This window comes from Paenibacillus jilunlii, assembly GCF_900102965.1.
Classification (GTDB): Bacteria; Bacillota; Bacilli; order Paenibacillales; family Paenibacillaceae; genus Paenibacillus_AQ; species Paenibacillus_AQ jilunlii.
Genome location: NZ_FNGM01000010.1, coordinates 1 through 230,686 on the forward strand (window position 1 = coordinate 1; position 230,686 = coordinate 230,686).

Consider the following 230,686-nt stretch of genomic DNA (forward strand, 5'->3'; position numbering starts at 1 on the left):
CGCCGTAAGGGAGTTCTGGGAGGAAATGAGAGGTAAAAGTACCTTTGATTTCGCCGCAAGCGAGCTAAAGGAGGGAATGAGAGGTATAAATACCTTTGATTCCGCCGCAAGCGAGCTAAAGGAGGGAATGAGAGGTATAAATACCTTTGATTCCGCCGCAGGCGAGCTAAAGGACGGAATGAGAGGTGAAAATACCCTTGACCTTGACTTCGCCGTAGGCGGTCTGCCTGCACCGGATGGCAATTAACCTTATAGACGGCCCCGAAGCAACGGCAGAGACGCTGTTGACTCACACATTAGGCCCGGCTGCTGATCAGGCCTGCAAGGACAAGTCATAGAGCGGGACGTTTTCTCATATGGTGTAACATATGACCGGAAAGGAGAACGTCCCGATGCGCAGTTTGCGGCTGATGATGAAGGAACAGACGCCTCTTTATATTTTTGTCGCGGTATTGTTTTTGGTTGGGGTCGTTTTCGGGGCCTTGATCGTAAGTGCACTGACGCTGGATCAGCAGCAGGAGCTGAGCGATTATCTGGGGAATTTCTTCGTCACCGTGGATCAGCAGGGACTGCCTGCAGCGCCGGATTCCTATTGGGAAATTGCAGCATTGAACCTGAAATGGATTGGCCTGATTTGGATTCTGGGGCTGTCCGTGATTGGGCTGCCGGGCATTCTGATCCTCGATTTTCTCAAAGGCGTGCTGATCGGCTTCACCGTCGGCTGCATGGTCAGCGAATATTCCTGGCATGGTATGCTGTTCGCGCTGGTCTCGGTTGCGCCGCATAATATCGTGCTGATCCCGGTGCTCCTGGTGGGCAGCGCGGCAGCGATCGCCTTTTCACTGCTGATGATCCGCAGCCGGGTGCTGGGCCAGCGCCGTTCTCCGGTTACCCGCCCTTTTGTTATGTATACGATGTTATCACTGGGGCTGGCAGTGCTTGTGCTGGGGATTTCCGGCTTCGAGGCCTGGGTTTCCCCAACGATGATGCGCTGGGTTACACCCATGCTGGTACCCAAAGGATAAGCAAAAGAGAACGCTGCAACCCGTTATTTTGGAAATTGGAAATCAGCTTACATAAGGGTAATTGTGCAAAAGAAAAGACCTGCAGCTGCATTCGTGTACTCCCCCGGTTCTGCTGACCGCCCTGTTCCAAAAGCGTTTGACTTCTCAAAGGCACTCACCCTATAATGGAAGAAGTGATTTGAAGCCCGGTGCGGTAATTTTCCAAGGGGGAGGCAGACAATGGAAGCCCGGATAGATAAGATTAAGCAACAGCTACAATCCCAAGGATATAAGCTCACACCCCAACGGGAAGCAACTTTAAGAGTACTGCTGGAGAATGAGGAAGATCATTTAAGCGCAGAAGATGTCTTCATGCTGGTGAAGGAGAAAGCTCCGGAGATCGGTCTTGCCACTGTCTATCGTACCTTGGAGCTGCTCAGCGAGCTTCATGTCGTGGAGAAGATCAATTTCGGAGACGGCGTGGCCCGTTACGATCTGCGGACAGATACGGCGAAACATCATCATCATCATTTGATCTGCGTGCAGTGCGGCACGATGGACGAGATCCGCGAGGATTGGCTTGGGCCGCTGGAAGAACGGCTTGAGAAGGAATTTAATTTTACGGTACTTGATCATAGACTTGATTTTCACGGAATCTGCTACCGCTGCAAGGACAAGAACAACACAGACAGCAATCCTTCCGAATAAGCTTATATAGAAGTTCATCTTATGTAGATGAGGATTTACCGCATAAGCTCTCCCCGGTACGATAACCGGAGGGGGGCTTTTTAAGTGATTCAGTTAGTCTTCATACATAATAGAAGCCGCCGGCGCATACAGTGTAGGACGAGTTGCAGTTTTTTTACATTGGTAGTCCAAGCATACGGAGCAGTTTGAAACTCATATTCATTCCACTATTTTTAGGAGGAATCCCCATGATCGTTTCTGTGCCCAAAACGATGCGCCGGCTGTATTTTATGACAATGCTGGTGGCCTTGAGCTGTCTTGCTTATTATGTGATGAGCTGGGTCAGCAGCTGGATCAATCCTTATGAACAGAGTGAAATCCCCGAGGGCACGGCCATCCGGGCATTCCAGGAGGTTCCGCATTCCCCCGAAGGGCTGAGCCCTGGGGAGAGGCTGCGGTTTTATTACTGGTACGGAGAGTGAGGAATATGCCGCAAGCAGGAAATGGCTGTGAGTCTGTCGAAAATGCTAAGACGGGACCCGGCATGGCCTGCTTTTACATAAGTATGGCCTGGGCCTCACACATTAATATGCAGCAGAATGCTGAGAGCAGCCTGAGTAAGACAGGAGCGTGGATTGATGAGGTCACATTTGCAGCCGTTTATGCAGTATTTGTCCGAGGACAAAGGCTTATCGCCAAGCACACTTGAGTCCTACGGACGGGATATCTCGCAGTTTATGGATTTTGCCGATGAGCGGGGGTTGTCCTCTCCGGAAGACATCAAAAGATCACATATTATGCTCTACCTCGCGGCACAGCGCGGAGCAGGGCGCGCAGCCGCAACGGTGAACCGCAATACGGTGTCACTCCGGGCTTTTTTTCATTATTTGCTGAGGGAACGCTTGATCGGGCAGGACCCGACGCTGGATATGGACAAAATCAAACCAAGCAGCAAGCCGCCTATGGTGCTGAGTGTGGAAGAGATGGAGCGGCTGCTGAATGCACCGGGCGACGACACTCCGCAGGGCAGACGCGATAAGGCGATGCTGGAGCTGCTCTATGCTACGGGCATCCGTGTCTCCGAGCTGATCTCGCTGAACGTGGAGGATGTACATACGGAAATGAAGTATGTCCGCTGCACCGGGGCTTCCGGCAAGGAGCGGATCGTTCCCATTGGCGCGATGGCCGCTGAAAGTGTAGCCCAGTATACCACTGGCATGCGGGACAAGCTGCTGCGCGGCAATCTGAATGAAGCAGCCTTGTTCCTGAACAGCCTGGGCGGAAGGCTGACCCGCCAGGGGTTCTGGAAGATTATTAAGAAATATGCCCGGGAAGCCCAGATTGAGCAGGATATTACACCGCATACCTTAAGGCATTCCTTTGCGGCGCACTTGCTGGAAGGGGGAGCGGATCTGCGTTCCGTGCAGCAGATGCTTGGACATTCTGACATTTCGACTACCCAGATTTATAGCGGAATTGCCCGCAAGAATATGAAGGAAGTCTATGAGAGCCATCATCCGCGGGCAAGATAGCCGGTTTTAATGGCCGGGATAGAAACATAGCGCGGCCTTATTCATACCCGGAGCGGGCAAAAGATGCTTTTTGTGAGTAAGATCGCTATGATGGAATCATACTGAAACCTAAAGCTCCACTTGGTGGAGCTCTCTTGTTTGGTCTGTGCCCCAAAGACTTGCATACTATTAAAGGAGTGAAGACGGCAATGTCCTCATTTAAACGAATCGGATTTATTGTACTGGACAGTGTAGGTATCGGCGAAGCGCCGGATGCTGAAGGTTTTGGAGATAAAGGGGCCCATACCCTGGGCCATATTTTGGAGCGGGTGCCGGGTCTTAAGCTTCCTAATCTGCAGCAGCTCGGCCTTGCGAATATCGCGCCGCTGCCGCCGCTGGAGCCTGTGGCTGCCCCAACCGGTTATTACGGTAAAATGCAGGAGGTTTCAGTCGGCAAGGACACGATGACCGGCCACTGGGAGCTGATGGGACTCAAAATTGAGATTCCCTTCAATACCTACCCGGACGGCTTCCCGGCCGAACTCATCGAGAAATTTGAAGCGGCTACTGGCCGCAAGGTCATCGGCAACAAGCCGGCTTCCGGCACCGAAATTCTGGTGGAGTACGGCGAGGAGCAGATGAAGACGGGCGCCTGGATTGTCTATACTTCCGCAGACAGCGTGTTCCAGCTTGCTGCGCATGAAGAGATTATTCCGCTGGAAGAGCTGTACCGCGCCTGCACAATCGCCCGCGAGCTGACAATGGCTCCCGAATTTTCGGTAGGCCGCGTGATTGCCCGCCCTTATGTCGGCGAACCGGGGAAATTCGTGCGCACGCCGAACCGTCATGATTACGCCGTGAAGCCGCCGGAGCCCACGATCATGAACGCGCTGAAGGATATCGGCAAGGACGTGATTGCCGTCGGCAAGATTAACGATATTTTTACGGGTGAAGGAGTTACGGCAGCCTACCCGACCAAAAGCAATGAGCATGGCATCGAAATTACGATTGCGGAGCTGCGCAAGCCGTTTGACGGCTTTTTGTTCACCAATCTGGTAGATTTCGATTCCCTGTACGGCCACCGCCGCGATCCCGAGGGTTATGGACACGCGCTGGAGGTGTTTGATCAGGCGCTGCCAGAGCTGCTCTCCACGCTGACGGAGGATGATCTCCTGATCATCTCGGCAGACCATGGGAACGACCCAATCCATAGCGGAACGGATCATACGCGTGAATATGTGCCGCTGCTGGTCTACAGTCCAAGATTCAAGCATCCCGACAGCCTGGGCATCCGCCGGACCTTCTCCGATGTGGCTGCGACGATTGCCGACAACTTCGGGGCGAAGGCACCGCAGTACGGGACAAGCTTTTTGGGGGAATTGAAGTAATCCAGAAGTGATAACAAGGAAAACAAACTCTTTAGGAGGCAATATAACCATGAACGCAGTAACCCAGAGCAACATTCAGGAAGCAGCAATCTATATCAAAGATAAATGTCCCGTCGCCCCGGAGATTGGCCTGATCCTCGGTTCCGGCCTGGGTGTCCTGGCGGATCTGATCACCGATGAGGTGGTTATTCCTTATCACGAAATTCCCCATTTCCCGGTGTCCACGGTGGAAGGGCATGAGGGGGAACTGCTGATCGGCATGATCGAGGGACGCCGTGTGGTAATGATGAAAGGCCGATTCCACATGTATGAAGGCTATGGACCGGAGACGACGGCTTTTCCGGTTCGCGTGATGAAGGAGCTGGGCGTAGCCAGCCTGCTGGTCACCAATGCCGCCGGCGGTGTGAATACGGACTTCACACCCGGCGATCTGATGCTGATTACCGATCATCTGAATCTCACCGGCCGCAATCCGCTGACCGGACCCAATGACAATGCGCTGGGTGTGCGGTTCCCTGACATGTCCACTGCCTACAGCCCCCGCCTGATTGCGGTAGCCAAGGAAGCTGCGGCAGCACAGGGTTTTGAATTCAAGGAAGGTGTCTATGCCGGTCTGCTGGGTCCTTGCTATGAAACACCGGCTGAGATTGTGATGCTGCGCCGCCAAGGAGCGGACGCGGTGGGGATGTCCACGGTTTCGGAGACCATTGTAGCCCGTCATGCCGGTATCGAAGTGCTGGGGATCTCCTGCATCACCAACATGGCCGCCGGAATCCTGGATCAGCCGCTGAACCATGCAGAGGTTATGGAGACGGCGGATCGTGTGCGTGAGCACTTTTTGAAGCTGGTGCTGGCGTTTATTCCGAAGATGTAGGCCGGAGCATTCGGCTGAACTGACTTTTAACCATACACAATTGAGATCCGGGAGGATGTTACTGATGACACAACAACACGCTGGTACCCCTTATGGCATGCAGGTTAAAGAAGCCGCTGAATATATTCAATCCAAATTGGGGGCCTATGCTCCAAAAATCGGTCTGATTCTGGGTTCGGGCCTTGGCGATCTGGGTGATCAGATTGAAGATGCGGTGTACTTGCCTTACGAAGAGATTCCCCACTTTCCGCGTTCGACGGTGGAAGGCCATGCCGGACGTTTCGTGATCGGGAAGCTGGAAGGCAAAGACGTTATGATAATGCAAGGCCGTTTCCACTACTATGAAGGCTACGCTATGCGCAAGGTTGTATTGCCTGTATATGTAATGGCCAAGCTGGGTATAGGTACGCTGGTGATTACCAATGCGGGCGGAGGCATGAACCGTTCGTTCAAGGCCGGCGATCTGATGCTGATTACCGACCATCTCAACATGACCGGCGACAACCCGCTGATCGGACCGAATGATCCGGAGCTGGGTGTGCGGTTCCCGGATATGTCCCGTGCGTATGACCCTGAATACATTGCGCTGGCCAAAAAGCTGGCGGGTGAAGTAAAAGGCGTGGACGGCGAAACGCTGGTGCTGCAGGAAGGCGTCTATGCCGGAATCAGCGGCCCAACCTACGAAACACCGGCTGAGCTGAAAATGCTCGCAACCCTCGGCGGAGATGCCGTAGGCATGTCCACTGTGCCGGAAGTGATCGTAGCCAGCCACAGCAGATTGCGTGTGCTCGGCATTACCTGTATTACAGATATGGCGATTGGAGATGAGCTGGAGCCGTTGACGCATGAGCAGGTGGTGAAGGTAGCGAATATGACGAAGCCGAAATTTATCGGCCTGGTGCGTGCCTTTGTGCGTGAGGTACAGGCCTGATGCGGGCAGTTGACCTGATTCAGAAAAAAAGAGACGGCGGAGAATTAAGCCGCGAAGAAATCGCCTACCTGATCCAGGGCTACAGCAAGGGCGAAATTCCCGATTATCAGATCTCCGCCTGGGCGATGGCAGTCTATTTCCAGGGGATGAACGCGCGCGAAACCGGCGATCTGACGCTGGAAATGGCATTGTCCGGCGATCAGGTTGACCTTAGCCCGATTGCGGGCATCAAGGTGGATAAACACTCCACCGGCGGTGTGGGTGATAAAACGACAGTTGTGCTTGCACCGCTTGTTGCCTCCGCCGGAGTGCCGGTCGCCAAGATGTCCGGCCGCGGACTGGGGCATACCGGAGGCACGCTCGACAAGCTGGAATCCATCAGCGGCTTCTCCATAGAGATGGACCGGGAACGCTTCTTCACCCAGGTAGGCGAAATCGGAGCAGCGGTGATCGGCCAATCGGGCAACATCACTCCTGCGGACAAAAAGCTGTACGCGCTGCGCGATGTGACGGCGACAGTGGAATCCATTCCGCTGATCGCAAGCTCTGTCATGAGCAAAAAAATCGCTGCCGGTGCGGACGCCATCGTGCTCGATGTCAAAACCGGCAGCGGCGCGTTCATGAAAACGCTGGATGATTCCATTGCGCTGGCGCAGGCCATGGTCGATATCGGCACGCATCTTGGCCGCAACACGGTAGCCGTCATCAGCGACATGGACCAGCCGCTTGGATACGGCATCGGCAATGCCCTGGAAATCAAGGAAGGCATCGAAACCTTGAAGGGACAAGGGCCGGCTGACCTGGAGGAAGTCTGCCTGATTCTGGGCAGCCAGATGCTCGTTCTCGGAGGCAAAGCTAAGGACGAAGCGGAAGCACGCGCGATTCTGAAGTCGCACATTGCGGACGGCAGCGCACTGGCCAAGTTCAAGCAGATCGTTGCGGCACAGGGGGGAGACGTCACCCAGGTGGAGTCACCCGATACGCTGCCGTCTGCACGGACCTTCATTGAAGTGAAGGCGGTAGCTGCCGGGTACGTGGAAAGCATCCAGGCCGAGAACATCGGCATCGCGGCCATGCTGCTGGGGGCGGGACGCGAAACGAAGGAATCAGCCATTGATCTGGCTGTAGGCATTCAGTTGTCCAAGAAAGTCGGCGACGCCGTAGCCGCAGGGGAAACGATAGCGGTGCTGCATGTGAACGATGCCGGAGCGAACAAGGTGCAGGAGGCCGAAGCCAAGGTGCTGGAAGCCTACCTGATTTCCGCCGAGCCGGTGCCGCCGCAGCCGCTGGTGTTTGCGCTGGTAACCAAGGATGGGGTAACGCGGTATTAATATTAGCCGAAGACAAGCAGCAGCGGCAGCCCTGGACGGGAAAACGTCCGGGACTGCCGCTGTTTTTATTGAACAGGAACGCAAATTTCGCAATAATGTTTATTTATAAGTTCAACGGTATATCGCTCCAGGATGGGTTTTGTTTCATCCAGACGGAGCCCCCGGTTCTTAAGCTCCATGAATATGTCAGCCCAGGCCTTTTGAACAGCTTCTGCGGTATGAGGGATCTTAAATACAGCGTAGCTTCCTCCGCTAATATTGCCCATGCTGACTTCATCAGAGTTTACACAGCAATCCTCAGGAACCACCATACATGCATCATAGCGGCAATTTTCCGGTTTCACCCATGCAGGATTGTCTTGGGCAATCCCGAGAATAACAGACATACTATTCAAGAATGAATTGGCTTGTACCCAGCATTTAAATTTTTCCATTAACTGTGAGTTGGCCATTCCATAAGGACCGGTCTGTCTCATGTATACAATTTTGCAGGATGGTATATCTTCGATTATTACGTTCATATTATCTTCTCTTTCATATAGAGTACATCGATGCCTGAACCCATCTTATGATGCTTTAAAATGAAAAACAACACATTTTTTATAAAAAAATGTCAGCTGCAGCGTCAGGATTCCTCCTGTATCATAAATTCGCATCCGAGTCCAGACACTCCTCAATCGCCCGCATTATCCGGTAGGCGCCCCGGCTGTGGTTGCATAGGATGGCGGCTGTAGTGCCGCTGGCCGGATAATAAGCGGAGTGGAAGGATACGCCGGGATCGTAGCCCATCACATGATATTTATAGATCCCGCCGCCACGCTTCGTAATCCACACCCCGTAGCCGTAATATTCTTCTTTGTCCTCATGAATGTGAGGAGTAAGCAGCAGTGCAGTCAGCTCCGGTCCCAGCAGCTTATGCTGGAGCAGCCCTTCCCACAGCAGAAGCATATCAGGAGCAGTGATGAACGCGCCGCCGTCTGCGCCCCCTTTTACCGGAATAGAGTAGATGTTGGTGGTCCAGGTTCCGTCTTCTTGCGCTATGTATCCATGGGCCGTATTGGCGGGAAGTGCATCCAGTGAAAAATACCCCGAGTCTGCCATCCCGCTAGCCTTGAAGACATATTCCTCCACATAATCCGTAAATGCCATCCCGCCAAGCTTCTCCACAAGCAAGCCGAGCAGAATGTACCCTGCGTTATTGTAATGGAATCTGGTACCCGGTGTGAATTTCATCGGCAGCTCTTGGAACATAGGAAGGAAGTCCTTAAGCCCCCGTAACTGATACATTGGCCGTGTTGTCCACAGCGAGGCGAAATCATCCATCGTCTCTTCATCAAAATAATCGGGAATGCCCGAGCTATGGGTCAGCAGGTGATGAACGGTGATGTCACTGCTGAACCGGGGAAACGCTGGCTGCTCCAGAATATCCATGACTCTGCTGTCCAGTGCAAGCTTGCCCTGCTCTACCAGCTGGCAGACGGCAATCGCTGTGAACAGCTTGGAGCCGGAAGCATTGCCATACCGTGTGTCCGGTCGGTTGGGTCTTGTGTCTGCTGTGCTGGCGTAGCCGTATGCGCCGGAGGCTACAGCATGGTCACCGCTTTTTACTAATATAGTTCCCGAAAAGCTTGTCGCTTCAGGCTCAGATTGAATGATGTTGTGAAGTTGTTCCTGCGTCATGATGTTGTCCTCCTGATATATTTTCTGCTTCCTTGTCTGATAAGGTTGGCGTGATTGTATTTTCTGCAGTAGAATGCTCGCTTTCCGGTGGAAAATCGCCTTCTGTTGTATTCTGTGCAATTGATCTTAGCGAATGTAGGCCAAAAGCGCCATTTCCCAGTAATCTGCTGCAGGGAGTGCAATAGATTCTATTATTCAATGAATTGAAGGGGAATCTGCTGTAGAAAGTGCAATAGAATGTGTCTCTGGCGGAACAGCTAATGTCCGGCATCTGCAATTCCAGGTTTCTTCCAACTTTCGGTGACCCGTATTCGGTGCCCGTTTATCTGCTTGCTTCTTATTCACGATATCATGACGCCTGATGAGAAGATATGCCGACTTCTTTTAGAATGGTTTATTCCTTCTGCCTTCCCCGTATGCTCTCTGTTTGCTCCTAATCACATGCTGTCCGGTGCAGAACGAACGCCTTGCGTAAGGTTTATCTGCAAAGGACAAGAAAAGCAGCGCAGTTTTGGCAGGGCGGTACATTGTGGAGCGTTTGGAATTTAAGATAGTATAACTCTAACAGATTGAGAGACAGCACATCCGGGGAGGAATTATAAATGGCACTTCATCAGACGATAACGGTTTTGAACACGATGGACAGCGCTTATGTAAATGGAGAGCAGATCAGGCAGCTGTTCGCTGCGTATCCTGCGGTTCAGGTAGAAGTGAGGAAAGTTGAAGGCGATAAAGGCAGCACAGAATTCGTGAAAATTACCATCCCGGGCAGTGAAGGCAAGGGAGCGGGCGGCAAAGCGCCAACGTTTGGCATAGTGGGCAGACTGGGCGGGATCGGGGCGCGCCCCGGACGGATCGGGATTGTCTCGGATGCGGACGGAGCAGTGGCGGCGGTCGCTTCAGCACTGAAGCTGGCCGATATGCAGTCCAAGGGAGATGTTCTGAAGGGCGATGTGCTGGTCACGACACATATCTGCCCGGATGCGCCGACCCTGCCGCATGAACCGGTGGATTTCATGGACTCTCCGGTCGATATTCTGCAGATGAATGAGCATGAGGTGCTCCCGGAGATGGAAGCGGTTCTGTCCATTGACACCACGAAAGGCAACCGTGTAATCAATCATAAAGGAATTGCGATTTCACCTACCGTCAAGGAAGGCTACATCCTGCGGGTGAGCGAAGACCTGCTGCGTCTTCTGGAAATGACGACCGGCCAGCTTCCGGTGACGTTTCCGGTGACGACCCAGGACATCACCCCATACGGCAATGACCTCTACCATATTAATTCAATTCTTCAGCCCGCCGTGGCTACGGATGCTCCGGTGGTCGGTCTGGCAATTACCGCCCAGTCCATGGTTCCGGGCTGCGGAACCGGGGCCAGCCATGAGGTCGACATCGCGTCGGCGGTCCGTTTTGCCATTGAGACGGCGAAGGAATTCACCCAAAGCCTGTGCTCGTTCTATAATCCTGCCGAATTCAAGCGCATTACAGAGCTGTACGGCTCTATGAAAGTACTGCAAACCTCCGGCAAACCGGCAGTCCCGACAGTCTGATGTGGTGCGCATCCATTCTTAACCATGAGGCCGGGCCGGAGCGGAGGCTTGAGGAGGGAACAAGGTTGAAGCAAATAGGACTGATTACCATTGGGCAAGCCCCGAGGACCGATGTGGCCCCCATCCTGGAGAAATATCTGGAAGGGCGCGCGGAACTGGTCCAGTCCGGGGTGCTGGACGGCTTCACTCCGGCACAGGTCCGGGAGTATTACACTCCCGGGGAAGGAGAGTACGTCCTGACCTCCCGGATGCGGGACGGCTCAGCCGCGGTTGTCTCCAGAGAACGGATAAAGTCCGTTCTCCAAGGGAAAATTGATGCCATGGAAGCTTCAGGAATTAAGACGATTCTGCTGCTCTGTACCGGGGAGTTCCCGGGCCTGCGCACAGTCCGGGCGCATTTGATCGAGCCGGACCGGATTATTCCCCCGGTGGTGCAGGCTTTGACCGGCAAGCGCCGCCTGGGCCTGATCGGCCCCTTGCCCGAGCAGGAGCAGAACCTGAACGAGAAGTTTGCCGCGTCAGGCACTGCTTTGCCTTTTGCCGCAGTCTCTCCGTATACCGGAAGCGAAGCTGATTTTCGTGCGGCAGCAGAGAAGCTGAAGGACCGGGCAGATGTGATTGTGCTTGACTGTATGGGCTATCTGGAGCAGCATAGACAGTGGGCGGCATCAGCCGGGGTCCCTGTCGTGCTGTCCAATGCGCTGATGGGGAAGCTGATCGCCGAAATGGTGTAATCAGGAGGAAGTTAACATGAGTGAACAACGGATCACAATCAGTATGAATGTCCTGAAGGACTGTCTGGGGCTTGGCAGCCATGAACAGCTTGTTGTAGTAGCGGATGACGACAAGCGGGAGCTTGCGGAATCGGTCTACGAAGCAGGCAAACGGCTTGGTGCCGAGACGGTGCTGATGGTTATGAAGGAACGGAGCCGGTCCGGCGAAGAGCCGCCGGCCGCCATTGCCGAAGCGATGGCCAAATCGGATGTGGCGGTATGCATTACAACTCATTCGATGACCCATACGGCGGCACGCAAGCAGGCGGCAGCTGCTGGCACCCGGGTTGCTACCATGCCGGGGATGACCGATGATATGTTCAGTCAAGGGGCGATAACAGCGGACTATGGGCAGGTGAAAATCTTGACCGAGCGGGTAGCCGCGCTTTTGTCCGAGAGCCGCAGTGTCCGCATTGAGAAGGATGGATTAAGCTTATCCTTCTCCACTGAGGGACGGGAAGGCATCCTTAGTACAGGGCTTTATCTGAATCCCGGGGAATCCGGCAATCTGCCTTCGGGTGAAGCCTATATCGCACCGCTCGAAGGCACTGCTTCAGGGAGCATCAAGGTAGACGGCTCCGTTGCCGGAATCGGCGCTCTAAGCAGTCCGATGGTGCTTACCGTGGAGCAGGGCCGCCTGACCGCAGCCGAAGGCGAAGGCGGGGACAAGCTGCTGGAGCTGCTGGGCACAGGCGATGGCCGGCTGCTCGGCGAATTCGGGATCGGGACGAACAACAAGGCGAGAATCACCGGCGTTGTGCTGGAGGATGAGAAGGTGTACGGGACGATTCATGTGGCTTTTGGCAGCAATAATACCTTTGGCGGAGTGGTAGCCGCAGGAGTGCACATCGATGCTGTTGTGATGAAGCCGGATGTCTATCTGGATGACAAGCTGATTATGCGTGGCGGAGAACTGCTGTAGATTGAAAATGGCGGCCGGACCGATATAGGCTGCCGGACTGATATAGGCTGCCGGACAGGAGGAAAAGGATGCTGGGAATTATACGCGTCATTACGCTGGAGGAGGAAGCGGCGGTTCATCTGCACGGAGCGCTCATTGAGCGCCGCTTCGGGCTGCCCGTGATGAGCCGCTGCATTCAGGATCAGCCCCAGGGGGTCTTTGATAGGGAGACGGAAGCACAATCGGTCCCCAAAATTATTGCCCTGGCCCGCGAGCTGGAACGCAGCGGCTGCACGGCCATCGGGATCAGCTGTGCGGCAGATCCCGCACTGGAGGAAGCCAGAGCCGAGGTCCGGGTGCCCGTACTGGGGGCGGGCTCCTGTGCCGCTCATGCCGCGATGGCGTATTCTACCCGGGTGGGGGTGCTGACCATCCTCACGGAGGTTCCGCCCTTGATCCGAAGCATACTCGGAGAGGCTTACGTGGGCATGGACCGTCCGGACGGAGTCCGGACGACGCTGGATCTGAACACGCCCGGCGGCCGGGCCGGTGCGCTGGCTGCGGCTGCGCGGCTCAAGGAGCGCGGTGCGGAGGCCATAGTTCTCGCCTGCACCGGCTTCGCCACCATCGGGCTGGCGGCAGAACTGGAAGAGAAGCTGGGCATCCGCGCGCTGGACCCGATCCTGTCGCTCGGCGCGATGGCGGCATCTGCGGCTTCACTGCCGGGGCTTCTCCGGCGGCAATAGCCGGAGCGGGAATGCCTTTATATGATCTGCAAAAGCGGGTACCTTCTTATTCTTAGGAAGGTATCTGCTTTTTTTTGCATATCAGAAAGTATGGATTGGGGTCCCCCAGTTGCGGACTGGAAAAGCGTTATTTGGTGGAATATGCCTATACTCAAGAGCTTGCGGACTCAGAATCCGTTAATTGGGGAATAGATGTTTCTCTTCTTAACGTAAACCTCCCCTTGCCGAGGAATGCAAAGCGATTCTGCTTGTGGTGATTCGACAAATTCTGATAAAATATTCGGAAGTTGAGGTTTGGCATACTTCAGGAAAATTCATGAAATACTGAAGACAGCAGAAGGGGGAAGGGACCAATGAATACTCGGGGCATAACCTTAAGAGAACTGATGCAGCTTCCGATTCTGTCCAAGGCGACCGTGATCAGCGGCGTGCAGGGGCTGGACCGGGTGGTGAGATTTGTGGATGTTATGGAGGTTCCTGATCTGAAGGGTTGGATCAGCGAAGGCGTGATGCTGCTGACCACAGCGTATTCTATCCGCCATGATCCTTCGCTGCTGACCGAGCTGATCTACACCTTGGACCAATTAGGCGCAGCGGCGCTGGCGATTAAGCCGGCGCGTTTCCTCAAGGAAATTCCGCAGGGGGCGATTGAGGCGAGCAATGACTGCGGACTGCCGATTGTGGAGATTCCGCCGGAAATCCCCTACACGGATATCACGCAGCCTGTCATGGAGCTGCTGCTGGGCCGCCAAGCCATGCTTCTGCGCCGTGCGGAGGAAGTCTACCGGACCCTGACCACAATGGTACTGGAGAATAGCGGAATACAGGCGGTGAGTGACAATGTGGCTGATTTTTTAAAAGCGCCTGTAGCTCTGGTTGATCCGGAGCGGAACATCATCGTTTCTTCGCCATCCCGGTTCGATTGGTCGCAGGCGGCACAGCCGCTGAGCTGGAACATTCATGTAGACCGGCGGACGGTAGCCAGGCTGCTGGTGGATAAAGAACAGCTGGATGATATGGAGGAGGTCGGGATCGAGCAGGCCCGGCTGGTGTTCGCCCTGGAGCTGATGCGGAAAAAAGTAGCCGAGGATACGGAGTTCCGGCTGCGCGGCAACTTCATTGATGAGCTGCTTACGCCTCCTTTGCCCTCCAGGCATGAAGTGGAGCGCCGGGCGCGCCAGCTGGGGATGAACCCCGAGCACAAATGGGAGGTAGCGGTGATCGAAGGGGAGACTGCGCCGAATGAGGAGACGGTGAACCGGCTGCTGGAGCAGGAAGCGCGCAAACGCGGCGTCACCCCCCATGCGGAATTCCGTTCGAACCGGGCGGTGCTGTTTCTGCCGACGCCGGAAGGCCGCAAATTCGGCGTTGCCGCAGACAAGGGGACATCGTGGGCAGTGACACTGGAAGGCTGGCTGTCGGACAAAACAGAAGGTCTGGGCGGCTACCGGACAGGAGTGGGGACTTCGGAATACCTCTGGGATATTCAGACCAGCTACAATGAAGCCCGCAAAGCGCTGTCCGTCGCCAAACGCCTGGGTCAGGGGGCGGGCGGAGTGACCCGCTACGAAGAGATCGAGGTGTACCATCTGCTGGAAGGACTGGACAGGGAGGGCTTTGCCGCCTTGTTCGAGCGCAAGCTGGGCAAGCTGCTGCAGTATGACCAGGAGCATGACAGCAATATGCTGCTGACCTTTTATCATTACCTGGAGTGCCGGGGGAGCCTAATTGAAACGGCAAACAGCCTCTATATCCACCGCAATTCGGTCAAATACAGACTGGAACGTATCCGTGACATTACGGGCTTTGATCTGAATGATCCGCGCGAGCAGTTTGTCTGTCATTTGTGCCTGATTTACTACTACCTGCAGGAAAAATAGTATGGATTGACATTTTTATGGGCTGACGCGTTAGAAAAGGTGACATATAAGCGTGGTTGTAGTGCACAATCGACAAACGGTTGTGCTTTTTTTTAGCTGAACGGGACGTAGTGAGGGGTTCAAAATCTATGTAGAATTAGCACAACTACTACAGAGACTCCAAAAACCGCATGGTACCTGACATGGAGCCTGCGGCAGCAGCACAGGTGCGGCTGGAAGTATGAAGGCAACAGAGCTTAAAGGGGGTTGATTCATTGTTTGCTTACACATTAAAAAGACTGGCGCAGATGATTCCGGCCTTGCTCGGGATCATCGTGATCACGTTCATTCTCTCCAGAGTATTGCCGGGCGATCCCGCCATCATGCTGGCCGGGGAACAGGCCCCGGAGGAGACAGTCAACAAAATCCGCCAGGACATGGGGCTGGACAAGCCGCTGTACATTCAGTTTTTCAGTTATTTCGGCCAGCTGTTCCAGGGGAATATCGGCTATGCCTATCATACGGGGCATTCGGTGGCGAGTGATCTGGCAACACGGTTCCCGGCCACTCTGGAGCTGACGCTTGCGAGCATTCTGATTGCCATCCTGGTGGCAATTCCTGTAGGCATTATCGCCGCTACCCGCAAGGAGTCGATCCTGGACCATATCTCACGTGTCTTTTCATTAATAGGCGCATGTGTGCCGATCTTCTGGCTGGGTCTGATGTTCATTTATATCTTTTATTCGATTCTTGGCTGGGCACCTGCTCCAATGGGACGAATCAGCGGAGATCTGAATCCGCCGTCGCATATTACCGGGCTGTATGTCCTGGACAGTATTTTATCGGGAGATCTCATCGCGTTAAAAAGCAGTATCGTCCACCTGGTGCTTCCGGCGATTTGCCTCAGTACAGGCACGATGGCCATCGTGGCCCGCATGACCCGCTCCAGCATGCTGGAGGTCGTCGATCAGGACTTCGTCCGGACCGCCCGGGCCAAAGGGCTCAAGGAATCCGCCGTTATTTACAAGCACGCGCTGGTCAATGCTCTGATTCCAACGCTGACGGTGCTCGGACTGCAGTTTGGTTATCTGATGGGGGGCGCGGTGATCACGGAGACCATCTTTTCCTGGCCGGGTATCGGCGGCTATGTTACGGACTCCATTCTGGCTGCGGATTACGCGCCGATTCAGGCCTTCACGCTGGTCAGCGCCATACTCTACTGCGGCATCAACCTGGCAGTTGATCTGATCTACGGCCTGATTGATCCGCGAATCCGCTATGAATAAACCGACGTTCCGTACAAGGAGGAGATTACATTGAGCACGGCAGCACACTCAGCGCAGGGCAGTCCTACAGCGCCCGCAGCTGCTCACAAACCCAAAACACTGATCACCCTGCTTCTGCATAACCGGCTTGCTGCACTCGGCCTTGTGCTTATTCTGATCTGGACCGTGACCGCACTGATCGCGCCCTGGATTGCTCCGCATGATCCCTATCTGACGGACATGGCGAACAAATTGCAGGCACCCTCCGGCAGCCATTGGTTCGGAACGGACAACTTCGGCCGGGATATCTTCAGCCGGGTGCTCTACGGAGCACGAATCAGCATCTGGACCGGCCTCATCGCTGTAGCGATCTCGTTTCTGATCGGGGTCCCGCTTGGAGGGGTCGCCGCCTACTACGGCGGACGGACCGGAACGATTATCATGCGCCTCATGGATGTTCTGCTCTCCTTCCCGTCCCTGGTGCTGTCTATGGCGATCGCCGCTTCCATCGGGGCTGGCCTGACCAGTGCGATGATCGCGGTCGGCATCGTCGGCATTCCGGAGTTTGCGCGGCTGATGTTCGGCCAGACCGTCTCGCTCCGGGAGAAGGAATATGTGGAAGCGAGCCGGGCCATCGGGGTGAAGAACTCGGTCATTCTCTACCGGCATATTCTCCCGAACGCCCTCGCCCCGCTGATGGTACAGGCCACGCTGGGCATGGGCTTCGCCATCCTGACGGCGTCGAGCCTCAGCTTTCTCGGCCTTGGCGTCAAACCTCCGATTGCCGAGTGGGGCGCAATGATCTCGGAAGGCAGGGAATATATTATCTCCGGCCAGTGGTGGCTGGTCACCTTCCCGGGCCTCGGGATTGCCACCTCGATTCTTGGCTTCAATCTGCTCGGCGACGGGTTCCGGGATGTGCTTGATCCACGGTTGCGTTCGGGCAAATAAAAGGAGAGCCGGCGGCTAAGTCCGCCGCTGCTCCGGATACACAGCCCGGTATAGATAAATCAGCAGCAACATATTTGTAGCCAGTGTATAGAAAAGGGAGGAATTATTGATGAAAAGAGTAAAACTGCTGTCCACACTCGCCGCTTTTTCAATCCTGCTGGCAGGCTGCGCAAGCAGCGCCAATCCACAGACGCCTGCTGCCACTTCGGCTGCTGAGGGCACCGCAGCACCGGCTGCAGCAGCCAAGCCTTTTCTGACGGTTGCTTATTCCGAAGGCGGTACGACGCTCGATCCGGCGGAAGCCAACGATTTGACCTCGGATACCCTGGTGCTGGCGGCATACGACCAGCTTGTCACCTACGGCATCAAGTCCGACAATGGAGCGAATATCGCCAACACCGAAGACATTAAGCCCATGCTTGCCGAGAGCTGGGAAGTGTCCGGCGACAATACCGTCTATACCTTTAAGCTGAAGCCCGGCGTGAAATTCCAGAGCGGCAATCCGGTGGATGCGGCAGCGGTAGTGTATTCCTTGGAACGTGTGGCGAAGTCCAGCTCCGGCAGTTTTCTCTACGGTATGGCAGCCATCAAAACCGTAACCGCCAAAGATGACTCCACCGTTGAAATCGCCCTGACGAATGCCAATCATAATTTCCTGCAGATTCTGGCGATGTACACCTTCTCGATTGTGGACAAGAAGACGGTTGAAGCTGAAGGGCCCGACTATCTCAAGACGAATGCGGCCGGCTCCGGTCCGTTCACGCTTGAGAAATGGGACCCGGCCACCGAGGCAGTCTTTACACCGAACGAAGACTACTGGCAGGGTGCGCCGAAGCTCGGCAAGGTGACGATGAAGTTCACCAAGGAAGCATCCAACCGTGTGCTGCTGCTGAACAAAGGCGATGTCGACATGGCGATTGAGATTCCGCCGAAGGATGTGGATTCCTTAAAGAGCAACAGCAATCTGACTGTAGCCTCCAATGCGAGCAACCGCATTCTCTATTTTGCCATGAACAACAAAGTGAAGCCTTTTGGCAACGAAAAGGTCCGCCAGGCGATCAACTACGCGATTCCATATGACGAACTGCTGACGGGTGTAATGTACGGACAGGCCAAGCAGATGAAGAGTTCGGTGGCCAGCAATACGCCGGGCTTCTCGGATGCAGGTTATGTCTATGAGCATAATCTGGACAAAGCGAAGGCACTGCTTAAGGAAGCTGGCTACGAAAAAGGCTTTACCTTTGACTTCACGCTCGGCTCCGGCTTTGATGACTGGGAAGATGATGCTGTCCTGATTCAGGCAGAGCTGGCCAAAATCGGCGTCACAATGAACATCAACAAGCTGGCCCGGGCCCAGTTCCTGGAGCAGCAGAAAACGAAGAACCTGACCGCTTATATCTCCAAATGGACTTCTTTTGTCAACGATCCGGGCTATCACCTAGGCTTCTTGATGTACGGCAAAGGCTCTTCCAACTACAACAACTACCAGAATGCTGAAGTAGACAAGCTGTGGGAGCAGGCCAATACCGAGACTGATGCCGCCAAACGCGCAGAGCTGTACAAGCAGGCTCAGGAGATCATTACAACGGAAGCACCATGGGCTTACCTGTATGAGTACAACCGCATTGTCGGCATGAGCAACAAAATCAGCGGCTACGCGTTCTACCCGGATGAAGTTATCCGCTTCTACCCGTTGTCGGTTCAGGAATAGCAAATTTTTGTGAACAAGGAGCGGACGGGCTTTCGGGCTGCGGTCCCTCTTTTTCCAAATTACAGAGGACATAAAGGAGATAGAACCCATGACAGACTGGAAAAACAAGGTGCTGAGCGCGATCGATGCAGAGCAGAAGCAATTGCTGGAGCTGTGTTCACAGCTGATCCGTTTTCCCTCTGAGAATCCTCCGGGCGACTCGCGGGACATCAGCAGCTTTATAATGGAGTATCTGAAGCAGGCAGGAATTGATACAGAGGTGCATCCGGCCACTGAAACGATGCTGAACCTCGTCTCTACGTTGAAAACGGGGGCTGCGGAGCCTTCGGATAAAAAACTGATCTTTTGCGGACATACGGATGTGGTTCCCGCCGGTGACCGGTCGCGCTGGGATTTCGATCCGTTCTGCGGCGACATCGTGGATGGCTATATGCTGGGAAGAGGCGCTTCGGATATGAAAGCCGGATTGGCCGGGCTGATCTTCGCCATGGGACTGCTGTCCAGACTGGGCGTTCCGCTGCGCGGCGATCTGGCGCTGCTGGTAGTGCCGGATGAAGAAACCGGCGGACACCTGGGTGTGCCGTGGGTGCTTGAGCGCGAACTGGTTACAGGAACAGCTGCCGTCATTGCCGAGCCTTCCGGACCGCTGAATCCGACGATTGGGCAAAAGGGCAGCTGCTGGTTCGAATTCACAGTGGAAGGTACGCCGGGACATGGCAGTCTGGCTCCGGTTGTGGGCGACAGCGCGATTGTCAAAGCGGCCAAGGGGATTGAAGCGCTGCAGCGTCTATGGGACATTAAGCCGGATATTCCGGAGGAGGTCCAGGAGATCATCCGCATCTCCCAGGATTATGTGAAGGAACGTGAACAGGACGGCTCCATCGCTTACCAGGTGTTCGATCATGTGACGGTCAACATCGGAACGATTCAGGGCGGGACGAAAGTAAATGTGGTGGCTGACCGGTGTACGGTGCAGGTAGATTCACGGGTTCCTTTTGGCGTAGATTACCGCGATGTGCTGGACCGTGCGCGTTCACTGCTGCTTGAAGCGGGCATTGAGTCCGAGGTCAAGGGCTTCGGCTTCCAGGGCAATGCCAACTGGACTTCTACGGAAGAGCCGATTGTCAGCGATCTGGTGGAGAGCATTTGCGAAGTGAGCGGCGAAGAAGCCTACGGAGTACTGCAATGGGCCTCCAGCGATGCCCGCCATTTCCGGACCCATCAGATTCCGGTGCTGCAATACGGCCCGGCTGAGCTGTCCACCATTCATAACTTCAATGAAAAAGCACCGGTCTGGCAGATCATCCAGTGCGCCAAAGTATATGCGTTGACCGCCCTGAAGTATCTTGGAGTTGAAGAGAGCGGAAAGTAAAGCGGGACGTGAAATTTTAACTGACAGACTGAAGAGAGTAAAAAGTGATCCGGAACGAAGTTTACTGACAAATTTTACGTTGAAAGTCAGAGTAGAATTGATGCTACGATAAGAATGATAAGGGATTTGTGTACCTGCTTGCACTTTGTGCAATAGAAGAAGAGACTCGTATAGATGATTGCACTCTGTGCAAGAGAAGAAGAGACTCGTGTGGATGATTGTACTTTGTGCAAGAGAAGAAGAGACTCGTGTGGATGATTGTACTTTGTGCAAGAGAAGAAGAGACTCGTATGGATGATTGTACTTTGTGCAAGAGAAGAAGAGACTCGTGTGGATGATTGTACTTTGTGCAAGAGAAGAAGAGACTCGTATGGATGATTGCACTTTGTGCAATAAAAGGTTCGTTATTCTGGGTGAGATCGCCATATGCTGTATTTCGTGCAATAGAATTTTCGATTTATAGAGAAATACGCATTTTTCGCTTCATTCTGTTGTACAGCGTGCAATAGAATCAGTTTTTCCGGCTAAATGGGGGGCATCTGCTGTAGAAAATACAATAGACTTCCATGCCCGGCCCCTGCGGCACCCCAGAGAATGCAATTTTAAACGTGAGAATGAATTTGCAGGATAGAATGTGTCTTGACCCAAATTTGTATGGGATCTGGCCTGGTGCAAAATGGGAATCGGGACCTTAGATCTGGACCTTAGGTGCTGAATGGTTGAATTTTCGAGATAGACCTGCTCTAATACAGACTAATATAAATCTAACGCCGGGAGGGATACAGATGACAGAACTGCTTGAAGTCTCCGGGCTGTGCACCGAATTCACAACGGCCGCGGGAACCATCCGTGCGGTTGACGGCATCAGCTTGTCCGTGCGCAAAGGGGAGACGCTGGGTATCGTCGGCGAATCCGGCTGCGGCAAAAGCATTACCTCGCTGTCGATCATGCAGCTGCTGCCGAAGCGGATCAGCCGGATTGCCGCCGGGCAGATCCGTTTTGAAGGCAGGGATATGCTGGAGATGCCGGTGAAGGAAGTGCGGGGTATCCGGGGCAACCGGATTGCGATGATTTTTCAGGAACCGATGACCTCGCTAAATCCGGTGTTCAAGATTGGCCGGCAGATTTCTGAATCCGCCCGGTTTCATCTGAAGCTGAGCAAGAAGGAAGCGGACGAGCGTGCGGTTGAAATGCTGCGCAAGGTCGGAATTCCCCGTCCGGAAAAAATTGCCCAGCAGTATGCCCACCAGTTATCCGGCGGGATGCGCCAGCGCGTCATGATCGCCATGGCGATGGTCTGCAGCCCGCAGCTGCTGATCGCCGATGAACCGACGACGGCCCTGGACGTGACGATCCAGGCGCAAATTCTCGATCTGATGCGCGAGCTGCAGCAGACTGAAGGCATGTCCATTCTGATGATTACCCATGATCTGGGCGTCGTGGCTGAAATGTGCGACCGGGTCGTGATCATGTACGCCGGGCAGATTGTCGAGGAGGCGGATGTGGCGACGCTCTTTAATAAGCCGCTGCATCCTTACACACAAGGTCTGCTGGCTTCGCTGCCCCAGCTTGCCGGGGAGAATGACCGTTTGACCTCGATCCCGGGGCAGGTCCCGAATCCGGCCAATCTGCCATCCGGCTGCCGGTTTGCACCGCGCTGCCCGGCGGCGGTTGACCGCTGCTGGGCAGAACGCCCGGAGCTGCTTGAAATCCGGCCAGGACACAGCTGCCGCTGTCTGCTGCAGCAGGAGGAGGTATCATGAGCGCCATTCTGGAAGTCCGCAATTTGAAGAAGCATTATCCGATCCGCAAAGGCTTTTTCGCCAAGCAGGTGGGGGCTGTAAAAGCGGTGGATGGCATCACCCTCTCCGTCGAGAAGGGTGAAACCCTTGCTGTCGTTGGCGAATCCGGCTGCGGCAAATCCACCACGGGCCGGGCCATTCTGCGGCTGATTGAGCCGACCGATGGTGAGATTCTGTTCGACGGCACAGATGTCCGCAGCCTGGACACCGAGCAGCTGCGGCGGTTCCGCACCGATATGCAGATGGTGTTCCAAGACCCATATGCTTCGCTGGACCCGCGCTGGACCGTTCAGCGCATCCTGGAGGAGCCGCTGCGGACGCATGCAGCGGCTAAGAACAGCGAGCTGAAAAGCCGTGTTGAGGAGCTGATGCAAGTCGTGGGTCTAACGCCTTATCAGGCCCACCGCTTCCCGCATGAGTTCTCAGGCGGCCAGCGGCAGCGGATCGGCATTGCCCGCGCGCTGGCGCTGAATCCGAAGTTCATCGTCTGCGATGAACCGGTCTCCGCGCTGGATGTATCGATTCAGGCACAGGTACTCAATCTGATGCAGGATCTGCAGGAGCAGTACGGTTTGACCTACATGTTCATCTCCCATGACCTCTCGGTCGTGAAATTTATCAGCGACCGGGTGGCGGTGATGTATCTGGGCCGCATCGTAGAGCTTGCTCCGACCAAAGAGCTGTTCGCGAAGCCGCTGCATCCGTACACGCAGGCGCTGATGTCCGCCGTGCCGGTGCCGAATCCGGGACTCAAAAAGTCGCGGATTGTACTGACCGGCGACGTGCCGAACCCGGAGACACCGCCTTCCGGCTGTGCTTTTCATCCCCGCTGCCCCTTCGCCATGGACAAATGCCGCAAGGACGAGCCGGTGCTGCGCCAGCTGGACTCGGGACATCAGGTATCCTGCCATTTGTATTAGCAGTGTGTTGAATGAATATGTCGGGCCACCCGGGGACGGGTGGCTCTTTGGATTGAACGGCGCCGGGGCGGAAATCAAAGGTAAAAATACCTTTGATCTGCGCCGCAGAGGTGCCGGAGCCGAAATCAAAGGTAAAAATACCTTTGATCTGCGCCGCAGGGGCGCCGGGGCGGAAATCAAAGGTAAAAATACCTTTGATATGCACCGCAGGGCGCCGGGGCGGAAATCAAAGGTAAAAATACCTTTGATCTGCGCCGCAGAGGTGCCGGAGCCGAAATCAAAGGTAAAAATACCTTTGATCTGCGCCGCAGAGGCGCCGGAGCCAAAATCAAAGGTAAAAATACCTTTGATCTGCGCCGCAGGGGCGCCGGGGCCAAAATCAAAGGTAAAAATACCTTTGATCTGCACCGTAGGGGCGCCGGGGCGGAAATCAAAGGTAAAAATACCTTTGATATGCGCCGCAGGGGCGCCGGAGCCAAAATCAAAGGTAAAAATACCTTTGATCTGCACCGCAGGGGCGCCTGGTCGGAAATCAAAGGTAAAAATACCTTTGATCTGCGCCGCAGAGGCGCCAGGGATGAAATCAAAGGTAAAAATACCTTTGATCTGCGCCGCAGAGGCGCCGGGGCGGAAATCAAAGGTAAAAATACCTTTGATTTACCTTTCGCCGACGCGATGGGAGCGAATCAAAGGTGGAAGTACCTTTGATTTCCCTGCACGGGGGCTTCCCGGTGGCAAGCCAAGTGGAAAAAGGGCACGTAAATTTCTCAAAAATCAAGAAATCGCGAGGGTTAGGTGGGCACTTAATTTAGCGCTATTCCTTTATCTGGGGCGAATTGGGGTGAATTAGTGATACTTTTCCACTTAGCTCCCGAGTTACTTGATGCTCGATCAAATTAGTGATACTTTTTCCACTTAACCAGCTAACTTAACCAGCTAACTTAACCAGCTAATGAAGCGCCAAGAAGGTACATAATTCACTTACACAACTTTTGGACACTACCCAGGACCCAAATCCAAGGTCAAACGACCTTGGATTTCCCCCGCACGGGCGCCAGGTTCCCCTTCGTCCCACACAACCCGCCGTTGTACCACACAGCTTACCCGCGGGACTTCCCGCAACTTGAAAAATTTAGTTCAACGCTCCTATATAGACCATTTCGCAGGCCTATTTCTAATCCCTTCAAGAGAAACACACAGAAGAGGCTGTTTTGCAAACGGTCCTACCCCTGTTCCATCTGCGACTTCTGATTCAATTATGACAAAAAAGTAACTTTTGGTTTGAAATGAAAAGTAAACTCCCCTATAATTACAATAAATATAAAACTGAACTGGGAGGAGATGGAAGGAAAAGTGAATAAACAACGTGAGCTGTGGATTGACGCAGCCAAGGGTTTCAGTATTATTTTTGTGGTCATGGGGCACTCCGGCGATGCGGCAGCCAACCATTATCTGTCCTGGTTCCGGATGCCATTGTTCTTTATGCTCAGCGGACTGGTCTTCAAACCGGTAGATTCCTGCCGGTACCTGGGCTGGGCGGCCAAACGGACCAAAGGTCTGATGACACCCTATGCAGCCTACGGAATGCTGATTGCCACTGTGCTGCTGCTCTTCAGCTTCAATCTAAGAGGTTTTGCCGAAAATATCGCCAGGCTGCTTTATGGGGGACTATCGCTGACCGGCCCATATGGTGTCTTCTGGTTCATCACCTGCCTCCTTTTTACCCAACTGCTGTTCGGATTTATCGTCCGCTACTCAATGAGAACACAGCTCCTCCTGATCACCGCCGCTTATTCCCTATCCCACCTGATCTCCCTAACTTCACTCCACACCTTCAACCTTCCCTGGAACATCGACGTTTCTCTATTGGCTGTGACTTATTACGCTGTCGGCTATTATGGCAAAAAAGCGATTCCCGCGCTGATCCGCCACCGGATTACACTGCTGCTGCTGCTGCCGCTGTGTGCAGGTGTTTTTGCTCTGGAGCGTACCGGAATGATCCACTATAGCCTGAATATGAAATACAAGGAATATGATGCTCTCTTGCTGGATCTCTGCATTCCGCTGCTGATTTCCCTGACCATTTGCGCCGCGGTGTACGGGTTGTCCAGGGTTCTTCCGCTGCAACGGCTGGGCAATTTGGGCCGCAATACGATCGCCATCATGTATCTGCATCTGCCGGTCAATTACGCGTTAAAATATCTGCTCGGCGCAGACTACGGCCTGGTGCCATTTACAGTAACCGGTGTAGGTGTCCCGCTGCTCGCCGCAATGTGGATTAGCCGGTATCCGTTACTGTCCAGATGGTATCTCGGTCATAGCGGAGCCAGCCGCCCTGCCGTCAGCTATATTGAACGGTCCGCAGTTTCGCGCGGCTTCTCAGCCGGTGATTAACTGCCGCGGCAAGTATGCAATAAACGGTCACATTTGTACCAGCACGCCGCCCCGCAAAATGAAGTGATCCGCCCCAGCACCATTAACTTTGGTATTTTGCCAGCAGAGTGAATGGGGTAAGGTACTTTTTACGCGTAAATGGAATAATTTTCACCCTTTCTGACCAGACTGGAACACAGTACCTGTGAAATGAAGGTTAATGTTCAGGAGGGGAACCATTGTGAGAAAAATGCGTTATGTACTGCTCGTGCTGTGTGTGGCTGCTTCGGTTCTGGGATCGGCTTCAGGCGCATATGCAGAGGAAAAAGCCAAGGCCAAGGACACCGGCAAAAACGCCGCCGCTGTGGATCTGGCACCCGGAGCGCGCTCCGCGATTCTGATGGATGCGAACACGGGCACCGTGATCTATGAGAAGAACAGCCACGACAAGCTGCCGCCGGCAAGCATTACCAAAATCATGACGATGCTGCTGACCGTCGAAGCACTGGACGAAGGCAGACTGCAGTTGACTGACAAGGTGCGGACAAGTGAATATGCCGCGTCGATGGGCGGGTCGCAGATTTTTCTGGAGCCCGGCGAAGAAATGACTGTGGATGAAATGCTCAAGGGCATTGCCATGGCCTCGGGTAATGACGCTTCTGTGGCCATGGCCGAGAAGTTGGCCGGGTCAGAGAGCGCTTTTGTGGATCTGATGAATCAAAAGGCCGGGGAGCTTGGCCTGAAGGACACGCATTTTTCCAACTGCAACGGTCTGCCGGCCGAGAATCACTATTCCTCCGCCCATGACATTGCCGTCATTAGCAAGGAGCTGTTGAAGCATGAACAGATTATCAAGTATACCGGCTCCTATCAGGATTACCTGCGCAAGGATTCGACCAAGCCGTTCTGGCTGGTGAATACGAACAAGCTGGTACGCTTTTATACGGGGGCTGACGGCCTGAAGACCGGTTATACAGCAGAAGCCAAGTTCTGCCTCTCCGCTACTGCGGCCAGAGATGGATTACGTGCTATCGCGGTTGTGCTGGGCGAACCCAACACCAAAACGCGCAACAGTGAAGTGTCGGGGATGTTCGATTATCTCTTTTCCCAGTACAAGGTTCACACGATACACAAAGAGGGAGACGCCATCGGCAGTGTGAAGATTGAGAAAGGTGTAAAGACACAGCTTCCGCTGATGGCGAAGGAAACGTATAGTGTGCTTTTGAAAAAAGGAATTACCCAGGAAGGCATCCGCCATGAGCTGGTGGTGCCGGAAAGCATAAAAGCGCCTGTAAAAGCAGGACAGACCGTCGGCAAGCTGGTTGTATATCAGGGCACAGATAAGATCAAGGAATATGAGCTGAAGGCTGATACGGATGTGCCGAAGGCGGGCTGGTGGAAGCTGTTCAAACGGACCGCAGGCTCAATGTTCAGGGTTGATTAATTTCTTGCTTTTTGTAGATTGGCTTCAGGCTTTCTGTTGATTCGTAGGGGTTTTCTTCTAGTTTTGTCGTGAGGCAGGATAATAGAATTCCCGCGTAGAAAACCTTGTCCTTGTAGGGGAAAGAAATGATGTGCAGGACGGTTTCTCAAAGCAACGAAGAGGAGAGTGGCAAGCATGAATTCTCATGTGGAGATGGAGCATCACCGGGGGGTGCTGATTGTCCGGCTGTCTGGAGAGCTGGACCATCATGCAGCCGAATATGTACGTATGGATATGGATGAAGCTATTATGCGGGGCCAGGTGGAGCACCTGATCCTTAGTCTGAAGGAACTGCAGTTTATGGACAGCTCGGGACTGGGCGTTATTCTCGGGCGGTACAAGCTGATCCGCAGCAAAGGCGGGAAAATGGTCGTCTGTGATGCCACTGCGCCTGTAAAAAGGCTGCTGGAAATGTCGGGCTTGTTCAAAATCATGCCCCTATATGACGACGAGAGCGCTGCACTCTCGGATTTGGAGGTTGCGTTATGACAAAAAGCGAAGCGGGTAACTTCATGAGCGTCCAGTTTGCCGCACTGTCGGAGAACGAATCGTTCGCGCGCGTGGTAGTGGCGGCTTTTGTCTCCCGGCTCGATCCTACGATGGAGGAGCTGAATGACCTGAAGACGGTTGTGTCGGAGGCGGTCACCAATTGCATTATCCACGGGTATGACAGTGATCCTGAAGGCATTGTCAGCATCTCTGCCTCCATTGAACATGAAACCGTGCATCTCACGATTGAAGATAAGGGCCGGGGGATAGAGGATCTGGAGCTGGCCCAGCAGCCGCTGTATACCTCTAAGCCGGAGCTGGAGCGCTCGGGGATGGGCTTTACGATTATGGAAAATTTCATGGATGAATTCGAAGTCACAAGTGAACCGGGGCGCGGTACCTCCATTTCAATGAAGAAAACCATCGTCTCGAAAAAAGCTTTATACAATTAGGGGTTGGAGCCATGGATGCAGAGTCAAAAAAAGCTCCGCCGACCTATTTGGACGATGCGGAGGTCAAACGTCTGATCGCACTCAGTCAAGCCGGAGATAATCTGGCCCGCGATACGCTGGTCAACTGCAATATTCGCCTCGTCTGGTCGGTGGTGCAGCGGTTTATGAACCGCGGGTATGAGCCTGACGATTTGTTCCAGATCGGCTGTATCGGACTGCTGAAGTCCGTTGATAAATTCGACCTCAGCTATGAGGTCAAATTCTCCACCTATGCCGTGCCGATGATTATCGGCGAGATCCAGCGTTTCCTCCGGGACGACGGCACCCTCAAGGTCAGCCGCTCCCTCAAGGAAATGGCCAACAGGGTCCGCAAAATGAAGGACGAAATGTCCAAAACGCTGGACCGTCTGCCGACCATTGGCGAAGTCGCGGAGGCGCTGGGGGTTACACCCGAAGAAATCGTGTTCGCCCAGGAGGCCAACAAACCGCCGACCTCGATCCACGAGACCGTCTTCGAGAATGACGGCGATCCGATCACGCTGATCGACCAGATCGCCGACGAGACGCAGGAGCGCTGGTTCGACAAGCTCGCGCTGAACGAGGCCATCGGGGCCTTGACCGAGCGCGAGCGCCTGATCGTCTACCTGCGCTACTACCGCGACCAGACCCAATCCGAAGTCGCCAGCCGCCTCGGCATCTCGCAGGTCCAGGTGTCGAGGCTGGAGAAGAAAATCCTCGCGAACATCCGCGAGCAGATCGCACAGTAGGGTTATTGTAGATAATGTGTAGTGACGGGTAGCACTAAACGTGTGCAGGAAGCGAATAAGGTGCGGAGCCGCCCTCTGGGGCGGTTTTTTGCGTTTGTTCTTTGTTTTATGCACATGTACTCCAAAGATCATGAACTTAATTAATCCTGTTCTTTATCTTATACCGGTTGCTTTGGAAAAAAGCGATGAAGCATTATGTAAGTGTAAGCGGTTGAAAATTCGGTAATGTGTCCTACAAGTACAGGAGCACGGTGATTTGGAGCAATAAAGTTCAATTTCAACACCTTAATGGGCAAATATCGTAGTCCGAAAGAGGGTGCGGAAATTTATTAAGAAAATAAGCTTTCAAGCTTTCCACAAAACTCAAGTCTTTTGCAGAAGAGTATAGTGGTCGCCTTTGTGTCCGGATTTTCACCGCTAAGGGGAATGAAAAAATCTGGACACAAAAGCGGTTGGAACAACGGTCCGTTCGTGGAGTGACCACCCCAAGTGCCTACGTATATCCCATTCGAAAGCAACAAGGGCAGGCCCAAGCAGTCATTTTATGCCTTTTTGGTCAGCCCCATGAAAGGACTTTAATAATATCTGTGTTTACTCGTTCCCCAAGGACTGCGTGAATGGCAGGGTCTACAACTGTGATGTGGCACATGTCTGCAAGGCACTTCTCTGCAGCCTAAGCTCTTTTTCTTTTTAGAAACACAAACAACTACTGGTTCATATTTAACTTTTATAATCTTTTTAACAACTTCAGTCTTCACGAAGCATTTTTTAACAGGTGGAACACAGCAATGTCTTGATTTTTTATATCCCATTTCCAATTCCTCCCTTTTTTTAGGTGCCAGATAATATACGCGCATTGACAATAATCGGAATGATGCTTCTGCCTAATATGTAACGAATTGGGCAGTTCTGTTACTGTTTTGCTGAAGAGCCGCTGGAGGTTCATCTGAAACCAGACCCTAAAAAAGGAAAAAATAGAACATCTTAATTCTATAGGAATAAATTCCGATAATAAAAGTGTCCTGTACATCTAAAGTCTCACTTATATAAGCATAAAGGGATAGAAAAACCGAGTTTGGAACAAAGGCAAATCCGTACGAAAGTCGGAGACGCAAAGCCACGGGCCTACTTCATCCGGGAGGGATGTCAGGGCAGCCGGGCCGCTCAAGGCACTTGGTTTTTTGGCGTGCCTACAAATAGCGCTGGGGGAGAGAAGTGAATGAGGTTCAGAAGGAAAAGGAAGTTTACGTTAACGCAGTCGGTTTTCGCCGTATTCGCGGTAGTGTCTATGCTGGGAGGACTGTGGGGCGGGGACATCAGCATGCAACAAGCTTTTGCCGCAGCAGCCAATCCGGGCAGAACGGACTATAGCGTGTCGGGTGAACGGCTGGTGTGGCTGGAACCGGACGCAGACGGAGTTAAGCAGGTGCACGCGCTGAATCAGCTTAGTGGTGCATATACGGTGCTTACGGCCAGTCCGTCCGCTAAGGATGCGCCGTATGTGAATGGAGCGGTTGCGGTATGGGCGGACAAGGGAAGTGAGCCGGAAGCTTCACTCCACTGGGATATCTACACTGCCGATCTGGAAACAGGCAAGAAGAGGAAGCTCAACAAGCAGGCCGGCCCATACGGCAATCCGACAACGGACGGCATAGGTGTGGTCTGGTATGAACGCAAGAATTACGGCAGCATGATCTATCATGATCTGGCAACGGGGGTTGAAGCGGATTTGGGCGAAGGACGTTTCCCGGTACTGGCCGGCGGAAATGTCGTCTACAAGAATGCCCGTGACGGGGGCCTTAGCCTGCTGGATGTAAGCAGTGGTGTAACCCGCGCACTGGTTAGTCTGGGTGGTGCGAATGCGGTGGACTGGTTTGTATTTAACGGCAGCCACGTGCTGTACAAGCAGAAAAACAGTGCCACAGGGAGCAAATATGTGCTCCTGAACATCAAAGATCTGACCGCACAGCCTGTGGATCTTACCGAGATGAAAGCCGGGGGAACTGAATATACCTTTATGTCCATAGGTGAAGATCAAGCTGTGTTCCAAGAGGAGGTTAACGGCGCTGTCACTCTGAAGCAGGTGGACCTCACTACCTATGCAGTAAAACCGCTGACGATAGATGCCGGGGTGAAGCTGATCGGAATTAGCGGGAACAAGCTGCTGTACAGTAAGAAGGACGATTACATAGAATCAGTCGATTTAAAAGAAACCACAAGCCCCACTCCTGGTCCGGGAACGTCCCCAACTCCGGGTGCAACTCCAAATCCGGGTACAGTCTCTAACCCGGGTTCGGCCACGGACGTTAAGGTCCCTGTAATTACCGGAGCTAAAGTCACTCAGGTTATCGGCAGCGCTGGCGGAACCTTGACTGCACTGGACGGCTGGGCACGGCTGGAGATTTCCGCAGGAACTTTCCCGGACAATACCAGCGTAAGCCTGGCACAGGCTGAACTGGAAACGAAGCAACTGCTGGATGCAAGCGGCAGAACCCTGCTGAAGGCTGGTTCCGCCTGGCAAGTCCAAGCGGGCGCTCCATTCCTGATCCCGGCCAAGCTGGCGGTCCGGTATCCGCAGGAAGAGCCTTGGACGTTGAAGCGTGAGAAGCTTGGAATCTACAGCTACAATCCGGACAAAGGCATCTGGAGTTATATCGGCGGAGTGACTGCGGTGGAGGACGGCTTTGTCCAGGCCAAGATATCAGCATCAGGACTCTACGCGGTTATGCTGCGCGAGGCACAGTTCACAGATATATCAGGCCACTGGGCACAGCAAGCCGTTGAGGTGCTGGCAGCAAGAGGCATCGTGAACGGGATGAACGGTACTGTATATGCGCCAAAAGCCATCCTGACCCGGGCCGAATTCACCAAGCTGCTGACAGTGGCTCTTGGGCTACAGCCGGTGCAGACGGATAAGCCAACCTTCCGTGATGTATCCGCTGCGAATTGGTCCTACCCGTATATCGAAGCGGCAGCGGCGGCAGGAATTGTAACCGGAGACGCAGGGCTTTTCCATGGCAATGATCACCTGACCCGTGAACAGATGATGGTAATGCTGATGCGGGCGATGGACAGCACTGCTGCCCACAGCCCGGCATCTGCTGCGGCGGATTCAGTTAAGCTTCAGGCTGTACTCTCCGGATTCAAGGACAACGGTACCATTAGCCAATGGGCACGGAAATCCGTAGCTGCGGCGGTGGACAGGAAGCTCGTGCAGGGCAGCGGACAGCTTTTGAAGCCCAAAGATTCATCCACAAGAGCCGAAGCGGCAGTCATCATGTACAAGCTGCTGGCTGAGCTGAAATTACTCTAACTTATAACGGATAGGAGACCGATCTATGAAATTCCGAGCATTAAAAAGGAAGCGGCGCAGCGGCAGCCTGAAGGCCCGTTTGAACGTCATGCTTGTGCTGCTGCTGGTCATATCTTATTTTCCTGTTCTTCCGGGACTGGATAAGCTTGCAGCGCCGGCCTACGCGGCCACCAATATGCGGATTGAACCGAGTGAGCTGAGCCCTGGACCCGGGAAAAGTGTGGAAATTTCGTTCAGCTTCAACGCAGCGGATGACGGCCAGGACCAGCATGAAACCAACATCAACCTGTGTACTCCGCAAAAAGACGGTTCCGCCCCGCTCTTAGGAGATCTGATTACGACCGGCGTGTATCAGACGAAGCAGGACGAGCAATACATCGTTCATAAGTATGTGTGGGATGGCATGATCGGAGGCGTGCCGCTGGACGAAGGGCGCTATAACATCTGTATCTCCCCTGCTGAATATAACGGTTCCGGTGTGTATTACGGCCAAATCGCCAGCTTCGAAATCCTTGGCGGTGACGAGGTGCAGCCTCCGGCAGCCTTGCAGATCAGACCTGCGGCCTCAGGCCAATCTGTGGTTTCAGGGACTGCTGAACCCGGAACCCTGCTGGAAGTGGAACTCTACTATCCGTCCAGCGGGGAAGACAAGCTGTACTCCAATATAGCCGTCAACAGCGCAGGACAATGGAGTCAGCAGCTCGGGATCACGCCGGGTGAAGCCGCGCATATCACAGCGAGAGCGAAGAAGGATGGTAAGTTCTCGGGCTATTCGGAGCCGCTTGCGGTGCTGCGTGCACCTATGCCCGCTTTTTCGCTGAGCTGGGAAGCCTTGGCCGCCTATTATTATAAGCTGGATTCTGTTCAGGCGATGAAGGAAAAAGCCCAGGACATCGCTGTATTGAACCAGTCTGCGGCCTCGTCGGGAACCATCAGCGGGTTGACCTCCATTTTGCTGACCGATCCGCAAACTACCCGTGCTATTTCCAGCGGGGATCTGACACAGTTTACAGAAGCGGCTATCCAGGACCGGCTGCGGATCGTGAACCCGTCGGGGCAGGCGCCGGTTGATCCGGCCCGGGGGGATTTTGTCTACTCCAGCGGTTCGATTAGTCTGCAGGCACTGATGCCGCTGCAATTCGGACTGAGCTATTTAAGCCGTGACCCCTATAAGGGAGTCAATGGGCTGGGGTGGCATCACAGCTATGAATGGAAGCTGAACCCGCTGAACGGCGGTAAGGTGGAAGTCATGAGCCCGGACGGTTCGCTTTTTGAATATGTGCCCTTAGCTGGAGGCCGGTATCTGACACCGCGTGGTACCGACTGGACGCTAAGTGCGCCATCTGCGGGAACTTATACCCTCACCTCACCTCAAGGTGATGATTACAGGTTCAATGCGCAAGGGCTGCTGCAATCGGTCACGGATTTAAACGGGAATCAGATCGCTTTTTCATATCAGGGAACGAAGCTGGAGGCGGTAAATACAGCCGGAGCTTCTCTGAGCTTAAGCTATGACGGAGCAGGAAAGCTGATTGCTGTAAGTGACCCAACCAGCCGGCAGATGTCATTTCATTATGATCCGGCAAGCGGAGACTTGACCGCGATTACTGATGTGGACGGGGCCACAACCAAACTTACCTATGATGACAACCATCATGTGCTCAGCGTAACGGATGCCAAAGGAACTGCGGCGATGAGTGTTACCTATGATGATCATCAGCGGGTGACGAGCTTTACCGATTTTTACGGGCAGACGAGTTCTTCGAAATATCAGGGGCGTGTGGCGCCAGTAGTTCGGGGAGAGGAGCCTGAAGGCGGCGGGACGGGGATTGATCCTGCGAACGGACGGGATATACCGGAATCGGATGAGGTGATTTTGTCCGGTACGATGAACAATCTTGCCCACGCACCTGCATACCGGAAGGTTGAAGGGCTGAAGCCGCTTATAGCCGACTATTTGGCGGGCAGCATCGGAACGATCGAGAGCAAACGGAATGCATATAGTGCCTCAGCGGTTGCCGCTCCGGGCGGGATTGCTGACATACAAAGTGCGATTGCGGCCAGCAGCGCATCACCTGCTGTTGTGAGTTCGGGTCATTTAAATGTCGAAGAGAGCGTAACATTCGGGTCACCAGGCAAGCCTGTGGTCCTGATCGTGGACGGGATGAATACGAACAAGGATATCACTGTGCGCGTATATGGCACGCTGATTCTGAAGCAGGGACTTAACGCCAACACCAAGCTTGCCCTCGATGTGCAAAAGGTTCAGGGCTTATACGGCAATCTGTGGTCAGGCGGAACCATTCACCTCAATAATGATTCCTCTGTAACTGTGGGGGATACGCTGCAAACAGGCAGTCTGACCTACAACAGCGGCGGGCTGACCGTTGATGCCCAGCGGATTCTGATTGCCGGAGACTTGTCGATCAATACACGCGTAGAGATGAACATTGCCCAGGAAATGGCCGTTGGCGGCATTGTGTCCAACAACCAGACGGCGAATCTGACCGTGACCGGCGGCGACCTGTTCGTCCGCGACAACGTCAGTGTCAATAATAATCTGAAAGTGCAGACGGGCGGTCTATTCGTTCTCGGCGGAGATATGACTCCGAACCAGACACCTGTTGTTCGTACCGGGGTTGGCTCAGGCAAAACCATTCTGACTTATCCGCAGAGCGGTGCCAGCAGTGCAAGTTCCGGGAACGCCAACGGTGCAAGTTCCGGGAAAATCAACAGTACAAGTTCCGGGGATACCAGCAGTGCAACTTTCGGGAAAATCAGCAGTGCCAGTTCGGGGAGCACCAATAGTGTAAGTTCCGGAAATCCTTCAGCGGTGAGCCCTGCCGGATTAGCCTCTTCAATCGCCACTACCGCGAACAAGACGACATGGACCAATGCCCTTCATCAGGATACTACTTATATTTGGAACAATAATTTTCAGGTTGTTCAGCGGCAAGCAGCAAATGGCGCCATCGTCAAATACAGCTATGACAGCAGCGACCGCGTAACCGCAATTACGGACGCTAACGGCAACAGAGGCAAATTCGCCTATGACGAACGCGGGAATCTGACGCAGAGGACGGACGAGAGCGGATACTCTTCACTCACCCGCTATAATGCTATGAACCGTCCGGTTGAAGAGATCGATGCTCTGGGCAACCGTGCCGCCTATGAGTATGACACAGCAGGCAATCTTGTCAAAAGCACGGATGCCCTCGGCGGCATGGTCACCATTGCCAGAGACAGTGCAGGGGTCCCGGTCTCCGTTACGGATGCCGAAGGGCACATTACTGCCTACACTAACGATGCCGACGGATTCGCCAAGGAAATCAAAGACCCGAGCGGATACACGACAATCATTGAACGCGATACTTTGCACCGGACCACTAAGATCACGGATGCAGAAGGCAAGCTGCAGGCCGTCGATTATGACCAGAAAGACCGTGCAGTTGCGGTCACTAATGCGCTGGACCAGACAAGCAGCGTTACCTACGATGCCAATGGCAACCCGGTGGAGCACTCAGATGAAGCCGGGACAAAGACAGTGAGTAAATATGAGGTGTACCGGCTAAGCGGGACTGAGGATTCGCTTCAGAACAGCACCAGCCAAACCTATGATGCGCTCGGCCGCGTCATAGAAGCGAAGGACGAAGCGGGAGCAGTCACAGCATACAGCTATGACAGTGTCGGACAGCTGGAGGAAGTTACAGATGCCGAAGGCCAGACCAGCACGTATACCTACGATGATAACGGAAATATGCTTACCCAAAAGGATGCGAAGGGCAACATCACCTCCTACACGTACAGCAAGCGCAATGAACTGCTGAGCGTAACCAATCCGCTTGGGGCCAAGACGCGTTACCGTTATGATGCGGCAGGCAATACCATCAAAGAGACCGATCCGCTGGGCAACAGCACCTACTATGACTACAATGCGCTCGGACAACTGGTGAAGGTAACGGACGCACTTGGTGCGGTAACTGAATACCAGTATGACAAGAACGGCAACCAGGTCGCAGTGATTGATCCCAACCATTCGGTCTGGACGACCAAATATGACAGCCGGGGTCTGGATGCGGGAACCATTAATCCGCTGAATGAGGAAACCACAGTAACCCGTAATGCCCGCGGCCAGATGACCGAATTCTTGGATGCGGCGGGACAGAAGACTACTTACGAATACGATGCTTTGGGACGGAATACACGGGTGCGCAATGCGCTCGGGTACGAAACCTCTTATGCTTACGACGTCCAGGGCAATGTAGAAAAGATCCTGGATGCGAATCATCACGAGACGGCTTTTACGTATGATCCGCTCGGCAGGTTGACGGAAGTGAAGAATGCAGAGGGCAGCACCACTAAGTACTCCTACGATGCCTCTGGCAACCTGCTGGACAAAACCAACGCCCTCGGTGCTGTGACGTCCTACCGCTACGATGCACTGAACCGGGTTATTGAATCAGTGAATCCGCTGCAGGAGAAGACCACACTTGCCTATGATGAGAACGGGAACCTGCGGAAGGTCACGGAACCGGACAGCAATACAACCGTCTATGCCTATAATAAGGGCAATCAAGTGGAACAGATTCAGTATGGTAATGATCTCACGGTAAAATATAAATATGATCTCGCGGGACGCCGCTCCCTGATGACAGACAGCACCGGGGACACGCGGTATACCTATGACGCACTCAACCGGCCAACCTCAGTAATAGACCCACGCGGCAACAACGTGCGTTATGAATGGACGGCAACCGGACAGCGTAGCCGGATTATCTACCCGGATAACTCCGTAGTGAGCTATGACTACGATAAGCTTGACCGCATCAAACAAGTAACGGATGCGCAGAACCAGATTACCAGCTATCAGTATGATGCAGCCGGCCGTCTGAAGGAGAAGCTGCTGCCGAACAAAGGACAGAGCACCTACAGCTATGACGGTGTGGGACAATTGCTGGAGATGAAGCATACGGCACCAGGCGGCGCGCTGTTGGAACAGCTGACCTACGTGTACGATCCGGCAGGGAATAAAATCCGCAGTGAACGCCAGGAAGGCGGAAGCGACGAGGACAATCCTACTGGAGCGCAGCGTCCGGCGGACATCTCGGATTATGCTTACGATGCGCTGAACCAGCTGGTTCAAGTGCAGAAGCAGAACGGCTCCAAGGTCGTCTACTCCTATGACACTGTGGGCAACCGGCTGGGAAAAGAAACCACCGAGACCGGAGCCACCATCAAGGAACGGTATACCTACGATGCGGCGAACAAGCTGACCCGTTTCGAAAAAGGCAGCGACTACAAGGACTACACCTACGACAAGCGCGGCAACCTGCTGAAAGTGAGCGGTATCGACAGCGAAGCGGCTCTGAGCCTGTTCAAGTCGAAGACGAGTGCGCAGAAAATTTCGGTACCAGAAAGTGTCTATTCAGATACGGGGACAAGCGGACTGGAAGCGGGCGAGGATGCTGGTGTAAACGCAAGTGCAAGTGCAAGTGCAAGTGCAAGTGCAAGTGCAAGTGCAAGTGCAAGTGCAAGTGCAAGTGCAAGTGCAAGTGCAAGTGCAGCCACTACTACAGATGCAGGCACAAATGCAGATGCAGCCACTGCTGCAAATGCGTTGACTGAGCTTTTAGATCCGTTGTCATCGATTCCAGATCCAGCCACAAGTCCTGCAGGAACGATTCCAACCGATAATGAAGGAGCTTCATCATCCGGTCTGCCGGATGCGAAGGTTAAAGCGGGAGTAACAGGAGATGTCTACGGGGCAGATAAGGCTCTTAATCCCGAAGCACTCTTGAAAGCCGCGCAAGCCGCAGGCCCGCAGATGCTGGAGAGCAACCACTGGGATGCATCGAACCGCCTGATCGGGAACACTAATGTGTACGGCGACATCACCACGTACCAGTATGACGGTGACGGCAACCGTGTCAGCATGCGGACTACCCTCGGTGACGGTGCGGTTCAGGATGCCTACCCGTCCGGCAACCCTGCTGGCAACCGGGACGGCTGGGAGCCGCAGTATAAGAAACGGCAGCTGGATATTTATTTTACCAATGACACCACCATGAGTAATCCGCAGCCATTGATGGCTACTGGTGCTGCAGGACAGAACTGGAAGCAGTCTTATGTCTATGGAGCCGGTGAAGAGCGGATCAGCATGAGCTATCTGGCCAGCGGAGACAAGAGCAACGATTGGGAACCGGCCGCTGGAGCCAGCGGAGCTAGTGCGGCGGGAGATGCGCCGAAGACACTCTTTTATCTGAGTGATGCGCAAGGCAGCGTCATCGGGTTGGAAGGCCAGGACGGCAGCATGTCCGGACGTTACCGCTACGATGAATTCGGCTTGGCCGAAGCTCCGGAGAAATTCGACCTGAACTGGTCCGGCCCGGACAACTTGTTCGGCTATACCAGCCTGGGCTATGATTACTACAGCGGCTACTCCCATGCACAGGCGCGGGATTTTGACTCCAGTGTTGGACGGTTCATCAGCGAGGATACGTATGAAGGGCAGCTGAACGATCCGCTGAGTTTGAATTTGTATACGTATGTGCAGAATAATCCTTTGATTTATACTGACCCTACGGGGCATTATACGTTTAAGGACGACCCAAGTAAGCCAGCGGTAGTTCAGGGTTATGTAGTGAACACAGACATGCATGCGAGCAACAAACTAGTGGAGTTTCTTAAAACTTATGAAACATTCTCCGGGAAATGGTACTATGCAACCAAGGAAGAAAAAGAGAGAAATATTAAGACGATCGGTTACGGACACGTAATCCAACCTGGTGAAGAAAGCTTATTTAAAGGAATTACAGAAGAGCAAGCACTAGTTTTATTAAAGTCTGATATTAAAAACAAAGCCGAGAATTATATAAATGACTGGGCAAAGAGTAATGATATAGTTTTTACACAGCAACAGTTTGATGCTCTTGTTAGTTGGAAATTTAATGGAGGGAACTTTTTAAATCGTGATCCAGGGAAAATGCTGAAAGATGGGGATTTCTCATCTTCTAAATTTCAAAATGAATTTAAAAATGAAATGCTTTTATGGGTAAAAGGCAGCGGAAAGAAGCTGCCAGGATTATATATGCGTAGATATGATGAATGGGAAATGTTTGTAAATGGTGATTATTCTAGAAATTACAACAGAGTGCTCCCCAAGGGTTTTTAAACTAAATTAAGTGGTGATAAAATGAGAAATTTATCAATGGTTGTTATTTTGATTTTGCAGTTACTATTGATTACAGCATGCGGAACAGAAACAGAGAAGGGGGATGTTGCTCGGACGGTAACTTCAGCTACAAAAATTACTAATACTTCTGTAGTTCCTGATAATTCAAACTCTCAACTAATAGATAGTTTGATAGGGAAGTGGAAAATAGACAGTCTTTATGCATATGGAGTTGGTGGTTCAAAGAATGACGAACAAGATATCAAAAAGTTAATCGGAACGGAAATTATATTTTCTTCAGATTCTATTAAATTTGGTAATGAAGCTGAAGAAAAACCTATTTTCTATAAAGTGAGCAGATTTTCTGATGAAAGCTTTTTATCCGATATTGATTGGATAAAAGAAAGCACTATGGATACAGATCTAAACCCTCAAACTCTAAAAGAGATAAGCCTATATGAAGATGAACAATATAAGAATTTTTATTATGGTGATGGAAATATTACTTATTACACTGATAAGGGAGAACTTATTTTAGATCAAGATGGGGACTTGTTTTTATTGGTTAAAATGGAAAATTAAATGTGTGTCAAATTAATTCAGGTAGAACCACATGGCAGTTAAAGACTCCATGTGGTTTTTCTTTAGGAAAAAAGCTATGACATTCTAGGTATGTCAAAATATAATCAAACTCGTAAGGCATACTAAGTATGGCGGTGGATGAGATGATTGGATTACAATTTATAGCTGATACGTTTCACATGGAATACAAAACTGTAGCAGAAGCAATCGGAGTTTCTAAACAAACATTTCAAGACTGGATCAAAAGAAAGATGTAAGGTACCTGAGCCACGTCTGGAGCAATTGTCCGAGTTATTTGGGATCGATGATAAAACGTTGTTCCAGAAGGAGTTGCTTCCATCCGAAAAGTCGGAAATTCTGATGGTTTACTTAACCAAAACGGATGAGCATAAGGAAATTGAGGTCACAAATGTTGATAATGAAGGATATGAATACACATAACAGAGTACTATTCACACAATTGGCAACTTGTTGAGTACATTTATGAAGAACAAAAAAAGGAACGATAGATTGAACAGTTGGAAGTATTGGTCAATAACGAAGAAAATGAAGTAGGAGCTTCATGGAAAAGCAGGAGATATTTATGAAGGGTTACATAAATAAAGATATCAAGATAACATTTCTTGATAACTTATATGTAACGGGAACTTATGTTGATTATTATTATTCTAACAATGTTATAGTCATAGTGCCTGAAGATGAACATGATGATGCACGGCTTTTAATTCCGCTAAGTGCAATAAAAACTATAGCTCGTTGGCTCCATTAATGAATATGATTACTTGAAAGATGATTAAAATGAGAGTTGATAATTCTCTTGTACTTTGCTTTGGACACGGAAATTTGTTTGCAGGACTGAGATGGAAGTTACTTGTAGTATTAGGAGGGGTATCATGGAAAAACAAGAGGTTTTTATGGAGAATTATTTAGATAAATATATTAAGATAACATTTCTTGATAATTTACATGTAATAGGAATGTATATTAGTTATTATTCATTCAATAATACTATAGTGATAATGCCTGAGGAAGACCATGATGATACACGGCTTTTAATTCCACTAAGTGCAGTGAAAACGATTGAGCCATGGCCGATTGACTAATGTGATGTTTGGAATTGATAGATTAGCTAGAACCACATGTGATTAATACCCCATGTGGTTTCTTTTTTTAGTTATAGCCCTATCCAGTGCCTAAAGAATCGGTCGGCTGTGTCCAAATATATTTAACCCTAATAATATATGGATGAATTTTTGTCTTAACATGAATGTACGCACGAGTTTGTTATGGTACTTAAAGTTAGCGGACATACACCGGAGAGGGAAAGCAAATGAATATTTCAGCACGAGTCTTGGAGAAAGATATATTGATGTTTTATCAGGAGCAATTGCTCTATATTTAAATAGGGGATTTTTGTTATAGCTGATTTTTGTATGGACCCCATATGAAAATCAAGCTTTTTTTCAATCAGCTTCTATGCAGACTTAGGCAGCATGTCCGCACGGTACCGCTACAACGAATTCGGCGTGGCCAAAGCTCCGGAGAAATTCGACCTGAACTGGTCTGCCCGGACAACTTGTTCGGCTACACAAGCCTGGGCTCTGATTATTACAGAGGCTGCTCCCATGCACAGGCGCGGGATTTTGACTCCAGCATTAGGCGGTTTATCAGCGGGGATACGTATGAGGGGGATATTAATGATCGGCTGAGTTTGAACCTTTATACATACGTAGAAAACAACCCTCTAATGTTCAATGAATTCAAGCGGTAATATTAAATTGAAAACTATTTACCGGGCAGCCGGATGCCGCGCCAGCCGCTTACATCGCATTGGCCATATTCATTATCACCCACAGCAACCACCGTGCCGTCCGATTTAAGTCCCGCGGTATGGGCACAACCTGCCGCAATCGCCACAATATCGCGCCAATCGCTTACATTACATTGGCCATACTCATTCCAGCCCGCAGCCGCCACCGTGCCGTCCGATTTAAGCCCGATGGTATGACTACTACCCGCCGCAATCGCCACAATACCGTGCCAGCCGCTTACATCGCATTGGTCATGCTTATTCCAACCCGCAGCCGCCACCGTGCCGTCCGATTTAAGCAGGGCAGTATGAAGGTAACCCGCGGCTACCGCCACTATGTCGCGCCAACCGTTTACATCGCATTGGTGATACCGATTATTTCCCGCAGCCGCCACCGTGCCGTCCGATTTAAGCCCGATGGTATGCCAGTCACCCGCTGCGACCGCCACAATATCATGCCAGCCGCCTACATTGCATTCACCTTCATGATTTCGGCCCGCTGCTACCACCGTGCCATCCGATTTAAGCCCAATGGTACGACACCAGCCTGCCGCAACCGCTGCAATATCGCGCCAGTCGTTTACATCGCATTGGCCATGCTTATTCCAACCCACAGCCGTCACCGTACCGTCAGATTTAAGCCCGATGGTATGAGCGTTACCTGTATTAGCCGCCATATGAACATTACCAGCCGCAACCGCTACAATATTGTGCCAGCCGCTCACATCACATTGGCCAGATTTATTGTCACCCACAGCAGTCACTGTGCCGTCTGATTTAAGCAGGGCGGTGTGGCGACGACCCGCAGTTATGGTATTTTTAGGGTACTGTTTCGCCGTTAGCACCGCTTGGTTCGGTGTAATGTAATCCATGTCTTACCTCCGATTACGCTTATTCGATCTTTTCAATTAAATCGTCCATATAGAAAACTGCAACTTTTATAGCCTCTATCCTTCTCGTAATGTAGGTCCGCTGCCCGCTGCCCTCTTTTGATTTCTTAAGAAATGAAGGAAGTGTCAACAGCAAACTCTCTAGCTCCTTTTTTGCTCCAATTAAATCTGTTTTGCAGACATCCATTTCACGGCCTTCCCAACGGGCAAGAAGCGTCTCTGCGCCAATCTGGGCAGCCTTCATTCGCTTCTCAAGCAACCTCGTCTGAGGTGCATCTGTTTTCATATGCGAGAGCGCCTTTTCCGATTTACGAATAATGGACTTAAACGCTTCAACCAACTGCTGCTTTTCTTCTGCTGTCAAATTTTCCATGAACAAATCTCCCTCCTGCTTTGATCATACAACATTCATGCAATATTTCGTTTGTTGTACCATGAATCCTTGTGTGTCCGGCCATTGTCTCTTACAATATTGTTGCTGTACTTTAGAGTTTGACTTTAAGGAAGGAGTCGCAGGTGGACATTACCTTTACGCCGAAACAGATGGCTAAGAGACTTCAGGTCAGCACCACAACCTTGCGAAGATATGAGGATCTCAATTTGGTACCTGACGTACCTCGAACAGCCAGTAATAGAAGATTTTATTCACCGGTCCATGTTCAAGGATTCATTGCTTTACGTACCTTGATAAAAGGATTTGGTATACCTGTCAGCTACGATGTCATGAGTCTGTTAAAAAAAGGTCACGTCGAACAGGCACTTTGGAAAATCAATTCACATCAATACAACATCCAAATGGAGAAACAACGGGTTGAAGAGGTCCTGAGCTTAATTCAAAAAACCGACTTCACCAAGTACAAGAATGTGCAGGTAACGGAAGAGATGAGAATCGGGGAGGTTGCCGCTATCACTGGTGTAAACCCATCCGCTATCCGGCATTGGGAAAAGGAGGGGCTTATTCGCGCGAAGCGGAATCCGGAAAACGGGTATAGAGTCTTTACATCCAGGGAATTAAAAAAGATTATTGTACTAAGCAGCCTAAGGAAAACCGTCTTTTTCATTGAAAGCATGAAGCAGTTGCTTGAAGCTTTAGAGAACCATGATCTAACTACAATTGAACGCTCCTTCAAAGTGGCTCTTCAAAAGCTGAATGAGCAATTGGAAAAGCAAATGAACGGCATAGCGGAAATGATGAAATTTATAAATCTCTCATGTTATATGCGACGGTTGGGGGATTGAGCTGAATAGGTAACTGACCGATAAAACTTGCTTATACTCAAATTTTCTTTTGAGTCCTCACAATGGATCATGCCACACTATAGTTGTGAAGTTGTATTTCTACTTTTTTCCTACGATAGAAGCCGGCTCTTTGGCTTTTCGCCGCGAAACAGCAGCTTCTCAGGAGGCTGCTTGTTCGCGGTATTTTTATGCCCAAAAACAACTAGGCGTTTAAAAAAACGATTGGAGGACTTCATAATGAGCGAAATAAAAGCCGAAACGCTGACACAGGTTTTAAGCAAAATACTCGGTACTACAATAATCTGCGCTGATTTTCAAACCAAGCAATTACATGGTGGTACACTGGGTGATGTGCAGCTTGTAACGGGCATTGCCATAACCGCTGACGGCGGGAAATTACCCTATAGAATCGTTTCAAAAACGCAGAAGAAATGGGAACGCTTCAGCGATCCGGATTCATGGCGCAGAGAATATGATTTTTATAAATCCAATTTCGGCGCTTTGTTTTCTGAATCATTCCGATGGCCTGAATGTTATTACGCCGAAATGAACGAAGAAGAAAACGAAACGCAGATATGGATGGAATATATCGACGGCATATCGGGTTTAGACCTGACCGGCGATATGTATGAACGCGCAGCCGAGGAATTAGGACGGTTCCAGGGCAAGGTGAATGCCGAACAGCCAGCTTTTTTCCAGAACTTGACCAACCTGAGCAATGTGGAGTACATGAAGAGCTTCTATCTTCATTACCGGTCATGGAAAAAAGTGTACGATTATATACGCTCAGACGATTGCGAAATCCCGAAACACCTATGTAAAATGCTCATCGACATTGATGAAAGCGCAGACGAAATATTCAGCCGTATTGAAAAGCTGCCCATCGTGCTGTGTCACAGGGATTTTTGGGTGGCAAACATCTTCTATTCAGACGGTAAAACCATACTCATCGACTGGGATACCACTGGATGGGGCTATTTAGGTGAAGATTTGGCAAGTCTAATCGCGGACGAAGCCGATATTGAACACATGGTTGAATACTACCGCAGATGTATCCCGGCGTATTACAAGGGCTTTTCGGAATATGCGGATATTTCACACATAACGGATAACTGCGTTTATGAGATGATTCTACTTATGTTCGGGTACAGGCTTATAGAGTGGTATATGAACGCTGGGGCTGGAGACAAACTCCAAGAAACAGATGATGAAAGTAAGCTGTACATTCATACTCTGCAAAAAATCTATGAGATGAGGAATGAACAATGATGGGTAAATTGTTTCACTGTACTCGCGGGTATAGGCTTTGAGTGCGGGAGAACCGGCCTTTTTGCGATGACCATCCTTTCCAAGCTGTAATTGATCTTACAATGTCACCCGGCGGTGGATAATAATTGAGGTGGAAAATATGAATAGAGATGAAGCAATAGCTCTTATTTTAAAATCAACGATTGAAGATTTATCTAAGGAAGCACGCGGAGAAATTTTAATGGATTGGTGGGGGATAGATCAAGACGATCCCGAATTTGATAAGTTGCCGGAAACATTGCAATCGGAGATACTTCAATTTGTTTAGTAAATAAGTGAAATGTAACAGATGTTCAGCCTTGAGGGTTAAATTCTTGATTATTTGCCTGACTGTACTTAGTGCAATAGATTACTTGTTTGTTCTGTATGAAATGGCATTCTGCTGTATTTTGTGCAATAGATTTTCGGAGTTTGAGACAAAAGCAGCTATTTCAGGCGGATCTGCTGTACAGAGTGCAGTAGATTGTGTTTTTCGGCCGATTTGGGAGTAATCTGCTGCAGGAAATGCAATAGATTGCGTTTGCGTTCGAGCTGAATTTGGAAGAGATTCGAATCGGCTTCCTCGTTTGGATTGGCCTGCTTGCTCCAAGTCGGGTTAACCGAACCGGGGTACCGGCTCATAAATGTGATGAAATACTCTGGGGGGCCGTATGGGATGTAACCTTTCTCCCTAACTATGGCACCTATAGATTAAGAACATGAGAAAAGAGGCTGGCGGCGTATGCGGCAATGGGTGGAGAAGGCGAGGCAGGGGGATGCGGAGGCGTTCGCGCAGCTGATGGCGCATTGCCGGGGGATGGCGTATGCGGTGTCGTATGACATGCTTAAGGATGTCCATCTGGCGGAGGATGCGGTGCAGGAGGCGTTCCTTGAAGCCTTTCTGAATCTGCATAGGCTAAGCGAGCCGGCCGCTTTTCCGGGCTGGTTCAGGACGATTGTTGTGAGGCAATGCCAGCGGACCCTGCGGCGCAAGCGCCATACCCTGCTCCCGCTGGACGAAGCTCTGCAAGATTTGCAGAATGAGCCGGGTGCAGCGGATATCCTGGAACGGAAAGAAGCAGAGCAGGTGCTGCAAAGCTCAGTGGCAGCGTTATCCGACAAGCTTAGAGTTCCGGTGCAGCTGTTTTATTTCTACGGCTATTCGCTTCAGGAGATATCCGGATATCTGGGAACTCCGGTGCAGACCCTCAAGAAGCGGCTTCACGATGCCCGCCAAAAGCTGAAAGGCACGCTCCCGGTAGCCGACCTGGCATCCGTGTTCAATCATTTGTATGAAGGAGGCAGAAAAATGCTGCATATTGTGAACGGAGATGTTGTGGGCAACATGCTGAAGCATGGCATTGTTCAAGGAGATGTACTGGTGTGGAGGGAGATATACTCTTCCGGGCCGATATTTGCAGACCTTTCCGGGCCGCGGGAACGGGCCGAGCGCGCCCGGGTGCTGGAAGCAACTCTCGGGATTCCGGCTGGTGAGTATATGACAGGCTGTGAGGAGCAGGAGCAGAAACTTCGTGAATATGCCCAATACGATGAAGTCGTACTGTGGTTTGAGCATGACCTGTTCGACCAGAGTATGCTTGCCTATCTGCTTCATTGGTTCAAGGGGCAGAAGCCGGGCCGGACCAAGCTTAGTCTGCTGTGCATCGGAGAGTTTCCGGGAGTTGAACGGTTTCATGGTCTGGGACAGCTTACTCCGGCCCAGCTTGGAACGTTGTCCGGGACCTGGCGGAGTATTGGGCGGCAAGAAATAGGGTTGGGAAGCGAGCTGTGGCAGGCGTATGCTTCTCCTGACCCCACCCGAATGGCTGATTTACTGGATCAAAAGAATGCAGAACTCGCCGCATCCGGCCTGCCTTTTGCCTATGATGCGTTCCGAACGCATCTCATGCGCCTGCCTTCCGTGCAGAATGGCCTTGGGATTGTGGAACAGACCACACTTGAAGCTGTTGCATCCGGGGCACATACGCCGCTGGAATTATTCCAGCAGGTGACCGACGCGCTGCATGTTCTCGGCATGGGTGATGTCGAATATTGGAAGGTTCTGCGTGCGCTCACGGCAGGGGAGCATCCTCTGCTGTACATCGAAGGGGCTGAAGGCTACACGGATTTCCGGCAGATTCCGGAGTTCCTGAACCGCAGAGTTACGGTGACGGAGCTGGGGCAGCAGATACTGGAAGGAGCGGCGGACCGCGTCCTGGTCCAAGGAATAGATGAGTGGTATGGAGGCCTGCATATGCAGGGGCACGAAGTGCCATGGCGGTGGGATACTGAGGCTGGACAATTGGTCCGCCAGCGTATAAATACACAGTAAAGATAGCCGCCGGGAGCATATTGGAAATTGTTTTTTGCCGCTCACCATAACAAAATACGATTTGTGACGTATAATGATTGTTCTGATCTTTAGGTGCTGAAGGGCAATCACGGAAAGATCCGCTGCGAATACAAGCAAGGCTGTAGTTTTTGGGCATACGCAATTCATTTTATACGTTCGGATACAAATTAATGAACTCCAGTTACATTCCGGAATAAAATAAATATATGCCCTGCCCTTCTTGTATCTGCAAGTGGGTCTTTTTTACTTATTTATCCGGTTCGCTGGTTAAGGAAAATTATGGGTGGTATGATGGGGATACCTTTTCAGCGGGTCAATGAAAAACGGCCTAGACCAGAGGGCGAATCCAAGTACAGCTCTGCGCCTTAAGCATCATTGTACGCAATAAGTTTATTTTCCGCCTCGGTTTAACCGATGTAATACGTAAACAGACGTAACCCAAGATGAACTAGAGAAACCTTTTGGAGGAGAGAGCACCATGGCTAAGAAACAATTTATTTGCAGTAAATGCGGATGTAAAGAGTATGCCGTGGACCAGTTTCAGGCGACCGGCGGCAACTTTGCCAAGCTTTTTGATGTCCAGAACAAAAAATTCATCACCATCAGCTGCCGGGAATGCGGATATACGGAATTATACAAGTCCAATACGGCAAGCGGCATGAATATATTGGACTTCTTGATGAATTAGAATTAGATCCCCTGAGTTACATATCTGCAGGCCATCCTGATGAAAAATATTCGCCCAACGGTTGAAAAATATGCTGAAGCGATGCCTATAGCTGATGTTAGGTTTTGCAGCAAGTGTGGATAAAGAGCGGCGGACATATTTGAATGTCTGCCAGCCACCCTTGTGCTTCTATTCACAACTTGAACACGGCGTCCGCCGTCTCCTCACTGGCCAACTACCAAACCGCCTCGATCAAATAGAACAGACTGAATACGAGGGCTATACCCGATAAAAGAAATATTTATGCCGTATCCCTTTTTCAAATGTAACACTTATTTCAGAACCCCGGGCAATCGTCGCTTTTACAGGAGGCTTGCCGGGGTTTTGGCTTTTTTTAAATGTTACAAATTAGATTTGTCCATTGCCAAAATACGGCTCTTTCCTTTACAATGTTATAATGATAATGATTATCAATTTCATAAAGAAAAGGTGGAAGATATGAGTCAACAGACAGCAGCCGGCACAGGTCCCCTCGGGCGGCAGAATGAGGTGAAGCTTCGTTCGCGGCCCTGGGCGGCTACACTGATCCTGGTTGGCGGTCTGATTGCCCTGGCGCTGGGTATTGCGGTATCGGTCTCGTTCGGGGCCGCGGATATTAAGCTGTCGGTGGTATGGAGCGCTATTTTTCAGTTCAATCCGGATATCACGGATCACCAGATTATCCGGGAGCTTCGGCTGCCCCGTGTGCTTGGCGGCGTGATGATCGGTGCAAGCTTTGCTGTGGCAGGAGCGATCATGCAGGGGATGACCCGCAACCCGCTCGCGGATTCCGGGCTGATGGGCATTAATTCAGGGGCAGGATTTGCGCTGGCGCTTGTGTTTGCATTTATGCCGAATCTGCCGTTCATGAGTTTGATTCTGTATTCATTTGCGGGTGCAGGCGCGGGAGCGGCGATTGTGTATGGTGTCGGGTCATTGGCTAAAGGCGGATTGACCCCAGCCCGTCTGGTATTGGCCGGTGCGGCTTTAAGTGCGCTGCTCTCGGCATTAAGCGAAGGCGTGGCTTTGTATTATAAAATTGGACAAGATCTGGCCTTTTGGTATGCAGGAGGCATAGCCGGAACGAAATGGTTCCAGCTGAAAATCATGTTCCCCTGGGTTGTTGCGGCGATTCTTGGGGCCATCGTGTTGTCCCGCTCCATTACCATGCTCAGCTTGGGCGATGATGTTGCCAAAGGCCTTGGGCAGCGTACAGGCCTGGTGAAGCTGGCAGGCTCTCTGATCGTCCTGGTTCTTGCCGGTTCATCGGTATCTGTAGTTGGAGCCGTCGGTTTTATTGGTCTGATCATTCCCCATTTGACGCGGTATCTTGTCGGTGTGGATTACAGGTGGATTATTCCGTGCTCTGCTGTGCTTGGCAGTCTGCTGGTGGTGCTCGCTGATTTGACGGCCAGAACCATTATCCCGCAGCATGAAACGCCGCTGGGTGCGATTCTTGCACTGATTGGTGTGCCTTTCTTTCTGTATCTGGCCCGCAAAGAAAGAAGGGAGCTGTGAGTATGTCCAAGACAACGGCCATGAGTTTTGATGAAGTTAGACGCAGACGCGGATTTCGGGTGCTGGCAGTCATCTCTGTCCTGATTGCTGCTGCTTTAATTATCAGTGTGAATACAGGATACATACGTTTGACGCCGTTGGAGCTGCTGCACACCCTGCTTGGCCGGGGAACGGATAAGCAGGAGCTCATTCTTTTCGATTTCCGTCTGCCGCGGATTGTGATTTCGCTTCTGATTGGAGCCGGTCTGGCGGTTTCGGGGGCAGTGATGCAAGGCGTTTTCCGCAATGATCTGGCTGACCCCGGCATTCTCGGGATCAATGCCGGAGCGGGGCTTATGGTCATGCTGCTGATATCCTTTTATCCGGCAGCGACTGCGGCACCGGTCTTTATGCTTCCGCTGGTGGCCTTTGCGGGGGCTGCATGTACGGCGGCAATGATTTATGCACTTGCCTATAAGCGGCATCAGGGGATTTCGCCGATCCGGCTGCTGCTGACCGGTGTAGCGGTTGCTGCCGGGATGAGTGCAGCGATGATTGTGCTTACCTTGCGCCTCGATCCGGATAAATACCAGTTTGTTGCCACCTGGCTGGCGGGCAGCATCTGGGGAACCAGCTGGAAGTTCGTGCTGTCCCTGCTGCCCTGGATTCTTATTCTGTTGCCCTATGTGATCTATAAGGCCAGAGTCATGAATGTATTGAATCTAGGCGACCAGACTGCCACCGGGTTGGGCGCGGCAGTAACCAAGGAACAATTCCGTCTGCTCGGGGCTGCGGTAGGGTTGGCAGCGGCCAGTGTAGCCGTAAGCGGCGGAATCGGGTTCGTCGGCTTGATCGGCCCCCACCTGGCCCGGCGCCTGGTGGGGCCGAAGCATCAGCTGCTGCTGCCCGCTTCGGCACTGCTGGGTTCCTTGCTTGTCCTGACGGCGGATACCCTCGGCCGCTGGATTCTGCAGCCGTCCGAAATACCGACCGGCATTGTTGTCGCTGTAATCGGTGCGCCTTATTTTCTATATTTACTGGCCCGAACCCGGTCCTAACTTGTTTTGCAGCTGAAATACCAATACACCTTGGAGGGGAATATATGAGCATAGAGCTGGAATTATACGATGTGACGATTATTGGCGGCGGTCCTGCCGGGATGTATACAGCTTTTTATAGCGGTATGCGTGATCTCAAAACCAAACTGATAGAGGCTAAGGAAGAGCTGGGCGGCAGAATGCTCATTTATCCTGAGAAAATGATCTGGGATGTAGGGGGAGTCACTCCGATTCTCTGCCGTAAATTGATTGATCAGCTGGCCGAGCAGGCCCGGACCTTTGATCCGACCATCGTGCTGGGTCAACAGATTATTGCCCAGGAGCGGCAGGAGGACGGCACGTACATTCTCACTTCGGCGACAGGTGAGCGGCACTGGACACGTACAATCATTCTAACCATAGGATATGGCATCCTCCAAATGGCGAAGCTGGAAATAGAGGGAGCGGACCGCTATGAGGTAACGAACCTTCATTATACTGTGCAGGAGCTGGAGCCCTTCCGCGGCAAACGGGTGCTCATCTCCGGCGGCGGTGATTCGGCGGTGGATTGGGCCAACGAGCTGGAGCAGGTTGCCGCAAGCGTGACGATCGTGCACCGGCGCGAGCAGTTCGGCGGTCATGAGAAGAACATTGCCCGCATGAAAGCCTCGTCAGTCCAAGTGCGTGTCCCGCATACGGTCAGCCAACTGCATAGCAGCGACGGGGAGAAGATAGACCAGGTTACGATAACCCATATGGAATCCGGCGCATCCGAGCAGCTTGAGGTCGACGCAGTGATTGTGAACCACGGGCTGAAGAGTGATTTTGGTCCGCTCAAGGACTGGGGGCTGGACATGGGCGAGTGGTGGGCCAATGTCAGCAGCAGGCTGGAGACCAACCTTCCCGGCGTTTTTGCCGCCGGAGATTTTGTGGATTACAGCAGCAAGGTCCGGCTGATCGCCGGAACGTTCACCGATGCGGTTCTGGCTCTGAACAGCGCTAAGCTGTATATGGACCCTGATGCACCGAAGGTGGCTTACGTCTCCTCGCATAATGAACGCTTTAAGGAGAAGAACAAGGCGCTTGGCGTAGTGGATGAACACTAGCAGGCTCTTCATGAAGGGATCACGAATAGAGGCTGGCCGTATGCAGAAATTCTGCACGGCCAGCCTCTTTGTGCGGGGAAGAACCGCTGGGTTCCCTTAGGCAGCGCAAGCCTGAGTTATTCCATAACCTGCATAAAAAAAGGATAGCGGGCAAATAGTATGTGCAGGAGGTGCTTGCTGATGGCAGCTCAAACCAAAGAAAAAAAACAGTCTCAAACGGCTGACAGCAATATAAGCTCCCCGCTCTCCGGGAACCTGGAAGATGATCTGCAGCACATCAGGCAAGGTCTGGGGAATAGTATGGATCTGATCATACGCCATTTCAAAATGATAAATGCAGATCCGCAGGTTGCTGTTATTTATATGGAAGGACTAACGGATAAGGAGTTTGTGGATGACTTCATCTCCCATGCTATGTCTTTTCAATCGGTAAGTGAAGAAGGGCGGAAGCTCTCAACCAGCCAGGAGGTTTTTCACTATATCAAGGAAAAAGCGCTGACTCCGGGTAAAAGCCAGTCGCTCACAGACAGGAGCGGACTGTTTGAAGCCCTTTTGTCCGGCAACACGCTTGTTCTGGTGGAAGGCGTGCCGGAAGCACTCAGCGGCGATACAAGCGGAGGCGAGGTCCGTCCAGTCTCTGAGGCAGGGACGCAGGTATCGATCCGGGGGTCCAAGGAAAGCTTTACCGAAACGATTAGCGTTAACATTTCTCTGGTCCGGCGAAGAATTAAAAATCCGGATCTATGGGTAGAACCGATGAAGCTGGGTGCTGTGACGCAGACCAATGTCGCGATAATGTATATACATGGAATAGCCGACGAAGATGTTCTCAAGAAGCTGAAGGAGAAGCTGAAGGAGATCAGAGTGGATTCCATTCTGGAATCTGGATACATTGAGCAGTTAATAGAGGGAACTGTCTACACTCCTTTCCCGACACTGTACAACACAGAACGGCCGGACAGTGTGGCCGGGAATCTCCTGGATGGAAGAATTGCCGTTTTTGTGGATGGCACCCCTTTTGTACTTATAGCCCCTGCAACTTTTTTTATGTTTTTTCATACCGTGGAAGACTATTATCAGCGGTTTGATATTTCTACACTGATCCGCTTATTGCGTTTTCTCTGTTTTCTTATTTCGATGTTTGGCCCTGCCATCTTTGTTGCCGCGCTTAACTTTCATCAGGAGATGATTCCTACTCCGCTGCTCATCAATTTGGCTTCACAACGGGAAGGGGTGCCTTTTCCCGCCTTTGTCGAAGCATTGATGATGGAGGTTACCTTTGAAATTATCCGCGAGGCGGGAATCCGCCTGCCTTCGCCAATCGGACAGACCGTCTCGATCATTGGAGGTCTGGTTTTGGGGCAGGCCGCAGTACAGGCGGGCATTGTTTCTCCTGCCATGGTTATTGTGGTTTCTTTAACGGGGATCTCCAGCTTTACTACCCCTGCTTTTAATATGGCGCTTTCTGTACGTTTTTTGCGCTTTGTTATCGTAATTGTTGCCGCGTTTATGGGCCTGTACGGCATAGCGATTCTGGCCTTGATGCTGGTCGCACATTTATGCAGCCTGCGGTCGCTCGGCGTTCCGTATATGTCTCCTTTGGGGCCCTTTGACCCACAGGCCCAGAAGGATACCTTGATCCGGTCACCGATCCATTTTATGAAGATACGGCCGCGTCTGGCGGACAAAAGCATTGCGCGCAAGAAAGCGGACAAGGACAGACAGGGGAACCAGGCATGAAGACGAAACATCTGTCAGTTCTTGTTCTCTTTGTCCTTCTGTCTCTGAACCTGGCCGGATGCTGGAACAGCAGAGAGCTGAACGAGCTTGCAATCGTAAGCGGGATTGGCATTGACCGGGTGATGGACACGGGTAAACTCCGGGTTACGTTCCAGGTAGTGAATCCTTCAGCTACTACCACCACTCAGGGGGCAAGCACCAACCAGTCGCCAATCTCCATTTATACAGTCAATGACCGGACGGTATTTGGGGCGCTCCGCAGAGCTTCTAAGCAGGCGACCCGGCAGCTTTTTTTTGCCCATGCTCAGCTTCTGGTGATCGGAGAATCGCTCGCAGAAGGCGGTATGAAAGATGTGCTTGATATTTTTGAAAGATCCCATGAGCTTCGGCTGAATACAACTGTACTGGTGTCGAGAGATACGGATGCCGAGTCCATTCTGAAGGTGTTGCTGCCTCAGGAGAGCGTTCCCTCTATCGGGTTGGGCAAAAAGGCAGAAAATACTTCTAAGGTCTGGGGGGAAACCCCGCAGGTCAGTGTGTTTGAAACGATCAAGGAAATCACAGGCGGCGGAGGGTTTACGATCAGCGGTGTCCGTATGCTTGGCAACGTGGAGGAAGGGCAAAAGAAGGCAAGCCTGGAGCAAACGAAGGCGGAAACCTCAATACTGATCAGCGGCCAGGCCGTATTCAACAAGGGGAAGCTTATGAACTGGATTGATGGGCCTGAAGCGAGGGGCGCCCAGTGGATACTCGATAAAATTTACGAAACCAATTTGAATCTTGATTCCGGGGATCAAGCTAAGGCGATTGCCGTAAACGTGGTGTTTTCCAAAACCAAGATTAAGGTTGAGATGCGTGACGGGTTGCCTATATTCCATATCCGCATCAACGAAGAAGGGAATCTCAATGAGACGCAGAGCGCTGTTAACCTGAGCCAGAATCATGAGATCAGAAAGCTGGAAGCGGAGATGGAGAAATTAACGAAGAAGGAGGTCCAGGAAGCATTTCAAGCCGCACAAAAGGCAGAGTGCGATTATTTCAACTTGGGCAACGAATTCAAACGCGTGAATCCGGCTGAATGGAAGAAAGTTGAGAAGGATTGGAATCAAATTTTCGCCAAAGGCACGCTGGAGCTTCAGGTTCATGCTTTTATCCGGGCGACAGGGATGCGGGTGACACCGCTGAAGGCTCCAGAATAACCGATATTGAATAGGACAGGGAGACTGCGATATGAAAAAAGAGATCATCGGCCCCAGTCAAATGTTTGCTATGATTGTGCTGTTTGAAATGGGAACCGCTATAGTGATTCCCATTGGACTGGAGAGCGGCCATGCGGTATGGCTGTCGATTCTGATGGCCTTGCCCGGTGGGGTTCTGCTGTATCTGATCTACAATGATCTCTACCGCCAATTTCCGAATTTGATCATCAGCGGCTATACCCGGAAAATACTTGGCAAATATATCGGCTGGCCGCTTAGCTTGCTGTATATTCCGGTGCTGATGTTCAACGGCTCCAGAAATTTGCGGGAGGCGGGGGATCTCCTGATCTCGGCCTCCTACGACAGAACACCGATCCTGATCATTAATTCAATTATGATCATTGCTGTTATGTATATTCTGAACAAGGGGATTGAGGTGTTTGCCAGAACCGCAGAGATTTACTTTTGGATTATGATGATCATGGGCCTGGTGTGCAATGGAGTGGTGATTATGGCGGGCCTGGTTGATTTTAAGAATCTGTTCCCCTTGCACTACAAGGATTGGATGGATGCCTTGACTTCCGCGTATCCGAACATCTGGATATTTCCCTTTGGCGAACTGGTATGCTTCACAACGGTTCTACCTTATTTAAAGAAATCCGGAATATCGGGAAAAATGGGCGTCACCGCGATTATTCTAAGCGGATTTCTGCTCTGCTTCACCCATGCGATTGAAATCTCCGTTCTCGGAATGGACATTTACAGCAGAGCAGCTTTTCCTATTTATACAACAATAACGCTGGTGAACGTTGCTAATTTTATCCAGCGTCTGGATGCGCTTGTGATTCTGACCCTGATTATCGGGGTGTTCTTTAAAATGTCCATTTATTGTTTTGCAGCGACAGTGATCACAGCGGATCTGTTCAAGGTTAAAGATTACCGGAGGCTGGTTGTGCCTGTGGGAGTCATTGTATTGTTCACCTCGTTTATCAGTGCGGAGAATTACATCAGCCATTTGAATGAGGGGAAAGTGTTTTTGAAGTACTTCCTCCCCGCCATTTGTGCGGTTGTACCGATTCTGTTGTTCCTTGTCCACCGCATCCGTAAGCGGTTTGGTTTGTACCGGTAGCCTTATTGGCGTTGTTTCTGCTTTTTGCCGGCCGCCAATGCGACTTGGATCACCGGAAGAAAAAGAAATACAATGATCACCACCAGTTCCTGGAAGGTTGTAGTGATAAAGATTTTGGTGAGAAAGTTGAATGACCGGGAGAATGGGGTTCCGGTTAACCAATCTATCGAAATCACCATGGATAAGCCCAGCAGGGCAAGTACGGCGTAAATCAAAAGGATTTTCATGGGTGTTGTGCTCCTTCTTCTCCTTATTATTCAGGGATACCCCTTATAGATCCGGCGGGTTAACGGTATTATCCCCAGCCAGGCGGAACATTAAACCACGCTACTTGACGGCTCTCCGGGGAATCGCTAGAGTTTAGAATGATACGTATGCGGGGTACTAGTGTTCAGAAGGGGGCTAGGCAGTCATGACAACCTGGAATTTGCAAGGAACGCTCAGCCATCTGCTCATCTGCGGCGGCAGCAGCTGCAGGAAGAATACCGGCGAAGAAGTTGCAGAAGCCATTGAGGATGAAATTGAGAAGCAAGGGGCTGGAAGCAAAATACATACCACAGTGACCGGGTGCAATGGAAGATGTTCGGATGCCTGTATTGTAATCGCTTATCCGGAAGGCGTCTGGTATAGGGAGATGACGCCCAAGGCAGGTAAAAAACTGGTGCGGAAGCTTCTCAAAGGGAAGCAGCTTGAAGATCATATCCTCTATACCTACGATGGCGGGCTGCAGGCACAGACCGAAAAAGGCGCCAAGGGTAAAAAGAAGAAATGAAGCCGGGGCCAGGACCTGGTACGGACTGGCTTCCATAGTAATTCTCATGATCTCTCTGTATGAACACGGACAGGAATAGCCTGCTGCCAGAAATCCAATGGCGGCGGGCTATTTATTTTTGCAGAAGGGAGGTCTATGATTGAAGGAACAGGAAAATTAAGGGGGAACCGTGATGTTTGAAAGCTTTGAGACGGGGGATAGGGTACTGCAAAGTGAGGCGTTCATGCAAGAGGAGGTGCGGTATAATCTGATCCACCGGATTACCGAATATCCTGATGCTATCCGGCTGACCACGGCAGACCGCAAGCTGATTTTTACGCAATCCCAGGGGCATAATCCCTGGCTGTGGGTGTCTGGGGAACTTCACGAAGTACAGCAGACCAAGCTGGTGCAGCAGCTGGCGGAATGGGTGCGGACTTATGATTTTCCAGGGATTTCTGCACAGCCGGAGACGGCGAAGAGGTTTGCGGAGGCTTTTTGCGGAGCCAAGGGCAAGCTCTACCATACGCATATGTTGCTGGAGGCTTATCAGTGCCTGGAGGTGCGTAAGCCCGCTGGGGTGAGGGGATGCCTGGAGCAGGCCGGGGACAAGCATGTCCCGGTGATTGCCGGTTTTTTGGCCGGGTTCATGAAGGATGCATTCGGCGAGAGGCTTCGGGCGGAAGATTTTTTGACCATGGCAGCGGAGGATGCCGCATCCGGCGATCTGTATTTGTGGATGGCAGAGCATAGCCCTGTATCGATGGCCAAAATCACCCACCGTTCTGCCAGACATGCACGGATTAATGATGTATATACCCCTTCCGGCCACCGCAAGCAGGGCTATGCCAGCGCATTGGTTGCTGCACTGTGCGGCCGGCTGCTGGACGAAGGGTTAACACCGGTGCTCTATGCGGACGGCAAAAATCCGGACTCCAACAAGGTCTATCAGTCCATCGGCTTTCAGCACGCAGGCCAAATTGCAGATCTCAAGTTTGACTAAGCGTATAAGTACTTAAGCAGAGTTTTCAGGCAGCAGGGAATTCCTGGTTTCACTGTCCTGACGAAATTTGACTTGCTGCCCCCATGTTGACTATGCTAATACAAAGTGCAAATAATCACACATACAAAGAGGCATTTGTGTTAAGGGGGACGGGCATCATGGAGAGGCTGCAGGTATGGCCGGAGAAGTTCAAAAAGTTTTTTCTCAATAACCGATTTGTGGTAACACTGCTGATTGTGCTGCTGATCGGAGTAAACATTCTGGTGTTTGCCAAAATTCCTTTTATCTTCAAACCGATTTCAGTCCTGCTGCATACCGTAGCCGCACCGCTGCTGCTGTCGGGAATTGCCTACTATCTGTTGAATCCGCTGGTTGACCGGATGGAGAAGAGGAGCAAGATCAGACGCCCTTACGGCATCGTCATCCTGTTTCTGCTTATCGCCGGTATCATAACGCTGATTCTGCTTACGGTAATACCTATGATCCGCACCCAGCTGGTTGGACTGATTGATAATTTTCCTAAATATAGTGACCAGATTGAGCAGGAATTTATCAACCTGACCGGCAGTAAGCTGTTCGAACAAATTCAGGAGAATGTAGGAACGGATTTCACTGACATCACAAGCAAAGTAACCACTTGGGGGACCTCTTTCCTGAACAATGCCGTGAACGGCGTCGGGAATTTTGTGGGGGCGCTGACGGAAATTGTGCTGGCACTGGTAACTACTCCCTTTATTCTGTTCTATCTGCTGCGCGACGGCAAAAGGCTGCCCGATTACCTGATGAGATTCATCCCAACCGCACTGCGGCCGCAGACCCGCATGGTCATGTCGGAAATGAACAGCCAGGTGGCTTCCTATATCCGCGGGCAGATCATTGTCAGCTGCTGTATCGGCGCCTTGCTCTACATCGGGTATTTGATTATCGGACTCGAATATTCGCTGGTACTGGCGATTGTCGCTGCCTGCACAGCGGTCGTGCCCTATCTTGGTCCGGCAATTGCGATTACTCCGGCCTTGATCGTCGCGCTGGTGACTTCTCCGTTCATGCTGCTGAAAATGGTGTTCGTGTGGACCGCAGTCCAATTGATTGAAGGCAAGTTCATTTCCCCGCAAATCATGGGCAAATCACTGAAGATTCATCCGATTACGATTATCTTTGTCATTATTTTTGCCGGAAAAATGTTCGGAGTGCTCGGAATCATTCTGGCTGTGCCGGGCTATGCTGTGCTGAAAGTGGTCGTTACCCATGTCTTCCAGTGGTTCCGCTTCCGCTCAGGACTCTATAAGCAAATTGAAGAAACCAAGGAATAACGGGAAGAGGTAGATAGGTATGACAGCAACACTGGTTACCACTCAATATGGAAAGCTGCAGGGTAAGGAGGAGGAGGGTGTGAAGGTGTGGCGCGGGATTCCTTTTGCCGCTCCGCCGGTCGGGAAGCTGCGGTTCCGTGCACCACAGCCGCCGCAGCCGTGGGATTCCGTCAGAGATGCCTTTTCGTTCGGTCCGGTCAGCCATCAGCCTGTCAGCACCAGCAGCACCCGGTTTGGCGGACTATCCCCAGAGTATTCTGAAGACTGCCTCTACCTGAATGTCTGGTCTCCTGCAGAAGCCGGGGAGAGCTTGCCGGTAATGGTCTGGATCCATGGGGGGACCTTTGTGACCGGAGCAGGAAGCCAGCCGATGTTCGACGGTGCCCGCATGGCCCGTAACGGCAGGGTTGTTCTGGTTACGGTGAATTACCGGCTGGGACCGTTCGGATTTCTGCATCTGTCCCCATTTGGCGGGGACCTAGCCTCCAATGCAGGCCTCCTGGACCAAATTGCCGCCCTGGAATGGGTGCAGAGCAATATTGCCGCCTTCGGCGGGAATCCGCAGCGCGTCACCGTGTTTGGAGAATCCGCAGGCAGTATGAGCATCGCTGCACTGCTGGCGATGCCTGCCGCGGGCGGCCTGTTCGCAGGCGCGATCATGGAAAGCGGAGCCGCCCAGAGCCTGCCGCCGCAGCAGGCGCAAGAGATCGCTGCTGCGCTGCTGGCTGAGCTGGGGCTTACGCCAGGCAGCGGGCTGGCGCTCCTGGACCATCTTCCGGCGGAGCAGATTATGGAAGCTGCGGCACGGATGACCTATAAGCTGTCCGGTGAAGCGCTCAGCATGTTTTTTCAGCCGGTCGTGGAGCCGGCCACGTTGCCGGCAGACCCTGCCGAAGCTGTAGCGGGCGGAGCAGCACGCGGGATTCCGCTGCTGATCGGCACTAACCTCCATGAAGGGAACCTGTTCTTCCGGGAAGAACGCCCGGGTGAAAGCTTCGAGCAATCACTGAAATCGCTGGAGCTGCTGATGGGCATTGACGATCTGGCGGAGCTTGCCGAAGGTTACCCGAAATCCTGGGAGGGACAGGCAGAGTTCCTGACCGACCTTTTTTTCTGGGGCAGCTCGATTGCCTTCGCTGAGAGCCAGTCGGCGGCAGCACCTGTGTGGATGTACCGCTTCGACTGGACAGTTGAAGGCCACCCGCTGCTGGAGAAGGCGGTTCACGGCGCTGAAATTCTGTACGTGTTCGGCAACCTGCATCTGCTGAAGCAATATGGCTTGGCGGTAACTCCAGAAATGCAAAGGCTGTCCGAGGTGATGCAGAAGACCTGGACGGCGTTTGCGCATCACCGAAATCCTTCCATTGCTAATCTGGAATGGCCGCAGTACAGAACAGACTCGCGTGCGACTGTTATCTTTGACGGGGAGACGCGGGTGGTGCAGGACCCGGATGGGGACAAACGCCGGCGTTTGTTTTCCGCGCAGTCCAATTGGCCTAAGGTTTATTCCGCCGGGGCCAGCGATCCACGGGGCTGATTGATTACCATGAGGCCTGAGAGTAGGCGAGTATATTTGAAGGATTAATTTCCGGTTGATTGCACTTTGTACACCAGTTGATTGCACTTTGTACAATAGAAAGCTGAGAGTTTTACGGCGAATGGCATTCTGCTGTATTTCGTGCAGTAGATTTTCTTGATTTGAGCCAAAAGCGTCTTTTTCGCCCGGTTCTGCTGTACAGAGTGCAACAGATTCCATTTTCCCGCTGATTTAGGGATCATCTATTGTATAAAGTGCAATTGAATGCCGCCGGGCGCTGCCTGACACATAATTTCGAACAGGCTCAGCTTGGCCCAGCTTCTGAATAGCCCCGCTTCCTACTTCATTTCACAAATTCAGTCTACTTCAACGAGGTATACCCCGTCTTCTCTACCAGTTCCTGCCCTTCTGCCGACTGAATCCAGTCCAGAAACGGCTGGACATTCGGATTAACACTTCCTGCGGTTACGGCATAAAATTCGGTAGTCATCGGATACTTTCCACTGCGTATGCCCTCTTTGTCAGGCTGCACACCATCGATAGCCAGCAGCTTGATGTGATGATTTGCATTCATCTCCGAGGCATAGAACAAAAAGCTGAAGCCCAGCGCATTTTTGAAGTTGCGGTAGTCGGAGGTCTGGCTGATGATGCCGCTCATCAAATCCATCACATCCTCCTGCGGGGGTGTCATCAGCGTTCGCCCAGCCATGACTTTCTCAAGCATGGTCTGGCTGCCGCTGCCCTGGTCCCGCTGAAAGGCCCGGATGCGTTCATTTTTACCGCCAACCTCTTTCCAGTTCCTCACTTTGCCGGAATAAATGTCTTTAACCTGGTCTGTGCTCAGGGAAGATACCGGGTTGCGTTTGTTGACAAAAAAGACAAATGCTTCGCGCCCGATCGGCGTGAGCTTCAGCTCCTTGCCTGCCCGCTTGGCCTCTTTCTGCTGGGCGGGAGAGGGGGCTGCGGCAAAGATAATGTCACTGTCCCCGGCAATCAGCCGTTTGTAAGCAAAGGCGGTGGAGGAGCATATAACGGTGTTCTCATCATTAACTTCATATGGGTCGTAATTGTCTTCCGGGTACACTGCCTGTACAAAAGCGGAATAGAGCGGATAAAGCGCGGTTGCTCCATCCAGACGCGGAAGCTGGTCATTGATATGATAGGATGCGGGTTTATCCAGTACTGCTGCCTTGGAGAGGTTATCGAACGGCTTGTACTCCGTAAGGTCAACCTCCCGGTCATCGACTACAGCGAAGCTGTTGACATAGGCTCTGTTCAGCTCGTATCCGGCTGTGGCCAGCAGGCAAAGCCCGGCAAAGACGGCAATGCCCAGGTTCCGGGTCCGGGGGGAGAGCCATTGGAAGACCGTCATGACGAAATAAGCAGCCAGCCCGCAGGCGACGACAACGATAAGCGGTGCGTAGAAAGTCAGTCCAAGGGTTAGTGCAGTAATGAAGTACCCGATAAATCCGGCGAAAGCAAGGACAATCAGGATCAGGACAGTATACAGCAGATTCAGAGCGAAGGATCTTTTCACAGCAGCCTCTCTTTCCTGAAGCAAAATATGGATACACATCCATTTCTATTATATCTAAAATATCATACTTTCTTCCAAATTTTGAGCCGGATCAGCCCCTAAGAATGCTATGGCGATGAAAAAACTGTGAATATTTTCATAAGGGACTGGACGAAAAGCGCAAACGGCGTTATTCTGAGATTGTGAAAAATATAACGGAATACAAGATTCTCGGGGTAAGGTGAAATTCCTGACCGGCGGTGATGTTCAAAGCGAACTAAGCCCGCGACTTCTTTTCTCTGAAGCCAGAGAAGAGGACTGATCTGGTGCCATTCCAGAGCCGACGGTAAAGTCCGGATGGGAGAGGATCATAAGGACGAAGAAGTCAGGTTTATTTCTGATGTCTTTGCCCTAAACAACCCCCGGTTTACGCCCTTTTCAGGCGTTTTCGGGGGTTTTGGTCTCTTATCGAGGGTTTGTATCGACAAGGAGAATGAGTTATGAGTCAAGCTACTGCTTCATCTTCAGGAGTCCGCACAGCGCCGCTGCGCAGCGGATTCTGGTTGGTCGTCCTAGGTGCGGCGCTGTGGGGCGTCGATCCGCTGTTCCGCATCATCCTGCTGAAATCACTGACCTCATCGCAGATTGTGCTGCTGGAGCATGTTGTGCTCTTTCTGGCTGCAGCCCCTGTGCTCTGGCGCCACCGCGCCGAACTGAAGGGGGTCCGGCTGCGCCAGGCTGCGGCACTGCTGATTGTATCGTGGGGCGGCTCCGCCGTGGCGACGATTCTGTTCACCCAAGCCTTGGCAAGCGGGGACTTCAATGCGGTTCTTCTGCTGCAAAAGCTGCAGCCGCTGTTCGCCATCGGCCTGGCCGCTGTCATTCTGAAGGAACGCTTGCCCAAAAACTTCGGCCCGCTGATTGTCGTCGCTCTGGCGGGAACATACCTGCTGACCTTCGGCTGGACCATTCCCTTCGGGCATGTGAACAGCTTCATCAGCATCAGTAGTCTGATGGCGCTGGGAGCAGCCGCATTATGGGGCGGTTCTACGGTTATGGGAAGATACCTGCTAGGCTCCATGAAGTACGAGACGGTTACTTCACTGCGCTTTATCCTGGCGCTGCCCTTGCTGTTCGTGATTACGAGCATGGAGGGAGCCCCTTGGCAGATCCATGGCGGGCTGGGCACATCTGCAGCCATTGGGATCAATCTGCTGCTGCAGGCGCTGCTGCCCGGACTGCTCAGCATGCTGCTCTATTACAAAGGCCTTAACACCACCAAAGCATCCTATGCAACGCTCGCCGAGCTCAGCTTTCCAATGACGGGTATCCTGATCAACTGGATTGTTTATCATCAGCTTGTCACCTTGCCGCAAATTGTCGGCTTTGCACTGATCTGGACGGCGCTGTTCTTCATTTCGGGCCAGCAGAGCCGGCAGCCAGTTCCGGCTACCCTGGATTTATCCAAAACCAATCAGCGCAGCGCCTGAGGGGAGTGACCCCAGGGCATGATGCACCAAGAAGATGCCTCCTTAGCCATATGGCCGGGAGGCTTTTTTATTACGTCTGCCCGTTTTACTAACCAGGTGGAAAGATTCTCCTGAGGGGGAATAAAAGAGATTACCCCCAAGGAGAGGCTTTACTACCTGCACCGAAAAACTCCTAAAGTTGTTTGGAATTTCGGCGCTCCAAAACCCGCTACTGGCGAATGACGGGACTCCGGCTGGCGTAAAGGATGGGAATCCAGACTACATGAAGGCACAAACAGTCTTGTTTTCGCCGAGATCCCCATCTTTATATAAGCCGTCTCGAAAACTGTATTTGTTCTTTAGTTGGGCAGGCGTAGATATTTTAAGCAATGAACCAGAGATGGCAGCACAGCTGAGCGTAATGGGGGCACGCAGGTAAAATATTTGATTTGAATCTAAACAATTGGCCGCTGCTTCTGATAAAATGAGGTAATCCTCAGGAGCACTGCTTGTATAGCATAGAGGCAAAGTTAACCTTATATAACCCGACTTACGACAAAGGAGTGGAACAATGGGTTTCCAATTCATCCTCCTGGCCGTCATCATGTCAATGGCCATCAGCCGGTTGATCGGAACAGAGATCAGCCTGAAAAAACAGATTCTGGCCGCTGTCGCCAGCGTCATTGCAACCTCGGCTATTTACTGGTTTGGCTATTTGCGCGGCCGTGATCCGGGTACCTTCGGGGCCGACGGCTGGATATGGCTCGTTTCTATGGTTGTGGTGTCCATGCTCTTTTATTTGCTGTTCGAGATGTTCGATCCTCTGCCCATTGGCGAACGGAGCAGCGAGATCAGGAACCCGTTCCGCAGGTTCGCAGCCTGGTGGCAAAGGCAGCGCCGATATATCCAGGTGCTGATTATTGCGCTGCGGCATGGCGTAGGCCGCAATCTGTCGGCCAGACGAACGCCGGAGTCGTATCAACGGCTCGCGGTCTCTCTGCGCAGGACGCTGGAGGACTGCGGCGGTTTCTTCATCAAATTCGGCCAGGTGCTCTCCACCCGCTCGGACCTGCTGCCTGCCGAATTTATCAATGAACTGTCAAAGCTGCAGGAGAATGTATCCCGTCTGACCACAGCGGAAGTGGAGGCAATTCTGAATAAGGAGCTGCCGCAGCCGAAGGACGAGATGTTCCTCGAATTCGAAATGGAGCCGCTTGCCGCAGCCTCCATCGGGCAGGTTCACCGAGCGGTGCTGCGGCAGAACCGCGAGAAGGTTGTCGTCAAGCTGCTTCGTCCCCGCATTACCGCCGCGCTTCAGCGGGATCTCGATATCCTGGTGCGCTTTGCCGCCTGGACGGCGAACAAATCGGTATGGGCACGTAAGATTGGCTTTACGGATCTGGCCCGCGGATTCTGTGAAGCTATGAAAGAGGAGACTGACTTTCGGATCGAAGCGCGAAATTTTGCACAGGTGGCGGCTTCCCTGGCAGACAGCCGGACTAAGGTCAGGATTCCGCATGTTTACAAGGAGGCCAGCAACTCCAAAATCCTTGTAATTGAGTATATGGACGGCATGAGCGTCAAGAGCAGCACTGCCGTTCTGGAAGCACGCGGCATTGACCGCCGTGAAGTCCAACGGCAAATTTTTGATTGCGTGCTGGAGCAGATTTTTTTCAAGGGCATTTTTCATGCCGATCCCCATCCGGGCAATGTCTACATCCTCAATGACGGGACGCCCGCACTGCTCGATTTCGGATCGGTTGGACGGCTCGGCACACTGCAGCAGGATGCGCTGAAGCGGCTCTTGATCGGATTCGAGCACCGCAACACCTATGTCGTCATGGAATCGCTGCTGCTGCTGGTTGAGTCGCGGCCCGGTGTAGACAAGGAAGGACTGGAGCAAGCGGTCAGCCAACTGCTGGTGCAGACGGCATATGATCCGGCGGGGGGCTCGGAGGCATTCATTCAAGGTCTGTTCCGGATGATCGCTGAATTTGAGTTTTCGTTCTATCCTAATGTGGCTGGCGCTTTCCGTTCACTGATTACGCTAGAGGGTACATTGCTGCAATTGAACCCCTCGTTCAGCCTGATGAATGAAGCCCGGAGGTTTGTGCAGGAGCATTCGCCGGAATTTATGCCGGCCGGAGGCTCCGCCGATTGGAAGCAAACGGCCGCGGACGAACTGTTGGAGCTGCTGCCTGTCATCCGCAAGCTGCCTCGGCGGCTGGACAATCTGACTTCCATGCTGGAGAAGGGTGAAGTTTCGATCAAGGTCGGTTTTTTTGCTGACAAAACGAATGCTTCGTTCATCACCCGTTGGATTTCTCAGTTATTGCTCGCCTTTATCGGAACTGCCTTCGGTGGGATTTCCATCGGTTTGCTGTACCTGGGGGACCGCGGCGGCGGGGAAGGTGCGCAATTTGTTACACTGTTCGGTTACACCGGTCTGGTGATTAGTGCGGTGCTGCTCATACGGGTTGCGATCTATTCGGTAAGGAATTTAAAGCAGATGAAGGAGTAAAATATACGTGGAAATCTTGCTCCCCCCGGCCGTTGGGACGGGAACTTGCGAAACGACGGTGAGTGGGTCAAGCGTGAAGAGAACGGATAGTAAGACAGCGTAAAGCTGGAGTCTGCCGGGTGAGGGTGCGGGCTGAATCCATTGGCAATACAAAGAGAAGGCAGGCCGGGATTTTCCCTGGTCTGCCTTTTGTGCAGGTTAAGAGTAAAAATAAGCCTTTTCTCCCATACTACCGTTATTCTTGAAATATAAGACTTGGAAGCTGCTCATCAGATCCTGTAGGAGGTGTCCGCGCATGACTGCCTATCCGGCTCCCGCTATTTACATACAGCTCAAAAACCGGGTGACGGTGCCCAAAGGCAAAGACGTTCTGCTGCGTGATGTGGCCTATCTAATTACCGATCCGGAGTGGAGAGAACCGCTGTATTCACTGCTGGTGCTGGACCCGGTCCAAAGCGACGGCAACCTGATCCTGATTGATCTGCTGACGGTCATTCCCAAAATCCATGAGCTTGTGCCCGGTGCCGACATTCAGCCGATCGGCGAGGGCCGGACGCTGGTGCAGATTGAAGGGCCGGCGGAAGCACGCAAGCCGTCCATTGCCTTGTTTGTGCTGGTCTGGCTGCTGCTGTTCTTCGGCTCTGCTCTGACGATTATGAATTTCCATGCGGATGTCAGCATGCTGGAGGTGCAGGTCAGGATTGTGGAGATGCTGACGGGCCGCCGGGACGAGCATCCGTATGTCTTTCAAATTGCCTATTCCCTGGGCATCGGATTTGGCATGGTGATTTTTTTCAACCATCTTTTTAAGAAAAAATGGAATGAAGAGCCGACTCCGCTTGAAGTGGAAATGTTCCTTTATCAAAAAAATATTGACCACTATGTAGTCAACGAGGAGTACAGCAAAATGAAAAACCATGGCGATGAACCCTCCAGGCACCCCGAGAGGGGGAAAAGGTCATGACCGCACAGCTGTCGCTGGGGCTGCACCTGCTGCTGGGGATTGCCGGAGGCATTGCGGTGGGCGGCGGGGTAATCGCTCTTTTCATTGTGCTGGACATGGTACCACGGCTGGCCCAGCTGACATCCTCTTACGATAAAGTGCATTGGTATGAAGGAGCAATGATCGGGGGCTCGCTGCTTGGCACCATGTCTGATTTCTGGAATTGGCGGATTTCCGCCGGGCCACTGGCAGAGCTGGGGGTAGGTCTGTTTGACGGGGTTTTTGTGGGTATGCTGGCTGCGGCGCTGACCGAGGTGCTGAATGTGCTGCCCATCCTGGCCAAGCGCCTGCGTATGACCCATCTGCTTTTCGGGCTGCTGATGGCGATGGTCTGCGGCAAGGTCGCCGGCTCTTTGTTTGATTGGTTTGTGTACCAACAGTAAAAGGAGGTTATGGTGTGGTTAGGTATGTTCACAGCGGAGATTTTATCGAAGTTCCAAAAGACAAGACCCAAACGGCCGGCGGAGACAGTGGGGAGATGATGGAAGAAAGGCCAGAGGCGACGGTTGAAGTGGAAGGCAATTCTGTATCCGGTGCCGGGAATGGTGCGGGAACTGCCGGGGAGAATGCGGCTGATTCAGAGACAGGGACACAGGATGTGGAAGCGTCAGCGGAGCTGGGAGCAGGTAATGTGGAGCAGCAGGAGACGGAGCAAGGAGACGGGGAGGCCGGTTCCGCAGCCGTGGACCCGGCAGCTTCTGAAGAGAACCAGGACCAGGATGCGGACGAAGAGAAGGCGTCCGGTACAGAGCCGGCCAAGAAGGACGCTAAGGGGTTCCTGGCATCTTTGTTCAGTGACGACGAAGATAAAGATAAGGAACCGGATGAAGCCGGAACCGGCGGGACAGATGGCGCAGATGGCGGAGATGGCAATACCGTGGGCAGCGGAGAGGACAGTAGAGAGGATTCGGGTGCAACCGGATATGGGGCTGAAAGTTCATCTGAGACTGCCGCCTCTGAGAATCGTTCCACAGCAGCAGATTCCGGCCAGGGAGGCCTCAGCTGGGACCGCGGGATGGACCCGAACGCGCAGGATGCAGAAGCCTCGGAAGAACTGGGATCACAGGACACAGAAGCCTCGGAAGAGTTGGGAACACAGGATGCAGAAGCCTCGAAAGAGCCGGGGTCACAGGATGCAGAAGCTTCGGACGAGCTGGGTATGCAGGATGCAGAGGCCTCGGAAGAACTGGGTGCGCAGGAGCCGGAGCGCGGCAAAAAAGGTTTTTTTGCCAGATTGTTCGGGGATGACGAAGAGTCAGAAGACGATGCAGCTCAGGCTGAGGACGAAGGAACTCCGGCTGTACAGCCACAGGAGGGGGCAGCAGGCAAAACCCTGGGCCAGCCGGAGAAAAACGGGAAAAGTGCAAAGAAAGATGCTGCTGGCGGGGCTGAAGCGAAGAAGTCCGAAGATCCGATGCAAAAGAAACGCGATGCCGAACGTTCCGATTCTCTGGAGGAATCGATCATTTACTGGCAGGGCAGTGACAACATCCCAGTCAACCTTGAGGATACCAAAAAGACACTCGTCGAGGTCATGGGCCTGAATTCGTCTTTTGACGTAGTGTTCCGGGAAATGACCTTTGGCGGACACAAGGCAGCGCTGCTGTGCATCAGCGGGTTCGCCAAGGATACGATTATCGATGAAATTCTGAAGCGTCTGACCTATCTGACTCCGGAGAATATTTCTGCGGATGTGCTGGCCAGCTTTATGAGCGAATACATTCCCCACATTCAGGTGGAGAAGGGAGACGTCCTTAGCGAGAGTATTACCAAAGTGCTGTCGGGAATGAGTGTTTTCTTCCTGGAAGGTGAAGCTGAAGTTATTATTATGGACACCCGCTCCTATCCCTCGCGCAGTCCGGATGAACCGAGTATTGAACGGGTGGTGCGGGGAGCGCGCGACGGCTTTACGGAAACGCTTCTGAGCAATGTTGCGCTGGTTAGAAGACGTGTCCGGGACCCCGGGTTGAAATATGAGATGCATCAGGTGGGCCGCCGGACCCGTACCGATGTCTGCGTGGCCTATATTGACGATATCGTTGACAAAACACAGGTGAAGGCTGTGACCGACAAAATTAAGGATGTGAACATCGATGGAATCCCGCTTGCGGACAAGCAGCTCGAAGAAGCGATCGTCGGCGGAGGCTGGAATCCCTATCCGCTGGTGCGGTATTCAGAGCGTCCGGACGCTGTCGCTTCCCATCTGCTGGAAGGCCGGGTGGTAATTTTCGTAGATACTTCCCCGAGTGTGATGATTTTGCCGACCACCTTTTTTGATTTGTGCCAACATGCGGAGGAGAACCGCCAGACACCGTTTATGGGCACGTATCTGCGCTGGGTGCGGTTCATCGGGATTTTTGCCTCCTTGTTCCTGCTTCCGCTCTGGATGCTGCTTGTGATCCATCCGGAGCTTAAACCGGCGATGCTTGAATTCATCGGGCCGCAGAAATCGGCCAAAATTCCGCTGCTCGCCCAATTCCTCTTTGTCGAGCTTGGGGTCGATCTCCTGCGCATGGCTGCCGTGCATACCCCGACTCCGCTAGGCTCGGCTATGGGTCTCATTGCCGCAATTCTGGTTGGGGACATTGCTGTCCAGACTGGTCTTTTCGTCAATGAGGTTGTGCTCTATATGGCTATAGCCGCAATCGGCATGTTTGCAACGCCCAGCTACGAGCTGGGGCTGGCCAACCGGATTGTCAGGCTTGTGCTGCTGCTCGCTGTGGCCGCATTCCAGGTGCAGGGCTTTATGATCGGCACCACCCTGCTTATAATCCTGCTTACGACGCACCGCTCCTACAATTCATCATATATGTGGCCGTTTATACCATTTAATGCAAAGGCAATGGGGGAGATCATTATCCGCCGGCCTGTGCTGAACTCCAAAACAAGGCCTTCCTCCAACAAAACAAGAGACAATACGCGGATGCCGCCGGTTCCGGAGAAGAAAAGCTAATCGTAGGAAAATACAAATCAACTGCAAATTAGTCCATTCAATGGTGTTCCCACTGTCTGTTATACTGAATACACTAAATAGATAGGGTGGAACAAGAATTTCCACAGAAATTGGAGGACTGCGCAAATGTTTTTACACGGGACGAGCCGAATTAATGATGCCAATCATCTGGAGATCGGCGGATGTGATGTGACCGAATTGAAGGCGGAATATGGTACCCCGCTGTATATAGTGGACGAGCAATTAGTCCGTCGCCGCTGCCGCGAGTACATGGAAGCTTTTACAGCATCCGGTCTCGGGTTCCAGGTGGCCTATGCCAGCAAAGCCTTCTCAGTAATGGCGATGTGCCGTTTGGCTGACGAGGAAGGACTATCGCTGGACGTTGTCTCCGACGGTGAGCTGTACACCGCGCTGCAGGCGGGATTTCCGGCTGAGCGCATCCATTTTCACGGCAACAACAAAACGCCGGATGAGATCGAAATGGCGATTGATGCCGGGATCGGCTGCTTCGTAGCCGATAATCTGGTGGAGCTGCACATGCTGCAGGCCATTGCCCTGCGCAAGGAAGTCACAGTGAATATTCTGCTGCGCGTGACTCCGGGCGTAGAGGCGCATGCCCACCATGCGTATGCCTCCACCGGACAGACCGATTCGAAATTCGGCTTCGATATTGGAAACGGCGCTGCACAGGAAGCGGTAAAACTCGCCTCGGCACAAAGCAATCTGCAGCTGCTCGGTGTTCATTCGCACATCGGCTCACAGATTTTTGAAACCGAAGGTTTTGAGCTGGCGGTTGAGCGTATTGCCGAATTCACGCGCAAAGTGAAGGAAGAACTCGGTGTAGAGTTCCCGGTGGTTAACCTCGGCGGCGGCTTCGGTATCCGTTATGTCGAAGGCGATACACCGCTGCAGGTGTCCGAATATGTGGCAGCTATCACAGGTGCCGTGAAGAAGCATTTTACCGGCATTAGCGAGAAGCTGCCGCAGATCTGGGTAGAGCCGGGCCGCAGCATTGTGGGCGATGCCGGAACTACGCTGTACACTGTGGGCACGAACAAAGAGATTCCCGGGGTGCGCAAATATGTTGCCGTTGACGGCGGGATGACGGATAATCCGCGTCCGGCGCTCTATGAATCCAAATATGAGGCGCTGCTGGCCAACCGTGCCGCAGAACCGAATGAAGAAACGGTTTCGATTGCCGGCAAATGCTGCGAGAGCGGCGATATGCTGATCTGGGATGTGGAGCTTCCGAAGGTAGAGAGCGGGGATCTGCTCGCCGTAGCCTGCACAGGGGCATACAACTACTCCATGGCCAGCAACTATAACCGGATCCGCCGTCCGGCGGTGGTGTTCGTCCAGAACGGGCAGAGCGACCTTGTGGTCCGCCGCGAGAGCCATCAGGACATTATCGCCAACGATATTATTCCGGCGCGCATTGCGAAGCAGACGGTGGCGAAGTAAGTCATTTTCTGCGGCAGACGGGGCGGACAATGCATAAGGTTGCAGCAGGCGGAAGGACTTCCGCCTGCTTTGCTTTGTGCGTCATTTCATAGTAAACTAATAAACATGTTCCATATCTGTTATTTCGAAAGGGGTATTTACATATGGCAAAGCAAGCGAAAATTACTCTCGAAAATGGCGGCGTCGTGCTGCTTGATCTGTTCGAAAAGGATGCACCCAACACGGTTGCCAACTTTGAGAAGCTGGCCAAAGAAGGCTTCTACAACGGTCTGGTCTTTCACCGCGTAATCCCGGGTTTCGTAGCTCAAGGCGGCTGTCCAAACGGTACAGGCTCCGGCGGCCCTGGATACACCATCGACTGCGAAATCAACCCGAACAAGCATGAGCGCGGTACCCTCGCTATGGCGCATGCCGGCAAGAACACAGGCGGAAGCCAGTTCTATATCTGCTACGCTCCACAGCCGCATCTTGACGGCGTACACACAGTATTCGGCAAGGTGGTAGAAGGTATGGACAAGGTTGATGCTTTCCAGGGACGCGACAAAATGACATCGGTGGAAATTATCGAAGCTTAAGTTTTAATATTTCGGGCTTTTCCCGTTTGCGCGACAAGCAGACTTCCGTTATGGAAGTCTGCTTTTTGGCGTTTTTTTCGTTGTTCTGCTAGTTACAGCGTGTGTTCACGGCCGCTTTTACGGGCATTCAAACGCTGCGGAAACCAGAAGAACACAAGATACATCAGGAGAAATACCACAAAGGCAAACACCTCTTCCACCAGCAGATAGTACGGGTAGGGACCAAAATAATCCAAAACTGAAAACGTGCCCGGCTTGTGCGCCAGAAACATATAGTTGGCCCCGAGAATCCGGTCTGCGGCATAGACGGCGGCTGCCACAATATTGAGGCAGAGCATGGTGAAGAACAGCGATTTCCAGGTTGGCTTATAACCCTCTATCCAGGTCATGTACAGTGATGCCAGAATAATCCCGCCATGGGCGGTGAAGAACAGCAGGAAGCGGAAATGGGGAAAAGGATACACCAGATTGGGTGTAAGCAGCGCAATGAATGCACCGCCGATTCCTGCAAAATAAAGAAAGGCGTATAGCAGACGGCTCCGGGTAAGCAGCATCACAATGGATAAAAGCAGCGTGATTCCGCATAGTTCCAGCGGCAGGGAATTTCCTTTTTCCCAGACCTCCTGAGTGATGTACCACAGCTGCAGACCGCCCTCGGAGAACAGCAGCACAGCAACCAGCAGCAGGCGGATAGACTGCTTAAGTCCCGGGTTGGAACGGATTGCCCGGCGCAGGCCAAAGAGTATCACACAGAAACATGCGACTAAAGATATAGCGATCCAATGCGAAACCGAGAACATGATGAAATCGATATCATGCTGCCTGTCGAAAAAAGTGTTGTGGCTCACAGCTTTCCCCCTTGAAAGACGAGAAATAATTGGCAAAAATAAAATTCTGAAATTTTAACAATTTCTGATTCTAATGATCTACACTAAGGTGATATAAGTATATATCGCAGTCTCTAGCCAGAAAAGAAAAAAACGCAGAACCTTCACATAAGATAGTCGCAGGATTTTCCGGAATACATAACTGGCTTTCAAGCGGAATATGTCTTAACCTGGGCGTTCGGCGGTAATCTTCGGCAGCGGCAAGAGGATTTTGCGAATCCGATCATAGAATGGGGAATGGGGGCTTTATAAGTATGGTGAAAAAAAGAATTAGTGTGGCCTTGGTCGTCCTCATGCTGTTTGTACAGTATGCATACGGCATCGGGTTTGGTATGAAGGCTACGGCTGCAGGAATTGAGAATGACCGGGACATTATTACCAGTGTGTCGATGGCCGTATATGGGCCGGATGGGCAGACGGTAACAGGCAGCGTGTATGACGTTGATTCCACCGTGAAGCTGGATTATACGTGGGCGCTGCCTAACGGTCATGGCTACGTTGCCGGGGACACGTTTGCGTTCCAGCTCCCGGCGCAATTTGAGCTGTTCAATGACATTAACGGTTCACTGGTATCCGATGATGGGGAGGTGGGCAGTTTCTCAGTCAGCCAATCCACACACCAGGTGCTGATGACCTTCAACAGCTACATCGAAACTCATGACAATGTTCAAGGTACGTTAAGTATTAATACCCAATTTGATAAAAAAGTCATCTCGGGCAGCACGGTGCAGGAAATTGTGTTCCCGGTCAATGGCGGCTCTCAGACTATTGTTGTGAACTTCAAGCCTTCTGTAGGTTCAACGATCGAGAAGAAAGGCATCTCCGGCGGGTTTAATGCGAATCACATTGACTGGACCGTCGATGTCAACAAGAAGCTGGAGGCGGTAGCGGGTGCTGTGGTTACAGACCCGATTCCTGAAGGCTTGTCCCTGGACAGCACCGTTACACTTGCGGTCTATCAGCTGTCGGTTCAGCTGGATGGCACGGTCACAGTGGGGTCATTGCTCGACAGCAGCAAGTATACCGCCGAAGTAACGGACGGAACGCTGAAGGTATATTTTAAGGACCCTGTAATCACAGGCGCTTACCGGATTGCCTATACGACGGCTGTTGTCAGCGATACGCTGAGCAGCTTCACGAATACTGCGTCTTTTAGAGGGGATGGCCGTGAACCTGTCAGCTCCTCTGCTACCGTGACCATCGAACGCGGCGGAAGCCTGAACAAACTGGCTACGAATTATGAATGGGGCAAACAGGTGATTTCCTGGGCCATTGAATACAACTACAACAATAAGGCGATCCCGCAAGGCAGCGGGGTGCTGACCGATTTGTTCAACAACTCGCAGGAGCTGGTTCCGGGCTCGGTGAAGGTCTATCCGGTGACGCTGGACTCCTCGGGGGCGGCTATAAAAGGCACTGCCCTGACAGAGAACGAGGACTACACGGTGGCGGACGTAACCCATGAGAATAAAAAGGGCTTCAAGCTGGAATTTTTGAACAATATCTCTTCAGCGTTCCGCATTGAATACAAAACCAAGTCGGCGGACCGTGTACTCACGGATACAACGATCACCAATACAGTTTCGGACAGCACCTACAGCGTGGAGGCTTCACAGCTGATCCGGTCGGCAATCATTTATAAAAACCTCTCGGGTGTCGATTACAAGAACCATACAACGGACTGGAAAATTACCCTGAATGGCGACGGCTACCCGATGAATGATGCAGTCGTTACGGATAGCTTCCCGCAGGGAGGGCAGAAGTTTATTCCGGGGACTCTGGTCGTAAGGAATGAAAGCGGCACAGTACTTGGTGCGTCTGCCTATACGCTGGAATATAATTCGCCCGTGAAGCCGAATGCCGGGTTCAAGGTGAAGTTCACCTCACCAATCTCAGGAACCTATACGATCGCTTACCGCACAGAGTTCAGCAATGACTGGCTGTACGGCAGTACGGATAATTTTGTCAACCATGCGCGGATTGATTGGATAGGCGGAGACGGCAAAGCGCTATGGGCTGAAGCGAAAGGGCTGTTCATTCCCCGTGCCGAGGTGAAGAACAATGGCTTCAAAGCCGGTTCTTATAATGCATCCGCCAAAGAGATCACCTGGACCGTAGGAATCAATTACAACAGCAAGTCCATCACGGACCCCAATGTAGCAGACCTTCTGAAATCCGGGCAGGCCCTGGTGCCAGGCTCACTTAAAGTCTACAACATGAATATCAATGCAAAAGGAGATCCATCCCAAGGCTCCGAGGTCAGCGCTGACGCCTATACCTACAGTGTTGGCACCGGCAATGAGCTGAAGGTTAAATTTGCGGATGCCATCAGTTCTGCCTATTACATTGTTTTCAAGACGAGTCTGGATGGACAGCTGATTCATTCCACCGTTGACAATACGGCGAAGCTGCTGGACGGCACCCGAAAAGTATCCAAGGATTTATTCGCCTCGGTCAACATTCCTTACGGTGGTGAATATGTCTACAAAAATGGCCTGCAAAAAGGTGATAAGCTGGATTGGACGATTGCAATCAACCGTTCACAGTCCACTATAAAAAATGCGGTGCTGACCGATATACCGAGCCGGAATCAGATTCTGCTGCCGGATTCCTTCCACCTTTATCCTGCCTCTGCGGGGATGAACGGAGAAGTGACCAAAGGCGGACCCGAATTGGTTAGGGATTCTGATTACACACTCAGTGTCATCACGGATGAGGGCGGCAAGCAGAGCTTCGTGCTCAGTTTCCTGCATGATATTAATTACGCGTATATCCTTGAATACAAGTCTCTGATTGTCGCGAATACAGGGGAAAAGCTGGTGAATACCGTCAATCTCGCCGGCACTAATGTAGAGCGGGTCACCCAGGAAACAACCAAAGAGATTATCGTTGGTGTTTCCAGCGGTTCGGGAACAGGCAGCGGTGTGCGCGGGACCCTGGCGGTTCAGAAGTTGGATGCGGCAGACAGCCAGCTTCCACTCGCGGGGGCGACCTTTGAGCTGTACCGTCTGAACGGCTCCGAACGGGTACTTATCAATACCCGGACCACGGATGCCGCAGGCAGCGCGGTGTTCAACAATATATGGCTGGGAAGCTATGTACTGATTGAGACGGCGGCTCCTGCCGGTTACGCTCTGGATACGCGAGAATATCCGGTTACCATTGGCTCTTCAGCCACAATCAACTTAACGGTGCTCAATAAGAAGCTGGCCCCGGCTACAGCTACGCCGACACCGACGCCTACGCCGACTCCAACACCGTCAACAACACCAACGGAGTCGCCGGGAGCGACCACAACGCCGACAACAGCACCAACGGAGTCGCCGGCAGCAACCATAACACCGTCAGAATCACCGGCGGTGACGCCATCGCCAGCACCGACTTCAGGTCCTACGGTGGCGCCAACGCCATCAGATATTCCGTTTATTCCAATACCAACACCTACAGTGTCCAGTGTACCGGGAATAATCATTGATGAGCCGCAGATTCCTGCAGGGCCCGCAGTAACTCCTACACCTCCTGCAGCTACTGCGGCAGTGTCCCCGTCACCTTCTGCTTCGCCAGCAGCCGGAGGCAATACGGATCCGGATACGCCTATTGACGATGATGTTCCGCTGGGCGGAGTGACTGTCAACGAAGATGACGTTCCGAAAGGAACTGCTGTAAAACCAGCAACTGACGGCAAGCTCCCTCAGACCGGTGAGAGCAGCCCGCTGCCTATATATGCGGCAGGTCTGGCTCTGATCCTTGCCGGGATTATTCTCAGCAGAGTATTCAGAAACCGCAAAGAGTAGGAACTCCGATACAGTATACGCAAAGAGCAGGAACGGTCCGATACGGTATAAGAAGAGCACACGGCAGAATTATTGCCGTGTGCTTTTCGTTCTTGTATGGGGAATTATGTAATGCCAAAAAATGTGGATATTTTGGAGGTTTCAGATGGTATAGGCGGTGCAGGAGGATAGGGTGCTATTGTACCAATGTGAGTACATAGCAAGCCCAAAGACGCTAATCCTGCCTGTTGTATAACCATCCGGGCCTCAGCGTTTCGTTGATTTTGGAACGATGGGGAATCCCTAAAAGCTCCGATTGTTATTCACTCACCGGGGGGGGGTTGTTCTTATTTTGGAATCCGGCGCAAGTGAGCATATTGGTGAATCGAGAGATTGTACACTAAGTGAAATCCATGGCTAACTTCAAATGGACTCTAAGGTGCAAAAGTAATTTCTGCTGTATAAAAGTGATTCTGCCGTCAAAAGTGGCTTCTGCTGTACAAAAGTAGTTTCTTCTGTACAAAAGTGGTTTCTGCTATATAAGAGTGGTTTTGCCGCTAAAAGTAGTTTTTGCTGTACAAAAGTAGTTTCTGCCGTATATAAGGGACTGCGAATCTTAAAAGGAGGAATGCTTGCGGGGGTTGGGGTTGCTGCAGGTGAGTGAAGTGGAATTAGTGAACTTAAATTGGCTCAGAAGCCTTCAGCAGAAGGTATTAGGTGGAAAAAGTAGACTTATTTGAAGCGAATTCACCTGAAATGGCAGGATGTCCCGAATTAAGTATACTTTTTCTCACTAACGCTTGCTGGGGGAGGGGAAGGGAAGAATTAAGTTCACTTTTTCCACTTGAGCTGCCGCTTGATTCAAGGAGGGTTGGAGTTGCAGGGGGTAGAGGAGACATAAAGTTACCCAGGAGTTGAAACTGGGGGCTCCCCGGGCAATCCTAAACCCCGCACGGCAGCGCACTGCCTCAGCGTCCCCAGCAGCCCTCTCAGCCATGAAGCCCTGGAAGTAGCTTCAGCGCACTGCCTCAGCGTTCCCCGCAGCCCTCTCAAGCATGTAGCTCCGGGAGAGCTTCCCGGTTCTGCTTGACCTCCAGCTCCCGGCCGTTTTTTAGTCCTCTTCGTCCTAATAATGCGACTAATACAATCGCCACGCCGGAAGCCAGCAGCAGGTAACCGGATGGAATCCGGTCCAACAGCATCCCATATAGAATCATCCCTGCCGGCGCGATAGCCCCTGAGGCCGTCTCGACAACTGCAAACACTCTTCCGCGATATTCTTCTTCCACCGTTTGCTGCAGGTAAACCTGGACGGGAATATTGATATTCATCACCGTGACGCCCACAAGGAACATCAGCACAAGCAGAAAAAGATAAGCGGTAGTGGCATTGAACGAAAACAGGATGGGAAGCGCCATAGCTATAAACAGCAGGCCAAGTGTGGACAGGCCGAGGATCAGCGAGCCGGCGGGGCTGTTTTTTTGGCGGCGGACGGTCAGCAGCAGGGACATTGCCAGTACACCTGCCGCCAGCATGGCATTAATGGTGCCATATTGGCTGGAAGAGAGCGAAAGGGACTTCACAGCGACAAAGGGCAATACAACATTCAGCGCTACCACGAAAAAGTTCACCCAGAAAACGATGTTGATTACTGCGCGGATGACAGGTTTCTTAAAAACATAGGAGATGCCTCCGGCAAGGCTGCTCCGCAGCTCTGCCAATACTTTGGTTCGCACCTGCGGGACGTCACCGCCAGGGGCTGGATCAGGCAGCTCGCTGTGCACTCCCTCGGCCGTGGAGGGTTTGAACCGCAGACCACAGCTCATGAGGGTCGAAACGGCAAAACCCGCCGCGTTCAGCAGCATGAACAGCTTGAGGGGGACCATGGCGTACAGCATTCCGCCGAGCACTGGAGCGAGCAGGTTGCCGATGGAGCCGGCGATTTGATTGAGCGACCCGGCACGCTGGATTTGTCCCGTCTCCACAAGCTGCAGCAGCGAGGAGGAGACGGCAATTCCATAAAAGGTGGAGCATACGGACAGCAGAACCAAGGACGCATAGACAGGGAACAGGGATACACCTCCCAGGGAGACGGTCAGAAAGGCCAGCATAAGCGTCAGGACGGCGGCAAGGTCAGAGCAGATCAGCAGCTTGCGGCGGTTCATCCGGTCTGCGGTAACGCCGGCGAAGGGCGCAAGCAGAATCCGGGGCAGCAGTCCGCATACCATCGTAACCGCAAAGCTTCCTCCAGAGCCTGTGAGCTTCAGAATATATAGCCCCACAACGAAGGTGTACATCCCGGAGCCCAGGACAGAAGCCAGTTTGCCCGCAAAGAACAGCAGCATGTTCCGGTTGCTTGGAGTCGAAAACATACGGTCATTAATCTTCATGTGAAGCTCCCTTCAATAATAGTTAAATATAATTAAACTTATTCTAAGCTGAAAGATGTTAATATGCAATATAAAGTTAAATTATATTTAACATTGCTTTCTCTGAGTTTTCGTTTACGCTATACTGGAGACAAAATGGACAGAAGGATGGCTCCTATAAATGACAAGCAAACAAACGATTGGAGATAAAATCAAATCTTTGCGTACAAGCAAAAGGCTCACACAGAGTGATCTGGCAGGTGGTGATATGACCAAAAGTATGCTCAGCCAAATCGAAAACGGCAGAGCACTGCCTTCCATGCGCAGTCTGCAAATTTTAGCGGCACGTCTTGGGGTGGACGCAGGCTATTTCCTTGAAGAGGAGGAAAGCGCAGATCTTACCCGCCTGGTGCACGATATGGAAGCCCAGTTCAAGCGCAAAAACTATCAGGCGATTGTATCCGCCGTTAAACCCCTAATGGACGGGAGACTTCCGATGACGGTAAATGCCGCGCGGCTGATGGGGTTCTATGTGAACGCCTGCTACTATACAGGAGCTGAGGGAGGAGAAGAGGCCATCCGGCGGGCCGTAGAGATCTATGAACGTTTCAATTTATATGTGGAAAGTGCCAAAGTTCAGTATTTGGCCTATGCCCTGCTTTTCACACAGAGCCGGTACAGCGAGAGCCTCGAACTGATCCTGCGGGTCAGGGAAGACTATGTAAGCAAAAAAACCGGCAACGATTTTTTATTCGAAATCGACCTTCACTATGCGGAAAGTGTGACTTTATCGGCGCTGGGTCAATATGATGGAAGCCGGAGGGCGGCGCTTGCGGCAATAGCCCTGTCACGGGAGGAAGGTGTGTATTATTTGACAGATCACCTATACCGTGTAATGTCCAACCTTGCCCTGATGTCCGGGAATCTGGAGGAGGCAGTCCTGTATCTGGATAAGGCTAAGCTCTTCGTGCAGTTTACAGAAGATGAGCAGTCCGTACAGCTTGTTCATCTGGCCGAGATCAGAATGGCTAATGCGGAGCGGCGGTATGAAGAAGCCATCAGGCTTGGGCAGAAGTATCATAGCAAGGGAACCAGGTATGAATCGAGTTGTTTCCTGCAAACCGGAATTGCCCTGTATCATTTGGGCCGGGATGAAGAAGCGCTGGCGGCTCTGTCCAAAGTTACCCTGCCGGATGATGCCTACCACCCGCTGGACCGTTCAGCTGTCTTTACTTCTTATGCCTACAAAGCCAAAATCTACGCCAGACAAGGGAAAATGGAGGAAGCACGCCAGCAGGCGGAAATTGCTTACGAAAGGGTAAGGCAGTACCCCTCGTCGGTCTACACCCAATTCATTCAAGCAACTTACCTGGAATTGCATGCATAGGCTTTGCCGCAGGAAAAACGGCTCTGCTCTCAAGCTGCTTCTTAAATCGTCGTCAGAAATGCTATAATAACTTCAAAATTTAAATATTGGAGGAAAGCAAATGTGGGAAGAATTTAAAAAATTTGCTTTGAAGGGAAATGTGCTGGATCTGGCGGTGGCGGTTGTCATTGGTGCTGCGTTCGGGAAGATCGTCTCCTCCCTGGTCACGGACATTATCATGCCGCTGGTCGGGATACTTACCGGTGGTATCGATTTGAATGGACTATCTTTTGCCTATGGAGATGCCGTAGTGAAATACGGGGTGTTTCTGCAGTCCGTTGTCGATTTCTTTATCATCGCCTTCTCGATCTTCATGGTGGTCAAGCTGGCTAACCGTTTCAAGCGCAAGGAACCCGTGAAAGTGGAGGTAGTGGAGACTCCTGCACCCGCTCCTGAAGTAGCCCTGTTAACAGAGATCCGTGATTTATTGCGTACGGACAAGCAGTCTCAAAAAGATAATTAAGTTACATAAATAAAGTTAATTTCATAAACGCACTTGCATTTCCGGTGGCAAAGTGATAATTTTGTTGTAGGCAAAACCTGAAACTAATTAAATAGATCAATCCTTCAGGGCAGGGTGCAATTCCCTACCGGCGGTGATGCAACTGTGATGGGCTGAACAAGCTGATTGCACTGCTCAGTCCGCTACCCGCTTCGTATATCATACGGACGGTGGACCCGGTGCAATTCCGGGACCGACAGTATAGTCTGGATGGAAGAAGGAGAGACTTTCGTTTGTGCGTATATGCACAGACGTGCTGCAGTGTATTCAAATATTATGTGCGAACTTTCACATTTGTTCCTTTTTGACTGTGAAACGCACAGTTTTATTAGAACTGCCGTAAACTCTCGTATAACCCGTCTTGAACTCCACCTGGAGATTGAGGCGGGTTTTCTGTTTTGAACTGGGCAAAAGCTAGAGCAGCACAACGATCGGAGGCAGGACATGGATACAATGAATGACGAATTTTATATGTCACTCGCACTGGATATGGCGGAAAGAGCGCAAGGCCAGACCGGCATTAATCCGGTAGTCGGCTGTGTTGTCGTGAAGGATGGAGCCATGATTGGCCTCGGCACCCATCTGCAGCGGGGGACGGGCCATGCCGAAGTGCACGCGCTGAATATGGCGGCGGGCAAGGCGCAAGGGAGCACGGCTTATGTAACTCTTGAGCCCTGCAGTCACTATGGCAAGACGCCGCCCTGCAGCCAGAGGCTGATCGATGAAGGGGTTGCCCGTGTGGTGGTGGCCTGCGAGGACCCCAATCCCCAGGTTGCCGGGCGCGGCATAGCCATGCTGCGGGAGCAGGGAATTGAGGTTGAGGTAGGGCTGCTCCGAAGCCGGGCTCTGCGGCTGAACGAGAAATTCATCAAGTATATCCTGACCAAGCAGCCTTTTGTCACGCTGAAGAGCGCAAGTACGCTTGACGGGAAGCTGGCCACCCGGACCGGGGACAGCAAATGGATATCCAATGGACAGGCGCGGGAGATCGTGCACACGCTGCGGCACCGCCACCAAGGAATTATGGTTGGCGTCAATACCGTGATTGCCGACAATCCTTCTTTGACCACAAGGATGGAAGTACCTGGACTGAATCCGGTCCGGATCGTGATTGACTCGACGCTGCGGATTCCGTTTGATTCTGCTGTCGTCCGTGATGGCCAGGCACCCACCATTGTCGTCACTACCGAATCTTCTGATCCTGTGAAGCGGGCGGCACTGCTCGATGCAGGGGTGCAGATCGTTGTCAGCGGCGCCGGGCCGCGGGTGGATCTCAAGGCAGCGATGACCAGTCTTGGCGGGCTGGAGATCGGTTCGATCCTGCTGGAAGGCGGCGGAACCCTGAACGGTGCCATGCTGGAGAACGGTCTTGTGGACCGTGTGGTGCTTTTCTTTGCTCCGAAGATCGTCGGGGGTGGTTCAGCTGCACCCGGAACCTTCGAATTTCCCGGTGTAGAGCTGATGCAAAGCGCGATTACACTTGAAGGATTGGAAGTGGAAGTGCTCGGGGATAATGTGTGTATCAGCGGCACGCCTATCCGCTAAAGCAAATATCAGGAGGCGAATCACATGTTCACAGGTTTGATTGAAGAGGTCGGAGTGCTGCGCGGGGTGACCGGCGGAGGCGAAATGATGGTGCTGAACATCGGCGCATCCCTCATTATGGATGACTTGAAAATCGGCGACAGCGTATCGGTGAACGGCGTCTGTCTGACGGCGACTTCCATCGGCGATCACTCTTTTACCGTTGATGTCATGCCTCAGACTTACCGGAACAGCACACTGAAGGAGCTGCGCAGCGGAAGCAGAATGAACCTGGAGCGGGCCATGGCGGCCGGCGGCCGTTTTGGCGGACATATTGTGCAGGGCCATGTCGACGGAACCGGTGAAATCCGCAGCGTCAAGCGCGACCAGAACGCGGTCGTCTTCGAGATTGCTCCGGAGCGTACATCATTGTTCAAATTCATTATTCCCAAAGGCTCCATTACCATTGACGGCATCAGCCTGACCGTGGTCGACGCTTCAGCTTCTACCTTTACCGTATCCATCATTCCCCATACGCTCGGTGAAACGGTCCTGGCCCATAAACGGACCGGGGACCGGATCAATCTGGAATGCGATGTGCTGGGCAAGTATGTGGACCATCTCCTTAACTACGGTTCACGTGCAGGGAATGCGGAAGAAGAGAACAGCTCCCGGATCAGCCGTGATTTTCTGGCGGCGAACGGGTTTGTATAAATAATGAGCAGGCTTGCGCCTAAGCCCTGTTAAGGGTGCGTCAAGCTGCCAGGAGGTTAGAAAGATGAGCCAGCCAATCAAGAACGACAGTGTCCTGGACCCGATTGAGGACGCCATTTATGATCTGATGCGCGGCAAGGTCATTATCGTAGTGGATGATGAAGACCGCGAAAATGAAGGGGACTTCATTGCACTTGCCGAACGCTCCACACCGGAAGTGATTAACTTCATGATTACAGAGGGGCGCGGACTGGTCTGTGTGCCGATTACGGCAGAGCGGGCGGCAGAACTGGATCTGCAGCCTATGGTTGCCCATAATACCGACAACCATGGCACTGCTTTTACCGTATCCGTCGATCACAAAGATACCACCACAGGGATCTCAGCCGCAGAAAGATCCAAAACCATTCAAGCGCTGATGGACCCGGACGCCAAGCCCTCCGATTTCCGCAGACCGGGGCATATGTTCCCGCTGATTGCCAAAAAAGGCGGTGTGCTGCGCCGCTCCGGTCATACGGAAGCTGCTGTGGACCTGGCCCGCATGTGCGGCGCTTATCCTGCCAGTGTAATCTGCGAAGTGGTCAAGGAAGACGGGACCATGGCCCGTCTGCCGGATCTGGTGGAGATTGCGCGCAAGCATGAGCTTAAGCTGATCAGCATTAAGGATCTCATTCATTACCGCAATGAGAAGGAGCAGCTGGTCACCCGTGAGGTTTCGGTCAATTTGCCGACGGACTTCGGCGACTTTCAGACGATCGCCTATACGAATGAAGTGGATGACAAAGAGCATGTCGCTTTGGTCAAAGGCGATATTTCCGGTGAAGAGCCGGTGCTGGTCCGTGTGCATTCCGAATGCCTCACCGGCGATGTATTCCACTCCCACCGCTGCGACTGCGGCCCGCAGTTTGAAGCGGCGCTGCGCCAGATCGAAGCGGCAGGCCGGGGAGTTCTGCTGTATATGCGCCAGGAGGGCAGAGGCATCGGCCTGATCAACAAGCTCCGCGCTTACAAGCTTCAAGAGGAAGGTCTGGATACGGTCGATGCCAACCTGAAGCTGGGCTTCCCGGCAGACCTGCGCGATTATGGCATTGGTGCTCAGATTCTTAAGGATCTGGGGGTACGCCAGATCAAGCTGATGACCAACAATCCGCGCAAGATCAAAGGACTGGAAGGCTACGGTCTCGAAGTTGTGGAGCGTGTGCCGATTCAAATGCCGGAGAACAAGGACAATACCAAATATCTCCACACCAAGCAGGCCAAGCTGGGCCATCTGCTGACTTTTGACAACATTGAGCAAAATGAGGATTCCAAGCTGTAACATCCATATCACTTACTAATGAAGGGTAGATGAATACAATGCCGAATTATTTAGAAGGACATTTAGTATCCGAGGGACTGAAATACGGGGTAGTTGTAGGGCGTTTTAATGAGTTTATCACCAGCAAGCTGCTGTCCGGTGCGCTCGATGCGTTCAAGCGCCATGGTGTAGCTGATGATGAAGTGGATGTGGCCTGGGTGCCGGGAGTGTTCGAAATTCCTCTGATTGCCCAGAAAATGGCGGAAAGCGGCAGATACGATGCGGTAATCGCGCTGGGAACCGTCATTCGCGGATCTACAACCCATTATGATTATGTGTGCAATGAGGTTGCCAAAGGGGTGGCGGCCATCAATCTGAAGACCGGTATTCCAACCATTTTTGGCGTAGTGACTACCGAAAATATTGAGCAGGCCATTGAGCGCTCCGGAACCAAGGCCGGCAATAAAGGCTGGGATGCTGCGACCTCTGCCATAGAAATGGCGAACCTGAACAAGCTTTTTAAATAAGAGACCTCTTGACGAATCTACTGAAATCGTGCTTATTTATATGTATGAGAAGAAAGCATGAACCATAAGATCTTTCTACTTGTGTAGCGCCCGTGCGGCGCTGCACTTTACTTTTTTTTGGCGGGAGGAAACCGCGTGACTGTATTGTACAAGCTGGAGACGTTCGAAGGTCCGCTCGATTTGCTCTTGCACTTAATAGACAAGGCGGAAATCGACATCCAGGACATTCCGGTCAGCGAGATCACCGAGCAGTACATGGAATATCTGCGGACGATGCAGGAGCTTGAGCTGGATATCACCAGTGAATTTTTAGTGATGGCTGCAACGCTGCTGTCGATCAAGAGCAAGCTGCTGCTGCCGAAGCCGCCGGTTATTGAAATCGAGGATTTCGAATATTACGAGGACGACGATTATGATCCGCGTGCAGAGCTGGTTCAGCGGCTGATCGAATACCGCAAATTCAAGAGCATTGCCGTGCAGCTGCTGGATATGGAGAGTGAACGCAGCCTGATCTTCACCAAGGAGCCGGAGGATCTGGGTCCTTTTGTGCCGGCCCAGATCGATAATACGCTCAAGGGGCTGCATACTGCCGACCTGATCGCCGCCTTCCGGAAGGCGCTGAGCAAAGCGGCTAGAAGATCCTCCTATCAGCGGATTACCCGGGATGAAATTTCCGTAAAGGACAGGATACGGGATGTATCGGCTGCACTCCAGCGTAAAGGGACAGGCGGCAGAATGCGCTTCTCAGCGCTGCTGGATGATGAGATGGCCCGGCATGAGATCGTGGTGACCTTCCTTGCCATCCTGGAGCTCATGAAGATGAAGGCGATCTTCTGCTACCAAGAGAAATTATTTGATGACATTGTAATGGAGTGGAGAGGAGGAGAAGATCTCAGTGGAATTCAAAACGCTGAAATCAATTATTGAAGGCCTGCTGTTCCTGTCCGGCGATGAGGGCCTGTCTGTCCGCCAGATTGCCGAGATTACGGAGCAGCGGCCGGATATTGCCGGCAAAGCGCTGCAGGAACTGAAAGAGGATTATGTGTCCCAGGAACGAGGCCTGCAGGTCGTGCAGATAGCCGGGAACTACCGTCTGGCTACGCTGCCGGACCATGCGCCTTATTTCGAAAGGCTCGCTTATTCACCTTCACGTGCATCCCTGTCCCAGGCAGCGCTGGAGACACTGGCTATCGTCGCTTACCGCCAGCCGATTACCCGTGTGGAGATTGAGGAGATCCGCGGCGTGAAGTCTGAGCGGGCCATTCATACACTGAACAACAAGGATTTGATTCATGAAGTCGGGCGTGCGGAAGCAGTAGGCCGCCCCATTCTGTACGGAACCACCAAATCGTTCCTTGAGAGTTTCGGGCTGGCCGATTTGAAGGAGCTGCCGGAGCCTTCCAACTTCGACGCCTCCTCCGACGACCTGGAAGAGGAGACACAGCTCCTGTTCAGCAAGCTGGACAGCCAGATGACCTTTGATGACACGGAGCCGGCGTAATCAGCCGGACGGATACTAACAGAAGCTCTATAGCCATTCACCTAAATGCCGCAGGCATTGTGGATGAGGCTATGGGGCTTTTTTGCTTGAGTGCGGAATTTTTTCCAGCCCTGAATGCCATACTAATTCACAGGCTCCTCATTATGGGTTGCATGGAGGTTACTTTCGTGACGTTATGGCTGGCAATACCCTTGGCGCTGCTGCTGTTAATGATTGTAGTGCTGCTAGTGATTCTGACTTCATACATACATTTTCATTTCCGGGTGTGCAGGCTGGGAAAGGATGACCGGATAGAATTAGATCTGAGAGCCCTATTTGGCTTGGTCAAATTTCACTATGAGCTGCCTGCGCTCGTGTTCCAGGGAATAGAGAAGGGGATCAAAGTCAAGCTGGAAGAAAGCGGCCTTGCACCGGTGCGGACGGATCAAGATCTTGAGGAGCAAATCGACAAGCAGTCGGTTGCCGATTGGCTGAAGAATATCCGCATAGCGGTGAAGGCAACGCATGGTCTGAACAAATGGCTGAAGGATACAATGTCCCATGTCGAGATTACCAAGCTGGATTGGTCTACCGATTTCTCGATGGGCGATGCGGCATATACGGCAACGGCAGCGGGAGCGTTCTGGGGACTGAAATGGACTCTGGCAGGGTGGATATCGAGGTTCGTCCGGCTGAAAAAATCTCCGCGGATGTTTGTTGCGCCTGTGTTCTCAGATGAGATATCCTTCTCCACGGAGGCAGTATGCGTTGGTAAGCTTTCAATGGGCTATGCCTTTTATTCAGGGCTTCGACTTTTGCGGCGGGCCTCCAAGGTACAGGGGGGGCTGCGGCACTGGAAAGCGCTCCTTAGCCGCAATCCCACGGTTTCTCCGCAGAAGGAGGCGGATTAAACCGGCTGCGGCAGTGTTGAACCAAAAGGCAGCGCCGCAGAGAGTGCGGGCTGCCAGGGAATTTTTCAGGGATTGTTCCGGACACTAAGCGTGAACAGGTGTCTTCATTTGAGGGTAGAAGCTATGCGGATTTTTTTCGCGGTCCCCCGTTTTGTGCATGATGAGATCAATGGCTGCTCCGTTAAGCTCCATCGGGATCCGGGCCCGGCCATCCAGATACGCCACCGTTCCCAGGGCCAACAGCCCTTCCGCACTGATCCCTACAAACAATCCGCCAATATCGTTGCTCAGGGTCTGTTTGTCCCCGTTGTTTTTGGTTGCTTCAAGTGTATATTTTATGGTGATGACCTCGGCCAGGTTGCTTTTTTCAGTCCGGCCGACCTCGGCACCCTTGATAACGACGATAGAATCCTCTTTCTGAAGGGATTCATTAGGTCCCTCATTCAAATGGTAGTTGTACCAAAATTGATGTCCGCCCCATTTGCTGCCCTGTTCTCCAATAAAAACATGCTCAAAAAATGAGGTGCCGTCAGCACTGGGCTGGAACCAGATCGATCTAAGCGTCTCGACCCATTCTTCTTTGGAACATCCGGCTTTGATCTGATGGTGATCCTCGGCATACTTGCGGGCCTGGCGTAAAGGTGCCGACACTGCGGCATAGGCCAGAAATTCATGAATTTGCTCATGTTCTGCAGCCGTAACCGCATCTCTCCCGCCGGACACCGATTCGTAATTATTCTTCAGCTTTCTGAACAGATCATAGGTATACCGCTTGCCGTCAGGGATCACGACCTCATTGAATACGGTGATTTGATTCTTCCCGCTTCCCGCCCCGGCCTTCTCACCGGACAGCGGATTCATATCTACGATCACGTACCCCTTTTGGGGGTCTTTTTGCGTATCGCTCCCACCCTTGATCAAAGGCAGCAAGCCGTTGCCTTCCATATCCGCCTGCCAAATTTTTGCGAAATCCATAGCTCAGCCTCCTTATACACATTTATCTGCTTAGCCATCATTCTGGCCTCTTAAGCGGATTTTATGTGAGGCGAAATTGCGAAGGTTATATCTGGGCAGAGCACCAGCCAGCAGCTTCAGTTCCACCGTGTTTTTTATTAGAGTGCTGTACATATCATGCCCGATATATGAGCAGACTGTACAAGAGTAGGCAATTCCCTTATCTTTCAAACAGCAGAGGAGGAGTACTTAGATGTCAGAACACCCGATTCAAGGTCTCATGCAGACCGCTATGGAAAATATTAAAGGCATGGTGGACGTCAATACGATTGTCGGCGACCCGGTAGAAACTCCGGATGGCAGTGTGATTCTGCCGATCAGTAAAGTCGCCTTCGGCTTTGCCGCAGGCGGCAGTGATTTCCGCGTGGAAGACGATGCCCCGGGTATCAATGGTACTGGAAGCGGCGTCAAAATGCTTCCGTTCGGGGGCGGCAGCGGCGGCGGGGTATCCATTCGGCCAATCGCATTTCTTGTAGTAGGCAAGGAAGGGGTGCACATTGTGCCGCTGGATAACCAGACCCATCTGTTCGAGAAAATTATTGATGCGACTCCGGGTCTCATCGACAAAATTCAGACCATGTTCCCAAATAACACATCGTCTCAGAATGACGCGTCGTCTCAGAATGGAGCATCGTCTCAGAATGGCACACCAGTAGGTTCGCAAGTAGTAGCTTCGGCTACCGAAAAACCGGGTAAAAGCCCAGGCCCTTCAGACTCCTCGACTCATTAGCGTTATGGGTATTACCTGAAGAATGCAGCGGCAGACAACGGGGATACCGCCTCAAACAGGCGGTGTCCCTTTTTGTGATGATAAAGCTTGCGGCGGAAGAGATGGACATACCATCCCGTTGCCCCGCATACACTTGTACAACACAAGTGAACAGATAAGAAGCCGGAGGATGAACATGAAGACATCAAACCTTAAGGTACTGCTGATTCTAACATTATGCGTACTGCAGCTGTGTGTGGCTCCCCAGCCCTCGATCCGGGCCGAGAACAGTTCCATATCCACCCATGCCCGGGCCGCCGCGCTGATTGATGTAGAGTCCGGGAGACTTCTGTACAGCAGCCGCGGGGACGAGCCTATGCTGATTGCCAGCCTGACCAAGATCATGACTGCGCTTGTAGCTATAGAGAACGGTAATTTGCAGTCTAAGGTCAAGGTCGGCAAAAATGCTTTTGCCAAGGAAGGTTCCTCCCTCTACCTGAAGCAAGGGGAAGAAATGCCGCTGGAGGATATGCTCTATGGGCTGATGCTGCGCTCAGGCAATGATGCGGCTACAGCCATTGCTGAGCATGTAGGCGGGTCGGAAGAAGGCTTCGTTTATCTGATGAATGCCAAGGCGGAGGAGCTGGGGCTGCAACACACCCATTTTGCCAATCCCCATGGACTGGACGCGGAAGGTCATTATTCCAGCGCCAATGACCTGGCTGTGCTTACAGCCTATGCTATGCATAATCCGGTATTCAAGCAGATTGTGAAGACCCGGGTGAAAACGGCAGATAACCCGTATGAGCCATGGGACTATAAGTGGCTGAACAAAAATAAAATGCTGCGCCTGTATGAAGGGGCGGATGGCGTGAAGACAGGGTATACCAAAAAAGCGCTGCGCTGCCTCGTCAGCTCCGCCACCCGGGGCGGCCAGCAGCTGGTCGCCGTTACGCTGAATGACGGAAATGACTGGAATGACCATGCCGCGCTGCTGGATTACGGCTTCAATCACTATCCGCTGAAGACACTTATCGAGCGCGGTGAAGGCATCAGCGGCTATAACTTCGTCCCCGGCAGGACTTTTGCCTATCCGCTTGGCCAGGGAGAGGAAGCGCGGCTTGTGACCAAGCTGGAGCTCAGCCCCGGCACTCCGGAGGCAGAGGGGCAGGGGGCACGAAGCAGCAGCTTTGGCATCAAGGGTGTGCTGGTGCTGCAGCTCGGCGGCAAGGAGATCGGCCGGGTTCCGGTCTATTTGCCGGACCAGCTGCCTCCGGAGCAGTCGCCCTATGAGAAGAGATTCCAACCGGCCGGAGCAGCCGCCTATCCGGCAGACAACTGGCTGCAGGCACTTGGCAGTGCGCTGCGGGCGCTTTTCCAGATAGGCGCCGCCGGGAAATAAACAGAAGCGGGAGAAATGGGGGGAGAAGCATATGATTAACGGGATCTGGCTGGGGATGATCCTTATCGGCTTTGTGTTTGCGGCCGTGAACGGCCGCATGGATGCATTTACGGCAGCGGTGTTCGATGGAGCCAAAAGCGGGGTTACCGTCAGCTTTGGCCTGATTAGTGTACTGGTATTCTGGATGGGGCTAATGCGGGTCGCGGAGGATGCGGGCCTGCTGAAGAAAATTGCCAAAGTGCTGGGGCCGGTTGTATCCTTTCTGTTCCCGGATGTGCCGAAGGGCCACCCCGCGATCGGCTATATCCTGTCCAACATGAGCGCCAATCTGCTGGGTCTGGGCAATGCAGCCACACCGATGGGCATCAAGGCGATGCAGGAGCTGCAGACACTGAATCCGGACAAGGAGACAGCAACTCCGGCCATGTGTACCCTGCTGGCGCTGAACACCGCAAGCATTACCCTGATTCCTGCAACGCTGATTGCCATCCGGCTGAACTATGGCTCGTCCGATCCGGCAGGGATCGTCGGTACAACACTGGCGGCTACGGCAGTGGCGACACTGGCGGCCATTGCAGCAGACCGGCTGTGCCGCCGCCTGGTGATGCTGCGCAGGCCGCCGGGACCGCCGGCCGCCAGGTCCGGCGATCCCGCCAGAGGGGCCGCACCATTCCAGCAATCTTCCCTGAAAGGGTGAGCCTGCCTTGTTCCAGCTAATCAGTCTTATCTCGGCCTGGGCGATTCCGGTCATGATTACCTTTATCCCCCTGTACGCTTTTACACGCAAGGTGCCAGTCTATGAATCCTTTGTCGAGGGTGCCAAGGACGGCTTCGGTACGGCCATCGCCATTATTCCCCATCTGGTGGGCATGCTTGTCGCCATCAGCGTCTTCCGCGCCTCCGGCGCGCTGGACTTCCTGATGGGCTTCATCGCTCCCGCCCTGAAGGGAATAGGCGTGCCGCCGGAAGTGCTGCCGCTTGGCCTCCTGCGTCCGCTAACAGGCACCGGCTCGCTGGCGTATACCACCGATCTGATCAGCGTTCACGGGCCTGATTCCCTGATTGGCCTGATTGCCTCTACCATACAGGGCAGCACGGATACCACTTTGTATGTGCTGACCGTCTATTTCGGTGCTGTGGGCATCCGCAACGGGCGGTACGCCCTCAAGGTCGGGCTGTTCTCAGACCTTGTCGGCTTCATCGCGGCAATTGCCGTGTGTCTGCTGGTATTCGGCTAGCAAGCAACCGGATAGCACGGAGTGTCCTTTTTAGATGACCCGGAAGATCCTTTTTAATAGTTACGGGTTGGCGGGGATACTTTATCTATGACGATCAGGCCGTCGAACTGCTCCTTCGGCACGAATTTCATCGCCATCGGAACAATAACCTCTCTGGTCAGCCCGTCTTCAGCGGCATATTGCGGCTGAAACATCCAGCTGTTGCCTGGGCCTGCTTTGGCATGCCCGGTGAGGTCTACGAAGGTCCGGGAATATCCGCTTTGCATGATTCTCGCTTCCAGGGTCCCCTTTGGCATCGGGCCGATAGGGAATTCCTTCAATGTTGAAATGGCTGCCGCTTTGCCCCGATTCATATACAAACCTACCACATACATTTTATCCTTCAATTTCTGATGCAGCAGTTCGCCCATGCTGGTAAAACTGTTTTGCCACTTCCCTTGCTCGAGGACGCGTATGTCCGAGGTGTTTTTAGCCAAATGGTCATTGTGGGCCCACAGAATGATCTTTTTGCCGGGGTATCTGGCCTTCATCAGCCATTCCACATGCTCAGCCATGATTCTGTCCCGGGCTTCGTATGTTTCACGCACACTCTTGATCTGTGCCTGCGTGAAAATTGCCACACGGTCCTCCAGCCCTTTCAGGATGGTATCTGCCGTGTGGGGGGCATTGGGGTAAGCTGCGTCTAACGGCTCCCGGTGTTCCTGAATGAACTTAATGTATTCCTTGTATTTAGGAACATATTTTTGGATGAGCTGGCGTACCTTCTGCTGGTAAACAGGATTGCTTTTGGTCTCCAGGCTGTATTGATTTTTCAGCTCATTATATTTCTCAATGGCTTCATTATCAAAATCCATAAATTCTTTGCCATAAGCGGCATTGACCTTAGAAATGAAGCTGCGGGCCGCCAGCGTAAGCATGGGGGATGTATATTGCATATCATATCCGGCCAGCTGCAAAGGCTTGTCCGTCTGCTTGGATTGTTTGATGTAGTTGAACAGCTCCAGGGTTTCTGCGGATTTCCAGATATCAAAAATGGAATTATCCATCATATCTGCTGAAGTCAATTCATCAGCCACATCGTTGACGACAGAAGCCTCAGCCAACCCCGATTCAAAAGCGATGACCTCAAACCCCAGCTCCTCATGCAGATATTTTACCAATCTCGTCTTCATGCTGGCGTATTCGCCAACCCGGTGGAAATTTTCGCCAAGGCTGACGACCGTTTTGTCCTTCAGCAGCGGCTTCAAAAAGGAAAGATCGCTGTAGTCTTCACTTGTCAGTGATTTAAGCTCATGTGCATAGGGCAGCGGATTCGGAGCTTGCTGTGCGGCTGAGACGGGACCGGAACCTCCAAACAGCAGCCCGACTGCAGATACAACGGTGATGATCTGTTTTTCCCATGTTCTTCTAAGCAACATTAATTATTCCTCCGTATTAAGAATATAGTTTGATTAGCTGTCCTCTTAAGTGTAAGAACCTCCCATCTTCCGAACAATCGATTTAGATGACTGATTCCTTACATCCCGGTTATGTTATGTTCGCGTTTTCCGCTGCCGCTGTTGATGGAGATTCCTATGGGGCACAAAAACAGCATCCGCAGGTCACCCCGTTCCCCCTCCCTACATATGCTATTGCAGCAATACGGAGGGAGGCCGACATACTATGGAGTATAAAGGCTTTATTCTGCATCATTCCCGCTGTCCGTCCATTAATGGCAAGGGCTTTGACTTTTGGGTGGGAACAGATGGTTCAATTTATGCTGCGCCGCTGCTGACAGACCCGGAGTATATTCATGTTTGCCTGGAAGGCAACTACGGGGAAGAGAACATGCTTCTGCCCCGGTCCGAGCGGGAGAATCAGCTGTTTGCGGCCGGCAAGCTGATCTTGGAACTGGCTGCGCATTATCAAATTGACCCTCTTGTCGTGGAAACCCACACCAAAACCTGTCCGGGCGCATTTTTTCCATGGAATGAACTTGTGATTTATCCCGCTGATGGTTATCATTAACCTGAGGTGAATAGTCAAAAATGGAAAGATTACAAAAAATATTGGCGCAGGCAGGTGTGGCGTCAAGACGCAAGTGTGAAGAAATGATTTTGGCCGGTAAAGTGGAAGTCAACGGGGAACTCGTAACTACGCTTGGCACGAAGGTGGACCCCGCAACAGATATAATCAAGGTCGCCGGTAGACTGATCCGGGGCGAGAACAAGATCTACATTATGTTCAACAAGCCCAAGGGTGTGATTACAAGCGCTTCCGACGACAAGGGACGCAAGGTAGTAACGGATTACCTGAAGGGCATCAAAGAGCGCGTATACCCTGTGGGCCGTTTGGATTATGATACGGAAGGGCTGCTGCTGCTGACGAATGACGGGGAGTTTGCCAACCTGCTCACGCATCCGAAGCATCATGTGCCTAAGACCTATCTGGCCACGGTCAAGGGTGTGCCGCATGGCACCGCGCTGGACAAGCTCAAAGCCGGCATCAAGCTGGAGGATGGGATGACCGCTCCGGCAGAGGTGGAATATAAGGATATCGATGAGGAGAATAAAGAATCGGTCATCAGCATCACAATCCATGAAGGCCGCAACCGCCAGGTACGGCGGATGTTCGAAGCCATTTCCCATCCCGTCATCCGCCTGAAACGGATTTCCTTCGGGGATATTCTGCTGCAAAATCTCAAACGCGGCTCCTACCGCCATTTGACCAAGGATGAAATCAATCATCTCCAGCAAATTGCCAAAGCCGGTATGCTGAAAGCGAACCCAACACGCAAGGACACATAATGTTCACATTTTCCCCTCCTAATTCAGTGACAATATTCGTTATAATGTTCATAGGATGTTCACACCTATCGACTAATGTAATGAGTTGCGTCACAGAAGGGGGCCTGGCATGTGGGCAGAGCGAGAAAGCCGGTTCAAATCATCATTCTGTTCGTGATTATTTTGCTTGGGGGTTATGCTATCGGTTCCTCGGTGTTCGGAGGAGACGGCAAACTCAGGGAAGGTGGAAAGGCACCTTCCTTTGAGCTGCTTGGACTAGACGGGCTGACCCATACGCTGGACGAATACAAGGGGAAGTCTGTTGTGCTTAATTTTTGGGGTTCCTGGTGCGCCCCCTGCGTCAAGGAGATGCCTGCCCTGCAGGCCCAGTGGGAGAAGTGGAAGGAGCAGGGCGTAGTGGTTGTCGGCATAAATGTCGGCGAGGACCAGATGACCGTGGAGAATTTTGTCAAGCAAGTCGATATTAACTTTCCGGTTGTTATGGATACGGGCCGCGATGCTGTCCGCAGCTACGGTGTGTCACCGCTTCCAACCACCTTCTTCATTAATGCCAAAGGCAGGGTGGACAGCATCCATATCGGGCAGCTGGATCTCAGCACGCTTGATGATCAGATCGGGAAGCTGGTGAAGCCGTGAAGGAGCGTACGCCACTGATCACCAACACCAAATGTGAATGCGGCCATCAGAACCCGGTGGGCACGGTCCTCTGTGAAGCCTGCGGCAAGCCGCTGGACAGAGAGGAGCAGCTCTCCTCGGGAAACCTCGAAATGCGGTATGACGGTGTCGCCCGCCGTTCACAGCGGGTCAATCCCGGGGTAATCGACCTGGTATGGAACTTTTTTTCCTCGGTCAAGATCGCCATTTACCTGATTGTCCTGACTCTGCTCGGTTCCATGCTGGGAACGATATTTCCCCAGGAGAGCACTTTTCTCAATATTGATGCATCAACCTATTATCCAGAAAAGTACGGAACAGCCGGGGAGATTTATTATAAACTCGGCCTTTCGCACACCTACGAATCCTGGTGGTTCGTGCTGCTGCTTGTGCTCATTGGCGCCTCGCTGGTCATTTGCAGCCTGGACCGTGTGCTCCCCCTCTACAAGGCGCTTACCCGTCAGAAGATCCGGAAGCACCGCCAGTTCCTGACCCGCCAAAAGGTGGCGCTGGTGACAGAGCTGAAGGAGGAGCCTGAAGCCTGGGTTGCACGTATGGTGGAGCTGCTCCAGAAGAAAGGCTACCGTGTCCGTACAGACGGAGCCGCACTGCTGGCCGAGAAGCACCGCTTTAGCCGCTGGGGCCCCTATGTCATACATATTGGCCTGATTATTTTTTTACTGGCTGTGCTGGCCAGAGGGCTGCCCGGTCTGAACATGGACCAGCATCTTGCGTTTCCGCAGGGTGACACGGTCCGAATTCCGGACACTACCTATTATCTAAAAAACGAGAAGTTTACCGTGGAGTTCTATACAGAGGAGGAAATGCCCAAGGAATTCCGCGGGAAGAAGATCCTTCCCAAACTGTATGAAACCCGGGCGGTTCTCTATGAATGCACGGCAAATTGCACGGATCCCTCCAAGGAACCGCAGCTGGCCGAGGTGGCCAGGCATAATATTCAGGTGAATTCGCCGCTCAGCTACAACGGATTGAAAGCGTATCAGTTTGATTATGACCTCACTCCGGTGCTGCGCTCGGTGCAGCCGGAGCTAATCAATGCGAAGAGCGGCGAGGTATACGGCAAGTTCAAGCTGGACATGAACAATCCGCAGCGGTCATTTCAGGCAGGCCTCTATACGCTGTCACTGAAAGAAAAATATATGGACTTCGGCTTGAACGAAGAAGGGCAGCCAGTGTCCAAATCTCCTTACCCTAACGCTCCAGCCTTCCTGTTTCTGATTACCGGGCCGGATCTGCCGGCCGGAGGGCAGCAGTATTTTTATTTCCCGAAGCAGGTCGACAAGGAAAAGTTCCAGATGACAGCCATCAACGACAAGCTTGGCGGCAGCGGGCGGTTCCTGGAGCTTGAGGTAGGCGGCATGAGTGATGTGGATTTCTCGGAATCCACGACGTATCTGAACATTCGTGTGGACCGTGCGATGCCATTCGTCTGGATCGGGGCAGGTATTGTCATGCTTGGACTGGTTCTCGGCTTCTACTGGCAGCACAGGCGCATATGGCTGGCAGCCAATCATGGCGAGCTGGTACTCGGAGGCCATACGAACAAGAACTGGTTCGGCTTCCGCCGCGAAATCGTTTCGATTCTGGCGAAGACAGATTTGACAGTGGATGAAAAATCTCTGGACAACGGGGGAGGTCTGGCATGAGCCTGCTCGATTTCAGCAGTGACGTCTTTATTGCCGCATTTTTTTTGTACAGCGGGTCGTTCATGTTGTTCACGATTGCTATAATGGGCCGCAAATGGTCCGGGAGGAAGCCGGAGGAGCATACCGCCCGCTGGGGCCGGATCGCTTTTATCGGTTCCTCTCTGGGCCTCATCTGCCACCTTGCTTATTTCTTCACCCGCTGGGCCGGATCAGGGCATATTCCAGTGAGCAATATGTATGAGTTCATGACATTTTTATCCATGATGATCATGGTGGCTTTTACCGTGATCTTCTCGATTTACCGCAAAATCATTCTCGGTGTCTTCGCGGTGCCGGTCTCGATTATAGTCATGGCTTATGCGGCCGTATTTCCGCAAGAGGTTCAGCCGCTGATTCCTTCACTGAAATCCATTTATCTGAATATCCATGTCACGCTTGCCGCGCTGGGTGAATCCTTCTTCGCGGTTGGCTTTGCGGCCGGACTGATGTATCTGCTGCGCACTGTGGATTTTGCCAGCAAGGAGAAGAATGACCGCAAGCAGCAGCGCCTGGTCGAATTTACTCTGTTCTCAATCATTGTTATAATTGGGTTTCTTGGATCAGTATTTGCTTTTCGCGGCGCAGGGTACGAAACGGTTTTCGTTAGATCGAACGTTACGATTGACAGCCCTGGGCAGGGAGATAGTACAATAGAGAAAGTGAGCTACAAAATGCCGCCAATTGTGGCACCTTACCATAGCGAAATTGAGAGCTTCCAGTCATTTCTTGGAATGAATAAGCCGCTTTTTGAAGCGCCTTCTTGGATGAATGGCGTTAATGCCGGTCGTAAATTCAACACGGTCCTCTGGTCGCTGATTTCCGGTCTTCTTTTATACGGGATTCTGCGTCTGGCTGTCCGCAAACCGCTGGGCAGGGCGATCCATCCCGTTCTAGATGGAATTGATGAGAATGACCTTGATGAAATTACGTACAGGGCGATTGCCATCGGCTTCCCGATCTTTACCTTGGGGGCTTTGATTTTTGCAATGATATGGGCACAGGTGGCCTGGGGCCGGTTTTGGGGATGGGACCCCAAGGAGGTCTGGGCTTTGGTCACTTGGCTTTTTTACAGCGCCTACCTGCATTTACGTCTGGCACGCGGCTGGCAGGGACGCAAATCCGCTTGGCTCGCCGTACTCGGCTTTTTGGTCGTAATGTTTACCCTGGTTGGCGTTAATCTGGTTATCGCCGGACTTCATTCCTATGCAGGAACGGATTAAGGCTGCGTTTGTGCCGAAGCGGCAATGAAGTGTAAGGGTAACGTTGTACTGTAATTGATGAAGGGGTTGTTGTGAAATGGCAGAGCATTTGAACAGAATTCTGGTGGTGGATGACGAGGAGCGCATTCGCCGCCTGCTGAAGATGTATCTTGAAAAAGAAGGCTACGAAATTGATGAAGCAGAAGACGGAGAAATCGCTCTGCGCAAAGCAACGGCCAATGATTACGGCCTGATTCTGCTGGATGTGATGCTGCCGGGAATCGACGGCATAGAAGTGCTGACCCGGCTCAGAGGTGTCAAATCGACGCCCGTTCTGATGCTTACAGCCAAAGGCGAGGAGATCAACCGGGTGCAGGGCTTTGAGATGGGGGCGGATGACTATGTGGTCAAACCCTTCAGCCCGCGTGAAGTGATCTACCGGGTGAAGGCGATTATGCGCCGCTCCTCCGCAACAGCTTTTTTGTCCAAAGAGAGCAATTCCAGCAATAATATCGTGTTTCCGCACCTGATCATTGAACATGATGCACACCGCGTAACCGCAGGGGGCCAGGAAGTCAGCCTGACTCCAAAAGAGTACGAGCTGCTGCATTATTTGGCGATTTCGCCGGATAAGGTGTTCTCGCGCGAAGAGCTGCTGAAGGATGTGTGGAACTATGAGTTCTTTGGGGATTTGCGCACCGTGGATACACATGTCAAGCGTCTCCGCGAGAAGCTCAACAAAGTATCACCGGAATCGGCAGCGATGATCACCACGGTCTGGGGAGTAGGCTATAAGCTAGAGGTACCTAAATAAGTGAAGTTCTGGAGAAGTCTTGTCGGAAAGCTGTGGATCACGATCATCTGTCTGGTTGCTGTCGTGCTTATCACACTGGGGCTGTTCCTGCTGCCCTACATCGACAGCAACTTCGCCAATTCCGGGGCGATCAAACGCTTGTTCACTTATGTCTGTATGATCGGATTTTCGCTTACAACGTTCTTCGCTCTGTTCCTGTTCACCAAGATTACCCAGCCGATGCAGCAGGTGATTGAAGCGGCGAATAATATCCGCCGGGGGGAATACGGAACGAGACTGACGCTGGTTACCAGCGACGAGATCGGCCAGCTGGCCACCTCCTTCAATCATATGGCTGAAGAGCTGGAAGAGAACATCCGCAGCCTGAATCACGAGAAGGGGCATCTGTCCAGTGTATTGCGCAGCATGAGCGATGCTGTCCTCACCTTTGATATCGAGGGGAAAATCATATTGACCAATCCGCACGGCCAGGCACTGCTGGAGAGGTGGAGCGATCTGGACTGGGAGCAGGAGAATGAATCCGAGCTGTACCCGCAAGGGGCCACTGACAGCGAGGTACCGCCGCCCCTGCGGCCTTTGTTCTTCAGCACACTCAGCCAGGGCGGCGATCAACGCTCTCAAGTGCATGTCCGCCAGGGAGTCTGGTCGGTTCATATGGCTCCGCTGTATTCAGAAGATACGATCCGCGGAGTAGTAGCTGTTCTGCGTGATGTTACCGAAGAGGTCAAGCTGGAGAAAATGCGCCGGGATTTCGTGGCCAACGTCTCGCATGAGATCCGCACGCCGCTGTCGATGATGCAGGGCTACAGCGAGGCGCTGCTGGATGGGATGGCTTCCTCTCCCGAAGAGAGCAGCGAGCTGGTTCAGGTTATCCATGACGAGTCGCTGCGGATGGGACGGCTGGTGAAGGATCTTCTGGATCTGGCCCGCATGGAGGCCGGACATACCGATATGATGAAGGTGCCGGTGGATATGGGGGAACTGCTGGAACGGGTCTACCGCAAATTTTCCGTCCGGGCCAAGGAGCGGGGGCTTCAACTTGAGCTGAAGCCCGGCAGTGACACACTGCTGCTCAAAGCGGCTGACGAAGATAAGCTGGAGCAGGTGCTGACCAATCTGCTGGACAATGCGTTTCGGCATACGCCTGCGGACAAAGCCATTACGGTTCTGACCTCCACAGCCGTTCTTGAGGGCCGCCGTTACCTGGAGATCACCATCCGTGACGAAGGGGTAGGCATTCCTCCGGAGGATCTTCCTTTTATCTTTGAGCGCTTCTACAAAGCAGACAAGGCCCGCGTGCGCGGAGAGTCCGGGGGAACCGGACTTGGGCTGGCGATTGTCAAGAATATCGTCGAGTCCCATCACGGTACAATCACTGCCTCCAGCAGGCTGGGGGAAGGTACCGAGTTTATCCTGCGGCTTCCTGTCGAAAAACAGTAATGCCAAGACAATGTATGACAGCGCCTCTGAACGCAGAGGTGCTTTTTGTTGAAATCACCACATAAATCTTGTTCATCGTGGAACATACCGCCAGGTTCATCAAGCCAGTTCTAGGAGGCACATATAGATGATTCTATCATTAGACCAAGGCACTACCAGCTCGCGGGCGATCTTGTTCGACCAGGAGGCCGGTATGGTCTCGCAGGGGCAATATGAGATCAGGCAATCCTTTCCCCGCCCCGGCTGGGTAGAACATGATCCGGATCAGATCTGGGAAACACAGCTCGCAGCGGCCAGAGAGGCTATTAGCGAGAGCGGGAGGCCCGCTGCGGAGATATCGGGCATCGGGATTACCAACCAGCGGGAAACCGCCCTGGTGTGGGATAAGGCCACCGGGAAGCCTATCTATCCGGCCATCGTCTGGCAGGACCGCCGTACAGCTGGACAGTGCGAGCAGCTGAAGGGGCGCGGGCTTGCAGATACCATTGCTGCCAAGACCGGCCTTGTAGTGGATGCCTACTTCTCGGCAACCAAGCTGGCCTGGATTCTGGATCATGTGCCTGGAGCGCGGGCACGTGCGGAACAAGGCGAGCTGCTGGGGGGAACCATCGATACCTGGCTGATTTGGAAGCTTACCAGTGGAGCTGTACACGCTACGGATGTAACGAATGCTTCACGGACTATGCTGTATAATCTGCATGAGCGGAGATGGGACGAGGAGCTGATGGAGGAGCTGGGAATTCCGCGCGCGATTCTGCCGGAAGTCCGAATGTCCGGCGGAGATTTTGGCGCTGCCGGGAGTGAATGGTTCGGGGTGGAGATTCCGATCCGTTCCGTACTGGGAGACCAGCAGGCCGCCTTATTCGGGCATACGTGCCTGGAGGCCGGGAGTGCCAAAAATACATACGGCACCGGCTGCTTTATCCTTATGAATACCGGGACTGAAGCCGTAGCCTCCAGCCATGGGCTGCTGACCACGGTGGCCTGGGGCATGGGCGATGAATTATATTATGCCCTCGAAGGCAGCGTGTTCGTCGCGGGAGCCGCAGTACAGTGGCTTCATGAGGGGCTGGGCGTGATTGAAGGCCCGGCAGATTCGGAGGAAAAGGCCGGGGAGGTGGAGGACAGTGAAGGCGTGGTAGTGGTACCGGCTTTTACAGGTCTTGGAGCCCCTTACTGGGACATGTATGCCCGCGGAGCCATCTTCGGCTTGACCCGAGGTACGACGGCAGGCCATCTGGTCCGGGCGACTCTGGAGTCCCTGGCGTTTCAGTCCAGGGATGTCATCGGCGCTATGGAAAAAGACGCCGGAATGCCGCTGACCGGACTGCGGGTCGACGGCGGCGCAGTGCGCAATGATCTGCTGATGCAGTTTCAGGCGGATATCCTGGGCAGCGAGGTGACGCGTACCATGTACTCAGAGACGACAGCGCTGGGAGCTGCCCTGCTCGCTGGCCTAACGTCGGGGATCTGGACCAGGGAGCAGCTGGAGAGCTTCAATAAGGCAGAGAAGATCTTCGCTCCGTCTATGGAGGCAGAGGAGCGCGAGCGCCGTTACCATGCCTGGCAGGACGCCGTATCGCGCACCATGGGCTGGGAGAAGCATGAAGGGCGCATATAAGTATCGGCAGGACGATAAACGAATAGCTGAACTTATATAGGGGCTAACAGCAAAGCGGTCCGCAGGCAGATAAACTGCTTGCGGACCGCTTTGCTGCGTAGCCGAGTAAGTTGAACTAAAGAATTTTAAAGACCAGACCCTTTATAAATAACTAGTATTCCATTACAAACGCTACATTCTGCCAGCCCGCGCCAACGGTCCAGAACAGGACTTTATCGCCGCGTTCAATTTTTCCTGTAGTCACTGCCCGATGAAGGGCGACAAAAGGACTGCTTGTAGAAGTATAGCCGAATTCATCACCGATGTAGACAGCAACGTCTTCGCCGATCCCTGTTTTGCCGGAAACGGCCCGGATATTAGGCAGGGACAGCTGCGAGAAGCAGGCGGCTTTGATCGATTCAGGGGCAATGTCATTATTGCTAAGCAATGTATTGATCGATTCAGAGGCGGCATCCACACAAATCGAATCATCAAAAGGAATGAACTTCACATTGAACTCTCCGGCAGCCACACCATTTCTTCCGAGGTTAGCCAAGCCTTCAGCAGGGAACATCGAATTGCCGTAGACACAAGTGTCTGTCTGGTAGATGGAATCGATAAACCCTACGGAATACTCATCCCTTTCCAGAATAAGAGCTGCTGCTGCGTCGCCGAAGTTGGCGTAGTAGACAGGATCATTTTTGTCGGCATGCGGAGCCACGTGATCGGAGCCGATGACGAGCGCACGGCGGATTCTCGGGTTGGCCATCATTTGACGGCTTACCTGTTCCACAGAGGCGGTCATGCCTGCACAGTTCGCGTTGCTGTCAATGCAAATGGCATGAGACGGCCCGCCGATCAAACGGTGAATCATGAGAGAGTTGGTCGGGAAGATATATTCAGGAGTTTGACTGGCATAGGCAATCAGGTCAATGTCGGCACCGGTAAGTCCCGTCTTGTCCAGCACATTGCTGGCTGCTTCAAAAGCCATAGTCAGAGAGTTCTCCTCACTGCTGTCGATGCTATACCGGCTTTCACGGCCCAATGTAGCCAGAAGTCCACGGATATCAATACCCTTTTCGTCAAAATGCTGTATGAAAAAATCGTTGCCAATCTTTTTGCTTGGATGATAGATATCAATATCCTTAATTCTTATCCCGGCCATGGTTTAATCCCCCTAAAAGTATGATGTGCGCTTCTTCACAGCCATAGAGTTGTACAAAATCCGCTTCGCTGCCATCCAGCAGATCTGTGATCCGCCTGAGAATGACCTAAGCCTGAGTCGAGGTAATCTCCAGATTTTCAAGCCCGGCTTTGCGGCCCAGACGGGCAAGCTGCATTTTGAGGATCGGGTTATTTTCAAGAGTCAGGCTTACCTTTTCGAAGCCATCCGCTTTGAACATGACGAAGCAGCCTTCCAGCAATGGCACAACATCAGGAGCAGTCACGTTCAGTTTTCTGCAGTCAATCTGCAGCGCATATTCTGAAGGGGTAATCGGGTTTACGGTTTGCTGATAGGCTTGGATCGATTTGAGGCCGTCCTCATTGGTGAAGGTCCCTTCTAATTCAATATTAATGATTTTTTTGTCGGAATCGGTTTTCAAAATAAATTTACCCATGTGCTCATCTCTCCCAAATTTGAATGTGTTTCAGTTTTTGAATCTATCCGGAAACCTTAGAATTTTATGCCTTAATTCGACATTTAAAGATTAGTTTTGGGATAAATTCCCTTCAATATAATCATAAATTTATCGAATATGCAATGAAAAAGTCGAATCCTGTATAAAAAAGTCGAAAAAAAATTATTCGATTTCCTCAAGTGTGGCCAGCAGCACATTAAAAGCTGAAATCACTCTGGGCGCACCGACAACCGGCACCAGATGCAGCAAAATACCTTTGATCTGATCCACAGTCATTCCGACGCTGAGCGCCATTACATAATGGACTCCGAGCTGCTCGAACTGCCCCATCGTAATCAGGGATGAAATAACGGCAATTTCTTTCCAATCCGAACCAATCGTTGTGCGTTGAAAAATGTCGCCATAGGCGTTGCCCATGATATACTCGGCCAGCTCCGGGAAATGCTCCTTGATTGGAGCCAGAGCTTTGGCACCGTAGTTGCCAGATAAGTTGGAAAAGTGCCTAAGACCGCTGTTAATCGTATTTTCCACAGAGATGCCTCCTGAATTATGATGAGCGGCAAGGAGCAATCAAGTGAGGAGAGGTCCTTGCCGCTGTTGATTCTTAGTTGAGATTCAAGGTTCGATGGGCCGTCGGAGGCACTTCAGCACGGTCGGTCAGCAGTTCAATTACAGCCACGCGGTTAGAGGCCACTGCAGCATGGATAGCAGATGTGAATTGTTCCTGGGTCTCGCATCTGTAGCCTGTGGCTCCCAGGGATTCAGCAAATTTCACGGCATCCATAGGAACTTCGAAGATGGTGCCATCGATTCTGCCTGTTGTTTTTTCCATGCCCTTTAACGCCATATCCAGCTGCATGTTGTTCACTACGATAAAGATCACCGGGATGTCCTTGCACACGGCCGTATTGATCTCTGTGCCAAGCATCATGAAGCAGCCGTCACCGGTAATGCAGAAAATCGTTTCTTCCGGTGAAGCCACCTTAGCTCCGATAGCCATGCCGATAGAATTGCCCATGCAGGCAAAGTAAGCATCAAAAACAACGCTGCCGGGCTTTTTGACTTTGTACCATTTTGCGGCATTGAAGCCATGGCTTCCATCATCTACAAAAATGGTGTTGTTGTAAGGGATCAGGTCGCTCAATGTGGACATGACCGAAGCAAGCGAAAGCTTGGACAGAACCGGCAACTCTTCCGCATAATGAACATCGGTTTCTGCTTCGTGTTTTTTTATAACAGACGGATCTACTTTCTGAAGAAAAAATGCAAGATTGTCGCGTAAGTCCCCGCTTACAGCGATTGTTTCAGAGGTCAATATTTTTCCTACGAAGGTTGGATCGACGTCAAATTGGATCAATGTCTTGGGATGATTCTCTGCCTTGAGATTGCAGATGGTCATGTCGCTTAGGCGCGAGCCAAGCACGATGAACACATCACTGCGGTTTAACAAGTCCTCGCCGTGGCTGCAGCCGCCGACACCAATAGGGCCGTGATACAGCGGGTGATCCCAGGCGATGGCACCCTTGCCGCCGGGAGACGTGACCACCGGAATATTGAAAGTTTCAGCCAGTTGGATAAGCTCCTCATGCGCGCCGGAACGATTGACACCTTTGCCCGCAATGATCAGAGGATGGCTTGATTCATTAATTGCTGAAAGTACACGTTCCAAATTACCGGCACTGACCAGATGTTCGCGTTCAGGAAGGACAATCCGGCATTCTTCCAGCATCTCGGTCTGCACATCAAACGGGATACAGAGATGAACCGGACCCCGTTGTCCGCTCAAGGCAATGGAGATGGCGTGACTGAAAATAGTGCCAAAATGATCGCCGCGTTCCACCAGCTTGCTGTAAAGGGTTGCGGGTCTGAACATGTCCGCCAGATCGGCAAGATAAGCCGAAGAATCCTGGCATTGGGGAATCCCCAGTTCCTTGATGGATTGATGCCCTGTTATAAAAAGTACGGGAAGATTGTTCGCTTTGGCATGTGCGGCGGCGGTGAGAAGATTGGTACCCCCCGGCCCGGAAGTCCCAAAAGCTACTCCGAGTCTGCCTGTTTTGAGAGCATAGCCTGAGGCTTCGAACCCGGAACTGGATTCGTGTCTCCCCGGAATAAATTCAATGCCGTAATCAACCATTTTCAGGACTACGGGACAAATAGACTTGCCGATTATGCCAAAAGCATGTGTTACACCAAGATTTCGTAGTGCCTCAGCCATATAATCTGAAACTGTTTTCAAAGGAAATCCACCCCACCCAAAGTTTTTTTATTTATTTCAGCAAAAATAGAAAACCTGTACTCAGGAGAGCACAGGTTGGCTGCGGAAATAACCATAGAGAACGCAGGAAAACCCGGACGTTCGGCTGTTCAGCAACCTGGCAGTCATGGTCCCATAAAAATGAGACTGTAGATCCATGGCTTTGCGTCATTCCCTTTCGGTGAATTTTGCCAATATGTGTTAAAGAAAATAATACCTTTTTTTATTTTACAATATATTTCTAACTCTGCTTTTGTCAATATATTTGTGCTGATAACCTCGGATTTTGGCGAATCCTGCCTGCCGGCATCCATGTAAAAAACAGTATAATTTTGTATATATATAAGAATGAATGAGAAAAAAGAGCTAATAAAAAAAAGTCCAAAAATGCAAACTGTGAAGAAATATTGAAATCATCAAAATTAAGTATTTTGAACTATAATCTCCCTTGTAGAAGGGTTGTTCAGCCACAATAATGGAATGCAATGTAAAATTCACTATGTAAAAAGGACCATTGAACAAAGAGCAGTTCATCTGCGAATTTCTGCAATCCAAAAACGGAGGCTGACTAAGGGAGAGAAGTGCAAAAGAATGGAGGAGCTCTTTTAATGCAAAAAAACTGTAACCAATGAATATAACAGCGAAAATTCTGTGAACAAAAAAACTGCCGCAGGAAGGATACGGCAGTCTCCCGGTAACTTTTAAAATTTGAAAATATGAATCGTTTTTTGCAGCTGAAATACAGCTTGGGTCATTTTCTCCGTCTCCTCGGCAACGGATTGCAAGGCATGAATTTGCTCGTTCATCGCTGCGGAGACCTCTTCTGTTCCCGCCGCCGTTTCTTCGGTAATCGCAGAAATATTTTCGATGGCGCCGGAAATTTTGAGTGCGCTCTCCAGCATGAGGTCGCTTTCGGCAGAGAAAGAAGCAATTTGCTCGGTTATGTATTGAACGCTATGCACAATCTGTGCGAAAATATTCGCTGTTTCGATGATCATCTCATTCTGTACCTGAACGACTTCCTCGTTAATGGCGATATTCTCGATCGCTTGCTTGATGTCGTTCTCTATGCTGCGGACCAGACTGAACACCTCTTTGGTGGAGGCGGTAGATTCCTCGGCCAGCTTGCGTACCTCCTGGGCCACGACTGCAAAACCACGGCCATGTTCCCCAGCCCGGGCTGCTTCAATAGAGGCGTTAAGCGACAGGAGGTTGGTCTGCTCGGCGATTTCTGTGATCGTTTTGGTGATCATCGTAATCCCCCGGGCATTTTGGGAGAGTGCTTCAATCGTGTCGGCCACCTTCTGGGTGGCTTGTATATTCTTGCGCATGCCTTCGGCCTGTGTATCCACCGATTGCCGTCCTTTTTCAACCAGTTCCAATGTATGTATAGACCGTTTGTTCATTTCCTTGGTCGAGCTTGTATAGTTGGAGACCTTGGTCTCTATGTCTTTGATGGATTCGGTCATGTCGGCAATGTCCACAGAGATTTCATTTGCGCCAAGCGCCAGTTCATTGGACGAAGAGGCGACCTGGGCCATTACGATCTTCAGATTCTGGTTTTTGTCTTCAATCCCCCGGCTGGCATCCATAACCTGGCGGGTAATCTGGGAGGCATCGGTAAGGATCTTTTTCAGCTTATCGATCATGGTATTGAAGGAACGGCTGATGTCCCCCATGGAGCCGCTCTCGTCGGCCCGGTTGGTAAAGTCGCCTTTTGCAATGGTGTGTGTGACATTAGAAATGTCGTCAAATGAAGATGTAAGCGTTCTCTCGATGAAGCGTGAAAGAGGGAAGGTAAGAGCTGCCAATACCGCTACCAGTATAATTCCTATAACAATCTTGCCCAAGATCAATAAAGTGATCAGTACAGGAACTGCAAATAATGCGGCGATCAGATAACATCCGGCAACAATTCTCTGTTTTAGCGGAAGCTTGTTCATCCAGTCCATAATAACTATTCCCCCTAATAAATATGTTGAGTATTGTAATATTATAGGCGATTTTAGGACGTTGGGTCTATTGTAAGAATTGACATAAATTAAAACGGGAAAACGGCTATTTTTTGCCGGGCAGCCCAAGCGTCTATTCTTGCTGCGGAGGGGGATTTCCCGGAAGAGAACGTCTTATGCTGCGGCCCAACAGGACTATTTTTAAGGCAGCCTTATAGACTCTGACACGCAATTCCTCCGGTTCTTCAACAATCACATTTGGACCCAGGGACAACATCACCCGGCAAGCGGCTTCTATGGTATTAAACTCTGCTTCAGCCTTTAGCCACTCAGAACCCGGGGAATCCTCTATGGACAGCACTGTAACATAACGTTCCTGCCTTAATGCTTGTAGAGAATAAGATTTTAATGAAAATTTGGCCTGATAGCTGGGGAGGGCTGATTTGAAGGATGTTTTGGATGACTCCCAGTAGCTTGTAAGTTCAAAATCGTCAGGCCGGATATAGATTTCATCGATCATTTGAGCGGCAACAATTCTTGAGACCCGGTAGGTTCTGAATTGCGCTTCATGCTCCCCGATCACATACCAGACCCCTTGTTTGGCCACCAAACCCAGCAGTCCAATCTTTCTGTTCTTTACTTCCCCGTTGCGGAGATAGGAGATATTTACCTTCCGGTTTTCCCACAGAGCCGCCTGTAAAATGGAGAGAAAGGGGAAACTCTCATTGGAGGGAACCCATCCTTCACTGTCAATATGAATACGCTGGTTAAAATAGTTGGCGGAAGGGAGTATATGCGCAGGGGCAGCAGCCTCCAGCTTGCGTGCGGCAAGCGTGTAATCCTCATGAATACCGAGATCCTGTAAAATGGCCGGATCGGCTGAGAGCAGGAGTGCGCCTATTTCTTTGGGCTTCATTCCGGTAAGCGAGGTCCTGTAGCCTTCTGTGAGCATCCAGCCTCCTTCCCGGCCTCTTTCAGCCAATACGGGGATTCCGGAGGCGCTCAGCGCCTCCATGTCGCGGAATATCGTTCGTTCGGACACCTCCAGGGTGCTGGCCAGCTCGCGTGAAGTGACTTTGCCGCGGTTCTGCAGCAAAAGCAGGATGGATAGTAAACGGTCGGCTCTCATAACGTCCTCCTCACAGGGGTACTCCCTAATTTCAATCTTTTTATAGTTTATCATATATATATGTCAATTGGTGTCATATATAGAGTTTATGATGACTATAGCAAGCAAAAGAACACTGAAACTAAAATCAGGAATGATGAGAGGAGCGGCAAGGATGACTAGTCTGCAAGGGAAAGTGGCACTGGTTACCGGAGGAAGCCGGGGAGCCGGCCGGGGAATCGCTTTAGAACTGGCAAAAGCGGGGGCGTATGTGTATATCACAGGCAGGAGCAGGGGGCTTTCGCAAGAGGACCGGCGTAAAGGAACCATTGACAGTGTATTAGACGAGATGAGAGCCGCTGGAGGAGACGGGGAAGCGATCTGCTGCGACCATACCCGGGATAATGAGACAGAAGCAGCCATCCGGCGGATATCGTCAGAGCAGGGCAGGCTGGATATCCTGGTCAACAATGTATGGGGCGGCAACGAGCGGCCCATCGAGAGTAAGCCCTTCTGGGAGCTGCCTCCAGAGCATTGGAGCCAGATGTTCGATGCGGGAGTCAGAGCGCAGCTCATGACTAATTATTACGCCATTCCGCTGATGCGAAGCACCCGGGAAGACGGCGGGATCATTATTCATACAACGTATTGGGACCACTACAAATACATTGACAACTTTTATTATGACTTGGCTAAAAATGCGCTGGTTCGCATGGCTTTTGGTTTGTCTGTAGAGCTTGCGGCAGACAGAATAGCCGTGATCCCGCTTTCCCCTGGATGGATGCGCACCGAACTGGTTCTGGAGAGCCTGAACACGGATGAAGAGCATTGGCAGGAGGTGGCGGAGCTGCAGGCCAGTGAGTCCACAGCCTATATCGGGAGGGCCGTGGTTCAGCTGGCTGCTGACCCCGGGGTAATGTCCATGACGGGAATCCCGCAGCAGGTAGGCAGTCTTGCGGTAAAGTACGGTTTCACTGATGTAGACGGTCGGCTTGTACCTGTATTTAAAGTACAGGAATAAACAAGTGGAAACGGCTTCGCCGTCCTTTTACAGGACGGTACCGTTTCAGCGAGAAATATAAGGAACATTTATTGCGTGAAGCATATAAATTATATATAAAAAATCGCTCTTCTGAAATGGCTGCAGCAGGCCTCCATTTTCGAAAGAGCGATTTTTTGCTAATACACCAGAATTATAGATGAAGCGGAACGGCTTCTACAGCAGAACAATCTCTTCGGCAGTATTGATTTCCGGAAGGCCGGCGAGCTTCACCAGCACCTGCTGCGGCACCGCTTTATCCACGGTCAGAAGCATGATGGCTGCACCGCCGACAATTTTGCGTCCCACCTGCATCGAAGCGATGTTGACATCGTTCTGTCCCAGCAAGGTGCCGACGAGACCGATAATCCCCGGCTTGTCGTTGTGGGAGATCACAATCTGATGGCCTTCCGGAGCGATATCGACCGGGAATTTATTGACCTGAACAATGCGTTCCCCGTAACCCTGGAGCAATGTTCCGGCAACCAGGCGCTCTTCATCCGGTTCGGTTTTAAGTGTAACCGTGATAAGGTTGGTGAAGCCTTTGGTCTTGGAAGCTTTGGTCACGACAACATTGACATCGCGCGTTTTGGCCAGATGCATGGAGTTGACGATGTTGACATCGCTGCCGAAGTGGCGGGTGAACACGCCTTTCACGATATAGCGGGTTAGCGGCTGTGTATCCACATCCGAGAGGTCCCCGGCATATTCAACATGAATTTCACGGATAGCACCGCCGGTCAGCTGTGATGCAAAGCTGCCAAGCTTCTCACCAAGCGTGAAGTAAGGCTGAAGCTTGTTCATAACGCTTGGCGCCACCGGAGGAATGTTTACAGCATTGATGAACGGCTCGTTGCGCAGAATATGCAGCACCTGCTCCGATACATCGATCGCTACATTCTCCTGGGCTTCTACGGTTGAAGCACCCAGATGCGGAGTCACGATAATTTTTGGATGGGAGAGGAACGGGTGATCCGCTTGAGGCGGCTCTTTTTCAAATACGTCAAACGCAGCTCCGGCAACGATGCCGCTGTCGATGGCTTCAACCAGCGCCATTTCGTCGATTACGCCGCCGCGGGCACAGTTGACGATGCGCATGCCTTTTTTCATGACTTCAAATTGCGGACGGGAGATCATATGGCGGGTTTCCGGGGTGAGCGGGGTATGCACAGTGATGAAATCCGCGCCGCGGACAATATCGTCCACCGAAGCCAGCTTCACCTCAAGTTTCTCCGCACGGTCAGCGGTCAGGAACGGGTCATAGGCAAGAATGTTCATGCCGAAGGCCTTGGCCCGTTTGGCCACCTCGCTGCCGATCCGGCCCATACCGAGTACGCCCAGCGTTTTGCCGCGAAGCTCTACGCCCAGGAAGGTTTTTCTGTCCCAGACACCGGAGATTGTTTTGGCATAAGCCTGCGGAATATGGCGGGCCAATGCCATCATCATGGCAAAAGCGTGCTCACAGGTCGTGATTGTATTTCCGTCAGGAGCATTGATGACAACAACGCCGTGCTGTGTGGCTGCTTCCAGTTTAATATTGTCGACGCCTACACCGGCGCGGCCAATCACCTTGAGGTTAGTACCCGCTGCAATAATCTTCTCCGTGACCGTTGTCTGGCTGCGTACGAGCAAGCCGTCATATTCCCCGATGATAGCGATAAGCTCATCTTCACTGAGTCCGGTTTTTTTGTCTACAGTCACATCGCTTGCGTCCATTAATTGCTGAATGCCCAAATCGCTGATCGGATCCGATACTAATACTTTAAACATGGTTTCTTGACCTCCTTAAATTTGGAAAGCTATATATGCCCAAGGATGCCCTGAATAGGCAGTCCACAGTACCAGAAGCAGTAAAAAAACATGAGAAATATGCCGGAATAACAGGGCAACGCGCTGTCGCGTAAAAGAAAAGGGATGCAGCAGACCGGCAAACCCGTGAATATGGGCCTTATGGCCGTTCGCCGGAATTTGGATCACAAAAAAACTCTCAACCCCATACTACTGCCGTAGTAAGGGACGAGAGTTGTCGTGGTACCACCCTAATTCACTGCAACTGTTGAAGAAGCAGCCTCATTGGCCTGCAAAGGCCACACTGGTAACGGAGATGATCCGATTGTGCCTACTATAAGGTTCGACACAATATCTCAGGAGCGCTAAAGAGTTCTGTCTGCCACCGGTTTGCACCAACCACCGGCTCTCTGAAGACTTGCAGAATCTTTGTTCCATCATCGGTTTTGCTTGATTAATTTTTTCATAATGTAACATGAGGGTGCCAGATGTGTCAATAGGCTTATTGCAGAGCCGCTGTCTTGAAGTGGCTCTCATTTTTCGTTATGATGCAATAGCTGGTTCTAACTTGTAATAATAGTGTCCGATACTTACGGCATGAATAGCTACTCATAAAAAAACGGAAGCTGAGGCATCGTTTCTTTGCCATAATATTGTTCCCGCCACTTCATGAAATCCTGTTCCTGTACCGCTCCCGTGGAGATTAGAAGGGCAATGGAGGATTGAACATCCTTAAGTTTCAGCGAGCTGGCTGTGCCGGAATAGATCATATCGTCAATTTTGGCAGTGATATCCTGCGGATCATATCCTGCATAGATTGTGCGGTTCAGCATAATGTCGGCGATGGACGCGTTTTTGAGCAGCAGGGGCATCTTTTTCCATTGCACGAAAGAGAGGGTCTTCAGCTCTCCGGCTTCCGCAGGGATTTTGCTGCTGTTCTTGGCCCCCCATTTAAGCATGGAGTCATAGAAATTTTTCTGCGCCAGCAGGCCGAATTTGACCGCGTTGGCTGTGAAATTGTCGTTTTTCAGTACTTTTGCCGTCTCAGCCCCTGATGCGCCTGCAGTTACCTTGCTGGAGGCCTGGGAGAACAAGGTCAGACTCTTCAGGATATTCAACTGGGATTCATAAAGCAGAGGCGAGCTTGTAAAGATGGAATCCTGTGTCACTTTGTCATACTGCTTGTCTGCCAGAATGCTGAGATTCTTCAACGCTGCGGCGTTCTCGCGCGCATCTGTGCTGCGGGCCAGGTTGTCCAGCTCATCGTTCCAATTGCGCTTGAATTCCCGGTAGGGCAAAAATACGTTATGATAGAAGGTAACAAGATCCTGCTGCTGATAGGAGCCGGAGAATTCCTCAACAGCTTCCTTATTATCGAGGTGTGCGTATTTAGCCTCTGTCTTGTCTGCCCCGACCTTCACTCCCGTAAAAAAAGCGGCGAATGCGGATATCAGAAAAAACAGAAAACCTAGTGTGTATAACATTTGAGTGCGGGAGGTACGGCTGTTCATAATTAATGCTCCTTCGTCTAGGGAAATTATCTTATGTAAAAACAATATAGAACAGGCAGGTTACGATGAAAAAATTCAAATTTGGCGATATCAAGATCAAAAAAGCTGATCCCGGGCAGTTAACTGATAAGCTCCTTTTACTTAATCTGTATATAACGCAGGGTCTTACTTTATTTATCGGCTTGATATGGATATTATTGCAGAAAAGAAATCCCATTCACATATTAAATTTTCCGGACAACGCACATTTTGTGTTTTGGGCCCTTGGGCTCGCTGCAATTATGCTGGTTGTGGATTTTCTGCTGACACATATTGTTCCCGAAGACAGCATGGATGATGGAGGGATTAACCAGCTGTTATTCGGCAAAAGGCCATTATGGCATATTCTTGTCATTGCTGCCATTGTGTCCGTTTGCGAGGAACTGTTGTTCCGCGGAGCCATTCAACATACGTTTGGACCTTATTGGACCAGTATATTATTTGCCGTGATCCATGTCCGCTATCTGCGCCACTGGATACCAACGGGGTGGGTGTTCCTCAGCAGCTACGGCCTGGGTTACATTTATATTCATTCAGGAACGCTTTGGGCGCCGATTCTGTGCCATTTTATTATTGATGTGTTCTCGGGTCTTGTGATCCGTTACCGGAGGGCGTCATGAGCGAAGAACTCAGCCGGGTGAAGTCCCGCAAGAAACCGAATAAAGCTGAACAACCTTCTGCAGCCAAAAGAAAAAATCGGTCACGGGTGCCATCAGCATCCCTAACAGCCACTGAAGCGCCTCCAGCGGGAACAGGTACTCTGTCGCGAAAAAGCCGCTATTCCACAGCGCCGTCCAGGAAAGCGGCCCAACGGGACGAAAGGCCTGTGGACGGAGAAACGACCACACCTTCCCGGACCGAAAGCTACCCCTCTGAACGGCTGCGTTTCAGCAAAATGTTCATTAATTCATTAATAATTATTTTTATGCTGTTGCTCGGCTTTCTGTTATGGTGGGGGCTCAATGGGGCGCCGGACCTGAACACCTTATGGTAACCGTCTGGCTGTTGGGTATTGCGGGAATCTGTGCGCTTCTTCTGGTATTATTTGGATCTCTAATGCTGGCGGCAGCCTTTAGAAACCAGATTATTGCCGAGGAAATACTTCTTGAGGCTCTCCCCAAGGAATTTGACGGGTTCCGCATCCTTTTTATTTCAGACATTCACCGGCGCCGCCTTCCAGTTAAGCTGCTGAGCCCGATGAAAGGGAATATAGATGCAGTCTTCCTTGGAGGAGACCTGACGGAAAAAGGCGCCTCCATGAATCGCCTGTACGATAATATGACACTGGCTGCATCACTCGCGCCGGCCTATGCGGTACACGGGAATCATGATTACCGGGCGAATATAACGCTTGTGGACAATATCATACGGGGTTGTGGAGTAAAGCTGCTGCAGGATGAGAGCATTATGATACAAAAAAATGGGGGCAGGCTGCTGCTTACCGGGGTGGATTTTCCGCGCACGGGCGGCAAGAGAGCATATAGGCCGCTTCCGCCGTTGTCCAGTGCAGAGGCCGCGCTCTGCCGGATCATTCTTGTTCACGATCCGCTCTGGCTGTCCCAGCAGACTGAAGTCCCGGCTGACCTTGTACTTGCCGGCCACACCCATGGAGGCCAGGTGGTGCTGCCTTTTGTCGGCCATAGGCATGTAGATCCCTTCTACCGCCACTATAACGCCGGCCACTATATTATTCCGAGAAACGACGGCTCCGGAACGAAAGCCAGAATGCTGATCAGCCGCGGCTTCGGCACCGCTCATCTTCCGCTGCGCTGGGGGAGCCGCGCAGAAATGCATGTTCTGACGCTCCGCTGCGGAGTGCAGCGTGATTAGAATCTGCATACCGATGCCAGGAGGCTGGAAAACGGTATGAGGGAAAATGCCAAATGAGGTTTGATGAGAAGCAGCAGGCATTCATAACCGCCATTACCTCTGCCGTCCGGTTCAGACCCGGAATCCGCTAAATCGTTCGTTTCAGCCTGAAATAAGGGGGAATAGGACAATTAGCGAGTACCCTTGATTTGATCAAAAGTGGGCGACTGGGTGAAATGAGAGGTATAAGTACCTTTGATTTGGCCTGAAGTGAGTGAATGAGTGAAAGGAGAGGTAAAAGTACCTTTGATTTGATCAAAAGTGAGCGAATGAGTGAAAGGAGAGGTAAAAGTACCTTTGATTTGATCAGAAGTGAGCGACTGAGTGAAATGAGAGGTAAAAGTACCTTTGATTTGATCAGAAGTGGGCGACTGAGTGAAATGAGAGGTAAAAGTACCTTTGATTTGATCAAAAGTGGGCGACTGAGGGCCTAAAGAGGTACTCTTTTTCCACCTGAAGTCGCCGTAGGATTCATGGGAGTCGTTCTCCAGGTAACGCTAGACTAAAATCAGAAACGGCTGCGCTGTCCAGTGAAGGATAGCGCAGCCGTTTTGTTCATTGCACTTGTAATGCACTCCCAGCCGTTGGCAGCAGCAAGTACTGCTGCAGCTTAGCGCATTTTGAGTTCGATGCTTCGGGGATCGGCAAAGCTGTAACCCTTGCCTTCGAGAGTGGTCAGCAGCGTATCCAGCGCTTCTACGGTCCACGGAAGCTCATGCATCAGGATGTTGCTGCCGGAATGCAGCTGATCTGTGACGTTGGTGATCAGCTTCGCTGTTTTGTTGCTGTCCTTCTCCTTCATTTCCCAGTCCAGAGAGCCGACGGACCAGGTCATATACAGCAGGCCGTTCTCCGCAGCAATCTTCTTGCCAATATCCCCTCCTGCCCCATGCGGCGGACGGAAGAAGTGAGGGGCTTCACCGGTGACTTCCTTGACAATTTTCTGCACATCCTCAATCTGCTTCTTCACTTCAGCGTATGGCTTGTCCTTCAGTACGATATGATCCCAGCTGTGATTGCCGATAATGCCGCCGCGGTCTTTGATGAGCTTCAGCAGCTCAGGGTGTTCCTTCACCCGGTAGCCGTTAACGAAGAAAATTGCCTTGGCATGATGCTTATCGAGTGTATCGATCAGAGAATTGATCATATCCGCTTCCTTTGGACCATCATCGAAGGTGAGCAGGACGACCTTTTTGTTTGTGCCTTCCTCATTGGGCACGATGTCATAATTTTTGTTCATGTGATAAAGCAGGGGAACTTCTGCGGCAGGGGCTCCGCCAGCTGGCTGCTCACCGGACACTGCGCCTTTGTCTCCCGCCGGCTGCGTTGCTGTGCTTGAGGCTGCGCCTTTGTCTCCCGCCGGCTGCGTTGCTGTGCTTGAGGCTGCGCCTGCTGTGACCGGTGCGGCCGATGGTTCAGCCTCAGGCGCTGAGCTTGCTTCCGGGCTTGCGCTGGCCTTGGCTGATGGCTCTGGTGCTGCTTGCGTGGCAGCTGCTGTGGGCTGCACTGTAGCTTCCGCCGCTGTATTCCCGCTGTTGCCGCCATTGCTGCAGGCTGAGAGCAAAAGAGCGGCCAGCAGCAGCATTGATGTTGTTTTACCCACTTTTTTCATCTCGCTTTCTTGTTGTTAGGCTGTATGAGCCGCAATCTTTCCGCGAACACTAAACATGATTTTACCATACAAGGAGGTTAGAGATATGAATACTTCGTCATTTTTATGCGGTGTTGTGCTGGGTGCAGCCGTCAGTACGATGATGTCCAAAAAACGGGGATCCCTGATGTCCGGTCTGCTTCAGCAGAACGGTTCAATGCGCGGCGCCGGAGAAAAAGCGAAGGATAAAATTATGGACATGGCCATGACCAGCTTCGGAAGCACGGCTTCCAGCAGCAATCATGATAGCAGTGCACACAGTTCCCACAGCAGCGCCGAACATAAGGGGGAATCCAACTCCCAATACAGGGAAACCAATCTTAAAATGCTGAAGGATTTTATCCGCAGCAACCCTGATGTGAAGCATGAAGTCGAGCAAATTCTCAAGGATTCACATACCGCGGTACCGGGCTTGTAACGCAGGTAAGCTGCAGCAGAATCATTTTGGGGATCAAGTGTCGTCAAAATGATTCTTTTTTTTGGCAAACCGCTTTCGGATGGGGGAGAGAAATAATTTTTTATTTACGTGCATTTGCCGTTGCAAAATGATAACATACATACATAGTAACTATTTTTGGCTCATTACTCGGGACTCATCATACATTATAATAAATGAGCTTGCAAAAGGAGGATCCTGTCATGAGAATAGAGCGATTAAGTCAAGATAAGATACGGATTTTCCTCACTTTTGACGACCTGAGCGAGCGGGGCATCCAGAAGGAAGATATGTGGCAGGAAGTTCCCAAGGTGCATGACTTGTTTACGGAAATGATGGATCAGGCGTACAGTGAACTTGGTTTCGACGCTACAGGTCCGCTTGCCGTGGAAGTGTTCGCATTGCCCGCGCAAGGCATGGTCGTTATAGTGACTAGGGGAAAATATGATCACCATCAGTACGGTGCGTCCGGTGAAGAAGAATTGCCCGAAGAAATTTACGAAATGGAAGTTACTCTGGAACAAAGCGACTCCATTGTATATGCATTCCGTGATTTTGAGGCTTTGGTTGAAGCGGCCCATGTGCTCATCAACAATATTACTTCTCAAGGAAAACTGTATTCTTATAATGATATATGGTATCTCTACTTTGATCCGAAGGAATTTGAGGAAGCCACATTATCAGGACTTGTCGGTGTACTATCCGAGTTTGGCGATTCATCGCCGGTAACTGAGGCTATGCTGGGTGAGTATGGCAAGACGGTTATGCCGGAGAATGCGATAGAACTGATCTGCACTCATTTCAAACGCCAGCAGTAACGTTAGATTGATAAAACGCGGGGAGGGGAATCGGTGCTTTTGTTATCGGTCATTTCGTCAGCAGTGGCACCGGGACTTGCCCTGCTGACTTTTTTCTATCTAAAGGACAAGTATGATCAGGAGCCGCTTCATATGGTTCTGAAGGTGTTTCTGCTGGGACTTCTGATTGTGTTTCCCATTATGATTATTCAAAGAGGGCTTGTGCTTGGGCTGGACGGCGGACCTTATGTAGACTCGTTCCTCATCTCGTCCGGCGTGGAAGAATGCTTGAAGTGGTTTGTGCTGTACCATATGATCTACAATCATACCGAGTTTGACGAGCCATATGATGGAATACTATATGCTGTAGCGATTTCGCTAGGCTTTGCAACAATAGAAAATATAATGTATGCCTGGTACAGCCACGCTTCAATCGGCTCCATGTTCATGCGCGCGCTGCTTCCGGTATCGGGGCATGCTATGTTTGGCGTCATTATGGGGTATCATATGGGCAGGGCGAAGTTCTCGGGCGGAGTCCGGACAAGAGGGATTCTATTCATATCCCTGCTGCTGCCTTGGCTGTGGCATGGAATCTATGATTTCGTCCTTAGTACGATGACCAATACCTGGATTTGGTTCATCGTGCCTCTGATGGCTGTATTATGGTATGGCGGGATGGGCAAGGTGGCCCGTGCCAACAGCCGTTCCCCATTCCGGTTCCTGAAGCGTGAAGAAGAGATTAACCTATAGTAGAGGTGGACACACTTAATCTTATCGGATAGTTCCGTATGCAAGGAATTCCAGAGAGGAGCGAGGTGTCTTTTTTTGCGTGTAAAAGTTCGGATCATCTGCAAACAATGCGGTGAAAGCTACATATTAAGAGGAAGCAAGGAGCAGGGAGTGATCCAGACCGGCTTCAAGCAATGTCTCTGCAACAGCAGCAGCGGCTTTGAGATTGAAGAACGGGCTTAGCCGGGTTATTGGAAGTATTCTCTTCAAGTTGCAGGCCAATCGGGTGCATAAGACTTCTCAGTTATTGTCAAACTAACGGCAATAAGCTATTGAAGGGAGTCTTGCGGTCCTATGTACAAAAGATTAAGTGCCTTAATGTTCCCGATTACCGCGCTCTTGCTGGTTGGAGCGCTTGTGTGGGGGTACCAGGAGAACCAGGAAAAAAACTCGATTCTGATCAAAGCGGAGAACCAGTATCAGCGGGCTTTTCATGACCTCTCCTATCATGTGGAGCAGCTGCATGGGGAGCTTGGAAATACCCTGGCTGTTAACAGTACTTCAAGTGATATGCACCGCAAAGGGCTTGTGAATGTCTGGCGGCTGACCAGTGAAGCGCAAAATGAGATCAATCAGCTGCCGCTAACCCTGCTGCCATTCAGTCAAACGGAGGAGTTTTTATCAAAAATATCCAACTTCTCCTACAAGGCTGCTGTGCGCGACTTCACCAAGAAACCGCTCACTGACAATGAAATAGGCAATTTAAAAGCGCTCTATAAGAACTCGGGTGAAATCTCCAAGGATCTGCAGGAGGTACAGAACAAAGTCATCACGAACAGGCTTCGCTGGATGGACGTAGAATCTGCACTGGCAACAGAGAACAAGGCGGAAGACAACACGATTATCGACGGCTTCAAAACGGTGGACAAACGGGTAGCCGCTTATCCTGAACTGGATTATGGGCCTTCTGTAGCCAGCATTTATGATAAACGCTCCGTGAAGAAGCTGGGAGGCAAGCCGGTTACAGCCGAAGATGTGAAACGCAAAGCGCTCAAATTTGCCGATATCGGCAGTAATGCGAATGTAGAAGTTAAGGAGAACGGCAAGGGAACCGAATGGGCCTCCTATACCGCTACGGTTACAAGCCAGAATCAACAGCAGCCGATCAGTATGGATTTTACTGTGGAGGGTGGACTGCTGATCTCCTATAACGACAACCGGAGCGTCGGTCCGGCTCAAGTCTCGATGAAGCAGGCTGTTGCCAAGGCGGGGGCGTTCCTGGAGCAAAAAGGGTACCCGGACATGACAGCTGTCAGCGCAGACAGATACGATAATTTGGGGAACCTGACCTTTGTAACCAGCCGCGACGGTGTACTGATCTATCCGGAGAAGATGACGGTCCGCGTTGGATTGGATACCGGGGATGCCACGGGTTTTCAGGCAAGCGATTATGTCCGTGAACGGCAGGAGAAGCGGCAGATTCCCAAACCGGGGATGACGCTGGCCGCTGCCCGGAAAATGCTGCATCCGGAATTCAAAGAGATGTACAACAGGCTGGCTTTGATTGAAAATGAAGATGCCGAAGAGGTGCTGACCTATGAGTTCGGCGGCAGAATCAACGGCTCGCAGTACCGGATTTACTTAAATGCGGCAGACGGCCATGAGGAAGCGGTGGAAGAGATCAGAACATCCTCAGGGGCACAGGATAAATAAGTATTTCTGTAAAATATGATGTTCAATCATGAAGGTGCAATCCCGTTACGGAGTGCGCCTTTTTGGTTTGATTCACAGCCGGAATAATATTTCTCACCAGGCCATTAACCTCCATGCTATAATCAGCTTTAGAATTAATAACTTAATCAGGTGGCGGTGACAGGCTTGTATCCCAAAATCAACGAATATCTATATATACAGGTTGCTTCAAGCGATGCTGCTGAGGCAGAAGTGGAATATAGATCGAGAATTGCAGAAATGGAAGAAGAGGCGTTTCTGATTGAAATCCCGATGCAGGAGAAAAACGGGAAGCTGAAAAAGCTGTTTATCGGGGACGAGCTCTCTGTCTATTTCCTCACAGAGGGCGGCATCAAAAATTATTTTAATACACATGTCGTTGGCTTCAAAGAAGATGTGATCCGTATGGTCAAAATAAGAAAACCAGCGCCGGATTCCATCTTCAAAATTCAGCGCCGCAGCTTCTTCCGGGTGAATGCCGAGCTTGAATTGGCGGTAAAAGATGCCCTAGGCAGCCGTTTTCTGGTGCGTACTGAAGATATCGGCGGCGGCGGAACTTCATTTCTGAGCGACGCTAAGGTACAGCTTGAGGTGGGTGGGAAGCTTTTCTGCTGGCTCATGATTCCCTACCGGAACGGCATTACGGAGCATGTGAACTTCGAAGGTGAGATCGTCAGGATTAAGACTTTGGAAACCGGCCGCAATCTGGTGATGCTGAAATTCGCAGCCATTACTGATTCGGAGCGGCAAAAAATTATCCGGTTCTGTTTTGAGCGCCAGTTCGATTTCCGCAACCGGTGAGCGGGGACAAAAAAAGGCTTAAACAGACCCTTTTTTCTGCATAAAACCTTCTGTGCCATTTTGCACTGAGTTATAAACTGTGGTATAATTTTATAAGTCGCAGGCAATGCCTGCTTTTTTCTTGATAATAACAGCAAATTTTTTTCTAACTGAAAGAGTGTTTGAGGAGGAATGCCCCGTTGGATAGGCAGGGTGCACATACTTACGACAGAATTAACGTCGCTATCGACGGACCTGCCGGGGCAGGCAAGAGCACAGTAGCCCGATTGGTAGCCCGGAAGCTGTCCTACATTTATGTTGATACGGGTGCTATGTACCGGGCGATTACCTGGTATATGATCCGTGAAGGCATTCCGGCAGAAGATGATCAGCAGGTGGATCTAAGGGTCCGCGACATGGTGATCGAACTGATCCCGGAGCAGGATGTGCAGAAAGTGCTGATTAATGGGGAAGACGTGACTCCGCATATCCGCAGTCTTCAGGTCAGCGGCCTGGTGTCGCAGTATTCGAAGATCGAGGGTGTAAGATCCAGGCTGAGCCATTTGCAGCGCCAGATGGCGCTTCGCAAGGGAGTGGTGATGGACGGCCGCGATATCGGAACAACCGTACTGCCGGATGCCGAAGTGAAGATTTTCATGACGGCGAGTGTGGAAGAACGGGCTCTTCGCCGTTACAAGGAACTGAAAGATGCGGAAACAGTGACGCTCCAGCAGCTTGAACATGATATCGCGATGCGGGACCGTCTGGATGAAGGACGGGAGATTTCACCGCTGCGCCGTGCAGAGGATGCTATTCTTTTGGATACGACGCATATGGATATCCATCAAGCCGTGGAAGCGATCGTCTCCCACTGCAGATCTTATGTAGACGGGGAGAGAAAGCATTTATGATTTATGTGATATGCCGTGGATTGCTTCGCTTCATTTACGCCATTTTGTTTCCGCTTAAGATTATAGGGAAAGAGAATGTGCCGGAGGAAGGCGGAGTGCTGCTGTGCGCCAACCACATCAGTCTGCTCGATCCGATGACCATCGGAATCAAGCTGAGACGCCAGGTGAAGTACATGGCCAAGGCGGAGCTGTTCAAGGTTCCGGTATTGGGCTGGCTTATCGACAAGCTGGGTGCTTTTCCGGTCAAGCGCGGCGGCGTCAGCAAAGAATCCATCAAAACGGCCCTTAATACGCTTCGCAGCGGACATGTTATGGGCATCTTCCCGGAAGGAACACGAAACTCAGACTCCGGTGCGGCGAAGAAGGGCGCAGCAAGTTTTGCGCTTCGCAGCGGCGCAGCAGTTGTTCCTGCCGCTATTGTCGGGTCTTATAAGCCTTTTCGCCGGATAACTGTCATTTATGGGGCGCCCATAGATCTCAGTTCATTCGCAGGTGCAGGCAGCGAATCTCTGGAAGAAGTCACCGATGTCATTATGGGACGCATTCGTGAGATGGCGCAGACCGGAAAGCCTACTGTGAACTAAGCAGTGGCAGGCAAGCGGATATTCTGCTGATTAGAATAACGGCATAACCGCTATTTTTTGGAACATACTAACCTGAAAGTGTAAGTGCATCATGCATTGCTTGTTTTGAACTCTGCTCTACGCGGGTTTAAATAAATGGGGTTTTGAATCGAGGAGGGTAATCACATGTCTGAAGAAACTAGAAATCAGGAAACTGCGGCAAACGTGGACAACAACGAAGCCGTAGAAGCAACCGAAACTGTGGAAACCGCAGCTGAAGAGGCTAACGGTGCTACAGAAGCAGTTGCTGGCAACGAAGAAGAAGTGACTAGCCAAGAAGGTTTGGAAATCATTTCTCTGAAAAAAGGCGATACCGTGAAAGGAACAATCGTCAAAATCGAAGATAACCAAGCTTATGTAAGCATTGGATATAAATACGACGGCGTGATTCCGATTCGCGAATTGTCTTCCGTACAACTGGACAACGCTGCTGCAGCTGTTGAAGTTGGACAAGAAGTGGAATGCAAGGTTGTCAGCATCAACGACAACAAAGAAAGCCTCGTGCTTTCCAAACGTGCAGTCGACAGCGAAAAATCATGGGAAGATCTCGAGAAATATTTTGCTTCACAGGAAGCGTTCGAAGTCACTGTGGCTGATGTGGTCAAAGGCGGCCTCGTGGCTGATGTTGGCGCGCGCGGATTTATTCCAGCTTCCATGGTTGAACGTCATTTCGTAGAAGATTTCAGCGACTATAAAGGCCGCACACTTCGTGTGAAAGTGAAAGAATTGGACCGCGAGAACAGCAAGGTTATTCTTTCTGCCAAAGAAGTCCTGGAAGAAGAATTCGAAGCCAACAAGCAGAAGATTATGTCCGAGCTGTCCGAAGGACAGATCATTGAAGGTACTGTGCAACGCCTGACTCAATTCGGCGCATTTGTTGATGTAGGCGGCGTAGACGGTCTGGTTCACGTATCCGAAATCGCTTGGAATCATGTAGAGAAACCTTCTGATGTGGTTTCTGAAGGCGAAAAGGTTAAGGTTAAAGTACTTAAGGTTGACCCTGAAAAAGGCAAAATCAGCCTCAGCATCAAAGCTGCCGCTCCAGGTCCTTGGGATTCTGCTGCAGGCAAAATCAACATTGGCGATGTAGTAACAGGCGAAGTTAAACGCCTCGTGAACTTCGGCGCATTCGTTGAACTGCTTCCGGGTGTAGAAGGCCTTGTGCACATCTCACAGATCTCCCACAAGCACATCGGAACTCCGCATGAAGTGCTGAAAGAAGGACAAGAGGTACAGGTTAAGGTTCTGGACTTCAATCCATCCGAGAAGCGCGTAAGCTTGAGCATCAAGGAAACCGAAGAAGCTCCTGCACAAGCAGCTAGACCAGAACGCAGCAACAACAGAGACAGAGCACCAAAAGAAGTGCTGAACAACCCTAACGTGTCGCTCAGCAATGAAGGACTCAGCTTTACGCTGGCTGAACGTTTCGGCGACAAGCTGGACAAATTCAAGGGCAATAACTAATCCCTTAGTATTTCCGCTCATATACGGGTATAGTAATCGGCGAACCCTCGATACGGGGGTTCGCCGATTGTATTTTACGGACCCGCTCCGGGCGGGAACAGCGGGATGGACCAAGCGTAAGGGTGTTAGCCAATTGAATGGTTTTTTGCTATGATGAGTAGCGTAAGGAAGACAGGAGGAATGAATATGGCAAGACCCGTTGTGGCCATCGTCGGAAGGCCTAACGTCGGTAAATCGACGATATTTAACAGGCTGATTGGCGATAGATTGGCCATCGTAGAAGATAAACCGGGGATAACACGTGACCGGATTTACGGCGTTTCCGATTGGAACGGCAAATCCTTCAGTGTCATCGATACCGGAGGCATTGAAATTGACGGTGAAGATGCTATTCTGAAGTCCATCCGCGTCCAGGCGGAGCTGGCGATTGAAGAAGCGGATGTCATCGTCTTTATGTGCGAGGCCAAAAGCGGGCTGACCAATGCGGATGAAGAGGTAGCGCAAATTCTGTTCCGCTCAGGCAAGCCGATTGTTCTTGCGATCAATAAAGTCGACAACATGAAGCGTACAGAGGATATTTATGAATTCTACAGCCTTGGCATTGGCGATCCTATCGGGATATCCGGCAGCCATGGCACAGGGATTGGCGATCTGCTGGATGCGGTTACCGAGCGTCTGCCGGAGCCTGTGGAAGAGGAATATGATGAAGATGTCATTCGCGTGGCTTTGATCGGCCGTCCGAATGTAGGCAAATCCTCCCTGGTCAATGCCATTTTGGGCGAGGAACGTGTAATTGTCAGTGATGTCGCCGGTACTACCCGGGACGCTATTGATACGCCTTTTGAACGGGATGGGCAGAGATATGTGCTGATCGATACTGCCGGTATGCGCAAACGCGGCAAGGTATATGAGACTACAGAGAAATACAGCGTAATGCGGGCGATGCGTGCGATTGAGAGAGCCGATGTTGTGCTCGTCGTCATCAACGGCGAGGAAGGCATTATCGACCAGGACAAGCATATCGCCGGCTATGCCCACGATGCGGGCAAGGCTTCCATATTTGTGGTCAACAAATGGGATGTTGTCGAGAAGGATGACAAGACTATGCAGAACTTCGAGAACACGATCCGCGACCACTTTCTGTTTATGACCTATGCACCGGTCGTCTTCTTGTCTGCGCTCACTAAGCAGCGTCTGCAGAAGCTGCTGCCGGTAGTTCAGCATGTAGCCCAGCAGCATGCACTGCGGATTACGACGCATCTGGTGAATGATGTGGTCTCCGATGCTGTCGCCATCAATCCTCCGCCAACGGATAAAGGCCGGCGCCTGCGCATCAACTACGTGACACAGGTAGCCGTGAAACCGCCGACGATTGTGGTGTTTGTCAATGATCCTTCGCTGATGCACTTCTCCTATGAACGGTATCTGGAGAACAAGATCCGCGCAGCGTTCAATTTTGAAGGTACACCGATCCGTCTCTTTACGCGGCGCAAATCCGAGAACGAAGGTTAGGGGAGAAGACTGTGGCGTTTGAACTTCTGGTTATCGTTGTAAGCTATCTGCTTGGTTCCGTCAGCTTCAGTGTACTGCTGGTACGGATGCTCAAGGGTGTTGATATCCGGCAGTATGGAAGCGGAAATGCGGGAGCTACCAACACCCTGCGTGTCATGGGGAAAGGCCCGGCGATTCTGGTGCTGGTTCTGGACGTGCTGAAGGGAATTGCTGCGGTGTGGCTCGGTACCTGGGCCGGCGGCTGGGGAACGTGGGTTGCTGTTGCCTGCGGGATTGCCGCTATTATTGGGCACAATTGGCCGCTCTACTTCCACTTTCGCGGCGGAAAAGGGATCGCAACCACTATTGGCGTTATGGCTACGCTTGCGTTTTGGCCTGCGCTGATCGCCGGCATTATTGCCATCGCGTCAATTGTCATCACAAAGTATGTATCCCTAGGCTCACTGCTGTTCGTCGCGCTGACTCCGGTGTTTTTAATTTTCACCGGGTTTACTGCTCCAGAGTTGTGGGGCAGTCTAATTATTGCCGTCTTCGCTTTCTGGCGGCACCGGAGCAATATCGTGAAGATCAGCCAGGGGCGGGAGAATAAAATCGGCTCCAAAGTCAAGGAGGGGAACCGCGTTGTCTGATAAAGTAACCGTGCTGGTCGCGGGCAGTTGGGGAACTGCGCTGGCATCTGTGCTGGCGGCTAACCACTCGGAAGTTTATCTGTGGACACGGAAACCCGAACAAGCGGCCGAAATCAACAGCTCCCATACGAATCAGCATTTCCTGCCCGGCATAACGCTGCCGTCGAATATTATTGCAACTACAGATATAGAGACTGCCGTCAAGGATTCCAAGGCAGTTGTTATTGTTGCGCCTTCCTCTGCCATGCGGCAGGTTGCCGGTGCTTTGAAGCCTTATTGGAAGGAAGGGATGCTCTGCATTCATGCCACCAAGGGGTTTGAGACCGAAACGATGAAACGGATGTCGACCGTTATTTCTGAGGAGCTGGGCTGCACCGAAGGGGAAATTGTGGTGCTGTCCGGACCAAGCCATGCGGAAGAAGTAGTCCGTCTATGTCCGACCACAGTGGTGGTGGCTTCGGCAGATGAACAGCGCGCAGCCGCTGCGCAGGAGCTGTTCATCAACAATGATTTCCGCGTATATACGAACCGCGACCAGGTGGGCGTGGAGCTCGCCGGAGCGCTCAAGAATATCATTGCATTGGGTGCCGGGCTGTCGGATGGCCTGGGTTTCGGAGATAATGCCAAGGCAGCGCTGCTTACCCGCGGGCTTGCCGAAATTTCACGCGTTGGCGTGGAGCTTGGCGCCAATCCGCTTACCTTCTCCGGCCTTGCCGGACTGGGGGACCTGGTGGTCACGGCAACCAGCAAGCACAGCCGCAACTGGCGGGCTGGCTCGATGCTGGGCCAGGGCAAACCTTTGGCTGAGGTGCTGGAGTCGATGGGAATGGTGGTTGAAGGCATCCGGACTACGAAAGCCGCCTATGCGATTTCGCTTAATCTTAATGTGCAGATGCCAATCACTGATCAAATTTATCATGTGCTGTTCCAGGGCAGAACTCCGCGCAGTGCGGTAGAGGCCTTAATGGGACGGGACCGCAAGACGGAGATGGAGGCCATTTCCCAGGAGACCTGGGAGCAATGGCATTCCTGATAAACGTTCACCTTTTGCCGGAAATTCTCATATGTTGTAATGGGGATTGACGGAGGAGGGATGATAAGTGAGCAGAGATTTTTCCAAGGATGCATTGAACGCCATTAACAAAAAGGCGGGCAAGAACATTACGGAAGGCGCCGTCAAAAAGCTGGCCAGTACGGTCAAGCCGGGTACAACGCAGAATGAAGCCCAGCTCCGCCAGTTGATCAAGCAGGTGTCAGCAATGGCTAAGGTGCCGGTTAGTGAAGCTACTGTGCAGGAAATTATTAACGCAGTCAAAAAAGGCGGCGCAAATTCAGGCACAATGGAGTCTTTAATGAAAATGATGATGAAAAAATAAGTCAGGGCTTCACGAAGTAAAGAGCAGCAATCCGGAATCCACCCAGATTCCGGATTGCTGCTCTTTTTTTAAATATAATTTATATGCTTCACGCAATAAATGTTCCTTATATTTCTCGCTGAAACGCTACCGTCCTGTAAAAGGACGGCGTAGCCGTATCCACTTGCGGTGGGTTCCAAACATTTCAACTTGCAGAAATGGATAGAGTTTCATGTTATAATATTCGCAATCCGAAATTAGCCGAATAGGGGGCGCAGCGCATGGACCCGATGACAAAGATGTGGTTATCCCTGGTCGCAATCCTGATTATGGGACTATCCGTGTTTCTGATTACCTTTGCCCGCAGTAAAACCAAAGGCCTGTTAAGGGGCATTTTGTCTGTGATCGCTTTTGTGATTATGCTAATCGGCTTGCTAGGCGGAGCTGCTTCGATTATGTAAGCATTTACATTCATTCAGTCAGAAGTATTTCTGGAAGAAGCGCTGGACTTTTTCAGGAATGGAGTGTGTGGGGTATGGTTTTAGCCGGGGTACCGGAACCACTTGTTACTGTACTTGGGGAATTGACGGAAAAGTTAAGCTTGCCATGGCTGGAGCAGCCGCCGGCATGGATGCTGGGAGGGAGCTGCGGGCTGCTGCTTCATGGGGTGACGCTGGACGCTGCTCCACATGACATTGACCTGTATGCGGATATTAAGGATGCCAGGCGCCTCCATGACGTGCTTAGCGGGTATACCGTAAGCGGGCCGGAGGAAGATTACAGCGGAGGCTGTTTTTCGCTGCGCAGCTGTTATTCCCTGGGGAATACCAGTATTGAATTGATAGGCGGATTTGAGATTGGACATGGCTCCTGGCAGTACTCAGTGAACATCCAGCGGCTGCTGGCTTATGCACCTGTGCAGGATTTTACAGGAATTGGCCTGCTGCGGCTGATGCCTGCGTCACATGAGCTGATATTCAACATCCTGCGCGGCAGGGCTGAACGCTGTGCAAGCATCGCAGCATACCTGAGACAAGATCTGTCCGCCCACCTGCCGTTGCTGCAAAGCCTGATTCTGGATAACGGATTGGATCTGTCCTTCCAGATGAAACTGAATCAACTGCTTGGAGTCCGCCCATTAATTGAAACATAACGGAATGTGAAGAAAGGAAGCTGCATCATGAAACGGCAAAAGGGATGGGTTGTCACTTTTCAGCCGGAAGGACGTACAGCCGAAGTTATGCATGGGACCCTGCTGCTTGAGGCAGCCCGCAAAGCAGGGGTTGTCCTAACCACCCGCTGCGGCGGAAAGGCTGCATGTCTGATGTGTAAGGTGAAGGTTGAGGATCAGTCTGCTGCGGGTCTACGGCCGCCGGGCGATGCGGAACGGTACAAACTGGGCAGTCTCCTGGATGAAGGGTTCCGTTTGGCTTGCCAGGCCGCCGTATGGAGCAATGTGACCGTACATACTCCGGAAGACCCTCTAAAAGCAGCCGTGCGGCGCAGGCTTGAAGCGGCACGGCGCGGCGATGAAGATGAGCTATGGTAGTTCTGTAGGCAACAACTTTACGAAGTGGAGGGATTCAGCGTGGTGAGCGGCAGAAGGCGGATGAAGAAGCTGAAGTTCAAAGGTGCAGCAGTTGTATTTATGGTATTGCTGCTCCTGGCCTCCTCTCTCTCAGGCTGCATGTACCCCGGGAAGGAGCAGCAGACAGGCAGCAGCTACCGGGAAAGCGTAAAGCGGGTACAGGAGGCCGTGGATGAATACCAGCAGCAGGAGGGGCTGCTGCCGATTATGAATGCGGACGAATCTACTCCCAGATATGAGAAATTTGTGATAGATCTTGGGAAGCTGCACGAAATGGGGTATCTGGATGAAATTCCGGGGGCAGCTTTTGAAAAAGGCGGCAGCGCGTATTTTCTTATCCTGGATGAAGAAACCCGTCCCTCTGTCCGGCTGATGGATATTGTTACTGTGCAGAAGGTGAATGATGTCCAGCGGCAGATCAACCGGTACAAGTCCGGGCATGGAGGGAATCTTCCAGCTGCGGATGAAATTTATCCCGGTCTTTTTACAATAGATGCCCGGCAGGCGGGAACCGGCTCCATTACCTTAAAAAGCATATATTCCGGCCAGCCGCTGCAATTCATTATGGATAAAAACGGCACCGTATACGCGGATTACAGTCCTGATATTATGTCCGCGATCGACAAGAATGGTGTTTCCCCTGAAGCTAATCGCGATCTGCGTCTCCAACTGGAGCAGGCTTCTTATTATGTGCCTGTGAAATCCTTGCCTTATTACTGGGTAGATGGCCAGCCGGTCCCCCAGTCTCCGCAACCATAAAGATACACTCCAGTCCACTACCAAAAGGTAGTTCTATTCCTCTATTCACTCTCATATATTGTCTGAGAAGGCTTCCGGGCGTCGTGACGCTCTGCGGCGCGCATCAGCTGGTTTTTTTGGAAATTCCCTATTAATTTGCGCGGGTAGCGGGTCATAAATCCGTTCTGGATACATATGATGATACTAGTCCAAATGCATGTCCGAGCATTCGGGGTTTAGCGTGGGGCAAAGATTGCTCCGCCCTGAAGTCAGCAGCTAGGCTCCCTGGCGGACAATGTCAAGTCCGGTGGATGTCCTGCAAGGGTCAGAAAAGCCGGCGGAACGCGAAGTCGATGCTCTTCAGGCATTTTTTCTTCGGAGTAATATGAGGAGGGGATCTCTTTTGGAAAAAGTGGATATTTTCAAGGACATTGCCGAGCGTACCGGCGGAGACATTTATCTTGGCGTCGTCGGCGCGGTTCGCACAGGGAAATCAACATTCATCAAACGCTTCATGGAAACGATCGTCTTGCCGAACATTACGAGCGAGGCTGACCGGGTAAGAGCGATTGATGAGCTTCCGCAAAGCGCGGCAGGTAAAACCATCATGACGACAGAGCCGAAATTTGTGCCGAACAATGCGGTGCAGATCAAGGTGACAGAAGGGCTGGAGGTCAATGTCCGGCTGGTCGACTGTGTGGGGTACGCGGTTGAAGGTGCCAAAGGCTATGAGGACGAAAATGGTCCCCGCATGATTTCAACCCCTTGGTTTGAGGAACCGATTCCTTTCCAGGAAGCGGCGGAGATTGGCACCCGCAAGGTTATTCAAGAGCACTCCACGCTGGGTGTGGTAGTGACTACAGACGGAACAATCGCGGAAATTCCGCGGCACTCTTATGTGGATTCCGAAGAGCGTGTAATCGCGGAACTGAAGGAGGTCGGCAAGCCATTTGTGCTTGTGATTAACTCGACCCGGCCGCGCAGCGAGGAAGCGCAGCAGCTCCGCAGCGAGCTGGCCGCCAAATATGACATTCCGGTCATGACGCTCAGTGCAGCCAACATGACTGAGGACGATGTAACCGGCGTGCTGCGTGAAGTGCTCTATGAGTTCCCGGTTCATGAGGTGAATGTGAACCTGCCGAGCTGGGTGATGGTGCTGGGAGAGAACCACTGGCTGCGCAGCAGCTACGAGAATTCGGTCCGTGATACGGTGAAGGATATCCGCCGTTTGCGTGATGTCGACCGGCTGGTGTCCCAGTTCACGGAATACGACTTCATTGAGCGGGCCGGCCTCAGCGGCATGAATATGGGCCAGGGTGTGGCAGAGATCGATCTGTATGCGCCGGAAGAGCTCTATGACCAGGTTCTGATGGAGATTGTAGGTGTTGAGATCCGCGGCAAGGATCACCTGCTGCAGCTGATGCAGGATTTCTCGCATGCCAAACGTGAATATGACCGCTTCTCTGAAGCCCTTGAAATGGTAAAAACAACCGGCTACGGTATAGCCGCACCATCGCTTGCTGAAATGGCGCTGGATGAGCCGGAGCTGATCCGGCAGGGGTCGCGTTTTGGAGTCCGGCTGAAGGCTACTGCCCCCTCCATCCATATGATCCGGGTGGATGTTGAATCCGAGTTCTCGCCGATCATTGGCACAGAGAAGCAGAGTGAAGAACTGGTACGGTACTTGATGCAGGATTTCGAGAACGATCCGATCAAGATATGGGAATCCGATATTTTTGGCCGCTCGCTGCATTCTATAGTGAGGGAAGGTATCCAGGGCAAAATCGCCATGATGCCGGATAACGCCCGCTATAAGCTGCAGGAAACGCTGGGCCGGATTATCAATGAAGGCTCCGGCGGACTGATTGCTATCATTCTGTAACTAAGCCTGGGGTATTAAGAGAGCAGAGCGGAAGAATTCCGCTCTGTTTTTGCTATGAACGGAGCCCCGTATCGTGCATATTTCGGCCAAAAGTGCTACTTTCTGCTCCTTTTTTGAGGAACGCCTTGAAATTATGGATGGGCTGTATTACTATAAGTTTGTTGCGCTTCTAGGTAGAAGGGCGCCAGTATCTAGTAAAAAACGGGATTATCACGTATATTTTGCGTTTAAACGGAAACAGTGTATGATACCGGAAATTTGCCCAGGGAGGTGAGAAGACATGAATAAATCAGATTTGATCAACGTGGTGACAGAAGCAACTGAACTTCCCAAGAAAGATGCTACTAAAGCGGTAGATGCCGTTTTCGAAGCGATCACAGGTGCTCTGCAAAACGGAGATAAAGTCCAGCTGGTAGGATTCGGAAACTTTGAAGTGCGCGAACGTTCCGCACGCAAAGGCCGCAACCCGCAAACTGGTGAAGAAATCGAAATTCCTTCGAGCAAGGTACCGGCGTTCAAACCGGGTAAAGCTCTGAAAGACGGAATCAAATAGAGATTTCTACATATCTATCCCATAGTCTTTCTGAGTAACAATGATGCCGCCCTCCAAGGCGGCATTTGTTGTTGAGAGGGCTGGCTTAATCTCACAATAATATATAGGAGGGTTTGGCATGACTGAGAAGAATAATGGCGTTAATCCCGCACCGTCAGGCAGCGACTATATCGTAATCAAAGCCAAGGAGAACGGTGTTCAGGTCATCGGGCTTACCCGGGGGCTGGACACACGGTTTCATCATACGGAGAAGCTGGACAAGGGCGAGGTGCTCATCGCCCAATTCACAGATCATACCTCAGCCATGAAAATCCGCGGCAAGGCCGAAATATGGAGCAAACACGGACAATTGGAAAGTGAAAGCTGAAAAGCAGGCATAGCCTGCTTTTTTTCAAAATATAACTAAGGATAGCCATGTCTCGTATTCCGTATATTCGTTCAAAGAGGCGGCAACTATGAATGATAAGGAGGCTTGTCATGAACAGGAGCTGGCTGATTGGAACGGCAGTGCTCATTACCGCTGCTTCCGCGCTGATTCTGCCGCAGCTGGCTGCGCTTGAGCCTTCCCTGCACCGGCAGGATGGAGTGGTGGAAACCTTAGGCGGCAGCGGTGTGGTTCTGGAGAGCAGCAATCTTGTGGATGTGCTGGAGAGGCTCCCGCTTACGCTGACCATTGACAGGGCCGGGTGGAAGGGGAATGTTCTCACTCTGGATTTGAAGGTGACCGGCAATGATCCGGAGCCGCAGGAGCTGTATCAGAACATGGCCCGGGTCATTTCCTTTGCCTTTCAGGAGACGGTTAACGTCGACCAGCTGCTGCTGCGGATTGTTGCCGAGGACAAATGGCTGGACAGCAGGCGTCTGCTGCTTGCCGGGGATATCCGGCGCAGCGAATGGTCGCCCCTGCTTCAGGATGCGCTGCTGACGGCGCCAAGCCGCCCGCTGCCCGAATCCGTGAAGAGCGGACTGCGCATCAGTGAGAGCGAGCTATGGAAGAAGCAGTTCATTTATCCCTAATCTGGGTAAAAGAAACTAGAACGGCCTACAGTGCGTGACCAAAAAACATGTGATATAATAGACAAGATTGTGAACAAAGATATTGTCATAACGTCAATGGCTCCGGAGGCTGAAATGAAACCGTACCGCATACCGCAACTGGCTAAACCTTATACCGACTACGACATGATTCAGCGGCATACGGAATTGCCGCCGTTCTCAGACGGGCGTGGTCATTTGTTATATATTTTTTTAAGTCATGGCTCCCCGGTCGGCATAAAGGGCGGCGAGCTCTTTACACTCGTGACCGGTCTTGTGCAGCTGGGGCTGGATACCCATGAGTGCATCGACCGTGTCCAGGACGAGCCGGGGGGAGATCCTATGCGTTCCCGCCAGCTTAAAGTTCTGGCCGGCGATTATTTCAGCAGCTGGTTTTATCATTTGCTTGCCAAACGGGAGCAGATTGAGATGGTCGGTATACTAAGCACCGCCATTGCCGATCTTAATGTGATGAAGGCCCATCTGTACAGCAAGATGAAGGGCATGTTCCTGTCTGCTGAACAATATTTGCGTCACACGGTACAGCTCAATATGAGGCTGTTCCTTTCTTTTACACCGATGATTGAGGAACCGCTTGCCGAGCTGTGGGAGAAGCTGCTGGCCGAATTCAGCCAGTATGAGACCGTCCTTCTGGAGCTTCGCCGCGGAGGTGACCCGGTAAATGCCATGGAAGGTTATTGCTACTGGAAAGTGCTGGAGTCGGCTACTGAGGATGAGCGGCGGCTGCTTCAGGACCAGGAGCTTGATCTCAAGGATTGGAAGAAGCTGATGATGAAATACAAATGCGATTCTTTGCTGACAGACAAGCTGCATGGATCGCTCCGGTCCATTCAGGGACTGCTGCAGGGTGTGAAGGAGGAGAACCTGTTCGCCGAGCTGAATGCTGCGCTTGACCGCCTCCTTCAGCATATGAAAATATCCGGACAAGCAGCCGTGGAGGGTTAGGACATGACTATAGAGAAAACTACTACAATCGGTGATCAAGGCACTAAACCCAAGGAGCAATTTGTCCATTCTGTTTTTGAGAGCATTGCCGGCAAATATGATCTGATGAATGATATCTTAAGCTTCCGCAGGCATAAGGCCTGGCGCAAATTCACTATGCGCAAGATGGGGATGAAGCGGGGCGATTCTGCGGTTGATCTGTGCTGCGGCACCTGTGACTGGAGCATTGCGCTCGCTGAAGCCAGCAGGACGGGCTGTGTCATGGGCCTGGACTTCAGTGCAGGGATGCTGGAGGTAGGCCGGCGCAAGGTGGAGGCACGCAATCTCCAAGACCGGATTTCCCTGGTACAGGGCAACGCCATGGAGCTGCCTTTCGGGGACAACTCCTTCGATTATGCGACAATCGGGTTCGGGCTCCGCAACGTACCTGATCCGGTCCGGGTATTAAACGAAATGAAACGTGTGGTGAAGCCGGGAGGCATGGTAGTCTGCCTGGAATTGTCCAAACCGATGAAGCAGCCGTTCAAAGGCATTTATTATTTTTATTTCCAGCGGGTGCTGCCGCTCCTTGGCAAACTTTTCGCGAAGAGATATGAGCAGTACAAATGGCTTCCGGAGTCATTAGCCTTGTTCCCGGACAGAAAGCAACTAGAAGTGATCTTCCGTGATACCGGACTGCAAAAAGTGGAGTCCTATCCCTTGACCGGAGGCATCGCGGCACTACATATTGGGCTCAAGGAGAATTGTAATGCTTAAGAAAATCGGCATTTTTTTGCAAATGATCAAGTTTGAACATACCGTTTTTGCTTTGCCTTTCGCTTTTATGGGCGCCTTGCTGGGGTCGGTCGTGATGTTTGGGGCTTTGCCCTCCTGGAGCCAAATCGGCTGGATTGTGATAGCCATGTTCGGCGCACGCAGCGCGGCCATGGGGCTGAACCGGCTGATTGACCGGTTCAGCGACGCCAAAAACCCCCGTACAGCCGGCAGAGCCATCCCAGCCGGACTGCTCAAGGTTGGAGAGGTGTCCCTGTTTATTGCCTTCTCTTTCTTTTTGCTGTTCTGGGCCGCGTTCAAGCTGAACCCTTTATCGGCCAAACTGCTGCCGATCGCCGTTTTTCTTCTTGTTTTTTATTCATTCACTAAACGTTTCACCTGGGCCTGCCATCTGATCCTTGGTCTGACCATTGCGCTCGCCCCTCTCGGAGGCTGGGTTGCCGTCACCGGAACCGTGGACTGGACCTCCATGGTATTTTATTTCACGATCGTATTCTGGACAGCGGGGTTTGATATTATCTATTCTTGCCAGGACGTTGAATTCGACAAGAAGGAAGGCCTCTATTCTATCCCTGTCCGCTTTGGCGTTGCCCGTGCACTGACCATTGCCAAGGTGTTCCACATACTGACGGGCATCGGTTTTGTGTCGCTGCTGTTTATTACCGATCTTAGCTGGTGGTACGTGGCAGGGATGCTGATCTCCTACATTATTCTTTTTTATGAACACCATATTGTTTCTCCAAGCGACCTCAGCCGGCTGCAGACCGCATTCTTCACCATGAACGGTGTGCTGAGCATTGTAGTATTTTCCTTTACTCTGATTGACTTGGTGGTGCAGTTCTACAAATGAATGAGCTTAAGCCGAAAAACTATGTTGTAGGCATCACGGGAGCAAGCGGCGGCGTTTATGGCGTCCGGCTGGCCAGAACGCTGCTTGCGCTGGGACACTCGGTCCATCTCGTGGTAAGCAATGCCGGCTGGCGCGTATTTAAGGAAGAGCTGGGCTTTGCCGCCTCGGACCGGGAGGGCTTTCTGAACGAACAGTTCGGGAGCTATCCCGGTTCTCTGCATTATCACCCGATTGCCGACATCGGGGCTTCCATTGCCAGCGGCTCCTTCCGCACCGAAGCCATGATTATTATGCCTTGCTCCATGGGTACTCTATCAGCCGTGGCCCACGGCAGCTCGGATAACTTGATGACCCGGGCTGCGGATGTCATGCTGAAGGAAGGGCGTCCGCTTGTGCTTGTACCCCGGGAGACACCGCTTCATGCAATTCACCTGGAAAATATGCTGAAGTTGTCCCGGCTAGGGGTAAAAATGATTCCGGCGATGCCTGCATTTTATTACGGCCCGGCTACAGTGGATGACTTGATTGACTTTATGGTGGGCAAGGTGCTGGACAGCCTGAACCTTGAGCATTCATTATTTCGCAGATGGGGGGAATGAAGGATGAATGATCCTGAACCTACCGTTATCGGTAAAATCAGCTATACCAATTCATGGCCGGTATTTCACAATTTCCACCCCTCTTCCTTAAGCTTTCCCGCAGAGATGGTGAGTGAGGTGCCTGCCATTCTTAATCAAGGCATGACCAGCGGAAGTATTCATGTGGGAGCCTTGTCCTCTTTTGCCTATGCGGCTGCAAGCGAACGGTTGCTGCTGCTGCCGGATTTGTCAGTTAGCTCGGATGGCCCGGTGAAGTCCATTCTGATGTTTTCACGTGTGCCGCTGGCGCAGGTCGCCTCAGGAACGATTGCTGTAACCAATACTTCGGCCACATCGGTCAATTTGCTGAAGATCCTGATGGCAAAAGCAGTAAACGGCAAACCTGAATATATCAGCGCTGCTCCTGATCTGGACAAGATGATGGCCGGGGCGGATGCCTGCCTGCTGATCGGTGACAATGCCATCCGGGCCTCGTGGCAGGATCAGGGCTATATCGTTACCGATCTTGGCGAGCTGTGGAAGGAATGGACCGGATTTGGGATGACTTTTGCCGTCTGGGCCGTGAACCGGGAGGCTGCCGGAAGGAGACCGGAGGCAGTTGCTGAAATCGCCGACGCCTTTGTGGAGAGCAAGAGACGCGGCCAGCAGAATCTGGCGCCCATTATCCGGGATGCCTGCTCAGCTATCGGGGGTACGGCAGCCTATTGGGACACGTACTTCCGTAATTTATGTTATGACTTTGGGGAAAGGCAACAGGAAGGGCTGAACCTCTATTTCCGCTACGCCTACGAGCTGGGTTTGCTGCAGCATGAAGTGAAGATGGAGATGTGGAGCCATAATCTGCTGACACGGGTGAACGAATGAAACGAATGCAAATGTTTGGCTTGCTGAACAAGGATATGGATCAGATTGAAAAAGAGCTCTACCGCAGCGTACAAGGGGACGATGATTTGCTGACAGAAACGTCCCTTCATCTGCTGAAGGCAGGCGGCAAAAGGCTGCGGCCGGTTTTTGTGCTGATGGGCGGCAAATTCGGACAATACGATCTGGAGAAGCTGAAGCGTGTTGCCATACCGCTGGAGCTGATCCACAGTGCTTCGCTGGTTCACGACGATGTGATCGACGATGCAGAGCTGCGGCGCGGAGAGCTGACGGTCAAAGCGAAATGGGGCGATAAAATCGCCATGTATACCGGGGATTATATTTATGCCAAGGCGCTGGTAATGACCTCGGAGCTGGGCAATCCGCGAATACACCAGATCCTCTCGAAGGCGATGGTGGAAATGTCTATCGGAGAGATGGAGCAGATCCGTGACTTCTTCAACAGCGAGCAGAGCGTGCGCCATTATCTGCGGCGCATCCGCCGCAAGACGGCACTGCTGATTGCCATCAGCTGCCAGCTCGGTGCGCTGGCTGCGGATGCGGAGCCGGATACGGCCAGGCTGCTCTATGATTACGGATATAACGTCGGTATGGCGTTCCAGATCCGTGACGATCTGCTCGATCTTTCCGGGACGGAGAAGCAAATCGGCAAACCTCCGGGCAGCGACATGCGGCAGGGCAATATTACACTGCCGGTGATATACAGCCTGGAAGACCAGCGGCTGCGGAGTGCGCTGCTTACAGAGCTGGCATCCATCCGCGAAGGAAAGAGCGGCGTGGGGCGCGCCATTGATCTGATTCTGTCGGGTGAAGGCATTTCCAGGGCAGAAGAGCTGGCATCCCGCTACATTGCCAAGGCGCTTGCAGCGCTGGACCAGCTGCCGAGCAACCGGACGAAGCGCAATTTGAAGGATATTGCTTTTTTTGTGACAGGGCGGTCTTATTAATCTGCAGAATTCGAAATATTAAGCGTTCACAGATGGCAAGGTTTCTGATACTATCAGAAAAACAGCTTATTATTCATTTGGAATAATAGAAAATGGAGAGTGACTCTATGGAGCAAACGTATCTGATGATAAAACCGGATGGGGTTCAACGCGGATTGATTGGGCGGATTGTCGCCCGTCTGGAGGACAAGGGGTTCAAGCTGGTTGCCGCGAAGCTGATCATCATTACAGAAGAGCAGGCAAAGAAGCATTACGCAGAACATGAAGGCAAAGACTTCTTTCCGGAATTGGTACGCTTTATTACCTCCGGACCTGTATTCGCGATGGTCTGGGAAGGGGATGATGTAATCGCCCTGTCCCGTTTGATGATCGGAAAAACCAAGGTGGGAGAAGCTCTGCCGGGTACGATCCGCGGTGATTATGCCAGCCACACGCCTCTGAATTTGATTCATGGTTCGGATTCTCCGGAAAGTGCAGCACGTGAAATCGCCAATTTCTTTGCTCCGGATGAACTGGCGGATTACAACAAAGACATCGCGGCCTGGATGTAGTTCCAGGCGGGAGGCAGGGAAAAGAAATGGCTGAACGAGAAGAAGCAGCAACAGCACCAGACCCGGATTACACCGGATTTATCCATAATGTGAAGCAAAGCACCGGGATTGACCTGGCGCAATATAAGGAAGCACAGATGAAACGGCGTCTGACCACGCTGCGGATGAAGAACGGCTATCAGTCCTTCAGCGATTTTTTCGCTGCAATGATGAAAGACAAAGCCTTGTTCTATGAATTCCTGGACCGCATGACCATCAATGTCTCCGAATTCTGGCGCAACCCGAACCGCTGGGAGGTCCTGCGGGATGTCATTCTGCCTGAACTGCAGCGTTCGGGCAGCAGGCTGAAGCTATGGAGCGCTGCCTGCTCCACCGGCGAAGAGCCGTACACCTTGGCGATGATCCTCTCCGACAAAAACATTCTGGCCCAGACCGGCATTCTGGCGACAGACATTGACGACGGGGCACTGGCCAAAGCAAAGCAGGGCCTCTACCTGGAGCGGTCCCTGAAGGATGTGCCGAAGGATGTCGCCGGCCGCTATTTTACACCGGAAGGGCCTGTGTTCAGGGTCAGTGACGGACTCAAGAAAAATATAGATTTCCGCAAGCAGAACCTGCTGCTGGATAAGTTTGATGAGGGCTTCGATTTAATCATCTGCCGCAATGTCATGATCTATTTTACGGAAGAGGCCAAAAACAAGCTGTACCACAAGTTTTCAGCCAGCCTGCGTCCGGGCGGATATTTGTTCGTGGGCAGCACGGAGCAGATTTTCACGCCGGCCCAGTATGGATTCGAATCGACAGAAACGTTCTTCTACCGCAAGAAATAAATCGGCTGTGGCTGTGCACCGGAATATGACACTCCTTAGGGATACGTATACTTTCGCACGTTTTCAGTGATACTGGACAGTAGAGGTAGATTACGTGTGTTAAGCGAAAGGTCGTACATTCTGATGGATAAAAGCAAGGTCATAGATGCCTACAGACGCGGTTTTCTGACCGTCCGTGAATGCGGGCAAATTCTCGGTGTTGAAGAGCGGCAGCTGCAAAGTCTGCTCGCGCTTGAAGATGACAAGGCGTCATGCCTGCCGCCAAGCCGGAGAATCGGCAGTTGAAGACTGGATTCCCCCGGTAACTGCAGCGTCGTCATTACTCGTTAGAGTAGAGGCGGCGCTGTTCTTTTACGTGCCGGACAATGGCAAGCCAGGCTTATCCCTTTCTTGTCAAAGCGGATTCCCTATACTATAATGAGCAAAGACATTTAACATTTTAGCGGTTTACAGTTTAAAAGTGTGAAGGGGGAACGCAGCATGAGTTTACGCTACTTAACAGCGGGGGAAACGCACGGCCCCCAGCTTACAGCTATTATCGAAGGACTGCCCAGCAATTTGACACTTGATTTTGAGGAGCTTAACTTTCAACTGCAGCGGCGGCAAAAAGGCTACGGGCGGGGACGGCGGATGCAGATCGAGAAGGATTCGGCAGAAATCGTCGGCGGAGTCCGTCATGGATACACCACCGGTGCTCCTGTAGCTCTGGTTGTGGAGAATAAGGACTGGACCCATTGGAAAAATATTATGAACATCGAACCTATTCCCGGCAGCGACGAAGAGAAGCGGCGTGTGAACCGCCCCCGTCCCGGACATGCGGACCTGAACGGCGGACTGAAATATAATCTGACGGACCTCCGGAATGTGCTTGAGCGCTCCAGCGCCCGCGAAACCGCGGCTAGAGTGGCTGTAGGTGCAGTAGCCCGGCAGCTTCTGGCTGCGTTTGGTGTGAAGATTGCAGGACAGGTGATCCGTATCGGTGAAATTGAAGCACCTGCGAATGATCTGCCGATTGACGAGCTGATCGAGCAGACAGAAGCTTCTTCTGTGAGAGTCGTGGATAAAGAAACTGAGAAGAAGATGGAAGCCTACATAGATAAGATCAAGGAGGAAGGCGACTCCATTGGCGGCATCGTGGAATGTATCGTTGAAGGCCTGCCTGTCGGCCTGGGAAGCCATGTTCAATCCGACCGCAAGCTGGACGGTGCCATCGCCGGTGCAGTAATGTCCATCAACGCCTTCAAGGGTGTGGAAATCGGCATTGGTTTTGAGGCAGGCAAGCTGCGGGGCTCGCAGGTCCATGATGAGATCCTGTATGAAGCATCCCGGGGATACTACCGGGCGAGCAATCGTCTGGGCGGCTTTGAAGGCGGAATGACCAACGGAATGCCGGTTGTGGTCCGCGGAGTGATGAAGCCGATTCCGACGTTGTACAAACCGCTGCAAAGTGTGGATATCGACACGAAAGAGCCTTTTACCGCCCAGGTGGAACGTTCAGACGCTTGTGCTGTGCCGGCAGCTTGTGTGGTGCTTGAGAATGTGGTGGCCTGGGAGATCGCCAAAGCCTTCCTGGACAAGTTCGGCGGCGATTCCATCGAGGAGATCAGAGCCAACTACAACAATTACCAGTCACAGCTGGAGAGCTACTAATGATGCGCAGCATTACGGTAGACCTCGGTGAACGTTCCTATCCGATCCATATCGGAAGCGGACTCTTGCGTGACATCGGCCAGCATTGTGTGAAGGCCGGGTTTCCGCTCCGCAGTCCGCTGCTGATCGTCAGTGACAGCGAAGTGGCCCCGCGGTATCTTTCCGTGGTTGAAGCCGCCCTGCGCGGAGAAGGATATTCCGTAGTCAGTCATGTGATTCCAGCCGGAGAGGCTTCCAAATCACTGGCCGTATATGAAGAAGTCATCACAACGGCAATCCAGGCCGGGTTGGACCGCAGTTCAGCCGTACTGGCACTGGGCGGCGGTGTGGTAGGGGATCTGGCGGGTTTTGTAGCCGCATCTTATATGCGCGGAATAGGCTTCATTCAGATTCCTACTACAATATTAGCCCATGACAGCAGTGTAGGCGGCAAGGTGGCGGTCAATCATCCGCTGGCGAAGAATATGATTGGCGCCTTCTATCAGCCGTCGCTGGTGCTGTATGATTTGGATACCCTGGGCACGCTTCCGCCGCGCCAAATCTCTTCGGGACTGGCTGAAGTGGTAAAGCACGGTCTGATTCTGGACCGTGACTTTGCTTACTGGTGCCTTGAACATGCTTCTGAGCTGCTCTCGCTGAATACAGAGGCATTGGGATATGCTCTGGAGCGTGGCTGTGCGATCAAGGCCCAGGTCGTCAGCAATGACGAGCGTGAGCATGGGCAAAGAGCGTTTCTGAACCTTGGGCATACGATCGGACACGCGATTGAAGCCGTGGGCGGATACGGTGTATTCCTGCACGGTGAGGCCATTGCCATCGGAATGGCAGGCTCTGCGCTTCTCGCTGCCAAGCTTGGCCGGGAGAGGGCGATTTATGAGGATACCATTGCCATGCTGTCAGCACTTTCGCTTCCCGTGAAATTACCTGCGGAATACAGCGAGGATGAGCTGATGGAAGCGATGATGCATGACAAGAAATTCAAGGAGGGCAAGATGACCTTTATCGTGCCGGATTCAATCGGCGCTGTCAGTATCGTGAATGATGTGCAGCAGAGCGCCGTGCGCGAGGTTCTTGCACAGCTTAAGAAGGAGGGAAGCCCGTGGTAAACCGGGGAATACGCGGTGCAACAACCGTAACCAACAATGAGGAAAACGAAATCCTGCGGGAAACGGTTGTTCTGCTGCGCGAGATTGTGGAGCGCAATGACGTCATTGCGGAAGATATCTGCAGCGTGTGGATTACTGTGACCGGAGATCTGGACGCTACCTTTCCGGCGCGGGCCATCCGGGAAATTGAAGGCTGGGATCTGGTGCCTCTGATGTGCTCCGTGGAGATTCCCGTCAAAGGCGGCCTGCCGATGTGCATCCGGCTTATGGTGCAGGTCAACACCGATAAATCGCAGCGGGATATCCGCCATGTTTATTTGAATGAAGCCCGGAAGCTTCGTCCGGATCTCTCACAGCAGAAGTAACAAATTCCTTTTGCAGGGTTGCCATGGACCAAGGCCATCATGTATAGTGTAGTTAGCCGAGTGAAGCAGAGTTTAGTTTAGTTGAGATGAGTATAGTTGAGCAGAGTGCAGGATTTTAGTTGAGTTTAGGCATGTATCGCGTATGATTGCAATTCTCTTTTTAAGTTACACGTTAGTGCTTATTTGCATTATCGCTGTATTCTTTTATAGGGGGGAGTGCATCCATTGCGATGGTGATATGCCGCTCATTTGCGCTTTTCCATATACTTACTTACACCAACCTCTACTTCGGTAGAGGTTTTTCTGTATTTCGGACATTATAAACCAACATTTCAAGGAGGCATCCCAAGTGACGAATCCAAGTGTAGAAGAAGTGCTGTCGCTGTCGCGGGAATATAATCTGATCCCTGTAGTTACGCGGCTGCTCGCCGATATGGAGACACCCATCCGGTTATTCCAGCGGTTTGCCGGGCAGGACCGGGCTTTTTTGCTGGAGAGTGTAGAGGGCGGGATCCAATGGGCCCGTTATTCTTTTATCGGCAGTGACCCTTTCCTGATGGTCTCGGGCAAAAAAGGCGAAGTCCATGTGGAGGTCGGCGGCGGGAAGAGACGGCTGTCCGGCAAACCCGTCGAGGAGCTCAAAGCACTGCTCCGCTCATACCGCAGTCCTAAGCTGGACGGGATGCCTCCTTTTACAGGCGGGGCCATCGGATTCTTCGGATATGATCTGCTGCAGTATTATGAGAAGCTTTCCGCCCACGCAGTCGATGACTTGAATATGGATGATATCCGCTTCATGTTCTGCGACCGCATTATCGTATTCGATCATGTGAAACAGCAGATTCTGCTGGTGGGTAACCTGCATATCAAGGACGGGGATACGGATTCCGATATCCGGGCCGGATATGAGGAGCTGAGGCGCCGGCTGGAGAATATGGCTGAGGAGCTGCAGAAGGACGGACCGAAGGAAAACGTCAACCGGCGCAGCATACCCCAGGATATTGAGCTGGGTGAGATCCATTCGAACCTTACCAAGGAACAGTACATCAGCAATGTGGAGCAGGCGAAGGAATATATCCGGGCTGGGGATATTTTCCAGGTGGTGCTGTCTCAGCGGCTGCACATTGAAACAGAAGTATCCCCGCTGCATGTCTACCGGATGCTTCGGACGTTGAACCCTTCCCCGTATATGTATTATCTGAAAATGGATGAGGAAATCATCGTCGGCACTTCGCCCGAGGCGCTGGTCAAGGTGGACGGAGGCCGTGTGGAAACCCGTCCCATCGCCGGGACCCGTCCCCGCGGAGAGAACGAAGCCCATGACCGTGCGCTGGCTGCTGAACTGCTGGAGGATGAAAAGGAACGGGCAGAGCATCTGATGCTGGTGGATCTGGGCCGCAATGACCTGGGCAGAGTGTCCAAATTCGGTACGGTAAAATGTGATTCCTTCATGGAAATCGAGAAGTACTCGCATGTGATGCATATCGTCTCGAATGTGTCAGGGACACTGGACGAAGGCAAGGATTTCTTCGATGCCTTCCTCTCCTGTCTGCCGGCAGGGACCGTATCGGGGGCGCCGAAGCTGCGGGCGATGGAAATCATCGCCGAACTTGAACGGGAAGCAAGAGGCGCTTATGCGGGAGCCATCGGCTATCTTGGGTTTTCCGGAAATATGGATTCCTGCATTACGATCCGCACCATCATTTTCCGCAAAGGCCGGGCTTATGTGCAGGCTGGGGCAGGAATCGTGTGGGATTCGGTTCCCGAGAAGGAATATGAAGAGACCGTCAACAAGGCCAAAGCGATGCTGAAGGCGATCCGGATGGCAGAAGCCATGTTCCCGGCCGAAGCCAAAGAAAAACAGGTAATCAACCAGGATTACATGTATGAATATACCCCTTGATCCCGGCGGGTCAAGAACACAATGAACAGGAGGAAATCAGGATGGACGCAAGCCAAAGGATACAATCAGGGATTACCAGTATCATCGAAGGCCGGGATCTCAGCCGGCTGCAGGCGCGGGAGATTATGGGGTCAATTATGGAAGGATCAGCCTCAGCGGTGCAGATTGGCTCGCTGTTGACGGCACTCCGGATTAAGGGGGAAACCGTCGAAGAAATCACCGGGTTCGCGGAAGCGATGCGGGGGTTCAGCACCCATGTAGCTACAGAACGGTCCCAACTGCTGGATACCTGCGGAACCGGCGGCTCTGGCATCCATAAGTTCAATATTTCCACAGCCTCGGCCATTATCTCATCTGCTGCTTCCGTCCGGGTAGCCAAGCACGGCAACCGTTCTGCCTCCGGCAGAGCCGGCAGTGCCGATGTGCTTGAGGCACTTGGAGTCAATATTCATCTGAATGCAGAGCAGGCCCGGCAGTGCCTGGACAGCATCGGTATCTGCTTCCTGTTCGCGCAAATCTATCATCCGTCGATGAAGCACGCTGCAGCACCCCGGAAGGAGCTGGGGTTCCGCACCGTATTCAATATGCTGGGACCCCTGACGAACCCGGCAGGGGCAGACCGTCAGCTGATGGGGATTTACGACAGGGACAAGACGCAGACGATAGCCCAGGTGCTGAAAGAGCTTGGTTCCAAGCGTGCGATGATTGTGAGCAGTCTGGACGGCCTGGATGAGATCAGTATTTCAGCGCCGACACAGGTGTCTGAACTGAAGAACGGTGTGGTGACAACCTATGAGATCACCCCTCAGGAACTGGGGCTAAGCACACATCCGCTGGAGGATGTCCTTGGCGGTGATGCGGCGGAGAATGCGGCAATCATCACCGGAGTGCTGCAAGGAGATCTGAATCCTTACCGTGATATTGTCCTCGCCAATGCGGGCGCATGCATTTATGTGGCTGGACTTGCGGATACCCTGCAAGAGGGTGTGGAAAAAGCAAAGACTGTAGTAGATTCCGGTGCTGCGCTGCTGAAGCTGGAGCAGCTCAAAGCCATGACAAAGGAGCTTGATTATGTATCTTGAGCGGATTGTTGCCACCAAAATCAATGAAGTAGAAGCCTTAAGCAAAACGTTCTCCTTAGAGGAGGCCAAGCATCAGATTGCAGCATTGCCTCCCACAAGAGGGTTTCGAACAGCGCTTACGAAGTCGCGCAACAGATCCATGGGGCTGATTGCCGAGGTAAAGAAGGCTTCTCCCTCCAAAGGCCTAATCCGGGCGGATTTCGATCCGGTGTCTATCGCCATGGGGTATGAAGCGGGCGGAGCGGATTGTTTATCCGTCCTTACGGATAAAGACTATTTTCAGGGCAGTGGCGCTTATCTGCAGCAGGTTAGGGAGGCTGTGAAGCTTCCGCTGCTGCGCAAGGATTTCATTATCGATGAACGGCAGATCTACGAAGCCCGCCTGCTGGGTGCCGACGCGGTGCTGCTGATCGCAGCCATTCTGACGCCTGAACAGCTGATTTCGTTCACTGATACAGCTGCCTCGCTGGAGCTCGATATCCTGATTGAGATTCATGACCGGAGCGAGCTGGAGACCGTTCTGGCAACCGGGAAATTAGAGCACCCGGGGGTGCTGCTGGGGATTAACAACCGCAATCTGCGCACGTTCGAAACGGCGCTGTCTACCACAGCCGAGCTTGCTGCGCTGCTTCCCGGCTCAGTTCCCGTGATCAGCGAGAGCGGAATTGCCGGTCCGCAGGATATTGATTATCTGAGAACTACCGGAGCCAGCGGCGTGCTGGTTGGAGAATATCTGATGCGCCAGCCGGATGTGGAACAGGCAGTGAACGAGCTGCTTGGTGCGCTGCCGGAAGGGAAGGAACGTGCCGCCCGTGGCTGAGACGCTGGTAAAAATCTGTGGACTTCAGGACGTTGAAGTGCTAAAATCTATGAAGCGATTACCTGTGGATTATATCGGGTTTGTGTTTGCAGAGAGCCGCCGCAGGGTGAGCCCCGAACAAGCGGCAGAGCTTATTGCTGAGCTTGCGGAATGGGAGAACGGGAAACCTCCGCTCGCCGCCGGAGTGTTTGTGAATCCTACACTTGCTGAGCTTGAAGCGCTGCTCTCCACCGTACCGCTGAAGGTCATTCAGCTGCATGGCCAGGAGAGTGCGGAATTATGCCGGGCCGTCAAGGCGGCCTTTCCGCAGGTGCAGGTATGGAAGGCTCTTTCTGTAGCCACAAGCAGTGCTGAGTCCGCTGCGGACGATCCTCATTCCTTGCATCACTATGCCGGGGCCGTCGATGCTCTGCTGCTGGATACCTTTGACCCGTCCGGCAGCGGCGGCTCCGGGCGGACCTTTGATTGGGAGCAGATTCCAGCCTATAGACAGGCGGCTTGTGTATATGGCTTGCCTTTATTTGTAGCCGGTGGGCTGCATCCCGAGAATGTGCGTGAACTGCTGGATGGCTATGCTCCATACGGTGTAGATGTTTCAAGCGGAGTAGAGAGCAATGGGGTTAAGGATATCGTTAAAATGACAGCTTTTGTGGAAAGGGTGAAGCAATCATGATACAAGTACCGGACAAGAATGGGCGTTTTGGTTCTTTTGGAGGCCGCTTCGTTCCTGAAACGTTGATGAATGCGCTGATTGAGCTGGAGGAAGCTTACAACAGATTTTCCGCTGATCCTGCTTTTCAGAAGGAAGTGGATTATCTGCTCAAGCAATATTCCGGGCGCGAGACTCCGCTCTATTATGCGGAACGTCTCAGCAAACATCTGGGAGAAGCTAAAATATACTTGAAACGCGAGGATCTCAACCATACAGGTGCTCACAAAATCAACAATGCGATCGGCCAGGGCATTCTCGCCAAGATGATGGGCAAAACCAAAGTCATCGCCGAAACCGGCGCAGGCCAGCATGGTGTGGCTACGGCTACAGTAGCAGCGCTGCTCGGAATGGAGTGCAAGGTGTTCATGGGCGAAGAGGACACACGCCGCCAGGCGCTGAACGTATTCCGCATGAAGCTGCTGGGGGCTGAAGTCATTCCGGTGACTTCCGGTTCACGGACATTGAAGGATGCTGGGAATGAGGCGCTCCGCTACTGGGTCAGCAACGTGGAGGACACCTTCTATGTCCTGGGTTCTGCTGTGGGCCCGCATCCGTATCCGATGATGGTCCGCAATTTCCAGCGGATTATCGGGGATGAGACGCGGCGCCAGATTCTCGAAGCCGAAGGCAGGCTGCCGGATCTGCTGGTCGCGGCCGTGGGCGGCGGCAGCAATGCGATCGGCATGTTCTATCCGTTCATGGAGGATGAGCAAGTCGGGATGATCGGGGTGGAAGCAGCCGGCAAAGGCGTGGAGACTCCATTCCACGCGGCAACGATGAGTAAAGGGACCCGGGGGGTCTTTCAGGGCTCACTAAGCTATCTGCTGCAGGATGAGCATGGACAAGTACAGGAGGCGCATTCCATTTCCGCCGGTCTGGACTATCCCGGAGTAGGCCCTGAACATTCCTACCTCAAAGATGTCCACCGTGCACAATATGTGCCGGTTACGGATGATGAAGCCCTGGAAGCCCTGAAGCTGCTCTGCGTGACCGAAGGGATTATTCCGGCGCTTGAATCCGCCCATGCCATTGCGCATGTTGTAAAGCTTGGACCGGCATTGACCAAGGATGATATCGTGGTGATCTGTTTGTCGGGACGCGGGGACAAGGATGTTGAGTCCATTATGGCCTACACGGAAGGGGCGGGTAAGTGATGACAACGGAAACAACGAACCGGATGGATTTGGCCTTCCGCAGGCTGAAGGAGGAGGGCCGGACAGCGCTGATTCCGTTCCTGACTGTAGGCGATCCGGATCTGGAGACTACGCTTGAGATTATCGCCGAGCTGGAAGCGGCAGGGGCGGATATTCTGGAGCTGGGCGTGCCTTATTCCGATCCGCTTGCGGACGGTCCGGTGATCCAGCGGGCCTCTTCCAGAGCATTGCGGGGCAATATCCATTTGCGTACCTGCATGGAAACAGCGCTGAAGGCCCGGCAGGCGGGCAGTGAGCTGCCTTTTATTCTGTTTACCTACTATAATCCGGTCATGCAGATGGGACTCGACAGCTTTTTCTCCCTGCTACATGCCCATGAGATCAGCGGACTGATTATTCCTGATCTTCCAGTGGAAGAGTCAGAGGATATGCGTCAGCGGAGCCGGGCGGCAGGAGTAAATCTTATTCCGCTTGTAGCGCCTACGTCCAGCGAGCGGATTGCGCGGATTGTCGCCGGGGCCAGCGGTTTCGTGTACTGTGTATCTTCCCTTGGAGTTACAGGTGAACGCTCTTCCTTTCATTCCGGTGTGGATGAATTCATCGCTTCTGTCCGCCAGGCCACGGACCTTCCTGTGGCAGTGGGCTTTGGCATTTCGACCGGTGAGCAGGTAGCACGGTTTGCCCGTATCTGTGACGGTGTAGTGGTAGGCAGCGCAATCGTCCGCAAGGTCGAGGATGTTATTCCACTGCTTAACAATGCTGCTACACGAAGTGAGGGCCTGTTGCAAATTCGTGAATTTGTGGCACAATTAAGACCATAACAGCCTGCTGGCAGACCTGAAGCAGTTGGAGATTTTTATGGAGAGTGAGGACCGTTCATGAACCCGAAACCGAATATCGTTAACCTCCCTGTATACAAACCGGGGAAACCTATCGAGGAAGTGAAGAAGGAGCTTGGCTTAAACGATGTCATTAAGCTGGCCTCCAACGAGAATCCGTATGGGTCTTCACCAAATGCAAAAGCCGCCATACTGGCCGAGCTCGACAACCTGTATCTGTACCCTGACGGCTCAGCGGCTGAATTGACGTCTGCGCTGGCGGATCATCTCGGAGTACGGAATGACAACATTATCTTTGGCTGCGGCTCGGATGAGATTATCGCCTTGATTGCCCGTGCGTTTTTCCTGCCGGGAGATGAGACGATTATGGCGGACCAGACCTTTTCCGTATATAAAAGCAATGCCGATATCGAAGGTGCTGTTTCGATCGAAGTGCCTCTGGCAAACGGCACGCATGATCTCGGCGCAATGCTGGCCCAGGTTACAGAGCGGACCAAAGTCATCTGGATCTGTAATCCCAATAACCCTACCGGGACGATTGTGCCCGAGGAAGCTTTAATTACATTTCTGAATGCAGTGCCGGCCGGGGTGATGGTTGTCCTGGATGAGGCGTATTGTGAATATGTGACTGATCTTTCGTACTCGAATGGAATTAAGCTGCTGGAATCCTATCCGAACCTGGTCGTATTGCGTACATTCTCCAAGATTTACGGCTTGGCTGCACTGCGCATCGGGTACGGGGTGGCAAGTCCGCAGATTATCTCCTTGATCAACAAGGTGCGTGAACCGTTTAATACCTCGCGTCTGGCACAGGCCGGAGCACTTGCAGCGCTCGCTGACCAGGAATACGTACAGGAGTGCCGCCGTCTGAACAGTGCGGGCATTCTGCAGCTTCAGGCTGAATTCAAGCGGCTGGACCTTGCATTTTTCCCGGCGCATGGCAATTTCATTATGGTGGATGTGCGGAAGCCGGCAGCCGAAATTTTTGATGCTTTGCTGCGGCGCGGGATTATTGTCAGAGCAGGGCACAAGCTGTACCCGACCTATATTCGGGTCACGGTTGGTTCGGCGGAACAGAACAAGGCTTTTATCGCTGCGCTGGAGCAGGTGCTCCAGGAACAGGGCGTACAAGTCTAAGGGGCAGCATGCAAGACGAATCTACAGAAGGCAGGTAGTTCAAAGAACATGACGACAAAAATAGCAATTTTCGGTGTCGGTCTGATCGGAGGCTCTCTGGCCCTTTGCTTCAAAGGCAAGGAGGGCCTGACCGTTGTAGGCCATGCCCACCGTCCTGAATCGGCACAAAAATATGTCAGCAGAGGTGTCGTCGATCAGGCCACACTTTCTCTTGAAGAAGCGGCACTGGATGCCGATTTCATTTTTCTGTGCGTGCCTGTAGGCATGCTGGAGGATTATTTGCAGCGTCTTAGCAAGCTTCCCCTGAAGCCTGGCTGCATTATTACGGATGTTGGCAGCACCAAGGCCACGATAGCTGCCTGTGCGCTGTCGCTGGATCTTCCCGGGGTGCATTTCATCGGCGGACATCCGATGGCCGGATCGGAACGTTCCGGCGTGGAGGCTGCTTCTTCTCTGCTGTTCGAGAACGCCTATTATGTGCTGACACCCCCTCCGGGAGTGCCAGAGGAGGCCTATCAGGCGCTTGAAGCATTGCTTTTACATACTAGAGCGCAGATTGTCCGGCTTAATCCGGAGCGCCACGATGAGATTGTCGGAGCCATCAGCCATTTGCCGCATATCATAGCGGTTGCACTGGTGAATCAGATCCGTGCGTATGACGACACGGACTCCCTATACAGTACTTTGGCGGCCGGGGGGTTCCGTGACATCACACGGATTGCCTCCAGCGACCCGATAATCTGGAGAGATATTCTGCTCAACAACCGCTCAGTCATGCTCCGTCTGCTGAAGGATTGGAATGATGAGGTTTCATCGTTCGTGCAATTGCTGGAGAATGCGGACGGGGAGGGGATTGAGGAGGCATTCCTTGAGGCGGGCGGCTTCCGCAGCCAGCTGCCGGAGCGGCGTAAGGGGATGATTACTCCGCTGTTCGATCTCCATATCGATGTTCCCGATCATCCGGGGATTATCGGGCGGATTGCCACAGAGCTGGGGGACCAGGGCATCAACCTCAGCAATGTGCAGATTATCGAGAGCCGCGAGGATGTGCCGGGCATAATGCGCCTGTCCTTCCGCCAGGAGAACGATATGGAACGGGCCAAAATTCTGCTGCAGCACCACGATTATACTGTGTACGTGTAAGCTTGGATAATATCCCCTTTAAGCAACTACGCTCCAAAGCCCATGGCTAACAGGAGCGGAGAAGTGAGCTTGAAGGGGATTTTTTGCAGCGGAAGGCTTTAACTCTGGAGAAGCGGAGAATGAATTCCAAGTTTATCCCAATTGGGTGTCGGAATGCCTGCTCTGCTCTTTAAATCAATAAAGGCTTGATATAGTGCAAACATTTCATCAGCAGACACCGCTTTATCGCCCAGGAGAATTTTGCCGACAGGGGTGGACAGCATTATCTTCAGCATGATATAGAATATTTTCCTTTGCTTCCGGGCTAATTTCAGTTGACTTGCAGGCGTAACCGTATATCCGAGCTTCTCCAAGACTTGATGGCCCTCATCTACAGCAGCAATGACCTGATGAAGCAGCTTATTGTCTTTTGCAGCCTTGCGCAAATCACCGTTGTAGGCAGGCGCAATGAAATTCAAAGGCAGGATCATCATAAAGTGGCTTTTTAGCCATTCATCCATGTTCTGTTGATAGACCAATTTATATTTGGTGTTCACAAAAGCCTGGTCAATCACCGTCCGCCAAGGCAAATCTTCACCCAGACCGCCGATGGTCATCTGCACCTGGGGTCCACGCACGCAGAACATCCGGCCGGGCTCCCTCCATCCGGCACTCACTTGAAATCCAAAGGCAACCTGCTTTTCTACCGGACTGTTGGCCTGCAAATAATCCTTCATCTCTGTGGGGTTGACATTATTCCCTACGAGCACCACCCGGCTGCTGTGGTTCGCTGCAAGAGCAGGCAGAACCGCTTGGAAATCCGGATATTTCATCACTACAAAAATAAGGTCGTAGATATCCTCCGGCTGCAATTCACTGATCACATTTACCTTATCGGCCGTGGTACGGAATTGGAAATAATGCCGGATGACATTCCCGTTCTTTTGCAATTCATCCAGCCGCCCTCCTCTGGCCAGCATGGTCACATTGTTGCCACCGCGCACCAGCACATGGGCTAAATAACTTCCCAAAACTCCGGCTCCATATACCAATATTCTCATAAACTAGTCCCTCCGTATCATGTAACCTATTCAGCATATAAGTTTTTAAATATTCGTCTGCATATTTAAAAACTATTACAGCTCGATTCTAGCCCTATCCCAAACTATCTGTCAATAAGTTTTTAAATATACACCTCAATATTTCAAAACTAAGCGAATCATGATATATTTAATGTATTAAAAAGACGTGGGATGTGAGTGAAGCGGTATGAACAAATTTGAAATCAGAACACAAATCAAGAAAGATGCGATCATTGCAGCCGCCCTGAAGCTTTTCCGGGAAAAAGGCTTCATCGACGTCAGTATCAAAGATATTGCCGCTGAATCCGGCGTATCCTCTGTGTCACTATATAACTATTTCGGCAACAAAGAAGGGGTAGTCAGGGAATGTACGAATGTCTTAATGCAGAATACTGTCCGCAAGGCCAAGGAACTTCTGAGCCAAAATATAAATTTTAAAGATAAAATGCTCCAGGCTTTGGAGATTTGTGCGGATCAGGATTATCAATTACTCAGTTCTCCGGGGGCAGTAGGGGATCAGGTGTTGTCTAGTCTGTACAATGAAAATACAAACCGGATCAGAGTCGAAATCATAGAGGAGTTCATCAGGGTGGGGAAAAAGGAGGGGGTTATTGATAATTCTGTTTCTATCGAAACCATATTGGAATTATTATGTGCGATTGGGCTGCTCCAATCATCCTGGGTAAAAAAAGAAAATTACAAAGATAAAATGGCAGAGCTTAACCGGCTGCTCTTGTTTGGATTAATCGGACGGCAATAAATACAGGCTTTGAACCGGCATGGGGCGCAAATTAGAAGAATTTATGATTTTCACCAATCGATACTAAAATAGACAAAAAAAGACCGCTTATACATAATAAGCGGTTACAGTTCACAATTACTTGGAACTGTGAAGTATTTGGATAGGAGTGGAGAGAAACCATACTGTACTTTTATTATATGTATCCGTTTACATCTTGTCAATACTTTATTCAAAGATTATTAAATAATCCCTGAAAATTTGTGCTGACTACATTCACTGCAAAAAAATTAACAATTAACTCTCTAAAGTGATTCGAACTGTTCTTTTTTACAACTATTGACAACCTCCAGGAATGAATGCAATAATACATCCAAATGCTGCTATTTTATAAGGTTCATTGCTTTTAATTGTGCAAACGCTTTCCTGCAAAGGTGATGCATTTTTATAACCGGTAGTCCGGTTTAGCTTTTTGTGCAAACGTTTTCTTTTTAATGAATAAAATCGACCGTTTATAATAAATTTTTCTGTTTACACTCCTTCAGCGTCTCTGCAATCTTCTCCGTATACCACAATCAACTCAGCACTTGGCCATTCACATGAAGTAATCATTCCTGCAGTTATATAGGAAACTGACCTACCATGAATAAAGTTTGTAGGCGGATTCAATTGAATCTGTCTGCCAGTGCTGCACTCCATGCTTGGTTTGTGGCCGGTATCTGCCGGCTATGAATAAATTACACTTTGGAGGAGAATGTGGAATGAAGAACAAGGTAAGAGCATCGCTATGGAGTATGGTCCTGGTAGTGGCTGTATTGCTGCAGACAATGGGCTTTGTGGCTGCTCCCCGGGACAGCGCCCTTGCGGCGGATTCGGGTGCTTCTGCTGCCCCGGCAGGAGATTACGGGTTGCCCGCAAGAACCGCAGACGGTGTCATTTTTCACGCCTGGAACTGGTCCTTTGACACCATTACAAGGAACCTTCCAGCTCTGGCAGGGGCAGGCTTCAAATCTGTACAAACCTCTCCTGTACAGCCCACCAAGGAGGGTGGAACCGACGGCAGCAAGTGGTGGGTTCTTTATCAGCCTACTTACTTCTCAGTCGGCAATTCACAGCTTGGGAGCAGAGACCAGTTCAGAACAATGTGCTCGGAAGCAGAGAAATATGGTATTAGCATCATCGTGGATGTGGTAGTCAACCATACAGCCAATGCAGGCGGAGGCGGCGACACTTACAAGCCGGCCGGAAATGTGGACCCTTACATCCGCAATAACCCTTCGTTCTGGCATGAAGCCAGGGGGATAGCGAATTGGGACGACAGATGGCAGGTTACGCAGTGGGGGGTTGGCCTGCCTGACCTGAATACCTCGAACCAGGAGCTGCAAAATGTAATCATTGGCTTCTTGAACGATGCGGTTTCACTTGGAGCAGACGGCTTCCGCTTTGACACCGCCAAGCATATCGAGCTTCCCGATGATCCGTATGGATCAGGATCGAATTTCTGGCCGAGAGTGCTTGGCTCACTCAACAATAAGGGTAATCTGTATATTTATGGTGAAGTGCTCCAGGGAGGAGCAGACCGGTTTGCCGCTTACAGCAATTATATCAACCTGGCTGCGTCTAACTATGGGCATAATGTAAGAAGAGCGGTAGGCTTTGGGTCCTCAATCAATGTCAATTCAGCGACCTCCTTTGACGCAAACAATGTCAACCCGTCGAAGCTGGTTACCTGGGTCGAATCGCATGACACTTATGCCAATCACAGCAAGGAAACCACGGGAATGAACGATTGGCAGATCAAGATGGCCTGGTCGATTATTGCGGCCCGGGCCCAGACGACTTCGCTCTTTTTTAACCGGCCGGTTGGCAGCGGAACGATCGGTCAGGCGGGCAGCACAAACTGGCAGGATGCGGATATCGCAGCTGTCAACAAGTTCCACAACGCAATGGCAGGCCAAGGCGAATATCTGAGATCTCAAGGCGATCAGGTCATGCTTATTGAACGCGGAAACAAAGGAATGACGATCGTCAACCTCGGCGGGGACACCTACATCAATTCGGCAACCAATCTGGCAAATGGCAGCTACGTCAACAAAGCAAGCGGCGGTGGAACGTTCACGGTATCCGGCGGCAGAATTACCGGCAACCTGGGGGGCGGCAAGATTGCTGTCCTGTATGAGGGCGAAGCTTCACAGCAAACGCCTTCAGTATCCATTGATAAGGCGGAAGGGTCTTTTAATACCGATTCCTTGGCCGTTAGAATTACTGTGAACGGTGCCGATTCTGCTTTCTATACAGTGAACAATGGATCTGCTGTATCCTTTAGATCAGGAGATACAGTAACCTTTGGAGCGGGTGCAGCATTTGGTTCGTCCTTTGTGCTTAAGATTACAGCTGCCAATGGAGCAGGCCAGACAGTCAAGGCATACACGTTCGTCAAAGAAGATCCAAAGGCGGCGTTGACGGTGCACTATTTCAAGCCTTCCGGCTGGGGCACTCCAAATATTTACTATTATGATGACTCGGTTACGCCAGCCAAGTCTGGCCCCGCCTGGCCCGGAACGGCGATGAAGGATGAAGGAAACGGCTGGTATTCCTATTCCATAACGTCCTGGACGCAGGCAAAAGTTATTTTCAACTCAGGCAGCAACCAGAATCCTGCGGCTCAGCAGCCCGGATACAGTGTTAGTGGGGAAAAGTGGATTAAGGACGGCGTGATCTACCCGAAGAATCCGGATAAACCTACAACAGACACAATTACAGTTCATTATTACAAGCCTTCCGGCTGGGGGACTCCAAACATCTATTACTATGACGACAGCACGGTTCCAACCAAGGAAGGCCAGGCCTGGCCGGGCAAGGTCATGACCAGCGAAGGAAACGGCTGGTACTCATATTCCATTAGCGGCTGGGACAAAGCGTATGTCATCTTTAACAGTGACGGCAGGCAATCTCCGGAATCCCAGCAGAGGGGCTACCTGGTGACCCGGGACTCATGGATTAAAGACGGTGTGATTACAGGCCAGGAACCATAGTACAGGCAGCATTAACATTTAGGCTGAAGGGGAGGGCATGAAGTCAGTACAAATAACATCAGCTGGGGCGATTTTACATTGCTCCAGCTGATTTTTTAAGTGGACAGGACACTTCTCCATGAATCGGCATAAGTTGAATAGTAAGCTGCTATTCTCATGTATGACATTTATCAGTGTTATTCGACCTCTTTTGCACAGGGATACACTCATGACTGCTGTCAGAAGTCTATTAATGTCATCCTGTAAGAATATGTGCTATACTAGACTAGGTATGTTTATAGTTTCCAGGGATATAACAAGCGATCCGGTATTTGGATTGCCCATAAATCCATGGACATGCGTTTTTCTTTCTGTATTTACTTACAGAGTGCCTTATTTGTCGGGTGACTGAATATACATAGGAAGTAATGCCTTTAAATTTGTGCAAATTTGTAGGAAAACCGCAACTTTTTAAGCCCCGGCCGGTATAAGAATTATGGACCGGACGGGATTACACGTGCTAGGGCGAGGAGGGCCGAACTCACCATGACGGATTCCCAGTTGATCCAGCTAATCAAGCAAGGTAACACAGAGATATATTCAGAATTAATGCGGCGGTACCAACGCAAAATATTGGCTTTTGTCTACCATATGCTCAAGAATTCCCACATGGAGCTTCTTGCGGAGGATTTATGCTCGGAGACCTTTTACAAGGCGTTCCGGAGCCTGCATTCTTTCCGGGAAGTAGATGCATCATTCTCAACATGGCTGTATACGATTGCCCGGAATACAGTGCTTAGCGAGCTCCGCAAGAACCGCGCCGGAAATGTGTCACTTGAGGAAAGCGGGTATACGCCGGTAGCCCCGATTGAGGTGGCTCCAGAACAGGCTGCGCTCCGCAAAGAGCGGATGAACCTGGTCCGTGAAGCGATTAATAATCTGCCGGAGAAACAGCGTTCCGCGCTGATCCTCCGGGAATACGACCAAATGGACTACCAGGAAATTGCAGAAATTCTGGACCAGAGTGTCAGCTCCGTGAAATCATTATTGTTCCGTGCCAGGAGCAGTGTGAAGCTCCAACTCGAGTCCTATTTTTATGAGCCTGAAGCAGAAGAAGATGTGCAGGCTGAGAGGGTGTAAGGCCTATGAATTGCAGGGAAGCGCAGGATTCCATTCCGCTTTTGTGGGACGCTCCCCCCACGGACCCTAAGCGGATTTTGCTTGAAAGGCATATTGTGAATTGTCCCTACTGTTCCGCTGAATGGGCGTTGTGGCAGGAGAGCAGTGAGCTTATGCGGGAAACACAGATAGAAATCAGCGAAGAACGTGCGGAGGCTGTGAATCTACGGGTAATGGAGCGGATTTATCTGGAAAGTCCCTGGCTCCTCCCGGGGGATGGTAAATCTGCCGGGAATTCTGCCGTTTTCCGCCGCCGGCTCAGTCTCTGGATTGCCTGTTTTCTGGCTGTTTTCATATCCAGCTTTTTGTATTTTACAATGTTCAAAACACCTGCCAATACTACTGTGGCGCAGAGCGGAATTGTGGAGACCGGTGTAGCCGGCTTGTCTCTGGATTGGTCCTCCTCGTACCCTGCCTCTGAATCGGGCGGAGGAATCATTGAACCGCTCGTGGTGAGCATGGGACCTACCCATCCGCAATATTGGATGATGCTGTCCATGCTCGGAGTAGGCCTGTCGATATTTTTGCTGTACCGGCTGAACCGTTACCGCAGACATTAGAAAGCTCTCTTTACTCCCGAGTAAAGCGGGCTTTTTTGTTGTGATCTTACAGGATAAGCCTAATTAACCTTTCAAAAAGAAGACATTTGTTTTCATTCGTGTTACATTATTAAGCAAACATAAGGGAAGGGCAAGGTGATTGTGATGCTGATTGGCTTAATCCGCCATGGGCTGACGGACTGGAATGCGGAAGGGAGAATACAGGGACAAAGCGATATTCCGCTCAACGATGAAGGCCGGAAGCAGGCTGAGATGCTGGGAGACCGGCTTCTGCAGGAAACTTACCGTTGGGACTACTGTATCACCAGCAGTCTTTCCCGGGCTGCAGAGACAGGCCGGATTATTGCGGCCAAACTGGGCATTCCATTGCTTGAGCCGGACGAACGCATCCGTGAACGGGCCTATGGCCAGGTTGAGGGGATGACCGCTGCGCAGCGTGAAGAGAAGTGGGGCAAGGACTGGAATCTGCTGCCGCTTGGACAGGAGTCGGATAAGCAGCTTCAAGCGCGGGCCTTGGCTTTTATGGAGGAAATTTCAGCGCTTTACCCGGATAAGAACATACTTGTCATCTCGCATGGAGGTTTTTTGGCCCAGCTCTACATCGCCTTATATAAGGATAAATACTCAGAGCGTCTCGGCAATCTCTCGCTTACGATACTGGAGAAGAATGAGAAGGAATGGAATCCGCTGCTGTACAATTGTACACGCCATATTCTGCAGCAACAGCATTAACCCGACCTTTCGGGTTATTTTTTTTGAGTTAAAAGGAATAAAAAGGGCAGTATTTCCCATAATGGTAGTAAAACGGTGAGGCGATAAATGATGAATCTGGCGGATATGCTTAACTTTGCAGACATTAGTCAGCTTACCGCCATTGCGGGACGCTACCAGTGTGATTGCAAACGGAATTCCAAACATGATTTGATTCAGAGTATATTGATCACACTGGGGAGCCGCCAGTTTATGGAATCCCATATCCGGGAATGCGCTCCTGAAGACCTGCGGTTTCTCAATACGCTGTTGTTCGACGAACGCAGCCAATTCAGTCTTGAGGATTTGCTGGCTGCGGCGAGGCAGGCTTCCTTCGATACAGTTCCCGGCAAAAGCGGGGGGTACCGGGAGATGGTTGCAAGATTCAAAAATAGCGGCTGGCTCTTTAGCGGCGCTTCTCAGCAGAGCAGGTATTTGTTTCGGGTACCTCAGGATCTGAAAACCCGCTTCCGTGAACGGATGGGCGATTATCTGAAGGAACAAATCCCTCCCGGTGCAGAGCCTGCAATCTACCGGGGCGAAGGCGATATGCTTGCTGGCGACCTGCTGCTCTTTCTCCGGTACATCAAAGAAAATGAGCCGGAGCTGAACCAGGAAGGTGCGCTGCACAAGAGGTATCAGCAGGGGGTCATGAACGCGATTCAAATTCCGGAACCTCTTCTCGGCAAAGGCGGCTGGAGATTCGGCTATGGAAGAGCCTGTGAGCATTACCCGCCCAGACTGGCTCTGATCGTGGATTACGCCCGTCACCGCCGCTGGACTACCGAGGAGGGCTACCGTTTGAAACTGACATTGACGGGGGAAACACTGCTCGAACAAGGGAAATCTGAAAAGCTGATACAGTTATACTCCTTTTGGTTAAAACTGTATAAAGGCGCTATACCAAATCTGCCATCCCTCGTATACTGGATTAGTGTAAGTGCGGGGAAATGGGTTGCCGTGGCCTCAATCGTAGAGGGTCTGGGCTGGCTGGTCAAGCCGTTTTATTACGATGATGCCGCTTCGATTCTGGAACAGCGGATCATCCGGATGATGCTTCATCTGGGAATGCTCCGCCTCGGTGAAACACCGGAGGGGCCGGTGGTTATGATGACACCGTGGGGGCTGGAGGCGGCTGTACCGAAGCAGCTGCAATAGGCAGGGGGGAGAAGAATGCGGATTGGTTATGGGAACTACATACCGCAGCTTGACGAGTCTGTATACGTGGCGGAAGGTGCAAAGCTGGTAGGTGACGTAAGAATTGGACGGCAGTCCAGTGTCTGGTTCAACGCCGTACTCCGGGGGGATTTAGCTCCGGTAATCATCGGCGACCGCTGCAATATCCAGGATGGTACCGTGGGACATGTGGCTGAGGGACTGCCGCTGGTATTAGGGGATGACATATCGGTTGGCCATTCTGCAATCATCCATGGCTGCAGGATAGGCAAAGGTACATTAATCGGAATGGGTGCAATTGTATTGAACGGTGCAGAGATTGGTGAATATGCTTTAATAGGAGCCGGATCTATTGTAACCGAAAACAAAATTATTCCACCCTATACCTTATCACTTGGTGCACCTGCCAGAGTGATCCGTGAATTAACGGAGCAGGATCTTCAGCGGATGGCCCGCACGTGCGAGAGCTATGTACTTAAAGCAAGTGAATATGGAAGGATCTAAACAGCGGAGGTGTATCGAATGGACAAAATGAAGGCTACCTATGAAGTGATGCTAGGACTTGCGGCAGAAATGGTGTGGGATGAAGCGCTGCGAAAGCGTCGTACCGACATCTTGTACCGGGAGATCGACACGGCGCTGGCTGCCGGAGATAAGACGGCGTTCCGCAATCTGACGGAGGAATTGAAAAGTCTGGCCTAAGAATAATACGGGAAATGCGCCTGGCGCATTTCTTTTTTTTGTGCGCCTCACAGCCGCATCATCTAGGTGGTTCAAATCCACCCGGTAACTTTACTCTTTAAAGTACCGTAGCCGAAGTAGGCATCCGGCAACCAGAGTTATCGGATGGGCAGGGTGTCTCTCGCGAGGGAGAATCCGAAGGGCCAGCAGGCAAAGTCCAGCCCGGAATGCAGTGAACCAGAGGTGTCAGAATGGGTGACCCGCCAAGAAAACGGGGAAACCTATACAATGAGGTATAGCTTGCGGGAAAAAAACAAAGGGAGATGACCTGCAGGACTCATCGACGTGTTTAGGGTCATTATGATTGTGTTATTTATCAAGTTTAAGTTGAACGACATAATACTCCATTGAAATACAAAAAAGTGATTGAGTCGCAATTCTAAATTCAAAAAACAGGAATAAAATACCTATTAATAGATAAAATGGAGGTATATACTATAGATACAGCGCTGATATTAACAAGTTTTTAAAACGATAAGGAGATAAACATATGAAAAAAACTGTTTCTATTCTTAGTGCCTCTCTTTTATTATTAAGTTTATTACCTTCAAATGTATTTGCTTATACTTATTCTGATAATGGAAAACCTTTTCCAGATAAGAATTTTACGTATTATTCAACATTGTCACCTAATTACAGTGGTCCAGCTGCCGAAGCCATGGCAGATTGGTCGCGCGCGGTAGAAGCTAGTTATACTGCAGTAAGTCCGACCTATAATGAAATACAATTTTCAGACAATGATTATGGTGCAACTGAATGGAATGCTACAACAGATCATCACCATGTACAATTTAGTAGCTATGACTATCTCGATGAGGTAAGGGCAAACCGTTACTATATGGGGAGCATGAGCTCAGTAACTCGGGAAGGTGTATTCGGACATGAACTAGGACATGTTTTCGGTTTGGGTCATACTACTAATACATGGACATTAATGTGCACCTCTCAAGACGGAAGAGTTGTCGTTACACCGCAGTTCGATGATATTCAAGGCGTAGAGTCACTATATTAATTGGAGGTTATTATGAACAGACTAAAAAGTAAATACTTCTATTCTATGCTTGCAATAGTAATATTGCTAGGAGGAGCAGTCTATTTTAGCGAGAATGTTGGACTGACTGGGGCTGAACCTAGCCTTAGCAATTCCACAACAGGTAGTAAAGCTACCTCCAAAGATGTGGTGACTTATCACGGAGACCTAGCGGTTAATTATAATACGGTAACTGAACTTACTTATGATTCTGAGTCAATTAATGAGATCAAAGTTGCAGAAACACAATCTTTTGAATATAAAGGAGTAGTATTCACAGTCTCAAAGGCGAACATTGCAAAAACATATAAGGGTGATTTAGAAGGTAGTGTAAATATTCTTGAAACAGGTGGGAATTATAATAATACAGAATATTTATTTGATGATGCAAGCGTATTGAAACCAGGTGATAAAGCTGTGGTTTATTTAAAGAAATATGAGGGACCAATTATAGAGGCACAAGGAGCTTATGTAATCTCAGGTGTTTATCAAGGGAAATTCAACATCGATGAAGCTAGGGATATATTGGTTCCCGCTGCCGAAGAACAGCAAGAATTGACAGAAGTTAAATCACTTTCAGATTTAAATCTGGAATAAGTGATATTGCTCTAAGATAGAACGTTTAAGAAATTATTTTAGGCGTTCTATCTCTTTTCGAAAGAAAAGATGTGAGGAGAGGTGAAAATGAGTTTCCTGAAATCATGCATTGTTTTGTTATTAATTTCTCTTTTTACAGTTGCTTGTTCTAAATCTATAAGTTCTAATGAAGCAGCAGAAGAGGGGTATGTGGTTTATGGAAATGGTGGTGTATTAAATTATGAATTATTCGCGCAATTTTTAGATAAGGTTAATAAATCTGAAAGTGCAATAGTTAAATTTGCAAAATACACTGATGAAGGAGATCCTATATTTCATACTCTTGAATTTGATGATGACTCAAAAGATTTTACTTACACATATGACAGCAGAGACGATGAATTCGGTAAAAAGGAAAAGGTGACTACTAAGTGTAGAACATTAAGTAAAGATAAAAATGGTACTTTCGGTTTTATTGGGTGCGAAAACGATGAAGTGGGAAAAAGGTTTAATGCTAAAGAGCAAATCCAATAAAACCCGTCCTTCATTACCTATAATCGTATTACAGTCTCACAATCATGTGAAGGTCTATAACGACTACATAAAAGAAGATGGAATGTATGAGTTGATAAAAGTGTAAGAATATACAAAAAGCGCTTAGTGAGTTGATCACTTGCGCTTTCTTCATTTTAATTTACAATTAAATCTCATACGGAAATTTATATCATTAAAAAAGGGTGAGTGTGATGAAATTCAGTGATTTTACTGCCGAGAGCTGGTTCGAGAACCGGAAATACTATGATACCTGCCTGCTCCCGTATACCGGACTTAGCGGCATGGAGAGTCCGCCTGAAGCCGCGGAAGCATTAGAGAGATTGCGGGACTTTTTGGATCTCGTGGAAAAACCATATCAGGGCCGTATCGTGACCTACCCGGCTTTACAGTATAATGGGACCGATAGTACAGCTTATGTCAATGAGATTTGCCGAAAAGTCAAATCCAGTGGCTTCCAGTATGTGATTGTGCTGTCAGCGGACATCTCTCTGGCCGGGACCGGAATTGTTGAAAGCGATTTAGTTCTTTCCCTGCCTGACATTGAGGCTTCTCAGAACAAGGCGGTGAGAAGCTGCATCAGGGATGAAATCGAGGCGCTATGGAACAGATGAAACAGATTTAAATGTGACAAAAAATCAACAATTTATAAAGAAAATCTAAAATGGGGTCGTCACAATTTAGACAATATTCTTGACGGGTTTTGGAGGCTAAGCTATGATTAGATTGAACTTGTGACATGTGATAATTATCATTGAAAACGGATTATTTACAGAAAAATGCAATAGTTCTACACTGCAGGTGCCTTCTCAAATGTGAAAAGGGGGTTACACACCGTATGAGCAGCCACAATAACGAGCATGAGTCAATTCCGCAAGGACCTCCCAGCTGGAAAGAGATGTCCCGGCGACAGTTTTTAACGTATACACTGGGAGGGGCAACGGCATTTATGGGAGCAGGGGCAATTCTGCCCATGATCCGTTTCGCGGTGGACCCGGTATTACATAAAAAAGGTGCGGGGGAGTTCATCAAGGTAGCTGAAGCTGCCAAGATTACCGATGTCCCTCAAGAGTTCACCTTCGAACTCCCTCAACAAGACGGATGGTATGCCAGTACAGCTACACTGACGGCATGGATCCGCAAAGACGAGAACGGAGAAATTTATGCGCTTTCACCAATCTGCAAGCATCTGGGCTGTACGGTGGGCTGGAACAATGACAAGGCGTATCCGGATGAATATCACTGCCCATGCCATGGAGCCAGGTACACGAAGCTCGGCAAAAATCTGGCGGTAGCCCCCAAGCCCCTGGACCAGTACAAAACCAAAATTGATGGAGACTGGGTTTATCTGGGTGAGATCGTCCCCAATACAGAGGTTAAGAAGGAGGCGTAGATCTGATGTTTAAAAATGTCTACAACTGGATTGATGAACGTCTGGATATTACGCCGATCTGGAGAGATGTCGCCGACCATGAAGTTCCTGAACATGTCAATCCGGCCCATCACTTCTCGGCATTTGTGTATTGCTTCGGCGGCCTTACTTTTTTTATTACAGTCATTCAAATCTTATCCGGCATGTTCCTCACAATGTATTATGTCCCGGATATTATCAATGCTTATGCCAGTGTGGAGTATCTGCAGACTAAGGTAGCTTTCGGGCAAATTGTCCGCGGCATGCACCACTGGGGAGCGAGCCTGGTCATTGTCATGATGTTTCTGCATACCATGCGGGTGTTCTTTACGGGATCTTACAAAGCTCCGCGTGAGATGAACTGGGTAGTGGGGATGCTGATTTTTTTCGTCATGCTGGGCCTCGGCCTTACCGGTTATCTGCTGCCTTGGGACAATAAAGCTTATTTCGCCACCAAGGTAACGCTTGAGATTGCGAATTCCGTGCCGGTCATGGGTCCGGTGCTGAAGGAGCTGATGCAGGGCGGCACGATTGTCGGAGCGGAAACGCTGACCCGTTTTTTTGCACTCCATGTATTCTTTCTCCCGGCGGTCCTGCTTATTCTGCTCGTCGGACACTTTATTATGATCCGCAGACAGGGGATTTCCGGCCCGCTCTGAGTTCCGGCCACAGCTAAAGGAGGAAATGCAATGGCTCACGGAGACAACTCCAAGGAAAAGATTGTATATGTGGGGGATTCACGGGTGCGCAGGGGCAGCGGCTTCATTACGCCACCGGATTACACAGCATATCCCGGTAAATCGGAAGCCTTTATCCCTAACTTTCTGTTAAAGGAATGGATGGTCGGAGTGGTCGTGCTGGTGGGCATACTCGTCCTGACGATTTCTGAACCGGCTCCGCTGGGATTTCCTGCAAATGCCAACGCCACGGTCATTCCGATTCCCGACTGGTATTTCCTGTTTCTGTACCAGTATTTGAAGCTGCCTTATGCATCCGGCGATTATATTGTGCTGGGCACGCTTGGCGTTACCGGTGTAGCTTTTGGCTCGCTGCTGCTGGCTCCGTTTCTCGATACGGGCCGGGAGCGCCGTTTCTACCGCCGCCCTATTGCTTCCTCGCTGATGTTCCTGTCCCTGATCGCAATCGTCTATCTGACCAACACGGCCTGGACGGAATATAAGCACGAAATGGCGGAAACCGGCCAGATTCCAGAAGATGTGCAGCGTGAGGAAAAAGCGGCAGAGAACAAGGCAAAGGGCTTGCCGACCACCAGTGCGGTGCAGGCCAAGGAAATTGCTATTGTGGACAAGGATGATCCGGCAATGGCGCTGTTCAAGCAAGCCACCTGCGTAACTTGCCATGCTGTGGACATGAAAGGTGCCGGAGGGCCGTCACTACGCGGTGTGGGAGACACCCATGATAAGGAAGCGATCCTCGCGATCATCAAAAACGGCCAGGGCCAGATGCCTCCGATGCAGGATACTGCAATGGCAGCGGGGCTTAGCGAGCAGGATATTGACAGTCTGGCTACCTGGCTTGCCAAACAAAAAAGCGAACAGTAAAATAATAATAACGCACCAACCTGATCGTACCTGCGGTCGGGTTTTTGTATGCATTCATAAGAAGCTGCCACATTCGGGAGGTAAAGATTGTATATGCCGGTTCACTGGTTTGAGAGACTTTTTAGGCACCGGGGAGTCATGTGGCTGCTCTTTATTGTGAATTTCCTCGGAACGATTTACGGGTACATATGGTATGGCAATCAACTGGAATTTACCGCGGACAATTATCCCTCATGGCTGCTTCCTTTTGTTCCGGACAGCCCGACTGCGAGCTTGTTTTTTACGCTTGCCTTGCTGCTGCTGCTCTATCCTCCAAAAGGGATCAAAGGAACGCTCGTACGCGAGCTGATTGAGGCGCTGGCGGTGGTTACATCCGTGAAATATGGCATTTGGGCGGTCAGCATCATTTTTGCCGGCGGGTACCAGGGAGATACGGTGAGCTGGAGAGACTGGATGCTGGTGGTTTCGCACACCGGAATGGCGGTTGAGGCACTGATCTACGCCCGGTTTTTCTCCTTCCGCAGAATGCTTCCCATGGCATTATTCTGGGCATTTGCCAATGACATGGTGGATTACTCGCAGGGTGTTTTTCCCTGGCTGCCGGATGTCCTGGAGGATAATGTGAATGAAGTCCAGTATTTCACTATCGGCTTAACCTTCCTGAGCACTGCTGCGGCTTGGTTGTCCGGGGGAAGGTCCAGAAGGGCTGAGCGGCTGGACAGGCAGCCTATTAGACAACGCTGACAGGCTTGGCAGCTCTATGGAAGGGTGAGAGGCTTGGAGCCTTGTCGAACGTGTTGAGGATCCGGTAGCTCCAGCTGGACATTGAAAGACCCGTTGGTCCTGGTTGGAACATTGAAAGGCCCGGTAGCCCTGTTTTGGAAAGCTCACTGGCTGTTCTAACTCTTGTCCTCCTGCCATACATTTAGGGTAGGAGGGATGTCTCATGCCGCGCAGGAGATATGTTGTGCTGACAGGATTGATGTTGTGCTGGCTGCTGGCCGGTATGAATGCAGGTGTAGTTCACGCGGATGCTAAGGCAGCTGTTCAAGGGGCAGGCGGGGAAGTTACAGTCCAGGCCGGGAGTTCAGCAACCAGTCTCGCACCGGCGCTTACCGGCAGAAATGCTGCCCAGCGGCTGGATGAAGCGGCGGAGGCTCTGTATGGTTATGTGCTTGAAGGTGACGTGATGAAGGCAAGACAGGAGAGTGAGAAGGTTTCACGGATTTTTGTCTCCTCTTCATTTGAAGGCCTGACTTCTGTGGAAGGAATTAATGCGTTGTCTGATGTCATTATCGACTTGAAGGCGACGTTGGCGGCTGCGCAGATTCAGCCGGAACAATGGGAGGCAGCTGCAGCCAAGCTCCGGCTAGCCGCCAACAGTCTCAACCATCCGCGCCAGCCGATGTGGCTGCAATATTACAAGCTGATCCGCGAGGATCTGAACGATATGGAGCAGAGCGCTGCCGCAAATGATCTCAAAGGCTGGCAGAACACGCTGGAACGCCTGCAGAGCCGGTACGACAACATCCGGCCTGCGGTTATCATTTCCCGGCCGCCGGAAACGGTCAATGCCTTTGATTCCTGGCTGTCCTATGCAGCAGGAATCCCTGCATCTTCACAGCCGGTGGGCCGCACCCGTCTTCTAGAGATTGTCTCCTACGGGCAGGATGCAGCCCGGGTGATGTTCGGCAAAGAACGGGATGAGCCGGCCTTGACCCTCCCGCTGGCCGAGCAGGGATATGGAGCTTGGGGCCTGCTGGCCGGAGGATTCATCATTGCCGCCTTAGCCTACGCTGCGTTCCGCAAGTATCGCGGTGAGAATGAGGATTGGAAGCCGGTATAGAGCTGCTGAAGTGAGGCGTGGAGAACGGAAGCAAGCCTGTCTTATATCTTATCAGGCGCTGCCCGGCCCAAGGGGATAACAACGGCAGGACTCAGAACAGTCATCCGCAGTGGAAAAAGTATCACTAATATAACTCATTTGTCTTATGGAAGTTCTTATGTGGGAAAAAGCACCACTATTTCAGCAGAAAGTGGCGGTATAGGATGAATATGCATGAATTAAGTATACAAATTCCAACTAAAACCTTACGAAGCCAGGATTTCAGCTAATTAGTTTTACTTTTTCCACTTAGCTTTAGTTCCTTAGGAGCTTTAGTGTACTTTAAGCTTTCAACTGTAATAAAGAGTTCCGCGGTGAGCCGGATATTGAGGCGTATAGCGAGTCCAAAAATAAAAAAAAGACTGGTCAAACCTGCAGAGGATTCTGCAAGTAGGCGCAGTCTTTTTGTCGTAGACTTGAACGCTCATCACTGGTCAGGTCTGCCGGAAGCCCTCGCCATGGACATCGTGGACGTCACTGATGATGACGAATGCCTTGGCATCAACCGACTTGACCAACTGGCTCAGCCGGCGGATTTCCTGTCTGGAGACTACGCAGTATACCATATACTTGGCCTGCTTGGAGTAAGCGCCGATGGCTGGAATCAGAGTTACCCCCCGGTCCATTTCTGCTGTGATGAGATCAGCGATCTGCGGGGCGTCGTCACTGATAATCGTAAAGGCTTTGGCGGCATAGGCGCCCTCTTGAATGAAATCGATGACACGGGAAGAAATAAAGACAGCCACCAGAGTGTAAAGTATCTTTTCGCGGGGAATATAGAGCAGTGAAGCGCCTATAATGATAACGTCGACGGCCAATATAATCTGCCCCATGCTCCAACCGAACTTGCGGCCGAGAATTCGGGCAACAATATCTACTCCGCCCGTAGTGCCCCCGAAACGGAACACGATGCCCAGTCCCAGACCGAGCGTAACCCCGGCATATAATGAAGCGAGAATAAAATCATGCTCGGTGCTGAAGGTGACGATCCAGCCGGCATCGATCATCCGCTCGAACAGCCAGAGAAAAAGGGACAACGCGCCGATCCCGACACCCGTGTAAGCAATCTGGCGTGCGCCAAGCACCTTCCAGCCCAGCAGAAAAAGGGGAAGGTTAAGCAGCAGTGTGGTTAAGAAGATGGGGATGTTAAAAGCATAGTTGAGCAGGATGGTTATCCCGGTTACGCCGCCCTCCATCAGCTGGTTGGGTACGATGAAATAGAGCAGGCCAAAAGCGTATACGGCGGCTCCCAGCATAATCGGTGCTGCCGTTTTGACAATAGTGGAAGCTACTTTGGAAGATGAATTCATGTAATCCCTCGCCTGGCCCGTTTAGGGCATAGTGTATTGGTATCCTTTATTCTGGATTTTCCTTATATTCTAAAAAAGATTTGTCTTCAAAACGTCTTTACGATAACATAGGGGCAAACAGAAGGCAAGATCATACAGGGGGGCAGAGAAACAAATTATGGATAAAAGTCTTGGTGACATACAGCGTGAAGTCGATGCGTATATCTCACAATTCAAAGAAGGTTACTTCAGCCCGCTCTCCATGCTGGCCCGGATGTCGGAGGAGGTAGGCGAGCTTGCCCGGGAAGTCAACCATCAATTTGGCGAAAAACCCAAAAAAGTGGATGAGGCAGAAAATTCGATTGAGCTTGAACTGGGAGATATTTTGTTCATTACCGTTTGCTTCGCCAATTCACTGGGGATTGATCTAACGGAGGCTCACAATAAAGTGATGCACAAGTTCAATACCCGCGATGCCGGTCGGTGGACTCCTAAAAACACCGATTAGGTTTCTATAACATATGCTGTACCAAACGAACGGGATTTAGCCGTGAGGATGGTGGGCAAATGAATCATAACGACTATGTCAGAGCGGCATACCGCTCTATACTCCGCAGTGACTTCGATGAGGCAATCACATTGTTCGAAAAGGCAATTGCTGCCAGTCCGGACGATGCCGAGGTAAGGTACCGCTGCTCTATAACCTATGCCCGAAGCGGCATGCTGGTTAAAGCGCTGGATCATGCCCGGGCGGCAGTGAAGCTGGACGGAGGGAAACCGGAGTATCAGCTCCACCTGCAGCATTTGCAGGCGTTACAATTAGTACAGGAGGCCAAAAAGCTCCTGGAGGATGAAGTTACGGGTGCCCGTAACCCGTATCATCCGGTTACCTTATTGAAGGAAGCAATAGCTCTAGACCCCTTGTACGGGGATGCCTATGTTTGGCTTGCCATCGCACACAGCCGGATGAATGAGCATGTGCAGGCAATAGCCGCGCTAAAAGAAGTGATGTCGCTGCATCCTGATGATACCGGGCTGCGGGAGCTTATGAAGGACCTTCAGAAATCGTTGCAAAAATATATTCAGTAATTTGGAACCAGTGAAAGCGAGGAGGAATAAGGGTGAAGGCCAAGATCAGAGTTATCGTCTCCGGTGCAGGAGGCAGAATGGGCAAAGAAGTTGTGAAGCTGGTACTGCAGGATGAAGAACTGGAGCTGGCAGCTGCTGTAGACCGTTCGTCAAGCGGCAGTGATGCCGGCCGTCTGGTTGGATTGGAAGAATGCGGCATTGTGGTTGTATCTGATTTGGAAACTGCCCTGGCGGAGAGCGGCGGCGAGGTTCTCGTGGATTTTACCACCCCGCAGTCGGCCTACCCCAATACACTGCTTGCCATAAAATATGGAGTGCGTCCGGTAATCGGTACTACCGGGTTCTCTCCGGAGCAGATTACTGAGTTGGACAAGCAATGCCAGGAACGGGGAATCGGAGGGCTCATTGCCCCCAACTTCTCGATCGGAGCCATTCTGATGATGAAGTTTGCAGCCCAGGCTGCAAAATATTTTCCGCATCTGGAAATTATCGAATACCATGGGGACCAGAAGCTGGATGCTCCTTCAGGTACGGCCATTAAAACGGCAGAGATGATTTCTGAGGTACGGCAGGAGCTGCGGCAAGGCAATCCGAAGGAAGAGGAAGTGATTGAGGGTGCGCGCGGCGGCTATTATAACGGGTTCCGAATTCACAGCGTCCGGCTTCCGGGTGTTTTTGCCCAGGAAGAAGTGGTTTTTGGCGGGTATGGGCAATCCCTAAAAATCCGTCATGACTCCTATGAGCGGGCAGGCTATATGCCCGGTGTCAAAATGGGAGTCCAGAAGGTGATGGGCTACACCGGATTGATTTATGGTTTTGAGCATTTTATTGAATAAACGGGGGAGAACATCATGTTGAAAATCGCATTTATCGCGCATGACCGGAAAAAAGATGAAATGGTTAATTTTGTGACTGCCTATGAGCATGTATTTGTCGGGCATCAGCTGTATTCAACCGGAACTACGGGCCAACGTATTATGGAAGTGACAAATCTCTCTATCCACCGCTACATGTCAGGGCCGCTTGGCGGGGATCAGCAGATCGGCTCAATGGTGGCGACGGACGAGCTGGATCTGATTATTTTTCTGCGTGATCCACTCATGGCACAGCCTCATGAACCGGATATTACAGCACTGCTTCGTCTTTGTGACGTCTACGGTATCCCGGTGGCAACTAATATTGCCACAGCCGAGATTCTGGTCAAAGCGATCGACCGGGGCGATTTCGCCTGGCGTGAGCTTGTACATAAGTATAAGCCGGGTGTGGATGAATGAAGCTGGACATTCTTGTATTCGGTGCGCATGCTGACGATGCGGAAATCGGCATGGCCGGAACCATTGCCAAACATACGGCTGCAGGATTTAAGGTCGGCTTGTGTGATTTGACCGCAGCAGAGATGTCTTCAAACGGAACGGTGGAGCGCCGTAAAATGGAGGCTCAGCAGGCTGCCGATCTCCTTGGTGTTTCCACTCGGACGAATCTGGGATTGCCGGACCGGGGATTATATATGACAGAGGAACATCTGGCGGCAGTGACGCTGGAAATCCGCAAGTTTGCTCCAGATATCGTATTTGCCCCTTATTGGGAAGACCGGCATCCGGATCATATCGCCTGCAGCAAGCTGGTGGAAGAAGCGGTTTTCAATGCCAAGCTGCGCAAGTATATGCCGGACAAGCCTGCTGTCCCTGCGCCACAGCTGTATTTTTATTTCATTAATGATCTGGGGCGTACTGACCTTATTGTGGATGTGACCGGGCAATACAGCCTTAAGGAGCAGGCACTGTCCTGCTACCGCTCTCAATTTGAGAAAAACCCCGGGGAGGACGTAGTATCCACTCCTTTAAATGAAGGATATATCGAACGTGTCCGCTCCAGAGATATGCTGCTTGGACAGCGGCGGCTGATTCCTTACGCAGAAGGCTTTGCGAGCAAAGTTCCACACACCGTAGAGCTGTTCAGCACACCGCATAAGCAGGCTCAAGTTCGATAATCTTTATTAAATGGTCATAAACCACTATAATAAATTCATATCATTACACTCAGTAATGAACTTAGTCTTACAAAGGGGACGGAGCGATGGACCGTTTAAAAATAGGCATCACCTGTTATCCGTCTCTTGGCGGCTCGGGTGTTGTAGCGACGGAACTGGGCAAGCTTTTGGCCGAAAAGGGCCATGAGGTCCATTTTATTACACATAGTATCCCGTTTCGCTTAGGAACGTTTCAGAAGAACATTTTTTATCATGAGGTGGAGGTTAACGATTATTACGTCTTCCGTTACCCGCCTTATGATCTGGCACTGGCGACCAAAATGGCCCAGGTAGCCAAAATGGTGGGACTGGACCTGTTCCATGTCCATTATGCCGTGCCGCATGCAGTATGCGCATATCTCGCCAAGCAGATGCTGGGCAATGATATCAAGGTGGTGACTACCCTGCACGGAACCGACATTACGGTTCTAGGACAGGATGAGTCGTTGAAGGACCTGATCCGGCTGGGTATCAACGAGAGCGATGCGGTGACAGCGGTTTCGCAGGATCTCATCAAGGAGACGCGCAAGGTGCTGGATATCACCCGGGAAATTGACCTCACTTATAATTTTGTCGACAAACGTGTGTATTATCCCCGGGATGTGACTGATCTGCGCGGGGATTTTGCGGAACCTCATGAGAAAATTTTAATGCATATCAGCAACTTCCGGCCGGTTAAGCGGGTATCGGATGTGGTCGATATTTTTGCAAAAGTGAGCCAAGAGCTTCCTTCACGGCTGCTGCTGGTGGGGGAAGGGCCGGAGCTGCCCAAAATCCAGGCGAAGATCTGTGAAATGGGGCTGGAGGACAAGGTTCGTTTCCTCGGCAAGCAGGATGAGATCGCCCAGGTGATTTCCTTGGCGGACTTGCTGCTGCTGCCGTCGGAGAAGGAAAGCTTTGGTCTGGTGGCGCTGGAAGCGATGGCTTGCGGGGTTCCGACCATCGGTTCGGAGGCCGGAGGCATTCCTGAACTGATCCAACATGGCAAAACCGGATTTTTGGCCCCGATTGGCGATACGGCAACAATGGCGAAGTATGCTGTAAAGCTGTTGTCTGATCCCCTGATGGAGGAGCAGTTCAGAAAAGCGTGTCTGATCCGTTCCTGTAATGATTTCAGCAGAGATGTGATCACCAATCAATATGAAGATATCTATTACCGGGTGCTTGGCTGCAAGGTGCATGGTCTGGATACAATCCAGAGGTAGGGAGTGCTTGAACTATGGACTGGACAATGGCGCCTTCCGGAATGGCTGCAGCAGGTAACCTGGTATTAGCAGGTCTCCTGGAGCAAGGCCATGAGGCTTATTTTGTTGGAGGCTGCGTCCGTGATGAGCTGCTTGGCCGGCCGGTGCATGATATGGACCTGACGACTTCGGCGCGGCCTGAAGAGGTCATGGGTATTTTTCCGCGCTGTGTTCCTACCGGACTTGCGCATGGCACCATCACTGTTCTTCAGGATGGCTGGAGCTTTGAAGTAACGACGTACCGGACGGAGAGCGGTTATGCCGACTACCGGCGTCCGGAGCATGTCTTATTTGTAAGTGATGTGAAGGAAGATCTCCGCCGCCGTGATTTCACGATCAATGCGATGTGCCGCGGATTGGATGGGATTGTTGTTGATCCCTATGGCGGACAAGAGGACTCGGAGCGCCGGCTGATCCGCTGTGTAGGTGATGCCGAGGCCCGTTTCGAGGAGGATGCGCTGCGCATGCTGCGATGTGTGCGCTTCGCATCGGTTCTCGATTTCAGCATCGCCAAGAATACTTGGCGGGGACTGCTGCGCCAGCGGGACAAGCTGGCGCATATTGCGGTAGAACGCGTTCGCGCAGAGCTTGAACGCATCGTCCTCGGCCCGCACCCGCAGCGCGGCCTCGGTCTCCTGGCGCGCAGCGGGCTGTTGCCGCGCGGCAAGGCGCCGTTCCCCTGGACCGGCAGCGACATGGCGGCAGCCGCCGCCCTGACGGCCGGGATCGGGGACCTGCAGGACGCCCACCTGCGGTGGGCGCTCCTGCTGCATGCCCTGAAGCAGCCGGCCTCCGAGGCCGGCGAGCTGCTGCGGGCATGGACGTTCCCGGGGGCGACGCGCAGCGCCGTCACCGGGGTGCTGCGCGTCCGCGAAGCGTGGGACGCGGCGCTTGCGGAGGTGCCGCCAGGTTCCCCTGGCGGCACTGAGGTCCTGCGGCGGCGCTGGGTCGCCGCCGTGCTGGCCCACGGCCAGTCAGCCGCCGAAGGGTGGCTGACGCTGCTTGCGGCGCTGCCGCAGGCCGCCGCACCTGCATTGGGGGCGCCGGATGGAGGCGCCGCTGCCGCGCAGCGGCCTACCGCGCCAGACGCAGGCGCCGCTGCCGCGCAGCGGCCTACCGCGCCAGACGCAGGCGCCCCGGCTGCGCAGCGGCCTACCGCGCCAGATGCAGGCGCCCCCGCCGCGCAGCGGCCTACCGCGCCGGAAGCAGGCGCCCGCGCCGCGCAGACACCCACCCCAGCCCTCCTGCGGTCCTGGACCGAGGAGATGCCGCTGCATACACTGGCGGAGCTTGCCGTGACGGGGAATGAGCTGGCCGGGGCGCTGCAGAAGCGTCCGGGTCCGTGGCTGGGCGAGCGGCTGCAGCAGCTGTTGCTGGCTGTAGCAGCGGGAGACATTCCCAATGACAATCAATTACTGCTGCAGGAAGCAAAAAGGATGGATCGGAATGAACCGTAATGAGAGTCTCCGGCTGGCCGGGGGGCGGGATACTTTTATACCCGGCTGGGTGGACCGTGTGCAATTGTTGGAAGCCGTGGTGTCCACGCAGGAAGAGGCCAAAAAGCTTGCTGAAAGCGGCGCTCCCGAAGGCACCACCGTCCGGGCTGAAGAACAGACCGGCGGAAGGGGCCGGATGGGCCGGAAATGGCATTCTCCGCGCGGCAAAGGCATCTGGATGAGCGTGGTGCTGCGCCCGGAGCTTCCGCTGTCATTGACGCCGCAGCTTACCCTGCTGGCAGGGGTTGCCGTCTGCTTAGCCATCCGGGAGGTCACGGGTGTCCAGGCAGGGATCAAGTGGCCTAATGACCTGCTGGCGGGCGGGCGCAAAATATGCGGCATCCTGCTGGAATCCTCCCTGCGTGAAGGCAGGCTTCATTATGCAATCGCCGGTATCGGGATTGCAGCCAATCTGACGGAGGAAGATTATCCGCCGGATTTGCAGGGCATCGGCACCTCGCTGCTGATCGAAGGAGGCGGCATCCCTGTTGACCGTTCAGCGCTTACGGCGGCTGTCCTGACCGGGCTGGAGTACTTATATCTGGTATATATGGAACAGGGATTTGCACCGATCCGTGAACTGTGGGAGTCCATGTCAGTTACACTGGGGCGCCAGGTGGGCTTTAATACCCCGCAGGGACGCTGTGAGGGGACCGCTGTGGGGCTGGATGATCATGGAGGCCTGCTGCTTAAGGATGGTACGGGGAACGTCATCCGTGTGCTCTCTGGAGAGATAGAAATGATCTGAGATGATAAGGTTCCATTCCTTGTCATCTTTTTTAGTGTACATACTTGCAGATTTTGTTATAATAAGGGCAGAGACGGCATCGGTACCCGAGCTGTACTCGGCAAGAAACCTTTTATCAGGAATTTGCTTTTGGATTCACCTTCATAACTGTATTTCACGGTTACGTTGGATTCTGCTCTGAGCCGAAAGGACCGAGACAGAAGGGACGATCGCGAGTGACTCTTTTTTGCCCTTCGGACCTTTTTAGCGGACTATGCTAAAAGGTTTTTTTGTTTGCGCGTTTACGCGTAATTAACTGCGAAAAGGGGAATAGAGCCTATGGCTGACAAACACGCACTCAATATTGTGAAAATGAAAAAAATGAAAGCGGACGGCGTGCCGCTGAGCATGCTGACGGCTTATGATTATCCTTCGGCACTGCTGGCTGAGGAAGCGGGGATTGACCTGATTCTGGTCGGTGATTCGCTGGGGAATGTGGTGCTTGGCTATGATACCACCCTGCCGGTAACCATAGAAGATATGGTTTACCACACCCGCTCAGTCACCCGTGGAGCCCGGAATACGTTTATCGTGGCGGATATGCCTTTTATGACTTACCATGGCGGTATTGACGAAACTCTGCGCAGCGTGCGCAGGCTGATGCAGGAAGGACGGGCACATGCCGTCAAAATGGAAGGCGGGCTGGAAATTTGCAGCACGGTGTCTGCTGTTGTGTCTGCCGGGGTTCCTGTGCTTGGCCATATCGGCCTCACCCCGCAGTCGGTCAATATGATCGGCGGCTACCGCATTCAAGGCAAAGACGCCAAGGATGCGCAGCGGCTGATGGATGAAGCGAAGGCTCTTGAAGCTGCCGGTGTGTTTGGAATTGTGCTGGAACTGGTGACCGAAGAAGTGGCAGAGGCGATCTCCAAGGCTGTCAGCATCCCGACCATCGGGATTGGTGCAGGCCGGTATTGCGATGGCCAGGTGCTGGTCTTCCATGATTTGCTGCGTTATGCTTCCCCTTACCGGGACAAACGGTTTGTCAAAACCTACGCCGATGTGGGCACTCTAATCCGTGAAGGGATCAGCAGCTATGTCCAGGAAGTGAAGGACCGTTCCTTCCCGGCGGAGAGTCATGTTTTTAATGCAGATGAGCATGTGCTGGATTCGTTATACGGCGCGGCCGGAAAAGGAGAGGGATAAGATGAGGGTAGTCAGAACGGTTCTGGAATTGCGCGAAGCGCTGGATTATATGCGGATGGGGGGACACACCCCGATCGGTTTTGTGCCGACCATGGGTTATCTTCATGAAGGGCATGCCAGCCTGATCCGCAAAGCGGGAGAAACGGCCAACACAGTTGTGATGAGCATTTTTGTCAATCCGCTGCAGTTCGGGCCGAACGAGGATTTCTCCTCCTATCCGCGCGACGAGCGCCGGGATCTGGAGCTGGCGGAGCGTGAAGGGGCGGATATCGTTTTTATTCCCAGTGTGGAAGAGATGTACCCTCAGCCCATTCGCACCAAGGTTACCGTAGACTCGCTGACCACACAGCTGTGCGGAGCTTCCCGCCCCGGACATTTTGACGGCGTGACTACGGTTGTAAGCAAGCTGTTCAATATGGTTCAGCCGGATTATGCGTTCTTCGGATTGAAGGATGCCCAGCAGGTAGCTGTTTTGCGCCGGATGGTGTCCGATCTTAACATGAATGTGGAAGTTATCGCTTGTCCGATTATCCGGGAAAAGGATGGTTTGGCGTTAAGCTCGCGTAATGTATACCTTAGCGGTGAAGAGCGTACCCAAGCGCTTGTGCTGTCCCGTTCGCTCCGCGAAACCCGCAAGGCGATTGAAGAGGGGACTGTGAGAACGGTGGAAGAAGCGCGCAAGCTGCTGGTATCCGTTATTTCATCCTCTCCGCTTGCAGTCATCGATTACGTGGAAATTCTCTCTTTTCCGGGCCTGGAAACTCTGGCAGGCGGGTCCCTGCTAAGTGATGCAGAGGGAGAAGTGATCATGGCGCTGGCTGTGAAGTTTGGCCGAACCCGGCTGATCGACAATAATGTTTTTATTCCCAAGGAGGTACATGCCCTTGTTTAGACATATGATGAAATCCAAGATCCACCGCGCCACCGTAACGGAAGCCAACCTGAATTACGTGGGCAGCATTACCATTGACGAGGATCTGATGGAAGCCGCAGACCTGCTCGAAAATGAAAAAGTGCAGATTGTTGACAACAACAACGGTTCCCGGCTGGAAACCTATGTCATCCCCGGACCGCGCGGCAGCGGCGTCATCTGCCTGAACGGTGCTGCAGCCCGGCTGGTTCAGCCTGGGGATACAGTGATCATCATCTCCTATGCCATGTTGTCCTCCGAGGAGCTGGCTGCCCATAAGCCGACGGTTGTATTTGTGGACGCTGGCAATAAACCGGTCAAGCTGGCGGACCATGAGCTGCATGCCACAATTGCCTGAAGCTAAATCCCAGCAATGAATGGCAGGGATGAAGAGACCCGTACTTGTGAAAAATGAAGGCAGGCAAGCTAGGCTGATCTCATTTTCAGTAAAGGTGGGATGTCCCGTGTTTCAACATTTATTTGCTGAGATGAACAAGATGCTTCAGGAAATCGCCGAAGACTTCCCTACTGCGGAGGGCGCCCGCCGGAATGATCTTTTATGCAAGTACAACATGCTGCACAGGCTTAGCGATGAAGTGATGGATGAGTGGCTGGTTTTTGCCGAGAAGCTGAGTGATTTCCGCCAAAATGCGGATTTTTCGCCTCCTTCGGAGGAAGAAATGCCGCAGATTGAGGCTCCCGAGCTGGCCATGGATTCCTTTGTCCGCGGCCAGGGCTACTACAAGCTCCTGATGTACCGTAAATGCATCGAGCAGTTCAAGCAAGTGATCACCCGTTATCCGGACAGTCTGGCAGCACGCCTGTACTTAGCCATGGCCTATCTGCAGGAGGGGGAGCTGGACGTCTCCTGGGGGCATCTGCATCACATGCTGGCCCTGATCCGCGAGAAGAAGCTGAAGGCCATGATCTACAATGCGCTGGGCTGCATTAGAGCCTCGCAGGGGCGGTACCCTGAAGCCCAGGAGCTTTTCAGCCTCTCTTTGCAGCATGATCCCCTGCTTCCCGAACCCAGTGTAAATTTGGAGGTTTGCCGCAGGAGAGGCGGGAAGCTTCAATTTGGACATCAGCTGGTTTCGCTTTTATAATTCTTCATCCATTTAAGCGATGCATCCCGCCTGCCAAGGGGTGTGCATCGCCTTTTTTCGTAACTTCTGTTATGCTGATAAGGAGTCTCAAGTGAAAGGGATTAGAACTTATAATGAAATTTGCCGTGCTTGATTTTGAAACTACAGGAACCCAATCCGTGGGTGAGATCATCCAGGTTGGCCTTGCCATTATAGAAGAAGACCGGTCCATCTCCAGGGTGTATGGTTCCTACGTCAAGCCCGGAACGCCGATTCCCCCCTTTATTACGGGATTGACCGGAATCACGGACAGTGATGTGCAGGATGCCCCTGAACTGGATGAGATGATGATGGAGCTTGTTCCGCTGCTCGACGATGTTGTGCTGGTTGGCCACAATGTGGCTTTCGACTTTCATTTCCTGCAGAATGCGCTTGACCGGTGCGGTTATTTGCCGTTCCAGGGCCGGATTCTGGATACGATTGATTTTCTTAAGATATGCTTTCCGTCACTGACCACCTACCAGCTTGGGGCAGTAAGCGCCCATTTCGGCCTCACCCATGAGCGTCCGCACCAGGCGGACAGTGATGCCCTTGCAACCGCACTGGTGCTGCTGAAATGCCTGGAGGAGCTCTACAGCTTGCCCCTGCTGACCATTCAGCGTCTGAATGAATTGTTTGCGGACGAGGACAGCGATCTTGCCTGGTATTTCGACGGGCTGCTGCATGAGCGGGAAATGGAGACTTTCCAGCCTGAGGGTGAGCTGACCTTTTACCGCCAGCTGGCGCTGGCTGCAGGTGACTGGACGGAGCTGATGCCTCCCAGAGAGGAAGGAACCGGCAATCCTCTGCAGAATATTACCTTTAAGGAATATATGGAAGAGGTGACCGTGCGGCTTAAGGAGACCTTGCCCCAATACGAAAGCCGTGAAGCCCAGGAAATCATGATTCATGAGGTGATGACGGCACTTGAAAGTGACAAGCATCTTTTAATCGAGGCGGGAACGGGTACCGGCAAATCGCTGGGCTATCTGCTTCCGGCTATCTACCACAGTGTGCGCTCGGGACAAAAGGTCATGGTGAGCACACATACCATCAACCTTCAGGACCAGCTGCGTGAGCGGGACATCCCTCTTTTGACAAATGTCGTGCCATTCCCGTTTAAGGCTGCGGTCTTCAAGGGCAGAGGACACTATTTGTGTCTGCGCAAGTTTGAACATAAAATAAATAAAAAGGAATTTGCGAGTCCCCGGGAAGAAGCGCTTACTGCGGCGCAAATGATTGTATGGCTGACACAGACCCAGTCAGGGGATGATGAGGAGCTGAATCTGAACGGCCGCGGCGGTGATTTCTGGGAGACCGTGGCCAGTGACACGGATTCTTGTCTGGGACGCTCCTGCCCCTGGTTCCGCAAATGCTATTATCACCGGGCCAAACACGAAGCCGGAATAGCTGATGTTGTTGTGACTAACCATTCCAAGCTGTTTGCAGACGTTAAGGCCGGCCATCAGCTGCTTCCGGCGTATGAGCACCTGGTGATTGATGAAGCCCATCATCTGGAGGACATTGCCGGGAAACATCTAGGAATGCAGATGAAATACTTCACAGTAGCCCATACGCTTACACGCCTCTATAAGGACAGCAAGAGTGGACAGCTGCCTGTTCTGCGCCAGACCCTGCAGTCTTCAGGCAGCGAGCAGGCGGCGGAATGGAGCGGGGTGATCGACAGGATCTACCCGGATCTGCTTACGGTTAAGGAATCTTGGGATGCGCTAAGCGACAAGCTGTTTGCCTTGCTGCCTGAACGCAGCGATGCCGCAGCAGGAGAAGCGGGACAGCTGGTTACGCGACTTCTGCCGGGAGCCCAGCCCAAGGGCTGGGAAGAAATAGCTGCGCTGGAGAACACCCTGAACCTGAGCCTGAGCGAAATTATCCGCAGGGGCGATAAGATGCTCAGCGAAATGCGCGAATCGGAGAGCCAGTCGTCCTCGGACAGTCTGGTAACCGATATCGGCGGGCTTTTCAAGGATTTGGCTTCGATCCGCGAGCAGGTACGGTTTTTCATGAACCTGAACGACGAGAATATTGTCTACTGGATGGAGGGCAGCGGGAATTACCGCGGGAAATCGCTGCAGCTGTATGCTGTTCCGGTGGATGTCAGCGCCCAGCTCAAAGAGCTGTTTTTCGATAAAAAGAAAAGCATCGTCCTGACCTCAGCCACATTATCCGTGGATAAGTCCTTTCAATTCATGATTGACAACCTTGGATTGGGCGAGGCTGCAGAGCAGGGGCGACTGATGACAGCGCTGCTGCCGTCACCGTTTAAGTATCGTGAACAGGCCCTTCTGGTTATCCCGCGCGATTTCCCCAGCGTCAAAGGCAGTGTGGGGGATGCCCGGTTTGTCGATAAGCTTGTGCATTCGCTGGCGGAGGCTGCAGTGGCGACACAGGGCCGGATGCTGGTGCTGTTCACATCTTATAAAATGCTGCGCCAGGTCTATGATCCTCTGAAGGAGGCGCTTGCCACACAGGACATTACTGTTCTGGGCCAGGGAGTGGAGGGCGGAAGCCGCAGCAAGCTGATCCGGCGTTTTCAGGACAGTGCCGCTTCCGTGCTGCTGGGGACAAGCAGTTTTTGGGAAGGGGTAGATATTCCCGGTGAGGCGCTGACCTGTCTGGCTATTGTCAGACTGCCGTTTCAACCCCCGAACCATCCGCTTGCAGAGGCGAAGGCTGAGCTGCTGCAGGCGCAGAAAAAGAACCCGTTTATGAAGCTGTCGGTTCCCCAGGCGGTCATCCGGTTCAAACAGGGCTTCGGCAGACTGGTGCGCACTGCACAGGACCGGGGAATCGTCATTGTATATGATACCAGGGTTATCGAGTCTTATTATGGAAAGTACTTCCTATACTCGCTCCCTGGGCCCAAAATGGAGCATATGCTCACCGATCAGATGGTCCCGCGTATCGCCGAATGGCTTGAAGACGGCAGCGTGTCCTAATTCCGCTATACATTCTAATTTTTATTATTTCGAAATTATGATTTTTTCTGTTGTGGTTGAGGTATGTGTTATGTAGAGATAATTATCTTCTGATTTTTAGAGTTACGCTGTTCAAAAAGATAACGGCAGAAATGCCGTTGTTGGAGCACTGAAGGCTTATATGTCTGGAAATAACGGCAGAAATGCTGTTGTTGATGCGTTGAAAGCTGGTATGTTCAGAAATAACGGCAGAAATGCCGTTGTTGGAGTGCTCAAGGTGGTATAGCGTTGGATATCACAATAGTTTCGTTCCTCAGGCGTACTGTTAATGAAGGGCGCCGGGGGATCGACTATAATTATGGATTACTAACAAAACTTAAGATGATGCTTTCGAAGCGAGTTTTGTACGAAGCGAATTCAGGAAGCATACCTTAACAATACTTTTAGGAGGACAAAATATGAAATCGGATAAAATATCGGAGGCCGTAGTGCGCAGGCTGCCTGTGTACCTGCGTTTCCTGAACGATCTCCAGAAGCGTGAAATTTCCACCGTGTCTTCACAGGAGCTGGGACAGAAGCTGGATCTGAATCCGGCGCAAATCCGTAAGGACTTGGCCTATTTCGGCGATTTCGGCAGAAAAGGCATCGGGTATGATGTATCGTATCTGATTGAAAAAATCCGCCATATCCTGAAGCTTGACCAGCAGATCAATGTGGCACTGGTGGGTGCAGGTAATCTTGGACACGCTTTATCTAATTACAATGCCTATTTAAAGGACACGATGAAAATCACCGCAGTCTTTGATTCCTATGCACCCAAGATCGGGCAGAAAATCAACTCGCTGACGGTTCAGCCTATGGAAGAGCTGGGAAGCACAATCCGCGAGCAGGGGATCCGTATCGGCATTATCACTGTACCGGACAGCGAAGCGCAGAACGTGGCAGATATCCTGGTGGATTCAGGCATCGAGGCAATCCTCAATTTCGCACCGGTGATCCTGAAAACACCTGCCAACATCCGGATTCATGCCGCTGATTTTACCACTGATTTGCAGAGTCTGGCTTATTATTTGCATGATGGAAAGGACGATGCGGTAGATGAGCAGCAATAAAACTGTAATTGTAAATGGGCGGTTTCTGGTACCGGGTACGGAGCAGCCGGTGTTAAGCGGTTATATGACCATAGAAAAAGATCTCATCACATACATAGGAGAAGTCAAACCTGTTATAGAAGAAAGTACTCAGACTATAGATGGCAGCCGCCTGCTGTTCATGCCGGGTCTGGTCAATACCCATGGCCATACGGCGATGTCACTGCTGCGCGGTTACGGGGATGACATGGTGCTGCAGAATTGGCTGCAGGAAAAAATGTGGCCCATGGAAGAAAAATTTACCGGAGACGATGTCTACTGGGGCACCTCCTTGTCTGTTCTGGAAATGCTGAAAGGCGGCACAACCACTTTCCTGGATATGTATGACCATATGGACCGTGTAGCTGAGGTTTCAGAGCTGTCAGGCATCCGGGCCGTGCTGATGCGCGGGGTTATTGGTCTCTGCCCGGAGGACGTGCAGAACCATAAGCTGGCGGAAGCCGTTGCTTTTGCGCGGAACTGGCACGGGAAGGCGGGCGGAAGAATCACAACAATGATTTCACCGCATGCCCCGTACACCTGTCCGCCGCAGTTTTTTGTGAAGTTTGTTCAAGCCGCCCATGATCTGGACCTGCCGATGCATACCCACATGTCGGAAACCCGGCGGGAAGTCGAGCAGAATGCGGCGGATTACGGCTTGCGTCCGGTGGCGCATCTGGAGAAGCTGGGGATGTTTACCCGCCCTTCTCTAGTCGCTCACGGTGTGCATTTGAACGATGAAGAAATCGAGATTCTGGCCCGTTATAAGGTAGGGGTATCCCATAATCCGGGCAGCAATCTGAAGCTGGCGAGCGGAGTAGCCCGGGTTCCGGAACTGCTGCGTGCAGGAGTCACCGTATCGCTAGGCACTGATGGCGCGGCGAGCAATAATAATCTCGATATGTTTGAGGAGATGCGTCTTGCCGCCTTGATCCACAAAGGCGTGAGCGGTGACCCAACGGCGGTTCCGGCCCCGGAAGCACTGCTGATGGCGACTGAATACGGCGCACAGTCGATTTTTCTGGAAGGAGTCGGCCGGCTTGCTCCGGGAATGAAGGCTGATTTCATTGCCCTGGATATCGACCAGCCGCATTTCCTGCCGCATACGGACCTCCTGTCCCATGCCGTGTACTCGGCAAGCGCGAAGGATGTAGCGCATGTCTGGGTGGACGGCAAGCAGGTTGTGAAGCATGGGCAGTGCCTGACGCTGGATGAGGAACAAATCCGCCGCAAGGCGCAGGAGACTTTTGAGGGCCTGCTGAAGCGGTAAATGAGCATGATAGATGAAGCATTTTGAGGAAAGGGAGCTGTACTTTGAAGAAAAGAAGAAAATGGCTTCTGCTGGGGATACTCCTGGTTCTTCTCCTTCTGTTCGGACTAAGCCAGTTCTATGCTTATGTGATGAAAGACCAGTGGAGCGAACGCAGTGCAGCCACGGAGGTTGCAGAAGCCAGAGCAGGGCTGACAAAAGTGACCAAAGCCGAGAAGTCCGTCTGGGATGAAAACTCGATTTACTGGGTTCTTACAGGCCGTAACGCAGCCGGAACGGAGCTTATGGTCTGGGTCCGCTTTACACGGGACGGCAAGCCTGCCGGGGGAGACAACGATGTGTACGCTGAAGAGGTCTCCAAAGGGATGTCGGAGCAGAAGATCCGTTCCATCATTGCCTCGGACTTACCGGGGAGCACCGTTGAGCGGCTGCTGCCGGGTGTGTACAACGGAGAATATGCGTGGCAGCTGTTTTACAAGCTGGAGGGACGTTATTATTACAAGTTTTACCGTTTTGCGGACGGAAGTGCGATTGGTGACGGCTATAGCCTGCCTAGCCAGTAATAAGCGCATGATAATATAGAGCGGGTGGACAAGTTATGGTCTGCCTGCTTTTTTTTGTACCTTGAAGGTTGACGGTGGTGCAGGAACGTGTCGGGCTCAATCTGCAGCTTTGAAGCGGACAAGAAAGCCAATACTCGCAAGCGCTAGTTGGAAAAAGCGAACTTATTTCTCCCCAAAATCAATAATCTTGAGAGTGAAGTGGAAAAAGGAAACTTAAATAGGACATATTCCTTTGTGAGGAGCAAAATGAACTGAATTAGTGTTCCTTTGTCCACTTAAACTGCGGAGAACCAGGTGCTGGGGCAAACTAGTTATCCTTTTTTCCAACTAGTGCCTAAGGGGAAGCGGTATGGGGGTGGACTGGGATGACGCGAGAACAGCAGCTTATCAGGAAAGTAATGAATAGATGGACACCCAGTAAAGATTTGAATATATCTACGGATATATACAAATGAAGCGAATCTAGCATTCTGGTGGCATCAATATGAGGATAGCTTAAGCATCCCAAAAAGACCGCAGCGCTAATCGTTGCGGTCTTTCCTGTCGATATAAGGGGAAATGAGCTGTCATTTTGCCCAAAAATTAGTACTGAAAATTTTAAATATATTCACACTTTTTTTCGAATTCGTATATACACCTGTGATATACTACTATTTGTACTAAGGCATGCTTAAGAGCATGCCAGTCTCGGAAGAGCGCTAGACACGCTATTTTATAAAATTTATTATATTTTGTCACATTTTTCTTATCATTGAGAGGAGGACGTTTCTTGAAACTACGTCTTATGCCAGTACTGCTAACGTCTCTGCTGTCGGCTGCGCTTTTGTTTGGCGGCTGGTATTCCTACCGGGAGTTCGTGGTGCAGGAGCCGCTGCAAAAGATTGTCTCTGCTTATGAGGGAGTGAAGGATTCCCATATCTCTATTAAACGCAATGAGGTCACTTTGAAACTTGATTTGCAGCCGGGCACTAAATTGCGCGAGCTGGTGCAGTATGTGAATACGGAAGGCAGATCGGCGATTAACGGCCGGACCCTGAAACTGGATGTGGAACAGCATTCCAGCAAGCTGCTGGATGAATATTGGGACCAAGCGATGTTCTCGGTTGCTGAAGCCATGGAGAGCCGTAAATATACCTTAATTCCTGCGAAGCTGGATGAACTGAAAGCTCAGAATTCCAAATACAGCGGTGTAACTGCAGCAACTGAAATCGATGACAATAACGTATATGTGAGCCTGAGCGACGGCCAGAAAAGCAAATTTATGATTTTGCCACGCGCTGCGGCAACGATGGGAGTGTGGAATAATGCCTAAGTTCTGGAAAGAGGTATTGATCGGATTTGTTCCTGTGCTGGTGATATTTATGGCTTTTGTCGGGATTAATATATTCCCGGTGATCATCGCGGCAGGCATGGTTGGCGCACTTCTGCTCATCGCCCATCTGCGCGGGGGGCTGACCGTGAATGCCGGTGGAGACAAGAAACGTAAAAAGAACGGCCCGTCGAAGCTGACCTTTGAAGAAATCGGAGGACAGGACAATGCCAAGCAGGAGCTGCGTGAAGCGCTGGATTTCCTGATCCGCCACGAAGAAATCAGCAAGTTCGGCATCCGCCCGCTGAAGGGGATTCTGCTTACAGGCCCTCCGGGGACCGGGAAAACCCTGATGGCCAAAGCGGCAGCGCATTATACCAACTCCGTATTCGTAGCCGCATCAGGCAGCGAGTTCGTTGAGATGTATGTGGGTGTCGGCGCCGGACGTGTCCGCGACCTGTTCAAAGATGCGCGTACGCGTGCGCTCAAGGAAAACAAACAAAGCGCGATTATTTTTATCGACGAAATTGACGTCATCGGCGGCAAACGCGAAGGCGGACAGCAGCGTGAATATGATCAGACGCTCAATCAGCTGCTGACGGAGATGGACGGAATTTACAACAATGATACTCCGCGCATCCTGCTGGTTGCGGCAACGAACCGCAAGGAGATGCTGGATTCGGCGCTGCTGCGCCCCGGCCGCTTCGACCGTCATATCCAGGTGGACATGCCGGACAAGAAGGGCCGCAAGTCCATCCTCGATCTGCATGCCCAGAACAAGCCGCTGCATGAGGAGGTTGACCTGGACAAGATAGCGGAAGAGGCTTATGGCTTCTCCGGTGCCCAGCTTGAGAGCGTGATGAACGAAGCGGCGATCTACATGATGCGCGAGAACCTGACTCAAGTGGAGCAGCGCCATCTGTCGCTTGCGATCGACAAGGTCATGATGGGCGAGAAGACGGACCGGGAAACCAACCATGAAGAGAAGAAGCGGGTAGCAATTCACGAGCTGGGACATGCCATTATGGCCGAGCTGCTGCGTCCGGGAAGCGTCAGCCAGGTTACGCTTACACCCCGTGGACAAGCGCTGGGTTACGTGCGGCATAATCCGCAGACCGAACAGTATCTGTACACGAAGGATTACCTGGAAAATCAGATCATGATTGCCCTTGGCGGCGCTGTGGCGGAAGAGATGTACTATGGTGGCCGAAGCACAGGATCACGCGGAGATTTCGACCAGGCGCTCAATATTGTGGAGACGATGATGAAGTCAGGGCTAACCTCTCTGGGTATCGCGAATCTGCAAATGGTTACCACAGAAGAGTTAATGAAGGAAAACAGTAAAATTCTGGACGAGTTAATGGTACGTACGCATGAGCTTCTCGGCAAGCAGCGAAATGTATTTGATTACTCTCTTGACATTTTAATGAAAGAAGAAGTTCTCTCCGGAGAGCAATTTCGTTGTCAATTTCGTGACAGTGTCCTTTTACCGGCATAATTCTTTATGCCGGTTATTTTTTTTTACTTTTCAGACATGCTAAGATATTATTATATGTCGGGCTACTTATTTTTTACGACAGACAAGGTACAATACAAAAGTATAGATACCTGAAAGGATGGAGACTTTTAGATGAATTTTAAGAAAATTGGTGTCATCGGTGGTGGCACAATGGGTCAAGGGATTGCTGAAATGCTGGCAGCCAAGGGCCTGGATGTTATGCTGGTGGAGAAAACCGCTGAAAGACTGGACTATTCCTATGCAATGATCGAGACAAGTCTCGACAAACAGCTGGAGAAGTGGGCAATTACCCAAGCCGAAAAGAAGCTTATTCTCAGCCGTATTCAAAAAGTGACACATTTCGCAGAACTCAGCTCCTGTGATATGGTTATTGAGACCATTACCGAGGACCTGGAAGCGAAGCAAAAAGTATTCAATCAGCTCGATCAGGTGTGTCCGAGCCACATTATTCTGGCCAGCAATACGTCTACACTCAGCTTGACTGAGCTTGCCAGCTCTACAATGTATCCGGAACGCGTCATCGGCATGCATTTCATACATCCGGTAGCAAAGGTGGATCTCGTTGAGATTGTGCGCGGACTGAAAACTTCCGACAGCACTTTTGAAGATACCAAAGCCTTTGTTGATGAAATTGTTGAGAAAAAAGGCGTCATGATTTACGAATCCCCGGGGTTTGTATCTTCACGCCTCATTTGCCTGTTCATTAACGAAGCTATGCATGTCCTTCAAGAGGGTGTGGCTTCTCCTGAAGATATCGACGATGCTATGCGCATCGGCTACCAGTTCCAGCATGGGCCGCTTGAAATGGCTGACCGTTTTGGTCTGGATTCCGTTCTTGCCGCACTGGAAAATATGTTCCGTGAGTACGGTGAACTGAAATACCGTCCGTCCACGATTCTTAAGAAGATGGTGCGTGCGGGACAACTGGGCATGAAATCGGGCGAAGGCTTCTTCAAGTATGACAAGGATGGTGACCGTGTATGAATATTCTAGTTATTAACTCAGGCAGTTCTTCTTTGAAGTACCAGCTGTACAATATGACCGATGAATCCGTACTGGCCAAAGGTCTGGTAGAGCGCATCGGGATGGACTCCTCCATTCTGAACCACAAGCCGACCGGGAAGCAGGAAGTTACGGAAGTCAGCGAAATTCTTGAACACAATACAGCGATCCGCAAAGTGCTTGCCTGTCTGACCGACAAGGAGCATGGCGTAATCTCTTCGATCGACGAAATCAATGCTGTAGGTCACCGCGTAGTTCACGGGGGCGAATTCTTTAAGGCTTCCGCGCTGGTTGATGCCGATGCCAAGACCAAGATCCGCCAGCTGTTCGACCTTGCACCGCTGCACAATCCGGCTGCAATGATGGGGATTTCGGCAACTGAAGTGAACATGCCCGGCGTGCCGCAGGCTGTTGTTTTTGACACTGCGTTCCATCAGACAATGCCTGAGAAGGCTTATATGTATGCCATTCCTAGAGTGCTGTACAACAAATACAAGGTCCGCCGCTACGGCGCACACGGCACCTCCCATGATTTCGTCAGCAAGGCTGCTGCTGAATTCCTGGACCGCCCGCTTGAAGACCTCAAGATCATTACTTGCCACATCGGTAACGGTGCGAGCGTGACTGCCGTTGACGGCGGCCTGTCTATCGACACTTCAATGGGGATGACACCGCTTGAAGGTCTGATGATGGGTACCCGCAGCGGTGACCTGGACCCGGCTGTCGTTCCTTATGTAATGAACAAGGAAGAGCTGACCGTGGGTGAAGTCAATTCGATGCTGAACAAGCACAGCGGCCTTTTGGCTATTTCTGGCGTCAGCAGCGACATGCGTGATATTATTGATGGTGCGGAAAAAGGCGAGCCTAACTCTACGCTTGCTTTTGATATGTATGAGTACCGTCTGCGGAAGTATATCGGTTCTTACGCTGCAGCGATGAACGGGGTAGATGTCATTGTATTTACTGCCGGTGTTGGCGAGAATGCCGCCGTGCTGCGTGCCAAAGTGCTGAATAACCTTACGTTCCTTGGAATTGAACTGGATGCAGAAGCCAATAAGGTCCGCTCCGGCGATCCGCGCCGTATCTCTACGGCTGAATCCAAGGTGCAGGTGCTCGTGGTTCCGACAAACGAAGAGCTTGTCATTGCACGCGATACTTATCGCATTGTGCAAGGAATTAACGGCTAAATCAGAGGAGAGATCAGTAGGCATGGCTAACAAGAGTGTAATCAAGAACGTGAATAAGCATGTTGGAGAGACTGTTGTGATTGGATGTTGGATCAATAACAAGCGCTCCAGCGGCAAAATTCAGTTCCTGCAGCTCCGGGATGGTACAGGCTATATCCAGGGTGTAGTGGTGAAATCGGAAGTACCGGAGCAAGTATGGGATGACGCCAAAAGCCTCACCCAGGAAAGCTCACTGTATGTCACCGGAATCATCCGCGAGGAGCCGCGCAGCCAATCCGGTTACGAAATGACTGTGACGGGTATAGAAGTATTGCATCTTACAGAGAATTATCCGATCACCCCGAAGGAGCATGGCGTGGATTTCCTGATGGATCACCGTCACCTCTGGCTTCGTTCCGCGAAGCAGCGGGCTGTGCTCGTGATTCGTGCGGAGATCATCCGCGCGGTCCAGCAATTTTTCAACGAGAACGGGTTTACTAAGGTAGATCCGCCAATCCTGACGCCAACCTCGGCAGAAGGAACTACCAATCTGTTCCACACCAAGTATTTTGAAGAAGATGCCTATCTGACGCAAAGCGGACAGCTGTACATGGAAGCTGCGGCAATGGCGCTCGGCCGTGTCTATTCCTTCGGTCCGACCTTCCGCGCCGAGAAGTCCAAAACCCGCCGTCATCTGATCGAGTTCTGGATGATTGAGCCGGAAATGGCCTTCACCGACCATGAAGAAAGCTTGCGCGTACAGGAGGAATTCATCAGCTTTATAGTGCAGTCCGTACTGACGAACTGCCGGGCAGAGCTGGAAGCGGTGGGCCGCGATGTCTCCAAGCTCGAGAATATCAAAGCTCCGTTCCCGCGTATCACCTATGATGATGCAATCAAGTTCCTGAATGAACAAGGATATGAGATTGCCTGGGGGGATGACTTCGGGGCACCGCATGAAACGGCGATTGCAGAGGCCAATGACAAGCCGGTTTTCATTACGCATTATCCGGCCTCGTTCAAGGCATTCTATATGAAGCCGCATCCTGAACGCCCTGAGGTTGTGCTCTGCGCGGATATGATTGCTCCTGAAGGCTATGGGGAGATCATTGGCGGCTCCCAGCGTATCGACGATCCGGCATTGCTCGAAGAGCGCTTCAAGGAACATAATCTTTCAATGGATGCCTACAAATGGTACATGGATCTGCGCACATATGGTTCTGTGCCGCACTCCGGTTTCGGCCTTGGACTTGAACGGACGGTAGCCTGGATTTGCGGGTTGGACCATGTGCGGGAAACGATTCCGTTCCCTCGTACGTTGTACCGTCTCTACCCATAGGCTGGCAAAGGGGGCTGCGCATGGACGGCAAAGAATGGAATACCTGGGGCGAAGGCGTGTCTTTTGGCCTCCAGAACGGAATGGCCGTCATTCCTTACGCGCTCTTGAAGCATTACCGGAAGCTGAATTTGACCGGCAGTGAAGCGATGCTGCTGATTCATCTGCTCTCTTTCCGCCAGGTGGAGGGAATGGAGTTTCCTTCCCTGGAGGAACTGCAGACGGTGACGGGGCGGAGTATAGCAGCAATAGCAGGAGAACTGCAGAAGCTTATGAAGGAAGGCTTCATCAGTATTGATGAAGACATCGATGAGCTGAGAGATATCCACTTTGAACGCTATAATTTCTCCGGATTGTACGGCAAGCTTGGCGCATTTTTGGCAGGAGCCGCTCAGGAACCGGCCACTGACAGCAGCAAGCCTGCTGGCAGTGTGCCAAACCAGCGTGCAGCTGCCCATCATACCGGAGCTCCTGCTCCGGATGGCGGACACGGCAGAGCGTTCACTGCTGCAGCGGGTAAAGACGCTGAAGAGAACCGCAGTCTATTCACCATTTTTGAGAAGGAATTCGGACGTCCGCTTTCCCCGATGGAGTGTGAAACCATCTCCGGCTGGGTAGACCAGGACAATTACCCCGAAGAATTGATTCTGCTGGCTCTGAAAGAGTCCGTATTCGCCGGAAAGATTCATTTCCGCTATATTGACCGCATTCTCCTGGAATGGGCCCGCAACCGGGTGAAAAATGCCCAGGATGTCAAAGCTTATACCCAGAAGTTCCGCGGCGGCGGGAGATAAAAGAGCACCCGCAAGACATTATAGCCTACTGCATATTAGTCTTATATTTAAAAAAACACCCGTACTATACCTGGCTGCCTCAGCCTGGAAGTACGGGTGTTTTTGATTTAAGATTTAAGGATGGCTATAGATCGCCTGGTGTATAAATGATCCATCGTTTAGGATAGCTCTTTTTCCAGAGCAAGTCCCATTTCACGGGAGCGTTCGGCACAGCGGTTCACAGCGGAAATTACCGTCTCGAAGAAATCGCCCTTCTCCAGCACTTCAAGTGCTGCTTGTGTGGAGCCGTTCGGCGAGGTCACTTTTTTGCGCAGGGCGGCTGGTTCTTCACCGGTCTGCTGTACCATCCGGGCAGCGCCAAGGACCGTCTGAACCGTCAGCTCTCTGCTCTGTTCAGCGGGCAGGCCTCCACGGATTCCCGCGGCGATCATCGCTTCCATCATGTAATAAATGTACGCTGGACCGCTGCCCGAAATCCCGGTCAGGATTTCCATACGTTCTTCATCAATGACCGAGGTTAATCCGACAGCCTCAAAGATATTAAGCGCGGTCCTGCGGCTCTGCTCGTCCACTTCCTTGGAATAAGCGATGCCGGTTGCTCCCAGTCCAATGGAACTGGAGGTATTAGGCATGGTGCGCACTACCGGCTGGGACTTGCCGAGCAAGCCCTGCATCGTACGGATGGTCATCCCGGCAATCACGGAAATCACCAGCTGATCCGGAGAGAGCAGGGGGCCCAGGCTGCGGAGAGACTCGGCAGCATCCTTGGGTTTCATGGCAAGCACGATGACCGGGGCTGTGCGCAGATATTCATTTTTTTGTTCAGGATCGTTGCTGCCGAGGACGCCGTACCGGCTGCGCAGTTCGCTCAGGCGTTCACTGCTGCTGCGGTTCAGCATCACGATATTGCCGGAATCCACGACGTTGCGGGCAATCATCCCGCGCACAATCGCTTCCGCCATCGAACCCGCGCCGTAAAAAACAATCTGGTGATTAAGTAATGGAATTGCAGGTTGCTGACACATGGCTATTAGTCCCCCTAAAATTTTGTGAGCTAGGCTTCACTGTAATACTTCGTACAAAATTGGCTTCGAAAGCATATGCTTAGTTTTGAGCTTATTCTTCATCGAATCTCTTCGAAAAACTCACATCGGAAGCATACTCTTAATTTTGTGAGCTACGCTTCACTGTAATACTTCGTACAAAATTGGCTTCGAAAGCATATGCTTAATTTTGTGATCTAGGCTTCACTGTAATATATGCTTATCCCCGGATTTGTCCAGAACCGTGAATCTTGTATTTGGTTGATGTCAGCGCCGGCAGTCCCATGGGGCCGCGGGCGTGCAGCTTCTGGGTGCTGATGCCGATCTCTGCCCCAAATCCGAACTCGAAACCATCGGTGAAACGCGTCGAGGCGTTATGATAGACAGCAGCGGCATCCACTTCCTGCAGGAAACGCTCGGCGTTTCCAACATCACTGGTTACAATGCATTCGGAATGCTTGGTGCTGAACTCGGCAATGTGCTGCAATGCTTCGTCCAAGCCACCGACAATTTTGATGTTAAGAATATAGTCATTGTACTCGGTGGCAAAATCTTCTCTGGCCGCAGGCAATGCCCACGGAATCAGTGCTGCGGTCTCCGGACAGCCGCGCAATTCCACAGGGATCTTGCGGAAGGCTTCTGCCAAAGGAAGAAGATGCTCTGCAGCATAGTCCCTGTGGACCAGCAGCGTTTCCATGGAGTTGCATACCGAAGGGCGTTGGGCCTTGGCGTTCAAGCTGATGGATAATGCCATTTCCGGCTCAGCGCCGGCATCAATGTAGGTATGGCATATGCCTGCTCCTGTTTCGATGACAGGTACCGTGGCATTAAGGACGACGTTCTGGATCAGTGAACTCCCGCCGCGCGGAATAATAACATCAAGCAGTCCGTTCAGCTTCAGCATTTCATCCACGGAGGAGCGGTTCGGATCTTCGATCAGCTGCAGCGCCTGGCTTGGAATAGCCGTTTCAACAAGTGCCCTGTGCAGCACTTCGATGATTTTACGGTTGGAGGACAGAGCGGAGGATCCGCCGCGCAGGACAACCGCATTTCCGGTTTTCAGACATAAGCCGGCTGCATCCACGGTTACATTGGGGCGCGCCTCATAGATAATGCCGATGACTCCTAGTGGAACGCGGATTTTTTCAATGTGCAGCCCGTTCGGGCGTTCGAAGGTTTCCAGAAGGTCGCCAATCGGATCCGGGAGATCGGCTATTTGCTGAAGCCCCTCTGCGATGCCTGTGATCCGGCTGACATCCAGTGCCAGACGGTCCAGCATCGATTCAGGAGTGCCGCCCAGCCGTCCGCGCTCCAAATCTTCAGCATTGGCGGCGATGATGGCCGGGGCTTCACGGATTAGGGCTTCTGCCATGATCCGCAAGGCCTCATTTTTGTCTGCGGTGCTCAGGCTGGCCAGTACACCGGCAGTTTCCTTGGCTAATGCTGCCTTGTTTACAACCTCACTCATGTTAACCCTCCTAAAAGTTTTGTTAGCGTTACTTCCTGAATACACTTCGACAAATCTACTTCGTAAGCATACGCCATGTTGTGTTTACTGATGTTTCCGCAAATTAGCGCAGGGTAATCCATTCATCACGGTGGATGACCTCCAGCCGGTGAACCTCGCCCAGCTTCGGTACAATCTGGCCGCTGGGCAGCCCCTGGATCGTGCGCAGCTGGGAGTCGTCGTAATTCACAATTCCCCGTCCGAGAAGCTTGGCATCCGGACCAAGGACCTCTACCACATCACCGGAATGAAAGCTGCCTTCAATCCGTTTTACCCCAACCGGCAGCAGGCTGTGCCCGCCATGGAGCAGCGCTTCTACTGCACCTTCATCTACATACAGGGAACCCAGCGGGGTGGACATGAAGCCTAGCCACTGTTTCTTAACCGGCAGGGAAGAGAGCGTGGTGTCAAAATAGGTACCTTTGCCGGTGCCTGCCGCTGCCAGCTGCAAATCGCCGGGTTCGGTTGCTCTGCCTACAAAGACGGGCACTCCGCCGCGTGTGGCGATTTTGGCCGCATCGATCTTGGAGCGCATGCCGCCAGTGCCTACACTGGAGCCCGCTCCCCCGGCAATGGCATAAATCTCCGGAGTAATCTCCTCAACACGCTCATACCGTGTGGCCTCTGGATGCTTGCGCGGATCTCCGCTGTACAAGCCGTCCATATCCGTCAGAACGAGGAGATGGGAAGCTTTCAGGAGATTGGCGACCAGCGCGGATAAGGTATCATTATCACCGAATTTCAGCTCATCTACCGAAACGGTATCATTTTCGTTAAATATCGGTACAGCTCCCTGCCGGAGCAGCTCTTCTACCGTCATTACAGCATTATTCATTGCCCGGCGGCTGCAAAAGTCGGTCCTTGTCAGCAGAATCTGCGCGGTGGGTATGCCATATTCCGCAAAAGCCTCTTGATAGGCCTGCATCAGCATCACCTGGCCCACCGCCGCTGCGGCCTGCTTCTCATGCAGCAGCTTGGGACGTGCGGGATATCCGATACCCCGGAATCCGGCAGCTACAGCTCCGGAGGTAACCAGCAGCACTTCACAGCCGTCCTTCTGCAGCCCGGCGATTTCAGCGGCAAAGAAAGCAACCGCTTCACGGTTCAGTCCGCCTTCAGGTCCGGTAAGCGAGCTGCTGCCGATTTTAACCACAATTCGTGTCGTCAATGTCATTCACTTCCTTCTCGATTGTACAATATTTCATGCTGAAAATGACAAAAAGCCCCCATCCTTAGACTTAGCAAAGGACGAAAGCTTGTAAACTTCCGCGGTACCACCTTCATTGATGAGGGTTCATCCGACTTCATTCTCATAACGGGAGTTTCCGTCCTGCCGGGGCAGGCCGCTCGGGGGTAGGAATTCCGAATGGACAACCGCGGTGAATTCTTCCAGCCTGCCGGAATTCACTCTCTGATCGCGGATAAGCGCCTATTCGTACTGGTCCCGTCTGCACGTTTCACTGTTTGACATTTAGAATACCATGGAGAAGTAAGGTTTGCAAAGAGTCCCGGAGGTAATATTTTTTCCAGGAGCCCGGCGGTGAATCTGATGTTTATCCATTGGGGGATGGGGTAAAATACTTATAATCTGTTACCAGGAGGTGGATAGACTTGAGTAAGAAAGACAACGTCCAGCAGGAACAGAAGCGAAATTCCATAGAAGCGGCCGAGGTTCAAAACAAGGCGATGCGGGAATTTGTTGAGGAGAACACCGTGGATTCACGCACAAAAGGTCTGGTCGACGAGAGCACAGCCCGATTGACCGATGATCAGAACCGCCTGATCACCCAGCATAATTTGCGTAAATAAGCGCACGAATAAGGTTTCATTTTATAAAAAAGACCTTCTAGCCACAATTGTGAGCAGGAAGGGCTTTTTTATTTATAGCAGGAGCGGGACTATTCCACTGAAAGACCTTTGACCGTCGTTCTGAACGTTTCCATAAAAGCCTCCGCAGCGTTGGATAAATAACGGCCCCGGCGGTAGGCGACGACCAGTGTACGGCTGGGCACCGGATCGGCAAGCGGCAGATACACAGGAACAAATTCACTGCGCGGCGCGCGGGCAATAAAGTGGGGAACCAGAGTCACGCCCATGCCGGTGGCAACGAGCGATTGAACCGTTTCCATATTATTGCTTTCGAAAACAATACGCGGCTCAAAACCGGCTGCACGGCATAATTCCACGGTCATTTTGCGGAAGCCCTGGCCTTCTTTAAGGACAATAAACGGTTCATCCCTTAATTCCCCCAAGGCAGTGCGAATTCCTGAGGCGCTCCGCGAAGCGAGGGAATGCTCCGGAGGAACGGCAAGGTCGATCCTCTCTTCACCCAGCACCTCGTAGGCAAGCGTAGGGATTTCCAGCGGTAAGGAGAGCAGGCTGAGGTCGGTCTGGCCGCTGGCGGTGAGTTTTTCCAGGTTCATGGAGGAGTCCTCCAGCAGGGTGATTTCGACCTCGGCATATTTACTCTTAAATACGGGAAGTACATGCGGCAGCAAATGGGCACCGGTAATGGGCATGCTTCCTACAACCACGCGACCCTTCCGCAGCTGGGAAATATCCGACATCTCCTGGCGCAGCAGCTCCACGGCATCAATAATGGTCTGGGCCTGCTCCACAAATTTCTCACCGGCGTGCGTAAGCTCTACCGAGCTGGTATTGCGCTGGAAAAGGAGGACACCCAGCTCTTTCTCCAGCTTTGAAAGCTGCTGGCTAAGTGAAGGCTGGGCGATATGCAGTTTATCCGCTGCCCGGGAAAAATTCCGCTCTGCCGCGATTTGCAGGGCATATTGCAGCTGTCTGAGTTCCATAAACAGATTCCTCACCCTTAGATAGATTGTTGCTTATAAGTATAACCTATAAATATTGTTATTAATATAGGTGAGATTGCCGAGAAGGATGAGCCAGCAATAGGATAGCCAATGCTCAAGCCATAGGTTATCCATCAGCCTGCAACTGCAATTCCAGAGAAACTTCTGGCTCCCAAAGTGACTCCATAATTTGTAGTTACGCTGATGATATAGCGGATTTGACCTGCGAGCACATCGGCAGCGGGAGGAAAATCAACGGCTGTAATACCGGACATCTCATAAGTCAGCTCCGTCATCGCCTGGGACGCAGGCTTTTGATAGACAGTAGTAAAGATCGGGACCGAATTCCGGAAGATTGTAAAGGTAACATCAGGAACAATCGCAGGGTTGGATCAGCTTATGAGAGGGGATGATCGATTGCTTGGACCATTTTTAGTAAAAATGAAGGGGGATTGCTTGCTGCTTATAGGTCAAACCTATGACTTTTATAGAAATCATATCTTGGAATTATAAACACCGCGATGTTATATTTAGATCATTCAAGAGAGACTCCACTTTCTCTTCCAATGAACGATTCTACTTTATGAGGTGAAGACATGGGCAACAAGACAATGTTTGAAAAGATTTGGGACAATCACGTAATCCATCAGGAGGAAGGCAAGCCGAGCATCATTTACATCGATCTGCATCTGGTGCATGAGGTGACATCCCCGCAGGCTTTTGAAGGACTTCGCCTCAGCGGCCGCAAGGTGCGCCGTCCGGGCCTTACTTTTGCAACTATGGATCATAACGTTCCCACCAAGGACCGTTACAATATTACCGATCCTATCTCCAAGCAGCAGATTGATACGTTGTCGCAGAACTGCCGCGATTTTGGCGTAAGATTGTTCGATCTGAATGATATTGACCAAGGTGTAGTGCATGTTATGGGTCCTGAAATCGGATTGACTCATCCCGGCAAAACCATCGTCTGCGGCGACAGCCATACTTCTACACATGGTGCATTCGGTGCACTGGCCTTCGGGATCGGCACCAGTGAAGTTGAGCATGTGCTGGCGACCCAGTGTCTGCAGCAGTCCAAGGCCAAAACGATGGAAGTCCGTTTCAAAGGCAAACGCAATCCCGGCGTAACGGCCAAGGATATGATTCTTGGGGTTATTGCCAAGTACGGCACTGATTTTGCAACAGGTTATGTTATTGAATATACCGGCGAAGCCATCCGTGAGCTGTCGATGGAAGAACGCATGACGGTCTGCAACATGTCGATCGAAGGCGGGGCAAGAGCGGGGCTGATCGCTCCGGATGAGACTACCTTCAACTATCTGCGCGGACGCCAGTATGTGCCGCAGGGCGCGGCTTATGATGCTGCGGTTGAAAGCTGGAAGGAGCTTGTCAGCGACGAAGGCGCCCAGTATGATACCGTTGTTGAATTTGATGTGGAGTCTTTGATTCCGCAGGTAACCTGGGGAACCAGCCCGGGTATGGGTACGGATATCTCCTCCACTGTGCCGAACCCGGCAGATTTCACGACGGAGAATGAACGTAAGGCGGCTGAAAAAGCGCTTGAATATATGGACTTGGTACCGGGAACACCGATTTCCGAAATCGGTATTGACTATGTCTTCATCGGGTCCTGCACGAATGGACGTATTGAAGATTTACGGGCTGCTGCCGAGGTAGCAAAGGGCCATAAGGTATCCGATAAGGTTACGGCCATTGTGGTACCGGGATCGGGACGCGTGAAGATGCAGGCCGAGAAGGAAGGGCTTGACAAAGTATTTACAGAAGCAGGGTTCGAATGGCGCGAAGCGGGCTGCAGCATGTGCCTCGCCATGAACCCGGATGTCCTGCAGCCTGGACAGCGCTGCGCATCTACCTCGAACCGGAACTTTGAAGGACGTCAGGGGCGCGGCGGACGCACGCATCTGGTATCTCCTGCTATGGCGGCTGCGGCTGCGATCAAAGGCCATTTTACCGATGTCCGTGACTGGAACTACAAGGCGGAAGCCGTCAACGCATAGAACTTGAGAGAGCAGGAGGAACTAATCATGGAAGCATTCAAGAAATTAACGGGAATCGTTGCCCCGGTAGACCGGGTAAATGTAGATACGGACGCTATTATCCCTAAGCAGTTTTTGAAACGGATCGAACGCACAGGCTTTGGACAATTTTTGTTCTACGAATGGCGTTTTGACGAAGCCGGAAATGACAATGCTGCGTTTGAAATGAACAAACCCCGCTATAAAGGGGCTTCGGTTCTGATCTCGCGGGCCAATTTCGGCTGTGGCTCCTCACGTGAGCACGCGCCTTGGGCCATTATGGATTACGGCTTCCGGGTCGTTATTGCCCCTTCGTATGCCGATATTTTCTACAACAACTGCTTCAAAAACGGGATTCTGCCGATTAAACTGTCGGAATCCCAGGTAGATGAGCTGTTCAAGCGTACAGCAGAGCATGATGGCTACGAATTGACAGTGGATCTGGAGAATAACCTGCTTCGTGATGATCATGGACTCAGTATTACTTTTGAACTGGATGAACACCGCCGTCAATTCCTGCTGCAGGGTCTGGATGATATCGGGCTGACGCTTCAGCATGCGGACGAAATCGCTGCCTACGAGGAACGCCACGCTGCCAAGCTGTTTGCGTAAGAAAAGTCAACATAAAAACTTTACAAGATTTACACAAAACTTCTATTTCCGGGTGTCGGAAATAGAAGTTTTTTTGCTATAATCAATATATTCATTGCCCGGAAAGGCAACTTTTGGAGATTTCTGTCGTCTTAATCTTATCTAAGTATCTAACATTTGCCAGAAGGAGAGGAAAGGATGAGAAGAGCCGGACAACGAGTGCTATTTCTATTGCTGCTGCCACTGCTACTGCTATCATTCGCCGGCCATGAAGCCGCAGCTGCCGGGAACAGCGCGGGCAGAATTATTATGGACAACAGGGAATTGGAGATTCCCAAGGGAATCAAGTTAGAGAACGTAAATGGAAGCGTTATGATTCCCATCCGGGTCGTCGTTGAGAATCTGGGATTTGAGGTGCTGTGGGAGCAGAAGTCGCACAAAGTAACGGTCCAGCAGGACGGCAAGAGTGTGCAACTGGCTGTAGGCAGCAAAACAGCCGATGCCGATGGAGTTACACTGGCACTGAACGCAGCACCGAAACAGGCGGGCGGCACGGTGCTGGTGCCTATCCGCTTTGTCAGTGAGCAGTTCGGGCTGAAGGTAGGCTGGGACAACAGTGACAAGACCGTTTACTTGAGCGGCGGGGTTCCCGACAGTACAGCAGGTCCAAGCAGTCCCCAGCCTTCGGCTGCACCGGCTCCAACGGCTGTGCAAGTGCCAACCTCTGTCCCTGCAGACAGCCAAGGGGCAGGCGGAGATATTGTAACCGGAGTGACGGACCCCACTCCTACTCCTATACCAGGCAGCGCGGGTACGGCTGTCGGTTCTCCGCAGGTCATGGGTGCGGTGTTCAGCGAGAACCGGCTGATCATCTCTGTGGCAGGGGCAGCTAAGCCTAATGTTACCCAAATGGGAAGTCCGGACCGGATTGTCATTGATTTTCCGGGCGCTGCCTTTGCCCCCGATTTTGCCGGCAGCTTTCCGGGAGTTTCCGCCAGCGGAAGCCCTCAGGGCAAGCTCGATGTCAGCGGATATCCGCTGGTTACCGAGGTGCGTTACGCGCTCTTCAGTGTGAGTCCGCCCACTGCCAGATTTGTAATACAGACCGCTGGCAGCCAGCCTTACCAGGTGAGTACGGATGACAGTACGGGACTGGTGACCGTTGACTTGAATGTTGTAAGCAGCGGAAGCGGAACACCTCCCACAGGGGGGACAGGGCTTACCGGCAAGCCGGTAGTCGTACTTGACGCCGGTCATGGCGGCACTCAATCCGGAGCCGTCAGTCTCACAGGCAAGCTGGAGAAGAACTTCAACCTCGCTGTGATTCAAAAGGCGGGCGCGCTGCTGATGCAGGCAGGACTGGTTGACGTAGTATTCACCCGCACAGAGGACATTACGCTTGGACTGCAGGATCGTGTAAACATCGCGGAAAGGGCGAAGGCCAATCTGTTTATATCCGTCCATGGCAACTCTTTGCCTGCAGATTACCCGAACAGGAATAAAGTTAATGGGAGCGAGACTTATTATTCACGGGCGGAAAGCCTGCCGCTTGCCCAGATTCTGCACAAACATCTGGTAGCGGCGACAGGGTTCAAGGACAACGGAATAAGAACTAAAAGTCTGCATGTCACGAGAGAAACCAGCATGCCGGCAGTGCTCCTTGAGGTAGGTTACCTTACTAATCCGGGAAATGAATCGGCTATGTACAGTGAACAGCTTCAGGACAGCCTGGCCCGGGAAATTGTTGCCGGAATTATGGAATATCTCGGCTTGTAATGGCGCTCTGCCGAATGATGCAAGTGAGGAGATAGGTTTGGATATGGTATATATTCGCAACTTTTAAGGAAACCCGGCGTCTAATCATTGTCGAAGGCTGTCAGGCAGACTGGCATCATGAACGCTTTTTTTGGGCGGAATACTAGATTCTTGAGGTGAAGAATGAAGAAATTTGCTTTTATGCTGTTGCTGCTGCTCTTTGTAGTTGTTCTGCCGGGGCATGGACATGCCGCTGGCGGGAGCAACAAGATTTTTCTTGATGGCAAGGAGCTGACGGCAGGACAAGATGTTCCAGTTGAAAATGTGAACAACTCCATTATGGTGCCGCTAAGAATGATTGCCGAGAACCTGGGTTACCAGGTGAATTGGGATCAGAAGAGCAAGACGGTTACAATTGAACAGCAAGGCAAGACCATCAAGCTGATTGTCGATCAGACTGCGGCTTCCGTCGATGACAAGACCGTTGTACTGACGACAGCACCGCTGCTTAGGAGCGACACGACGCTGGTGCCGATCCGGTTCATCGGTGAACAGTTTGGCCTGAAGGTTACCTGGGACAACACAGCCAAGGTTGTAAATCTTATTACCCCGGAAATTCCCGACAGCACCAATAATACGGGAGAAAGTTCCGGAGACGGCGGGACAAGCGTAGAAGTGCCTCCGGTGGATACAACGACAAATTTAACCATGGTTAATGGTATCAGCTTTAGTGAAAACCGGCTGACCATTGCCATGGATGGAAATTCGCAGCCGGTGGTATCCAAGGTAACCGGGCCGGACCGTATAGTCGTCGATCTTCCGAATGCCACGTTCTCAGATGTATTCGGAACGGGTCAGGTGCTGAGCCCGGATCTGAACGGTGCGATTGCAGTGACTGATTATCCGGATGTTTCAGGAGTGCGCTACTCGCTATACAGTACTAACCCGTACACTGTCCGGTTTGTGATTGATCTGAATCAGGCCAAGAATTATAGTGTTAATGTGTCGGGGGATGTCTCTAAGCTGGTCGTTGTGGATTTGAATGCGGCAAGCACTGACGATCCTGCCACATTGCCCGGCAACAACGGACGGAAGCTTGTAGTGCTGGATGCGGGGCATGGCGCCAAGGATTCCGGGGCAGTCGGGGTTACTGGCAAATACGAAAAAAACTTCAATCTGGCAGTAATACTTAAGGCAGCTGCACTGTTGAAGCAGGAAAATATGGTTGACGTCGTACTTACCCGCAGCGATGATACTTTCCTGGAATTGAAGGAACGGGCAGGAATGGCCAATAATCTCAAAGCCGATCTGTTTATATCCGTTCATGCGAACAGTGGTTCATCGTCTGCGGCCAGCGGCTCGGAAACCTATTATCAGCGGGCGGCAAGCAAGGCTCTGGCGAATGTAATGCATAAATATCTGGTCCAAGCTACCGGATTAAGCGACAGGGGAGTTCGTTATGGGAACTTCCATGTGATTCGGGAGACTAAGATGCCTGCCGTGCTGCTGGAGGTCGGCTATCTGAGCAATAAGGGAGACGAAGCCCTGTTGTTCTCAGAAGATCTGCAGAACAAGGTAGCCGCTGGCATTGTCGCCGGCATTAAGGAATATCTCAAATTATAGCAGCAGCCAAGCGGCACAGCAGGGCCGCAAAGTCAGCTTTCGATCTTAGCAGGTCAAAAAGGCTTTGCGGCCCTGTCTGCCCATATTCATCCAGAGGGGGTAATTGTTGATGAACAAGAAATTGACATATGCAGGTATGGCAGCTTTGCTTCTGCTTGTGATATCCGGCTGCGGAGATAAACCTACAGCAGCTCCAGCCAATGAACAAGGTCAGGACTCCACAGCGGTTGTCAATGGTGCAGGCAGCAATGAAGGAGGACAGGACGCTGCGGCTACCGCTACTGCAACGGTATCCGCATCAGCATCCGCTCAGCCGACAGCAGAACCTACTGCTACCCCTGCAGCTACAGAGCAGCCGGCAGCACCAGCCAAAAAAAGCCAGACCATTTCTGTGTATTATACGGATCCTCAGCAAATGGAGCTGGTTTCTGCCAAAACCGATATCAGCTATACAGATAATGTGGAGAAATACAGTGAGGCTTATAAATCGCTGCAGAGCAGCAGCAATCCTGACCAGGTGCCTTTATGGGGGAAAATTGAGCTTAAATCGCTTAAGTTCACTGACGGGCAGATTATTATGGATATCCATAAGCCGGATGAGGCACAGCTTGGAGCAGGCGGCGAAGCATTTGCCATCAGCGCGCTGGCCCAGACCCTCTTTCAGTTCGAAGAAGTGAAGAGCATTGAGGTTCTTGTGGATGGCGAGCAGGTGGAAAGTCTCATGGGCCATGTGGATCTGGAACATCCGCTTACTAGAGAGAACAGCGGTTTGTAAGGAAAATGCAGGAATAAGCCTGCTAACTGGCGAAATACCTACAGTCTATTTAAAATTGATCCATAGAGAGGGGAATAACCTATTGTCCGGGCAAAAAAGGTCAAAACGTACAATTCATACTTACTCCAGCAAAGCGGCAGCCGTAATTCTGGCCGGCACGATGGTGTTTGGCGGAGCAGGTGCGGCTTTTGCTGCGACTGCTGCACCGGCAGCAACCTCTGGAGCTAATAATGGTTCTGCTCCAACAGCCGCGGCAGGTATTTTTACAGATGTAAAAAATGGCTTCTGGGCCGAAAAACATATCTATAAGCTGGCTTCTCAGGGAATTGTTGTAGGTAATAACGGTCTATTCCGTCCGGGGGATTCCATTACCCAGCAGGAAGCGGTGCTGATGGCGCTGCGTTTCATGAAGCTGCAGGGCAATGTGCAAAGCGATTCCAATGTAGCTTTTCCAACGGATTTCAAAGTAACCAACTATTATAAGCCTTATGTCGTGCTTGCTTTCCAGCAGGGGCTGCTGGACAAAGCGGTAGAAATGGCTCCTGATAATCTGAAAACCTCCTGGGGAGAACGTAAAGCCAGCCGTGAATGGGTAGCTGAGCTCCTGATCCGGGCACTCGGCAAGAATGCGGAAGCCGCTGCTGTATCGGTTAAACCTACCGGGTTCGCAGATGATGCGAAAGTTACCGCCAACAAACGGGGGTATATTAACGCCGCAGTGGGTCTGGGGCTGGCCAACGGTCTGGACGGCAACCGCTTTGATCCGCAAGGTGCTGTAACCCGGGCGCAATTGGCGACCTTCTTCAGCCGTGCCGAAGCTCACAATTCGCTGGATTATGACAACACGGTCAAAGGGACCATAAGTGCACTGCAGGACGGGAAATTGACGCTGTACAACAATGGCAGCACATCTGTATTCAATGTAACCTACAGCACCGCTTACTTTACCAGTACTGTTGATACCAGAATCAACTTTACCGATCTTAAGCCTTATACCAAAGTGACTGTTATTGGAGCTACCTATAATGCCGCTTATGTAGAAGTGACAGATCCGGTGCAGCAGGTGCAAACTATTGAAGGTGTATTTGCCAAAGTTACTCCAGGAACGATCTGGCTGGATTCTCCAACCGGATACGATCAGTACAGCTATGATGGAAGCACCGCCTTTGTGGATGTAAACGGTGCTGCTATTTCTGCCTCCTCGATTACCGCTGCCAGCAAGGTTGCTCTGCTTCGGGAAACGTTCAGCGGTGCGGGCAAGCTTGTGAAGGTACAGGTGACCTCAGGAATTGTCAATAAAACGGCAAACGGAACCATTCAAAGTGTAGACACTGCAGCAAAGAGTATAACGTTCAAAACAGCAGAGGGTGCAACAGAATCCTTCAAATGGGAGGATGGCACGACCCTGTTCAGCTCGCAAAGTGCAGTGCTGCTGCCCGCTGATCTGAAGACGGGGGCTGCCGTCAAATATACAGTCAAGGATAACCTGATCCGGACAGTCGAAGTGACTTCTGGGGTAGAACGAACTGTCCAGGGGGCAATTACTGAACTGACAGGCTCAACGATTGTCTACAAAAAAGCTGATGGCACACGTGAAGTGAATCTGCTTGGCACATCGCCAGCCATCATCATTCCCGGCGTTGCCACACCGGCCATTGGAGATCTGGTCGCTGATGCAACGGCCGGAGACAATGTACAGCTCACCTTGAACAGCAGTGACCAGGTGACCAAAATTGAAGTTTTGAGCCGGCAGATCAGCCAGTTCACCGGTGCAACAGTGGTCGATTACAGTGCAAAAACGCAGCTTCTGACCGTTACGGACAGCAGCGGCAAAGCACAATTGGTAAAGATTGATGCAAATACGAAGCTTGCTTATGATGGCGCTACAACCACTTCTCTGGCTAATATGGGTTACAGACTTGCCGAAGGCCGCAAAGTGGATGTAGTAGCTGCAGGCCAGCGCGCCTTATCTGTGGAAACAAGCACCAAATATGACGGTACATTGACTGCTGTGAATGTAGCGAACAGAACGATCACATTGAAGCTTGCCAATGCGCAGTTGGTTACCTTGCCTTATCCGCAGTCGGTGGAAATCTTCGGACGCACTACATCGGCAATTACAGATGTGGCACTTGACAGTGCAGTTACTGCTGTTCTTGCGGATAATCAGAGCGGGGTATCGGTACTCCGTGCAAACTCATCCATGCAGTTGGAGATTGCTACTCTGGATGCAACGGCGAATAAGCTGGGAGTGAAATGGTCAGGGGGAACGACCGTACTGAATACCTATACGCTGCCGATGACAGATGAAACCGGAAAAAGCATCAAGATCGGTGATTTGAAGGTGGGGGATTTTGTAAATATCACCTTTAATGGAAGTGCGCCGTTCTCTCTTAAAGCGGTAAAACTTAACTCAGGCCAACTGACCGCAGTAGATGCGGCTGCCGGAACGTTTACCTTGAAGGATTACAAAGGCGGTGCACAGACGTTCTCAGCGGCTGGCGGGATCAAAATTATCCGTGACGGGTCTACAACGACATCACTGGGTTCACTGACCACAGCTGACCGTGTGGAAGTGCGCAAGGATTCGGACGGGTCGACAATTATCCGTGTACTCAGCCAGCAGAACCGTGTATTCTGGCGTTACGAGAGTGGAACAAATGAGATTCTGGTAAAACGCGCAAGTGCTTCCGATAGTAATTACCGCTTTGTTCCGGGTCCGAATGTATATATTCATCAAGGCGACACGACTTTACCCGTGCAATCTCTCAAAGAAAATGATAATATTATAATGTATTTCAATAATAATATTCTTGTTGAGATTGCGAAACAATAAGAGCTTGGTGATTTTCCGCGTGAAACACCGTCTTGATTCAGGCGTTTGGCCTGCTTCAAGACGTTTTTTTTGAAATATAAAGGTGGAGGGGACACTATGAAAGCTGCAGAGGTCCGCCACATCCTGGATACCATCGGTGAGCTATTCCCTGATGCGCATTGTGAGCTGAACCACAGCAACGCTTTTGAATTAACGATAGCCGTGCTGCTCTCAGCCCAATGTACGGACGCAACAGTGAACAAAGTCACCGAGGACCTGTTTCAAAAGTACAAAACTCCGCTCGATTACGTTTCTGTACCCATCGAGGAACTGGAGAGTGACATCCGGCGTATCGGTTTATACCGCAATAAGGCGAAGCATATTCAAAGTCTGTGCTCCATCCTGATAGAGCAGTATGGCGGCGAGGTGCCTCAGGCCCATGACTTGCTGGTAACCCTGCCGGGTGTCGGTCGCAAGACCGCTAATGTGGTCGTATCGAACGCTTTTGGAGTCCCGGCCATTGCGGTGGATACACATGTCGAACGGGTAGCCAAAAGGCTCGCCCTTGCGGGCTGGAAGGATTCCGTGCTGGAAGTGGAAAAGAAGCTGATGAAGGCGGTGCCGCGTGACGAGTGGACACTCACGCACCACCGGCTGATCTTTTTCGGACGCTACCACTGCAAAGCCCAGAATCCCAAATGCCAGGTATGCCCGCTGCTGGATGTCTGCCGGGAAGGCAAGAAACGTATGAAAACTGCTGTAATCAGGAAAGCTAAGAATCATACGTGAACCATTAGTTAAGAGTTAGAGATGAAGAAGAGGATGGGATAGAGATGAAGTGCATTTCTGTATATACCGATAATTTTGAAGCTTTCTCCGATATTTTTGAGCGTGTAGTTGAAAGTCCGCTGGAGGAAAACGAAGAGCAGGAAGTCGAAGGCATTACGATCAGCCACTCCGGCGATGTGCCTGAGCACTATCTGGAACGGATGTCTCAAAAACCTGAAGTTGTAGTGATGAGAGACAAATCCCGTGGCCTGACGATTCTTCAGCACGGCAAAGTATTCGAAATTTTGCTGCCTGTTTTGGAAACTGCCTAATTGCTTAGTTGAGTTGAACCTTGGAGAGCAGTAATAATGTGATGTGAGATAGCCGGCCGCTGGGCCGGCTTTTTTCAAATTAGGACTTATATGCTTCACGCAATAAATTATCCTTCTATTTCCCGCTACAGGGGAGTGAAGTGGAATTAGTGAACCTCAAAAGGTACGAATGGCCGGATTAAGCTCACTTGTTCCACCTGAAGCTTGCCGCCGGGTCCAACGAAAATAGGCTGCGCTGTCCACCCATGGACGGTACAGCCGTTTTGTTTTTTGTGAACATATGAATAGTCTTGCTAAATGCTTTTATTGCGGGTCAGGTTCCTTCTCCACGAAATCCTTCAGCAGTGACAATCTGTCGTGCCAATAGGTCTCAAAGAAGGCCAGCCAGTCTTTTAGCTCAGCAAGTGGCTCCGGCTGAAGCCTATACCTGGTCTCCCGGCCAACCCGCCGTGAGCTGACAAGACCTGCATCTGATAAGATATGCAGATGTTTGTTAATAGCGGTTCGCGACAACGGAAAATTCTCCGAGATGGCTACAATCGGCATATCGTGCTGGGCGAGCAGCTGTAATACGCTGCGGCGGGTGGGGTCGGCAATCGCCTGAAATACATCATGTTTGAGTGCGGGGGCAGACACTGTTTAGGCCTCAACATAACGCACAAGACTTTGATGGACGATTTTTTCCCAGCCCCCGTTCATGATGCCGCGGATAACCGAATGGGGTTGTCCGAATTCAGTGACCTTTGCTTCATCCCAGCCGGAATGAATCAGAGTGAATTCGGTCTGTTGGTTCTCCAGCTCTTTCAACTCAAAAGCGAGATGCCAGTCTTTCCCCCAATCAAAGCCCAACCGGTGAGGCGGCTCCAGTTCGGTGACTTTGCAAGGAGAATCGCCAAATTGTCCGGACCGGAGAATAAACTCCTGGCCTAAGACGGGCTCAAAGGTATTGTCCATCCACCAGGCGGCAAGGCCCCCGGAAGTGGCAACAGCCTTCCATACTTTATCGATGGGAGCGTTAAGGACTACAGTTTTGCGGATTTCAGGCAATGTTTCTTCAGTGTTCATAAGAGGCCTCCAATTTTTTTATAACACCTTTTGGTTTCGTGTTTATAGTAACACCAATAGGTGTTATATTGCAATTGTAATTACATACTCATTACTTTTTTTCATTTATCGTTCCGCGCAAAGACCTAAATTATAAATAGGCTAGAACTACTGCTCTGCAAACTAGTCCATTCTCCCGCTATGTCCGTAGAAACAAGGGAGGTAATCTGCGGTTTTGTAAACGTATTATCCGGAGCGGCAAGATTCGTAAAGGATTATAGGGGATTTTGTAAATAGTTCTGATTTGAAATGTGGCAAACTGGTGATAAAATGTAATTATTCTATTCTTGATAACCGTACGATACTGGAGGCAGCGAAGGTGGGAGTTAATGTGGTAACGGGTCGGGCTGAAATGCCGAATGAGATCTTGAAAGAGCAGCCCTACCTTGGGCTTAGAATGCTTTTGGAACAGTGGGGAGACCCTGCTGCAGTGCAAATTATCACAGATTTGGAGACAAAAGCAGCTGCCGGTGAGCTGACGTTTGCTTTTTGCGGCCATTTTTCGGCAGGAAAGTCGAGCATGATTAATCAGCTGTGCGGCAAACAGGTCCTGCCGTCAGGTCCGGTTCCGACCAGTGCCAATATCGTATCCATCCGCAGCGGGTCCCCCCGCGTTCTTCTATATCCGCATACCCTTGAGACTGGCGTCCAACCGGTACCATGGGAGACAACGCCGGAGCAGCTCCAGGATTTTTGCCGCAAGGGCGGGGAATATGCAGCGATTTCCGTGTGGGAGAATGTCCCGCTGCTGGGGAGCCACGGGGTTCTAATGGATACTCCAGGCGTAGATTCCACCGATAACGGACATCAGGCAGCAACGCATTCGGCGCTCCATCTGGCTGATGTCGTTTTTTATGTCATGGATTACAATCATGTGCAGTCCGAGAATAATCTCGCCTTTGCGAAAGCTCTCAGTGAATGGGGCAAACCGCTGTATCTCATTATTAATCAGATTGATAAACACCGTGAACAGGAAATCACCATCGAGTTGTACCGCCAGCAACTGGAAAGCGCTTTCGGTCAATGGGGAATTCATCCGGCGGGCATTCTTTTTACTTCTCTTAAGGTCCGGGAGCATCCACTCAATCAGTGGGAGAATCTGCTGGCCCTGATTGACAGCCTTCTGAAACAACGGGAGGAGCTGCTGCAATACAGCCTGTCCCGCTCTCTCTATCACACCGCAGATGCAGCCCTGGGAGCTTACAGGGAAGAGCAGCGGGAGGAAAGAGAACGACTGCTGGAGGAAGCGGGAGAGGATGGACTGGATTACGTAGAGCAGGCGCTTCAGAAGTGCGCGGAGGAACAGGTAAAACTCGACGCTCTTGGGGAGGAGGCGCGCCAGAATCTGCGCGCCGGTGTGGATGCGCTGCTGGGGAACAGCAGCCTGATGCCGGCAGAGGTCCGGGAAGCAGCCGGAGCCTACGCCGAGAGTGCCAGTCCCGGCTTCCGCAAGGGACTGCTCTTCACGGCTGCGAAGCGGGAGAAGGAGCAGCAGAAACGGCTGGCCGCCTGGCATGCGCTGCAGACCCGGGAGATTGCCGCCCAGCTGGAGTGGCATCTGCTTCAACTGGTGCGGCAATGGGGAGAAGGCCTCGGCGTCTGGGACGAGGCGGCGGAGACGGCACTGAAGCAGGCGTTCCCGGCGGTCAGCCCCGAGGGGCTGGCGGCTGCTGTCAAGCCGGGAACCGGCTTCAGCGGGGAGGCGCTGCTTAATTTCTGCCGCACGCTTGCGGCTGAAATTAAAGCTCAGTTCCGCCGCGCCGCGCTGGGTGCCGGCGATGAGCTGCTGGCGAAGCTGCCGCCGCTCGTTGACGGGCAGCGCGCGGAGCTGGCGCGCCGCGAGGCCGCTCTGCAGCGGCAGGCGCGCGCCCTGGCCGCGCTGGACGCCCTTGACCGCGCGGCGGACGCCCGCGCGGCAGAGCTCGCGGCGCAGCTGCCGCAGCGCCGCACCCTCACCCCCGGCACGCTGCCGGAGGTGAGGGTCACCCCGCGGGCGGGCGCGCTCAGCGCCGCGCCGCGCAAGACCCAGCCGCCGCTAGGCGCAGCGGCTGGTAGCCCCGCCGCCGCCAGCCTGGCGGCGGGGACGGCTTCGCCGGCGGGCGGGCGCCGCCGGCTCGGGAAGGCCGCAGCGGCGCTGGACGCTGCGGCGGAGCTGCTGCGCCGCGAGCCGGCCATGGCCTCGGCTGCGCGCAGCCTGGCGGCGCGGGCGGCGGATCTCGCCGGCGGCCGCTTCACCCTGGCGCTGTTCGGAGCGTTCAGCGCCGGGAAGTCCTCCTTCGCCAATGCCCTGCTGGGCGAAGAAGTGCTGCCTGTGTCGCCGCATCCCGCCACAGCGGCGGTTAACCGCATATTGGCGCCGGAAGGGGACTTCCGTCACGCCAGCGCGGTTGTCACCATGAAGAGCCGGGAGGATTTCTGGGCGGACATCCTCCATTCCTTCAGCGTGCTGCAGCTGGCCGCCCCGCAGCCGGAGACCTGGACCGCTGCGGCTGCGGAGCTGCAGGCCAGCGGACTTCACCCCTCGGCACTGCCGCATGCCGGTTTTCTGCGGGCGGCAGCCGCCGGCTGGCAGGAAGCCGAAGCGCTGCTTGGCACGGTGCGTACCGTTAATCTGCAGGAATACCGGACGCTGGTCGCCGAAGAGACCCGGGCTTGCTTCATCCAGGGGATTGATCTCTATTACGACTGTCCCCTGACCGCCAGCGGGATTGTGCTGGTGGATACTCCCGGCGCGGATTCGCTTCATGCGCGTCATACCGGAGTGACCTTTGGTTACATGAAGAACGCGGATGCGATATGTTTTGTAACCTACTACAATCATGCCTTCTCCAAGGCGGACCGGGGCCTGCTGGCCCAATTGGGCCGGATCAAAGACAGCTTCGCACTGGATAAAATGTTTTTTATCATCAATGCCTCCGATCTGGCCTCGGATGAAGAGGAGCTGCAGGAGGTTCAGCAGCATGTTGCGCAGAATCTGCGGGCCGGCGGCCTGATGAAGCCGCAGATGTATTCCCTCTCCAGCCTGCTTGCACTGGAAGGCAAAACGGCTGGCAACCGGGAGCGGTATGAGGCTTCCCGGTTCAGCAGCTTTGAGCAGGCGCTGGCGGATTTTGCCGGCGGGGAGCTGCCGCGGCTGTCAGTGGCCGCAGCCAAAGACAGCCTAAGCACAGTCCGCCGCCGGACAGAGGAGTGGCAGGAGAAGGCCCGCCAGGCCGCCGGACAGCGTGAAGCGCAAATGCGGGAGCTGCAGGACCAGCGCCGCATAGCTGAGCAGCGGCTGCGTCTGCTGGCAGGAGAGGAACGGCCGGGCCGGGATTTGCGCCGGGAAGGCGAAGAACTGCTGTATCATGTCCGCCAGCGGATTTCCTTTGCTTTCGGCCGTTTCTTCCAGGAGTCCTTCCATCCTTCGCTGCTCCGTGAGGATGGCGGAAATCTGAAAGAAATCTTTACAGCCTGCGGAAGAGAACTGGAACGGACGGTCCAGCGTGAGCTGGAGCAGGAGCTGTGGGCTACCACGCTGCGGCTGGAGGCGGCCGGAAGGCGGCTTGCGCATAGCGCAGCGGCCGCGGCGGCAGAAGAACTGTCCATACCCGCAGAGGAGCTGCAGTTCCTGCAAAATGACAAGGAACCTTGGCCTTCTCCGGCCAAGCTGGAATGCAGGCTGGCCCCGCTGGATTGGCCGGCGCTCTGGAGCCGGTTCAAATCGCCGCGCCACTTCTTCGAAGGGGCGGGACGGAATGAGGTCAGAGCAGCGGCAGAGCCTTGGATGAAGGAAGCTGTTGCAGGAGCAGCCGAAGAGCTGGAGTCCTTCCTTCTCGGTTTCTATACAGACAGTGTGGAAGCCGCATTGTTGCGCGCTGGAGATGCGCTGCGCGAGAGTCTGACGGAACGGGAAGCAGCGATCACAGAGCTGCTGAAAGGGGGTGATTCAGCAGAGCACTGGCACAGACTCAGCAGAGAATTATTGCGCCTGGAAGAAGCTTTCGACAATCTCGTGGACAATGATCTGTGAAGGTTGTAGGAAAATGTCGAAGAACACTTGCATTCTGACGGATGATGGAAGAAAATAAAGGAGCCTGAAAATTTACAATTAGAACTGCTTCGTTTACAGAAAAATAGAACAAAGCAGTAAAATTGCTGAAAGAGGTTGGAATCGACAATGTGGGGAGCTCCTTTTTCATCCCAGAGCCGTAAGCTGCTGCTCTTGGGCAGCGGAGAATTGGGCAAGGAAGTCATTATCGAAGCTCAGCGCCTTGGCGTAGAGACCGTAGCTGTGGACCGTTATGCAGATGCACCGGCGATGGGAGTGGCCCATCGTTCCCATGTGATTGATATGCTTGATGCCGAAGCGCTGAAGAAGCTCATTCGTGCCGAGAAACCGGATCTGATCGTACCGGAGATTGAAGCCATCGCCACACATGCGCTGCAGGAGCTGGAGGAAGAAGGGTTCCTCGTGATTCCTACCGCCCGTGCGGCCCGGCTGACCATGGACCGGGAAGGTATCCGCAGGCTGGCTGCCGAGGAGCTTGGCTTGCCGACGGCTGACTACCGCTTTGCGGACAGTCTGGAAGAACTGCGCGAGGCCGTAGAGATACTGGGCACCCCTTGCGTGATTAAGCCGATCATGAGCTCTTCCGGCAAAGGGCAGAGCATCTGCAGGAAACCGGAGGATGCGGAGAACTGCTGGAATACTGCAATTGAAGGCGCACGTGCCAAAGGAACAAGGGTGATCGTAGAAGCTTTTGTCACCTTCGAGAGTGAAATCACACTCCTGACCGTTCGTTCGGTCAGCGGAACGGTATTCTGTCCTCCCATCGGGCATATCCAGAAGGACGGCGACTATGTGGAATCCTGGCAGCCCCATCACATGAGCGCAGCCCAGCTGGCTGAGGCTGAAGGCATTGCCCGGGCAGTAACGGATCAGCTTGGCGGATTTGGGATTTTTGGAGTGGAGCTGTTTCTTACGGATCATGGGGTATTGTTCAGCGAAGTTTCGCCGAGACCGCATGATACCGGCATGGTTACCATGATTACACAGGATTTATCGGAATTTGCTCTGCATGTCAGAGCCATTCTTGGATTTCCGCTCGACCCGGTGCATTTGCTGTCACCGGGCGCATCAGCAACATTGAAGGCAGAAACAGCCGGACAAGCTTTTCAGGTAACCGGCATTGGCGAAGCGCTGGCGCTTCCCCGTTCGCAGGTTAGAGTGTTCGGCAAACCGGAGATCCGTCCTGGACGGCGGATGGCCGTAGCATTAAGTGCAGCGGAAGATGTGGAGATCGCGCGGACAGCAGCCAAGCAGGCGGCGTCTATGCTAAAAGTGGAGGTTATTGAGGATGAACAGTAGTACTCAGGAGCAGGTACTGCAAATTCGCAAATGCGGCTTAAATGATCTGGAGAGAGTCACAGCCCTTTTGCGGGAATTCGGCTATCCGACAACGCTTAGCGTGATGAAAGAAAGAATGGAAGACATGGAGACAGATCCGTTCCATTGCACACTTGTTGCAGAACTGGATAATGAAGTTGTGGGAATGGTTGGACTACGGAAGGTAAGATCGTATTACAAACATGCAGATTGTATTACGGAAATTACCGCACTGATTGTAGCTGAGGAGCTGAGAGGCAACGGTCTTGGCAAAAGACTGGTGTCCGCAGCGGAGGATTGGGCCCGCCAGCAGGGCTGCTGCCAGCTCTTCCTGAGAAGCGGCAACCGCGTGGAGCGTGCGCCGGCACATGCTTTTTACCGTCATATCGGGTTCGAAAAAACAACCGGTTACCGTTTCAACAAATCATTGCTATAGGCCTATATGCACCAATCATCCCCATCCCGGGTCAAGCGGGATGGTTTTTTTTATGCGGTCCTGCCTGTAATTTTATGTAATTCCTTATCCCAGCCACTTCCTTAACTTAACCATAGATTGAGCCGTTCGAATCAGCTAGAATAGTTATAGTATGACCTAAACCTGATTCAAAGAGGGATGAAGGATGTATAAATTGATACTTGCCGAGGACGAAGAAGATGTAAGAGAAGGGATTATCGCGCAAATCGACTGGGAACAGTACGGGTTTGAGATTGTGGATCAGGCCGAAAACGGACGGGAAGCCGCGGATTCCATTGACCGGCTGCTGCCGGATGTGGTCGTTACCGATATTCAGATGCCATTTATGAACGGGCTGCAGCTGGCCGAGTGGATTCGCAGCCGTCATCCCAATACGAAGATTATTATATTGACCGGCTACGATGAATTCGAATATGCCCAGAAGGCCATCAAGCTGCAAATTGATGAATATATTTTGAAACCGTTTTCTGCACAGGAGCTGATCGACGTACTGCTTAAGGTAAGGTCGGCGATTGAGGCGGAGATTGCCGAGAAGGAGAATGTGTTTGTACTTAGTGAGCATTACCGCAAAAGCCTGCCAGTGCTCCGTGAACAGTTCCTTTCCTCCCTGGTTTCCCGCAGGCTCCGGCTGGAAGAAATTGCCGGGAAAAGCGCGGAATACGGAATCCCTCTTAACGGAGAGCTGTTTCAGGCTTCCGTAATCAGTGTCGATTATATCCGTGAAGGCGGTGGAACGGGCGCTGTTGGCAGCAGACCGGTATCGCTCAGGGATACCGGAGACCGCAATCTGCAGCTCTTCGCTGTGCTGAATATTGCTGAAGAAATATGCCAGAAGCACAGCTTCGGCAAAGTATTTATCCACCGGGATAATGTGGTGCTGCTCTCGGTAAGCGAAGAGAAGGACGAGGCCTCCATTACCGGCAGGACGTATGCTACCCTCGAAGAAATCCGCCAGAATGTCCAGCGTTTTCTTAAACTGACGGTAACCGCGGGTTCCGGTACGGCTTGCCATTCCCCGTCTCTTTTGTCCCATTCCTTCAATGATGCGCTGCAGGCGCTGGATTACCGGCTGATCCTAGGCAACAATCGGGTCATCTGGATTGAAGATGTGGAATCCCGGGTAGGACGTATGCTCGCCTATGACGAGCTGACCCAGCAGTCGCTGATCCGCACGATTAAGCTGGGCACCCTTCAAGAGCTCAAGGAGGTCGTGGACGAGCTGTTTGGCGGATTGGATGCGGCACAGGTAAGCACCCAGGAATACCAGATTTTCCTGCTGGAGATCATCACTACGATTCTGCGGGTGGCCAAGGAGTCGGGCAGTGAGATGAACGATTATCCGGGCTTAGGGTTTACTTCACTGTCAGAGCTTCATAAGTTCAACAATATGGGTGAAGCTAAAGAGTGGATTATCGAGGTATGCAGCCGGCTGATGGATTCCATTGCTATGGAACGGCAGTCCAGTTACAAGCAGCTCATTGACCAGGCCAAGGACTATATCCGCAGCCATTATGAGGAATCCGACATTTCCATCGGCAGGGTCTGCCAGCATTTGCACATCAGTACAGGCTATTTCAGCAGCATTTTCAAAAAAGAAATGAAGATGACCTTTGTCAGCTACCTGCTGCAGATCCGTCTTGAAGCCGCCAAGGAGCTGCTGCGGTCGACAGAACTGAAGGCGTTTGAAATCGCCGAACGGATCGGCTTTGCCGACCCGAACTATTTCAGCTTCTGCTTCCGCAAGAAATATGGACAATCGCCTAAAGAGTACAAAAACAGCGCCCGGGGAGGATAAGCCATGAACAAGCCGAAGGCTTATTTTTTTCCGCACCGCCCGCAGCCGGGCAGAAGAGGCAGGCTCCGCTTGCCCTCCAAGCTGCGGAGTATCCAGCTCATCATAACCTTAACCTTTACGGCGGTCACAGTGCTCGTTGCAGTGATCGTCAGTTTTATGCTGTACAACAAATTTTCCGCAACGGCCGAAGCGAATGCCAATATGAACATGCAGCAGATCATTGAGCAGGTGAATTACAACCTGGAGCTGTATGTCAAAGGGATGGGGAACATTTTTGAAACGGCAGAGGAGCATATTACCTCCAGCCCTTCCATTGATTCACCCCTGCTTAGCGAACGGATGGATATGCTGATGAGCAGCCGTGAGGACCTGGTTTCAGTAGCGGTATTCACTCCCCAGGGAAAATATGTTGTCGGCACCCCCGGGCAGAGCATGCGGATCAACACCCAACTGCAGAGTCAGAGCTGGTTCACCTCGGCGGTCAAAAACCCTGAAATCTCCTATTCCGCTCCCCACATACAGAATCTGTTCAAAGGACGCTACACCTGGGTGGTCTCGATCAGCAAAATGATTGAATACAAAGAGAACGGGCAAATCAGGAAAGGGATTCTGCTGATCGATTTCAACTTCCGCACCATTGATGAGCTCAGCAGACAGGTTAAGCTGGGGAAAAGGGGCTACGCTTATATCCTTGACCCGTTAGGGAACATTGTCTATCATCCGCAGCAGCAGCTGATCTATGCCGGGCTGAAGTATGAGAATGTGGAGCCTGTGCTGGAGTATAAATTCCGCAGCTACCTGGACGAATCGACAGGAGAGAAACGTTTTATTACGGTGCGCACCCTGGATTTGACAGGATGGAAGATTGTGGGCGTGGCATATTACGATGAGATTGTGACCACCAAACGTGACCTGAACCATTTTTTGGCCTGGTTTCTGGGCGTCGTGATTGTAGGTGTGATCGTGTTATCCATTCTCCTCTCCTGGCTGATTGCCAGTCCCATCCGCAAGCTGGAGCGTACCGTCAAGCTGGTAGGGGAGGGGGATCTCAATACGCCGATCCATGTCAGCGGTGCCTACGAGGTGGAACAGCTGTCGCGGCGTTTCAACATGATGCTGCAGCGGATCAGGCAGCTGATGGACCAGATTATCTACGAGCAGGAAACCAAGCGCAAGGGTGAGCTTGAAGTCCTGCAGTCGCAGATCAACCCCCATTTTCTGTACAATACGCTGAATTCGGTCATCCGGCTGGCAGAACGCGGCAAAACGGATGAGGTGGTGACGATGATTCAATCGCTGTCGAAATTTTTCCGCATCAGTCTGAGCAAAGGTAAGAATATGATCACTATGCAGGAGGAGCTGGATCATATCCGGCACTATCTGGTCATTCAGAGCTTCCGCTTCAAAAATAAATTCCGTTATGAGATTCGGGCTGAGGAAGAGGTGCTGGCCTATCAGACGATTAAGCTGATTCTGCAGCCGATTGTAGAGAATGCCCTCTACCACGGCATCGAAATGCTGCCGGATGAAGGTCTGATTACTATAACTGCCGGGCTGCAGGAGGGTCTGATTGTCATCCGGGTCAGCGATAACGGGCTTGGCATGAGCAAGGAAACGCTGGGTACCCTGCTCAGCGGCGGCGGCAAGAGCAGCAGCGGTTCAGGTGTAGGCGTACGGAACGTGAATGAACGGATCGGACTGGTCTACGGGCGGGAATACGGACTTGCTTTTGAGAGTGAGCTTGAAGAGGGAACGACAGTGACCATTTGCTTTCCTGCGGTCAAAGCCGGAGAAGGGCCGGAAGAAGGAAGGGAGGAGTCCGTACAATGAAAAGCTTGCGCTTAGGGCTTGTGCTGCTGCTGTGCGCGGTATTGGGGCTTGCGGTTACTTCCTGTCTGGGCACCTCTCCGGCATACATCAGCTCAAATAAAACACACAACGTCCATATGATTGTAAAAATGAACCGGGGCGATTACTGGAATACGGTGAAGCTGGGGGCGGAAGCCGCCGCCAAAGAGTTTAATGTGAAGCTGACGTTCAAGGCGCCGGATTCGGAAAGCGACATTGATGAGCAGATCACCATGGTGGAAGAGTCCATCAAGCAAAAGGCCGATGTAATCATTCTTGCAGCCAGCAGCTATATGGGGCTTGCGCAGGTTGTGGATCAGGCGGAATACTACAGGATTCCGGTGATTTCAGTCGATGCGGAGGTGGGCTCGGCCAAGGTGAAAACCTATGTGGGCTCCAACGGCTATGAGGCGGGGCAAAAATCCGCGGAAAGACTGATTGATCTGTTGAACGGATATGGAGAGATCGGAATCATCAATTTTACCAACTCCACAAGCGGACAGACCAGTTCGACGGGGACGATTGATTACGGCGCACGGGATGCGGATGAACGGGAAAAAGGGTTTCTCAACTATGCTGCCCGTTTCCCTAATGTTGAGGTTGTGCAGATTTCTTATACCTCCTCCAACACTGCCGACGCGGAACAGCTGACCCGGGACATGCTGCATAGCCACCCCAATCTTCGCGGGATCGCCACACTGAATGAAACGGCTTCGCAGGGTGCAGGCAAAGTGATTCAGGAATTGGGCCCCAGTCCGCTGAAGATGGTGGCTTTTGACAGTTCGCCTTCCATGCTGGAGATGCTGCAGGACGGTACGGTTCAGGCCACAGTGATCCAGAATCCCTTCAATAACGGATATTTAGCGGTCAAATACGCGGTAGAGGCCACGGAAGGCATGGATGTGCCGGAGCGCGTAGATACCGGAACGAAGCTGATTGACCTCGACAATATGCTGTGGCCGGAGAATCAAAAGCTGCTGTTTCCGTTTGTAAGGTAGCGGAGCTTCAAATACCGGTTTAAGAGCAACAGGCCCGTATTTCCACTGCATAGTGGAGTACGGGCCTGTTTGCATGCACATTTAAGGATTGATTAAGAGACCGGCAAAGATTAAATAGGAATTGATCCGGTATGATGGAAATGTATGTGCAAATCTAAGAAAATATATTGTTGCACGATATCCATTATCCTTCTATAACTTGCCGAAACGATACTCTGTATCACTGCTTCCGAAGCATAGGCTCCTTATAAGGACGGCGAAGCTGTCGGTGAACAATCAATTGTTGGAAAAAGGGAACTTAATTGGGTGATTTTACTGATTCAGAAGCGAAATGAGCTGAATTAGTGATCCTTTTTCCAACTTAGGCTGCAAAAATCCGTGTGCTGGGGCACTTAGTGATCCTTTTTCCACTTGGAATTGCCGCTATTCATGAAGGGTCCTCCAGGCAAACGCTCAATTGAAATCCACAACAGCTGCGCTACCAGTGAAGGACGGCGTAGCCGTTTTGCGCTTTTCAGCATATGAGAATTTTCATACAACAGATGAGGATTTTATATTCGCAATCGCTTTCACGTCGGGCATAATAAAGACGTACCCGGTACATAACGGATACAACTAAAAAGAAAATTATCAGGAGGTCAAATAATTATGAAAAAAATCACTTCCGTTTTACTCGCTAGTGCTTTGCTGGGTGCGGCTTTAGCAGGCTGCGGGGGCAACAATAATGCCGATACCGGAAATAAAGGCAATGCTGCAGAAGCCACCAACAGTGCAAACTCCGGTGCTGCTGGGGGTGAAACTCCAAAAGTGGGCGTGGCCATCTACAAATTTGACGACACGTTCATGACCGGTGTCCGCAACGCGATTGATACGGCTGCCAAAGGCATTGCTACCGTAGATATCGTAGACAGCCAAAACTCGCAGCCTACACAGAACGACAAGGTGGACCTCTTCATCACGAAAAAATACGACGGCATGCTGATCAACCCGGTTGACCGTACGGCAGCAGGCGTAATTATCGATAAAGCCAAAACCGCAGACATTCCGGTAGTGTTCCTGAACCGCGAACCGCTTCCGGAAGATATGAAGAAATGGGACAAAGTATACTATGTCGGCGCCAAAGCAGAAGAGTCCGGCACCATGTCCGGCCAGCTGATTGTGGATTACTGGAAGGCTCACCCTGAAGCGGACAAAAACAAAGACGGTGTGCTCCAATACGTAATGCTGAAAGGCGAGCCAGGACATCAGGATGCAGAGCTGCGCACCACTTACTCCATCCAGGCCATTGAAGATGCCGGCATCAAGGTAGAGAAATTGGCTGAAGATACCGCAATGTGGGACCGCGTAAAAGGACAAGAAAAAATGGCCGCCTTCCTCGGCTCCCATGGCGACAAGATTGAAGCCGTTCTTGCCAACAACGATGACATGGCCCTCGGCGCGATCGAAGCTCTGAAAGCTGCCGGATATTTTACAGGCGACAAGTACATGCCGGTTGTAGGGGTTGACGCAACAGCTCCGGCGGTTCAAGCGCTGCAGGATGGAACCATGCTCGGTACGGTGCTGAACGATGCCAACAACCAGGGTAAAGCGGCGATTACACTGGCTGCACTTCTGGCCAAAGGCGAAGCTCCAACCAAAGAAAACGTGGGCTTTGACATCACCGACAACCAATATGTATGGATTTCCTACAAAAAGATCACCAAAGACAATGTAGCTGACGCTAAATAAGCTTGGACTAAAATCATACCGGGGAACGGAAAATCCGTTTCCCGGAATTCCTTACGGGTAGGGACCAGGATAGAACCGCTGTGCCTCTCATGGAAAAAGAAAAAAGCGTAGGGGGCGAAACAACATGGCAAAAACTGAATTTTTGCTGGAAATGAACAATATCACCAAAGAATTTCCCGGCGTGAAAGCGCTGGACGGCGTAAGCCTCAAGGTTAGGCCGGGTTCAGTCCATGCGCTTATGGGCGAAAACGGTGCAGGCAAGTCCACACTGATGAAATGTCTGTTTGGAATCTATTCACCGGATGCCGGTGAGATCTTTCTGGATGGTGAAAAGGCTAATATTACGAATTCCAATGATGCTTTGGGCCACGGAATCTCCATGATACACCAGGAGCTGCATCCCGTTCCGTTCCGCAATGTGATGGAGAACATCTGGCTGGGGCGTTTTCCGACAAAAGGCTTCGGACCGCTTCAGTTCATTGACCACAAGAAAATGTATGCTGACACTGAAAACCTTTTCAAGGATCTGGATATCGATCTGAATCCCGAAACCCTGGTGGGCAAGCTGTCCGTATCCAAAATCCAATCAATCGAAATCGCCAAAGCGGTCTCTTTTCATTCCCGTGTCATCGTAATGGATGAACCAACCTCCTCGCTGACCAGCGTCGAAGTGGAGCATTTGTTCCGGATTATCCGGGATCTGCAGAAAAGAGGCGTAGCCATTATTTATATATCTCACAAAATGGAAGAAATTCTTGAAATCTCTGACGAAGTGACGATCATGCGTGACGGTAAAAAAATCGGCACCTGGCCTTCGGCGGAGCTGACAACAGATCTGATTATCTCCAGAATGGTCGGCCGTGACCTGACCAACCGGTTCCCGGAGCGTCATAACGTTCCAGGTGAAGTTTTTCTTAAAGTGGAAGGGCTTACATCAACGGAGCCCCGCTCGTTCAAGGATGTGTCCTTTGAGCTCAGACGCGGTGAAATTCTCGGCGTTGGCGGTCTGGTCGGCGCACAGCGGACAGAGGTGATTGAAGCCTTGTTCGGCCTGCGGTCCATTAAATCCGGAAGCATCTCTATTGGCGGCAAAAAGGTCAACATTCAGTCGCCGCAGGATGCCAAAAAGCACGGGCTGGCCCTGCTCACCGAGGAGCGCCGTGTAACCGGTATTTTCCCGGTGTTGTCGGTTCATGAGAATGGGGCAATTGCCAATCTGGATCATTACAAGACCCCTTACTTCCTGCTTGACGGCAAAAAGAAGAAGGTGGAAGTCGATAAAATGATCGAAAAGCTGCGCACCAAGACACCGACCACCAAGACGCAGATCATGAATCTGTCAGGGGGCAATCAGCAAAAGGTGCTGCTGGCCCGGTGGCTGCTCACCGAGCCGGAGGTTCTGCTGCTGGATGAACCTACCCGCGGAATAGATGTCGGCGCCAAGTTCGAGATTTATTCGATCATCGCCGACCTGGCAAAGCAGGGCAAAAGCATCATCATGATTTCTTCTGAAATGCCGGAGCTGCTCGGGATGTCCGACCGCGTAATGGTCATGTCGGAAGGCAGACTTACAGGAATACTAGAAGGCGAGCAGGCTACGGAAACCGAAGTTATGCGTCTCGCTGCACAGCATTAAGGGGGAAACTACTAATGAACGTTAAAAAAGCTCAATCCTTTGTCACTCAGAACGCCATCTATATCGTATTGGTACTGCTAATTCTAGGAATTATCATTTATGAGCCAAGCTTTATGTCCATCAACACCCTGCGCGACGTGCTGATTCAGTCGTCGACCCGCGTAATCATCGCCCTTGGGGTGGCCTTTATTCTGATCACGGCCGGTACGGACTTATCAGCGGGGCGTGTCGTAGGCTTCACAGCGGTTATCTCGGCCTCCATGCTGCAAATACCGGATTATTCCCGCCGTTTCTTCCCGGATATGCCGCAGGTGCAGGTGTGGCTGCCCATTCTCATCGCCATCGTTGCCGGTCTTCTCTGCGGTCTCATCAATGGTATTATTGTTTCCAAGCTTAACGTTCCGCCATTTATCGCCACACTGGGCACAATGCTGATCGTATACGGTTTGAACTCTCTGTACTTTGATATGGATCCGAACCAATCGCAGCCGATCGGCGGCCTGCGTCCGGACTTCACCAAAATCGGCTCCGGTTTTATAGGCAGTGGTCAATATTCTATACCGTACATTGTCATCATAGCCCTGGTAGTCGCCGCCATTGTCTGGGTGCTGTTCAACAAAACCAAGCTGGGCAAAAACATGTACGCCATCGGCGGCAACATGCAGGCTGCCAAGGTATCCGGGATCAATGTATCCAAGAACCTGATCTACATCTATGCTATCGCCGGTGCCCTTTATGGTCTGGCTGGTGTGCTTGAGGCTGCCAGAACAGGCGGTGCTACGAACAACTATGGTAACATGTACGAACTTGACGCCATCGCGGCTTGCGTAGTCGGCGGTGTTTCCACTACAGGCGGTATCGGTACGGTACCTGGCGTACTCGTCGGTGTTATTATCTTCACCCTGATCAACTACGGTCTGACCTTTATCGGCATCAGCCCTTACTACCAATTGATCATCAAAGGTCTGATCATAATCGCTGCGGTATCGTTTGATATGCGGAAATATTCGTCGAAGAAGTAGGCGAAGTGATGAGGGAAGAGTTGAGGGAGAGTGTTGAGGGAAAAGTGTTTGAGGTGATAAGGGCGTGGCTGCGGGTAGTGTTTGGGCTTCCGGCCGCTGTTGTCCTCGGATATCCTGATTTGAACCGCTGGTAGCGGTAGAAATCCGAGGACAGTTTATGCTTTCGGTGCGAGCTTTCAGGCGGACGCTATCGCTCCTAAAGCTCCAAACCTCCCCTCCGCCACTTGTATCACCTAAGGTAGCTCCCTCCCCGCTTCGGGGGGGGGAGGGGGAGGGGGAGTATAAAATGCGTTTGTGGGTATTTCGCAAACGCTTCAGGCTATCGTCAAGATCTTGACAGCCGCCTAAGGACAACCGCTTACAGGTTGTCCTTATTTTTTTCTGGAAAATACCGATATACAAAATAGGTATTTATTAGGAGGTGGGCTGGATGGCAACTTCAACAATCCAAAAATACAAAAACATTGAAAGTTACTTCAAACAGGAATTAGGAATCCGGTTAGTACAACCAAAAGGCATTCCACTGGAAAAATTAGAACTCGCCAAGGAGAAATTGCTTCGCAAAAATGAAAGTGAACTCAGAGTTCTAAAAGCAGATGCCAATTCTTTAGGTGATTGGATAAAGACGATAACAATTTTATTTACTGTGCTTGGACTGGTGTTTACGATGGCTACAAGTGTAATAACCAGTACTAATGATAGTTATGATGCTATCGATAACTCCATAACTGATGCTGCTAGAGATTTAATTGTAGAACAAATTCGAGTAGCTGATGACCCTGTTTTAAGAAACAAACAAATCGGAGATGCTTATGACGCGGCTGCAAAGATTAAGCGGGAAAGAATTGCTAGAAGTTATACGATAAAAGCAGTGGTTTATCTTTTGTTTATTTCTTTTCTGCTGATATATCTGATTTACTTCAATTTTATTGCAAAAAAGAGCTTTGCTATGAGCAATATAATTAATGAAACACTCGAAGAGAAGAAAGCAGTATTGTTACTTGAGAAGGAAACGAAGATAGAAAATGAAGCACAGGATAAGCAAATCAAAGAGGATATTCTTAAAGAAAAAATTAGAATTGAAAAATTAAGACAAGATCGTTTGAATAAGAAATATATTAAGTAATAATTTGATGTATTATTTGTAAGCAAAGTGTTTGCGTTATCCGCATACACTTTTTTCTTTTTGACTGTCACCGCAGCTTCGTTGCACTAAGACATCCTCAATTCCAATATGCGAATAAACAAGCACCACCTCTCCTATATAACCGTGCCTGGTCACGCACATAACTCCGCCCTTGCCCATATCCTGTAGGCATAAGGCTACAGCAAAGGGGAGCGAATGAATGCTGAGGATCAAAATGAATGAGCTGATCAAAGGCTGGGATAACGGCCTCGTGCAGACAGAGGTGTGGCGTTGGGACGGAATCGGCTGGAACGAGTGCATCCCCCAGCAGGATGAGGATTTTATCCGTGCGGATGAAGAGTTGTTCGTAACGATCCCAGCAGTAGCGGGCTTGTACCGGGTGGATTACTCCCGAAAACCTCTCGAGCCGCTGTTTGTTCTCCCGGAGGTGGAGGAGGGCGATCTGAGGGCTGAGTTGCTGCACCCGGCGCCTTTCAAGCTGAAAGAAGGCACGCTGTGGGGATATATCAATAATGAGGGCAAGACAGCCATCGAGCCCAGATACGATTATGCCGAAGACTTTCAGACGAACGGGCTGGCTATTGTGCAGCGGAAGGACAGAAGCGGACTGATCGACAGCACCGGCAGGGAAAAAGTGAAACCTGTCTACTCCTTTATTGCCCCGTTTTCCGAAGGCCGGGCTGTGGTCTCGGATGCGAAAGGATATACACTGATTGATGACAAAGGCAAAGAGGTCACTTCGGCGCGGGTGGATTATTTGAATTCGCTGCAGGAAGGCCGGGCACTTTTCTCCAAACAGAGCACCACCGGGACTTCCCGGTACGGCTATTGGGATGCGCAAGGTAAAGAAGTGCTGCCAGCCGTATATGAGGATGCCGGTGATTTCATGGGTGGGACTGCACTGGTTAAGATCAAAGACGGTGAGTATGCGCTGATCGATCCGCAGGGAGCTGTATTGCATACGTACCATTATCCTTTTGTCGGTTATCCGGGAGACGGGCTGCTTGCCTTCCAGGCGGAGGAAAACGGCAAATACGGCTATCTCCGCACAGACGGCACTATAGCGATACAACCGCAGTTTACGGCTGCGCTGCCTTTTTCCGGTGGAAGAGCGGTAATAAATACAGCGCCAGACTATGGCAATGCCTACGGGCTTATCGATAAGCAGGGAAAACAAATCATTCCGGCCACCTATTATGAAGTGCTGCAGCTTGGCGAGGACCGGGTGGCGCTTGGAACTCCGCTGATTGCCTCCCAGCCTTACCGGGGGTCGCGCTATGCCATCGCAGATGCGGTGACAGGAAAAATTCTCAGCAGCCATCCTCTGCTCAGCGTGAACAATTACCAGCACGGCCTGGCGTCCGTTTACGATGCCCAGAATACCTATTTTATCGATAAAAGCGGCAAAAAGTCTGCCCAGCCTCCGGTCATCCCTGGCTCAGGCACACTGTCCTTCAGCGGCAGTCTGATCCGGGCGGATGTAGATCTGCGAACCTCTTATTATGACCGCAGCGGCAAACAGGTATGGAGGCAAAACGGGATTATACCACTCCGCCCGCCCTATTCCGTTTTGGAGAAGAAATACAAGCCGAACAAAGACTATCTTGTCTATTATCCGGTGGTGGAAGGCATAGCTGTAACGGATGTATCCAGAGAGGTGAATGACAAGCTGCGCAGCCTTTCGCTGGCCGAAGGTGCAGGAATAGGCGGGGTGGCACAGGATTTCAGCTATACCGGTGATTTTAACGTATCCTTCTTCCGTAAAAAACTTCTGGTTCTGGAACTGACCGGGTATCGCTTCCCATTCGGAGCGGCACATGGCATGCCAACGCGGATCTATACGCATATCAATCTGAAGAACGGCAGGTTTCACCGTCTCAGTGACTTGTTCAAGCCAGGCAGCAAGTATGTGCAGAAGCTCAGTGATATCGTCGGTAAGCAGATTGCGAACGATCCCCAGTATGATTATGTTTTTCCGGATACTTATAAAGGCATTACCGCTGATCAGCCGTTTTACGTGGATGAAGAGGCGCTTTACCTGTATTTTGCCCCTTATGAAATCGCCCCCTATGCCGCTGGGTTTCCGACCTTCCGTATTCCGTATGCGGAGATTATGGGTCTGATCTCAACCGAAGGCGAATTCTGGCAGTCTTTTCATTGATAAAGCTGTCCGCTGCACTGATATATAATGGAAGAAAATTAAATTTTAAATATGCGGCGGCCGTTTCTGAAAGGAACGGTTCAGCCGTTTTTGCTATGTGAATCGGAGCCTTGGTCTTACAGCTGCCAAAAGGGACAAGCTCTCTGCCGGTCTATCAATCTCCAGAATTTAGAAGGGCACTGCTGATAGATTTGTGTTACAATGACTGAGGAACAGATTACAACTTTGTAACATTTGATTCAGCAACTCTTGGCAGCCCACATTACAACAAGAATAAGGAGATGGCAGAATGAAGAGCAAGACTTTAAGAGCAGTGTTAGGAGGAAGTGTAGCAGCTGTTATGGCGCTTAGCATTTCTCTTCCATTACAGGCAAATGCAGCATCTGAAACTCAGACAGTAACTATAAAGACAAGCAACTTTGCGCAATTTATGGAATTTTTGCAACAATACAGAAACAACGGATTTTCGTATGACGGTTCCACTGTTACCATTACCAAGCTTCAGCCAGTTGTCGCTGCCAAACCGGCAGCTGCTGTGCCCACAGCAACAGCCAAGCCGGTGGCGACACCAGCGCCAACCGCTAAGCCAGTGGCAACACCAGCACCAACAGCCAAACCTGCAGCGCCAGTGGCGACAGCTAAGCCTGCAGCTCCGGCAGTATCGGATGCCACGGGAACCGCAGCCTTCACCCAGCAGATTGTAACCCTGGTCAACAAGGAACGCGCTGCAGCCGGACTTTCGCCTGTGTCCGCATTGGCCAGCCTGAACAAAGTTGCAGCAGCCAAAGCCACAGACATGCGTACGAATAATTATTTCTCCCATACCTCCCCTACGTATGGATCGCCTTTTGACATGATGTCTGCATTTGGAGTTACTTACCAGTATGCCGGCGAGAACATCGCCATGGGGCAGCGGACACCGCAGGAGGTTATGACTGCCTGGATGAACAGCGCAGGACACCGCGCCAACATCTTAAGTGCGAATTTCAATTATATCGGTGTCGGTTTTGATAACAATTATTGGGTTCAGGAATTCATCGGCAAGTAAAAATATTAGAGGCAAGCAGAAACGGTTCTCCGCTATCGTCAGGGAGCAACCATTGCTGCTTCAGCGATGAACCGTTCTCCGGCACAGCCGGGGAGCGGTTTTTTGTCCAAATATAAGAATTTTATGTGTTCCACGCCAATTGTCATCAGAGTATTTGCAAATTGCACATAGAAGAATTATGTTTATCTACATAGTTAAGAAATTGATGTAAAATGTGGAACAATGCAGAATAGAACGGCATACGGGGGGATAGCTTTTGAACGATTCCAAATGGACCTGGCGGGCAGTCAGCCTGATTTCCATCGCGGCTACAATTCTTTTGCTGGGCGGGTTTGTTTATGCAGTGAAGGATATCTTGTATCCCAGAGGGGAGGCCTTGCTGACCACTTTACCGCAGGAAACAGCAGCTCCGGCTGCTGAAGCTGACGGTGTAATCAAAATAGTGGCATTAGGGGACTCTCTCGCTAAAGGAACGGGGGATAACGAGGGAAGCGGTTTCGTAAAGCGCACAATAGATGACTTAACAGCAAAAGGCAGCAAAGCGAATCTGATCGGCAACCTGGGGATCAACGGCATGACGACAGCAGGACTGCAGAGCAGGCTCCAGCAGGAAGGCGTGAAATATGCGCTGCGCCAGTCCAACGTGATCCTGGTCTCGATCGGCGGGAATGATCTGTTCAGGGGCTCCGACCTTCTGGGGAGCAGCAGTAAAGGCCAGCAAATAGCGGCACCGGAAACGGAAAGTACTGACAGTGGAAGCACAGGTGCCAATACAGGCTCCGGATTAAGTGCTGGCGGGGGGATGACTGGCGGCGCTGAAGGTGTGGAAGGTGCGGAAGGTGCTGAAGATGTAACTCCCGAATCTCTGCTGGCAGCTCTGCCGGAAGCGGCTAAACGGCTGAATACGATACTGGAACGCATTGCAGAGATTAATCCTGAAGCACAGATCTTTTATATGGGGCTCTATAACCCCTTCGGAGATATTCCCGAGCTGCTTGTACCGGGCAATCAGGCGGTCACCGCCTGGAATAATGCGGCGATGGATATTATTAATAAGCACAGCAATATGACGCTTGTCCCAACCTTTGATTTGTTCAACCGCCATCTGGACAAGTATTTATCGAGCGACCATTTTCATCCGAACGGCGATGGATACCAGCGGATGAGCGAGCGGATTGTACAGGCAGTGCAGTAAACCGCATGAACAGTGAAATGGACATTGAGAACAGGGGGCTGTGAGAAAGATGGCAAAAGATCAAAGCGGCGGCTCCGGAACGGTAGTGCTGTCTGTCGAGGGCGTGCGCAAAAAGATAGGCCGTAAATGGATTATTGACGATGTAACTTTTGATGTGCGGGAAGGCGAAGTTTTTGGGTTTCTCGGCCCGAATGGAGCCGGAAAAACAACGACAATCCGCATGCTTGTGGATTTGATCCGTCCGAGTGAGGGGAAAATTACCGTATGCGGCTATAATGTGAACCGGCAGCCTGAAAAAGCGCTGCAATATGTCGGCTCCATTGTGGAGAACCCGGAGGTATACACTTACCTTACCGGGTGGGAGAACCTGCAGCATTTTGCCCGGATGCAGCCGGGAGTGGACAAGGCCCGCATTGACGAGGTCGTGGACATTGTCCGGCTGGATCACCGTATTCACGATAAGGTAAGCACGTATTCGCTCGGCATGCGCCAGCGTCTGGGCATTGCCCAAGCCCTGCTCGGACGGCCCCGGCTGCTTATTCTGGATGAACCGACCAACGGGCTTGACCCCAAAGGAATCAAGGAACTGCGGGAATTCATCCGCCAGCTTGCTGCTGAAGGGCTTGCCGTTTTTGTCTCCAGCCATCTGCTGAGCGAAATTCAGCTGCTGTGTGACCGGGTGGCAATCATCAGCAAAGGACGGGTACTGGCTGTAGGCGGAGTAGAGGATCTGGTCGCCCGCAATTCTCCTTATGTACTCTGGGAACTGGAACCGCTAAGCAGAGCAAAAAAGATCCTGGGCAGCCGCCCGGATATTTCACTGATGGAGCTGGATGAGGTGACGC

The 230,686-nt window shown here is 51.8% G+C and carries 210 protein-coding genes, 4 riboswitches and 1 other annotated feature (1 of these 215 cut by a window edge); of the genes, 183 read left to right on the top strand and 27 right to left on the bottom strand.

The genetic code is table 11. The features are described from left to right. From BLQ82_RS17215 to BLQ82_RS17255, 9 genes are all read left to right on the top strand, one after another. On the top strand, window positions 1-247 hold a 247-nt coding region (locus BLQ82_RS17215), incomplete at its 5' end, for a hypothetical protein (protein ID WP_208861952.1). 145 nt (window positions 248-392) lie between these two features. Then, window positions 393-1,025: a stage II sporulation protein M gene (spoIIM, locus tag BLQ82_RS17220; RefSeq protein ID WP_062522172.1), complete on the top strand. Its 633-nt coding sequence runs from the start codon at window positions 393-395 to the stop codon at window positions 1,023-1,025. A 219-nt stretch (window positions 1,026-1,244) separates the two neighbouring features. Further along, the gene (gene fur, locus BLQ82_RS17225; RefSeq protein WP_020429647.1) at window positions 1,245-1,712 is read left to right on the top strand and encodes a ferric iron uptake transcriptional regulator; all 468 of its coding nucleotides are present in this window, start codon (window positions 1,245-1,247) and stop codon (window positions 1,710-1,712) included. 227 nt (window positions 1,713-1,939) lie between these two features. Further along, complete coding sequence (locus BLQ82_RS17230) at window positions 1,940-2,173, top strand: DUF4227 family protein (RefSeq protein WP_062522173.1); 234 nt, start codon at window positions 1,940-1,942, stop codon at window positions 2,171-2,173. A 156-nt stretch (window positions 2,174-2,329) separates the two neighbouring features. After that, window positions 2,330-3,223, top strand: a complete 894-nt coding sequence (gene xerD / locus BLQ82_RS17235; RefSeq protein ID WP_062522175.1) for a site-specific tyrosine recombinase XerD — start codon at window positions 2,330-2,332, stop codon at window positions 3,221-3,223. A 188-nt stretch (window positions 3,224-3,411) separates the two neighbouring features. Then, window positions 3,412-4,590, top strand: a complete 1,179-nt coding sequence (deoB, locus tag BLQ82_RS17240) for a phosphopentomutase (RefSeq protein WP_074648339.1) — start codon at window positions 3,412-3,414, stop codon at window positions 4,588-4,590. Window positions 4,591-4,639: 49 nt separating this feature from the next. Further along, a complete protein-coding gene (locus BLQ82_RS17245) occupies window positions 4,640-5,464 on the top strand; it encodes a purine-nucleoside phosphorylase (RefSeq protein ID WP_062522178.1) in 825 nt (274 codons plus the stop codon). 64 nt (window positions 5,465-5,528) lie between these two features. Then, entirely contained in the window at window positions 5,529-6,395 is an 867-nt protein-coding gene (locus BLQ82_RS17250; protein WP_082722604.1) for a purine-nucleoside phosphorylase, read from the top strand. Continuing rightward, window positions 6,395-7,726 carry a pyrimidine-nucleoside phosphorylase gene (locus BLQ82_RS17255; protein WP_062522179.1) on the top strand — a complete coding sequence of 444 codons (1,332 nt, stop codon included), beginning with the start codon at window positions 6,395-6,397 and terminating at the stop codon, window positions 7,724-7,726. Before BLQ82_RS17250 ends, BLQ82_RS17255 begins: the two co-directional genes overlap by 1 nt. 65 nt (window positions 7,727-7,791) lie before the next feature. Here the strand turns inward: BLQ82_RS17255 and BLQ82_RS17260 are convergent, their stop codons facing one another. Together BLQ82_RS17260 and BLQ82_RS17265 are read right to left on the bottom strand one after the other, a co-directional pair. After that, a complete protein-coding gene (locus BLQ82_RS17260) occupies window positions 7,792-8,247 on the bottom strand; it encodes an AraC family transcriptional regulator (RefSeq protein WP_062522180.1) in 456 nt (151 codons plus the stop codon). A gap of 121 nt (window positions 8,248-8,368) precedes the next feature. Further along, entirely contained in the window at window positions 8,369-9,406 is a 1,038-nt protein-coding gene (locus BLQ82_RS17265) for a serine hydrolase domain-containing protein (RefSeq protein WP_062522181.1), read from the bottom strand. A 602-nt stretch (window positions 9,407-10,008) separates the two neighbouring features. Here BLQ82_RS17265 and BLQ82_RS17270 point away from each other — a divergent pair. The 22 genes from BLQ82_RS17270 to BLQ82_RS31090 all read left to right on the top strand — a co-directional run bounded on the left by BLQ82_RS17270 (window position 10,009) and on the right by BLQ82_RS31090 (window position 41,660). Beyond that, window positions 10,009-10,959 carry a DUF1177 domain-containing protein gene (locus BLQ82_RS17270; RefSeq protein ID WP_062522182.1) on the top strand — a complete coding sequence of 317 codons (951 nt, stop codon included), beginning with the start codon at window positions 10,009-10,011 and terminating at the stop codon, window positions 10,957-10,959. 65 nt (window positions 10,960-11,024) lie between these two features. After that, on the top strand, window positions 11,025-11,693 hold the full coding sequence (locus tag BLQ82_RS17275) for an AroM family protein (protein ID WP_062522183.1): 669 nt from the start codon (window positions 11,025-11,027) through the stop codon (window positions 11,691-11,693). A gap of 16 nt (window positions 11,694-11,709) precedes the next feature. Further along, window positions 11,710-12,654: an aminopeptidase gene (locus BLQ82_RS17280; protein ID WP_062522184.1), complete on the top strand. Its 945-nt coding sequence runs from the start codon at window positions 11,710-11,712 to the stop codon at window positions 12,652-12,654. Between the two features lie 68 nt (window positions 12,655-12,722). Continuing rightward, complete coding sequence (locus BLQ82_RS17285; protein ID WP_062522185.1) at window positions 12,723-13,379, top strand: aspartate/glutamate racemase family protein; 657 nt, start codon at window positions 12,723-12,725, stop codon at window positions 13,377-13,379. A gap of 353 nt (window positions 13,380-13,732) precedes the next feature. Continuing rightward, complete coding sequence (locus BLQ82_RS17290) at window positions 13,733-15,259, top strand: PucR family transcriptional regulator (RefSeq protein WP_062522189.1); 1,527 nt, start codon at window positions 13,733-13,735, stop codon at window positions 15,257-15,259. A 254-nt stretch (window positions 15,260-15,513) separates the two neighbouring features. After that, a complete protein-coding gene (locus BLQ82_RS17295; protein WP_208810697.1) occupies window positions 15,514-16,524 on the top strand; it encodes an ABC transporter permease in 1,011 nt (336 codons plus the stop codon). A 30-nt stretch (window positions 16,525-16,554) separates the two neighbouring features. Further along, complete coding sequence (locus tag BLQ82_RS17300; RefSeq protein ID WP_062522191.1) at window positions 16,555-17,454, top strand: ABC transporter permease; 900 nt, start codon at window positions 16,555-16,557, stop codon at window positions 17,452-17,454. A gap of 109 nt (window positions 17,455-17,563) precedes the next feature. Beyond that, window positions 17,564-19,165: an ABC transporter substrate-binding protein gene (locus BLQ82_RS17305; protein WP_062522193.1), complete on the top strand. Its 1,602-nt coding sequence runs from the start codon at window positions 17,564-17,566 to the stop codon at window positions 19,163-19,165. A gap of 88 nt (window positions 19,166-19,253) precedes the next feature. Beyond that, entirely contained in the window at window positions 19,254-20,537 is a 1,284-nt protein-coding gene (locus BLQ82_RS17310; protein WP_062522197.1) for a M20 family metallopeptidase, read from the top strand. A gap of 785 nt (window positions 20,538-21,322) precedes the next feature. Continuing rightward, on the top strand, window positions 21,323-22,300 hold the full coding sequence (locus BLQ82_RS17315; RefSeq protein WP_062522199.1) for an ABC transporter ATP-binding protein: 978 nt from the start codon (window positions 21,323-21,325) through the stop codon (window positions 22,298-22,300). Further along, on the top strand, window positions 22,297-23,259 hold the full coding sequence (locus BLQ82_RS17320; protein WP_062522201.1) for an ABC transporter ATP-binding protein: 963 nt from the start codon (window positions 22,297-22,299) through the stop codon (window positions 23,257-23,259). Before BLQ82_RS17315 ends, BLQ82_RS17320 begins: the two co-directional genes overlap by 4 nt. Window positions 23,260-23,311: 52 nt before the next feature. Further along, complete coding sequence (locus tag BLQ82_RS17325; RefSeq protein WP_074648341.1) at window positions 23,312-24,109, top strand: hypothetical protein; 798 nt, start codon at window positions 23,312-23,314, stop codon at window positions 24,107-24,109. Between the two features lie 503 nt (window positions 24,110-24,612). Further along, window positions 24,613-25,653 carry an acyltransferase family protein gene (locus BLQ82_RS17330; protein ID WP_163704442.1) on the top strand — a complete coding sequence of 347 codons (1,041 nt, stop codon included), beginning with the start codon at window positions 24,613-24,615 and terminating at the stop codon, window positions 25,651-25,653. A gap of 229 nt (window positions 25,654-25,882) precedes the next feature. Then, on the top strand, window positions 25,883-27,076 hold the full coding sequence (locus BLQ82_RS17335) for a D-alanyl-D-alanine carboxypeptidase family protein (protein WP_062522305.1): 1,194 nt from the start codon (window positions 25,883-25,885) through the stop codon (window positions 27,074-27,076). Window positions 27,077-27,250: 174 nt separating this feature from the next. Beyond that, the gene (spoIIAA, locus tag BLQ82_RS17340) at window positions 27,251-27,604 is read left to right on the top strand and encodes an anti-sigma F factor antagonist (RefSeq protein WP_062522208.1); all 354 of its coding nucleotides are present in this window, start codon (window positions 27,251-27,253) and stop codon (window positions 27,602-27,604) included. Then, on the top strand, window positions 27,601-28,056 hold the full coding sequence (gene spoIIAB, locus BLQ82_RS17345; protein ID WP_039834803.1) for an anti-sigma F factor: 456 nt from the start codon (window positions 27,601-27,603) through the stop codon (window positions 28,054-28,056). Before spoIIAA ends, spoIIAB begins: the two co-directional genes overlap by 4 nt. Before the next feature lie 11 nt (window positions 28,057-28,067). Next, window positions 28,068-28,823, top strand: coding sequence for an RNA polymerase sporulation sigma factor SigF (sigF, locus tag BLQ82_RS17350; RefSeq protein WP_025704171.1), 756 nt, complete (start codon window positions 28,068-28,070; stop codon window positions 28,821-28,823). A 1,075-nt stretch (window positions 28,824-29,898) separates the two neighbouring features. Beyond that, window positions 29,899-29,991: riboswitch (cyclic di-GMP riboswitch) on the top strand. A gap of 51 nt (window positions 29,992-30,042) precedes the next feature. Next, a complete protein-coding gene (locus tag BLQ82_RS17355) occupies window positions 30,043-32,136 on the top strand; it encodes an S-layer homology domain-containing protein (RefSeq protein ID WP_062522210.1) in 2,094 nt (697 codons plus the stop codon). A 25-nt stretch (window positions 32,137-32,161) separates the two neighbouring features. Then, window positions 32,162-39,307 (top strand): glycoside hydrolase family protein, encoded by a 7,146-nt coding sequence (locus BLQ82_RS17360; protein ID WP_143013476.1) that lies wholly within the window; start codon window positions 32,162-32,164, stop codon window positions 39,305-39,307. Between the two features lie 21 nt (window positions 39,308-39,328). Next, the gene (locus tag BLQ82_RS17370; RefSeq protein WP_143013477.1) at window positions 39,329-39,889 is read left to right on the top strand and encodes a hypothetical protein; all 561 of its coding nucleotides are present in this window, start codon (window positions 39,329-39,331) and stop codon (window positions 39,887-39,889) included. 893 nt (window positions 39,890-40,782) lie between these two features. Continuing rightward, complete coding sequence (locus BLQ82_RS17380; RefSeq protein ID WP_025707946.1) at window positions 40,783-40,992, top strand: hypothetical protein; 210 nt, start codon at window positions 40,783-40,785, stop codon at window positions 40,990-40,992. Between the two features lie 341 nt (window positions 40,993-41,333). Beyond that, complete coding sequence (locus BLQ82_RS31090) at window positions 41,334-41,660, top strand: RHS repeat-associated core domain-containing protein (RefSeq protein ID WP_082722606.1); 327 nt, start codon at window positions 41,334-41,336, stop codon at window positions 41,658-41,660. A 14-nt stretch (window positions 41,661-41,674) separates the two neighbouring features. On the opposite strand, the gene BLQ82_RS17390 is transcribed toward BLQ82_RS31090, so the two are convergent. Together BLQ82_RS17390 and BLQ82_RS17395 are read right to left on the bottom strand one after the other, a co-directional pair. Then, a complete protein-coding gene (locus BLQ82_RS17390) occupies window positions 41,675-42,571 on the bottom strand; it encodes an RCC1 domain-containing protein (RefSeq protein ID WP_062522218.1) in 897 nt (298 codons plus the stop codon). Window positions 42,572-42,590: 19 nt separating this feature from the next. Continuing rightward, window positions 42,591-42,962, bottom strand: coding sequence for a hypothetical protein (locus BLQ82_RS17395; RefSeq protein ID WP_062522219.1), 372 nt, complete (start codon window positions 42,960-42,962; stop codon window positions 42,591-42,593). Window positions 42,963-43,105: 143 nt separating this feature from the next. Between BLQ82_RS17395 and BLQ82_RS17400 the strand changes: the two genes are divergently transcribed. The 11 genes from BLQ82_RS17400 to BLQ82_RS17450 all read left to right on the top strand — a co-directional run bounded on the left by BLQ82_RS17400 (window position 43,106) and on the right by BLQ82_RS17450 (window position 55,882). Beyond that, window positions 43,106-43,828 carry a MerR family DNA-binding transcriptional regulator gene (locus BLQ82_RS17400; protein WP_062522221.1) on the top strand — a complete coding sequence of 241 codons (723 nt, stop codon included), beginning with the start codon at window positions 43,106-43,108 and terminating at the stop codon, window positions 43,826-43,828. A 237-nt stretch (window positions 43,829-44,065) separates the two neighbouring features. After that, window positions 44,066-45,097 (top strand): aminoglycoside phosphotransferase family protein, encoded by a 1,032-nt coding sequence (locus BLQ82_RS17405; protein WP_062522223.1) that lies wholly within the window; start codon window positions 44,066-44,068, stop codon window positions 45,095-45,097. Window positions 45,098-45,236: 139 nt separating this feature from the next. Next, the gene (locus tag BLQ82_RS32050) at window positions 45,237-45,404 is read left to right on the top strand and encodes a hypothetical protein (RefSeq protein ID WP_157243783.1); all 168 of its coding nucleotides are present in this window, start codon (window positions 45,237-45,239) and stop codon (window positions 45,402-45,404) included. A gap of 453 nt (window positions 45,405-45,857) precedes the next feature. Next, a complete protein-coding gene (locus tag BLQ82_RS17415; RefSeq protein ID WP_062522226.1) occupies window positions 45,858-47,447 on the top strand; it encodes a sigma-70 family RNA polymerase sigma factor in 1,590 nt (529 codons plus the stop codon). Between the two features lie 499 nt (window positions 47,448-47,946). Then, on the top strand, window positions 47,947-48,156 hold the full coding sequence (locus BLQ82_RS17420; RefSeq protein WP_020432362.1) for a zinc ribbon domain-containing protein: 210 nt from the start codon (window positions 47,947-47,949) through the stop codon (window positions 48,154-48,156). 477 nt (window positions 48,157-48,633) lie between these two features. Continuing rightward, window positions 48,634-49,692 (top strand): FecCD family ABC transporter permease, encoded by a 1,059-nt coding sequence (locus tag BLQ82_RS17425; RefSeq protein WP_062522306.1) that lies wholly within the window; start codon window positions 48,634-48,636, stop codon window positions 49,690-49,692. Between the two features lie 2 nt (window positions 49,693-49,694). Then, the gene (locus BLQ82_RS17430) at window positions 49,695-50,729 is read left to right on the top strand and encodes a FecCD family ABC transporter permease (RefSeq protein ID WP_062522228.1); all 1,035 of its coding nucleotides are present in this window, start codon (window positions 49,695-49,697) and stop codon (window positions 50,727-50,729) included. A gap of 44 nt (window positions 50,730-50,773) precedes the next feature. Continuing rightward, a complete protein-coding gene (locus BLQ82_RS17435) occupies window positions 50,774-51,814 on the top strand; it encodes an NAD(P)/FAD-dependent oxidoreductase (protein ID WP_062522230.1) in 1,041 nt (346 codons plus the stop codon). 180 nt (window positions 51,815-51,994) lie between these two features. Further along, entirely contained in the window at window positions 51,995-53,554 is a 1,560-nt protein-coding gene (locus BLQ82_RS17440) for a spore germination protein (RefSeq protein WP_082722607.1), read from the top strand. After that, window positions 53,551-54,753, top strand: a complete 1,203-nt coding sequence (locus BLQ82_RS17445) for a Ger(x)C family spore germination protein (protein WP_062522232.1) — start codon at window positions 53,551-53,553, stop codon at window positions 54,751-54,753. Before BLQ82_RS17440 ends, BLQ82_RS17445 begins: the two co-directional genes overlap by 4 nt. 31 nt (window positions 54,754-54,784) lie before the next feature. Further along, window positions 54,785-55,882, top strand: coding sequence for a GerAB/ArcD/ProY family transporter (locus BLQ82_RS17450; protein ID WP_062522234.1), 1,098 nt, complete (start codon window positions 54,785-54,787; stop codon window positions 55,880-55,882). Between the two features lie 2 nt (window positions 55,883-55,884). Here the strand turns inward: BLQ82_RS17450 and BLQ82_RS17455 are convergent, their stop codons facing one another. Beyond that, complete coding sequence (locus BLQ82_RS17455) at window positions 55,885-56,109, bottom strand: YczF family membrane protein (RefSeq protein ID WP_062522236.1); 225 nt, start codon at window positions 56,107-56,109, stop codon at window positions 55,885-55,887. Window positions 56,110-56,294: 185 nt separating this feature from the next. On the opposite strand from BLQ82_RS17455, the gene BLQ82_RS17460 reads away from it, so the two are divergent. The 4 genes from BLQ82_RS17460 (at window position 56,295) to BLQ82_RS17475 (ending at window position 60,486) form a co-directional block, all read left to right on the top strand. Continuing rightward, window positions 56,295-56,654, top strand: coding sequence for a (2Fe-2S) ferredoxin domain-containing protein (locus BLQ82_RS17460; protein WP_062522238.1), 360 nt, complete (start codon window positions 56,295-56,297; stop codon window positions 56,652-56,654). Window positions 56,655-56,826: 172 nt separating this feature from the next. Continuing rightward, window positions 56,827-57,636, top strand: coding sequence for a GNAT family N-acetyltransferase (locus BLQ82_RS17465; RefSeq protein WP_062522240.1), 810 nt, complete (start codon window positions 56,827-56,829; stop codon window positions 57,634-57,636). A gap of 158 nt (window positions 57,637-57,794) precedes the next feature. After that, on the top strand, window positions 57,795-58,949 hold the full coding sequence (locus BLQ82_RS17470; protein ID WP_062522242.1) for an AI-2E family transporter: 1,155 nt from the start codon (window positions 57,795-57,797) through the stop codon (window positions 58,947-58,949). A gap of 19 nt (window positions 58,950-58,968) precedes the next feature. Further along, window positions 58,969-60,486 carry a carboxylesterase/lipase family protein gene (locus BLQ82_RS17475; RefSeq protein ID WP_062522244.1) on the top strand — a complete coding sequence of 506 codons (1,518 nt, stop codon included), beginning with the start codon at window positions 58,969-58,971 and terminating at the stop codon, window positions 60,484-60,486. A gap of 361 nt (window positions 60,487-60,847) precedes the next feature. Here the strand turns inward: BLQ82_RS17475 and BLQ82_RS17480 are convergent, their stop codons facing one another. After that, on the bottom strand, window positions 60,848-62,023 hold the full coding sequence (locus tag BLQ82_RS17480; RefSeq protein ID WP_062522312.1) for a PstS family phosphate ABC transporter substrate-binding protein: 1,176 nt from the start codon (window positions 62,021-62,023) through the stop codon (window positions 60,848-60,850). Between the two features lie 202 nt (window positions 62,024-62,225). Continuing rightward, a riboswitch (FMN riboswitch) is annotated at window positions 62,226-62,375 on the top strand. A 127-nt stretch (window positions 62,376-62,502) separates the two neighbouring features. Between BLQ82_RS17480 and BLQ82_RS17485 the strand changes: the two genes are divergently transcribed. The 7 genes from BLQ82_RS17485 to BLQ82_RS17515 all read left to right on the top strand — a co-directional run bounded on the left by BLQ82_RS17485 (window position 62,503) and on the right by BLQ82_RS17515 (window position 71,984). After that, window positions 62,503-63,492: a DMT family transporter gene (locus tag BLQ82_RS17485; RefSeq protein ID WP_062522246.1), complete on the top strand. Its 990-nt coding sequence runs from the start codon at window positions 62,503-62,505 to the stop codon at window positions 63,490-63,492. Window positions 63,493-64,042: 550 nt separating this feature from the next. Continuing rightward, on the top strand, window positions 64,043-65,992 hold the full coding sequence (locus BLQ82_RS17490; protein ID WP_062522250.1) for an ABC1 kinase family protein: 1,950 nt from the start codon (window positions 64,043-64,045) through the stop codon (window positions 65,990-65,992). A 295-nt stretch (window positions 65,993-66,287) separates the two neighbouring features. Continuing rightward, the gene (locus tag BLQ82_RS17495; RefSeq protein WP_062522252.1) at window positions 66,288-66,956 is read left to right on the top strand and encodes a stage V sporulation protein AA; all 669 of its coding nucleotides are present in this window, start codon (window positions 66,288-66,290) and stop codon (window positions 66,954-66,956) included. Further along, a complete protein-coding gene (locus BLQ82_RS17500) occupies window positions 66,953-67,378 on the top strand; it encodes a stage V sporulation protein AB (protein WP_062522254.1) in 426 nt (141 codons plus the stop codon). Before BLQ82_RS17495 ends, BLQ82_RS17500 begins: the two co-directional genes overlap by 4 nt. A gap of 776 nt (window positions 67,379-68,154) precedes the next feature. Then, complete coding sequence (locus BLQ82_RS17505; RefSeq protein WP_425281145.1) at window positions 68,155-69,948, top strand: spore germination protein; 1,794 nt, start codon at window positions 68,155-68,157, stop codon at window positions 69,946-69,948. A gap of 126 nt (window positions 69,949-70,074) precedes the next feature. After that, window positions 70,075-71,409, top strand: a complete 1,335-nt coding sequence (gene lysA / locus BLQ82_RS17510) for a diaminopimelate decarboxylase (protein ID WP_062522256.1) — start codon at window positions 70,075-70,077, stop codon at window positions 71,407-71,409. Between the two features lie 143 nt (window positions 71,410-71,552). After that, window positions 71,553-71,984: a peptidylprolyl isomerase gene (locus BLQ82_RS17515; protein ID WP_020427255.1), complete on the top strand. Its 432-nt coding sequence runs from the start codon at window positions 71,553-71,555 to the stop codon at window positions 71,982-71,984. Between the two features lie 92 nt (window positions 71,985-72,076). On the opposite strand, the gene BLQ82_RS17520 is transcribed toward BLQ82_RS17515, so the two are convergent. Next, complete coding sequence (locus tag BLQ82_RS17520) at window positions 72,077-72,832, bottom strand: YwaF family protein (protein ID WP_143013479.1); 756 nt, start codon at window positions 72,830-72,832, stop codon at window positions 72,077-72,079. Window positions 72,833-73,125: 293 nt separating this feature from the next. On the opposite strand from BLQ82_RS17520, the gene BLQ82_RS17525 reads away from it, so the two are divergent. Both BLQ82_RS17525 and BLQ82_RS31530 read left to right on the top strand, forming a co-directional pair. Beyond that, window positions 73,126-76,665, top strand: a complete 3,540-nt coding sequence (locus BLQ82_RS17525) for an LPXTG cell wall anchor domain-containing protein (protein WP_062522258.1) — start codon at window positions 73,126-73,128, stop codon at window positions 76,663-76,665. A gap of 696 nt (window positions 76,666-77,361) precedes the next feature. Continuing rightward, complete coding sequence (locus tag BLQ82_RS31530; protein WP_143013480.1) at window positions 77,362-77,562, top strand: hypothetical protein; 201 nt, start codon at window positions 77,362-77,364, stop codon at window positions 77,560-77,562. Window positions 77,563-77,693: 131 nt separating this feature from the next. On the opposite strand, the gene BLQ82_RS17530 is transcribed toward BLQ82_RS31530, so the two are convergent. Continuing rightward, the gene (locus BLQ82_RS17530) at window positions 77,694-79,034 is read right to left on the bottom strand and encodes an MFS transporter (RefSeq protein ID WP_062522260.1); all 1,341 of its coding nucleotides are present in this window, start codon (window positions 79,032-79,034) and stop codon (window positions 77,694-77,696) included. A 160-nt stretch (window positions 79,035-79,194) separates the two neighbouring features. Here BLQ82_RS17530 and BLQ82_RS17535 point away from each other — a divergent pair, with 160 nt between their 5' ends. From BLQ82_RS17535 to BLQ82_RS17575, 9 genes are all read left to right on the top strand, one after another. After that, window positions 79,195-80,400, top strand: a complete 1,206-nt coding sequence (locus BLQ82_RS17535; protein WP_062522261.1) for a helix-turn-helix domain-containing protein — start codon at window positions 79,195-79,197, stop codon at window positions 80,398-80,400. Between the two features lie 100 nt (window positions 80,401-80,500). Continuing rightward, on the top strand, window positions 80,501-80,902 hold the full coding sequence (gene mscL, locus BLQ82_RS17540; RefSeq protein ID WP_062522264.1) for a large conductance mechanosensitive channel protein MscL: 402 nt from the start codon (window positions 80,501-80,503) through the stop codon (window positions 80,900-80,902). Window positions 80,903-80,998: 96 nt separating this feature from the next. After that, window positions 80,999-81,167, top strand: a riboswitch (FMN riboswitch). Between the two features lie 218 nt (window positions 81,168-81,385). Next, window positions 81,386-82,486 (top strand): bifunctional diaminohydroxyphosphoribosylaminopyrimidine deaminase/5-amino-6-(5-phosphoribosylamino)uracil reductase RibD, encoded by a 1,101-nt coding sequence (ribD, locus tag BLQ82_RS17545; protein WP_062522267.1) that lies wholly within the window; start codon window positions 81,386-81,388, stop codon window positions 82,484-82,486. 24 nt (window positions 82,487-82,510) lie between these two features. Further along, window positions 82,511-83,179 (top strand): riboflavin synthase, encoded by a 669-nt coding sequence (locus BLQ82_RS17550; protein WP_062522269.1) that lies wholly within the window; start codon window positions 82,511-82,513, stop codon window positions 83,177-83,179. A 64-nt stretch (window positions 83,180-83,243) separates the two neighbouring features. Next, complete coding sequence (locus BLQ82_RS17555) at window positions 83,244-84,497, top strand: bifunctional 3,4-dihydroxy-2-butanone-4-phosphate synthase/GTP cyclohydrolase II (RefSeq protein WP_062522271.1); 1,254 nt, start codon at window positions 83,244-83,246, stop codon at window positions 84,495-84,497. A gap of 38 nt (window positions 84,498-84,535) precedes the next feature. Further along, window positions 84,536-85,003 (top strand): 6,7-dimethyl-8-ribityllumazine synthase, encoded by a 468-nt coding sequence (gene ribH / locus BLQ82_RS17560; protein WP_025706959.1) that lies wholly within the window; start codon window positions 84,536-84,538, stop codon window positions 85,001-85,003. A gap of 135 nt (window positions 85,004-85,138) precedes the next feature. Then, window positions 85,139-85,930 carry a segregation and condensation protein A gene (locus BLQ82_RS17565; protein ID WP_039836118.1) on the top strand — a complete coding sequence of 264 codons (792 nt, stop codon included), beginning with the start codon at window positions 85,139-85,141 and terminating at the stop codon, window positions 85,928-85,930. After that, window positions 85,899-86,504 (top strand): SMC-Scp complex subunit ScpB, encoded by a 606-nt coding sequence (gene scpB, locus BLQ82_RS17570; protein ID WP_062522273.1) that lies wholly within the window; start codon window positions 85,899-85,901, stop codon window positions 86,502-86,504. The genes BLQ82_RS17565 and scpB overlap by 32 nt, the downstream gene beginning before the upstream one ends. A 167-nt stretch (window positions 86,505-86,671) precedes the next feature. Next, a complete protein-coding gene (locus BLQ82_RS17575; protein ID WP_062522275.1) occupies window positions 86,672-87,394 on the top strand; it encodes a DUF2953 domain-containing protein in 723 nt (240 codons plus the stop codon). 84 nt (window positions 87,395-87,478) lie between these two features. Here the strand turns inward: BLQ82_RS17575 and BLQ82_RS17580 are convergent, their stop codons facing one another. Continuing rightward, window positions 87,479-88,369 (bottom strand): hypothetical protein, encoded by an 891-nt coding sequence (locus BLQ82_RS17580; protein WP_062522277.1) that lies wholly within the window; start codon window positions 88,367-88,369, stop codon window positions 87,479-87,481. 232 nt (window positions 88,370-88,601) lie between these two features. On the opposite strand from BLQ82_RS17580, the gene ytfJ reads away from it, so the two are divergent. The 4 genes from ytfJ to BLQ82_RS17600 all read left to right on the top strand — a co-directional run bounded on the left by ytfJ (window position 88,602) and on the right by BLQ82_RS17600 (window position 91,757). Then, the gene (ytfJ, locus tag BLQ82_RS17585; protein ID WP_062522279.1) at window positions 88,602-89,138 is read left to right on the top strand and encodes a GerW family sporulation protein; all 537 of its coding nucleotides are present in this window, start codon (window positions 88,602-88,604) and stop codon (window positions 89,136-89,138) included. A 169-nt stretch (window positions 89,139-89,307) separates the two neighbouring features. Next, window positions 89,308-90,519, top strand: a complete 1,212-nt coding sequence (locus BLQ82_RS17590) for a D-alanyl-D-alanine carboxypeptidase family protein (protein ID WP_074648344.1) — start codon at window positions 89,308-89,310, stop codon at window positions 90,517-90,519. Between the two features lie 31 nt (window positions 90,520-90,550). Beyond that, a complete protein-coding gene (locus tag BLQ82_RS17595; RefSeq protein ID WP_062522281.1) occupies window positions 90,551-91,216 on the top strand; it encodes a nucleoside recognition domain-containing protein in 666 nt (221 codons plus the stop codon). A 52-nt stretch (window positions 91,217-91,268) separates the two neighbouring features. Continuing rightward, window positions 91,269-91,757 carry a spore maturation protein gene (locus tag BLQ82_RS17600; RefSeq protein WP_062522320.1) on the top strand — a complete coding sequence of 163 codons (489 nt, stop codon included), beginning with the start codon at window positions 91,269-91,271 and terminating at the stop codon, window positions 91,755-91,757. A gap of 53 nt (window positions 91,758-91,810) precedes the next feature. Here the strand turns inward: BLQ82_RS17600 and BLQ82_RS17605 are convergent, their stop codons facing one another. After that, window positions 91,811-93,175, bottom strand: a complete 1,365-nt coding sequence (locus BLQ82_RS17605; RefSeq protein ID WP_062522283.1) for an erythromycin esterase family protein — start codon at window positions 93,173-93,175, stop codon at window positions 91,811-91,813. A gap of 244 nt (window positions 93,176-93,419) precedes the next feature. Between BLQ82_RS17605 and BLQ82_RS17610 the strand changes: the two genes are divergently transcribed. The 8 genes from BLQ82_RS17610 (at window position 93,420) to glpK (ending at window position 101,977) form a co-directional block, all read left to right on the top strand. Beyond that, on the top strand, window positions 93,420-93,764 hold the full coding sequence (locus BLQ82_RS17610) for a peptidoglycan recognition protein family protein (RefSeq protein ID WP_062522285.1): 345 nt from the start codon (window positions 93,420-93,422) through the stop codon (window positions 93,762-93,764). A 20-nt stretch (window positions 93,765-93,784) separates the two neighbouring features. Beyond that, a complete protein-coding gene (locus tag BLQ82_RS17615) occupies window positions 93,785-94,543 on the top strand; it encodes a pseudouridine synthase (protein WP_062522287.1) in 759 nt (252 codons plus the stop codon). Between the two features lie 111 nt (window positions 94,544-94,654). After that, complete coding sequence (resA, locus tag BLQ82_RS17620; RefSeq protein ID WP_062522289.1) at window positions 94,655-95,179, top strand: thiol-disulfide oxidoreductase ResA; 525 nt, start codon at window positions 94,655-94,657, stop codon at window positions 95,177-95,179. A gap of 14 nt (window positions 95,180-95,193) precedes the next feature. Further along, window positions 95,194-96,864, top strand: coding sequence for a cytochrome c biogenesis protein ResB (gene resB / locus BLQ82_RS17625; protein WP_062522322.1), 1,671 nt, complete (start codon window positions 95,194-95,196; stop codon window positions 96,862-96,864). Next, complete coding sequence (gene ccsA / locus BLQ82_RS17630) at window positions 96,861-98,123, top strand: cytochrome c biogenesis protein CcsA (RefSeq protein WP_062522291.1); 1,263 nt, start codon at window positions 96,861-96,863, stop codon at window positions 98,121-98,123. The genes resB and ccsA overlap by 4 nt, the downstream gene beginning before the upstream one ends. 76 nt (window positions 98,124-98,199) lie before the next feature. Continuing rightward, window positions 98,200-98,916, top strand: coding sequence for a response regulator transcription factor (locus BLQ82_RS17635; RefSeq protein ID WP_020427515.1), 717 nt, complete (start codon window positions 98,200-98,202; stop codon window positions 98,914-98,916). After that, window positions 98,917-100,356 carry a HAMP domain-containing sensor histidine kinase gene (locus BLQ82_RS17640; protein WP_062522293.1) on the top strand — a complete coding sequence of 480 codons (1,440 nt, stop codon included), beginning with the start codon at window positions 98,917-98,919 and terminating at the stop codon, window positions 100,354-100,356. It abuts the gene before it with no gap. Between the two features lie 127 nt (window positions 100,357-100,483). Beyond that, entirely contained in the window at window positions 100,484-101,977 is a 1,494-nt protein-coding gene (gene glpK / locus BLQ82_RS17645; protein WP_062522295.1) for a glycerol kinase GlpK, read from the top strand. A 151-nt stretch (window positions 101,978-102,128) separates the two neighbouring features. Here glpK and BLQ82_RS17650 read toward each other — a convergent pair whose 3' ends face one another. From BLQ82_RS17650 to BLQ82_RS17675, 6 genes are all read right to left on the bottom strand, one after another. Beyond that, window positions 102,129-103,121, bottom strand: a complete 993-nt coding sequence (locus tag BLQ82_RS17650) for a 3-oxoacyl-[acyl-carrier-protein] synthase III C-terminal domain-containing protein (RefSeq protein ID WP_062522297.1) — start codon at window positions 103,119-103,121, stop codon at window positions 102,129-102,131. 106 nt (window positions 103,122-103,227) lie between these two features. Next, complete coding sequence (locus BLQ82_RS17655) at window positions 103,228-103,575, bottom strand: hypothetical protein (protein WP_062522299.1); 348 nt, start codon at window positions 103,573-103,575, stop codon at window positions 103,228-103,230. A gap of 183 nt (window positions 103,576-103,758) precedes the next feature. Then, window positions 103,759-104,127 carry a carboxymuconolactone decarboxylase family protein gene (locus tag BLQ82_RS17660; RefSeq protein WP_020427510.1) on the bottom strand — a complete coding sequence of 123 codons (369 nt, stop codon included), beginning with the start codon at window positions 104,125-104,127 and terminating at the stop codon, window positions 103,759-103,761. A gap of 73 nt (window positions 104,128-104,200) precedes the next feature. Further along, the gene (locus tag BLQ82_RS17665; protein WP_074648346.1) at window positions 104,201-105,835 is read right to left on the bottom strand and encodes a thiamine pyrophosphate-binding protein; all 1,635 of its coding nucleotides are present in this window, start codon (window positions 105,833-105,835) and stop codon (window positions 104,201-104,203) included. Window positions 105,836-105,962: 127 nt separating this feature from the next. Next, window positions 105,963-106,056: riboswitch (cyclic di-GMP riboswitch) on the bottom strand. A gap of 498 nt (window positions 106,057-106,554) precedes the next feature. Next, window positions 106,555-107,805 carry a methyl-accepting chemotaxis protein gene (locus BLQ82_RS17670; protein ID WP_062519024.1) on the bottom strand — a complete coding sequence of 417 codons (1,251 nt, stop codon included), beginning with the start codon at window positions 107,803-107,805 and terminating at the stop codon, window positions 106,555-106,557. Between the two features lie 133 nt (window positions 107,806-107,938). Beyond that, window positions 107,939-108,934 (bottom strand): helix-turn-helix transcriptional regulator, encoded by a 996-nt coding sequence (locus tag BLQ82_RS17675; RefSeq protein WP_062519025.1) that lies wholly within the window; start codon window positions 108,932-108,934, stop codon window positions 107,939-107,941. A 154-nt stretch (window positions 108,935-109,088) separates the two neighbouring features. Here BLQ82_RS17675 and BLQ82_RS17680 point away from each other — a divergent pair, with 154 nt between their 5' ends. Next, complete coding sequence (locus BLQ82_RS17680) at window positions 109,089-109,934, top strand: SDR family NAD(P)-dependent oxidoreductase (RefSeq protein WP_062519027.1); 846 nt, start codon at window positions 109,089-109,091, stop codon at window positions 109,932-109,934. 195 nt (window positions 109,935-110,129) lie between these two features. Here the strand turns inward: BLQ82_RS17680 and serA are convergent, their stop codons facing one another. Both serA and BLQ82_RS17695 read right to left on the bottom strand, forming a co-directional pair. Further along, on the bottom strand, window positions 110,130-111,722 hold the full coding sequence (serA, locus tag BLQ82_RS17685; protein ID WP_062519028.1) for a phosphoglycerate dehydrogenase: 1,593 nt from the start codon (window positions 111,720-111,722) through the stop codon (window positions 110,130-110,132). A 239-nt stretch (window positions 111,723-111,961) separates the two neighbouring features. After that, window positions 111,962-112,190 (bottom strand) — a binding site (T-box leader). A 155-nt stretch (window positions 112,191-112,345) separates the two neighbouring features. After that, window positions 112,346-113,251 carry a hypothetical protein gene (locus BLQ82_RS17695; protein WP_062519032.1) on the bottom strand — a complete coding sequence of 302 codons (906 nt, stop codon included), beginning with the start codon at window positions 113,249-113,251 and terminating at the stop codon, window positions 112,346-112,348. 65 nt (window positions 113,252-113,316) lie between these two features. Here BLQ82_RS17695 and BLQ82_RS17700 point away from each other — a divergent pair, with 65 nt between their 5' ends. Genes BLQ82_RS17700 through BLQ82_RS17710 form a run of 3 tightly spaced genes read left to right on the top strand, consistent with a single transcriptional unit; the run spans window position 113,317 to window position 115,120 of the window. Beyond that, window positions 113,317-113,910 carry a CPBP family intramembrane glutamic endopeptidase gene (locus tag BLQ82_RS17700; protein WP_062519034.1) on the top strand — a complete coding sequence of 198 codons (594 nt, stop codon included), beginning with the start codon at window positions 113,317-113,319 and terminating at the stop codon, window positions 113,908-113,910. Continuing rightward, window positions 113,907-114,284, top strand: coding sequence for a hypothetical protein (locus BLQ82_RS17705; protein ID WP_062519036.1), 378 nt, complete (start codon window positions 113,907-113,909; stop codon window positions 114,282-114,284). The genes BLQ82_RS17700 and BLQ82_RS17705 overlap by 4 nt, the downstream gene beginning before the upstream one ends. Further along, window positions 114,278-115,120, top strand: a complete 843-nt coding sequence (locus tag BLQ82_RS17710; RefSeq protein ID WP_062519038.1) for a metallophosphoesterase — start codon at window positions 114,278-114,280, stop codon at window positions 115,118-115,120. The genes BLQ82_RS17705 and BLQ82_RS17710 overlap by 7 nt, the downstream gene beginning before the upstream one ends. A gap of 649 nt (window positions 115,121-115,769) precedes the next feature. Here the strand turns inward: BLQ82_RS17710 and BLQ82_RS17715 are convergent. Continuing rightward, window positions 115,770-116,771 (bottom strand): polysaccharide deacetylase family protein, encoded by a 1,002-nt coding sequence (locus BLQ82_RS17715; RefSeq protein WP_143013483.1) that lies wholly within the window; start codon window positions 116,769-116,771, stop codon window positions 115,770-115,772. 85 nt (window positions 116,772-116,856) lie between these two features. Between BLQ82_RS17715 and BLQ82_RS17720 the strand changes: the two genes are divergently transcribed. The 41 genes from BLQ82_RS17720 to BLQ82_RS17915 all read left to right on the top strand — a co-directional run bounded on the left by BLQ82_RS17720 (window position 116,857) and on the right by BLQ82_RS17915 (window position 151,883). Then, window positions 116,857-117,228 carry a hypothetical protein gene (locus BLQ82_RS17720; protein ID WP_062519040.1) on the top strand — a complete coding sequence of 124 codons (372 nt, stop codon included), beginning with the start codon at window positions 116,857-116,859 and terminating at the stop codon, window positions 117,226-117,228. A 221-nt stretch (window positions 117,229-117,449) separates the two neighbouring features. Beyond that, entirely contained in the window at window positions 117,450-118,064 is a 615-nt protein-coding gene (locus tag BLQ82_RS17725) for a genetic competence negative regulator (RefSeq protein WP_062519042.1), read from the top strand. Between the two features lie 33 nt (window positions 118,065-118,097). Then, window positions 118,098-118,793: a glutamic-type intramembrane protease PrsW gene (prsW, locus tag BLQ82_RS17730; protein ID WP_062519044.1), complete on the top strand. Its 696-nt coding sequence runs from the start codon at window positions 118,098-118,100 to the stop codon at window positions 118,791-118,793. A gap of 75 nt (window positions 118,794-118,868) precedes the next feature. Next, window positions 118,869-119,015, top strand: coding sequence for a hypothetical protein (locus BLQ82_RS32055; protein ID WP_020427717.1), 147 nt, complete (start codon window positions 118,869-118,871; stop codon window positions 119,013-119,015). 111 nt (window positions 119,016-119,126) lie between these two features. Beyond that, window positions 119,127-120,485 (top strand): germination protein YpeB, encoded by a 1,359-nt coding sequence (gene ypeB, locus BLQ82_RS17735; protein ID WP_062519046.1) that lies wholly within the window; start codon window positions 119,127-119,129, stop codon window positions 120,483-120,485. Between the two features lie 165 nt (window positions 120,486-120,650). Next, window positions 120,651-121,304: a flagellar brake protein gene (locus BLQ82_RS17740; RefSeq protein WP_082722504.1), complete on the top strand. Its 654-nt coding sequence runs from the start codon at window positions 120,651-120,653 to the stop codon at window positions 121,302-121,304. Window positions 121,305-121,483: 179 nt separating this feature from the next. Continuing rightward, window positions 121,484-122,194, top strand: coding sequence for a (d)CMP kinase (gene cmk, locus BLQ82_RS17745; RefSeq protein WP_062519050.1), 711 nt, complete (start codon window positions 121,484-121,486; stop codon window positions 122,192-122,194). Further along, window positions 122,191-122,778: a lysophospholipid acyltransferase family protein gene (locus BLQ82_RS17750; protein ID WP_062519052.1), complete on the top strand. Its 588-nt coding sequence runs from the start codon at window positions 122,191-122,193 to the stop codon at window positions 122,776-122,778. The genes cmk and BLQ82_RS17750 overlap by 4 nt, the downstream gene beginning before the upstream one ends. A 165-nt stretch (window positions 122,779-122,943) precedes the next feature. Beyond that, a complete protein-coding gene (gene rpsA / locus BLQ82_RS17755) occupies window positions 122,944-124,281 on the top strand; it encodes a 30S ribosomal protein S1 (protein WP_244280856.1) in 1,338 nt (445 codons plus the stop codon). Between the two features lie 186 nt (window positions 124,282-124,467). After that, window positions 124,468-125,793 (top strand): ribosome biogenesis GTPase Der, encoded by a 1,326-nt coding sequence (gene der / locus BLQ82_RS17760; protein ID WP_062519054.1) that lies wholly within the window; start codon window positions 124,468-124,470, stop codon window positions 125,791-125,793. An 11-nt stretch (window positions 125,794-125,804) separates the two neighbouring features. Beyond that, on the top strand, window positions 125,805-126,422 hold the full coding sequence (gene plsY, locus BLQ82_RS17765; RefSeq protein ID WP_062519055.1) for a glycerol-3-phosphate 1-O-acyltransferase PlsY: 618 nt from the start codon (window positions 125,805-125,807) through the stop codon (window positions 126,420-126,422). Continuing rightward, window positions 126,415-127,455 carry an NAD(P)H-dependent glycerol-3-phosphate dehydrogenase gene (locus BLQ82_RS17770; RefSeq protein WP_062519057.1) on the top strand — a complete coding sequence of 347 codons (1,041 nt, stop codon included), beginning with the start codon at window positions 126,415-126,417 and terminating at the stop codon, window positions 127,453-127,455. Before plsY ends, BLQ82_RS17770 begins: the two co-directional genes overlap by 8 nt. 67 nt (window positions 127,456-127,522) lie before the next feature. After that, the gene (locus tag BLQ82_RS17775; RefSeq protein ID WP_062519059.1) at window positions 127,523-127,798 is read left to right on the top strand and encodes a stage VI sporulation protein F; all 276 of its coding nucleotides are present in this window, start codon (window positions 127,523-127,525) and stop codon (window positions 127,796-127,798) included. A 260-nt stretch (window positions 127,799-128,058) separates the two neighbouring features. Beyond that, window positions 128,059-128,238: a DUF2768 family protein gene (locus BLQ82_RS17780; protein WP_025709313.1), complete on the top strand. Its 180-nt coding sequence runs from the start codon at window positions 128,059-128,061 to the stop codon at window positions 128,236-128,238. 74 nt (window positions 128,239-128,312) lie between these two features. Beyond that, a complete protein-coding gene (locus BLQ82_RS17785; protein WP_062519787.1) occupies window positions 128,313-128,930 on the top strand; it encodes a nucleotidyltransferase family protein in 618 nt (205 codons plus the stop codon). 27 nt (window positions 128,931-128,957) lie between these two features. Then, entirely contained in the window at window positions 128,958-129,326 is a 369-nt protein-coding gene (locus BLQ82_RS17790; RefSeq protein ID WP_062519784.1) for a 2Fe-2S iron-sulfur cluster-binding protein, read from the top strand. A 42-nt stretch (window positions 129,327-129,368) separates the two neighbouring features. Beyond that, window positions 129,369-130,124, top strand: coding sequence for a DUF3939 domain-containing protein (locus tag BLQ82_RS17795; protein ID WP_244280857.1), 756 nt, complete (start codon window positions 129,369-129,371; stop codon window positions 130,122-130,124). A 382-nt stretch (window positions 130,125-130,506) separates the two neighbouring features. Then, a complete protein-coding gene (spoIVA, locus tag BLQ82_RS17800) occupies window positions 130,507-131,985 on the top strand; it encodes a stage IV sporulation protein A (RefSeq protein ID WP_060861756.1) in 1,479 nt (492 codons plus the stop codon). Window positions 131,986-132,265: 280 nt separating this feature from the next. Then, window positions 132,266-132,538 (top strand): HU family DNA-binding protein, encoded by a 273-nt coding sequence (locus tag BLQ82_RS17805; protein WP_020427702.1) that lies wholly within the window; start codon window positions 132,266-132,268, stop codon window positions 132,536-132,538. Window positions 132,539-132,656: 118 nt separating this feature from the next. Then, window positions 132,657-132,905 (top strand): trp RNA-binding attenuation protein MtrB, encoded by a 249-nt coding sequence (gene mtrB, locus BLQ82_RS17810; RefSeq protein WP_062519782.1) that lies wholly within the window; start codon window positions 132,657-132,659, stop codon window positions 132,903-132,905. A gap of 110 nt (window positions 132,906-133,015) precedes the next feature. Continuing rightward, a complete protein-coding gene (locus tag BLQ82_RS17815; protein ID WP_062519780.1) occupies window positions 133,016-133,555 on the top strand; it encodes a hypothetical protein in 540 nt (179 codons plus the stop codon). A 114-nt stretch (window positions 133,556-133,669) separates the two neighbouring features. Then, window positions 133,670-134,539 (top strand): heptaprenyl diphosphate synthase component 1, encoded by an 870-nt coding sequence (locus BLQ82_RS17820; protein WP_062519778.1) that lies wholly within the window; start codon window positions 133,670-133,672, stop codon window positions 134,537-134,539. Window positions 134,540-134,542: 3 nt separating this feature from the next. After that, complete coding sequence (locus BLQ82_RS17825) at window positions 134,543-135,295, top strand: demethylmenaquinone methyltransferase (RefSeq protein ID WP_062519776.1); 753 nt, start codon at window positions 134,543-134,545, stop codon at window positions 135,293-135,295. Then, a complete protein-coding gene (locus BLQ82_RS17830; RefSeq protein ID WP_062519774.1) occupies window positions 135,288-136,163 on the top strand; it encodes a UbiA-like polyprenyltransferase in 876 nt (291 codons plus the stop codon). The genes BLQ82_RS17825 and BLQ82_RS17830 overlap by 8 nt, the downstream gene beginning before the upstream one ends. Beyond that, window positions 136,160-136,762, top strand: a complete 603-nt coding sequence (locus BLQ82_RS17835) for a UbiX family flavin prenyltransferase (RefSeq protein WP_062519772.1) — start codon at window positions 136,160-136,162, stop codon at window positions 136,760-136,762. The genes BLQ82_RS17830 and BLQ82_RS17835 overlap by 4 nt, the downstream gene beginning before the upstream one ends. Window positions 136,763-136,765: 3 nt before the next feature. Then, window positions 136,766-137,626, top strand: a complete 861-nt coding sequence (locus BLQ82_RS17840) for a menaquinone biosynthesis protein (RefSeq protein ID WP_074648348.1) — start codon at window positions 136,766-136,768, stop codon at window positions 137,624-137,626. Beyond that, on the top strand, window positions 137,623-138,591 hold the full coding sequence (locus BLQ82_RS17845; protein WP_062519766.1) for a polyprenyl synthetase family protein: 969 nt from the start codon (window positions 137,623-137,625) through the stop codon (window positions 138,589-138,591). Before BLQ82_RS17840 ends, BLQ82_RS17845 begins: the two co-directional genes overlap by 4 nt. Before the next feature lie 107 nt (window positions 138,592-138,698). Further along, window positions 138,699-139,142, top strand: a complete 444-nt coding sequence (gene ndk, locus BLQ82_RS17850) for a nucleoside-diphosphate kinase (RefSeq protein ID WP_039835090.1) — start codon at window positions 138,699-138,701, stop codon at window positions 139,140-139,142. Between the two features lie 26 nt (window positions 139,143-139,168). Further along, window positions 139,169-139,972 (top strand): CheR family methyltransferase, encoded by an 804-nt coding sequence (locus BLQ82_RS17855; RefSeq protein ID WP_062519763.1) that lies wholly within the window; start codon window positions 139,169-139,171, stop codon window positions 139,970-139,972. Window positions 139,973-140,095: 123 nt separating this feature from the next. Continuing rightward, on the top strand, window positions 140,096-140,257 hold the full coding sequence (locus BLQ82_RS32060) for a hypothetical protein (protein ID WP_167529896.1): 162 nt from the start codon (window positions 140,096-140,098) through the stop codon (window positions 140,255-140,257). Window positions 140,258-140,452: 195 nt separating this feature from the next. Next, on the top strand, window positions 140,453-141,622 hold the full coding sequence (gene aroC / locus BLQ82_RS17865) for a chorismate synthase (RefSeq protein ID WP_062519755.1): 1,170 nt from the start codon (window positions 140,453-140,455) through the stop codon (window positions 141,620-141,622). A gap of 2 nt (window positions 141,623-141,624) precedes the next feature. Further along, window positions 141,625-142,728, top strand: coding sequence for a 3-dehydroquinate synthase (aroB, locus tag BLQ82_RS17870; RefSeq protein WP_062519804.1), 1,104 nt, complete (start codon window positions 141,625-141,627; stop codon window positions 142,726-142,728). Further along, on the top strand, window positions 142,722-143,093 hold the full coding sequence (aroH, locus tag BLQ82_RS17875; RefSeq protein WP_062519751.1) for a chorismate mutase: 372 nt from the start codon (window positions 142,722-142,724) through the stop codon (window positions 143,091-143,093). The genes aroB and aroH overlap by 7 nt, the downstream gene beginning before the upstream one ends. A 349-nt stretch (window positions 143,094-143,442) precedes the next feature. Beyond that, on the top strand, window positions 143,443-144,996 hold the full coding sequence (trpE, locus tag BLQ82_RS17880) for an anthranilate synthase component I (protein ID WP_062519747.1): 1,554 nt from the start codon (window positions 143,443-143,445) through the stop codon (window positions 144,994-144,996). Window positions 144,997-145,037: 41 nt separating this feature from the next. Then, window positions 145,038-146,078: an anthranilate phosphoribosyltransferase gene (gene trpD / locus BLQ82_RS17885; RefSeq protein WP_062519744.1), complete on the top strand. Its 1,041-nt coding sequence runs from the start codon at window positions 145,038-145,040 to the stop codon at window positions 146,076-146,078. Beyond that, window positions 146,068-146,898: an indole-3-glycerol phosphate synthase TrpC gene (gene trpC, locus BLQ82_RS17890; protein ID WP_062519740.1), complete on the top strand. Its 831-nt coding sequence runs from the start codon at window positions 146,068-146,070 to the stop codon at window positions 146,896-146,898. The genes trpD and trpC overlap by 11 nt, the downstream gene beginning before the upstream one ends. Beyond that, the gene (locus BLQ82_RS17895; RefSeq protein ID WP_062519737.1) at window positions 146,891-147,571 is read left to right on the top strand and encodes a phosphoribosylanthranilate isomerase; all 681 of its coding nucleotides are present in this window, start codon (window positions 146,891-146,893) and stop codon (window positions 147,569-147,571) included. Before trpC ends, BLQ82_RS17895 begins: the two co-directional genes overlap by 8 nt. Next, window positions 147,568-148,764, top strand: coding sequence for a tryptophan synthase subunit beta (trpB, locus tag BLQ82_RS17900; RefSeq protein WP_042267089.1), 1,197 nt, complete (start codon window positions 147,568-147,570; stop codon window positions 148,762-148,764). The genes BLQ82_RS17895 and trpB overlap by 4 nt, the downstream gene beginning before the upstream one ends. Continuing rightward, on the top strand, window positions 148,764-149,585 hold the full coding sequence (trpA, locus tag BLQ82_RS17905; protein WP_062519735.1) for a tryptophan synthase subunit alpha: 822 nt from the start codon (window positions 148,764-148,766) through the stop codon (window positions 149,583-149,585). The genes trpB and trpA overlap by 1 nt, the downstream gene beginning before the upstream one ends. A 57-nt stretch (window positions 149,586-149,642) precedes the next feature. Continuing rightward, window positions 149,643-150,740 (top strand): histidinol-phosphate transaminase, encoded by a 1,098-nt coding sequence (hisC, locus tag BLQ82_RS17910; RefSeq protein ID WP_062519733.1) that lies wholly within the window; start codon window positions 149,643-149,645, stop codon window positions 150,738-150,740. 48 nt (window positions 150,741-150,788) lie between these two features. Next, a complete protein-coding gene (locus BLQ82_RS17915; RefSeq protein WP_062519731.1) occupies window positions 150,789-151,883 on the top strand; it encodes a prephenate dehydrogenase in 1,095 nt (364 codons plus the stop codon). Between the two features lie 98 nt (window positions 151,884-151,981). Here BLQ82_RS17915 and BLQ82_RS17920 read toward each other — a convergent pair whose 3' ends face one another. Next, a complete protein-coding gene (locus BLQ82_RS17920) occupies window positions 151,982-152,923 on the bottom strand; it encodes a ketopantoate reductase family protein (RefSeq protein WP_062519730.1) in 942 nt (313 codons plus the stop codon). Window positions 152,924-153,131: 208 nt separating this feature from the next. On the opposite strand from BLQ82_RS17920, the gene BLQ82_RS17925 reads away from it, so the two are divergent. The 17 genes from BLQ82_RS17925 to BLQ82_RS18005 all read left to right on the top strand — a co-directional run bounded on the left by BLQ82_RS17925 (window position 153,132) and on the right by BLQ82_RS18005 (window position 168,080). Then, a complete protein-coding gene (locus BLQ82_RS17925; RefSeq protein WP_062519728.1) occupies window positions 153,132-153,704 on the top strand; it encodes a TetR/AcrR family transcriptional regulator in 573 nt (190 codons plus the stop codon). 740 nt (window positions 153,705-154,444) lie between these two features. Further along, window positions 154,445-156,718, top strand: coding sequence for a starch-binding protein (locus BLQ82_RS17930; protein ID WP_074648350.1), 2,274 nt, complete (start codon window positions 154,445-154,447; stop codon window positions 156,716-156,718). A gap of 525 nt (window positions 156,719-157,243) precedes the next feature. Then, complete coding sequence (locus tag BLQ82_RS17935; RefSeq protein WP_062519725.1) at window positions 157,244-157,837, top strand: RNA polymerase sigma factor; 594 nt, start codon at window positions 157,244-157,246, stop codon at window positions 157,835-157,837. A 5-nt stretch (window positions 157,838-157,842) separates the two neighbouring features. Continuing rightward, window positions 157,843-158,436 (top strand): anti-sigma factor, encoded by a 594-nt coding sequence (locus tag BLQ82_RS17940; protein ID WP_074648352.1) that lies wholly within the window; start codon window positions 157,843-157,845, stop codon window positions 158,434-158,436. Window positions 158,437-158,580: 144 nt separating this feature from the next. Beyond that, complete coding sequence (locus BLQ82_RS17945; RefSeq protein WP_062519801.1) at window positions 158,581-159,168, top strand: histidine phosphatase family protein; 588 nt, start codon at window positions 158,581-158,583, stop codon at window positions 159,166-159,168. Window positions 159,169-159,258: 90 nt separating this feature from the next. After that, window positions 159,259-160,344, top strand: coding sequence for a hypothetical protein (locus BLQ82_RS17950; protein WP_062519797.1), 1,086 nt, complete (start codon window positions 159,259-159,261; stop codon window positions 160,342-160,344). A 15-nt stretch (window positions 160,345-160,359) separates the two neighbouring features. Continuing rightward, window positions 160,360-160,866 carry a gamma carbonic anhydrase family protein gene (locus BLQ82_RS17955; protein ID WP_062519718.1) on the top strand — a complete coding sequence of 169 codons (507 nt, stop codon included), beginning with the start codon at window positions 160,360-160,362 and terminating at the stop codon, window positions 160,864-160,866. Between the two features lie 18 nt (window positions 160,867-160,884). Continuing rightward, complete coding sequence (locus BLQ82_RS17960) at window positions 160,885-161,064, top strand: IDEAL domain-containing protein (protein ID WP_020427670.1); 180 nt, start codon at window positions 160,885-160,887, stop codon at window positions 161,062-161,064. Window positions 161,065-161,593: 529 nt separating this feature from the next. Next, window positions 161,594-162,115 carry a matrixin family metalloprotease gene (locus tag BLQ82_RS17965; RefSeq protein WP_074648354.1) on the top strand — a complete coding sequence of 174 codons (522 nt, stop codon included), beginning with the start codon at window positions 161,594-161,596 and terminating at the stop codon, window positions 162,113-162,115. Between the two features lie 12 nt (window positions 162,116-162,127). Further along, entirely contained in the window at window positions 162,128-162,730 is a 603-nt protein-coding gene (locus BLQ82_RS17970; RefSeq protein ID WP_074648356.1) for a hypothetical protein, read from the top strand. 87 nt (window positions 162,731-162,817) lie between these two features. Continuing rightward, window positions 162,818-163,243 carry a DUF4362 domain-containing protein gene (locus BLQ82_RS17975; protein WP_062519711.1) on the top strand — a complete coding sequence of 142 codons (426 nt, stop codon included), beginning with the start codon at window positions 162,818-162,820 and terminating at the stop codon, window positions 163,241-163,243. A 212-nt stretch (window positions 163,244-163,455) separates the two neighbouring features. Next, on the top strand, window positions 163,456-163,875 hold the full coding sequence (locus BLQ82_RS17980; protein WP_062519707.1) for a DUF2487 family protein: 420 nt from the start codon (window positions 163,456-163,458) through the stop codon (window positions 163,873-163,875). Between the two features lie 224 nt (window positions 163,876-164,099). Beyond that, a complete protein-coding gene (locus tag BLQ82_RS17985; protein WP_062519703.1) occupies window positions 164,100-164,654 on the top strand; it encodes a Rieske (2Fe-2S) protein in 555 nt (184 codons plus the stop codon). Window positions 164,655-164,659: 5 nt separating this feature from the next. Continuing rightward, window positions 164,660-165,331, top strand: a complete 672-nt coding sequence (qcrB, locus tag BLQ82_RS17990) for a menaquinol-cytochrome c reductase cytochrome b subunit (RefSeq protein ID WP_020427667.1) — start codon at window positions 164,660-164,662, stop codon at window positions 165,329-165,331. A 30-nt stretch (window positions 165,332-165,361) separates the two neighbouring features. Beyond that, a complete protein-coding gene (locus tag BLQ82_RS17995) occupies window positions 165,362-166,234 on the top strand; it encodes a menaquinol-cytochrome c reductase cytochrome b/c subunit (protein ID WP_062519699.1) in 873 nt (290 codons plus the stop codon). Between the two features lie 93 nt (window positions 166,235-166,327). Continuing rightward, window positions 166,328-166,978 carry a DUF1405 domain-containing protein gene (locus BLQ82_RS18000; protein WP_062519794.1) on the top strand — a complete coding sequence of 217 codons (651 nt, stop codon included), beginning with the start codon at window positions 166,328-166,330 and terminating at the stop codon, window positions 166,976-166,978. A gap of 202 nt (window positions 166,979-167,180) precedes the next feature. Further along, complete coding sequence (locus BLQ82_RS18005) at window positions 167,181-168,080, top strand: sporulation protein YpjB (protein WP_062519694.1); 900 nt, start codon at window positions 167,181-167,183, stop codon at window positions 168,078-168,080. Between the two features lie 473 nt (window positions 168,081-168,553). On the opposite strand, the gene BLQ82_RS18010 is transcribed toward BLQ82_RS18005, so the two are convergent. Continuing rightward, window positions 168,554-169,429: a YitT family protein gene (locus BLQ82_RS18010; protein WP_062519691.1), complete on the bottom strand. Its 876-nt coding sequence runs from the start codon at window positions 169,427-169,429 to the stop codon at window positions 168,554-168,556. 157 nt (window positions 169,430-169,586) lie between these two features. On the opposite strand from BLQ82_RS18010, the gene BLQ82_RS18015 reads away from it, so the two are divergent. The 22 genes from BLQ82_RS18015 (at window position 169,587) to BLQ82_RS18120 (ending at window position 192,258) form a co-directional block, all read left to right on the top strand. Continuing rightward, entirely contained in the window at window positions 169,587-169,916 is a 330-nt protein-coding gene (locus BLQ82_RS18015) for a nucleotide pyrophosphohydrolase (protein WP_020427662.1), read from the top strand. A gap of 59 nt (window positions 169,917-169,975) precedes the next feature. Then, window positions 169,976-170,497: a tetratricopeptide repeat protein gene (locus BLQ82_RS18020; RefSeq protein ID WP_062519688.1), complete on the top strand. Its 522-nt coding sequence runs from the start codon at window positions 169,976-169,978 to the stop codon at window positions 170,495-170,497. A gap of 32 nt (window positions 170,498-170,529) precedes the next feature. Then, window positions 170,530-171,333, top strand: coding sequence for a 4-hydroxy-tetrahydrodipicolinate reductase (gene dapB, locus BLQ82_RS18025; protein ID WP_074648358.1), 804 nt, complete (start codon window positions 170,530-170,532; stop codon window positions 171,331-171,333). Window positions 171,334-171,348: 15 nt separating this feature from the next. After that, window positions 171,349-171,771 (top strand): methylglyoxal synthase, encoded by a 423-nt coding sequence (gene mgsA / locus BLQ82_RS18030; protein ID WP_025707468.1) that lies wholly within the window; start codon window positions 171,349-171,351, stop codon window positions 171,769-171,771. Beyond that, entirely contained in the window at window positions 171,768-172,487 is a 720-nt protein-coding gene (bshB1, locus tag BLQ82_RS18035) for a bacillithiol biosynthesis deacetylase BshB1 (protein WP_062519685.1), read from the top strand. Before mgsA ends, bshB1 begins: the two co-directional genes overlap by 4 nt. Before the next feature lie 86 nt (window positions 172,488-172,573). Continuing rightward, entirely contained in the window at window positions 172,574-173,731 is a 1,158-nt protein-coding gene (gene bshA / locus BLQ82_RS18040) for an N-acetyl-alpha-D-glucosaminyl L-malate synthase BshA (RefSeq protein ID WP_062519683.1), read from the top strand. Between the two features lie 14 nt (window positions 173,732-173,745). Beyond that, complete coding sequence (locus tag BLQ82_RS32695; protein WP_074648360.1) at window positions 173,746-175,227, top strand: CCA tRNA nucleotidyltransferase; 1,482 nt, start codon at window positions 173,746-173,748, stop codon at window positions 175,225-175,227. Beyond that, the gene (locus BLQ82_RS18050) at window positions 175,217-176,014 is read left to right on the top strand and encodes a biotin--[acetyl-CoA-carboxylase] ligase (protein ID WP_062521026.1); all 798 of its coding nucleotides are present in this window, start codon (window positions 175,217-175,219) and stop codon (window positions 176,012-176,014) included. Before BLQ82_RS32695 ends, BLQ82_RS18050 begins: the two co-directional genes overlap by 11 nt. A gap of 318 nt (window positions 176,015-176,332) precedes the next feature. Continuing rightward, window positions 176,333-177,199, top strand: a complete 867-nt coding sequence (panB, locus tag BLQ82_RS18055; protein ID WP_062521028.1) for a 3-methyl-2-oxobutanoate hydroxymethyltransferase — start codon at window positions 176,333-176,335, stop codon at window positions 177,197-177,199. 49 nt (window positions 177,200-177,248) lie between these two features. Next, window positions 177,249-178,091 carry a pantoate--beta-alanine ligase gene (gene panC, locus BLQ82_RS18060; protein WP_425281144.1) on the top strand — a complete coding sequence of 281 codons (843 nt, stop codon included), beginning with the start codon at window positions 177,249-177,251 and terminating at the stop codon, window positions 178,089-178,091. Then, on the top strand, window positions 178,084-178,467 hold the full coding sequence (panD, locus tag BLQ82_RS18065; protein ID WP_062521032.1) for an aspartate 1-decarboxylase: 384 nt from the start codon (window positions 178,084-178,086) through the stop codon (window positions 178,465-178,467). Before panC ends, panD begins: the two co-directional genes overlap by 8 nt. A 106-nt stretch (window positions 178,468-178,573) precedes the next feature. Beyond that, entirely contained in the window at window positions 178,574-179,215 is a 642-nt protein-coding gene (locus BLQ82_RS18070; RefSeq protein WP_062521034.1) for a tetratricopeptide repeat protein, read from the top strand. A 113-nt stretch (window positions 179,216-179,328) separates the two neighbouring features. Next, window positions 179,329-182,190 (top strand): ATP-dependent DNA helicase DinG, encoded by a 2,862-nt coding sequence (dinG, locus tag BLQ82_RS18075; RefSeq protein ID WP_062521035.1) that lies wholly within the window; start codon window positions 179,329-179,331, stop codon window positions 182,188-182,190. 437 nt (window positions 182,191-182,627) lie between these two features. Next, window positions 182,628-183,281 (top strand): redox-sensing transcriptional repressor Rex, encoded by a 654-nt coding sequence (locus BLQ82_RS18080; protein ID WP_062521037.1) that lies wholly within the window; start codon window positions 182,628-182,630, stop codon window positions 183,279-183,281. Further along, on the top strand, window positions 183,268-184,569 hold the full coding sequence (locus BLQ82_RS18085) for an amidohydrolase (RefSeq protein ID WP_062521039.1): 1,302 nt from the start codon (window positions 183,268-183,270) through the stop codon (window positions 184,567-184,569). Before BLQ82_RS18080 ends, BLQ82_RS18085 begins: the two co-directional genes overlap by 14 nt. A gap of 44 nt (window positions 184,570-184,613) precedes the next feature. Further along, a complete protein-coding gene (locus BLQ82_RS18090; RefSeq protein WP_062521041.1) occupies window positions 184,614-185,132 on the top strand; it encodes a cell wall elongation regulator TseB-like domain-containing protein in 519 nt (172 codons plus the stop codon). 769 nt (window positions 185,133-185,901) lie between these two features. After that, window positions 185,902-186,444: a hypothetical protein gene (locus tag BLQ82_RS18095; protein WP_062521043.1), complete on the top strand. Its 543-nt coding sequence runs from the start codon at window positions 185,902-185,904 to the stop codon at window positions 186,442-186,444. Continuing rightward, a complete protein-coding gene (locus tag BLQ82_RS18100) occupies window positions 186,437-187,939 on the top strand; it encodes an AAA family ATPase (RefSeq protein WP_062521045.1) in 1,503 nt (500 codons plus the stop codon). The genes BLQ82_RS18095 and BLQ82_RS18100 overlap by 8 nt, the downstream gene beginning before the upstream one ends. 132 nt (window positions 187,940-188,071) lie before the next feature. After that, window positions 188,072-188,944, top strand: a complete 873-nt coding sequence (locus tag BLQ82_RS18105; RefSeq protein WP_062521048.1) for a 3-hydroxyacyl-CoA dehydrogenase family protein — start codon at window positions 188,072-188,074, stop codon at window positions 188,942-188,944. Beyond that, window positions 188,941-190,149 carry an acetate/propionate family kinase gene (locus tag BLQ82_RS18110; RefSeq protein WP_062521050.1) on the top strand — a complete coding sequence of 403 codons (1,209 nt, stop codon included), beginning with the start codon at window positions 188,941-188,943 and terminating at the stop codon, window positions 190,147-190,149. Before BLQ82_RS18105 ends, BLQ82_RS18110 begins: the two co-directional genes overlap by 4 nt. A 22-nt stretch (window positions 190,150-190,171) precedes the next feature. Continuing rightward, the gene (gene asnS, locus BLQ82_RS18115; protein ID WP_062521052.1) at window positions 190,172-191,467 is read left to right on the top strand and encodes an asparagine--tRNA ligase; all 1,296 of its coding nucleotides are present in this window, start codon (window positions 190,172-190,174) and stop codon (window positions 191,465-191,467) included. A 20-nt stretch (window positions 191,468-191,487) separates the two neighbouring features. Continuing rightward, complete coding sequence (locus tag BLQ82_RS18120) at window positions 191,488-192,258, top strand: DnaD domain-containing protein (protein WP_062521054.1); 771 nt, start codon at window positions 191,488-191,490, stop codon at window positions 192,256-192,258. A 158-nt stretch (window positions 192,259-192,416) separates the two neighbouring features. Here the strand turns inward: BLQ82_RS18120 and proC are convergent, their stop codons facing one another. The 3 genes from proC to proB all read right to left on the bottom strand — a co-directional run bounded on the left by proC (window position 192,417) and on the right by proB (window position 195,976). Beyond that, on the bottom strand, window positions 192,417-193,283 hold the full coding sequence (gene proC / locus BLQ82_RS18125) for a pyrroline-5-carboxylate reductase (protein WP_062521055.1): 867 nt from the start codon (window positions 193,281-193,283) through the stop codon (window positions 192,417-192,419). Window positions 193,284-193,521: 238 nt separating this feature from the next. Continuing rightward, complete coding sequence (locus tag BLQ82_RS18130) at window positions 193,522-194,814, bottom strand: glutamate-5-semialdehyde dehydrogenase (RefSeq protein WP_280140368.1); 1,293 nt, start codon at window positions 194,812-194,814, stop codon at window positions 193,522-193,524. Window positions 194,815-194,872: 58 nt separating this feature from the next. Then, entirely contained in the window at window positions 194,873-195,976 is a 1,104-nt protein-coding gene (gene proB / locus BLQ82_RS18135) for a glutamate 5-kinase (protein ID WP_074648371.1), read from the bottom strand. A gap of 443 nt (window positions 195,977-196,419) precedes the next feature. Between proB and BLQ82_RS18140 the strand changes: the two genes are divergently transcribed. Then, window positions 196,420-196,617, top strand: coding sequence for a hypothetical protein (locus tag BLQ82_RS18140; RefSeq protein WP_062521059.1), 198 nt, complete (start codon window positions 196,420-196,422; stop codon window positions 196,615-196,617). A gap of 89 nt (window positions 196,618-196,706) precedes the next feature. On the opposite strand, the gene BLQ82_RS18145 is transcribed toward BLQ82_RS18140, so the two are convergent. Further along, window positions 196,707-197,618, bottom strand: a complete 912-nt coding sequence (locus BLQ82_RS18145; protein ID WP_062521061.1) for a LysR family transcriptional regulator — start codon at window positions 197,616-197,618, stop codon at window positions 196,707-196,709. Window positions 197,619-198,214: 596 nt separating this feature from the next. Between BLQ82_RS18145 and leuC the strand changes: the two genes are divergently transcribed. The 8 genes from leuC to BLQ82_RS18185 all read left to right on the top strand — a co-directional run bounded on the left by leuC (window position 198,215) and on the right by BLQ82_RS18185 (window position 208,316). Then, window positions 198,215-199,639, top strand: a complete 1,425-nt coding sequence (gene leuC, locus BLQ82_RS18150; RefSeq protein WP_062521063.1) for a 3-isopropylmalate dehydratase large subunit — start codon at window positions 198,215-198,217, stop codon at window positions 199,637-199,639. Between the two features lie 27 nt (window positions 199,640-199,666). Then, window positions 199,667-200,269: a 3-isopropylmalate dehydratase small subunit gene (leuD, locus tag BLQ82_RS18155; protein WP_062521065.1), complete on the top strand. Its 603-nt coding sequence runs from the start codon at window positions 199,667-199,669 to the stop codon at window positions 200,267-200,269. A gap of 177 nt (window positions 200,270-200,446) precedes the next feature. Further along, window positions 200,447-202,024, top strand: a complete 1,578-nt coding sequence (locus tag BLQ82_RS18160) for an N-acetylmuramoyl-L-alanine amidase family protein (protein WP_062521067.1) — start codon at window positions 200,447-200,449, stop codon at window positions 202,022-202,024. 162 nt (window positions 202,025-202,186) lie between these two features. Continuing rightward, complete coding sequence (locus BLQ82_RS18165; RefSeq protein WP_062521068.1) at window positions 202,187-203,626, top strand: N-acetylmuramoyl-L-alanine amidase family protein; 1,440 nt, start codon at window positions 202,187-202,189, stop codon at window positions 203,624-203,626. Window positions 203,627-203,735: 109 nt separating this feature from the next. Next, window positions 203,736-204,401 carry a GerMN domain-containing protein gene (locus tag BLQ82_RS18170; RefSeq protein ID WP_062521070.1) on the top strand — a complete coding sequence of 222 codons (666 nt, stop codon included), beginning with the start codon at window positions 203,736-203,738 and terminating at the stop codon, window positions 204,399-204,401. Between the two features lie 82 nt (window positions 204,402-204,483). Then, a complete protein-coding gene (locus BLQ82_RS18175) occupies window positions 204,484-207,237 on the top strand; it encodes an S-layer homology domain-containing protein (RefSeq protein ID WP_062521072.1) in 2,754 nt (917 codons plus the stop codon). 96 nt (window positions 207,238-207,333) lie between these two features. Beyond that, entirely contained in the window at window positions 207,334-208,005 is a 672-nt protein-coding gene (nth, locus tag BLQ82_RS18180; protein ID WP_062521074.1) for an endonuclease III, read from the top strand. Between the two features lie 44 nt (window positions 208,006-208,049). Then, window positions 208,050-208,316, top strand: a complete 267-nt coding sequence (locus tag BLQ82_RS18185; protein WP_020432793.1) for a hypothetical protein — start codon at window positions 208,050-208,052, stop codon at window positions 208,314-208,316. Window positions 208,317-208,619: 303 nt separating this feature from the next. Here BLQ82_RS18185 and BLQ82_RS18190 read toward each other — a convergent pair whose 3' ends face one another. Together BLQ82_RS18190 and BLQ82_RS18195 are read right to left on the bottom strand one after the other, a co-directional pair. Beyond that, a complete protein-coding gene (locus BLQ82_RS18190; protein WP_062521076.1) occupies window positions 208,620-208,952 on the bottom strand; it encodes an ArsR/SmtB family transcription factor in 333 nt (110 codons plus the stop codon). A 3-nt stretch (window positions 208,953-208,955) separates the two neighbouring features. Next, window positions 208,956-209,381, bottom strand: a complete 426-nt coding sequence (locus BLQ82_RS18195) for an SRPBCC family protein (protein WP_062521078.1) — start codon at window positions 209,379-209,381, stop codon at window positions 208,956-208,958. Between the two features lie 370 nt (window positions 209,382-209,751). Between BLQ82_RS18195 and BLQ82_RS18200 the strand changes: the two genes are divergently transcribed. From BLQ82_RS18200 to BLQ82_RS18265, 14 genes are all read left to right on the top strand, one after another. Next, the gene (locus BLQ82_RS18200) at window positions 209,752-213,432 is read left to right on the top strand and encodes a dynamin family protein (RefSeq protein WP_143013485.1); all 3,681 of its coding nucleotides are present in this window, start codon (window positions 209,752-209,754) and stop codon (window positions 213,430-213,432) included. Window positions 213,433-213,579: 147 nt separating this feature from the next. Then, the gene (gene purT, locus BLQ82_RS18205; protein WP_062521082.1) at window positions 213,580-214,770 is read left to right on the top strand and encodes a formate-dependent phosphoribosylglycinamide formyltransferase; all 1,191 of its coding nucleotides are present in this window, start codon (window positions 213,580-213,582) and stop codon (window positions 214,768-214,770) included. Then, window positions 214,760-215,224: a GNAT family N-acetyltransferase gene (locus tag BLQ82_RS18210; RefSeq protein ID WP_062521085.1), complete on the top strand. Its 465-nt coding sequence runs from the start codon at window positions 214,760-214,762 to the stop codon at window positions 215,222-215,224. Before purT ends, BLQ82_RS18210 begins: the two co-directional genes overlap by 11 nt. A 184-nt stretch (window positions 215,225-215,408) precedes the next feature. Continuing rightward, a complete protein-coding gene (locus BLQ82_RS18215; protein WP_062521087.1) occupies window positions 215,409-217,058 on the top strand; it encodes a response regulator in 1,650 nt (549 codons plus the stop codon). Window positions 217,059-217,061: 3 nt separating this feature from the next. Then, on the top strand, window positions 217,062-218,888 hold the full coding sequence (locus tag BLQ82_RS18220) for a sensor histidine kinase (protein WP_082722557.1): 1,827 nt from the start codon (window positions 217,062-217,064) through the stop codon (window positions 218,886-218,888). Beyond that, window positions 218,885-219,904 carry a substrate-binding domain-containing protein gene (locus BLQ82_RS18225; RefSeq protein WP_062521089.1) on the top strand — a complete coding sequence of 340 codons (1,020 nt, stop codon included), beginning with the start codon at window positions 218,885-218,887 and terminating at the stop codon, window positions 219,902-219,904. The genes BLQ82_RS18220 and BLQ82_RS18225 overlap by 4 nt, the downstream gene beginning before the upstream one ends. A gap of 648 nt (window positions 219,905-220,552) precedes the next feature. After that, window positions 220,553-221,632 carry a galactose ABC transporter substrate-binding protein gene (locus BLQ82_RS18230; protein ID WP_143013486.1) on the top strand — a complete coding sequence of 360 codons (1,080 nt, stop codon included), beginning with the start codon at window positions 220,553-220,555 and terminating at the stop codon, window positions 221,630-221,632. A gap of 124 nt (window positions 221,633-221,756) precedes the next feature. Next, window positions 221,757-223,268 (top strand): sugar ABC transporter ATP-binding protein, encoded by a 1,512-nt coding sequence (locus BLQ82_RS18235; RefSeq protein ID WP_062521094.1) that lies wholly within the window; start codon window positions 221,757-221,759, stop codon window positions 223,266-223,268. A 14-nt stretch (window positions 223,269-223,282) separates the two neighbouring features. Further along, window positions 223,283-224,290: a galactose/methyl galactoside ABC transporter permease MglC gene (mglC, locus tag BLQ82_RS18240; RefSeq protein ID WP_025708391.1), complete on the top strand. Its 1,008-nt coding sequence runs from the start codon at window positions 223,283-223,285 to the stop codon at window positions 224,288-224,290. A gap of 430 nt (window positions 224,291-224,720) precedes the next feature. Further along, complete coding sequence (locus BLQ82_RS18245; RefSeq protein WP_062521096.1) at window positions 224,721-225,416, top strand: hypothetical protein; 696 nt, start codon at window positions 224,721-224,723, stop codon at window positions 225,414-225,416. Window positions 225,417-225,636: 220 nt separating this feature from the next. After that, window positions 225,637-227,598, top strand: a complete 1,962-nt coding sequence (locus tag BLQ82_RS18250; RefSeq protein ID WP_062521098.1) for a WG repeat-containing protein — start codon at window positions 225,637-225,639, stop codon at window positions 227,596-227,598. Between the two features lie 289 nt (window positions 227,599-227,887). Next, window positions 227,888-228,646 carry a CAP domain-containing protein gene (locus BLQ82_RS18255; RefSeq protein ID WP_074648362.1) on the top strand — a complete coding sequence of 253 codons (759 nt, stop codon included), beginning with the start codon at window positions 227,888-227,890 and terminating at the stop codon, window positions 228,644-228,646. Between the two features lie 256 nt (window positions 228,647-228,902). After that, the gene (locus tag BLQ82_RS18260; protein ID WP_062521100.1) at window positions 228,903-229,841 is read left to right on the top strand and encodes a GDSL-type esterase/lipase family protein; all 939 of its coding nucleotides are present in this window, start codon (window positions 228,903-228,905) and stop codon (window positions 229,839-229,841) included. Between the two features lie 49 nt (window positions 229,842-229,890). Then, window positions 229,891-230,686, top strand: partial view of an ABC transporter ATP-binding protein gene (locus BLQ82_RS18265; protein WP_062521102.1) — the 5' portion only. The gene runs 185 nt beyond the window's last position; the window shows 796 of its 981 coding nt (coding positions 1-796); its start codon is at window positions 229,891-229,893; the stop codon falls past the right edge of the window.

Coding starts and splice junctions, on each gene's coding strand:
- panB (WP_062521028.1), top strand. CDS start 176,333: ATGGCTGACAAACACGCACTCAATATTGTGAAAATGAAAAAAATGAAA.
- BLQ82_RS17945 (WP_062519801.1), top strand. CDS start 158,581: ATGCTGATTGGCTTAATCCGCCATGGGCTGACGGACTGGAATGCGGAA.
- spoIIAB (WP_039834803.1), top strand. CDS start 27,601: ATGACAAAAAGCGAAGCGGGTAACTTCATGAGCGTCCAGTTTGCCGCA.
- mtrB (WP_062519782.1), top strand. CDS start 132,657: ATGACTGAGAAGAATAATGGCGTTAATCCCGCACCGTCAGGCAGCGAC.
- BLQ82_RS17845 (WP_062519766.1), top strand. CDS start 137,623: ATGAAACGAATGCAAATGTTTGGCTTGCTGAACAAGGATATGGATCAG.
- BLQ82_RS18225 (WP_062521089.1), top strand. CDS start 218,885: ATGAAAAGCTTGCGCTTAGGGCTTGTGCTGCTGCTGTGCGCGGTATTG.
- BLQ82_RS17975 (WP_062519711.1), top strand. CDS start 162,818: ATGAGTTTCCTGAAATCATGCATTGTTTTGTTATTAATTTCTCTTTTT.
- BLQ82_RS17310 (WP_062522197.1), top strand. CDS start 19,254: ATGACAGACTGGAAAAACAAGGTGCTGAGCGCGATCGATGCAGAGCAG.
- BLQ82_RS17700 (WP_062519034.1), top strand. CDS start 113,317: ATGAAAAAATTCAAATTTGGCGATATCAAGATCAAAAAAGCTGATCCC.
- BLQ82_RS18085 (WP_062521039.1), top strand. CDS start 183,268: ATGAGCAGCAATAAAACTGTAATTGTAAATGGGCGGTTTCTGGTACCG.
- panC (WP_425281144.1), top strand. CDS start 177,249: ATGCGGATGGGGGGACACACCCCGATCGGTTTTGTGCCGACCATGGGT.
- BLQ82_RS17535 (WP_062522261.1), top strand. CDS start 79,195: ATGACAAGCAAACAAACGATTGGAGATAAAATCAAATCTTTGCGTACA.
- ndk (WP_039835090.1), top strand. CDS start 138,699: ATGGAGCAAACGTATCTGATGATAAAACCGGATGGGGTTCAACGCGGA.
- BLQ82_RS18005 (WP_062519694.1), top strand. CDS start 167,181: ATGCCGCGCAGGAGATATGTTGTGCTGACAGGATTGATGTTGTGCTGG.
- BLQ82_RS17370 (WP_143013477.1), top strand. CDS start 39,329: ATGAGAAATTTATCAATGGTTGTTATTTTGATTTTGCAGTTACTATTG.
- leuC (WP_062521063.1), top strand. CDS start 198,215: ATGGGCAACAAGACAATGTTTGAAAAGATTTGGGACAATCACGTAATC.
- bshA (WP_062519683.1), top strand. CDS start 172,574: ATGGACCGTTTAAAAATAGGCATCACCTGTTATCCGTCTCTTGGCGGC.
- BLQ82_RS17450 (WP_062522234.1), top strand. CDS start 54,785: ATGAAAAAAGAGATCATCGGCCCCAGTCAAATGTTTGCTATGATTGTG.
- BLQ82_RS17460 (WP_062522238.1), top strand. CDS start 56,295: ATGACAACCTGGAATTTGCAAGGAACGCTCAGCCATCTGCTCATCTGC.
- BLQ82_RS17925 (WP_062519728.1), top strand. CDS start 153,132: ATGAACAAATTTGAAATCAGAACACAAATCAAGAAAGATGCGATCATT.
- BLQ82_RS17495 (WP_062522252.1), top strand. CDS start 66,288: ATGACTGCCTATCCGGCTCCCGCTATTTACATACAGCTCAAAAACCGG.
- BLQ82_RS17600 (WP_062522320.1), top strand. CDS start 91,269: ATGATTACCTTTATCCCCCTGTACGCTTTTACACGCAAGGTGCCAGTC.
- BLQ82_RS17615 (WP_062522287.1), top strand. CDS start 93,785: ATGGAAAGATTACAAAAAATATTGGCGCAGGCAGGTGTGGCGTCAAGA.
- dinG (WP_062521035.1), top strand. CDS start 179,329: ATGAAATTTGCCGTGCTTGATTTTGAAACTACAGGAACCCAATCCGTG.
- mgsA (WP_025707468.1), top strand. CDS start 171,349: ATGTTGAAAATCGCATTTATCGCGCATGACCGGAAAAAAGATGAAATG.
- ypeB (WP_062519046.1), top strand. CDS start 119,127: ATGTACAAAAGATTAAGTGCCTTAATGTTCCCGATTACCGCGCTCTTG.
- BLQ82_RS17245 (WP_062522178.1), top strand. CDS start 4,640: ATGAACGCAGTAACCCAGAGCAACATTCAGGAAGCAGCAATCTATATC.
- BLQ82_RS32060 (WP_167529896.1), top strand. CDS start 140,096: ATGGATAAAAGCAAGGTCATAGATGCCTACAGACGCGGTTTTCTGACC.
- BLQ82_RS17435 (WP_062522230.1), top strand. CDS start 50,774: ATGAGCATAGAGCTGGAATTATACGATGTGACGATTATTGGCGGCGGT.
- BLQ82_RS17985 (WP_062519703.1), top strand. CDS start 164,100: ATGAGCAGCCACAATAACGAGCATGAGTCAATTCCGCAAGGACCTCCC.
- BLQ82_RS18000 (WP_062519794.1), top strand. CDS start 166,328: ATGCCGGTTCACTGGTTTGAGAGACTTTTTAGGCACCGGGGAGTCATG.
- BLQ82_RS17725 (WP_062519042.1), top strand. CDS start 117,450: ATGAGAATAGAGCGATTAAGTCAAGATAAGATACGGATTTTCCTCACT.
- aroB (WP_062519804.1), top strand. CDS start 141,625: ATGCGCAGCATTACGGTAGACCTCGGTGAACGTTCCTATCCGATCCAT.
- BLQ82_RS17920 (WP_062519730.1), bottom strand. CDS start 152,923: ATGAGAATATTGGTATATGGAGCCGGAGTTTTGGGAAGTTATTTAGCC.
- BLQ82_RS17610 (WP_062522285.1), top strand. CDS start 93,420: ATGGAGTATAAAGGCTTTATTCTGCATCATTCCCGCTGTCCGTCCATT.
- BLQ82_RS17580 (WP_062522277.1), bottom strand. CDS start 88,369: ATGGATTTCGCAAAAATTTGGCAGGCGGATATGGAAGGCAACGGCTTG.
- BLQ82_RS17475 (WP_062522244.1), top strand. CDS start 58,969: ATGACAGCAACACTGGTTACCACTCAATATGGAAAGCTGCAGGGTAAG.
- BLQ82_RS17390 (WP_062522218.1), bottom strand. CDS start 42,571: ATGGATTACATTACACCGAACCAAGCGGTGCTAACGGCGAAACAGTAC.
- purT (WP_062521082.1), top strand. CDS start 213,580: ATGTGGGGAGCTCCTTTTTCATCCCAGAGCCGTAAGCTGCTGCTCTTG.
- BLQ82_RS18145 (WP_062521061.1), bottom strand. CDS start 197,618: ATGGAACTCAGACAGCTGCAATATGCCCTGCAAATCGCGGCAGAGCGG.
- BLQ82_RS17970 (WP_074648356.1), top strand. CDS start 162,128: ATGAACAGACTAAAAAGTAAATACTTCTATTCTATGCTTGCAATAGTA.
- BLQ82_RS17415 (WP_062522226.1), top strand. CDS start 45,858: ATGCGGCAATGGGTGGAGAAGGCGAGGCAGGGGGATGCGGAGGCGTTC.
- BLQ82_RS17605 (WP_062522283.1), bottom strand. CDS start 93,175: ATGTTGCTTAGAAGAACATGGGAAAAACAGATCATCACCGTTGTATCT.
- BLQ82_RS17955 (WP_062519718.1), top strand. CDS start 160,360: ATGCGGATTGGTTATGGGAACTACATACCGCAGCTTGACGAGTCTGTA.
- BLQ82_RS17440 (WP_082722607.1), top strand. CDS start 51,995: ATGGCAGCTCAAACCAAAGAAAAAAAACAGTCTCAAACGGCTGACAGC.
- glpK (WP_062522295.1), top strand. CDS start 100,484: ATGATTCTATCATTAGACCAAGGCACTACCAGCTCGCGGGCGATCTTG.
- BLQ82_RS17635 (WP_020427515.1), top strand. CDS start 98,200: ATGGCAGAGCATTTGAACAGAATTCTGGTGGTGGATGACGAGGAGCGC.
- BLQ82_RS32050 (WP_157243783.1), top strand. CDS start 45,237: ATGAATAGAGATGAAGCAATAGCTCTTATTTTAAAATCAACGATTGAA.
- BLQ82_RS17670 (WP_062519024.1), bottom strand. CDS start 107,805: ATGGACTGGATGAACAAGCTTCCGCTAAAACAGAGAATTGTTGCCGGA.
- BLQ82_RS17595 (WP_062522281.1), top strand. CDS start 90,551: ATGATTAACGGGATCTGGCTGGGGATGATCCTTATCGGCTTTGTGTTT.
- BLQ82_RS17285 (WP_062522185.1), top strand. CDS start 12,723: ATGCTGGGAATTATACGCGTCATTACGCTGGAGGAGGAAGCGGCGGTT.
- trpB (WP_042267089.1), top strand. CDS start 147,568: ATGATACAAGTACCGGACAAGAATGGGCGTTTTGGTTCTTTTGGAGGC.
- BLQ82_RS17455 (WP_062522236.1), bottom strand. CDS start 56,109: ATGAAAATCCTTTTGATTTACGCCGTACTTGCCCTGCTGGGCTTATCC.
- BLQ82_RS17395 (WP_062522219.1), bottom strand. CDS start 42,962: ATGGAAAATTTGACAGCAGAAGAAAAGCAGCAGTTGGTTGAAGCGTTT.
- BLQ82_RS17995 (WP_062519699.1), top strand. CDS start 165,362: ATGGCTCACGGAGACAACTCCAAGGAAAAGATTGTATATGTGGGGGAT.
- ytfJ (WP_062522279.1), top strand. CDS start 88,602: ATGTCAGAACACCCGATTCAAGGTCTCATGCAGACCGCTATGGAAAAT.
- BLQ82_RS17250 (WP_082722604.1), top strand. CDS start 5,529: ATGACACAACAACACGCTGGTACCCCTTATGGCATGCAGGTTAAAGAA.
- mscL (WP_062522264.1), top strand. CDS start 80,501: ATGTGGGAAGAATTTAAAAAATTTGCTTTGAAGGGAAATGTGCTGGAT.
- BLQ82_RS17785 (WP_062519787.1), top strand. CDS start 128,313: ATGGTTTTAGCCGGGGTACCGGAACCACTTGTTACTGTACTTGGGGAA.
- BLQ82_RS18255 (WP_074648362.1), top strand. CDS start 227,888: ATGAAGAGCAAGACTTTAAGAGCAGTGTTAGGAGGAAGTGTAGCAGCT.
- bshB1 (WP_062519685.1), top strand. CDS start 171,768: ATGAAGCTGGACATTCTTGTATTCGGTGCGCATGCTGACGATGCGGAA.
- BLQ82_RS17915 (WP_062519731.1), top strand. CDS start 150,789: ATGACGACAAAAATAGCAATTTTCGGTGTCGGTCTGATCGGAGGCTCT.
- BLQ82_RS17320 (WP_062522201.1), top strand. CDS start 22,297: ATGAGCGCCATTCTGGAAGTCCGCAATTTGAAGAAGCATTATCCGATC.
- ccsA (WP_062522291.1), top strand. CDS start 96,861: ATGAGCCTGCTCGATTTCAGCAGTGACGTCTTTATTGCCGCATTTTTT.
- BLQ82_RS17935 (WP_062519725.1), top strand. CDS start 157,244: ATGACGGATTCCCAGTTGATCCAGCTAATCAAGCAAGGTAACACAGAG.
- deoB (WP_074648339.1), top strand. CDS start 3,412: ATGTCCTCATTTAAACGAATCGGATTTATTGTACTGGACAGTGTAGGT.
- BLQ82_RS17830 (WP_062519774.1), top strand. CDS start 135,288: ATGCTTAAGAAAATCGGCATTTTTTTGCAAATGATCAAGTTTGAACAT.
- BLQ82_RS17855 (WP_062519763.1), top strand. CDS start 139,169: ATGGCTGAACGAGAAGAAGCAGCAACAGCACCAGACCCGGATTACACC.
- BLQ82_RS17655 (WP_062522299.1), bottom strand. CDS start 103,575: ATGGGTAAATTTATTTTGAAAACCGATTCCGACAAAAAAATCATTAAT.
- BLQ82_RS17515 (WP_020427255.1), top strand. CDS start 71,553: ATGGCAAAGCAAGCGAAAATTACTCTCGAAAATGGCGGCGTCGTGCTG.
- BLQ82_RS17525 (WP_062522258.1), top strand. CDS start 73,126: ATGGTGAAAAAAAGAATTAGTGTGGCCTTGGTCGTCCTCATGCTGTTT.
- BLQ82_RS17270 (WP_062522182.1), top strand. CDS start 10,009: ATGGCACTTCATCAGACGATAACGGTTTTGAACACGATGGACAGCGCT.
- BLQ82_RS17820 (WP_062519778.1), top strand. CDS start 133,670: ATGAAACCGTACCGCATACCGCAACTGGCTAAACCTTATACCGACTAC.
- mglC (WP_025708391.1), top strand. CDS start 223,283: ATGAACGTTAAAAAAGCTCAATCCTTTGTCACTCAGAACGCCATCTAT.
- BLQ82_RS17360 (WP_143013476.1), top strand. CDS start 32,162: ATGAAATTCCGAGCATTAAAAAGGAAGCGGCGCAGCGGCAGCCTGAAG.
- BLQ82_RS18100 (WP_062521045.1), top strand. CDS start 186,437: ATGCCTAAGTTCTGGAAAGAGGTATTGATCGGATTTGTTCCTGTGCTG.
- BLQ82_RS18015 (WP_020427662.1), top strand. CDS start 169,587: ATGGATAAAAGTCTTGGTGACATACAGCGTGAAGTCGATGCGTATATC.
- BLQ82_RS17550 (WP_062522269.1), top strand. CDS start 82,511: ATGTTCACAGGTTTGATTGAAGAGGTCGGAGTGCTGCGCGGGGTGACC.
- asnS (WP_062521052.1), top strand. CDS start 190,172: ATGGCTAACAAGAGTGTAATCAAGAACGTGAATAAGCATGTTGGAGAG.
- BLQ82_RS18185 (WP_020432793.1), top strand. CDS start 208,050: ATGAAGTGCATTTCTGTATATACCGATAATTTTGAAGCTTTCTCCGAT.
- BLQ82_RS17695 (WP_062519032.1), bottom strand. CDS start 113,251: ATGAACAGCCGTACCTCCCGCACTCAAATGTTATACACACTAGGTTTT.
- BLQ82_RS17445 (WP_062522232.1), top strand. CDS start 53,551: ATGAAGACGAAACATCTGTCAGTTCTTGTTCTCTTTGTCCTTCTGTCT.
- BLQ82_RS17750 (WP_062519052.1), top strand. CDS start 122,191: ATGATTTATGTGATATGCCGTGGATTGCTTCGCTTCATTTACGCCATT.
- BLQ82_RS32695 (WP_074648360.1), top strand. CDS start 173,746: ATGGACTGGACAATGGCGCCTTCCGGAATGGCTGCAGCAGGTAACCTG.
- BLQ82_RS18120 (WP_062521054.1), top strand. CDS start 191,488: ATGGACGGCAAAGAATGGAATACCTGGGGCGAAGGCGTGTCTTTTGGC.
- BLQ82_RS17490 (WP_062522250.1), top strand. CDS start 64,043: ATGGGTTTCCAATTCATCCTCCTGGCCGTCATCATGTCAATGGCCATC.
- BLQ82_RS18160 (WP_062521067.1), top strand. CDS start 200,447: ATGAGAAGAGCCGGACAACGAGTGCTATTTCTATTGCTGCTGCCACTG.
- BLQ82_RS17720 (WP_062519040.1), top strand. CDS start 116,857: ATGAATACTTCGTCATTTTTATGCGGTGTTGTGCTGGGTGCAGCCGTC.
- spoIIM (WP_062522172.1), top strand. CDS start 393: ATGCGCAGTTTGCGGCTGATGATGAAGGAACAGACGCCTCTTTATATT.
- BLQ82_RS17280 (WP_062522184.1), top strand. CDS start 11,710: ATGAGTGAACAACGGATCACAATCAGTATGAATGTCCTGAAGGACTGT.
- BLQ82_RS17505 (WP_425281145.1), top strand. CDS start 68,155: ATGCAGGATGCAGAGGCCTCGGAAGAACTGGGTGCGCAGGAGCCGGAG.
- BLQ82_RS17780 (WP_025709313.1), top strand. CDS start 128,059: ATGGACCCGATGACAAAGATGTGGTTATCCCTGGTCGCAATCCTGATT.
- BLQ82_RS18165 (WP_062521068.1), top strand. CDS start 202,187: ATGAAGAAATTTGCTTTTATGCTGTTGCTGCTGCTCTTTGTAGTTGTT.
- BLQ82_RS17590 (WP_074648344.1), top strand. CDS start 89,308: ATGAACATGAAGACATCAAACCTTAAGGTACTGCTGATTCTAACATTA.
- BLQ82_RS17980 (WP_062519707.1), top strand. CDS start 163,456: ATGAAATTCAGTGATTTTACTGCCGAGAGCTGGTTCGAGAACCGGAAA.
- BLQ82_RS18010 (WP_062519691.1), bottom strand. CDS start 169,429: ATGAATTCATCTTCCAAAGTAGCTTCCACTATTGTCAAAACGGCAGCA.
- proC (WP_062521055.1), bottom strand. CDS start 193,283: ATGTGTCAGCAACCTGCAATTCCATTACTTAATCACCAGATTGTTTTT.
- ribH (WP_025706959.1), top strand. CDS start 84,536: ATGCCGAATTATTTAGAAGGACATTTAGTATCCGAGGGACTGAAATAC.
- BLQ82_RS17485 (WP_062522246.1), top strand. CDS start 62,503: ATGAGTCAAGCTACTGCTTCATCTTCAGGAGTCCGCACAGCGCCGCTG.
- BLQ82_RS17530 (WP_062522260.1), bottom strand. CDS start 79,034: ATGAAGATTAATGACCGTATGTTTTCGACTCCAAGCAACCGGAACATG.
- ribD (WP_062522267.1), top strand. CDS start 81,386: ATGGATACAATGAATGACGAATTTTATATGTCACTCGCACTGGATATG.
- BLQ82_RS17790 (WP_062519784.1), top strand. CDS start 128,958: ATGAAACGGCAAAAGGGATGGGTTGTCACTTTTCAGCCGGAAGGACGT.
- BLQ82_RS18220 (WP_082722557.1), top strand. CDS start 217,062: ATGAACAAGCCGAAGGCTTATTTTTTTCCGCACCGCCCGCAGCCGGGC.
- fur (WP_020429647.1), top strand. CDS start 1,245: ATGGAAGCCCGGATAGATAAGATTAAGCAACAGCTACAATCCCAAGGA.
- BLQ82_RS18195 (WP_062521078.1), bottom strand. CDS start 209,381: ATGAACACTGAAGAAACATTGCCTGAAATCCGCAAAACTGTAGTCCTT.
- BLQ82_RS18245 (WP_062521096.1), top strand. CDS start 224,721: ATGGCAACTTCAACAATCCAAAAATACAAAAACATTGAAAGTTACTTC.
- BLQ82_RS17675 (WP_062519025.1), bottom strand. CDS start 108,934: ATGAGAGCCGACCGTTTACTATCCATCCTGCTTTTGCTGCAGAACCGC.
- BLQ82_RS17260 (WP_062522180.1), bottom strand. CDS start 8,247: ATGAACGTAATAATCGAAGATATACCATCCTGCAAAATTGTATACATG.
- BLQ82_RS17265 (WP_062522181.1), bottom strand. CDS start 9,406: ATGACGCAGGAACAACTTCACAACATCATTCAATCTGAGCCTGAAGCG.
- BLQ82_RS17290 (WP_062522189.1), top strand. CDS start 13,733: ATGAATACTCGGGGCATAACCTTAAGAGAACTGATGCAGCTTCCGATT.
- BLQ82_RS17940 (WP_074648352.1), top strand. CDS start 157,843: ATGAATTGCAGGGAAGCGCAGGATTCCATTCCGCTTTTGTGGGACGCT.
- BLQ82_RS18080 (WP_062521037.1), top strand. CDS start 182,628: ATGAAATCGGATAAAATATCGGAGGCCGTAGTGCGCAGGCTGCCTGTG.
- BLQ82_RS18170 (WP_062521070.1), top strand. CDS start 203,736: ATGAACAAGAAATTGACATATGCAGGTATGGCAGCTTTGCTTCTGCTT.
- BLQ82_RS17710 (WP_062519038.1), top strand. CDS start 114,278: ATGGTAACCGTCTGGCTGTTGGGTATTGCGGGAATCTGTGCGCTTCTT.
- BLQ82_RS17355 (WP_062522210.1), top strand. CDS start 30,043: ATGAGGTTCAGAAGGAAAAGGAAGTTTACGTTAACGCAGTCGGTTTTC.
- BLQ82_RS18215 (WP_062521087.1), top strand. CDS start 215,409: ATGTATAAATTGATACTTGCCGAGGACGAAGAAGATGTAAGAGAAGGG.
- der (WP_062519054.1), top strand. CDS start 124,468: ATGGCAAGACCCGTTGTGGCCATCGTCGGAAGGCCTAACGTCGGTAAA.
- BLQ82_RS17555 (WP_062522271.1), top strand. CDS start 83,244: ATGAGCCAGCCAATCAAGAACGACAGTGTCCTGGACCCGATTGAGGAC.
- BLQ82_RS18105 (WP_062521048.1), top strand. CDS start 188,072: ATGAATTTTAAGAAAATTGGTGTCATCGGTGGTGGCACAATGGGTCAA.
- BLQ82_RS17825 (WP_062519776.1), top strand. CDS start 134,543: ATGACTATAGAGAAAACTACTACAATCGGTGATCAAGGCACTAAACCC.
- BLQ82_RS17715 (WP_143013483.1), bottom strand. CDS start 116,771: ATGAAAAAAGTGGGTAAAACAACATCAATGCTGCTGCTGGCCGCTCTT.
- BLQ82_RS17315 (WP_062522199.1), top strand. CDS start 21,323: ATGACAGAACTGCTTGAAGTCTCCGGGCTGTGCACCGAATTCACAACG.
- BLQ82_RS17840 (WP_074648348.1), top strand. CDS start 136,766: ATGAATGATCCTGAACCTACCGTTATCGGTAAAATCAGCTATACCAAT.
- xerD (WP_062522175.1), top strand. CDS start 2,330: ATGAGGTCACATTTGCAGCCGTTTATGCAGTATTTGTCCGAGGACAAA.
- nth (WP_062521074.1), top strand. CDS start 207,334: ATGAAAGCTGCAGAGGTCCGCCACATCCTGGATACCATCGGTGAGCTA.
- BLQ82_RS17430 (WP_062522228.1), top strand. CDS start 49,695: ATGTCCAAGACAACGGCCATGAGTTTTGATGAAGTTAGACGCAGACGC.
- trpD (WP_062519744.1), top strand. CDS start 145,038: ATGGACGCAAGCCAAAGGATACAATCAGGGATTACCAGTATCATCGAA.
- BLQ82_RS17405 (WP_062522223.1), top strand. CDS start 44,066: ATGAGCGAAATAAAAGCCGAAACGCTGACACAGGTTTTAAGCAAAATA.
- serA (WP_062519028.1), bottom strand. CDS start 111,722: ATGTTTAAAGTATTAGTATCGGATCCGATCAGCGATTTGGGCATTCAG.
- hisC (WP_062519733.1), top strand. CDS start 149,643: ATGAACCCGAAACCGAATATCGTTAACCTCCCTGTATACAAACCGGGG.
- BLQ82_RS18250 (WP_062521098.1), top strand. CDS start 225,637: ATGCTGAGGATCAAAATGAATGAGCTGATCAAAGGCTGGGATAACGGC.
- BLQ82_RS18020 (WP_062519688.1), top strand. CDS start 169,976: ATGAATCATAACGACTATGTCAGAGCGGCATACCGCTCTATACTCCGC.
- BLQ82_RS17500 (WP_062522254.1), top strand. CDS start 66,953: ATGACCGCACAGCTGTCGCTGGGGCTGCACCTGCTGCTGGGGATTGCC.
- BLQ82_RS18210 (WP_062521085.1), top strand. CDS start 214,760: ATGAACAGTAGTACTCAGGAGCAGGTACTGCAAATTCGCAAATGCGGC.
- leuD (WP_062521065.1), top strand. CDS start 199,667: ATGGAAGCATTCAAGAAATTAACGGGAATCGTTGCCCCGGTAGACCGG.
- lysA (WP_062522256.1), top strand. CDS start 70,075: ATGTTTTTACACGGGACGAGCCGAATTAATGATGCCAATCATCTGGAG.
- BLQ82_RS17470 (WP_062522242.1), top strand. CDS start 57,795: ATGGAGAGGCTGCAGGTATGGCCGGAGAAGTTCAAAAAGTTTTTTCTC.
- trpC (WP_062519740.1), top strand. CDS start 146,068: ATGTATCTTGAGCGGATTGTTGCCACCAAAATCAATGAAGTAGAAGCC.
- BLQ82_RS18230 (WP_143013486.1), top strand. CDS start 220,553: ATGAAAAAAATCACTTCCGTTTTACTCGCTAGTGCTTTGCTGGGTGCG.
- BLQ82_RS17705 (WP_062519036.1), top strand. CDS start 113,907: ATGAGCGAAGAACTCAGCCGGGTGAAGTCCCGCAAGAAACCGAATAAA.
- BLQ82_RS17230 (WP_062522173.1), top strand. CDS start 1,940: ATGATCGTTTCTGTGCCCAAAACGATGCGCCGGCTGTATTTTATGACA.
- BLQ82_RS17805 (WP_020427702.1), top strand. CDS start 132,266: ATGAATAAATCAGATTTGATCAACGTGGTGACAGAAGCAACTGAACTT.
- BLQ82_RS17650 (WP_062522297.1), bottom strand. CDS start 103,121: ATGGCCGGGATAAGAATTAAGGATATTGATATCTATCATCCAAGCAAA.
- BLQ82_RS17680 (WP_062519027.1), top strand. CDS start 109,089: ATGACTAGTCTGCAAGGGAAAGTGGCACTGGTTACCGGAGGAAGCCGG.
- rpsA (WP_244280856.1), top strand. CDS start 122,944: ATGTCTGAAGAAACTAGAAATCAGGAAACTGCGGCAAACGTGGACAAC.
- BLQ82_RS17965 (WP_074648354.1), top strand. CDS start 161,594: ATGAAAAAAACTGTTTCTATTCTTAGTGCCTCTCTTTTATTATTAAGT.
- BLQ82_RS17335 (WP_062522305.1), top strand. CDS start 25,883: ATGCGTTATGTACTGCTCGTGCTGTGTGTGGCTGCTTCGGTTCTGGGA.
- BLQ82_RS17255 (WP_062522179.1), top strand. CDS start 6,395: ATGCGGGCAGTTGACCTGATTCAGAAAAAAAGAGACGGCGGAGAATTA.
- BLQ82_RS17425 (WP_062522306.1), top strand. CDS start 48,634: ATGAGTCAACAGACAGCAGCCGGCACAGGTCCCCTCGGGCGGCAGAAT.
- BLQ82_RS17420 (WP_020432362.1), top strand. CDS start 47,947: ATGGCTAAGAAACAATTTATTTGCAGTAAATGCGGATGTAAAGAGTAT.
- BLQ82_RS17960 (WP_020427670.1), top strand. CDS start 160,885: ATGGACAAAATGAAGGCTACCTATGAAGTGATGCTAGGACTTGCGGCA.
- BLQ82_RS17950 (WP_062519797.1), top strand. CDS start 159,259: ATGAATCTGGCGGATATGCTTAACTTTGCAGACATTAGTCAGCTTACC.
- aroC (WP_062519755.1), top strand. CDS start 140,453: ATGAGTTTACGCTACTTAACAGCGGGGGAAACGCACGGCCCCCAGCTT.
- sigF (WP_025704171.1), top strand. CDS start 28,068: ATGGATGCAGAGTCAAAAAAAGCTCCGCCGACCTATTTGGACGATGCG.
- trpA (WP_062519735.1), top strand. CDS start 148,764: ATGACAACGGAAACAACGAACCGGATGGATTTGGCCTTCCGCAGGCTG.
- BLQ82_RS18235 (WP_062521094.1), top strand. CDS start 221,757: ATGGCAAAAACTGAATTTTTGCTGGAAATGAACAATATCACCAAAGAA.
- BLQ82_RS17835 (WP_062519772.1), top strand. CDS start 136,160: ATGAATGAGCTTAAGCCGAAAAACTATGTTGTAGGCATCACGGGAGCA.
- BLQ82_RS17815 (WP_062519780.1), top strand. CDS start 133,016: ATGAACAGGAGCTGGCTGATTGGAACGGCAGTGCTCATTACCGCTGCT.
- qcrB (WP_020427667.1), top strand. CDS start 164,660: ATGTTTAAAAATGTCTACAACTGGATTGATGAACGTCTGGATATTACG.
- BLQ82_RS17380 (WP_025707946.1), top strand. CDS start 40,783: ATGGAAAAACAAGAGGTTTTTATGGAGAATTATTTAGATAAATATATT.
- BLQ82_RS17305 (WP_062522193.1), top strand. CDS start 17,564: ATGAAAAGAGTAAAACTGCTGTCCACACTCGCCGCTTTTTCAATCCTG.
- BLQ82_RS31090 (WP_082722606.1), top strand. CDS start 41,334: ATGAAAATCAAGCTTTTTTTCAATCAGCTTCTATGCAGACTTAGGCAG.
- BLQ82_RS17930 (WP_074648350.1), top strand. CDS start 154,445: ATGAAGAACAAGGTAAGAGCATCGCTATGGAGTATGGTCCTGGTAGTG.
- BLQ82_RS17465 (WP_062522240.1), top strand. CDS start 56,827: ATGTTTGAAAGCTTTGAGACGGGGGATAGGGTACTGCAAAGTGAGGCG.
- spoIIAA (WP_062522208.1), top strand. CDS start 27,251: ATGAATTCTCATGTGGAGATGGAGCATCACCGGGGGGTGCTGATTGTC.
- BLQ82_RS18110 (WP_062521050.1), top strand. CDS start 188,941: ATGAATATTCTAGTTATTAACTCAGGCAGTTCTTCTTTGAAGTACCAG.
- BLQ82_RS18050 (WP_062521026.1), top strand. CDS start 175,217: ATGAACCGTAATGAGAGTCTCCGGCTGGCCGGGGGGCGGGATACTTTT.